This window comes from Carnobacterium sp. CS13 (assembly GCF_016653495.1).
GTDB classification, from domain to species: Bacteria; Bacillota; Bacilli; order Lactobacillales; family Carnobacteriaceae; genus Carnobacterium_A; species Carnobacterium_A antarcticum.
This window is the reverse complement of the sequence record NZ_CP067364.1, coordinates 2,113,332-2,344,017: the sequence shown is the minus strand read 5'-3', so window position 1 is coordinate 2,344,017 and position 230,686 is coordinate 2,113,332. Positions and strand designations below refer to the sequence as shown.

Annotated in this window: 217 protein-coding genes, 7 pseudogenes, 1 riboswitch and 4 other annotated features (2 of these 229 only partly in view); of the genes and pseudogenes, 159 read left to right on the top strand and 65 right to left on the bottom strand. The window is 37.5% G+C overall.

Annotated elements, in window-relative coordinates:
• Together JHE06_RS11065 and JHE06_RS11060 are read right to left on the bottom strand one after the other, a co-directional pair.
• Window positions 1-801, bottom strand: the 5' portion of a protein-coding gene (locus JHE06_RS11065) for a M24 family metallopeptidase (RefSeq protein WP_082664217.1). It extends 585 nt beyond the left edge of the window; only the first 801 of its 1,386 coding nucleotides appear in the window; the start codon lies at window positions 799-801; its stop codon lies beyond the left edge, outside the window.
• Complete coding sequence (locus tag JHE06_RS11060; RefSeq protein ID WP_231726718.1) at window positions 791-1,585, bottom strand: DeoR/GlpR family DNA-binding transcription regulator; 795 nt, start codon at window positions 1,583-1,585, stop codon at window positions 791-793. Before JHE06_RS11060 ends, JHE06_RS11065 begins: the two co-directional genes overlap by 11 nt.
• A gap of 208 nt (window positions 1,586-1,793) precedes the next feature.
• On the opposite strand from JHE06_RS11060, the gene JHE06_RS11055 reads away from it, so the two are divergent.
• The 12 genes from JHE06_RS11055 (at window position 1,794) to JHE06_RS11000 (ending at window position 12,217) form a co-directional block, all read left to right on the top strand.
• Window positions 1,794-2,210 carry an RrF2 family transcriptional regulator gene (locus JHE06_RS11055; RefSeq protein WP_058919430.1) on the top strand — a complete coding sequence of 139 codons (417 nt, stop codon included), beginning with the start codon at window positions 1,794-1,796 and terminating at the stop codon, window positions 2,208-2,210.
• A 71-nt stretch (window positions 2,211-2,281) separates the two neighbouring features.
• Window positions 2,282-2,869, top strand: a complete 588-nt coding sequence (locus JHE06_RS11050) for a class I SAM-dependent methyltransferase (RefSeq protein WP_201088803.1) — start codon at window positions 2,282-2,284, stop codon at window positions 2,867-2,869.
• Window positions 2,870-3,023: 154 nt separating this feature from the next.
• Complete coding sequence (locus JHE06_RS11045) at window positions 3,024-3,470, top strand: MarR family winged helix-turn-helix transcriptional regulator (protein ID WP_201088802.1); 447 nt, start codon at window positions 3,024-3,026, stop codon at window positions 3,468-3,470.
• A gap of 18 nt (window positions 3,471-3,488) precedes the next feature.
• The gene (locus tag JHE06_RS11040) at window positions 3,489-5,225 is read left to right on the top strand and encodes an ABC transporter ATP-binding protein (RefSeq protein WP_058919428.1); all 1,737 of its coding nucleotides are present in this window, start codon (window positions 3,489-3,491) and stop codon (window positions 5,223-5,225) included.
• A complete protein-coding gene (locus JHE06_RS11035; protein ID WP_201088801.1) occupies window positions 5,215-7,101 on the top strand; it encodes an ABC transporter ATP-binding protein in 1,887 nt (628 codons plus the stop codon). The genes JHE06_RS11040 and JHE06_RS11035 overlap by 11 nt, the downstream gene beginning before the upstream one ends.
• 162 nt (window positions 7,102-7,263) lie before the next feature.
• The gene (locus JHE06_RS11030; RefSeq protein ID WP_201088800.1) at window positions 7,264-7,584 is read left to right on the top strand and encodes a DUF898 family protein; all 321 of its coding nucleotides are present in this window, start codon (window positions 7,264-7,266) and stop codon (window positions 7,582-7,584) included.
• Between the two features lie 85 nt (window positions 7,585-7,669).
• On the top strand, window positions 7,670-8,035 hold the full coding sequence (locus JHE06_RS11025; RefSeq protein WP_201088799.1) for a PH domain-containing protein: 366 nt from the start codon (window positions 7,670-7,672) through the stop codon (window positions 8,033-8,035).
• A gap of 657 nt (window positions 8,036-8,692) precedes the next feature.
• Window positions 8,693-9,331: a flavodoxin family protein gene (locus tag JHE06_RS11020; protein WP_201088798.1), complete on the top strand. Its 639-nt coding sequence runs from the start codon at window positions 8,693-8,695 to the stop codon at window positions 9,329-9,331.
• A 75-nt stretch (window positions 9,332-9,406) separates the two neighbouring features.
• Entirely contained in the window at window positions 9,407-10,054 is a 648-nt protein-coding gene (locus tag JHE06_RS11015; protein ID WP_201088797.1) for an NAD(P)H-binding protein, read from the top strand.
• A gap of 145 nt (window positions 10,055-10,199) precedes the next feature.
• Entirely contained in the window at window positions 10,200-10,604 is a 405-nt protein-coding gene (locus JHE06_RS11010) for a MerR family transcriptional regulator (protein ID WP_201088796.1), read from the top strand.
• Window positions 10,605-10,661: 57 nt separating this feature from the next.
• Window positions 10,662-11,240: a histidine phosphatase family protein gene (locus tag JHE06_RS11005; RefSeq protein WP_201088795.1), complete on the top strand. Its 579-nt coding sequence runs from the start codon at window positions 10,662-10,664 to the stop codon at window positions 11,238-11,240.
• 131 nt (window positions 11,241-11,371) lie between these two features.
• The gene (locus JHE06_RS11000) at window positions 11,372-12,217 is read left to right on the top strand and encodes an aldo/keto reductase (RefSeq protein ID WP_201088794.1); all 846 of its coding nucleotides are present in this window, start codon (window positions 11,372-11,374) and stop codon (window positions 12,215-12,217) included.
• A 494-nt stretch (window positions 12,218-12,711) separates the two neighbouring features.
• Here the strand turns inward: JHE06_RS11000 and JHE06_RS10995 are convergent, their stop codons facing one another.
• The gene (locus tag JHE06_RS10995; RefSeq protein WP_236253512.1) at window positions 12,712-13,890 is read right to left on the bottom strand and encodes an ROK family transcriptional regulator; all 1,179 of its coding nucleotides are present in this window, start codon (window positions 13,888-13,890) and stop codon (window positions 12,712-12,714) included.
• Window positions 13,891-14,258: 368 nt separating this feature from the next.
• Here JHE06_RS10995 and JHE06_RS10990 point away from each other — a divergent pair, with 368 nt between their 5' ends.
• The 5 genes from JHE06_RS10990 to JHE06_RS10970 all read left to right on the top strand — a co-directional run bounded on the left by JHE06_RS10990 (window position 14,259) and on the right by JHE06_RS10970 (window position 19,154).
• Window positions 14,259-15,554 carry a PTS sugar transporter subunit IIC gene (locus JHE06_RS10990; RefSeq protein ID WP_201088793.1) on the top strand — a complete coding sequence of 432 codons (1,296 nt, stop codon included), beginning with the start codon at window positions 14,259-14,261 and terminating at the stop codon, window positions 15,552-15,554.
• Between the two features lie 17 nt (window positions 15,555-15,571).
• On the top strand, window positions 15,572-16,471 hold the full coding sequence (locus JHE06_RS10985) for a DUF7916 family protein (RefSeq protein ID WP_201088792.1): 900 nt from the start codon (window positions 15,572-15,574) through the stop codon (window positions 16,469-16,471).
• A gap of 253 nt (window positions 16,472-16,724) precedes the next feature.
• The gene (locus JHE06_RS10980) at window positions 16,725-17,309 is read left to right on the top strand and encodes a GNAT family N-acetyltransferase (RefSeq protein WP_201088791.1); all 585 of its coding nucleotides are present in this window, start codon (window positions 16,725-16,727) and stop codon (window positions 17,307-17,309) included.
• A 91-nt stretch (window positions 17,310-17,400) separates the two neighbouring features.
• Window positions 17,401-17,564: riboswitch (M-box (ykoK) riboswitch) on the top strand.
• Between the two features lie 291 nt (window positions 17,565-17,855).
• Entirely contained in the window at window positions 17,856-18,407 is a 552-nt protein-coding gene (locus tag JHE06_RS10975; RefSeq protein WP_201088790.1) for a magnesium transporter MgtE N-terminal domain-containing protein, read from the top strand.
• Window positions 18,408-18,506: 99 nt separating this feature from the next.
• The gene (locus JHE06_RS10970) at window positions 18,507-19,154 is read left to right on the top strand and encodes a magnesium transporter (RefSeq protein ID WP_201088789.1); all 648 of its coding nucleotides are present in this window, start codon (window positions 18,507-18,509) and stop codon (window positions 19,152-19,154) included.
• Window positions 19,155-19,317: 163 nt separating this feature from the next.
• Here the strand turns inward: JHE06_RS10970 and wrbA are convergent, their stop codons facing one another.
• The 5 genes from wrbA to JHE06_RS10945 form a co-directional block, all read right to left on the bottom strand.
• Complete coding sequence (wrbA, locus tag JHE06_RS10965; protein WP_201088788.1) at window positions 19,318-19,929, bottom strand: NAD(P)H:quinone oxidoreductase; 612 nt, start codon at window positions 19,927-19,929, stop codon at window positions 19,318-19,320.
• A gap of 256 nt (window positions 19,930-20,185) precedes the next feature.
• The gene (locus tag JHE06_RS10960) at window positions 20,186-20,752 is read right to left on the bottom strand and encodes an NADPH-dependent FMN reductase (RefSeq protein ID WP_201088787.1); all 567 of its coding nucleotides are present in this window, start codon (window positions 20,750-20,752) and stop codon (window positions 20,186-20,188) included.
• Between the two features lie 12 nt (window positions 20,753-20,764).
• Window positions 20,765-21,820 carry an LLM class flavin-dependent oxidoreductase gene (locus tag JHE06_RS10955; RefSeq protein ID WP_201088786.1) on the bottom strand — a complete coding sequence of 352 codons (1,056 nt, stop codon included), beginning with the start codon at window positions 21,818-21,820 and terminating at the stop codon, window positions 20,765-20,767.
• The gene (locus JHE06_RS10950; protein ID WP_201088785.1) at window positions 21,820-22,767 is read right to left on the bottom strand and encodes a ring-cleaving dioxygenase; all 948 of its coding nucleotides are present in this window, start codon (window positions 22,765-22,767) and stop codon (window positions 21,820-21,822) included. Before JHE06_RS10950 ends, JHE06_RS10955 begins: the two co-directional genes overlap by 1 nt.
• Window positions 22,768-22,819: 52 nt before the next feature.
• Window positions 22,820-23,260 carry a MarR family winged helix-turn-helix transcriptional regulator gene (locus JHE06_RS10945; RefSeq protein ID WP_201088784.1) on the bottom strand — a complete coding sequence of 147 codons (441 nt, stop codon included), beginning with the start codon at window positions 23,258-23,260 and terminating at the stop codon, window positions 22,820-22,822.
• A gap of 232 nt (window positions 23,261-23,492) precedes the next feature.
• On the opposite strand from JHE06_RS10945, the gene JHE06_RS10940 reads away from it, so the two are divergent.
• The 6 genes from JHE06_RS10940 (at window position 23,493) to JHE06_RS10915 (ending at window position 28,311) form a co-directional block, all read left to right on the top strand.
• Window positions 23,493-23,726, top strand: coding sequence for a heavy-metal-associated domain-containing protein (locus JHE06_RS10940; protein ID WP_192988318.1), 234 nt, complete (start codon window positions 23,493-23,495; stop codon window positions 23,724-23,726).
• A 31-nt stretch (window positions 23,727-23,757) separates the two neighbouring features.
• A complete protein-coding gene (locus JHE06_RS10935; protein ID WP_201088783.1) occupies window positions 23,758-24,051 on the top strand; it encodes an iron-sulfur cluster repair di-iron protein, ric in 294 nt (97 codons plus the stop codon).
• A 178-nt stretch (window positions 24,052-24,229) separates the two neighbouring features.
• A complete protein-coding gene (locus JHE06_RS10930) occupies window positions 24,230-26,140 on the top strand; it encodes a heavy metal translocating P-type ATPase (protein WP_201088782.1) in 1,911 nt (636 codons plus the stop codon).
• A 122-nt stretch (window positions 26,141-26,262) separates the two neighbouring features.
• Window positions 26,263-26,406, top strand: coding sequence for a hypothetical protein (locus JHE06_RS10925; protein WP_201088781.1), 144 nt, complete (start codon window positions 26,263-26,265; stop codon window positions 26,404-26,406).
• A 265-nt stretch (window positions 26,407-26,671) separates the two neighbouring features.
• Window positions 26,672-27,220 (top strand): GNAT family N-acetyltransferase, encoded by a 549-nt coding sequence (locus JHE06_RS10920; RefSeq protein ID WP_201088780.1) that lies wholly within the window; start codon window positions 26,672-26,674, stop codon window positions 27,218-27,220.
• A gap of 107 nt (window positions 27,221-27,327) precedes the next feature.
• Complete coding sequence (locus tag JHE06_RS10915) at window positions 27,328-28,311, top strand: sensor domain-containing diguanylate cyclase (RefSeq protein ID WP_201088779.1); 984 nt, start codon at window positions 27,328-27,330, stop codon at window positions 28,309-28,311.
• A gap of 230 nt (window positions 28,312-28,541) precedes the next feature.
• Here JHE06_RS10915 and JHE06_RS10910 read toward each other — a convergent pair whose 3' ends face one another.
• Complete coding sequence (locus JHE06_RS10910; protein WP_201088778.1) at window positions 28,542-28,886, bottom strand: hypothetical protein; 345 nt, start codon at window positions 28,884-28,886, stop codon at window positions 28,542-28,544.
• Window positions 28,887-29,293: 407 nt separating this feature from the next.
• On the opposite strand from JHE06_RS10910, the gene JHE06_RS10905 reads away from it, so the two are divergent.
• Window positions 29,294-29,782, top strand: coding sequence for an AAA family ATPase (locus tag JHE06_RS10905; RefSeq protein WP_201088777.1), 489 nt, complete (start codon window positions 29,294-29,296; stop codon window positions 29,780-29,782).
• Window positions 29,783-29,927: 145 nt separating this feature from the next.
• On the opposite strand, the gene JHE06_RS10900 is transcribed toward JHE06_RS10905, so the two are convergent.
• Window positions 29,928-30,374 carry a hypothetical protein gene (locus tag JHE06_RS10900; protein WP_058919415.1) on the bottom strand — a complete coding sequence of 149 codons (447 nt, stop codon included), beginning with the start codon at window positions 30,372-30,374 and terminating at the stop codon, window positions 29,928-29,930.
• Between the two features lie 281 nt (window positions 30,375-30,655).
• On the opposite strand from JHE06_RS10900, the gene JHE06_RS10895 reads away from it, so the two are divergent.
• From JHE06_RS10895 to JHE06_RS10875, 5 genes are all read left to right on the top strand, one after another.
• Window positions 30,656-31,870, top strand: coding sequence for a YdcF family protein (locus JHE06_RS10895; protein WP_201088776.1), 1,215 nt, complete (start codon window positions 30,656-30,658; stop codon window positions 31,868-31,870).
• 523 nt (window positions 31,871-32,393) lie between these two features.
• Entirely contained in the window at window positions 32,394-33,539 is a 1,146-nt protein-coding gene (locus JHE06_RS10890) for a polymer-forming cytoskeletal protein (RefSeq protein WP_201088775.1), read from the top strand.
• A gap of 350 nt (window positions 33,540-33,889) precedes the next feature.
• Window positions 33,890-35,002, top strand: coding sequence for an S-(hydroxymethyl)glutathione dehydrogenase/class III alcohol dehydrogenase (locus tag JHE06_RS10885; RefSeq protein WP_201088774.1), 1,113 nt, complete (start codon window positions 33,890-33,892; stop codon window positions 35,000-35,002).
• 35 nt (window positions 35,003-35,037) lie between these two features.
• Window positions 35,038-35,886, top strand: a complete 849-nt coding sequence (fghA, locus tag JHE06_RS10880; RefSeq protein ID WP_201088773.1) for an S-formylglutathione hydrolase — start codon at window positions 35,038-35,040, stop codon at window positions 35,884-35,886.
• A 206-nt stretch (window positions 35,887-36,092) separates the two neighbouring features.
• On the top strand, window positions 36,093-36,443 hold the full coding sequence (locus tag JHE06_RS10875; RefSeq protein ID WP_058919410.1) for a hypothetical protein: 351 nt from the start codon (window positions 36,093-36,095) through the stop codon (window positions 36,441-36,443).
• Between the two features lie 193 nt (window positions 36,444-36,636).
• On the opposite strand, the gene JHE06_RS10870 is transcribed toward JHE06_RS10875, so the two are convergent.
• Entirely contained in the window at window positions 36,637-37,200 is a 564-nt protein-coding gene (locus JHE06_RS10870; protein ID WP_201088772.1) for a plasmid pRiA4b ORF-3 family protein, read from the bottom strand.
• Window positions 37,201-37,794: 594 nt separating this feature from the next.
• Between JHE06_RS10870 and JHE06_RS12415 the strand changes: the two are divergent.
• Together JHE06_RS12415 and JHE06_RS12330 are read left to right on the top strand one after the other, a co-directional pair.
• A pseudogene (locus JHE06_RS12415) lies at window positions 37,795-38,198 on the top strand (2-keto-3-deoxygluconate permease).
• 29 nt (window positions 38,199-38,227) lie between these two features.
• Window positions 38,228-38,711 (top strand): annotated as a pseudogene (locus tag JHE06_RS12330) (2-keto-3-deoxygluconate permease).
• A gap of 62 nt (window positions 38,712-38,773) precedes the next feature.
• Here JHE06_RS12330 and JHE06_RS10860 read toward each other — a convergent pair.
• Window positions 38,774-39,205, bottom strand: coding sequence for a VOC family protein (locus JHE06_RS10860; RefSeq protein WP_201088771.1), 432 nt, complete (start codon window positions 39,203-39,205; stop codon window positions 38,774-38,776).
• 187 nt (window positions 39,206-39,392) lie between these two features.
• On the opposite strand from JHE06_RS10860, the gene JHE06_RS10855 reads away from it, so the two are divergent.
• A complete protein-coding gene (locus JHE06_RS10855) occupies window positions 39,393-40,241 on the top strand; it encodes an aldo/keto reductase (protein WP_201088770.1) in 849 nt (282 codons plus the stop codon).
• 42 nt (window positions 40,242-40,283) lie between these two features.
• Entirely contained in the window at window positions 40,284-40,787 is a 504-nt protein-coding gene (locus JHE06_RS10850) for a hypothetical protein (protein ID WP_201088769.1), read from the top strand.
• A gap of 229 nt (window positions 40,788-41,016) precedes the next feature.
• Here JHE06_RS10850 and JHE06_RS10845 read toward each other — a convergent pair whose 3' ends face one another.
• The 4 genes from JHE06_RS10845 to JHE06_RS10830 form a co-directional block, all read right to left on the bottom strand.
• Window positions 41,017-42,432, bottom strand: coding sequence for a glycoside hydrolase family 1 protein (locus JHE06_RS10845; protein ID WP_201088768.1), 1,416 nt, complete (start codon window positions 42,430-42,432; stop codon window positions 41,017-41,019).
• A 125-nt stretch (window positions 42,433-42,557) separates the two neighbouring features.
• A complete protein-coding gene (gene lacG / locus JHE06_RS10840) occupies window positions 42,558-43,961 on the bottom strand; it encodes a 6-phospho-beta-galactosidase (protein WP_201088767.1) in 1,404 nt (467 codons plus the stop codon).
• Window positions 43,961-45,661, bottom strand: coding sequence for a lactose-specific PTS transporter subunit EIIC (locus tag JHE06_RS10835; RefSeq protein WP_201088766.1), 1,701 nt, complete (start codon window positions 45,659-45,661; stop codon window positions 43,961-43,963). Before JHE06_RS10835 ends, lacG begins: the two co-directional genes overlap by 1 nt.
• Window positions 45,662-45,674: 13 nt before the next feature.
• Entirely contained in the window at window positions 45,675-45,986 is a 312-nt protein-coding gene (locus JHE06_RS10830; protein WP_201088765.1) for a PTS lactose/cellobiose transporter subunit IIA, read from the bottom strand.
• 286 nt (window positions 45,987-46,272) lie between these two features.
• Here JHE06_RS10830 and JHE06_RS10825 point away from each other — a divergent pair, with 286 nt between their 5' ends.
• The 7 genes from JHE06_RS10825 (at window position 46,273) to JHE06_RS10795 (ending at window position 51,692) form a co-directional block, all read left to right on the top strand.
• On the top strand, window positions 46,273-47,067 hold the full coding sequence (locus JHE06_RS10825) for a DeoR/GlpR family DNA-binding transcription regulator (RefSeq protein ID WP_201090047.1): 795 nt from the start codon (window positions 46,273-46,275) through the stop codon (window positions 47,065-47,067).
• Window positions 47,068-47,083: 16 nt separating this feature from the next.
• On the top strand, window positions 47,084-47,512 hold the full coding sequence (gene lacA, locus JHE06_RS10820; RefSeq protein WP_201088764.1) for a galactose-6-phosphate isomerase subunit LacA: 429 nt from the start codon (window positions 47,084-47,086) through the stop codon (window positions 47,510-47,512).
• A gap of 42 nt (window positions 47,513-47,554) precedes the next feature.
• Window positions 47,555-48,073, top strand: coding sequence for a galactose-6-phosphate isomerase subunit LacB (gene lacB / locus JHE06_RS10815; protein WP_201088763.1), 519 nt, complete (start codon window positions 47,555-47,557; stop codon window positions 48,071-48,073).
• 18 nt (window positions 48,074-48,091) lie between these two features.
• Window positions 48,092-49,039 carry a hexose kinase gene (locus JHE06_RS10810; RefSeq protein WP_201088762.1) on the top strand — a complete coding sequence of 316 codons (948 nt, stop codon included), beginning with the start codon at window positions 48,092-48,094 and terminating at the stop codon, window positions 49,037-49,039.
• Between the two features lie 15 nt (window positions 49,040-49,054).
• Window positions 49,055-50,035 carry a tagatose-bisphosphate aldolase gene (gene lacD, locus JHE06_RS10805; RefSeq protein ID WP_201088761.1) on the top strand — a complete coding sequence of 327 codons (981 nt, stop codon included), beginning with the start codon at window positions 49,055-49,057 and terminating at the stop codon, window positions 50,033-50,035.
• 85 nt (window positions 50,036-50,120) lie between these two features.
• Window positions 50,121-50,795 (top strand): DUF4867 family protein, encoded by a 675-nt coding sequence (locus tag JHE06_RS10800; protein ID WP_201088760.1) that lies wholly within the window; start codon window positions 50,121-50,123, stop codon window positions 50,793-50,795.
• Window positions 50,796-50,813: 18 nt separating this feature from the next.
• Window positions 50,814-51,692: an aldose 1-epimerase family protein gene (locus JHE06_RS10795; RefSeq protein ID WP_201088759.1), complete on the top strand. Its 879-nt coding sequence runs from the start codon at window positions 50,814-50,816 to the stop codon at window positions 51,690-51,692.
• A 104-nt stretch (window positions 51,693-51,796) separates the two neighbouring features.
• On the opposite strand, the gene JHE06_RS10790 is transcribed toward JHE06_RS10795, so the two are convergent.
• Entirely contained in the window at window positions 51,797-52,399 is a 603-nt protein-coding gene (locus tag JHE06_RS10790) for a hypothetical protein (RefSeq protein WP_201088758.1), read from the bottom strand.
• A 224-nt stretch (window positions 52,400-52,623) separates the two neighbouring features.
• Between JHE06_RS10790 and JHE06_RS10785 the strand changes: the two genes are divergently transcribed.
• The 3 genes and pseudogenes from JHE06_RS10785 to JHE06_RS10775 form a co-directional block, all read left to right on the top strand.
• A complete protein-coding gene (locus tag JHE06_RS10785) occupies window positions 52,624-53,100 on the top strand; it encodes a DUF2975 domain-containing protein (RefSeq protein WP_201088757.1) in 477 nt (158 codons plus the stop codon).
• A gap of 10 nt (window positions 53,101-53,110) precedes the next feature.
• Window positions 53,111-53,326, top strand: coding sequence for a helix-turn-helix domain-containing protein (locus tag JHE06_RS10780; RefSeq protein WP_201088756.1), 216 nt, complete (start codon window positions 53,111-53,113; stop codon window positions 53,324-53,326).
• 123 nt (window positions 53,327-53,449) lie between these two features.
• Window positions 53,450-54,691 (top strand): annotated as a pseudogene (locus JHE06_RS10775) (glycoside hydrolase family 3 N-terminal domain-containing protein); the annotation flags it as partial.
• Between the two features lie 188 nt (window positions 54,692-54,879).
• Here JHE06_RS10775 and JHE06_RS10770 read toward each other — a convergent pair.
• Window positions 54,880-55,707, bottom strand: coding sequence for a sulfurtransferase (locus JHE06_RS10770; RefSeq protein WP_201088755.1), 828 nt, complete (start codon window positions 55,705-55,707; stop codon window positions 54,880-54,882).
• Between the two features lie 292 nt (window positions 55,708-55,999).
• Between JHE06_RS10770 and JHE06_RS10765 the strand changes: the two genes are divergently transcribed.
• Genes JHE06_RS10765 through JHE06_RS10755 form a run of 3 tightly spaced genes read left to right on the top strand, consistent with a single transcriptional unit; the run spans window position 56,000 to window position 59,242 of the window.
• Window positions 56,000-57,295 (top strand): PTS sugar transporter subunit IIC, encoded by a 1,296-nt coding sequence (locus JHE06_RS10765; RefSeq protein WP_201088754.1) that lies wholly within the window; start codon window positions 56,000-56,002, stop codon window positions 57,293-57,295.
• 26 nt (window positions 57,296-57,321) lie between these two features.
• Entirely contained in the window at window positions 57,322-58,068 is a 747-nt protein-coding gene (locus JHE06_RS10760; protein WP_201088753.1) for a MurR/RpiR family transcriptional regulator, read from the top strand.
• A 10-nt stretch (window positions 58,069-58,078) separates the two neighbouring features.
• A complete protein-coding gene (locus JHE06_RS10755; protein ID WP_201088752.1) occupies window positions 58,079-59,242 on the top strand; it encodes a MalY/PatB family protein in 1,164 nt (387 codons plus the stop codon).
• 284 nt (window positions 59,243-59,526) lie between these two features.
• Here the strand turns inward: JHE06_RS10755 and trpA are convergent, their stop codons facing one another.
• The 6 genes from trpA to JHE06_RS10725 form a co-directional block, all read right to left on the bottom strand.
• Entirely contained in the window at window positions 59,527-60,312 is a 786-nt protein-coding gene (trpA, locus tag JHE06_RS10750) for a tryptophan synthase subunit alpha (RefSeq protein ID WP_236253511.1), read from the bottom strand.
• On the bottom strand, window positions 60,305-61,486 hold the full coding sequence (trpB, locus tag JHE06_RS10745) for a tryptophan synthase subunit beta (protein WP_201088750.1): 1,182 nt from the start codon (window positions 61,484-61,486) through the stop codon (window positions 60,305-60,307). Before trpB ends, trpA begins: the two co-directional genes overlap by 8 nt.
• Entirely contained in the window at window positions 61,483-62,100 is a 618-nt protein-coding gene (locus tag JHE06_RS10740; protein ID WP_058919389.1) for a phosphoribosylanthranilate isomerase, read from the bottom strand. Before JHE06_RS10740 ends, trpB begins: the two co-directional genes overlap by 4 nt.
• Window positions 62,093-62,881: an indole-3-glycerol phosphate synthase TrpC gene (gene trpC / locus JHE06_RS10735; protein ID WP_058919388.1), complete on the bottom strand. Its 789-nt coding sequence runs from the start codon at window positions 62,879-62,881 to the stop codon at window positions 62,093-62,095. Before trpC ends, JHE06_RS10740 begins: the two co-directional genes overlap by 8 nt.
• Window positions 62,881-63,954: an anthranilate phosphoribosyltransferase gene (gene trpD / locus JHE06_RS10730; RefSeq protein ID WP_236253510.1), complete on the bottom strand. Its 1,074-nt coding sequence runs from the start codon at window positions 63,952-63,954 to the stop codon at window positions 62,881-62,883. Before trpD ends, trpC begins: the two co-directional genes overlap by 1 nt.
• 79 nt (window positions 63,955-64,033) lie before the next feature.
• Window positions 64,034-64,279: a binding site (T-box leader), on the bottom strand.
• A gap of 195 nt (window positions 64,280-64,474) precedes the next feature.
• Window positions 64,475-65,911 carry a PTS transporter subunit IIC gene (locus tag JHE06_RS10725; RefSeq protein ID WP_058919387.1) on the bottom strand — a complete coding sequence of 479 codons (1,437 nt, stop codon included), beginning with the start codon at window positions 65,909-65,911 and terminating at the stop codon, window positions 64,475-64,477.
• Between the two features lie 181 nt (window positions 65,912-66,092).
• Here JHE06_RS10725 and JHE06_RS10720 point away from each other — a divergent pair, with 181 nt between their 5' ends.
• The 14 genes from JHE06_RS10720 to JHE06_RS10655 all read left to right on the top strand — a co-directional run bounded on the left by JHE06_RS10720 (window position 66,093) and on the right by JHE06_RS10655 (window position 80,674).
• Window positions 66,093-67,106 (top strand): LacI family DNA-binding transcriptional regulator, encoded by a 1,014-nt coding sequence (locus JHE06_RS10720; RefSeq protein ID WP_201088749.1) that lies wholly within the window; start codon window positions 66,093-66,095, stop codon window positions 67,104-67,106.
• A complete protein-coding gene (gene rpe / locus JHE06_RS10715; protein ID WP_058919385.1) occupies window positions 67,099-67,758 on the top strand; it encodes a ribulose-phosphate 3-epimerase in 660 nt (219 codons plus the stop codon). Before JHE06_RS10720 ends, rpe begins: the two co-directional genes overlap by 8 nt.
• Before the next feature lie 13 nt (window positions 67,759-67,771).
• Window positions 67,772-68,698 (top strand): ribokinase, encoded by a 927-nt coding sequence (locus JHE06_RS10710; protein ID WP_058919384.1) that lies wholly within the window; start codon window positions 67,772-67,774, stop codon window positions 68,696-68,698.
• A 467-nt stretch (window positions 68,699-69,165) separates the two neighbouring features.
• Window positions 69,166-69,443 (top strand) — a binding site (T-box leader).
• A gap of 72 nt (window positions 69,444-69,515) precedes the next feature.
• The gene (locus JHE06_RS10705) at window positions 69,516-70,643 is read left to right on the top strand and encodes an iron-containing alcohol dehydrogenase family protein (protein ID WP_201088748.1); all 1,128 of its coding nucleotides are present in this window, start codon (window positions 69,516-69,518) and stop codon (window positions 70,641-70,643) included.
• Window positions 70,643-71,857, top strand: coding sequence for an aminotransferase class I/II-fold pyridoxal phosphate-dependent enzyme (locus JHE06_RS10700; RefSeq protein WP_197409002.1), 1,215 nt, complete (start codon window positions 70,643-70,645; stop codon window positions 71,855-71,857). Before JHE06_RS10705 ends, JHE06_RS10700 begins: the two co-directional genes overlap by 1 nt.
• The gene (locus JHE06_RS10695) at window positions 71,854-72,681 is read left to right on the top strand and encodes a MetQ/NlpA family ABC transporter substrate-binding protein (protein WP_201088747.1); all 828 of its coding nucleotides are present in this window, start codon (window positions 71,854-71,856) and stop codon (window positions 72,679-72,681) included. The genes JHE06_RS10700 and JHE06_RS10695 overlap by 4 nt, the downstream gene beginning before the upstream one ends.
• Before the next feature lie 142 nt (window positions 72,682-72,823).
• Window positions 72,824-73,705 carry a VOC family protein gene (locus tag JHE06_RS10690; RefSeq protein ID WP_201088746.1) on the top strand — a complete coding sequence of 294 codons (882 nt, stop codon included), beginning with the start codon at window positions 72,824-72,826 and terminating at the stop codon, window positions 73,703-73,705.
• Between the two features lie 166 nt (window positions 73,706-73,871).
• Window positions 73,872-74,148: a binding site (T-box leader), on the top strand.
• Window positions 74,149-74,220: 72 nt separating this feature from the next.
• Window positions 74,221-75,339, top strand: coding sequence for a 5-methyltetrahydropteroyltriglutamate--homocysteine S-methyltransferase (locus tag JHE06_RS10685; protein ID WP_201088745.1), 1,119 nt, complete (start codon window positions 74,221-74,223; stop codon window positions 75,337-75,339).
• 35 nt (window positions 75,340-75,374) lie between these two features.
• Window positions 75,375-75,839 carry an S-ribosylhomocysteine lyase gene (locus tag JHE06_RS10680; protein WP_201088744.1) on the top strand — a complete coding sequence of 155 codons (465 nt, stop codon included), beginning with the start codon at window positions 75,375-75,377 and terminating at the stop codon, window positions 75,837-75,839.
• Between the two features lie 25 nt (window positions 75,840-75,864).
• On the top strand, window positions 75,865-76,635 hold the full coding sequence (locus tag JHE06_RS10675; protein ID WP_201088743.1) for an SDR family NAD(P)-dependent oxidoreductase: 771 nt from the start codon (window positions 75,865-75,867) through the stop codon (window positions 76,633-76,635).
• 16 nt (window positions 76,636-76,651) lie between these two features.
• Entirely contained in the window at window positions 76,652-77,527 is an 876-nt protein-coding gene (locus JHE06_RS10670) for a MetQ/NlpA family ABC transporter substrate-binding protein (protein WP_201088742.1), read from the top strand.
• A 545-nt stretch (window positions 77,528-78,072) separates the two neighbouring features.
• Complete coding sequence (locus tag JHE06_RS10665; protein WP_236253509.1) at window positions 78,073-78,720, top strand: NADPH-dependent FMN reductase; 648 nt, start codon at window positions 78,073-78,075, stop codon at window positions 78,718-78,720.
• 98 nt (window positions 78,721-78,818) lie between these two features.
• On the top strand, window positions 78,819-79,484 hold the full coding sequence (locus JHE06_RS10660) for a sugar phosphate isomerase/epimerase family protein (RefSeq protein WP_236253508.1): 666 nt from the start codon (window positions 78,819-78,821) through the stop codon (window positions 79,482-79,484).
• A 110-nt stretch (window positions 79,485-79,594) separates the two neighbouring features.
• Window positions 79,595-80,674, top strand: coding sequence for a Gfo/Idh/MocA family protein (locus tag JHE06_RS10655; protein WP_201088741.1), 1,080 nt, complete (start codon window positions 79,595-79,597; stop codon window positions 80,672-80,674).
• Window positions 80,675-80,748: 74 nt separating this feature from the next.
• On the opposite strand, the gene JHE06_RS10650 is transcribed toward JHE06_RS10655, so the two are convergent.
• From JHE06_RS10650 to JHE06_RS10640, 3 genes are read right to left on the bottom strand one after another with little or no spacing between them, the layout of a single operon-like run.
• Complete coding sequence (locus tag JHE06_RS10650) at window positions 80,749-82,569, bottom strand: ABC transporter substrate-binding protein (protein ID WP_201088740.1); 1,821 nt, start codon at window positions 82,567-82,569, stop codon at window positions 80,749-80,751.
• Window positions 82,570-82,625: 56 nt separating this feature from the next.
• Window positions 82,626-84,089, bottom strand: coding sequence for an ABC transporter permease (locus JHE06_RS10645; RefSeq protein ID WP_058919374.1), 1,464 nt, complete (start codon window positions 84,087-84,089; stop codon window positions 82,626-82,628).
• A gap of 17 nt (window positions 84,090-84,106) precedes the next feature.
• The gene (locus JHE06_RS10640) at window positions 84,107-85,537 is read right to left on the bottom strand and encodes an ABC transporter permease (protein ID WP_089977969.1); all 1,431 of its coding nucleotides are present in this window, start codon (window positions 85,535-85,537) and stop codon (window positions 84,107-84,109) included.
• A 113-nt stretch (window positions 85,538-85,650) separates the two neighbouring features.
• Window positions 85,651-85,936, bottom strand: a binding site (T-box leader).
• A 217-nt stretch (window positions 85,937-86,153) separates the two neighbouring features.
• On the opposite strand from JHE06_RS10640, the pseudogene JHE06_RS12230 reads away from it, so the two are divergent.
• Together JHE06_RS12230 and JHE06_RS12225 are read left to right on the top strand one after the other, a co-directional pair.
• Window positions 86,154-86,963: pseudogene (locus JHE06_RS12230) on the top strand (ABC transporter ATP-binding protein); the annotation flags it as partial.
• Window positions 86,964-86,981: 18 nt separating this feature from the next.
• On the top strand, window positions 86,982-87,884 hold the full coding sequence (locus tag JHE06_RS12225) for an ABC transporter ATP-binding protein (RefSeq protein ID WP_231726795.1): 903 nt from the start codon (window positions 86,982-86,984) through the stop codon (window positions 87,882-87,884).
• Window positions 87,885-88,095: 211 nt separating this feature from the next.
• Here the strand turns inward: JHE06_RS12225 and JHE06_RS10630 are convergent, their stop codons facing one another.
• Window positions 88,096-88,638, bottom strand: a complete 543-nt coding sequence (locus tag JHE06_RS10630) for a DUF2812 domain-containing protein (RefSeq protein ID WP_058919371.1) — start codon at window positions 88,636-88,638, stop codon at window positions 88,096-88,098.
• Window positions 88,639-88,640: 2 nt separating this feature from the next.
• Window positions 88,641-88,958: a PadR family transcriptional regulator gene (locus JHE06_RS10625; RefSeq protein ID WP_442857123.1), complete on the bottom strand. Its 318-nt coding sequence runs from the start codon at window positions 88,956-88,958 to the stop codon at window positions 88,641-88,643.
• Between the two features lie 260 nt (window positions 88,959-89,218).
• On the opposite strand from JHE06_RS10625, the gene JHE06_RS10620 reads away from it, so the two are divergent.
• Window positions 89,219-89,560, top strand: coding sequence for a DUF1516 family protein (locus tag JHE06_RS10620; RefSeq protein ID WP_058919370.1), 342 nt, complete (start codon window positions 89,219-89,221; stop codon window positions 89,558-89,560).
• Between the two features lie 107 nt (window positions 89,561-89,667).
• Here the strand turns inward: JHE06_RS10620 and JHE06_RS10615 are convergent, their stop codons facing one another.
• Complete coding sequence (locus tag JHE06_RS10615; protein WP_236253507.1) at window positions 89,668-90,804, bottom strand: helix-turn-helix domain-containing protein; 1,137 nt, start codon at window positions 90,802-90,804, stop codon at window positions 89,668-89,670.
• A 55-nt stretch (window positions 90,805-90,859) separates the two neighbouring features.
• Between JHE06_RS10615 and JHE06_RS10610 the strand changes: the two are divergent.
• The 3 genes and pseudogenes from JHE06_RS10610 to JHE06_RS10600 all read left to right on the top strand — a co-directional run.
• Window positions 90,860-91,003: pseudogene (locus JHE06_RS10610) on the top strand (glycoside hydrolase family 2 TIM barrel-domain containing protein); the annotation flags it as partial.
• An 84-nt stretch (window positions 91,004-91,087) separates the two neighbouring features.
• A complete protein-coding gene (locus tag JHE06_RS10605; RefSeq protein WP_201088739.1) occupies window positions 91,088-91,678 on the top strand; it encodes a PfkB family carbohydrate kinase in 591 nt (196 codons plus the stop codon).
• Between the two features lie 317 nt (window positions 91,679-91,995).
• Window positions 91,996-92,280 carry a YkvA family protein gene (locus JHE06_RS10600; RefSeq protein ID WP_058919367.1) on the top strand — a complete coding sequence of 95 codons (285 nt, stop codon included), beginning with the start codon at window positions 91,996-91,998 and terminating at the stop codon, window positions 92,278-92,280.
• Between the two features lie 324 nt (window positions 92,281-92,604).
• Here JHE06_RS10600 and JHE06_RS10595 read toward each other — a convergent pair whose 3' ends face one another.
• The gene (locus JHE06_RS10595; RefSeq protein WP_058919366.1) at window positions 92,605-93,009 is read right to left on the bottom strand and encodes a hypothetical protein; all 405 of its coding nucleotides are present in this window, start codon (window positions 93,007-93,009) and stop codon (window positions 92,605-92,607) included.
• Window positions 93,010-93,523: 514 nt separating this feature from the next.
• Between JHE06_RS10595 and JHE06_RS10590 the strand changes: the two genes are divergently transcribed.
• The 21 genes from JHE06_RS10590 to JHE06_RS10490 all read left to right on the top strand — a co-directional run bounded on the left by JHE06_RS10590 (window position 93,524) and on the right by JHE06_RS10490 (window position 116,569).
• Complete coding sequence (locus tag JHE06_RS10590) at window positions 93,524-94,954, top strand: 6-phospho-beta-glucosidase (protein ID WP_201088738.1); 1,431 nt, start codon at window positions 93,524-93,526, stop codon at window positions 94,952-94,954.
• 424 nt (window positions 94,955-95,378) lie between these two features.
• Window positions 95,379-96,467, top strand: coding sequence for a multiple monosaccharide ABC transporter substrate-binding protein (chvE, locus tag JHE06_RS10585; RefSeq protein WP_201088737.1), 1,089 nt, complete (start codon window positions 95,379-95,381; stop codon window positions 96,465-96,467).
• A gap of 73 nt (window positions 96,468-96,540) precedes the next feature.
• Window positions 96,541-98,070, top strand: coding sequence for a multiple monosaccharide ABC transporter ATP-binding protein (gene mmsA, locus JHE06_RS10580; protein ID WP_058919363.1), 1,530 nt, complete (start codon window positions 96,541-96,543; stop codon window positions 98,068-98,070).
• On the top strand, window positions 98,071-99,288 hold the full coding sequence (gene mmsB / locus JHE06_RS10575; RefSeq protein ID WP_201088736.1) for a multiple monosaccharide ABC transporter permease: 1,218 nt from the start codon (window positions 98,071-98,073) through the stop codon (window positions 99,286-99,288).
• Between the two features lie 27 nt (window positions 99,289-99,315).
• The gene (locus JHE06_RS10570; RefSeq protein WP_058919361.1) at window positions 99,316-99,630 is read left to right on the top strand and encodes a PTS sugar transporter subunit IIB; all 315 of its coding nucleotides are present in this window, start codon (window positions 99,316-99,318) and stop codon (window positions 99,628-99,630) included.
• Between the two features lie 336 nt (window positions 99,631-99,966).
• Window positions 99,967-101,061, top strand: coding sequence for a GntR family transcriptional regulator (locus JHE06_RS10565; protein ID WP_201088735.1), 1,095 nt, complete (start codon window positions 99,967-99,969; stop codon window positions 101,059-101,061).
• 307 nt (window positions 101,062-101,368) lie between these two features.
• The gene (locus JHE06_RS10560) at window positions 101,369-102,976 is read left to right on the top strand and encodes a xylulokinase (protein ID WP_201088734.1); all 1,608 of its coding nucleotides are present in this window, start codon (window positions 101,369-101,371) and stop codon (window positions 102,974-102,976) included.
• Between the two features lie 56 nt (window positions 102,977-103,032).
• Window positions 103,033-103,734, top strand: a complete 702-nt coding sequence (locus JHE06_RS10555) for an L-ribulose-5-phosphate 4-epimerase (RefSeq protein ID WP_058919358.1) — start codon at window positions 103,033-103,035, stop codon at window positions 103,732-103,734.
• 14 nt (window positions 103,735-103,748) lie between these two features.
• Entirely contained in the window at window positions 103,749-105,173 is a 1,425-nt protein-coding gene (gene araA, locus JHE06_RS10550) for an L-arabinose isomerase (protein ID WP_058919357.1), read from the top strand.
• A 444-nt stretch (window positions 105,174-105,617) separates the two neighbouring features.
• Window positions 105,618-106,064 carry a DUF2871 domain-containing protein gene (locus JHE06_RS10545; protein WP_058919356.1) on the top strand — a complete coding sequence of 149 codons (447 nt, stop codon included), beginning with the start codon at window positions 105,618-105,620 and terminating at the stop codon, window positions 106,062-106,064.
• Between the two features lie 71 nt (window positions 106,065-106,135).
• Window positions 106,136-107,068, top strand: coding sequence for an ABC transporter ATP-binding protein (locus tag JHE06_RS10540; RefSeq protein WP_058919355.1), 933 nt, complete (start codon window positions 106,136-106,138; stop codon window positions 107,066-107,068).
• Complete coding sequence (locus tag JHE06_RS10535; RefSeq protein ID WP_201088733.1) at window positions 107,065-107,889, top strand: ABC transporter permease; 825 nt, start codon at window positions 107,065-107,067, stop codon at window positions 107,887-107,889. The genes JHE06_RS10540 and JHE06_RS10535 overlap by 4 nt, the downstream gene beginning before the upstream one ends.
• A 348-nt stretch (window positions 107,890-108,237) precedes the next feature.
• Window positions 108,238-108,876: a YczE/YyaS/YitT family protein gene (locus JHE06_RS10530; RefSeq protein WP_236253579.1), complete on the top strand. Its 639-nt coding sequence runs from the start codon at window positions 108,238-108,240 to the stop codon at window positions 108,874-108,876.
• Between the two features lie 229 nt (window positions 108,877-109,105).
• Window positions 109,106-109,855, top strand: a complete 750-nt coding sequence (locus JHE06_RS10525; RefSeq protein WP_328706720.1) for a GntR family transcriptional regulator — start codon at window positions 109,106-109,108, stop codon at window positions 109,853-109,855.
• A gap of 115 nt (window positions 109,856-109,970) precedes the next feature.
• Window positions 109,971-110,465 carry a PTS sugar transporter subunit IIB gene (locus tag JHE06_RS10520; protein WP_201088730.1) on the top strand — a complete coding sequence of 165 codons (495 nt, stop codon included), beginning with the start codon at window positions 109,971-109,973 and terminating at the stop codon, window positions 110,463-110,465.
• A gap of 28 nt (window positions 110,466-110,493) precedes the next feature.
• Window positions 110,494-111,282 carry a PTS mannose/fructose/sorbose/N-acetylgalactosamine transporter subunit IIC gene (locus JHE06_RS10515; RefSeq protein ID WP_201088729.1) on the top strand — a complete coding sequence of 263 codons (789 nt, stop codon included), beginning with the start codon at window positions 110,494-110,496 and terminating at the stop codon, window positions 111,280-111,282.
• Complete coding sequence (locus JHE06_RS10510; protein ID WP_201088728.1) at window positions 111,272-112,087, top strand: PTS system mannose/fructose/sorbose family transporter subunit IID; 816 nt, start codon at window positions 111,272-111,274, stop codon at window positions 112,085-112,087. The genes JHE06_RS10515 and JHE06_RS10510 overlap by 11 nt, the downstream gene beginning before the upstream one ends.
• 12 nt (window positions 112,088-112,099) lie before the next feature.
• Window positions 112,100-112,519, top strand: a complete 420-nt coding sequence (locus JHE06_RS10505) for a PTS sugar transporter subunit IIA (RefSeq protein WP_201088727.1) — start codon at window positions 112,100-112,102, stop codon at window positions 112,517-112,519.
• A gap of 284 nt (window positions 112,520-112,803) precedes the next feature.
• On the top strand, window positions 112,804-114,729 hold the full coding sequence (locus JHE06_RS10500) for a heparinase II/III family protein (RefSeq protein WP_201088726.1): 1,926 nt from the start codon (window positions 112,804-112,806) through the stop codon (window positions 114,727-114,729).
• A gap of 52 nt (window positions 114,730-114,781) precedes the next feature.
• Window positions 114,782-115,759 carry a hydroxyacid dehydrogenase gene (locus JHE06_RS10495; protein ID WP_201088725.1) on the top strand — a complete coding sequence of 326 codons (978 nt, stop codon included), beginning with the start codon at window positions 114,782-114,784 and terminating at the stop codon, window positions 115,757-115,759.
• 36 nt (window positions 115,760-115,795) lie between these two features.
• Window positions 115,796-116,569 (top strand): sugar phosphate isomerase/epimerase family protein, encoded by a 774-nt coding sequence (locus JHE06_RS10490; protein WP_201088724.1) that lies wholly within the window; start codon window positions 115,796-115,798, stop codon window positions 116,567-116,569.
• A 708-nt stretch (window positions 116,570-117,277) separates the two neighbouring features.
• Here JHE06_RS10490 and JHE06_RS10485 read toward each other — a convergent pair.
• The gene (locus JHE06_RS10485) at window positions 117,278-118,957 is read right to left on the bottom strand and encodes a protein O-GlcNAcase (RefSeq protein ID WP_201088723.1); all 1,680 of its coding nucleotides are present in this window, start codon (window positions 118,955-118,957) and stop codon (window positions 117,278-117,280) included.
• Window positions 118,958-119,255: 298 nt separating this feature from the next.
• On the opposite strand from JHE06_RS10485, the gene JHE06_RS10480 reads away from it, so the two are divergent.
• The 11 genes from JHE06_RS10480 to JHE06_RS10430 all read left to right on the top strand — a co-directional run bounded on the left by JHE06_RS10480 (window position 119,256) and on the right by JHE06_RS10430 (window position 130,881).
• Window positions 119,256-120,341, top strand: a complete 1,086-nt coding sequence (locus tag JHE06_RS10480) for a DUF871 domain-containing protein (RefSeq protein WP_201088722.1) — start codon at window positions 119,256-119,258, stop codon at window positions 120,339-120,341.
• A 256-nt stretch (window positions 120,342-120,597) separates the two neighbouring features.
• A complete protein-coding gene (locus JHE06_RS10475) occupies window positions 120,598-121,644 on the top strand; it encodes a PTS sugar transporter subunit IIC (protein WP_058919351.1) in 1,047 nt (348 codons plus the stop codon).
• Window positions 121,645-121,683: 39 nt separating this feature from the next.
• A complete protein-coding gene (locus tag JHE06_RS10470; RefSeq protein ID WP_058919350.1) occupies window positions 121,684-122,610 on the top strand; it encodes a 2-dehydropantoate 2-reductase in 927 nt (308 codons plus the stop codon).
• 373 nt (window positions 122,611-122,983) lie between these two features.
• Window positions 122,984-123,619: a CBS domain-containing protein gene (locus JHE06_RS10465; RefSeq protein ID WP_058919349.1), complete on the top strand. Its 636-nt coding sequence runs from the start codon at window positions 122,984-122,986 to the stop codon at window positions 123,617-123,619.
• A gap of 9 nt (window positions 123,620-123,628) precedes the next feature.
• Window positions 123,629-124,465 carry a pyruvate, water dikinase regulatory protein gene (locus tag JHE06_RS10460; RefSeq protein WP_201088721.1) on the top strand — a complete coding sequence of 279 codons (837 nt, stop codon included), beginning with the start codon at window positions 123,629-123,631 and terminating at the stop codon, window positions 124,463-124,465.
• Window positions 124,466-124,539: 74 nt separating this feature from the next.
• Window positions 124,540-127,164 carry a pyruvate, phosphate dikinase gene (ppdK, locus tag JHE06_RS10455; RefSeq protein WP_201088720.1) on the top strand — a complete coding sequence of 875 codons (2,625 nt, stop codon included), beginning with the start codon at window positions 124,540-124,542 and terminating at the stop codon, window positions 127,162-127,164.
• Window positions 127,165-127,363: 199 nt separating this feature from the next.
• A complete protein-coding gene (locus tag JHE06_RS10450) occupies window positions 127,364-128,017 on the top strand; it encodes an ABC transporter ATP-binding protein (RefSeq protein WP_201088719.1) in 654 nt (217 codons plus the stop codon).
• The gene (locus tag JHE06_RS10445; RefSeq protein WP_201088718.1) at window positions 128,014-128,772 is read left to right on the top strand and encodes an ABC transporter permease; all 759 of its coding nucleotides are present in this window, start codon (window positions 128,014-128,016) and stop codon (window positions 128,770-128,772) included. The genes JHE06_RS10450 and JHE06_RS10445 overlap by 4 nt, the downstream gene beginning before the upstream one ends.
• Window positions 128,773-128,942: 170 nt before the next feature.
• A complete protein-coding gene (locus tag JHE06_RS10440; protein WP_201088717.1) occupies window positions 128,943-130,139 on the top strand; it encodes a CapA family protein in 1,197 nt (398 codons plus the stop codon).
• Window positions 130,140-130,228: 89 nt separating this feature from the next.
• The gene (locus JHE06_RS10435; RefSeq protein WP_201088716.1) at window positions 130,229-130,477 is read left to right on the top strand and encodes a hypothetical protein; all 249 of its coding nucleotides are present in this window, start codon (window positions 130,229-130,231) and stop codon (window positions 130,475-130,477) included.
• The gene (locus JHE06_RS10430) at window positions 130,474-130,881 is read left to right on the top strand and encodes a type II toxin-antitoxin system death-on-curing family toxin (RefSeq protein WP_201088715.1); all 408 of its coding nucleotides are present in this window, start codon (window positions 130,474-130,476) and stop codon (window positions 130,879-130,881) included. Before JHE06_RS10435 ends, JHE06_RS10430 begins: the two co-directional genes overlap by 4 nt.
• Window positions 130,882-131,405: 524 nt before the next feature.
• Here JHE06_RS10430 and JHE06_RS10425 read toward each other — a convergent pair.
• Window positions 131,406-132,614: an NAD(P)/FAD-dependent oxidoreductase gene (locus JHE06_RS10425; RefSeq protein ID WP_442861676.1), complete on the bottom strand. Its 1,209-nt coding sequence runs from the start codon at window positions 132,612-132,614 to the stop codon at window positions 131,406-131,408.
• Window positions 132,615-132,660: 46 nt separating this feature from the next.
• On the bottom strand, window positions 132,661-133,458 hold the full coding sequence (locus JHE06_RS10420; protein WP_201088714.1) for an SDR family NAD(P)-dependent oxidoreductase: 798 nt from the start codon (window positions 133,456-133,458) through the stop codon (window positions 132,661-132,663).
• Window positions 133,459-133,749: 291 nt separating this feature from the next.
• Between JHE06_RS10420 and JHE06_RS10415 the strand changes: the two genes are divergently transcribed.
• The 8 genes from JHE06_RS10415 to buk all read left to right on the top strand — a co-directional run bounded on the left by JHE06_RS10415 (window position 133,750) and on the right by buk (window position 142,978).
• A complete protein-coding gene (locus JHE06_RS10415; RefSeq protein WP_201088713.1) occupies window positions 133,750-134,643 on the top strand; it encodes a metallophosphoesterase in 894 nt (297 codons plus the stop codon).
• A gap of 242 nt (window positions 134,644-134,885) precedes the next feature.
• Window positions 134,886-136,004: a pyruvate dehydrogenase (acetyl-transferring) E1 component subunit alpha gene (gene pdhA / locus JHE06_RS10410; RefSeq protein WP_058919335.1), complete on the top strand. Its 1,119-nt coding sequence runs from the start codon at window positions 134,886-134,888 to the stop codon at window positions 136,002-136,004.
• Window positions 135,997-136,974: an alpha-ketoacid dehydrogenase subunit beta gene (locus tag JHE06_RS10405; RefSeq protein WP_058919334.1), complete on the top strand. Its 978-nt coding sequence runs from the start codon at window positions 135,997-135,999 to the stop codon at window positions 136,972-136,974. Before pdhA ends, JHE06_RS10405 begins: the two co-directional genes overlap by 8 nt.
• 23 nt (window positions 136,975-136,997) lie before the next feature.
• The gene (locus JHE06_RS10400) at window positions 136,998-138,362 is read left to right on the top strand and encodes a dihydrolipoamide acetyltransferase family protein (RefSeq protein WP_058919333.1); all 1,365 of its coding nucleotides are present in this window, start codon (window positions 136,998-137,000) and stop codon (window positions 138,360-138,362) included.
• 10 nt (window positions 138,363-138,372) lie between these two features.
• Window positions 138,373-139,785 carry a dihydrolipoyl dehydrogenase gene (gene lpdA, locus JHE06_RS10395; RefSeq protein WP_201088712.1) on the top strand — a complete coding sequence of 471 codons (1,413 nt, stop codon included), beginning with the start codon at window positions 138,373-138,375 and terminating at the stop codon, window positions 139,783-139,785.
• 114 nt (window positions 139,786-139,899) lie between these two features.
• Complete coding sequence (locus JHE06_RS10390) at window positions 139,900-140,949, top strand: PTS transporter subunit IIC (RefSeq protein WP_201088711.1); 1,050 nt, start codon at window positions 139,900-139,902, stop codon at window positions 140,947-140,949.
• 15 nt (window positions 140,950-140,964) lie between these two features.
• The gene (locus JHE06_RS10385) at window positions 140,965-141,891 is read left to right on the top strand and encodes a phosphate acyltransferase (protein WP_201088710.1); all 927 of its coding nucleotides are present in this window, start codon (window positions 140,965-140,967) and stop codon (window positions 141,889-141,891) included.
• Window position 141,892: 1 nt separating this feature from the next.
• On the top strand, window positions 141,893-142,978 hold the full coding sequence (gene buk, locus JHE06_RS10380) for a butyrate kinase (RefSeq protein ID WP_058919330.1): 1,086 nt from the start codon (window positions 141,893-141,895) through the stop codon (window positions 142,976-142,978).
• A gap of 182 nt (window positions 142,979-143,160) precedes the next feature.
• Here buk and JHE06_RS10375 read toward each other — a convergent pair whose 3' ends face one another.
• Window positions 143,161-144,042, bottom strand: coding sequence for a LysR family transcriptional regulator (locus tag JHE06_RS10375; RefSeq protein WP_058919329.1), 882 nt, complete (start codon window positions 144,040-144,042; stop codon window positions 143,161-143,163).
• A gap of 306 nt (window positions 144,043-144,348) precedes the next feature.
• Between JHE06_RS10375 and JHE06_RS10370 the strand changes: the two genes are divergently transcribed.
• The 4 genes from JHE06_RS10370 to JHE06_RS10355 all read left to right on the top strand — a co-directional run bounded on the left by JHE06_RS10370 (window position 144,349) and on the right by JHE06_RS10355 (window position 146,411).
• Window positions 144,349-144,750 carry a hypothetical protein gene (locus JHE06_RS10370; protein ID WP_201088709.1) on the top strand — a complete coding sequence of 134 codons (402 nt, stop codon included), beginning with the start codon at window positions 144,349-144,351 and terminating at the stop codon, window positions 144,748-144,750.
• Window positions 144,751-144,816: 66 nt separating this feature from the next.
• Window positions 144,817-145,212 (top strand): hypothetical protein, encoded by a 396-nt coding sequence (locus JHE06_RS10365; protein ID WP_201088708.1) that lies wholly within the window; start codon window positions 144,817-144,819, stop codon window positions 145,210-145,212.
• A gap of 115 nt (window positions 145,213-145,327) precedes the next feature.
• Window positions 145,328-145,849, top strand: coding sequence for a cysteine hydrolase family protein (locus tag JHE06_RS10360; RefSeq protein WP_201088707.1), 522 nt, complete (start codon window positions 145,328-145,330; stop codon window positions 145,847-145,849).
• A 70-nt stretch (window positions 145,850-145,919) separates the two neighbouring features.
• Entirely contained in the window at window positions 145,920-146,411 is a 492-nt protein-coding gene (locus JHE06_RS10355) for an LURP-one-related/scramblase family protein (protein WP_201088706.1), read from the top strand.
• Between the two features lie 162 nt (window positions 146,412-146,573).
• On the opposite strand, the gene JHE06_RS10350 is transcribed toward JHE06_RS10355, so the two are convergent.
• The 4 genes from JHE06_RS10350 to JHE06_RS10335 all read right to left on the bottom strand — a co-directional run bounded on the left by JHE06_RS10350 (window position 146,574) and on the right by JHE06_RS10335 (window position 150,120).
• Window positions 146,574-147,416: an aldo/keto reductase gene (locus JHE06_RS10350; RefSeq protein ID WP_201088705.1), complete on the bottom strand. Its 843-nt coding sequence runs from the start codon at window positions 147,414-147,416 to the stop codon at window positions 146,574-146,576.
• A gap of 127 nt (window positions 147,417-147,543) precedes the next feature.
• Window positions 147,544-148,407 carry a glycosyltransferase family 8 protein gene (locus tag JHE06_RS10345; protein ID WP_201088704.1) on the bottom strand — a complete coding sequence of 288 codons (864 nt, stop codon included), beginning with the start codon at window positions 148,405-148,407 and terminating at the stop codon, window positions 147,544-147,546.
• A 151-nt stretch (window positions 148,408-148,558) separates the two neighbouring features.
• A complete protein-coding gene (locus tag JHE06_RS10340) occupies window positions 148,559-149,890 on the bottom strand; it encodes a DUF438 domain-containing protein (RefSeq protein WP_201088703.1) in 1,332 nt (443 codons plus the stop codon).
• Window positions 149,891-149,895: 5 nt separating this feature from the next.
• The gene (locus JHE06_RS10335) at window positions 149,896-150,120 is read right to left on the bottom strand and encodes a DUF1858 domain-containing protein (protein ID WP_201088702.1); all 225 of its coding nucleotides are present in this window, start codon (window positions 150,118-150,120) and stop codon (window positions 149,896-149,898) included.
• Window positions 150,121-150,785: 665 nt separating this feature from the next.
• On the opposite strand from JHE06_RS10335, the gene JHE06_RS10330 reads away from it, so the two are divergent.
• From JHE06_RS10330 to JHE06_RS10300, 7 genes are all read left to right on the top strand, one after another.
• Window positions 150,786-152,195, top strand: a complete 1,410-nt coding sequence (locus JHE06_RS10330; RefSeq protein WP_201088607.1) for an ISLre2 family transposase — start codon at window positions 150,786-150,788, stop codon at window positions 152,193-152,195.
• A gap of 259 nt (window positions 152,196-152,454) precedes the next feature.
• Window positions 152,455-152,793 carry a thioredoxin family protein gene (locus tag JHE06_RS10325; RefSeq protein WP_201088701.1) on the top strand — a complete coding sequence of 113 codons (339 nt, stop codon included), beginning with the start codon at window positions 152,455-152,457 and terminating at the stop codon, window positions 152,791-152,793.
• Window positions 152,794-153,324: 531 nt separating this feature from the next.
• The gene (locus JHE06_RS10320; RefSeq protein ID WP_058919272.1) at window positions 153,325-154,257 is read left to right on the top strand and encodes a PLP-dependent cysteine synthase family protein; all 933 of its coding nucleotides are present in this window, start codon (window positions 153,325-153,327) and stop codon (window positions 154,255-154,257) included.
• On the top strand, window positions 154,254-155,396 hold the full coding sequence (locus tag JHE06_RS10315; RefSeq protein ID WP_201088700.1) for a bifunctional cystathionine gamma-lyase/homocysteine desulfhydrase: 1,143 nt from the start codon (window positions 154,254-154,256) through the stop codon (window positions 155,394-155,396). Before JHE06_RS10320 ends, JHE06_RS10315 begins: the two co-directional genes overlap by 4 nt.
• An 18-nt stretch (window positions 155,397-155,414) precedes the next feature.
• The gene (locus JHE06_RS10310) at window positions 155,415-156,056 is read left to right on the top strand and encodes a class I SAM-dependent methyltransferase (protein WP_201088699.1); all 642 of its coding nucleotides are present in this window, start codon (window positions 155,415-155,417) and stop codon (window positions 156,054-156,056) included.
• Window positions 156,057-156,072: 16 nt separating this feature from the next.
• Window positions 156,073-156,543, top strand: coding sequence for an S-ribosylhomocysteine lyase (locus JHE06_RS10305; protein ID WP_058919269.1), 471 nt, complete (start codon window positions 156,073-156,075; stop codon window positions 156,541-156,543).
• Window positions 156,544-156,794: 251 nt separating this feature from the next.
• Window positions 156,795-157,655 (top strand): pyridoxamine kinase, encoded by an 861-nt coding sequence (locus JHE06_RS10300; protein ID WP_058919268.1) that lies wholly within the window; start codon window positions 156,795-156,797, stop codon window positions 157,653-157,655.
• Between the two features lie 88 nt (window positions 157,656-157,743).
• Here JHE06_RS10300 and pepT read toward each other — a convergent pair whose 3' ends face one another.
• Together pepT and JHE06_RS10290 are read right to left on the bottom strand one after the other, a co-directional pair.
• Window positions 157,744-158,973, bottom strand: coding sequence for a peptidase T (pepT, locus tag JHE06_RS10295; RefSeq protein ID WP_201088698.1), 1,230 nt, complete (start codon window positions 158,971-158,973; stop codon window positions 157,744-157,746).
• A 17-nt stretch (window positions 158,974-158,990) separates the two neighbouring features.
• Window positions 158,991-160,655, bottom strand: a complete 1,665-nt coding sequence (locus JHE06_RS10290) for a peptide ABC transporter substrate-binding protein (RefSeq protein WP_201088697.1) — start codon at window positions 160,653-160,655, stop codon at window positions 158,991-158,993.
• A 407-nt stretch (window positions 160,656-161,062) separates the two neighbouring features.
• Between JHE06_RS10290 and JHE06_RS10285 the strand changes: the two genes are divergently transcribed.
• On the top strand, window positions 161,063-161,584 hold the full coding sequence (locus JHE06_RS10285; protein WP_058919265.1) for a LapA family protein: 522 nt from the start codon (window positions 161,063-161,065) through the stop codon (window positions 161,582-161,584).
• Window positions 161,585-161,671: 87 nt separating this feature from the next.
• Here JHE06_RS10285 and JHE06_RS10280 read toward each other — a convergent pair whose 3' ends face one another.
• Both JHE06_RS10280 and msrA read right to left on the bottom strand, forming a co-directional pair.
• Window positions 161,672-162,160: an ECF transporter S component gene (locus JHE06_RS10280; protein WP_236253506.1), complete on the bottom strand. Its 489-nt coding sequence runs from the start codon at window positions 162,158-162,160 to the stop codon at window positions 161,672-161,674.
• A gap of 148 nt (window positions 162,161-162,308) precedes the next feature.
• On the bottom strand, window positions 162,309-162,959 hold the full coding sequence (gene msrA, locus JHE06_RS10275; protein WP_201088696.1) for a peptide-methionine (S)-S-oxide reductase MsrA: 651 nt from the start codon (window positions 162,957-162,959) through the stop codon (window positions 162,309-162,311).
• 457 nt (window positions 162,960-163,416) lie between these two features.
• Between msrA and JHE06_RS10270 the strand changes: the two genes are divergently transcribed.
• The gene (locus JHE06_RS10270) at window positions 163,417-163,797 is read left to right on the top strand and encodes a VOC family protein (RefSeq protein ID WP_201088695.1); all 381 of its coding nucleotides are present in this window, start codon (window positions 163,417-163,419) and stop codon (window positions 163,795-163,797) included.
• Window positions 163,798-163,961: 164 nt separating this feature from the next.
• Here the strand turns inward: JHE06_RS10270 and JHE06_RS10265 are convergent, their stop codons facing one another.
• The 4 genes from JHE06_RS10265 to JHE06_RS10250 all read right to left on the bottom strand — a co-directional run bounded on the left by JHE06_RS10265 (window position 163,962) and on the right by JHE06_RS10250 (window position 167,279).
• A complete protein-coding gene (locus tag JHE06_RS10265) occupies window positions 163,962-164,948 on the bottom strand; it encodes a permease prefix domain 1-containing protein (protein WP_058919261.1) in 987 nt (328 codons plus the stop codon).
• Window positions 164,948-165,280, bottom strand: coding sequence for a PadR family transcriptional regulator (locus JHE06_RS10260; protein ID WP_201088694.1), 333 nt, complete (start codon window positions 165,278-165,280; stop codon window positions 164,948-164,950). Before JHE06_RS10260 ends, JHE06_RS10265 begins: the two co-directional genes overlap by 1 nt.
• 175 nt (window positions 165,281-165,455) lie before the next feature.
• On the bottom strand, window positions 165,456-166,250 hold the full coding sequence (locus tag JHE06_RS10255) for an ion transporter (RefSeq protein WP_201088693.1): 795 nt from the start codon (window positions 166,248-166,250) through the stop codon (window positions 165,456-165,458).
• Between the two features lie 288 nt (window positions 166,251-166,538).
• Window positions 166,539-167,279 (bottom strand): SDR family NAD(P)-dependent oxidoreductase, encoded by a 741-nt coding sequence (locus tag JHE06_RS10250; protein WP_058919258.1) that lies wholly within the window; start codon window positions 167,277-167,279, stop codon window positions 166,539-166,541.
• A 231-nt stretch (window positions 167,280-167,510) separates the two neighbouring features.
• Here JHE06_RS10250 and pepF point away from each other — a divergent pair, with 231 nt between their 5' ends.
• Window positions 167,511-169,322, top strand: coding sequence for an oligoendopeptidase F (pepF, locus tag JHE06_RS10245; RefSeq protein WP_058919257.1), 1,812 nt, complete (start codon window positions 167,511-167,513; stop codon window positions 169,320-169,322).
• A gap of 84 nt (window positions 169,323-169,406) precedes the next feature.
• On the opposite strand, the gene JHE06_RS10240 is transcribed toward pepF, so the two are convergent.
• The gene (locus JHE06_RS10240; RefSeq protein ID WP_201088692.1) at window positions 169,407-169,826 is read right to left on the bottom strand and encodes a pyridoxamine 5'-phosphate oxidase family protein; all 420 of its coding nucleotides are present in this window, start codon (window positions 169,824-169,826) and stop codon (window positions 169,407-169,409) included.
• A gap of 227 nt (window positions 169,827-170,053) precedes the next feature.
• On the opposite strand from JHE06_RS10240, the gene JHE06_RS10235 reads away from it, so the two are divergent.
• From JHE06_RS10235 to JHE06_RS10225, 3 genes are all read left to right on the top strand, one after another.
• On the top strand, window positions 170,054-171,367 hold the full coding sequence (locus JHE06_RS10235) for an ABC transporter substrate-binding protein (RefSeq protein WP_236253505.1): 1,314 nt from the start codon (window positions 170,054-170,056) through the stop codon (window positions 171,365-171,367).
• Window positions 171,368-171,468: 101 nt separating this feature from the next.
• Window positions 171,469-172,341, top strand: a complete 873-nt coding sequence (locus JHE06_RS10230) for a carbohydrate ABC transporter permease (protein ID WP_201088691.1) — start codon at window positions 171,469-171,471, stop codon at window positions 172,339-172,341.
• Between the two features lie 32 nt (window positions 172,342-172,373).
• Complete coding sequence (locus JHE06_RS10225) at window positions 172,374-173,189, top strand: carbohydrate ABC transporter permease (RefSeq protein WP_058919253.1); 816 nt, start codon at window positions 172,374-172,376, stop codon at window positions 173,187-173,189.
• 129 nt (window positions 173,190-173,318) lie between these two features.
• Here the strand turns inward: JHE06_RS10225 and JHE06_RS10220 are convergent.
• Window positions 173,319-173,705: pseudogene (locus JHE06_RS10220) on the bottom strand (MFS transporter); the annotation flags it as partial.
• A gap of 235 nt (window positions 173,706-173,940) precedes the next feature.
• Between JHE06_RS10220 and JHE06_RS10215 the strand changes: the two are divergent.
• The 5 genes from JHE06_RS10215 (at window position 173,941) to JHE06_RS10195 (ending at window position 177,695) form a co-directional block, all read left to right on the top strand.
• Window positions 173,941-174,414, top strand: a complete 474-nt coding sequence (locus JHE06_RS10215; protein ID WP_201088689.1) for a VOC family protein — start codon at window positions 173,941-173,943, stop codon at window positions 174,412-174,414.
• A 55-nt stretch (window positions 174,415-174,469) separates the two neighbouring features.
• Window positions 174,470-175,144 carry a CAP domain-containing protein gene (locus tag JHE06_RS10210; RefSeq protein ID WP_201088688.1) on the top strand — a complete coding sequence of 225 codons (675 nt, stop codon included), beginning with the start codon at window positions 174,470-174,472 and terminating at the stop codon, window positions 175,142-175,144.
• A gap of 186 nt (window positions 175,145-175,330) precedes the next feature.
• A complete protein-coding gene (locus JHE06_RS12220; RefSeq protein WP_236253504.1) occupies window positions 175,331-175,519 on the top strand; it encodes an NADPH-dependent FMN reductase in 189 nt (62 codons plus the stop codon).
• Window positions 175,520-175,864: 345 nt separating this feature from the next.
• Window positions 175,865-176,692, top strand: coding sequence for a YsnF/AvaK domain-containing protein (locus JHE06_RS10200; protein ID WP_236253503.1), 828 nt, complete (start codon window positions 175,865-175,867; stop codon window positions 176,690-176,692).
• 169 nt (window positions 176,693-176,861) lie between these two features.
• Complete coding sequence (locus tag JHE06_RS10195) at window positions 176,862-177,695, top strand: histidinol-phosphatase HisJ family protein (RefSeq protein WP_236253502.1); 834 nt, start codon at window positions 176,862-176,864, stop codon at window positions 177,693-177,695.
• Window positions 177,696-177,741: 46 nt separating this feature from the next.
• Here the strand turns inward: JHE06_RS10195 and JHE06_RS10190 are convergent, their stop codons facing one another.
• Window positions 177,742-178,197 (bottom strand): YaiI/YqxD family protein, encoded by a 456-nt coding sequence (locus tag JHE06_RS10190; protein WP_201088687.1) that lies wholly within the window; start codon window positions 178,195-178,197, stop codon window positions 177,742-177,744.
• Window positions 178,198-178,393: 196 nt separating this feature from the next.
• On the opposite strand from JHE06_RS10190, the gene JHE06_RS10185 reads away from it, so the two are divergent.
• Together JHE06_RS10185 and JHE06_RS10180 are read left to right on the top strand one after the other, a co-directional pair.
• A complete protein-coding gene (locus tag JHE06_RS10185) occupies window positions 178,394-178,801 on the top strand; it encodes a secondary thiamine-phosphate synthase enzyme YjbQ (protein ID WP_201088686.1) in 408 nt (135 codons plus the stop codon).
• A gap of 51 nt (window positions 178,802-178,852) precedes the next feature.
• Window positions 178,853-179,329: an AI-2E family transporter gene (locus tag JHE06_RS10180; protein ID WP_236253501.1), complete on the top strand. Its 477-nt coding sequence runs from the start codon at window positions 178,853-178,855 to the stop codon at window positions 179,327-179,329.
• Between the two features lie 92 nt (window positions 179,330-179,421).
• Here the strand turns inward: JHE06_RS10180 and JHE06_RS10175 are convergent, their stop codons facing one another.
• Together JHE06_RS10175 and JHE06_RS10170 are read right to left on the bottom strand one after the other, a co-directional pair.
• Entirely contained in the window at window positions 179,422-180,027 is a 606-nt protein-coding gene (locus JHE06_RS10175; protein WP_201088684.1) for a 50S ribosomal protein L25, read from the bottom strand.
• Between the two features lie 173 nt (window positions 180,028-180,200).
• The gene (locus JHE06_RS10170) at window positions 180,201-181,382 is read right to left on the bottom strand and encodes an acetyl-CoA C-acetyltransferase (protein WP_201088683.1); all 1,182 of its coding nucleotides are present in this window, start codon (window positions 181,380-181,382) and stop codon (window positions 180,201-180,203) included.
• A 355-nt stretch (window positions 181,383-181,737) separates the two neighbouring features.
• Here JHE06_RS10170 and JHE06_RS10165 point away from each other — a divergent pair, with 355 nt between their 5' ends.
• The gene (locus tag JHE06_RS10165; protein WP_058919243.1) at window positions 181,738-182,931 is read left to right on the top strand and encodes a hydroxymethylglutaryl-CoA synthase; all 1,194 of its coding nucleotides are present in this window, start codon (window positions 181,738-181,740) and stop codon (window positions 182,929-182,931) included.
• A gap of 393 nt (window positions 182,932-183,324) precedes the next feature.
• Here the strand turns inward: JHE06_RS10165 and JHE06_RS10160 are convergent, their stop codons facing one another.
• On the bottom strand, window positions 183,325-184,236 hold the full coding sequence (locus tag JHE06_RS10160; RefSeq protein WP_201088682.1) for an aldo/keto reductase: 912 nt from the start codon (window positions 184,234-184,236) through the stop codon (window positions 183,325-183,327).
• 168 nt (window positions 184,237-184,404) lie between these two features.
• Window positions 184,405-185,241 (bottom strand): aminotransferase class IV, encoded by an 837-nt coding sequence (locus tag JHE06_RS10155; protein ID WP_058919241.1) that lies wholly within the window; start codon window positions 185,239-185,241, stop codon window positions 184,405-184,407.
• 191 nt (window positions 185,242-185,432) lie between these two features.
• Between JHE06_RS10155 and JHE06_RS10150 the strand changes: the two genes are divergently transcribed.
• Complete coding sequence (locus JHE06_RS10150; protein ID WP_058919240.1) at window positions 185,433-186,050, top strand: NUDIX hydrolase; 618 nt, start codon at window positions 185,433-185,435, stop codon at window positions 186,048-186,050.
• Between the two features lie 308 nt (window positions 186,051-186,358).
• On the opposite strand, the gene JHE06_RS10145 is transcribed toward JHE06_RS10150, so the two are convergent.
• Complete coding sequence (locus JHE06_RS10145; RefSeq protein ID WP_058919239.1) at window positions 186,359-186,949, bottom strand: general stress protein; 591 nt, start codon at window positions 186,947-186,949, stop codon at window positions 186,359-186,361.
• Between the two features lie 192 nt (window positions 186,950-187,141).
• Between JHE06_RS10145 and JHE06_RS10140 the strand changes: the two genes are divergently transcribed.
• The 10 genes from JHE06_RS10140 to cydC all read left to right on the top strand — a co-directional run bounded on the left by JHE06_RS10140 (window position 187,142) and on the right by cydC (window position 199,137).
• Window positions 187,142-187,615 (top strand): Dps family protein, encoded by a 474-nt coding sequence (locus JHE06_RS10140; RefSeq protein WP_201088681.1) that lies wholly within the window; start codon window positions 187,142-187,144, stop codon window positions 187,613-187,615.
• Window positions 187,616-187,790: 175 nt separating this feature from the next.
• Entirely contained in the window at window positions 187,791-188,774 is a 984-nt protein-coding gene (locus tag JHE06_RS10135; RefSeq protein ID WP_201088680.1) for a DUF2382 domain-containing protein, read from the top strand.
• A 348-nt stretch (window positions 188,775-189,122) separates the two neighbouring features.
• Window positions 189,123-189,695 carry a TetR/AcrR family transcriptional regulator gene (locus tag JHE06_RS10130; protein WP_058919236.1) on the top strand — a complete coding sequence of 191 codons (573 nt, stop codon included), beginning with the start codon at window positions 189,123-189,125 and terminating at the stop codon, window positions 189,693-189,695.
• A gap of 78 nt (window positions 189,696-189,773) precedes the next feature.
• Window positions 189,774-190,898, top strand: a complete 1,125-nt coding sequence (locus JHE06_RS10125) for an ABC transporter permease (RefSeq protein ID WP_201088679.1) — start codon at window positions 189,774-189,776, stop codon at window positions 190,896-190,898.
• Window positions 190,898-191,572, top strand: coding sequence for an ABC transporter ATP-binding protein (locus tag JHE06_RS10120; protein ID WP_058919234.1), 675 nt, complete (start codon window positions 190,898-190,900; stop codon window positions 191,570-191,572). Before JHE06_RS10125 ends, JHE06_RS10120 begins: the two co-directional genes overlap by 1 nt.
• 138 nt (window positions 191,573-191,710) lie before the next feature.
• Complete coding sequence (locus JHE06_RS10115) at window positions 191,711-192,940, top strand: dicarboxylate/amino acid:cation symporter (protein WP_058919233.1); 1,230 nt, start codon at window positions 191,711-191,713, stop codon at window positions 192,938-192,940.
• A gap of 240 nt (window positions 192,941-193,180) precedes the next feature.
• Window positions 193,181-194,593, top strand: coding sequence for a cytochrome ubiquinol oxidase subunit I (locus JHE06_RS10110; RefSeq protein ID WP_058919232.1), 1,413 nt, complete (start codon window positions 193,181-193,183; stop codon window positions 194,591-194,593).
• Between the two features lie 8 nt (window positions 194,594-194,601).
• Window positions 194,602-195,618 carry a cytochrome d ubiquinol oxidase subunit II gene (cydB, locus tag JHE06_RS10105; RefSeq protein ID WP_058920273.1) on the top strand — a complete coding sequence of 339 codons (1,017 nt, stop codon included), beginning with the start codon at window positions 194,602-194,604 and terminating at the stop codon, window positions 195,616-195,618.
• A gap of 2 nt (window positions 195,619-195,620) precedes the next feature.
• Window positions 195,621-197,363, top strand: coding sequence for a thiol reductant ABC exporter subunit CydD (gene cydD, locus JHE06_RS10100; protein WP_201088678.1), 1,743 nt, complete (start codon window positions 195,621-195,623; stop codon window positions 197,361-197,363).
• The gene (gene cydC, locus JHE06_RS10095) at window positions 197,356-199,137 is read left to right on the top strand and encodes a thiol reductant ABC exporter subunit CydC (RefSeq protein ID WP_201088677.1); all 1,782 of its coding nucleotides are present in this window, start codon (window positions 197,356-197,358) and stop codon (window positions 199,135-199,137) included. The genes cydD and cydC overlap by 8 nt, the downstream gene beginning before the upstream one ends.
• Window positions 199,138-199,180: 43 nt before the next feature.
• Here the strand turns inward: cydC and JHE06_RS10090 are convergent, their stop codons facing one another.
• Window positions 199,181-200,167, bottom strand: a complete 987-nt coding sequence (locus tag JHE06_RS10090; RefSeq protein WP_201088676.1) for a polyprenyl synthetase family protein — start codon at window positions 200,165-200,167, stop codon at window positions 199,181-199,183.
• Between the two features lie 925 nt (window positions 200,168-201,092).
• On the opposite strand from JHE06_RS10090, the gene JHE06_RS10085 reads away from it, so the two are divergent.
• The gene (locus JHE06_RS10085; RefSeq protein WP_058920271.1) at window positions 201,093-202,298 is read left to right on the top strand and encodes an NAD(P)/FAD-dependent oxidoreductase; all 1,206 of its coding nucleotides are present in this window, start codon (window positions 201,093-201,095) and stop codon (window positions 202,296-202,298) included.
• A gap of 88 nt (window positions 202,299-202,386) precedes the next feature.
• Here the strand turns inward: JHE06_RS10085 and JHE06_RS10080 are convergent, their stop codons facing one another.
• The 3 genes from JHE06_RS10080 to JHE06_RS10070 all read right to left on the bottom strand — a co-directional run bounded on the left by JHE06_RS10080 (window position 202,387) and on the right by JHE06_RS10070 (window position 204,723).
• A complete protein-coding gene (locus JHE06_RS10080) occupies window positions 202,387-202,821 on the bottom strand; it encodes an acyl-CoA thioesterase (RefSeq protein WP_201088675.1) in 435 nt (144 codons plus the stop codon).
• Window positions 202,822-202,888: 67 nt separating this feature from the next.
• The gene (gene add / locus JHE06_RS10075) at window positions 202,889-203,929 is read right to left on the bottom strand and encodes an adenosine deaminase (RefSeq protein WP_201088674.1); all 1,041 of its coding nucleotides are present in this window, start codon (window positions 203,927-203,929) and stop codon (window positions 202,889-202,891) included.
• A gap of 233 nt (window positions 203,930-204,162) precedes the next feature.
• Entirely contained in the window at window positions 204,163-204,723 is a 561-nt protein-coding gene (locus JHE06_RS10070; RefSeq protein ID WP_201088673.1) for a hypothetical protein, read from the bottom strand.
• A gap of 408 nt (window positions 204,724-205,131) precedes the next feature.
• On the opposite strand from JHE06_RS10070, the gene JHE06_RS10065 reads away from it, so the two are divergent.
• Both JHE06_RS10065 and JHE06_RS10060 read left to right on the top strand, forming a co-directional pair.
• Window positions 205,132-205,989 (top strand): glycosyltransferase family 8 protein, encoded by an 858-nt coding sequence (locus JHE06_RS10065; RefSeq protein WP_082664203.1) that lies wholly within the window; start codon window positions 205,132-205,134, stop codon window positions 205,987-205,989.
• 107 nt (window positions 205,990-206,096) lie between these two features.
• A complete protein-coding gene (locus JHE06_RS10060; RefSeq protein ID WP_201088672.1) occupies window positions 206,097-206,957 on the top strand; it encodes a glycosyltransferase family 8 protein in 861 nt (286 codons plus the stop codon).
• A gap of 208 nt (window positions 206,958-207,165) precedes the next feature.
• Here JHE06_RS10060 and JHE06_RS10055 read toward each other — a convergent pair whose 3' ends face one another.
• Entirely contained in the window at window positions 207,166-208,002 is an 837-nt protein-coding gene (locus JHE06_RS10055; protein WP_201088671.1) for a helix-turn-helix transcriptional regulator, read from the bottom strand.
• Window positions 208,003-208,209: 207 nt separating this feature from the next.
• Between JHE06_RS10055 and JHE06_RS10050 the strand changes: the two genes are divergently transcribed.
• The 6 genes and pseudogenes from JHE06_RS10050 (at window position 208,210) to JHE06_RS10025 (ending at window position 216,570) form a co-directional block, all read left to right on the top strand.
• Complete coding sequence (locus JHE06_RS10050; RefSeq protein WP_058919223.1) at window positions 208,210-209,967, top strand: ABC transporter ATP-binding protein; 1,758 nt, start codon at window positions 208,210-208,212, stop codon at window positions 209,965-209,967.
• Entirely contained in the window at window positions 209,954-211,735 is a 1,782-nt protein-coding gene (locus JHE06_RS10045; protein WP_058919222.1) for an ABC transporter ATP-binding protein, read from the top strand. The genes JHE06_RS10050 and JHE06_RS10045 overlap by 14 nt, the downstream gene beginning before the upstream one ends.
• Window positions 211,736-211,865: 130 nt before the next feature.
• Window positions 211,866-212,633, top strand: a complete 768-nt coding sequence (locus tag JHE06_RS10040; protein ID WP_058919221.1) for an acyl-[acyl-carrier-protein] thioesterase — start codon at window positions 211,866-211,868, stop codon at window positions 212,631-212,633.
• Between the two features lie 4 nt (window positions 212,634-212,637).
• Window positions 212,638-213,618, top strand: coding sequence for a LacI family DNA-binding transcriptional regulator (locus tag JHE06_RS10035; RefSeq protein WP_201088670.1), 981 nt, complete (start codon window positions 212,638-212,640; stop codon window positions 213,616-213,618).
• Between the two features lie 151 nt (window positions 213,619-213,769).
• Window positions 213,770-215,149: pseudogene (locus tag JHE06_RS10030) on the top strand (sucrose-specific PTS transporter subunit IIBC); the annotation flags it as partial.
• A gap of 38 nt (window positions 215,150-215,187) precedes the next feature.
• On the top strand, window positions 215,188-216,570 hold the full coding sequence (locus JHE06_RS10025) for a glycoside hydrolase family 32 protein (protein ID WP_058919218.1): 1,383 nt from the start codon (window positions 215,188-215,190) through the stop codon (window positions 216,568-216,570).
• A gap of 46 nt (window positions 216,571-216,616) precedes the next feature.
• On the opposite strand, the gene JHE06_RS10020 is transcribed toward JHE06_RS10025, so the two are convergent.
• On the bottom strand, window positions 216,617-217,582 hold the full coding sequence (locus JHE06_RS10020; RefSeq protein ID WP_058919217.1) for an asparaginase: 966 nt from the start codon (window positions 217,580-217,582) through the stop codon (window positions 216,617-216,619).
• Window positions 217,583-217,665: 83 nt separating this feature from the next.
• Window positions 217,666-218,283, bottom strand: a complete 618-nt coding sequence (locus tag JHE06_RS10015; RefSeq protein ID WP_058919216.1) for an MBL fold metallo-hydrolase — start codon at window positions 218,281-218,283, stop codon at window positions 217,666-217,668.
• Between the two features lie 328 nt (window positions 218,284-218,611).
• On the opposite strand from JHE06_RS10015, the gene JHE06_RS10010 reads away from it, so the two are divergent.
• Both JHE06_RS10010 and JHE06_RS10005 read left to right on the top strand, forming a co-directional pair.
• Entirely contained in the window at window positions 218,612-220,060 is a 1,449-nt protein-coding gene (locus JHE06_RS10010; protein ID WP_058919215.1) for a DEAD/DEAH box helicase, read from the top strand.
• A gap of 98 nt (window positions 220,061-220,158) precedes the next feature.
• Entirely contained in the window at window positions 220,159-220,494 is a 336-nt protein-coding gene (locus tag JHE06_RS10005; protein ID WP_058919214.1) for a hypothetical protein, read from the top strand.
• A gap of 131 nt (window positions 220,495-220,625) precedes the next feature.
• Here the strand turns inward: JHE06_RS10005 and JHE06_RS10000 are convergent, their stop codons facing one another.
• Both JHE06_RS10000 and JHE06_RS09995 read right to left on the bottom strand, forming a co-directional pair.
• Window positions 220,626-222,257, bottom strand: coding sequence for an ABC-F family ATP-binding cassette domain-containing protein (locus JHE06_RS10000; protein ID WP_058919213.1), 1,632 nt, complete (start codon window positions 222,255-222,257; stop codon window positions 220,626-220,628).
• Window positions 222,258-222,483: 226 nt separating this feature from the next.
• Window positions 222,484-223,524, bottom strand: coding sequence for a hypothetical protein (locus JHE06_RS09995; protein ID WP_201088668.1), 1,041 nt, complete (start codon window positions 223,522-223,524; stop codon window positions 222,484-222,486).
• Between the two features lie 155 nt (window positions 223,525-223,679).
• Here JHE06_RS09995 and JHE06_RS09990 point away from each other — a divergent pair, with 155 nt between their 5' ends.
• The 4 genes from JHE06_RS09990 to JHE06_RS09975 all read left to right on the top strand — a co-directional run bounded on the left by JHE06_RS09990 (window position 223,680) and on the right by JHE06_RS09975 (window position 227,446).
• Window positions 223,680-224,642 carry a phosphoglycerate dehydrogenase gene (locus JHE06_RS09990; RefSeq protein WP_201088667.1) on the top strand — a complete coding sequence of 321 codons (963 nt, stop codon included), beginning with the start codon at window positions 223,680-223,682 and terminating at the stop codon, window positions 224,640-224,642.
• Between the two features lie 318 nt (window positions 224,643-224,960).
• Window positions 224,961-225,857 carry a transporter substrate-binding domain-containing protein gene (locus tag JHE06_RS09985; protein WP_236253500.1) on the top strand — a complete coding sequence of 299 codons (897 nt, stop codon included), beginning with the start codon at window positions 224,961-224,963 and terminating at the stop codon, window positions 225,855-225,857.
• Between the two features lie 57 nt (window positions 225,858-225,914).
• Window positions 225,915-226,748: a transporter substrate-binding domain-containing protein gene (locus JHE06_RS09980; protein ID WP_201090025.1), complete on the top strand. Its 834-nt coding sequence runs from the start codon at window positions 225,915-225,917 to the stop codon at window positions 226,746-226,748.
• 17 nt (window positions 226,749-226,765) lie between these two features.
• Window positions 226,766-227,446, top strand: a complete 681-nt coding sequence (locus JHE06_RS09975; RefSeq protein ID WP_058919210.1) for an amino acid ABC transporter permease — start codon at window positions 226,766-226,768, stop codon at window positions 227,444-227,446.
• A gap of 118 nt (window positions 227,447-227,564) precedes the next feature.
• Here JHE06_RS09975 and JHE06_RS09970 read toward each other — a convergent pair whose 3' ends face one another.
• The gene (locus JHE06_RS09970) at window positions 227,565-228,530 is read right to left on the bottom strand and encodes a LacI family DNA-binding transcriptional regulator (RefSeq protein WP_236253577.1); all 966 of its coding nucleotides are present in this window, start codon (window positions 228,528-228,530) and stop codon (window positions 227,565-227,567) included.
• Window positions 228,531-228,695: 165 nt separating this feature from the next.
• Here JHE06_RS09970 and brnQ point away from each other — a divergent pair, with 165 nt between their 5' ends.
• Both brnQ and JHE06_RS09960 read left to right on the top strand, forming a co-directional pair.
• On the top strand, window positions 228,696-230,057 hold the full coding sequence (gene brnQ / locus JHE06_RS09965) for a branched-chain amino acid transport system II carrier protein (RefSeq protein WP_201088665.1): 1,362 nt from the start codon (window positions 228,696-228,698) through the stop codon (window positions 230,055-230,057).
• A 102-nt stretch (window positions 230,058-230,159) separates the two neighbouring features.
• Window positions 230,160-230,686 carry the 5' portion of a MerR family transcriptional regulator gene (locus JHE06_RS09960; protein ID WP_201088664.1) on the top strand. Its footprint extends 235 nt past the window's final position, so only the first 527 of its 762 coding nucleotides appear in the window; the start codon lies at window positions 230,160-230,162; its stop codon lies beyond the right edge, outside the window.

Sequence of the window (230,686 nt, the reverse complement as noted above, 5' to 3'; positions counted from 1 at the left end):
GTCGGACAATTGGGCTTCTTTATCTCTTGGATAAAGAGTCGCATTAGTGAACCGTTGTCCGGCAGCACTAATGGTCGTGACAGTATTTGGTTGTCCATCTTGTGCAAGCAAAGCGCCAATTTCTTTTTCGGTTTTGCCAGCTTCAATTGCTTGTATCGCATTAAACATGCCGATACCTGCTAGAGAAGCACCGTATTCAAAATGAGCAATTTCATTGGCATTATGCGTTGTACGCAAGCCACCTTCAGGAGAGCTCAAAGAAAACGTGAAGTTCTTTAACTGGCTTCTGTTCGAAACATAGTTTAACAAGCTGTCTATGATATAAAATGGCAAATCAAATAAATCTGCATTATCGTAACTGCTAGAAGTAAAAAGTTTCCAGCCAATGATACCAATTTGAGCATCTGGTTTAATTTGGCTTTCTTCAAAATGATCTTCCAACGTTTTTTCGCCATCCATCGGTTGGTTTGGAAGAGAGAAGAAAGGAACATGGATTGGTTTAGCATCCACTCTAGAATGTTCCGCCAACTTCAGATTTTCATTTCCTAATAATAAATAACTGTCTCCATTAGCATGAATGACTAAGCAAGCTTCTTCGAACCGTGGGATAAAGCCAGTAAAATATTCAAAGTTGGCTCCGTGTTCACGATCGGCATAGATGATCGCCGTATCCATTGAATAGGTTTTCATTTGTTTTAGAAAGTTTTCTTTTCTAGCAGCCATTGTTTCGTCCGTTAATATGACGGATTGCGGGTTAGAGTGTATAGTAGGCAGCGTTACAGTGTTTAAATTAATGTTCATTTTTAATTTCCTCTTTTCTAACAGATTTTATATTGGTTAATTGGTTTATTTCTTTAAATACAGGTTGTTCACTTTCCAAGTCCGTTACGATCATATCAAAATCGGTAATTTCCCCTACTTTATGGAGATAAGACAAACCAAATTTCTTGTGATCGGCTACGAGCACATTTTTTCTAGATTGTTTCATAATATTCTTTTTGGTAAAAGCATCTTCTCCATTTGGCAGCGTAATCCCTGAGTTAACAGTAATGCCTTCTGTGCCTATAAAGGCAATATCAAAATTGAAATTTTTGACAAAATCAGATGTTTCTAAACCTAAAAAGCCTTTTGAAAGATCTCGATACTTTCCAGGAACACAATGCAGCTGAATGTCCTCAAATTTAGCTAAAGAATTCATAACCAATAATGAATTGGTATAAAACTGACAATTTTCGATATTGAATAATTCTCTGGCAACGGCTAACGTGGTTGTTCCGGTCTCAATAAAAACAGAGCTTCCAGGTTTGACTAAGGTTCGGCAAAATTTGGCAATCATTTTTTTCTCATAAATACTGACTTCTTCTTTGATCGATATTGGGTTTTCAAGTGAGGCATCTTCTCGGTAGATAGCACCTCCATGGACCAATTGGATTTCTTCCCATTTGGCGAGCTCTTTTAAATCTCGATTGATCGTCATCATAGAGACGCTTAGTTCATCAGCTAGTTCTTTTGTAGTAACCTCACCATTGATTTTTACTAAATCGAGGATAAGTTCTTGTCTTTTCGTTTGATTCAATTGAAACACCTCCTTAACTTATCTACTGGTGTTGGTTTCTTCTCATTCATTGTAACATTTAACGGAATAAAAGCAACACATAATAACATATTGTTAGTTTAGTGTTATTTTAAATTTATTTCAAAAAGATGTTTTGACTAAATTATCATTAAATGATAAGATGAAATTTAATTAAGGATAATAAGAGTCTTTAATATCTTTAATAAGGAGGGAAACCATGAAATACTCAAAAGCTACTGATAATGCATTGCACACAATGGTGTATTTAATGACTTTGCCTGAAGGAGATATGATAGGGGTTCAGAGCCTAGCGGAAACACAAAGACTTTCGCCAACCTATTTGTCAAAGATATTAACGAAACTTGCTAAAGCTGGATTAGTAGAATCGACACGGGGAGTTAAGGGAGGATATCGAGTCTCTAAACCAAAAGATAACATCACATTTTTAGATGTCATAAAAGCAATTGAAGGAGACTCTAGTTTATTCAGTTGTTCTATAAACCATAATCAAGGCTGCATGATTGAGGATGTCATGATAAAAGCAGAACAAAATATGAAAGACGAACTTGAGCATAACTATCTCATTGATATCGTCTCTAAAATGGAAGAAAAGCATATGCATAAAAACAAATAAAATGAAGAACAAGGGACTGTTGGCAGTTTTATCTACGGTGCCAAACAGTTAAATTGAAAAGGAGAATGAATATGAAAAACCATGACCACTCACATCATAAGGGTAATTTTGAAAAGAAAGTCGCGTCTCTAGACAATGCAAAAAGAAGAGAGGAATTCCCGCCAGAACAGTTGCTGAAACAATTTCCAATCAACGCTAACGACACTATTTTAGATATAGGGGCAGGAACGGGATTTTTAACGATACCGGCTGCTAAAGCAACTGATGGTCTGGTCTATGCTCTTGATATAGATCCTAAAATGTTGCAGATCATCCGTTCTAAGGCTGATGAAGAAGGACTTGAAAATATCCGAACCATTAAAGAAGAAATGAAAGATTTGCCTTTATCAGCCAATTCAATGGATATTGTTTTAGCTTCGTTAGTCCTGCATGAGATAAATCCTTTACCTGAGACATTACAGTTCATCAACCAAGTCCTTAAAACAAAGGGTACATTTGTATGTGTGGAATTAGAAAAAGAGGAAAATTCAAGTCAGCATCACCCAAGAATAGCTTCAACTGAAATGGAACAACAGCTAAACCGAGCAGGGTTTGAAGTAACCAAGAAATATCATCCGACAGATGCTATTTACGTTATCATTGCTCAAAAGAGAGACTAAATACTAACTTTGTCTGAGTTATAAGAAAGAGTAATTTTTAATAGCTATATTGAAAGGGTAAGTAGATTTATCTATCTATTTATTCTTTTTTTTGCTAACATAGTTACTTATAGTAACTATGTTAGGTAACTTAATTCGGAAGGAGAAGGAAACAATGGATCATCAACTATCGGAAGAATATATTGATGCCTGTATGTGTGCAAAACAAACGATACAGTTTTTGCCTGAGCCGCCTCTTGAAGTACAAAAGAGGCATATTTATATCATCAAAACATTGTATAACTTGTCAATAAAGCTGGACAAAGTACGCATCAGTGATATTGCTGACGCGATTGGTGTAACGTTGCCGAGTATTACAAAAAATATCACAACGTTAGAAAAACAGGGCTATATCAATAAAGAAGCAAACAAGGAAGATAAGCGAGTGGTAAACATTCGGTTAACTAAAAAAGGGTTAGCGTTGCATCGAAAAATGGTCTACGATTTTCATCATAAAAATAGTCAGATTTTAGAAGAAGTTCCGGATGAAGATATCCGCTTGACGATCAAAACGATTTACCGAATACATGATTTAATGGAGCGAGCGCATTTGCTCAATTAAAAGAAGAGGAGTAAGACAATGTATAAAACATTAATGAAATCATTGCGGCAATATAAGAAACCTGCCTATTTGACCATGCTGTTTATGGCCTTAGAAGTTGCTGTGGAAATCTTTATTCCTTTTCTTATGGCAAAGATTATTGATAGAGGATTGATGGAAAGGGATATAGCGTATATTTTGAAAATAGGTTCATTAATGTTTGTGATGGCCTGTTTTTCCATGCTGTTTGGAGTATTGGCCGGAAAATTTTCTTCCGATGCGGCAGTAGGACTTTCAACGAATCTTCGTCAAGATATCTACGAAAATATTCAAACCTTTGCATTTGATAATATTGACAAATATTCTTCGTCCAGTTTGATTACAAGACTAACAACAGATATTACGAATATTCAAATGGCTTTTCAAATGGTACTAAAAACTATTATTCGCTCGCCATTCATGATTGCATTTGCATTTGCAATGGCATCTTATACAAATTTGAAATTATCTTTGACCATTCTCATCATTGTTCCTATTGTAGCGTTCATTTTGATCGGTCTTATCTATCGTGTGCATCCTTATTTTATAGAAGTTTTCAAAAAATATGATCGATTAAATCAAACCGTACAAGAAGATATTAATGGAGTGCGTGTGGTAAAATCGTTCGTTCGTGAAGAGAAAGAAATTGAAAAATTTAAAAAAGCTTCTGAGGATATTAAATCTCTATTTATGAAGGCAGAAAAAATTATTGCTTTTAATGCTCCGGTGATGCAGATCGCTATTTATTCTTGTTTGCTCCTTGTTTATTGGTTTGGGGCCAAGTATGTTGTCGGCGGAACAATGAGTACGGGTGAGTTAACGAGTTTTATTACTTACATGATGCAAATCTTAACGAGTATTATGATGATTTCCATGATTTTTGTGATGATCGTTATTTCTGAAGCTTCGGTAGAACGGGTTGCTGAAGTTCTGAATGAAAAAGCGACATTGTCAAATCCAGAAAAGCCGCTTACGACAATTGAAAATGGCGACATTGAATTTAAAAATGTTCAGTTTAAATACAATAAACGATCAGAAGAGGCAGATTTAAGTCAGATTAATTTAACCATCAAGTCTGGTGAAACGATAGGGATCATTGGCGGAACGGGTAGTGGAAAGAGTACACTTATTCAGTTGATTCCCAGATTATATGATGCAACTGAAGGAGAAGTATACGTTTCAGGACATGATGTAAAAGACTATGATTTAGTGACGTTGCGTGACCAAATTGCAATGGTATTGCAAAAGAACACATTATTCTCAGGAACGATCATTGAAAATTTGAGATGGGGAGACAAAGAAGCTTCTGAAGAAGAAGTTCAACGGGTTGCCAAATTAGCTCAAGCAGATGATTTTGTTCAAGCCTTTCCAGATAACTATGAAACGGTGTTGGATCAAGGTGGTTCGAATGTTTCCGGTGGTCAGAAACAGCGGTTGACGATTGCGCGCGCATTATTAAAACAACCTAAAATCCTGATTTTAGACGATTCGACCAGTGCAGTAGATACAAAAACAGATGCTTATATTCGAAAAGCATTTACAGAAGAAATTCCGAATACAACAAAAATCATTGTGGCACAGCGTATTTCTTCCATTCAGGATGCTGATCGCATTATCGTATTAGAAGAAGGCAAGATCGATGGCATTGGGACACATGAAGAATTGTTGGAAAACAATATGATCTATAAAGAAGTATTCGATTCTCAAGTAAAGGGAGGGACGATAGTTGAAGAATAACTCGAACGTGAAACCAGCTGTTAGTCCATTAAAAACACTTAAAAGAATTCTTTCATATGCAACGAAGCAATATAAAGTGCGGATACTCATCGTAATTGTCAGTATTATCATTAGTGCAGCCACCAATGCAATTGGGATCAGCTTTACGAAAACATTGATTGACGACTATATTGCTCCTCTTCTTACTCAAGAAACGCCTGATTTTTCAAATCTAGCACGTATTATTAGTCTAATGGCACTATTGTATTTGACCGGTGCCCTTTTCACCTATATTTTTAATCGTACAATGGTGACTGTATCGCAGGGAATCTTAAAAGACATTCGGGATGAACTGTTTACGCATATGGAATCTTTGCCGATTCGTTACTTTGATAGCAATGCGACAGGTGATATTATGAGTCATTACACGAATGATATTGATACGCTAAGACAGATGATCAGCCAATCGATTCCGCAAATTTTTTCTGCACTGATTACGATTTTATCAATTATTATTGCGATGTTCATTATTAATATACCGATGACGTTGGTTGTCTTATCTATGATAGGTGTGATGATTGCCGTTGTTCGTACGATCGGTAGTAAAAGCAGCCGTTACTTCTCTATTCAACAAGCTGCATTGGGAACATTGAATGGCTATATAGAAGAAATGATTGAAGGCCAAAAGGTCGTTAAAGTCTTTAACCATGAAGAAGAGGCAATTGCTGATTTTAGTGATTTGAATGAAAACCTAAGAGAAAATGCTACGAAAGCCAATACCTATGCCAATATCTTAATGCCGATCATGGGAAATATTGGGAATTTTATGTATTTATTAACGGCTGTAATAGGATCCATTTTTTCGATTACAGGAATCACGACGCTGACAGTAGGAAGTATCGCGTCGTTTGTTCAATTCACGAAAAGCATTAGCATGCCTGTATCGCAAATTTCGCAACAGTTTAATGCGATCATCTTGTCGTTAGCGGGTGCAGAACGTATTTTTAAACTATTAGCTGAAAAACCTGAAGAAGACACTGGAACAATTGAGTTAGTTAATATCACTAAAAGTGTTGACGGGAAAATCGAAGAATCCAGACAACGCACAGGTGAATGGGCATGGAAACAAACGACTGCTGATCACGAGGTTGCTTATACGGAATTAACGGGAGATGTGCGCTTTAACGGTGTAACGTTTGGGTATAATCCCAATAAAACGATTCTTCACAATATTAATCTATTTGCAAAACCCGGTCAAAAGATTGCGTTTGTTGGGGCAACTGGAGCTGGAAAAACAACGATCACCAATTTGATCAATCGCTTCTATGATATTCAAGAAGGGACCATCACTTATGATGGCATTGATGTCAAAAAAATCAAAAAAGATGCTTTAAGAAAATCATTGGGTATTGTATTGCAAGACACGCATTTATTCTCAGGAACGATCAAAGACAATATTCGTTACGGCAGATTAGATGCCACCGATGAAGAAGTTGAAGCAGCTGCAAAATTAGTCAATGCTGACTTCTTTATCAGACAATTGCCGCATGGTTACGATACTGAATTAACAGGTGATGGCGGCTCGCTTTCTCAAGGACAAAGGCAATTGCTCGCAATCGCCAGAGCTGCAGTAGCAAATCCGCCAGTTCTGATTCTTGATGAAGCAACTTCAAGTATTGATACGCGGACGGAATCGGTTGTTCAAAGCGGAATGGATGCCTTAATGAAGGGAAGAACGGTATTTGTGATTGCCCACCGGCTTTCAACAGTTCGCAATTCAGATGCGATCATGGTAATGGAACAAGGACGAATCATTGAAAGAGGAAACCATGAAGAGCTGATTTCTCAAAAAGGAGAGTACTATCAATTGTATACTGGTGCATTTGAAATGGACTAACTAGAGAAATACCAAGGGATGCAATTATATCCTGCAAATTTATTGTAAGATTTTTAGCGAGAAATGGTCCAGTGCTGTTATGACGTAGAAGAAAGCAGCGCTGGCCTAATTTTTATTGTCTAGTTGATTTTAAATTACATAATGATAAGAGGAGGATTGTAGATGGAAACAAAAAACGGCAGGCATTCATTTTTCGATGGAGGACTATTAAGTCTTATAGGTTGGAGCCTTTTAGGCGGTGCGGTGACAATACTAACATTTGGGATTTGTTACCCTTGGGCTTTATGTATGGTGTATGGTTGGAAAATAAACCATACAGTTATAGAAGGCAAACGAATGAAATTTAACGGTTCAGCTTTTAGTTTATTCTCACACTGGATCAAATGGTTGTTGCTGACTATCGTAACGCTTGGTATTTATGGTTTTTGGGTAAGCATAAAATTGGAAGACTGGAAAGCTCGTCATACAATATTTGTAAACTGAGTAACCAAAAAGTATTTTTGTTCATGGTTTTAAGTAGAACTTTAATACTGAATACATAACTATAATTAAAAAGGAGAATATATTTATGGCCGAATTAGAAAAATACATCAATTGGACATTCTCAGAAGAGTGTGGTATTCCAGATGATATAAGCGATAGACTGGTTCAAGGAGAAGAAGCTGTAGCTGCATTTAAAACGATCAGAGATATTGCTATATTTACTAACAAACGATTAATTGTTCGTGACGCACAAGGATTACGTGGTAAAAAAATTGAAATCTACTCTTTGCCGTATAGTTCGATCAATATGTGGTCTACTGAAAATGCTGGTACTTTTGATATTAATTCCGAAGTTGAACTATGGACACGTGCTGGTCATGTAAAAATAGGTTTAGGAACCAAAATAGATATTAGAAAATTTGATGATTTAATTGCTTCGGTTTTATTATAAAAGAAGGTTTTATTTTTCTTTAACTTAGAGGGTATATACAAGTATCTAAGGTACAAAAGCCAGTATTTCAAGATGAGAAAAAAAATTAGAACAAGATAGTCAATTCTTATTTGGTTTTAAACAGTTTTGGAATTATTTTATGACGGAAAAATCATTCTAATTGAGGGAACTCTTTTAGCTCTATAATAGTGAGTGTTGGTGATTAAAAATCACTAACACTTATTTTTTTGTAAAAAAATGACAAGTAGCCTCTACTATTTGAAAAACTCACACAATAAAAAAGGATTGAGGAAGTCTGTCCTTTTTGAAAAGTTCAAATTTAATAATTTTATATAAATCTAACCTTTTTAGTTGCATTGGAGTTGACTACAAGGTGTAAACTGTATTTACATTAACGAAAGAGGAACCATCGTGTCAGAAAATTAAGAACAATTTTATGAAACCGTTGGTATTCCGGTTGAACGTGTTGCGGGAGCTATCCAACAAGCGATTCAGGGACCTGCAGATACGGCTTGGAGCGAAATCATTGTCCGGCCAACGAAACAAATTCAATAATGCAAAAAGGAAGTGATGGAATTGAATAAAATATACTTAGTCATTTTTGCGAGTGTATTTGCATTGCTTGCAGGGTGTACTGGAAACGGGGAGGAAAATAGTATGAGTAACGATAATAGCAACAACGAGGAAAGTCGTTCAGAGCAATCCGCACAATCTTCATCAATGTCAAAAATCGTTGGCACCAATCAATATGGCAGAGGTGCGAAGTCGGACGGTCAAGATACGAATAGCAATGAAGCACCAACGAGAATTTTAACGGAAGATGCCGATGCAATCGTCATCTACTTTTCAAGAAGCGGCAATACGGAAAACTTAGTGAGGATGATTCAAGGACAGATAAATGCTGATATATTAGAATTGACGATTTCACATCCTTATCCTGAAGATTATGATGAAACGATTGCTCGTGCAAATCAAGAAAGAGAAAATCAAGAATTTCCAGAAATCAATACGGAAATTCCTGATCTAAGTCAGTATGAACGTGTTTATTTAGTGTATCAAACTTGGGCGATGTCTTTGTCTCATCCAATCATTAGTTTTTTGGAAAACTATGGAGAGCTGCTTGATGGGAAAATAATCTATCCCTTTTCATCGAATGCTGGATATGGTGAAGGGGACTCTCTTGAAAGAATACAAGAATTGTTGCCAAACAGCTCAATAGAACAAAGCTTTTCTATCGAAGATAAAGATGTTATTTCTTCGCAAGAAGAGGTTGCAGACTGGTTAACAAACGATTAGGTCGTTTCGCTTGCTTTATAGTCAACTCTAAGGTGTATGGTAAGAATACAGTAAAGTGAAAGGAAGTAATGATACATGAAAATGTTAATTTTAGGTGCAGCAGGACAAGTAGCTAGTATACTGATCAAACTTTTGGTACAAGAAACAGACAGCAAGCTGGTGCTATACGCTCGTAATGCAGACCAACGTTTAAAAAAAGAAGTTCCTGACCGAGAAGAAATTATCGCTGGAGATTTTCTTGATTCAAATACTCTAAACAAAGCGATGAAAGGTGTAGAGCTTGTTTATTTAAACGATATGGGAAACTCTGAGGCAGTTGAAAATGTAATAGAATCAATGAAAAAAAATGGTGTTAAGCGAATTATTGGTGCATCAATTCTTGGGATTTATAATGAAGTTACTGGCAAATTTGGCGAATGGAACACTACAATGATTGGATCCAGCCCAAGAATGGAAGAACAAAAAAGATCCGCTCAATTGATTGAAACTTCAAATTTGGATTACACTTTATTGCGTTTGACTTGGTTATACAATGATTCTGCGAGTCTATCTTATCAATTTACTATAAAAGGGGAACCTTTTATAGGCGCTCAAATAACAAGAGGAGCTGTAGCTCGTGCAATTGCTGATATTATTGAAGACGATGATGGAACTTATAGTAGCGAAAGCCTTGGTATAAGCGAAGTGGGTTCTGAAAAATTAGAAAAACCTTCATTTTATTAAGTCAATTGGTTCAAAAAAATGATGAAAAAAGAAAATTAAATAGAGCAGCGAAATGAATTGTTGGGTTTATTGATCACCGTAGTCCGGCAGTAGATGAAGGATTCATTGACTCGTATGCAAATTTTGTTGTAAAGGAAGGATCAGTATGAATATAAAAGAAGTGAGCGAAAAATATAGTATTTCAACGGACACTTTACGTTACTATGAGCGGATAGGAGTTATCCCCCCAGTGACTCGAGACAAGAATGGTTACCGAGATTTTTCTGAGAAAGATTTGAATTGGGTGTATTTTGCAAAAGTACTCAGACAAGCTGGAGTCACGATTGAACGATTGGTTGATTACACAAATTTATCAAAACAAGGTGGAAAAACATTAGAAACTAGAAAAGCAATTTTGGCCGATCAACTAGAGGATATTAATAAGAGTATTGAGGAATTTGAAGAAGCTCGTGATTATTTAAAATATAAACTTGATAGTTTTTATACGCATATGGTTGAATATGAAAAAGAAAAATTAAAAATTGAGAATGACCAGAATGAGAATCAGTAGTCCTAAGCAATTAATTAGAAAAATTTTAAGTAGCTTTCAAAGACGGAGGATAATCATATGTCAAAGCTATTGTATTTAATGAGGCACGGAGAGACGTTTTTTAACCAACAAAAGAAAATACAAGGCTGGTGTGATTCACCGCTAACGGATAAAGGAAGGAACCAAGCAGCCATAGCAAGCAACTATTTTTCTGAAAAGAACATAAGCTTTGATAGTGCTTATTCCTCAACTTCAGAACGTGCGTGTGATACATTGGAACTTGTAACAAACATAGATTACAAGAGAATTAAGGGGTTAAAGGAATGGAATTTCGGAGTATTTGAAGCAGAACATGAATATTTGAATCCACCTTTGCCTTATGGAGACTTTTTTGTAACTCATGGTGGTGAAGGAGAGTTGGAATTCAGAAATAGAATTTCTAAAGCTCTGTTCAAAATAATGAAAGAAGAAGAAAAGCAAACAGTGCTAGCGGTATCTCATGGAGCGGCTTGCAGACAATTTATGCGAAATTGGGCGCATACAAGTGATGTGGACCAGAAAGAACGCTTAGGGAATTGTTGTATTTTAAAATTTGCGTTTGCTAATGATCGTTTCGAATTACTTGATATCATCAATCATGACTTTTCAGCTTTATAGAAACCATGGAAGAATCAAGTGATGATAAAGTTGAGTGTTTTAACATGATAAAAATAAAAAATATGTTTTAGAAAGCAAATTAATCAGTAATAAGTAGTCACACAAATAGGAAAAAAATGGAGGAATTGAACATGGAAACAGTAACATTAGCAAACGGGATAAAAATGCCGATTTTAGGTTATGGAGTGTATCAAGTAAACGATCTAGAAGAATGTGAACGTGTAGTCAGTGAAGCCATCGAAGTAGGGTATCGTTCAATTGATACTGCTCAAGCTTATGGGAACGAAGCGGCAGTGGGCAACGCAGTGAAACAAAGCGGCATTCCGCGTGAAGAATTCTTTATCACGACAAAAGTTTGGATTTCTAATGCTGGGTATGAGAAAGCTAAAGCATCAATTAAAGAATCATTAAAGCTGCTTCAAACAGATTATATTGATTTATTATTGATCCACCAACCTTTCAATGATTATTATGGCACTTATCGGGCGATGGAAGAGTATTACAAAGCCGGTAAAATCAAAGCCATTGGTGTAAGCAATTTTTATCCAGATCGTTTTATTGATATTGCTGAATTCAGTGAAATCAAACCAATGGTCAACCAAGTAGAAACGCATGTCTTTAACCAACAAGTGGAAGCACAAAAAATCATGAAAGAATACAATGCCCAAATTGAATCGTGGGGACCATTTGCTGAAGGGAAAAATGATTTCTTTAATAATGAAACATTAAAAATTATTGGTGAAAAATATGGCAAATCAGTTGCTCAAGTAGCTTTGCGTTATTTGATTCAACGTGGAGTCGTTGTGATTCCTAAAACAGTCACAAAAGAACGAATGGTCCAAAATTTTGATGTCTTTGATTTCTCATTAACAGATAAAGATATGGAATCGATTTTAGAGTTAGACCAAAAAGAAAGCCTCTTCTTTTCTCACTATGATCCAGAAACCGTTAAAGTGTTAACAAAGCGCGGTAAATAATGAACATTCTCAATCAAGTAATTAGAAAGAATTCAAGATGAGGAGAAACAGCTCAGAAAATGGATTGAAAAATTTTCTGTTAGACTAGGATTGTTGGATACAGAATGATGAATTAGCGTATTTAGTCGTCCACATAAATCGTTTGTTGAATTACAATGAACTAGATGGTTAGAAGCAATAGAAAGTAATAAAGTAACCTACTTGAAAACAAAAACAAGAAGGTGCAATATCCATTTATTTGGATACTGCACCTTTTTTTATTTTCTATAAATATCCTAAATAAGCAATACCTGTCTTAAAATTTTTATGCTGTTATTCAGTTTTTTCATCAATGAAAAAACTTGTTTAAGCATTTCCACGCTAGCTTCAATCGTATAAATGATGCGACTGATAAACTAAGTTACATTCATTAAATTTAAAATAGAACATCGATTATTTAAAGTGCTTTTTATCCACATAATAAATGGTATGCCAGCTTACTGGAGAAATATAAACTATAATGTTTCATAAATACATAGTCCGCATGCGCCAAGAGCACCATTTATTTCATCATAGCGTTTAAAAATGCGTTGTTTAGGATGCTGAAGGTTTAACAATGATGCGTTCTCATCAATACATTTGACTAGGAGATCAGCTAATTCAGGCTCGCTGAATAATTCACTATGGATATAGACGATGTCTGAATCCATAATCATTAGCAAATTATTGATGGCGATAGAAAAATAGTGAATCGCTTGATTAATAATCGTGATTGAACCTTCATCGCCTAATTGATAGGCTTTAATAAGCGTGTCGATGTCGATTTGTTTTCTTTCGGCTACTAACTGTTTGAGAAAAGTATGAGGTGCATCTTCATAAAGAAGGTTTGCTTTTTTTATCATCCAAGATTCACTAGTGTAAGTTTGAAGGCAACCGCGTTTTCCGCACTCGCATAGAGCACCATTTGGATTGATGACAGTATGTCCAATTTCACCAATCAAATGGTTGTTCTCTGCGTATATTTCCCCATTGTACATATAAGTGCAAAACATTCCGCGTCGAACATGCAGAAAAATAAAATTCTTATCTTGTTTGTATTCTCCAAATAAGCGTTCAGCGATAGCCATACATTTAACGTTATTTTTAAAATAAACAGGTAAATCAATTGAGGCGATAATATCTTTTAATGGAAATGTTTGCCAAAAAGGGTGATTTGTTTTAATGCTTTGACTAATGGAATCATAATGGCCTGGTATAGCAATGCCGACAGCAACAGGGTCATATTCCGTATATTGTTCGATAAACTGAGTCATTTTTTCTAGAAAAAAAGTCTCCGTAAATGACTCTTGAAAATCCCAACTATTATGATAGAGAATTTGTTGTTCAATAACCGATCCCAGATTATCGCTTAAACAAAAGGACAGAAACTTATCGGATAACTCTACGCCTATGAAGTAGCTGTGTTGGGATGAAATCGTTAATAAAATTTTTTTGCGGCCTGGTTTGTTACCTGTTTCATCTTCGCCTAATTCATGAATATGTTTTTCATCAATCAGTTTGTTTGTTATTTCGCTTACAGTAGCAGGGGTAATGTTTAATTCTTTTGATATCTCGATTCTTGAGATAGGTCCTTTGGTGTATATTTTATCTAATATTCTTGTTTTTTGTATACCTTGCTTCTTAGATAGGTACATACTAATAGCCTCTTTCTGTATTTATTTATAAAATAAATGCCTATATTGTTCTTGCAAGAAGGACATTTTTAGCAACAGAATACGCGTGATATGCTAAAACGATAGTTGCTTATCTTACTTCTTTTTCTTATAAAGGTTTATTTTTACGGTTGATTATTATGGTGCAAGTCATTAAAGATAGTATAACTTATTATTTATTTTTTGTAATGATTAAAAATAAATAATGTTAAATAATCAATTAATTGTTTACAAAATAAAACTAATTGACTATACTGTATTTAATAACTAAATATTACTAATTAACGAAATGAAAGGGTTTAACGTGGTTTGTTTTGTTATATAAAGTAATTAAAAAAGGGGGATTCATTATGTCACAGTCAAACAATTTTATTGAAGAAAAAGTTATGCCGATTGCAGTAAAACTAAGTACAAATAAATATTTAACGGCCATTCGCGATGGGATTACTTTAGCCATGCCTTTAATCATCATTGGTTCTATCTTTATGGTCATTGCCAGCTTGCCAGTTCCTGGTTGGGAAGCTTGGTTAGGAGATATCGGTGTATCAGGTTATTTATGGAAAGGCGTCGATAGCAGTTTTGGTTTGATTGGTTTAATAGCAAGTTTTGGTATTGCCCAAAGTTTGGCAACTCAATACAAAGTAGATGGAGTTGCTGCTGGAATTGTTTCGTTAGCTTCATTTGTTGTTGTAACACCTTTTATTTCAGGTGAAACAGGATCAGGGCTTACGGTCACTTATCTTGGTGCTCGGGGTTTGTTCGTTGCTATTATTCTAGGGTTATTGAGTGCATATGTGTACCAGTGGTTCATTAACCACAATATTCAAATCAAGCTGCCAGAAAGTGTTCCGCCAGCTGTTGCGAGAAGTTTCAGTGCCATTATCCCAGGTGCAGCGATCATTACATTTTGGTTAATTGTATACGCTTTACTTGATTCTATGACATTGCCTAATTTACATGAAATTGCTCAAGTCGTTTTAGGGGGTCCGCTCGGATTATTGGGTAATAACATTTTTGGTACAGTGATTGTCGCAGGTTTAAACAGTTTGCTATGGTTTGTTGGGATCCATGGCGGTAATGTGGTGAACTCTATTATGCAGCCGATTTGGATCGCGAATTTAGATGCTAACCAAGCAGCTTATCAAGCTGGAAGCGAATTGAAAAACGTGATCACGATAGCGTTTATGGACAACTTTGTTTATATCGGCGGTGGTGGAGCAACGATTGGTTTAGTACTGGTTATCGGCTATTTAGCCCGCAAAAAAAATACCAGTAAACAAACCAAAATTATGGCTCCGATAACAGTTGTACCGGGTTTATTTAATATTAATGAACCGACGATGTTTGGTATTCCAGTAGTCTTGAACTTTATGCTGCTTGTTCCGTTTGTACTTGCTCCAATTGTCAATGCAGTTGTTTCGTATATCGCCATGTCAATCGGACTGGTGCCTTTAACTAGAGTCGTAGCCTCTTGGACGATGCCGCCTATTATTAGTGGTTTCTTAACAACAGGTAGTGTGAGTGGTTCGATTCTGCAAATTGTTTTAATTGTATTGGATGTTCTGCTTTACTTGCCGTTCTTCTTAGCTCTTGAAAAACGGTTCAAAGCACAAGAAGAAAATGAATCATTGTCTCAAAAATTATAAAGGGAGTAGTGAAAAAAATGAATAAACGTTTAATTAGTGCGAATACTGCAGAAATTTTGGCTATGAATGCTCAAGAATTGAAACAAAGTATTAAAGCAAGCGAAGGCCGCGTTATCCTATCCGAAAATTTGGCTCCGCGTGAATCGTTTATTGGCGATATTACAAATTCAGAAATTGCACGAGCATTCGGAGCTGATTTAATTCTTTTAAATGGAATCGATGTATTAAATCCCGATGTATTTGCAATCGGAGAATACGAAGGCTCGTTTGTTGATCGTTTGCATGAATTAGTTGGTCGTCCGATTGGAGTCAACTTGGAACCGGTGGATACGTCTGCAGATATGCTTGAAGAACGGGAAGAAATCTCTTTAGGGCGTCAAGCCAATAGCGAAACATTGAAACAAATCGAAAAATTAGGATTAGACTTTGTCTGTTTCACAGGTAATCCAGGAACAGGTGTAACAAATGTCGCAATTATTGATACAGTAAAAAAAGCAAAAGAACATTATTCTGGTCTTATTATTGCTGGGAAAATGCATGGTGCTGGAGTCGATGAAGCTGTTGCAGATTTAAACGTCATTAAAAGCTTGATTGAGGCTGGAGCGGATATTATTCTCACACCATCAATTGGAACAGTGCCAGGGTTTGATAAAGAAGATTTAAAAGAAGCTGTTAAATTAGCACACCAAGAAGGAGCTCTAGTTATGACCGCTATTGGAACGAGCCAAGAAAGTTCCGATCCTGATACAATTAAGTATATGGCTTTACAAAATAAAATATGTGGAGTTGATATTCAACATATTGGCGATGCTGGATATGGCGGAGTTGCTACGGTTGAAAATATTTTCGCAATGAGTAAAGCCATTCGTGGACAGCGTCATACTGTATCAAGAGTTGCACGTTCTATTAACAGATAATAGTTGCAGTAACTGGGAGGTTATATTTCATAAAGTTACAAGAAAAGAAGCTTTCTAACGTTTGTTAGGTGCTTTTTTCTTGTAGCTTTTGAATGCTACTCGTCAAAAATTAATTGTTATTTAAAAATTGAATAGGGTTAATGTGACAAGTTTTATTGCATTTCATAGTTTCTAAGAAAATCAGCCGCTGAATAATATAAATTTATTCTGTATGATAGGTACAAAGAAGAATGATACTGAGGAGGATGATTAGGTGAAACATAGCGGTACTCAACCATTAGAAACAGAAAGATTATTCTTAAGAAGGATCGCCCTAAATGATGCAGAAGACGTGTATCACAACTGGGCAAGTGATGAAGAAGTAACCAAACATTTAACATGGAAGCCGCATAACAGTAGCGAGGTTACAATAGCCAGTATCTCAAATTGGCAAAAAGAGCTGGAACAAGAAGACTGCTATCGCTGGTGTATAGAGTTAAAAGAAAACCAACAAGTCATCGGAACGATTGATGTGGTTCAGATAAACAACGACATTGAATCTGCCGTGATTGGGTATTGTATGTCTAAGGATTATTGGAATAAAGGAATTATGACAGAAGCTTTTAGTGCTATTAAAGAATTTTTATTTGAATGTGTTGGATTTAATAGAATAGAAGCCAGCCACCATACCGAAAATCCTGGTTCGGGAAAGGTCATGGAAAAGGTTGGAATGAATTTTGAAGGAATCAAAAGAGAGGGAGCAAAGAATAATGAAGGGAACCTTTGTGATATAGCAACGTACGCTATGTTTAAATCAGATTGGGAAAATGAGTACAACGAGATAGAGCAAAACGATTAACTTTTCTATCCTAAAAAGCGTCGTTCAAAAAGAGTAAGCTTAAATGTTAAATTCTTTTGTCCTACAATGAATAAGAGAGATAGAAAGAATTGAATAGCCTTGTTAGGTGAGGCTACTGTACTAGAGAGATGCTGCTACCCAGAAACGTCCAAAGACGCCAATGGGTTAACAGGAATTTTCGAATTAAGGAAATTTTTAACGTAGCTGGGATCGTCCCTATGCTATACAGTGCTGAAACTCAATGAAGGGGTGCGGGGATTAAGCCCATTTGAAGCATCTTGCCCAGCAATTGTTTTGCACGCTCTTCGAAGCGTGCTTTTTTTATTTCTTTTTTAAGTTAAATGGTAAGCAAAAGTCAACAGGAGAAAAACGTTTTTGCTGTTAGCTTGTTTCATTACCATGAAATTCTCTAGGGGGTGGTTCAAGTGGATTCTATTCCATCTTGTCGACAGATGAAAAAATCGAAAAGTTTTATTCATATAGTGCAAAAACTAATACAGGAAAGAGGAGCACTTTTAATGAGCCTTCCTGAGAGGAATAATAGTAATGAAAAGAATGGATGACAGAAAAAACACATATTATGAAGGAATCTTCAAAGCCGCAAAGGAAAACAACCGTAAAAAATTTCGTAAGCTATTTTTGAAACTTCATACAAATGATCAAGTTGAACTTTTTCACCTCTTATATCCTGAAAAGAGAAAAAAAGTAGAGAGCTTTTTAGAACCAGCAGAATTTGCGGACTTATTCCATTACATGGAGATAGACAATGTGGTAAACTTTTTATCTTATCGAGATGACGAAGAAAGTCAAGTTTTCTTAAATTTATTAGACGCAGCAGAAAGAAGCAGAGTAGAAGAAATGCTTGCGTATGAACCGGAAACTGCCGGGTCCGTTATGACGAAAGGGTTTATTAGCGTTTATCCTGAACATACTGTGCAGCAAACAGTGGAGATGGTACGTACTTTTGCTAAGGAAGCAGAAATGGTTTATTATATTTACGTTTTAGACACAGCCAGCAGATTGGTAGGCATCTTATCTTTACGAGACACGACCTTGAATTCGGAAGTTACAAAAGTCCGAGATGTTATGCTGACTTAACTAGCCTTTGTGCGTATGAATGATGACCAAGAAGCAGTTGCCCGTATGATTCAAGATTAGGATTTATTAGCTGTCCCTGTTTTAAATGATGAAGATGTGATGTTGGGAATTGTGACTGTAGATGATGTGATGGATATTTTAGCTGAAGAAACAACAGAGGATTTTAATGAATTCTCTGCTATTCAAAAAAAAAGCAAAACGGAACGAGGAGAAGAAAGCGCTTGGCAAATTGCTCGTGCAGGGATGCCGTGGATCGTCATTCTTGTTTTCCTTGGAATGATCAGTGCTTCTTTGATCAGTTCATTTGAAGAAACGTTGAGTCAAGTGGTCGTGCTTGCTGTTTTTATCCCGATTATTATGGATTCAGCTGAGAATGTCGGCACACAATCCTTGGCGGTTGCAGTTCGAAATATTCCTATGGGAGAAGAAAAAACTAGGGAAGAATTTTGGCAAAACGTCCTAAAAGAACTTCTAGCAGGAATGATAATCGGATTATCTACAGGGGTAGTTTTAGCACTTGTAGTGGGCATTTTTTATCAGAACCTCGTTTTAGCCGTCATTATTGGCTTTTCTCTTTTGGTGACTTTAAGTTTATCTACTGTAGTAGGTGCAGTCATTCCCTTCCTTATCAATAGATTGAAAATTGATCCCGCTATTGCTTCTGGGCCTTTTATTACAACGATCAATGATGCAATGGGGTTATTGATTTATTTTAGTGCAGCAACAAAACTGATTCATGTGCTTTAGAAAGAAAATAGAAGAGCAGCCCCAAACGCAATTCAAGACGTTTGGGGCTGCTCTTTTTTTTAAAATAAATTTAAAAGGGAACAGGACACAAGTCCCGCTCCCCCCTTTGCATAATTGAATAATTAACTCATGCTTTGTTTCAAAAAATCAACCTGAAGCAGGCTTATTCGTTGCCTTTTTTGACCCATTCTGCCACTTTGACGGTACGCTCAGCTTGGTATTTCACAGCATCTGCTACATCTTCAATCATTTTTCCGTCTTGTCCTACAGTCACGCTTGTTCCATAAGGGTTGCCGCCTGCTTTGAATAAGACAGGGTCTGAATACCCTGGCGCTGCAATAATGGCTCCCCAGTGCATCATGCTGGTATACAATGACAGGATTGTTGCTTCTTGTCCACCATGCGGATTTTGCGCAGAAGACATAGCACTAACTACTTTGTTAACTGTTTTTCCGCTAGCCCAAATGCCTCCTTGGATATCCAGGAACTGTTTCATTTGTGATGGCATATTTCCGAAACGCGTTGGAGTGCTGAAAATGATGGCATCTGCCCACTCCAAATCAGCGGATGTTGCTACTGGAACGTCTTTTGTTGCTTCGACAGTAGCTTTCCAAGTTTCATTTCCTTGAATGATTGCTTCAGGAGCCAATTCTTGTACTTTTAATACTCTGACATCAGCGCCTGCTGCTGTTGCGGCTTCTGCTGCCCATTGTGCTAATTGATAATTTGTTCCACCCATACTATAAAATACTACTGCTAAATTCACTTTTGTCATATTGATCTTCTCCTTTAAATTTGAATTTCTTTTTTTAAAAAATTTGTATCCACTTATTTTGTTCCAGAGTATCATAAGTTTTTTTGTGCGTTCAATGTCTAGCGTTCAAGCCCAGACCTCTCGTAAAAAAGATGATTAAAAGGCCTACAGTCACGCTACGCGTGCTTTATACAAGTCGACGAAAGGAGCGTTGCTCCCCAAGTAGTATTCCCTATTTTTATGGAAGTCAAGGCGGGCTTGTCTGCTTTTCTTAACATTAAAAGTCGTATTCTTCGTCTTTTTCCTTACGAATAGCTGCGAAAGCTTCTACGGTCAATACCGTATCTTCGATGAGCCGTTCTAAACGAAAGAGGATATCGTCATTTATGATCTCATTTCGCAAGAAATCTTTTTCTTCAATAAATACGTATGTCGGGACAATGTGTGCTTTCATATACGCTAAAATGGGTTTCAACTGTTGTTCCAACATTAAATAATGTTTAGTTGTACCGGCTGTCATCACACTGCTGACAACTTTATCTCGAAAAGCGTTGACCGGAAGCAAGTCGAAGATATTTTTAAGTGTGGCAGGGATAGAAGCTTGGAAAGTAGGCGTTCCAATGATGATGGCATCTGCAGCCATGAGCGTCTCTGCAACGTATTTTGTATCGCCGTCATACTCAAAGTAATTCCGTCCATCGCTGAACACCATTGTATACTCGGCTAAATCTAAAAGTACGACTTCATGTTCCGGGTACTTCTGTTTAAGAATCTCTACTGTTTTCAGCATAGCTGTTTTTGTTTTGGAACCGATGATAGAGCCGGCTAATACAGCGATTTTCATAGTTCACCTCCTTTAATTTTTTGTGTATTTTTTAATTGCTGGGATAATGTCGTTTCCAATGAGTTCTATATTTTTCATGAGCTTATCAAATGGCACACCGCCAAAGTCAATTTGCGCCATAAACCGCTGCATACCGAACAATTCATATTGATACAATATCTTTTCAATGATTTGATCGGTACTGCCGACCATCAAGGCATCACGGTAATCCGTTGCTTGAGCAAATTGTTGTTTGGGATATCCAGTACCGCGAATGGCTTGGAAACCGCCATTAAGATGCGGATACATTCCTTGCAACGCTTCTTTTGTCGAGTCAGCTACATAAAACAAACTGGTTGTGGCGACTGGCAAATTAGCTGGATCAAATCCACTTTGCCGAGCAGTTTCACGGTAAGCATCGATAGAATGTTTAAAGTTCATTGCCGGCCCGCCTAATGTAGTCAGCACCATTGGGAGTCCCATATAACCTGCTTTGATTGCACTAGAAGGTGGACCGCCTACAGCACGCCAAATGGGAAGCGATCCACTTAAAGGACGCGGTAAAATCTCGGCGTTTTGCAAGGGAGCCCGGAAGTTTCCTTGCCAGGTGACACGTTCATTTTCATTGATCAGTTTAAGCAATTCCAGCTTTTCTTCATAAATTTCTTCATAATCTTGTAAATCGACACCGAATAACTGATGAGCCCCAACACGTGAACCACGGCCGGCAACTATTTCTGCGCGCCCATTTGAAATCAAATCAATCGTTGCAAAATCTTCATACACACGTACAGGGTCTAAGACACTTAATACAGTTGCTGAACTCGATATTTTAATTGTTTTTGTGGCTTGGGCAATCGCTGATAAAATTACGCTATGCGCTTGGGTTGCGAAATAAGTTTGGTGACTTTCACCCACACTAAAAACATCTATTCCTGCTTGTTCAGCAAGCTGGCTCATTTCAATTAGTTGTTGAATTCTTTCTTGTGCTGAAATTCGGCTTCCTGTTAAAGGATTCATGATGTGGTCACCTAAAGAATACAGACCAAATTCCATGCCATTTGATTGGTTGATACGATATTTTTCCATCAGTGAATCTCCTTTATTGGTTGTAGTTTGCGTTCGATTTCATCGCGTTGTTCTTCTAAAAAGGGCGGCAAATCTAGTTGTTCTCCAAGACTTTCCACTTTTCCATCAATGGTAAATCCTGGCCCATCTGTTGCGAGTTCAAATAAAATTCCATTAGATTCACGGAAATATAAGCTTTTAAAATAAAATCGATCGATAATCTCTGAAGAATGGAATCCTCGTTCGCGTATTTGTTTCTCCCAATAGACCAGCTCTTCTTCATCTTTAACCCGAATAGCTAGATGATGGATACTGCCGCGGCCTGGTTTTTCAGCAGCAGTCTCTAACGATTTCACTACGATTTCACCGGTTGCTTTTCCTTTTATGGACTGAAAAACGGCTTCTGAGTCAGTATGCGAAATTTCTATATATCCAAATAACTCTGTTAAGGTGCGTGCCAGTTTATCCAAACGACGTACCGTAATTTCTACAGTCCCCATTCCTTGTATCTGGTGTTCTAGAGGGACAGCTGATTTTTCCCATGCTTCCCAATGTTCTGCTTTTTCACCATTTGATACAAGAAGAACCATACGCAAACCTTCTCCATCTTCAAAATGTAAAGCAGGATGATTGGCATAAGTTGTCAGCTCTCCGTGATGAACGCCCATTTGTTCAAAGCGTTTTTTCCAGTATGCTAAGCTCTCTTTAGAAGGGACAAGCAAACCGATTTGGGTAATCGCATTTGTTCCATGATAGGTCTTTCCTGCAGTCGGCATTTCAAAGAAAGACAATTCAGTTCCCGGGCTGCCTGTACGGTCTCCGTAAAATAAGTGATACATAGATGGATCATCTTGGTTTACAGTCATTTTGACCCGGCGCAAACCTAAAACAGAACGATAAAAGAAATTATTTTGCTTTGCGTTTTTTGTAATCATCGAAATATGATGATGTCCTGAAATAGTATACATTCTTTTCCTCCTATGAATTACTTGACTAGTCAAGTGATGAGATAAAAAAATATCATTTTTCCAGATATTTTTTTTGGCTTTGTTTTTGCACGCGCGACATGAGTGAAAATAAGGTTTTTTGTTCTTCTTTTGATAAACAATCTTCAAAAAAAGAGGATTGGAACTTGAGCTGAGCTTCATAGGCATTTTCTAATTTTTTCCGGCCTTTATCTGTTAGCGAAATTATTTTTGTTTTCCATTCCTGTTTTCGCTCGATTAATTGATCTTTTTCTAAACGAGCAAGCATGCGAGAGATTCCGCCTTGCGTGACCGTAACTTTTTCTGCAAGTTCGCTTTGCGTTAACGGCTCATAGGTTGAAATTTGAAGCAACGCATCAAATTGAGCAGTCGTTAAGTCATATTCTTTTAAGAATTCGTTTGATAGCAAATTGCTTTGGTGAGTGAAACGAGCGATTCGAAGCCAAATCAATGAGCCAAGAGTATTTTTTCGCATATTGTTCATCACTCCTTTTCGTTATCATCACTTTACCACTCAACTGATAAAAATGCAAGAAGAAATTTTTGGAAGTTAGTGTCAAGTTATTCTCGGTAAAAGCACAAAAAAGTTAAAAACTTGATATACGTCAATTTTTATTCAGTACAAACCAACTATACTACAAGTGTAAAGAGAAAGAGGCGAAGAAAAAACCTCTACTACAAATAAAAAAATAAAGGGGAAATGAATGATGTCAAAAGCAGTCCTTACATTAGAAGCATTATCTTGTCCAAGTTGTTTGCAAAAAATTGAGAGCGCAGTAAAAGGGTTGAACGGAATCGACAAAGACAGTGTAAAGGTTTTGTTTAACTCCAGTAAAGTAAAAGCCGATTTTGATGCAGATACTCTTTCTATTGAAGAAATTGAAAAAGCAATCATCGACTTGGGCTACCCAGTCCTTAAAACCAAAGTGAAATCTGCTTAAACGAACACAAATCAGAAAGAAGGAATGTATAATGGCACTACTCAATGAAGTGGCAGATAAGTATTTTGAAAAATTAGATATGTTTACAGTAGCAATTACACGTGCCCATGGTAAGAACCACCCTGAAGCGTTTGAAGTACGAGAATTGTTCAGTGAAATAAAGGAGAAAATACAAATAGCCGGTTCAACTAAACCCAATTTAGATGCGGAACTCACTCAATTGCGTGAAGTTACAAACAATTACACCATCCCTGGTGATGTTTGCGGAACGTATGCTGCGGTATACAACATGCTTTCTGAAACAGATCAAGCGTACCAAGCTTGATGTATCTTTAAAAAAATGTACGCCCAGAAAGAAACTAACTATTCTTTCTGGGCTTTTTTCTTAATTAACTCCAATGAAATAAATAGAAATTCTCCAAACTTGATGGCCGTCAAGTTATATATTTTGAAATTGTCCTATACTTTACTTAACAACAAAATACACATTGGAGGAAAAAATTATGCAGCATTATATACTAAGTAAGAAAAACCAAATGACATTGATCAGCGGTGTGTTGATCGGACTAGGATTCTTTAGCCATTTTATTTTAGAAAACGTGAGGATCTCTGAATGGTCTTTGATCATCGCTTCTATTTTTGGAGTCGCTCCAATTGCTATCCAAGCGTATCAAGCAATAAAAGTAAAAGTTGTCAGCATTGATTTGCTAGTCACTATCGCTGTCATCGGAGCTTTTTTAATTCAAAATTACGAAGAAGCAGCTATTGTTACTTTCTTATTTTTATTTGGACATTTCTTGGAACAACGCACATTGAATCAAACCCGATCTGCTATCAAAGAATTAACTGAAATGGCACCAGAAAGTGCTTTAAGACAAATGGAAGATGGAGAATTTGAAGAAGTAGACGTGGAGGATGTAGACGAAGGAGAGGTCTTGCTCGTCAAAACCGGCGCAAAAGTCCCAGTAGATGGAACCATCATTTCAGGTGAAGGCCATATTAATGAAGCCAGTATCACAGGGGAATCAGTTCCAGCAAACAAAACAGTTGGTTCAGAGGTCTTTGCAGGCACCATTTTAGAAAATGGAACGATCCAAATTCGTGCTGATCGAGTGGGAGAAGACACGACGTTTGGAAAAATCATTGAATTGGTTGAAGAAGCACAAGATTCTAAATCCGAAGCAGAACGGTTCATTGACCGCTTTGCCAAATACTACACGCCAATTGTCTTAGTACTTGCATTTGTTGTGTGGGTGTTCAGCCAAAACATCGAATTGGCGATTACTATTTTGGTGCTGGGCTGTCCAGGTGCATTGGTTATCGGAGTTCCCGTTTCGAATGTTGCCGGTATTGGAAATGGTGCCCGTAACGGGGTTCTGCTAAAAGGAAGCGAAGTTATTCATGACTTCAGCCGAGTGGATACGATCGTATTTGATAAAACAGGAACATTGACAGTAGGGAACCCGACTGTAGCGGAAACAGAATTTTATGGGAAAGATAGCACTGAAGTACTTGGTTATTTGGCAAGTGTGGAACGTGAATCCGATCACCCGCTTGCGAAAGCCGTCCTCCAACAAATTGGCGAAACGACTCTTTCTACCGTGGAAGGAACAGAAGTCGTCAAAGGCGGCGGTATTGTGGCAAACGTGAACGGACACCGGCTAGCTATTGGAAATGTTGCATTGATGGAAAAAGAACATGCCGTATTCAGTAAAAAAGCACAAAAAGACGTAGAACGCTTTGAAAAAAATGGCAACTCGTTGGTACTGACAGCGGTCGATGGCGAATTGAAGATTCTGATGGGCATTCGTGATCAAGTCCGCTTGGGAGTAAAAGAAGATCTGCAAGAGTTAAAAAAATTAGGTGTGAAAAACCTGGTTGTTCTTTCTGGCGATAATCAAGGAACGGTGGATGCCGTTGCTCGCGAACTAGGATTAACAGAAGCACATGGACACATGCTGCCGGAAGATAAATCGGCTCATATCGAGAAATTACAAAGAGCAGGCCAAATCGTTGCTTTTGTCGGAGATGGGGTTAACGACAGTCCTTCTCTAGCTTTAGCGGATATCGGAATTGCGATGGGAAATGGAACAGACGTTGCCATTGAAACGTCCGATGTGGTCTTGATGAACTCTGACTTCAGCCGTTTACCGCATGCGTTAGGTTTGGCAAAAGCCACTGCTCTAAATATGAAACAAAATATTATCATTGCAGTCGGTGTGGTCTTAGTCTTATTGGCCAGCGTCTTCTTTAGTGAATGGATGAATATGTCTATCGGCATGCTGGTGCACGAAGGAAGCATCTTAGTTGTTATTTTCAATGGAATGAGACTATTGAACTATCGTTTACAAGGCAAAAGGATCCTCAAGAAAACGAAAACTAACTCAACATCAGAAGCAGCACATACTGCTTAATTTTTTTAAAAGAAAGCACTTGCCAAAGAGAAGGCTGCTAAAGGATCAGATAGGATTATTTGACTCTTTAGCAGCTTTAATTATTGGAAGGTGTTTTTTTTGCTGTTTAGGACCCAAATAATGTGAACAAATTTGACATAATAAATGAAGCGATAGTGAAATTGGACGAACTATACCATAACGAAGAAGTACAAGAGTATATCGAGGAACAATTTGACGGTATAAAAGTTCCTGTCCAAAAAGACATTTCTTATTTAGAAGAATAGCAAAAATAGTGTGGGAAAAAGCGTTTAGACTTGGAACTTCTACCTCACAGATAATACCCCTAAGCAACTTCAGCTGTTTTGTAGGGTCCATTTTATTTTGTTAGAGGCTTTTTTTCTTGTGTTTTTTAGATAACTGTCTGATATGCGCCTATATTCACTCAGAGCATTTAAAGCCATAATTTGTAAAAAAATTATCTGCTGAATTGTATAAATATATCAGGTATTATATATACATAGAAGAACGATACCTGGGGAGGATAATCGGATGAGAAACAAAGGAACTCAACAACTCGAAACAGGAAGATTACTCTTAAGAAGAATCACATTGAATGATGCAGAAGATATGTATCATAACTGGGCAAGTGATAAGGAAGTAACCAAACATTTAACTTGGAAACCGCATAAAAGTATCGAGGATACAAAAGCCACTATCTCAAGTTGGGAAAAAGAATTAGAACAAGAAGACTGCTACCGTTGGTGTATAGAATTAAAAGGAAACCGGCAAGTCATCGGAACGATTGACGTGGTCGAGATAAATAGCGACATTGAATGCGCAGTGATTGGATACTGCATGGCTAAACGTTACTGGGGTCAAGGGACTATGACAGAAGCATTCATTGCTGTTAAGGACTTTTTATTTGAAGAAGTTGGGATTAATAGAATAGAAGCCAGCCACCATACTGAAAATCCAGGTTCCGGAAAAGTTATGGAAAAGGTTGGCATGAGTTTTGAAGGAACCAAAAGAGAAGGAGCAAAAGATAATGAAGGAAATCTTTGCGATATAGCAACTTACGCCATCCTTAAATCAGATTAGGAAATGGGAACTTTGGTGTAGAGTAAAAAGAATTACCTTTTATTATTGGAAGGTGTTGTTTAAAAAATTCCAGAACTATGTGGAAGTTTTAAAAAGGAGACTGGACTATGCAAGACTATCAAGAATATACAAAAGAAGAGTTGATTCTGCAGATGACTTCTTTGACCAGATTAAATAAAGAATTGTTGCAAACCATTCAAGAGTCAGAACGACTAGAATTTGGATGGACAGGAAATCTAGGGCAATGGTTTTGGGATTTTACTACCAATGAAGTAACATTTAACCCTTTAAAAGCAGAAGCTATTGGGTATATGAAAGAAGAATTACCAGAGAAAGTTCCTTATCAATTTTTTACAGACAAAGTTCATCCCGATGATAAAGATGAAGTGATGCAGCAGATGACAAATCACCTGACTGGGAAAACGCCCGTTTGGGAAGTGAAGTACCGTATTCAAGCTAAAGATGGCTCGTGGAAAGTGTATCAAGATCGTGGAAAGGTGACGGAACGAAACGAAAAAAACGAACCGCTTTTTCTTAAAGGAATAGTATTTGATATTACCCAAGAAGAGCAGGAAAGAGAGCTGTTAAAGGTTAAAAATAAAAACTTGACCAGTCGAATGAAGATAGATACGCTTACTTCTCTGCGCACACGATCGTCTATTATCGTAGAGTTGGTAAAACATGCGAACAGATCGAAAAAAGAGGACATCCCGTTATCAGTGATGGTTCTAAATGTCGATAATTACGCTAAATATGAAGAAGATTTTGGAATAGTGTTAAGTGAAGAGATATTGAAAATCGTAGGACAGGTGATAAAAGCTGCTACTGAAGACAAATATGTTGCTGGAAGATACAGAGATTCTGTGTTTTTAATCTTATTGGAAAATACGCAAATAGAAGAAGCGTTGATACTGGCTGAAACAATCAAGCAGACCGTTTTGGAAACTGTTTTTGATGTGCCTTACCATATAACGATTAGTGGAGGAATTTCTACATTTCAATCAGAAGAAGCAATCAGCGAGTTGATTCAAAAGGTTGCTGAGAAATTAGTAGCCGCCCAAAAAAATGGTGGAAACCAGATTGTAATATAAAAATGCATCAAGAGGTTTGATAAAACGTAGCTAAAAAGAAAAAGTATCTAGAGAAGTCAATAAGGTTTCTCTGGATGCTTTTATAATACAAAAAGAAACCTTCCTGATACAATGCAAATACAGATATTCCACTTACCAACACCAAAAAGAATAGAACTAGTTTTTTAGTGATTTTATTGTACCTTCCAATTCATAACGGGTATTCTGTATAAATTAATATCTTAAGGACATTAACTCTGCTGAATCATTTCTTCTAGTTTATCTGTTAAACGGCACATTTTTGGCCATGAGAGAGATACTTTCCCTTTTTCCCATTTTGGAATATCGTATTTGCTGGCATGGCTTAATCGAATTAAGTCTTCTTCGGATAAGTTGAGTTGTTCTTTCCACACCTTTACTTTTCTAAAGCGTTTTTTATAAACAATGCTGTAATAGAGACCAATAAAAGCAGGAATAAAAATAATGATAAACCAAGGATTTCTCCAATCAAAAAAGAAATTAAAAGAGAGACCAAGTAAAAAACAAACAATCGTAACCAGTAGGATGATCATACTATCTTTTTTTAATCGACTCATTATTTTACACCCCTTCTATATAAAATTGTCTTATTTGACAGATCAACCTTTTCATTGGAAAGGCGATAATTGTTACTGATAGATACATAAGTTAAGTGTAACACTCATTATTCTTTACTCAAATTAAAAATATATTTTTTCTCTTCTTTGAATAGCCTACTCAAACGTATTTGACATTATCAGTAATATAAATAATGTTAGTAGTGAACATGCCATGAACTACTTTTTAATGATTCGGAAAAACAAAAAGCAGAGATAAAAAATCTCTGCTTTTTTTCTATGCAAATGCTTCATCAGGCACATCAAAAGGTGCTTTTAAATCCGGCTTTCGGGTAATCATTTGGTTTTATAATCTTTAACATTCATAAACTAGTTTAAATGAATTATAAAATATGGAGGAGCTTCAAATGAAGAAGATTTATCATTCAACAAGCAGAGTCGTTTTTATGTGCGGAACAGCAGGATCAGGAAAATCTACGTATGCTAAGAGTTTAGAACGGCAAGGATTCAATCGTTTGTCTTTTGATGTAGAGTCTTTTAAGAGAGGCGTGAGGGTTCATCCGTTGTCAAAGGATATCTATGATGAAATCAAAATTTTTCTCGATCATGAGTTACGATCCCTGATTGCACAAAACAAAGATGTTGTTCTAGATTATTCATTTTGGTCACGTCAGATGCGTGACGAATACAAAAATATGCTTGTTCCTTTTGGTATTAAGCCAGAAATTGTTCTAATTTGCACTCCGAAAGAAATTGTTTTACAGAGAATTCGTGATCGTAGAGGAAAACACCCTAACGATATTATTTTAGACGAACGCACTGCAGTTCAATATTTCGAACACTTTCAACCGCCAACCTCTAGAGAAGGCGATATCACAGTCATCAAAGGCTATTGAACATGGTATAGAAATTAGCGATAGACTTGCTGAGTTTTTTTAGTGGTATAATACAAAAAATTCCTTTGCAATAAGCACAGCTTTATTAAGGACTGTGTCTATCACAAGGAACATTTAACTGGATGATTTTATTCCAATTCAGGATTTAACGCAAATTTGCATATAGAGCAGTGATCCACAAATCGAAGTTTTCTTGTTCTTCGTATTGCATCACATCATACATTTCAGAGCTGACAACTTGGAATTGTTTTTTGAAGACAGGCAGATCAAATTCTTCCATTTGTGTGTCTCGTTTAACGCGGCTAAAAATCTTAGCAAAGTCTTTACTGCTGTATCCGATGTCTTTTCTCTTCAAAACTAGAGGTACACCTTTTTTCGTGATGCCCATTGCTTGGGCAGCATTAAAAGCAGCTTCTTTAACCGCAAAAACCCGGTCGCTTGATGCGAGTTTCGTTAAAATGTATCTTGATTTCTGGCAATCGTACTTTGCCAATTCGTTAACGGCTGCGAGTCTGGTTTCCCAGCTGTCTTTTGTAGTCGCTTTGATTTTTAATTCTTCTATATTAGCGGGTTCTGCTTGAATGATTTTCATGGTCACGCTGCCTCTTTCTGTTTCTAGTCTAACGTTCATACTATAGAGTTCGTTTTACTTTTACAAGGTTATTTTGATTAAATGCACGATTTCTTCTGGCCATATTTATTTTAGTTTCTTCAGATAGTATAGTTCAATGATTTAAATAACAGTTTTGGCCCCCAAAAAAAGATAGGTTAAAATTTTGACGCAAAAATAACAATGTGATATGTTAGTGTTACGAAATGAAAGCGATTTCCTCAGGGGAGTCGGATAAGATACTAAAAAGGAAGGTGTTAACAGTGAATAAGAAATTTTCTTTGTTTTTCATAGCGTTTGCAACGCTTATTCTTGCGTCATGTTCTGATTCAGGCAATACTATAACCGACGATAATTCTGCAACTTCTACTGCTGTAGAAACTTCTGAGGTAAAAGATAACGCAAATGAAAGCTCTTTAGAAACAGAAGAACCAAAAGAGAATACGGAAGAATTATTCCAACAAGTTCGTAATAATGAGCCTACAAGCGAGCGAATAGCAGCTCTTGAAGAAATTGCGATGCATTATTATTGGTATGGCGGTGATATGAAAAAAGCTGAAAAAGAATTGTTTCAAGGAATAACGTTGCATGGCGATTATGATGTAGTAGAACAATCTTTTGCCCGTGCGACAGTTATCGACCCTTATGACGTCGAATTAAAGCGTTCATTGGCTTCTGCACAGATATTACAAGATAAAATACCAGAAGCCCTAAAGTCATTTGAAGAAATTATTGATATTGACCCTGATAATTTTGAAGCTCACATACTGCATGCTGCTTATTCAAAAGTTACAGGAGATACAGACTCATTTGAAAAAGACATACAAAAACTTTCTGAAATAGACCAAGAACGAGGGCAAGAATACGAAGTGAAATTTGATTCTATTGAGGAAATAGAAAAAACGACACTTAATTCTGAAGTTCCTGAAAATATTACTAAAGACAATCATGCTATCATTACCTTAGGTTACGCTCTTTCAGATGAAGGAGAAATGCAGGAAACCCTCTTAGAAAGATTGAAAGTCACTTTGAAGGCTGCAGAGAAGTACCCAGATTCAAAAATCATTGTAACGGGCGGAGTACCTAAAAAAGGACACACAGAAGCAGAACTAATGTATGATTGGCTAGTTGAAAAAGGTATTGATAAAGAAAGAATATTTAAAGAAGCATTGGCCACAGATACTGTTGAGAATGCATTGTTTTCTATGGATATCGTAAGAGAAGAGGGACTGCAAGATATTACGTTGATTACGAGTGCAAGTCATATGAGACGGGCACTTGTAACGTTTAATGAAGCCAGTCAATTGATGGATACGTTAGAGAATAAAACATCAAATCGAGAATTTACGAATGTTGTGTATATGGATTACGATAGTGAAGAAGAAGCACAAAAAGTGACGGAAGAAGAAGAGATGGTTATCTACCGTGACTTCATTCGTACTTCTGGTATATGGCAATTCCCCGGATTACAAAGGTAAATTGAAATCAAGAAAGACAGTCATAAACAAAGAGAAATTGTTTGTGAGTTTATACCATATTTTTTTAAGGGCACTATTCGGTTTATAAAACTTCTTTAATTTAACGAAAAGAAAACATTCCACTACACATGTTTCGTTAAGAGCATGTCGTAATGGAATGTTTTTTTGTGTAAAAGTTTTATTATTTAATAGCTGCTTCCAGAGCAACATTGATCATGTCGCCGAAGCTTGTTTGTTGTTCATGGAAGTTTTTCGGATTCGAAAATGTTACGAGAATATTTTGATATCAACGAACAACTCTATTTGTTACCGCTTACAACGATGGTGTAGTATAATAAGTTTATAAGAGACGCGATGAAACTATCACAAAACCAGAACAGTTGGAGCGGTTATCCATCTCACTTAGTGATTTGATGTTAAACTGTTTGGTTAATAGTGGTCAGCTAATTTCCCATAGATTTGATGAACTAAACGGCAGCTAATGATTTCCAAATAGGTGAAAAACTTAAAGGAGAGGGGTCTTATGCTAAAGATCAACCGCAACAAGAAATTTAAAGCACTACTTCTATCGTTGCTCTTGGTTGTATTTATGTCGATTCCTTTTGCGAGTGTTTTAGCGGAAAGTATTTCTGGGGACAATATTGTTGTAGAGTCCGGTGAAACATTAGAAAAAACGAGTTTTCTTTCAGGAGAAAATGTTCGTGTCGATGGGGATATAAATGGGACTACTTTTATAACTGCTGGTAACGTAGAGGTTAATGGAACGATTGATGGAGATTTATTTGTAGCAGGTCAAAGTACGGTTATAAATGGTACAGTCAAAGGTAGCGTATTTGTGGCTGGACAAAATATCACTCTAAATGGTGTTGTTGAAAATACTATTTATCTAGCTGGAGCTACATTGAAAGTGACATCTCAAACAAATGGCAGTGCTTTTTTAGCAGGACAAAATATCTTCGTTGAAAAGGGTACAGTCATTGAGAAAGATGTTTTTGTTGGTGGAGCTAAAGTTTATCAAAATGGCGTAATCAATGGTGATTTGTCTAGTTCAAGTGAGTCTTTATCTGTTGATGGTAAGATTGGCGGAGATTTAAAATACAGCAGTCAAAACAAAGCAGATTTTTCCAGTAATTCTGAAGTCGTAGGAGAAACAACTTGGAAAAAAATTGAACCTAAATCTTCTGAATCTGCTAAGTCGGTGTTTACGATTGCATTCTTGATGAAAATTCTCTTTAGCATTCTAGCTCCTTTAGTCGTATGGCTTTTTGTTAGATGGATCAGACCGGATTTTTGGCCTGACTTAGCTGAAAAAATAGCAGCTTCTCCACTTAGAGCCCTTGGTTTTGGAGCTTTAGCTGTTGTATTGATTCCCGTTGTTGCTATCCTTTTAATGATTACAGTTATAGGGATACCGTTAAGTTTTATCTTATTAGCACTATATGGAGTAACTTTTTATGTTTCAAAGATCATTTTTTCAGTTTTTATAGGTCTTTGGTTCCAAAATAGGTTTAACTGGTCCAAGGCAGGATCTTTTTGGTTGTTTTTATTAGGATTAATTATTCTCTCTATTTTAGGAGTTGTCCCAATAGTTGGTATGATTGTTGGTTTTGTCATTGCATTTTTCGGAATGGGTTCCATCGTATGGTCTCTACTAGAGGGCAGAAGTTAAATGAAAAACACCTGGAAAGGTATGAACCCCAAAAAGTCAGATGTGCTCGTTCTATTTATTTATAGATGAGAGCTGCGACCTCAAAAAGTTGGTTTTTGCAGAGTAGGGTTTCCTGCTCTGTTCTTTATTGTTTATTTTTACAAAATCAGCATCCAATTTTTGTCTGGTTTTAATGCTAAGAACATTTAAAGAAGATAAGCAGATACAATTGAAGCAAGTTGTAGCAAAAGAACAGGCATGGTATCATTTGGCTAAGATGCATTTTTTAGGGGGAAGCAGAGTATGCAAGCAAAAGAGTATACACCCCTTAATTTTGGATTAATTTGATAGGATAAAAGGAGACAAATAAAATGAAATCACGCGCAGCAGTTGCATTTGGACCAGGTCAACCTCTTGAAATAGTAGAAATCGATGTAGCAGGACCTAAAAAAGGGGAAGTGTTAGTTAAAATTACAGATACAGCTGTTTGTCATACGGATGCCTATACCTTATCTGGTACGGATCCAGAAGGTGTTTTTCCCGCAGTATTGGGACATGAAGGCGGCGGGATCGTTGTAGAAGTCGGAGAAGGAGTAACTTCCGTTCAACCAGGGGATCATGTGATTCCGTTATACACACCGGAATGCGGCAAATGTGAATACTGTACTTCAGGTAAAACGAACTTATGTCAAGCGATTCGTGAAACGCAAGGTAAAGGATTAATGCCGGACGGAACGACTCGTTTTTCTTATAAAGGAGAACCTATCTATCATTATATGGGAACAAGCACATTTAGTGAATATACGGTTGTTTCTGAAATTTCGTTAGCAAAAGTAAATCCAGAAGCACCTTTAGAAAAAGTCTGCTTATTGGGTTGCGGTGTAACCACTGGGATTGGTGCTGTAAGCAATGCAGCGAAAGTAACAGAAGGCGATACTATCGCTGTTTTCGGGTTAGGCGCAATCGGGTTAGCGGTTATTCAAGGAGCTGTTCAAGCAAAAGCTGGACGCATTATTGCTATTGATACAAATCCAGATAAGTTTGAATTAGCTAAAGAAATGGGCGCTACCGACTTTTTAAACCCCAAAGAATACGATCGTCCTATTCAAGAAGTCATCGTTGACTTAACAAATGGCGGTGTGGATTATAGTTTTGAATGTATCGGAAATGTACATGTGATGCGTTCAGCTTTAGAATGCTGCCATAAAGGCTGGGGAGAAAGCGTCGTTATCGGGGTAGCCGGAGCTGGCGAAGAAATCAGCACTCGTCCATTCCAACTAGTGACTGGACGCGTTTGGCGCGGTTCTGCTTTTGGCGGAGTAAAAGGGCGCTCAGAATTGCCAGGTATGGTTGAGAAAGCGATGAGCGGCGAGATTCAATTGGATCCATTTATCACGCATACTTTGCCATTTGAACAAATCAATGAAGCATTTGATTTACTGCATGAAGGAAAATCAATTCGTACGGTTCTTTCTTACCATTAAGTTGTTTCAATCAATTTCATATGAGGGGGATAAACATGTCAAAATTAGAACTGCTTGAAGAACACGTTGTTTTTGACGGAACACAATACAAATATCGTCATGATTCACACACTTTAGGTTGCCCAATGACCTTCAGTTTATTTTTGCCAAATAAAGAAAAGTTTTCTAATCCGCCTTTATTTTGGTGGTTATCAGGCTTAACGTGCACCGATGATAATTTTACGCAAAAATCCGGCGCACAAAAAGCTGCTGCGCGTTTAGGCGTAGCGATGATCATGCCAGATACTAGTCCTCGTGGAGAGCATGTAGCGGATTCAGAGGATTGGGATTTAGGCCAAGGAGCAGGATTTTACCTTAATGCTACCGAACAGCCGTGGGAGCCTCATTATAAAATGTACGATTACATCACTAAAGAACTGTCTGCCATCGCTCATGACCAGTTTCAATTAACTGGCCCAGAATTTATTTCAGGTCATTCTATGGGCGGCCATGGGGCTTTAGTGGTTGGACTGCGTAATGCAGAGCGGTTCCACTCGATTTCTGCTTTTGCGCCGATCGTTAATCCTAGTCAAGTTCCGTGGGGGATAAAAGCCTTCAACGCGTATCTTGGCAGCGATAAAGAAAAATGGCGTGAATGGGATGCAGTAGAACTGCTAAAGAATTACATGGGCAAAAAAATTCCAGTGTTGATTGATCAAGGAGATGCGGATTCTTTTTATGAAAAACAATTGCAGCCATCTAAGCTAGCGGCTGTTGCAGAGGAGAAAAACTATCCGTTGACGGTCCGAATGCAAAAAGGACATGACCATAGTTATTATACGATTGCGAGTTTTATTGAAGAACACCTAGAGTTTCACTTATCTCAATTGGCTAATAATCAATAAACGAAGACTTTCTGTAAACAAATCGGTTAGAAATAAAACAGTCAGTAATGCCAGCATACTGGTATGGCTGACTGTTTTTTTTAGCGCTGTATCAAGAGTATTGGTGATTTGAAAATCATGTGTATGTGCGTCTATAAAATTATGCTAATGTTATTAAAGTAAAGCAGCAAGTGAGTATACAAAAGTCCTATAAGGGGTTGATAGTCTTGGTTGATAAAGAAACACAAATAAAGATACTGTTGTATGGAAATGCATTAGATTTTGCCTGTAAAACTCTTGGGATTAAAAATATGAGGTACCATAAGTACTCTAACGTTTTTACGGTTAGTGAAGCGGAAGTATATGACTATACATTGATCCATGGTATCCCGCAGAGTGATGCAACAAGATCATCTATGGCTGAAGGCTTCCATTATTTTAAAGAAGAAGACAAATGGACTACTTTTTTTAGCGAAAGAGGTTCGATCTTCCATGAAAAAAATTTTAAGGATGACGAGCTCGGTAAAAAGTATATCGTACATACACTGCTGCAATTAGCTGGTACTGGCCTCTATTAGCAGTTGTTTTTAATAACTGAACGTTTTTTCTAAGTAATAATGGCCTGATTTCTCGATTTAATATTGAGAAATCGGGCCTTTATTTAAAACCATTAAGGTTACGCAAGATTAATGAAAAGAAAGTCACTGAAAAGCGCAACGAATCAATCCATAGTCGGTATAGCTATAGTTTATCTTATTCCAACTTTATTGATTACTTAAAATCTAAATCAGAAAATCCTTCTCCCAACATATCATTGATGTCTTCGACAATCTCCTTCGAATCTGGATTAATTAATAAGAAATCGCCGTCTATTAGTTCGCCTCGGCTGTTTTCTTCAGGAGTGTCATTTTTTGCTTTAAGACAAATAGGGTAGTACACATCAGGAGCAGGTTCTAAAATTTTCTCGAGTACGATTTCATGTTCCCAGTCATCTCCGAAATCATATGTATAAACAACTCGATCTTTTTCTTTTTTGAACCACTTAGCTAGAGTTTCTTCTTCCTCATTTAAATTTTCAATGGACGAGGCGAAGTTGCCCCAGCTAGCATCCGAGTTAGGCCCTTGATACTCATTATCAGGTTCGATAAAAATATTTTGGATCTTTCGACCATTTGATTTTCGAATAGAAAAGTTGTGTAAATGAGAATTATACCAATCGAAAGCAACTTGAATAACTTCATGTAGTTCACGAAAAGTGGAATCACTATTCACCTGGACTCTTCGCCATACGGGTACTCCGATATCTAGTAAAGAAATTTTAAATTGAAAAATCATACAAGCACATCCTTCTCTTTTAATTATTCATAAAACTTAAAGAAGCAAAAAAATAGCAGCTTTCACTCAACTATATTATCACAAGAGAAGATATTATGAAAAATTAAATTCTATGACCTATCTAGGGTTGCATGAAATATTCATTGTTCACAATAAGGTCTTTATCGTTCCTCAAGAGAGTTTTGCGCGCCTTAATCCGACTTTTACTGTACAGTTAAAGCCCTCATGGCTTGTTCTAAATCGATAAAGGTTTGATAAAGCAACTGCTTTTTTTGTCGCTTGAAAAAGTTTAAAAAGTTAGTGCTCATCATGCCTGCAAGTACTAGGGAAAATGGTAGTATAGTAAAATGCAGAAACAATAGAGTTAGGTGTGTACATTCCTAGCTGAAAAAGACATAGAAGCTTTCTTAAGTGCATTAATCAATCAAGGAAGCTAGAATAGAAAGTATAATATTCTATAAGTTCCCTTATTGAGCAGCAAATGTATTCGTATTTTAAGTGCACATAATGGATTCTTTTTATCTTTTCAATAAATGAACAAGCCAAATCTGTTTCAAACGGAATGATTGAGGAGGAAGAAACACGGTAAAATTTATGAATAAGATTCCAGCAGGAACGTTTCTCGTTCCAATGCTGCTGAGTGCATTGCTTTATACTTTATGGCCGAATTTATTTAGCAATCTAGGTGGAATTACAAATGCTTTTCTTGGAGGAAGCGGAACGAATTTTATCATAGGATTGATTTTTTTTGTTCCGGAATCGGGATCAATCTTAAAACACTTGGCAAACTTTTTAAACGCCACGGGGTATTGTTGCTCGTGAAGTTGGTTTTAACTGTTGGTTTTGGACTATTATTTATCGCCCTTCTTGGACAATCTGGCGTTTTTGGTATTAGTGCTTTGGCTTTTATAGTGGCCATTTGCAGTATGAATCCTGCTCTTTATATTTCAATTGTAAATGATTTCGGAGACGAAGTGGATAAAGAGCTATTGGTTTAGTTGGTTTATTTGGAATTCCTGCAGTACCCATGCTTATTTATGCCATTTCTGGTCAAGGAGAAATCCAATGGATGCCGATTATCTCAACTATTTTGCCGCTTATATTAGGAATGATTTTAGGGAACTTAGACAAAGATTTTTGGTGCAGGAATCAGTGTACTGCTTCCAATACTTGGTTGGAATATTGGTCAAGGAATGAACTTGATTGAAGGACTGCAATCTGGTATTTATGGAATTATACTAGTCGTCGTATTCTATGTTTTGATGAGTCCGCTAGTTGTAGTGGATAAAATGATTCTAAAGAACGATGGAGTGGCCGCATTATCCATGAATGCAGTTGCAGGAGTTTCAGTGTCTTTCCCAGCTATCATCGCTCAAGTCAATCCCGGGCTAGAGTCTTACGTCACCAGTGCAACGACACAAATCGTCACTTTAGCCATTATCACTATTCTAGTTACGCCGATGTTGGCTCGCAAATTGTACCAACAGACTCATAAAATCAATTCTAAATAGAAAGAACAAAAAAGGAAAACTGCCATCGCTGCAGTTCTCCTTTTTTTTGTATGGACAATGAATTAGTCAAACGTTTCTTTTAAGATATCAATTCTTTCTTCATAGCTCACTTCGCGGTGAATTTCATGCAGCATCCAAACATAACCAAAAGGGTCTAAAAACTGTGCATTTGAAATGCCGAATTCTTCCATTCTTGTTACACCTTGTATCTCTGAGCAGCCATTCTCAATAGCGGCTTGATAGGTCTTATCTATATCATTAACCATAATGTTGAACCAAAAAGATTGCGGATGACCTTCTTTAGGAGCTACTAAGTGGTATTCAGGGTTTTCGTCTAGCATATGAAAACGAGCTTCGAAAATAGTAAAGACAACTTCATTTGTGCCAGATTTAAAGTCAGACACTTCTACACGTTTAACCGGGAAGATCTTTTCGTATAATTTAAGAGCTTTTAAACTATCCTTTACAACAAAATCAAATTCTACAGCTTCCATTCATGATCCCTCGCTTTTATTTTTAGTATAGCAGAAAAGATTTTATTAAACATTAGTCGCGCTAAGTAGAAGGTATGTTTTTATTAGGAGATATTTCAGCTACTGAATGCGTATTACATGATAGACTTCTCTTAATCCTTTATACTGAATGATGTAAGCTATTATTCATGGAGAGGATGAAAGCAAGATGACAAAAACAGAAAAATTCGAATTAAATGATGGAACAAGTTTGCCGGCGATTGGATTTGGAACGGTAAATATTCAAGGAGCTAAAGGTGTGAACAGTGTTCTTACAGCGATTGATGCGGGTTATCGACTCATCGATACTTCAACCAACTATATGAATGAAGGTATGGTAGGAGAAGCGATTCGTCGTTCGACCGTTCCGCGCGAAGAATTGCTCATCAGTTCAAAACTACCAGGAAAAGCGCATGAATACGATAAGGCAATCAAAATGATTCAAGAATCGTTATATCGTATAGGCATTGATTATTTTGATAAATATCTGATTCACTGGCCGTTGCCTAAACAAGGCAAATACGAAGAAGCATGGCAAGCGTTGGTAGATGCACAAAAATTTGGTCTGATCAAAACGATTGGCGTATCGAACTTCTTACCAGAGCACCTTGAACGCATTATCGAAAAGACGGGTGTTACTCCTGCTACGAATCAAATTGAACGCCATCCCTACTTTAATAATAAAGAGTTGGTCAAAGCTAATAATGAACTGGGTATTTTAACAGAAGCTTGGAGTCCGTTTGGTCGTGAAATCAATGATGTATTGGAAAATGAAACCATTGTTGCGATTGCGGAAAAATATGGAAAAGAACCTGCTCAAGTCATTATCCGTTGGAATTTGCAAAATAACGTTATGCCCATTGTAAAAGCTTCTTCTTTCAGTCACCAAAAAGCCAATCTTGATGTCTTTGGTTTCGAACTAACAGAAGAAGACTGCCAAAAAATTGATGCTTTAGATAAAGGGGAAGCTGGCAGGGTAGAAGGGCAACACCCAAATGAATACGAAGAGTTTGATTAAACTTTTTTAAAATAGGTATAGAAGAAAGGCAGGTAAAGAGGTATGGTAGAAACTATTTATATTGAAGAAAACAAACCATTTCCGAATAATCCGCTTCCTGTTCTTTATTATCCTAAAGGAGTATCTGATTTATTGGATAAGACTGGTTCAGCAGAGAATGTACTAGCCCTATTTGAACAAAATGGTTATTCAAATGGCTGGGTGAACGGTATCTTTTCTTATCATCACTTTCATGCTACAACCCACGAAGTATTGGCTTGTATTGCTGGCGAAGCGACTGTGCAACTTGGTGGTCCGGATGCAGAAAAATACTCTTTTACTCGAGGAGATGTCTTACTCTTGCCGGCTGGAGTAGCTCACAAACGGATTGATGCAAGCCCTGATTTCAAGATAGTGGGTGCCTATCCTGTGGGACTTGAACCGGATATGCAAAAAGGCGAAGCAGAAAATTATGAGGTCATCAAACAACTGATTGCTTCTGTTGTTCGGCCAGCTAAAGACCCAGTTGAAGGGGAAGATGGAGCAGTGATTGAGTATTGGATTTAAAAATGTTCTTTTTTCTTCTATATTCTCTATTGACATTCATGCATTTCAGATAAAGATTTTTAGTAAGGCAGGTTGTTGCGGTGAAAAAACAACTTGTTATGGATAAGTTATATTTAAAAGTAGTGGGATCGCATAGATCAATTTTAAAAAAAGTTCTTCAAGAATTATTTCTCTTGAAGGACTTTTTAATTTTTGTACTAAATTAGAAAGTTATGTTCAGCCGAGATTTTTATTTTTCGAATAGATATTCTCCATTAGTTTCTATTACTTTTTTATACCAGTCAAAACTCCTTTTCTTGTATCTTTTCAAACTTCCGCTTCCGTCTTGCTGATAGTCAACGTATATAAATCCCCAACGCTTTAACATTGTGCCGGTTGTTCCGCTTACAAAATCAATTGCTGACCAAGTAGTATAGCCAAATACATTGATCCCATCTTTAATGGCTTCATTTATTTGTTTTAAATGATCAGAAACCAAATCGATTCTGTAGTCATCATTTACTGTCATGTTCCCATCTTTAGCTTCAATCAGTTCCTCTATTGCAGATGAACCATTTTCAGTGATGAACATAGGCAGTTTATACCTATCCCACAAGTAGTTTAATACTGTTCTTAGCCCAACTGCATCTATTTGCCAACCCCAGTCGTTTTGAGGAAGATAAGGGTTTTTCAGTTTTGAGAAGATATCTTCCATACCCTTTTTTTCTGCTGAAGCAACTCCTGTATTGTAATAACTGAAGGCTAGAAAGTCTACTTTGTTTTCTTTCATTATTTTTTTATCCTCTTCGGTGATAGTTAAGGTAATATTTTTTTCTTTAAAATATCTATCCATATACCAAGGATATTCTCCGTTTACTTGAATATCAGTAAAGAAATCTTGATAACGATTTTGCTTTACAGCTTCCCAAACGTCTTCAGGTTTTGGAGTCAATGGATATCGAAATGTTGAAACAAACGTACAGCTTATTTTTGCAGTAGGGTTTATTTTTTTTATGCACTCTATTGCTTTTGCGCTTGCTACGAACATATGATGAGCAGCTTGGTATTTTTCTTGTACTGTTACTTCATTTACTTCACTAATCCCAGCTTGATAAAAAGGCATCGCTAAAACAGCATTTATTTCATTAAATGTTAACCAGTATTTTACTTTGTCGCTATATCTTTCGACTACAGTTTTAACATATCTTAAGTAGAAATCAATGACTTTTCTATTTGCGAAGCCATTATATTTTTCTGCTAAATGAAGCGGCATTTCTGATGTGTGTGTAAGGGTAATTAAAGGGACAATATTGTATTTTTCTAATTCATCAAATAAGTTATCATAAAATTGCAAGCCCTCTTCATTAGGTTCTGTTTCGTCTCCTTTAGGGAAAATTCGCGACCATGCTATGGAAGTTCTAAATACTTTAAATCCTATCTCTCCAAATAAAGCTATGTCTTCTTTATACCGATTGTAAAAATCAATAGATTTCAACTTTAAGTTATCAGCTGTTGGTTCATCTGTTCTACCTTCAGCTGGAGAGGCAGGTACAACATCCGAAATTGCTAACCCTTTTCCATCTTGGTCATATGCTCCTTCGAAATGATAGGCTGCAGCTGCACTTCCAAATAAAAAATTTTCTCCAAAATAACTATCCTTATTCATATGTTTTATCTCCTTCATCTTATATTTTGCAGAAACTACATTAAAACCTCCGAATAGTTATAGAAGTATCTATAAGCATTGGAGGTTTTAAATGTGTGTTCAGCAATTATTAGTATAATTTGGACTTATTTGACTTCTTTTGTTCGAGCTAATTCTTTAAACCAATAAGCACTCTTTTTTGGGTATCGTTCTTGTGAATCAAAATCAATATAGAATAAGCCGTATCTCTTGTTATAGCCGTTAGACCAAGAGAAGACGTCCATTAACGACCATAAGAAATAACCTTTGACATTTACTCCATCTTCAATTGCTTTTGCGATAGCTTTCATATGCTCTCTGATATAATCGATTCTTGGTTCATCTTCGATGTTCCCATTATTGAAATCGTCTTTGTAGCCCATACCATTTTCTGTTACATAGATTTTTTTATAGTTTGGGTAATCATTTTTGACACGTACCATCATATCGTAAAGTCCTTCAGGATAGATAAGCCAATCCCAATCTGTACGCGGAATGTCCATATCAAACATTTTTTCTCCAACACCTTTTAGTCTGAAGACTGAAGTTCCTTTATCACCGGTTCCATTATGGAAAATTTCGCTTTCTCCATCATAGGCTTTAATAAAACTACTTTGATAGTAATTAATTCCTAAAAAATCGTTGAATTGGCTTGCTTTTTTCAATACATCTATATCGCTGTCTTTGATTTCAATGGATCCATTGTTAACATCAAGAATATGCTTTATAGCAGCCATTGTATCTTCTGTATAGAAACCTTTAAATGTTGCATCTAATAAAAATTGGTTTGCTAAAACATCATCTAAATGAGCAGCCTTTTTATCTACGGCACTGTTTGTATAAGGATAACGTGTTTCTAAAGAATGAACAATTCCAATTTTTCCTGGAGTGTCTAGTTCGTTGAACAAGACAACTGCTTTAGCATGTGCCACCATCATATTGTGCATAGATTGAACCAGTTTACCGAAGTCAAAACGAATTCCTGGCGGGAATGTACCCGTCAAGTATTGTCCGCTAGAAACGGGCCAAATTTCATTGAATGTAATCCAATAAGAAACTTCGTCTTTATATTCTTTAAAACAAAATTCAGCATAATCAACAAAATGTTGAATATTTTCTTTATTTAAAAAGTCATCTTCTTTATGCAAAGCTTCTGGAGTGTCAAAATGATGTAATGTTATAAAAGGTTCAACGTTTCTTTTATGACATTCTTGGAACAACTTGTGATAAAATTCGACTCCTTCAGGATTTGGAGTGCCGTATCCGTTAGGAAATATACGAGACCATGCAATAGAAATTCTTATTCCGTTTACTCCAAACTTCTCACTTAATTCTAAGTCGACAGGGTATTTATGGTAAAAATCACTTGCGGGGTCTGCACTGAATCTTCCTTGATCTTCTAAAAATGTATCCCAAGCAACTCTGCCTTTATTTCCTTCTTTAGTAGCTCCTTCTGCTTGATAAGCTGCGGTTGCACCGCCAAAAATAAAATCTTCAGGTAATTTAAACATTATATTCCTCCTCTAATTACTTCTTCATGTTGTTGTTCTTCTTCTTTGTTTTTATCTAATATAGTCATTACAAAATTCAATGCTCCTTTTGGATCTTTTGTAAGAGAAATATATTCTTTTCCTTGAGTTTTTACTAATTTTATATCTAACCTATCAGTATCTTTCTTAATATCTTGATAGTTAGAAGCCACCTGTGGTGCTAAAATAATCAAATCATAGTCTTTCATAATATCATAATGAGCTCCGTAAGAACCTGCAGCAGAGTTAATTGGAACATTATATTCTTTTGCACCTTTTGCAAGTGCATTAGCTAACAATCCGCTTGTTCCACCTCCTGCACATAATACTAATACATTTTTTTCATCGTAATTTTTATTAGTTTCAATAACTAAGTCTTCATTTTCTGAAAGCGAATGAGTTTCTACATCAACATTTTCTTGCTCTTTTTCTAACTGTTCTTTGTCATATACTTTGAAGAAAGGATAGTAAATCAATATATCCATGACTAGCAGTAAAGCAGCCAGTACAAACGCAAGAGGTGCTAATCCAGTACCAAAGATCAACCCTATAGGGCCAGGAGCTGTCCATGGTAAGAAATAAACGAAACTATTCATACCTAAGAAATCAACAAAAGCTTTAAAAACCCAAACATTTAAAATAGGAGCAAGAATAAAAGGGACAAAGAAAATTGGATTTAATACTATTGGAGCGCCAAAAAGAATTGGCTCATTCACTCCAAAAGATGTAGGAATGAAAGAAGCTTTACCAATAGCTTTGTTTTGTTTCGACTTACCCATTAGCATAAACATATACGGCACGACGAATGTTGCGCCTGTGCCTCCTAAAGTAGCGACAAAATATTGTAATCCAGGAGTTAAGGCATGTATTGCTTGTTCTCCTGATTGTAGTAAACGCAAGTTAGCATCAAGGTTCAAGTAAATTATTGCAGAAACAGCTGGTTCTACAATAGAAGGGCCATGAATTCCAATGAACCAAAAGAATGACATTGCTCCATATATGAGAGCTAACCCTAAGTAGCCGTCTGCCGCTGTGAATAATGGCTGGAACATCTCGATAACCGTTTGAGCAAAACTAGCTCCTACAATACTCCGCATCAATGTGTCTATAATAAACAATAACAAACTGGAAGCAGCGAAAGGAAGTAAGTCTTTAAATGTTTGAGAAATGTTAGGAGGAACTTCTTCCGGCATCTTTATAGTTATATTATTTTTTATGAATATATTGTAGACATTCACTACAATAAAAGCAGATACGAACGCAGACAGTAAACCAGTTGTTCCTAAATATGCGCTAGCAAATCCTCCTTCAATTGGATCAGAAGAAAGTAACAAGAAACCAACTATCGCAGCTAACATAGTAGAAATATTATTTATTTGGTTATTTTTCGGCAAATCTCTATTGAATGAATCTGTCAGTGATTTTGCAGTTGTACCTGCTACTAGCAGCCCTAATACACCCATTGAATAGTTATAGGGTTTTACAATCAATACTTCAACACTTTCACTCCAATAAAATCCAAATATATTAGGAACGTAAGCAATTAGCATAAAAATACTTGAAAATAGTACGACTGGCATAGCAGCAATAAAACCATCTTTAACTGCTCTTAAATATTTGTTTCTAGACATTTTCTCGAAAAACGGTTTCATTCTTTCTATTTGTGCAATCAAATTATTCATTTAAATCATCCTCTCATCCTTTTTTGTAAAGAGTTACCAGATGTTGAGTTAGATCCTTCAGCAGAAGAGTTGTCATAAGATGATCTTGACCGTGAACCATAATAAAACCTACTTCAACACTTTCTCCCGCAGCTTCTTGAGCCAACATTTGTGTTTGGGTATTATGTGCTTCTTTAATGCTTTCATTAGCGTCTACTATTAATTGATCAGCTTCTTCATATTTGCCCTCCTTTGCACAATTAATTGCGTCTAGCAATTGCGATCTTGCTTCTCCAGCATAAGCGACGATTTCGAAACCTATCATATTAGCTTCTTCTCTATTCATATTTATTCTCCTTTCAAAACATGTTTGTATGTGTTTTTTTATGTTTCTTTTTGTTAAATCCAATATATCAACATTATAATTAAAAGTCAACCGCTTTCAAAACATTTTATTTCTCTTCGAAAACCTTTTTATGCACTTTTTTTAAAATATATTAGTTTTAAATTTAAAAAAATGTTTAATTTATAGATAATATTGACAACTCAGTTTGAAAATGTTAGATTATGTTTGTGAAGAACAAAAAGAAACATTTTGTGATTTCGAAAATTACTAGAAAGGAGGAAATTATATATTGAAAAGAGATAGACTATTAACCATTTTAGAAGAAGTAAATAAAAACGATATTGTGAAGATATCTGATTTGATTCAAAAACTAAAAGTATCGGATATGACCGTTCGTCGAGACTTAGATGAATTAGCGAGCAGCGGGAAAATCATCCGACTGCATGGGGGAGCACAGAGTGTTAAGAGCGGAATCATTTATGAAGCTTCTCATATTGAAAAGCGCGAACTTCATATCGATGAAAAAAGAAACATAGCTCAAATGGCAGCTGCTGAAATTCAAGATGGTGAAACAATTTTTATTGGACCTGGTACAACTTTAGAATTATTAGCAAGCTATATAAATGTGAATTATTTAAGAGTAGTTACTAATAGTCTGCCAGTATTCGAAAACTTTCAAAAAGAAAAGCCTCAAATTGAACTGGTTTTAACTGGAGGAACTTTTCGACAACGTTCTGGAGCCTTTATAGGAGGATTAACAAACGAAACAATTGAAAAATTAAAATTTAACAGAGCTTTTGTTGGGGTCAATGGGATAAGAAATGAAAGCGTAATGACTGCAGATACAGAAGAAGGGCAAACACAAAAGGTAGCTCTAAATAATGCACGAGTTAAATATATACTGACTGATTATCACAAATTAAATAAAGATGACTTTTATCAGTTTTATAGCTTATATGATATCGATTGCTTAATCACAAATCATGAAGTAACAGATGAAATTTTGGCACATTATCAACAATATACTAAAGTAAAAGTAACAGACAGCAAAAATAACAACGAACAAAAAAACAGCAACTAGCAAAGGGGATTGTACAATGAAAATCGCATTAGGTTCAGATAAAAAAGGATTTGAGTTAAAAGAAACTATAAAGAAATACCTACAGGATAAAGGTCATAGTATTTTAGATGTAACAGAAGAACCGGCTGAAGATTTCGTAGATTCATCAACAGCAGTTTCAAAAGTTGTTTTAGAGGGAAGGGCAGATCGTGGTTTAATGTTTGATGAATATGGCGCAGGCTCATTTATGGCAAGTAATAAAATAAAAGGAATGATCACTGCCAATGTGACAGAAGAAAGAACAGCACATATGACAACAGAACATAACGGAGCAAAAGCAATAGCTATTGGCTCAGGAATTGTTGGTCCAGCTTTAGCTAAAAGTATCGTTGATTCATATTTGGATATTGAATATGCTGGTGGTCGTCATCAAGTCCGAGTAGATATGCTTGAAAAAATGATTTAATAAGGTGCAGAATTTAAAAATTAAACTAGGAGGAATTAACTTATGATTATTGCAATTGGTAACGATCATATCGTAACAGATGTAAAAATTAATATTTCTAACTTTCTAAAAGAACAAGGTCATGAGGTTATTGATGTTGGAGCTTATGATACGAGTCGTACACATTATCCGATCTACGGTAAAAGAGTTGGGGAATTGGTAAGTGACGGAAAAGCAGATAGAGGAATTGTTTTATGCGGAACAGGTGTTGGAATTACAGTAGCAGCTAATAAAAATGACGGTGTTCGTGCTGCATTAGTTAGTAATGCAGCAATTACTCGATACATGAAAGAAGAATTAGATATCAACGTTATTGGCTTCGGTGGAACAACGGTTGGGAAATTTTTAGCGGAAGATATTGTTTCCGTTTTCTTGAATACGGAGTATAAGGAAACACCTGAAAATAAAAAAATAATCGAAAAAATTAATGCAATTGCACCTAAAAATCCTGAACAACACGACAATTCGGATTTCTTTAAAAAAGAACTTGATTTGTGGGATGAAGGATACTACCACGATTAACTTAAAGGAGTTGTATTTATGTTGAAATCAATTTTAGCAATTACAATGAATCCATCGGTAGATATTTCTTATCCATTAGGATCCCTACAATTAAATGCAGTCAATCGAGTAGAAGACGTGAGTAAAACTGCTGGAGGAAAAGGATTGAATGTTGCTCGAGTACTGTATCAGTTAGGTTCTCCAGTAATTGCTTCGGGCGTTCTGGGCGGAACTATTGGGAACTTTATTGAAAAACAATTGGATGAGACCGGAATAAGCCATGATTTTATGACCATCAATCAAGAATCGCGCAATTGCATCGCTATTTTGCATGATAATATGCAGCAGACAGAAATATTAGAGCAAGGACCACTTTTAACTGACCAAAATGAAGTCGATTTTCTAGCACATTTTGAAAAACAATTAGAAAACGCAGCTGTGGTGACTATTTCAGGAAGTTTACCTGAAGGTCTGAGTAAGCAATTATATGCTGAAATGGTTAGAATCGCTTCAACTAAGGATATTCCAGTTTTGCTTGATAGTTCGGGTGAATCGTTAAGAGCCAGCTTAACTGGAAATAATAAGCCGTTTTTGATTAAACCTAATCAAGAAGAAATTGCACAGTTAATTCAAGAACCCATAACGGATTTAACAAAACTACAACAAATTTTAACGGATAATCCGCTATTTAAAGACATCGAGTGGATTGTTGTTTCTTTAGGAGCGGATGGCGCTTTGGTTAAACATAGAGACCAATACTTCCGTTTAACGATTCCTAAAATTGACGTTGTTAACCCAGTAGGTTCAGGAGATTCAACAGTTGCTGGATTAGCTAGCGCAATAGCAAAAAAAGATGATAATATCAAAATAATGACAACAGGTATGACAACGGGCATGCTGAATACAATAGAAAGACAAACTGGGTTTGTCAATACAGATTTATTTGCTGAATATTATGGAAAAGTAATGATAAAAAAATTAAATTAAAGGATGCGAAAACTCATGACGCCGAACAAACTAGCAAATTTAAAAAAACTATCAAATGAAAGCGGTGTAATAGCTGCATTGGCGATAGACCAACGTGGTTCATTGAAAAAAATGTTAGCTTCAGCAGCAAATAAACCAGCCAATGAAGAGGATATTGTCGAATTTAAGAAAGTGATTTCTTCTGAATTAACACCATTTTCTACTTCGATCTTACTAGATCCAGAATATGGCTTACCTGCTTCAAAATTACGTGCTGATGGTACAGGATTATTAGTTGCGTATGAAAAAACAGGATATGACGCAACAGAACCTGGACGTTTACCTGATTTATTAGAAGAATGGTCTGTCCAACGTCTAAAAGAAGCCGGAGCAGATGCGATTAAGTTCTTACTGTATTACGATGTAGACGAAGATGAAAAAATTAATGACTATAAGCACGTTTACATGGAACGTCTTGGATCAGAGTGCGCAGCAGAGGATATTCCTTTCTTCTTAGAATTGCTTTCATATGATGCAACAAATGATGATATTAAAAGTGCAGAGTATGCTAAAGTAAAACCTCATAAAGTTAATGAAATGATGAAAGAATTTTCTAAACCACGTTACAAAGTCGATGTGTTAAAAGTTGAGATACCAGTAAATATGGATTATGTTGAAGGATACAATTCGAATAATGCAGCTGTTTATACCAGAGACGAAGCAAAGAAATACTTTGTTGAACAAAGCGAAGCAACACAGTTACCATTTATCTTCTTAAGTGCAGGCGTATCAGCTAAAATGTTTCAAGATACATTGAGACTTGCATATGAAGCTGGTTCTCAATTCAATGGAGTTCTTTGCGGCCGTGCAACATGGCGCAACGGAATCGAATCGTTTGCTAAAGACGGTGAAAAAGCGGGTAAAGAATGGATGAATACAGTTGGGAAGAAAAATATAGAAGAATTAAATGCTGTATTAAACGAAACGGCTGTTTCATATTTTGATAAAATAAAATAAATTTAATAACTGTTAAAAGACACAATTAACTATGCTTTTTTTATAATTGTGTCTTTTAACATTATCTTTCTGGAGAGGTGAGTAAATGGAGACGATTGATAAAATTTGTGATGAAAATAAACAATACAAGATATATAATGTAACGGATCCTGAATTTAAAGTATTCGGAAATCTTCTTAGTGGGTATGATTTAACAGAGATTCAAAAATATGCAAAAGAAAATATAAAAATTCCTAAAGAAGGAAATATTTATAGACCTTCTAATGCTGAATTGGAAAACTTTGAAGTGATCAAAGAAATAGAATCAGATGTTTATGCCGGGCTTCCAATTGAAGCAGGTGAATGTGCAGGACAGAATTCTTCTTTTTCCGCTTTTGAATTTCATCAAGGCAGTGAAGTTAATATAGTTTTAACGGATATTATTATGGTTTTAGGAAAACGCGAACAAATAATTAATGGTTATTTTAATGCTCAAGAAGACGCTGAGTTGTTCTTTGTTCCTGCAGGGAGTATAGTTGAGATGTATAGTACAACACTTCATTACAGCCCTTGCAAAGTCGATGAAAATGGGTTTGAAATAATTGTTATTCTAATTAAAGGATCAAACGAGTCTTTAAAAAGTAACTTTAAAAGTAGAAATAACCAAGTTGTAAAAATGAATAAATTTCAAATGGTACATAAATCAAGAAAAGATAAAATAGAGCAAGGGATAAAAGTAGGATTATCAGGTGAATTAATTAAGATTAACCCAATTTTATAAAATGATGGAGGAAAGCTAATGCTGAAATTAGAAAATGACCAATTACTTGTTGAAGTAGCTGCACAAGGAGCAGAGCTGCAAAAAATTTATCATAAAAAAGAAAAATTTGAGTATCTTTGGGATGGAAATCCTGGTTTTTGGGGAAACCATGCACCGAATTTATTTCCAATTATTGGTCGTTTAAATGAGTACAAATACAACAAAGATGGCCAAACTTACGAATTGCCGCAACATGGGTTTGCGAAAGATTTTGAATTTGAAGTAGCAGAATCTTCCGCTGCAAAAGCAGTGTTTGTGTTGAAACCAAATGAAGAAACACAAGCAATGTATCCATATGATTTTACTCTAACGATTACTTATAGTTTAGAAGGTCCTGAACTTAAGGTGGCTTATAAAGTGAAAAACCATTCCGCTGAAACAATGCCGTTTTCAATCGGAGGCCATCCTGCATTTAATATTCCAATGAATTGCGAAGGAACTTACGATGACTGTACATTGACCATTGATCCTAAAAAAGAAGTCAGTTATTTCGAAAGTGATCCAGTTCCTTACCCAAGCGGTGACAAGAAACCCTTTAAAGACATGGAAAACGGTATTTTAAAAATGAACCATGAAACATTCCGTGATGGACTGATCATTATAGATGAACCAACTCTTGAAACGGTTACGTTAGCATCGCCTAACAATAAACATGGAGTTACAGTTGATGTTTCAGAGTTTACTTATTTATGCTTATGGACTAAAGAACAAATGAATGCACCTTTTATTTGTATCGAACCATTCTATGGACTTCTAGATGTCACCGGAGAAGTTGGAACGCTTGAAGAAAAAGAAAACATTATCTTGTTAGAAGCAGACGAACAAAAAGATGTCGCCTTTACGATTGCAACATTCTAAGAATGAAATGAACCAAAAACTCAACATTCATAAAAGCACAACTCGTTTTAAAAAGTATGCTGCCTCCCTAATATTAGAGGCGCAGCATACTTTTTTGTTTGAAATCAATATTTCTTTTTTGGGTGCCGATCAATTACTTCTGGGTATTTAGCAAGCAATTCTTCTCCAGCTGGCGTCAGTTGGTAACCTCTGATTTTGAAATATGGAGCGAGTTGCTCTTCTGTTAATTGTTCTTTAGCTAATTCCATTAATTCTGTTTTGTTCAGCTTAGAATAGCCAGTCAGTCCAAATTGTTTGAAAATGGCTTTTAACTGTGCAGCATTGAGGTGAGTTAATGAGTCAGTTGCCGAAAGTTCTTTCGCATAACCCATTTGTTGGACTTCATCTAATGCTTGTTTTGCGTTGATGCCGTAATCGTATTCAAAATATTTTGGAAAAACGCTCGTATTCGTAAATGTACCAAAATTTATGCGCCATAATAAAATAAGGTGACCAGGTAAGATATCTTCCTCGAAACGAATCATGTTTCGTTTTGGGACAGTATTTCCTGAGCCGATACTGACCGAGTTTAACCACTCTTCCAAATCACGGTTTGGCGATATATAAGGTGCTTCTGCATAATCCTGATAGAGTGAGAGAACGTTTTGTACGTCTTTTTTCTTTAAATCTAAATGACTATTTTGTTTATCGATGTTAGTTGTATTCATTAGAATCTCCTTTCCATGATAAATAATTATGATTCTCTTCTATTTTGATAAATGATAGAAGAGAAGTCAATAGATTTAAAAAGTATTCAGTCCTATTTTCTCACTATTTTTATATTTGTTTATTTAATATAGTTTAAGAAAAACGTAAATCGATATAAATATATTGTAATGCGATAAATAAGGTGCTAAAGTAAAATAAATAATTATTAAATGAGGTGTTTTTTATGAAAAAAGGTACTACACTCTTTTTAAAGTTAGCTGTTCTTCTTATTGGGCTCCCAGTTCTTGCATTAAGTTTATTTGGATTGACCTGGTTAATTAATAATCCAGCAAGCCCAGCCTATAATCAATTATTATATCCCATTTTGATTGGTATATATGTATCTGTATTCCCATTTTTCGCTGCTTTATACCAAGCGTTTAAGCTATTAAATCATATTGATAGGAACCAAGCTTTTTCTGATCTATCAGTTAAAGCGTTAAAAAATATCAAGTTTTGTGCACTGCTAATCAGTGGCTTATATTTGGTGATTTTGCCATTTATTTTTGGCTTAGCCCAAATGGATGATGCCCCTGGTCTAGTCTTAGTCGGAATGGTTCCTGTTTTTGCTTCACTGGTGATTGCCGTTTTTGCTGCAGTTCTGCAGAGGCTGTTACAAGGAGCGATTAAGATAAAATCAGAAAATGAATTAACGGTCTGAGGTGAATAATATGGCAATTATAATCAATATTGATGTGATGTTGGCTAAAAGAAAAATGAGCGTAACGGAACTTTCGGAAAAGGTTGGAATTACGATGGCGAATCTTTCTATATTAAAAAATGGAAAGGCAAAAGCGATCCGGTTATCCACATTAGAAGGAGTTTGTAAGGCTTTAGAATGCCAGCCGGGAGACATTTTGGAATATAAGAGCGATGAAGATGTTTAAGGATAATAAAATAAATAAAGTAGGTTCAGATTCATTTAACTAGTGGGTAATTTATTTGTTCACGGTTTGAATATCTCAGAAAGATTCTAACTTAAAGGATAAAGTATCCAGTTTTTGGTGATTACAGAAGCAGGCGGAAACGGCGCTTGTACTGACGGAACGTACATTGGGCATGAAGTGAAAGCCGCTGCAACAAATGATCCGAAATACGCATATGAAATGGGTCGCGTATCCAGTGTTGAAGCAGCTGCGATTGGATGCAACTGGAGTTTTGCTCCAATCGTTGACATCAACCGCAACTGGTGCAACCCAATCAACTCAAATCGTACTTGGTCAGCTACTTTAACCCAGATGCAACCATTAAAGAAAGAACATTCCCTGCAACACTAAACAAATATATTTTAATAGATTTATTGCGCGATAAAAATGGAATTCAATGGGTTAGTTGTTACGGATGCGAGCCACATGGTTGCTTTAACTTCTCCAATGAAACGTAAAGACATGTTGCCGGCAGCAGTTGCAGCTGGTTCGGACTTGTTCTTGTTCTTTAATGATCCAGACGAAGATTTCCAATGGATGATGGAAGGGTACGAAAACGGCGTTATTACGGAAGACCGTTTACAAGAAGCGTTAACGCGTATTTTAGGAACTAAAGCAGCGTTAGGTTTGCACAAAAAAGGTAAAACTGAAATTATGCCGCCTAAAGAAGAAGCTCTAGCTAAGATCGGTTTGCCTGAAAACAAGAAAATTGCTGAAGAAGTTGCGGACAAAGGCATTACTTTGGTTAAAAACAACGAAAATATTTTCCCGATTTCACCAGCAAAACAAAAACGTGTTTTATTAGTAGACATTAAAGGTGTAGAAGGCGGCTTTGGTGCTTTAATTGGTGGAAGTGGTCCAAAGTCTTCTGAAATGTTGAAAGAAAGATTAGAAGCTGAAGGCTTTGAAGTACGCATTTGGGAATCTGCGATGGATAAAATCATGAAGCTTCCTGAAGAAGAGATGAAAGCTGCTATCGCAAATGTTTACGCTCAAAAACGTCCGATTTCAGAACTAACAGACAACTATGACTTGATTATCAACTTGGCAGTAGTTAACCCAAATACAGATCAACGAATCCAATGGCCTGCAAGTAAAGGTACACCAGATATTCCATTCTACGTGCAAGAAGTACCGACAATCTTTATTTCATTATTGTCACCATTCCATTTGGCAGACGTACCTCAAGTTCAAACGTACATCAACACTTACGACAGCAAAGACTTTACTGTAGATGCTTTAGTAGAAAAAATGTTGGGACGCTCTGAATTCGTTGGCGTTAGTCCAGTTGACGCATTCTGTGGGTTTGAAGACACTAAATACTAAGAGTACATGATGCTTACCGCTTATTAGTCGTTAATTGGAGACTGATAAGGGAATAAGGGCCAAACAAAACAACCAAACAGGCTGAATCCTCTAAAGGATCCCGCCTGTTTGGTTGTTTTTTATTAAGTTTGCCAATAAAACAACAACTTTAGTTTAAAATTTACGGATATCGTAAGCTCGATATCTTTTTAATCTTTTACTACCTCGTTATCATCGTAACTGACCCAATCACTGTAGCCGCCTGGATACAACTTGGGTTTCAAACCTGCTTCTTCCATGAATAACATATTGACTGTTCCGGTTATGCCTGAACCGCAGTGGACAATGATTTCCTCGTATTTATCAAGAGATTTGAACTTCTCGTTTATATTTTCGATATCTATTATCGTGCCTTCATTGACCAAATCCATCCAAGGATAGTTTAGGGCGTTAGGAATATGCCCAGGCAATTTATCTAAAGGCTCTATTTGTCCCGAATACCGTTCATGTGCTCTGGAATCGACAATGGCTGTAGAGGTTGATGCAGTAGCTGTTTTTACCTCTGATATCTCAGCGATCATGGCTGAATTTAGATTTAAATTTAAAGATGTAGATAATCTAGGTTTTGTAGTAGTCGTAGTCGTTTTTAGACAGTTATCAATCCAATGCTTCATGCCGCCTTCTAATAAAAATACATTATCCTTACCAGCATATTTTAACAGCCACCATAGCCTGCCCGCCATGGCCAAATTTCCATCATCATAAATGACTAGTGTAGAGGAATCATTGATTCCTAAATTTTTCATCTCGTCAATAAAGATTTTCATATCCGGTAAGGGATGTCTGCCGCCATGAGGGCCAATTTCACCGGTCATCGTATTTTCCATGGAGACGAAGTGAGCCCCGCTAATATGTCCTTCTTTGTACTGATTAAACCCAGCATTAGCGTCATTCAATTCTGCGCGGGCATCTAGTATGATTAAATCATCGTTTAAACGATTCTCCAGCAACCACGATTGTGTAACAAAATTCTTCATATGTCCTCCTAAGTAGATAAATTATTTAAAAAAATAAAAAAATAGTCTTATATTAAGCTAATTTAGTTATCCTAAATATAGAATAAGGATTGTTACTTAGTATACAATACATCGCAGATAGATTCATTGTAGCTAAAGTATAGGTACATATAAACTCATAATCATTATCATTTTGTATGTTAGAAAAAAAGTACTGATATGCTGGAAAATTTTCCATAAACAGGAATATGCATTTACAAGAGAATCTTCTATAATGAAAGCGTAATATGTTTATAGAAAAGGAGATTTATTTATGGATAAACTGATAACTTTTATTGAAGAAAAAATGGTTCCAAAAGTTTCTAAAGTTACAAATATGAATTACTTTATTGCATTACGTTCAGGGTTTTTAGTTATAATGCCGTTAACTATCATTGGTTCATTATTTTTATTAATTATGGATTTTCCTATTCCAGGATATAGTGATTTTATGGCTTCTATCTTTGGAAATGATTGGTCTTCTTATTTAAGTAGTGCCTCTAAAGCTACTTTTGATATGTTAGGATTATTTACAGCTGGCACATTTGCTTATAAATTAGCAGAAACTTATAAGATGGACCGTTTATCCAATATGGTTTTAGCGATGGTATCTTATATTGTTGTGACACCTAAAGAAGTATTGACAGAAACAAATGAAATCGTTGGCAATGTACTGCCGTTTAATTGGTTGGGAACAAAAGGAGTTATTACTGCTATGATTGTTGCAGTATTAACTGTTGAAGTTACTCGTCTTTGCGAGAAGAAAAATTTAATTATCAAAATGCCTGAAAGCGTTCCGGATATGGTATCTAAAGCATTCAGTTCTCTAATTCCAGGGTTTTTAGTGGTCTCTCTTATGCTGATTTTGGGCGGTATAGCAACACACTTCTCTGGTTCTTTACATGAATTAATTTATAGTATCATTCAAATTCCATTACAAGGATTTACTTCAAATGTTTGGATTATTGCTATTGTAGGAGGACTAAACGGATTTTTATGGTGGTTTGGTGTTCATCCAACAGTTGTTAATTCTATTATGTATCCTTTATTAAATGCTAATTCTGTTGAAAACTTAGATTTATATCAACAAGGAAAACTAACGTTTGAAACTGGAAATGTCGGAACAACTCAAATGCTAGACCAATTTGCAACCATTGGCGGAGCAGGTATAACATTAGGATTAGTGATTGCTATGCTAATTGTCGCAAAATCATCTAGACTAAAAGCTATGTCAAAACTTAGTGCTGTTCCTTCTTTATTTAATATTAATGAGCCCATTGTATTTGGATTGCCGATTATGTTTAACCCGTTACTATTGATTCCAGTTACATTAGCGCCAATTATCTCTGTTTTAATAGCTTACTTTGCAATGGCTATCGGATTCATGCCTATATTTAATGGTGTCTTAGCGCCATGGACCACGCCTCCAATCGTTTCTGGGTTTTTAGTAGCTGGTTGGCAGGGAGCAGTTGTTCAAGTAATTGCAGTTGCCGTTTCCGTTGTTATCTATTATCCTTTTGTTAAAGCATTAGACCAACAATATTTAAACGATGAAAAGGTAAAAGTTTAAACAATACTATTGAAAAGGTGATTATCATGAGTTTGCAAAAACAAATATCCCTACATGCAGATAGCTTAACGGATATGGAAAAGAGTCTTCTTCATAACATTATTGAAAATAAGGAAAATTTTGAATACGAAAAATTCACGATCGCTTTACTCTCTGATACATTTAACGTGTCTAAAACAAGCGTTCATAGGCTGGCCAAAAAGTTGGAGTACTCAAGCTTTCTGCATTTTAAAGATGAATTCTTTTTACGCTTTCGCATAAACGAGGACATGGTAATTGAAAAAAATAGCGAAGTCGATTTACTCTTGGACACATTTCATGCTGTTCAAGAATCGATTACGTCAAAAATGATACAAGAATTGATAGATGCTAAACGGATTACTATATATGGAATGGGTATGAACAGTTTTATTGGGAAAATGTTCCAAATAAAATTACAGCTGCTAGGAAAACATGTAGAGCAATACGATGACTCGAGATATATGAGGGTTTCTGCACGGAATTTACAAGAAAAAGAAGATATTGTCATTGTTCTATCAAGAAGCGGCAGACCGCCTGAGCTACTAGAAGCAGTGGTTGAAATCAGTTTGAAAAAAATCTATATTCTTTTGATTACTGAACAGCATGGCTCTCCTCTTGAAAGCCTTGCTACTGAAGTATTGTATACTTCGCACAGTCCTGATTCTGATTCGGATATAGATACTCGGTTGAATTCTCATATTGCTATGAATGTCATTATGAAGAAATTTATAGAAGCAAGTAAGAAAGGATAAGATTACCACATTGAACGAATTTAATAGTCTTTTAGACAGAAGAGGGAATGGCTCTAAAAAGTGGGATACAAATTATATTGAAAAACGATTTAAAACAAGAAGAGAAGATATTTATCCATTATTTATCGCAGATACTGATTTTAAACCGGATAAAAAAGTTCAAGAAAAATTTATTGAAGTAATTAAAAAAGGTGACTTTGGTTACTTTGATATTAGTGATGCTTTTTTTAATAGTATTGTGAATTGGTACCAAAGCAAACTAATGACTAGTATAGATAAATCATGGATAATTCCTGCTAATGGAACAATTGCAAGCCTTCATTTAGCTGCACATGCGGTAGCAGACGACAAACCTATCTTGATTTTTACTCCTGTCTATGGTGTATTTAAAGACATTGCGAGTAATTTTGGAGAAATGGTTACTTTTCCTTTAAAATTAGAAGAAAATGAGTATACAATTGATTTTGCATTACTAGAAGTCACCATAAAAGAAAAGCAGATAAAAACGATTTTATTTTGTAATCCGCATAATCCTTCTGGTAAAATCTGGTCAAACGAAGAACTTACAAAGCTTGTCTATTTGTGTAAATCATATGGAATTGTTCTTCTGTCAGATGAAATTCACGGCGAAATCAATGTGTCAGACAAGCCGTTTAGTTCTCTAATTCACTATATGGAAGACTATTCTAAGATCATTGTCAGCAGTTCTCCAAATAAATCATTTAATTTATCAGGCATAAATGCGTCTTATCTCATCATAAAAAATGAAGCCTTACGAGCCGTTACAAATACAGAATTAAAAAAATTTCATATTACAATCAATCGAATAGGGATGGAATTTATTACTATCGTCTACAAATACGGCAATGATTGGCATGATAGAATGATACAGCAAATTAAAATAAACATTCAGTTAGTTAAAACTCTGTTAAAGTCCTCTCAAATCCAATTCGAGGAACCTGATTCTGGTTATCTTATTTGGATGAAATTAAATAAAATTGAGAATATAGATTCGTTTGTTATTGAACTAGCGAAGGAAACAGGTGTTTTAATTGAGACCGGATCTCGTTTTATCGAGAACTACGAAAATTATGTAAGAATAAACGTAGCGACTAGCCCTATACTACTAGAGGAAGCTATAAATAAGTTCAAATTATTCTACGATCAATATTAATACTATAAACAATGATAGTAAAAAAAGTAGGGAAAAGACGATTTATAAATGTCTTTTTCCTATTTTTTTAAAAGTTTAGAAGAATGAACAATCTTGACTTTGGACAGTAAAAAATACGAAACACATTTTTGTTTCTTTACAACATGCTGTGTATGTCATATTATTTTTACTTGATAGTTACAAACATTGGTGTTCATTATACTTGTCATTTACTTTTTATGGTGATAAGAAGATAGTCGTTTTTCGTTCCCATAAAGGTTTCAAAATAGAGAAGAAACTAATTATTATACTTCTATACGGTCTCCCATAGCCATTACCATACTGTTAATGTATTGATGAACAGCATCTGGAGATTCTGTTCCTTTTTCTGCGATAATATTGACGATTGCACTTCCAACGATCACGCCATCTGCTGCTTGAGAAATCTCTTTTGCTTGTTCGGGGGTGGAGATGCCAAAGCCAATGGCACAAGGAATGTCACTGACTTCTCTAACTTTTTTGATGATGTCTGCGATATTGGTGCTGATATTGCTGCGGACTCCGGTTACTCCAAGAGAAGAAACGACGTATAAAAATCCCGTAGCTTCTTTGGCGATTTTATGGATTCTTTCATCAGAAGAAGGAGCGATCATAGAGATGTGCTCAACACCGTATTGTCTGCAAGCACCAGAAATGACGTGTTTTTCCTCGAAGGGCATGTCTGGAACGATGATCCCGTCCACTCCAACTTCTTGGCAGCGGGCCATAAATTTATCCACGCCATACACAAAAACGGGATTGAGATAAGTCATCAAGACAAATGGTGTTGTGATGTCTTCGCGCAAATCCTGCACCATTTGAAAAATATCATCCACATTGATGCCATTTGATAGTGCCCGTTCGTCCGCTTGTTGGATGGCAGGACCTTCAGCTACAGGGTCAGAAAAAGGGATGCCGATTTCAATGAGGCTTGCGCCGGCGTCTACAGCTTTTCGAATGACCCGTTTAGTGGTAGCGATCGTGGGATCTCCAGCTGTAATAAAAGGAATAAAGGCTTTCTTGTTTTTAAATGCTGCTGCTATTCTACTCACGGATATCCACTCCTTTGTAACGTGCAATGGCAGCCACATCTTTGTCTCCTCGCCCGGATAAACAGACGACGATCACTTGATCTTTGTCCATTTCGGGAGCGATTTTTTTAGCATAGGCAATGGCATGCGAGCTTTCGATTGCGGGTATAATGCCTTCGGTTCTCGATAAGTAGCCAAAAGCTTCAACCGCTTCTTCATCGGTAATGGATACATAGGTCGCTCTGCCAATATCGTGCAAATTAGCATGCTCAGGGCCAACTCCTGGGTAATCTAGACCCGCAGAAATAGAATAAACGGGAGCGATTTGTCCATAACTGTCTTGGCAGAAATAAGAGGACATGCCATGGAAAATACCTTGTGTCCCAACGGCGAGAGTAGCGGCTGTTTCTTTGGTATCAATTCCGCGGCCGGCAGCTTCACAGCCGATCAGTTGCACATCTTCATCTTCTATAAAATCATAAAACATTCCAATGGCGTTGCTTCCGCCTCCAATACAAGCCATAACCATATCTGGAAGTTTGTTTTCTCTTTCCAGAATCTGGACTTTTGTTTCTTCGCCGATGACTTTTTGGAAATCTCTTACCATGGTAGGGAAGGGGTGAGGACCCATCACTGAACCGATAGCATAGTGTGAATCTTCGAAATTAGAAGTCCAGTCTTTCATAGCTTCATTGACGGCATCTTTTAATGTCCGCGTACCCGTAGTTACTGGAATGACTGTCGTGCCCAGCAGTTCCATCCGGAAAACATTCAATGCTTGTCTTTGGGTGTCTTCTTCTCCCATGTAAACTACGCACTCCATATCCATCAGAGCTGCAGCAGTAGCAGTGGCTACTCCATGTTGGCCAGCGCCTGTTTCAGCGATGATTCGGGTTTTTCCCATTTTTTTTGCTAGCAAAACCTGACCAAGCACATTATTGATTTTATGGGCGCCGGTATGATTCAAATCTTCTCTTTTTAAATAAATTTTTGCACCGCCGAGTTTTTTTGTCATTTTTTCAGCATAATACAAAAGAGAAGGGCGACCAGCATAAGTGGCTAGCAAATGGTTCAGCTCAGCGTTAAAATCCGCATCCTCTTTATAAAAATCGTAAGCTGTTTCCAATTCCGCAATGGCATTCATCACCGTTTCTGGAATAAATTGCCCACCGTGTTTTCCAAAATAGTTTTTCATGCTGTAACCTCCTGTATATTTGATAACAATTGAATAATCTTATTTCTGTCTTTGTATCCATCGGTTTCAACACCGCTGGAAATATCAACGGCATAAGGATGCAGCTGTTGAATGGCTTGCTTGATGTTTTGAGGGTTCAAGCCGCCTGCTAAAAAATAGTCTTCTTTTTTATCTCTCAACATTTCCCAGTTGAACGTTTTTCCTGTTCCGCCCATCTTGTTTCCGTGATAGGCATCATAAAGCAAGTAGTCAGCTGCATAGGACCGATTCAGATTGGATTCAGAAGAGACTCGAACGGCTTTGATGATTTTTGCATCTGTCTGTTGTGCCAATTCTTTTAAGTACTGGTCGTCTTCATCCCCATGCAGCTGAATCAAATCGATGACTTGTTCATTCACTAGCTGCAAAATCGATTCGACGGGTTCATTCACAAAAACGCCCACCGTTTGTATCCGACGGTCCAGATGGCGACGGAGAATTTCTGCTTCTTGAAAAGTGATTCTCCGAGGGCTTTTTGCAAATACAAAGCCAGCAAAATCGGGCAAAGTTTCATTTAAAATAGCACTATCTTCCAAACGGCGGATGCCGCAGATTTTGACTTTTGTTTTAGACACTCAAGACACCACGCAATTCTGCTAATTTCGCTTGTTTATCTGTTGCTTGCATCAATGTTTCGCCAATTAGAACACCGTTTACGGCCTTTTCTTCTAACAGGGATATGTCTGCTCGCGTTTTAATGCCGCTTTCCGCTATAAAAAGGATATTTTGGGGCACCTGATTTCGAAGCAGAACAGCATTTTGGATATCGACTTCAAATGTCTTCAAGTTTCGGTTGTTGACGCCGATGATGCGTGGATTTATGGATAAGGATTTTTTGAGTTCTGACTGAGAATGAACTTCTACCAAGGCTGACATTCCTAGAGTGTGTGCCAACTCTTGATACCGTTTCAGTTCTTCAGTTTCCAATAAAGCAGCGATCAACAGAATGGCATCAGCACCAATAACTTTGGATTCATAAATTTGGTACTCGTCGACGATAAAGTCTTTTCTTAAAATCGGAATCGAAGTAGTCCGTTTGATTTTAGATAAAAATTTATTTTCACCTTGGAAAAAATCCGGTTCAGTCAATACCGATAGCGCAGCTGCTCCAGCAGCTTCATAGGATTGAGCAATCGTTTGATATGGAAAATCCACTGCGATCACACCTTTTGATGGTGAAGCTTTTTTTACTTCACAAATGAAACTCATATTTGATGCTGCTAAAGCTGTTTCAAAAGGAAAATCTTGTTCAATAGGCAATGCAAAGGCTTGTTTTTTTAAATCTTCTAAAGCGAGTTTTTCTTTTGCGCGTGCCACTCGGTGTTTGGTTGCGGCTGAGATTTTATCGAGTATCATTATTTATTCACCTCATTTGAAAGTTGTTTGAATTGCTCCATTTTTGCTAAAGCTTGTCCGCTGTCGATCAAGTCTGCAGCTTGCAAGATAGCTTCCATAATGGAAAGATTATCTTTAGCTAAGTAAATAGAGAGCCCGGCATTGCAGATAACGGTGTCTCGTTTGGCTCCTGTTTCTCCAGAAAGAACTGCTAATGTAATGCGGGCATTTTCTTCAGGACCGCCGCCAGTCAACTCTTCTTTATGGCAATAGTCAAATCCATATTCTGCAGGATCAAACTGGAAATGGCGGATAGTGCCGTTTCGGATTTCAGAAACTTCTGTGGTGGTCGTCAGCGTGATTTCGTCTAATCCGTCATTTCCGCAGAAAACCATCGCTTTTTCCATTCCCAAATTTTTAAGCACTTCGGCTAAAGGTTTTACCAATTGTGTATTGTATACTCCCAGCATTTGCATTCGAGCACCCGCAGGATTTGCCAAAGGTCCGAGCAAATTGAAAAGAGTTCTGATTCCAATTTCTTTGCGCACAGGAGCAGCATATTTCATTGCCGGATGATAGGTGGGAGCGAACATAAAGCACATGCCTAACTCTTCTAATATTTTTTCGCTCTGCAAAGCCGTTAGATGGATATTCATGCCCAATGCTTCAAGCACATCTGCACTGCCGCTTTTGCTGGAAGCACTGCGATTTCCATGTTTCGCTATAGGGACCCCAGCTGCTGCAATCACAAAAGCAGAAGTAGTAGAAATGTTGAAGGTATAAGCTTCGTCGCCTCCTGTACCTACGATATCAAGAGTATTTGCCAAAGAATGAACTTTTTCAGAATAGTTTCTCATTACTGAAGCTGAAGCCGTGATTTCTTCTACGGTTTCACCTTTCAGACGCAAAGCCGTGAGGTAAGCGGAAATTTGAGCGTTAGTCGCTTTGCCATCCATGATTTCTGCCATTGCTTCTGTAGTTCGTTCGTAGCTCAAGTGCTCGCCATTCATTAATTCAGAAATGGCTGTTTTAATACCTGCTTTCTTTATTGGGGAAGTCATTGTCTCAGGAGTCTTTAGTTGTTTGAGAGCCATTTTTTTATCATCCTTTCTATTGATCAATTAGGTCCATATACGTATTTTTTCGTACAAAAAAAGCCCTTGTCCCTCTATAAAAAGGGACAAGAGCTTAGACTCCTGCGATACCACCCAAATTGACGCTGTTATAGCGCCCACTCGTTTTACATACTATCATATGTACCCTGCTTGTTAACGGATAGGGTTTCCCGTCAGCTCCTACTATGATTTCAGAGCTGCCCTCTCTAGTCCATTCAAGAAAATTCCTGTTGCCGTATTCTCACCATTGACGGCTCTCTTTAAACATTCATCATTCTCTACTACTCTAGATTATCGGTTTGGTTAAAATTGATTAAGTTAGATTCATTTAAATTTAATGTTTTGTTAATATACCGAGAAGTATAGTTCAACTTTTTATAAGTGTCAACCTTTATGATAAAAGAATAAAAAGATGCCAGTAAATAAAACCACTGGCACCAAATAGGTAAAAGTATGCTCATATTTAATGATTTTATAAAAATTTGAAACAGTAAAACAACTATTCACTTACATTAACAGCTTTTTGTTTTGTAAAAGAAGATTTGTTCAATTCAGCAGCTTTTAAATTATCTTTTTTCATTTGTTTAAAGTACCACACGAACATTAAAATATAAGCCGCTAATGCTGCTACAGATAACAAGATTAAGGATAGATCCATAGTGTCGACCGCTTTCCCTAATAATACAGCTAACATTTTTTCTAAAGGATCCGAATCGACAGAACTAAATAACTGTCCTTCTGATAAACCAGCAGGGAAGTTATTCATCGCAATAGATGCTGATGTAAGGAAATTTCCTATAAGAGTGGCTGCCCATAAGAATAATGGAATCATGATCGTACCAATAATGGTCATACGGATTACTTTTCCTTTAGTAACAATCAACAAGGCAGGGGTTAGGACCGTTAATAAAATTCCTCCTAAAGGAAGGACTTGGTTTCCTGGAAGAACCATCGCGATAATTAAAAGAATAGGAGCTAAAATATTAGCTACTGCCCATACCTCGGCTCTTGAAGCAAGAATCGGCCAATCGATGGCGATAAATAATTTTCGGCCTCGTAAACGTTTGCTCATTAAAGTAGTAACTCCATCTGATAATGGTTCAATAGCAGGACCGAACCAACCGCCAACATAAGCAAACAGTTCCAAAGCAACTCCTGCAGTAAACGCTAGAGTGAAGATTTCTTGAGGACTTTGTTGTCCTAATAAGCCAATAAACAGGCCTAAATAAACACCAATGGCAAATTTACTGCCCCAAAAACCAATTTTTTTATTTAAAATTTCAGCATTAAAATCATATTTATCGATAAAAGGAATACAGATATCAATTAATTTATTAAAGACCATTACGATAGGAGCTACTAGTAAAGATGGATGCGCTGTCGTAGTGATATTTGTTTCTTCGTAGTCTAGTAATTCGTTGATTGTCGGTTTCATGACATCCGCATTGATCAACATAAGGGCATAGATAAAGACTACAAAAATGGAAGTTATAAAAATGTTGTTATTAGAGTATTCTAAAATAATCAATCCTATAATAGATATATTCCAAATATTAAATAGATCAACATTTAGGGTTTGAGTAAGGGACGTAAACAATAGAATTAAATTCATAATGATACAAATGAACGCAAAATATAGGGTATACATAGATCCCCATGTAATCACAGCTAGAGGTGCCCACCCTAAATCGGTTATAGACAAAGAGACACCAGTAGATTCAACAAAGCTATTTAAAGCTGGTCCAAACGCACCGGTTAGTAAGGATATAATAGCGCCCATACCGGTTAATGCAATGGCCATTCTGAGACCGCCTTCAATTGATTTTGAAAAAGAAACTTTAAATACTAACGATAGTAACGTAATAACAATAAACATCATAGCAGGTGCGCCTAATCCAATGAAAAAGTTAAATCCTGCATTTAGTGCATCAAACATATTCAACATCCCCTTTAATTTTCGTAAATGCGTAACCGGTTACGAATTTTGAGGACGTTTACAATTTATCACATTTAACTTTTAAACACAAGGGAAAATATTTGAGTTGACAAACGCTTTCAAAAGGAGTTATGATAATAAGCGTAATCGGTTACGTTATTTTCAAAGAGGAGTTTAAAGTATGACAACAATACGCGATGTAGCAAAGTTAGCAAATGTTTCTACTGCTACTGTTTCTAGAATCATTAATGGAAAGGGAGAAGCAAGCCCTGAAACTATTAAACGTGTAAATAAGGTAATAAAAGAAGTAGGCTATAGACCTAATTCATTAGCTAAAAGCTTATCAAAGCGAGATTCAAATTTGATAGCTTTAATAATACCCACTTTAAATAATCCTTTTTTTCCAGAATTAGTTGAAGCAATTGAAACCGCAGCTAGTAAATATGGATACAACTTATATCTTTGTAATAGTGAAGACCAACGATCAAAAGTTGAGTACTTTCTCGATTCAATCGTAGATCATTATGCATGTGGAGCAATTATTAATTCGTTACATGTCAATGAAGAGGATTTAAAACGTTTAGAAGAACGGGGGATCCCCACAATTACAATCGATAGAACACAATTTTCACATCCTTATTCTGCCGTTGGAGTAAACCATAAAGATGGCGGATACCAAGCTGTTTCTCATTTAGTTAAAAACAATAACTGTAAGAAAATCGTTTTTTTGTCGGGACCAGATGGTGAAAAAAGCTCTTTAGATCGTTTAGAGGGTTACAGAGAGGCTTTAAAGGAAAATAAAATAACAGATTTTGAAAAAATTGTTTATGGCAATTTTGAAACGGTTAGTGGATATGAAGCAATTAATGAATTAATTAAAAATGGTTGTATTTTTGATGCCATTTTTAGTTCTAATGACGCAATGGCATTTGGTGCTATTAGAGCATGTATCGATGCAGGCTTAAAAATACCAGAACAAGTAAAAATCATTGGATATGATAATGTTTTGCTTTCAAGTTATTTTTATCCCAAATTAACTACTGTTAGTCAGCATAAATCACGTATTGGAGAACTTACGATTAAAGAATTGGACCGTTTGATAAACGAACCAAACAGTAAGCCCAAAAAATATAATCTTTCTCCTGATTTAATAGTCAGAGAGTCATCAAATAATAGGAGTGTAAAAAATGAATAAACTAGGACCATCATTAATGTGCACGGATTTGGGAAATGTAGAACAAGATATTAAAGAATTAGACAATGCAGCAGTGGATTTTTATCACATTGATGTTATGGATGGGGTTTTTGTTCCGAATTTTGGTCTTAACCCCGACTTTGTTAAAAGAGTTCGGGAAATAACTGAAAAACCACTTGATGTACATTTAATGGTGACAGACCCAAGTCGCTATATCGATACATTTGCAGAAGCAGGTGCAGATATGATTTCTATACATGCTGAAGCAACATCTAATTTACAAGGCGACTTAGCAAGAATCCAAGCACATGGTTTGAAAGCAGGGGTAGCCATCAATCCTGCTACTTCACTGGATGTATTGGAATACGTCTATGACGTAACCGATTACGTAGTTGTGATGACGGTAAATCCAGGGTTTGCAGGTCAAAAATTTATACCGGCTACCTATGATAAAATCCAGGAGCTTAGTGATCAAATAAAAAAACGCGGGCTGCAAATTGAAATACAAGTAGATGGAAATATTGGAGAGAATACGATTCCTAAATGTAAGGATAATGGAGCAACGATGTACATCGGCGGATCAAGTGCGGTATACAATAGCACAGGAACACTTAAAGAAAATGTCCAAAAGACAAAACAATTATTAGCGTAGGGAGGAAGTAAAGATGAATTATGATGTAGTCGTACTTGGGAGTATCAACATGGATGTACGTGTGGAAACGAATAACTATCCTGAATATAGTGAAACTGTTTTCGCAAATAAAATAGAAATGCTGCCTGGAGGAAAAGGTTCAAACCAAGCCGTTAGCGTAGCGAAACAAGGGAAGAAATTAGCTTTTTTAGGTGCTGTTGGTCAAGATAGCGCGGGCAACCAAATGCTTCAAAACCTAGAAAATAAAGGTATTTCAACTAGCAATATTTTGCAAACAGATAAAGCAGGTACAGGAACTTTTGTAGCGATTGTTGATAACAGTGGTGAAAATACAATGGTTGGTACGATGGGCGCTAACGAAAAACTTCTAAAAGAAGACATAAGAGAAGTTTTTTCAGATATTGATGCTAAGATTTTATTATTGCAAATGGAAACGAGTAAAGAGTCTATTATTGAGACTATGAAAATTGCGAAAGAAAAAAAGATGTACACTATTTTAGATCCTGCTCCTGCAGATGGGTATTTTGAGGAAGCTCTTAAGTATGCAAGTTTGGTTACTCCTAACCAGCAAGAAACAGAAAAAATAACTGGAATCAAAGTAGTAGATGAAGAGACAGCATTTGAAGCAGCTAAAAAAATACATGCCATGGGAGTTCCTGATGTTATCGTTAAAATGGGGAACAAGGGCAGTTTAGTATACAAAAATGGAGAAAAGATTTTAGTTGATTCAATCAAAGTCAGGGCAGTTGATACGGTTGGAGCTGGAGACACTTTTGCTGGAGCACTAGCAGCCGCATTAGTTGATACAGATGATTTAGTAGAAGCTGTACGATTTGCAAACATAGCAGCTGGCATCAAAGTTTCTAGGTTCGGGGGACAAGAAGCTATACCGACTAGAGAAGAAGTTATAGCATACCAAAAAGAAGCTATAACACAATAAAAATACTAGAGACAGCTAAAAGAAGATGAAGAGAGTAAAAAGTTTAATTTATTAAGAAACCATTTGAGTTTTACCTAAAGAAAAGCTAAAGGCAACTTGTTACCATTAGCATCAATGAAACCAAAAAAGTTTAGTAATGAGTATGGCAAATGAATAGTCCATTGCCATACTCATTTTTTTACAGTAAAAGCTAAGTGTAACCTATCCAGATGTTAAATTTCTATCGTTAAGATAGGCAAATCCTTTTTGAATGCTGTAAGGAGTTTAAATCCACATTTTTACTAACGAAATATGAGATAGAACTCTTTGAACTGCTTTTTTATTTTATCTTTATGGGCTTTTGAGGTATGTTTTTGCATTCTAGGCGTCAAAATCTCTAAAGATTAGAAATTAAAGTTGACAAAATAAATGAGAGATGTTAAATTAGCGTTACATTAAATTTTGATTATAATGAAATTTGAATTGAGTGGAACGCAATGATAAGAAAAGTACATTTAAGCGGAATCTTTACAGAGAGCCCTGGTAGCTGAAAAAGGGAAGAGAAAGCTGAATGGAAAATGGTCTTTGAGTGGAACAATTGAACGTTCTAGTGAGTTTTTCATAGAACTTTAGGTTGTTACGGGTGCACCCGTTACAGTGCTACAGTATGGCGAGTAGTTTTTTGCTTTAGTACTGGAAAAGGTGGGAACTGTGAAGTTTTCATAAACCAAGGTGGTAACACGAAATCAATGATTCCGTCCTTGCACAAAAGATTTTTCTTTTGTGTGAGGGCGGATTTTTTTGTTTGCAAATAGAAATAAAGCTGGAGGGTATGCAGATGTCATTAGTTGTAAGAACAGGTCCACAAGAATATGAATGCGGAATCGGCGTTTTAGATTCCTTAACAAGCAAATTAAAAGCACGAGGTATTCGTAAAGCTGTGATCGTTCATGGAACAAACTCTTGGAAAAGAGCAGAAACGTATTTATCCCATCTGATCAACAGTGAGATCACATTAGAATTTGTAGCATTCAATGGGGAATGTACCTATGAAGAAGTGAATCGAATCGTGGAACGGCTAAAAGAAACCCACGCAGAGGCAATTATTGGAGTAGGTGGCGGTAAGCTGATGGATACCGTCAAATATGCTGCAGAAAAAATTACTGGGGTTCAATCGATTTTGATTCCGACGTTAGCCAGCAACTGTGCCCCATGGACGCCCTTAAGCGTGATGTATACAGCAGATGGCGTTTGCTTAGGGTTTGATATTCACATGAAACAAGTAGCCTTATTGGCTATTGAACCGAGTTTGTTACTAGATGCACCGGTCAATTACTTTGTGGCCGGAGTAGCGGATACCTTGGCTAAATGGTATGAATCGGATGTCATCTTGTCTCGACCAGAGCACCAAACAAATGCATTGCTGCTGATTTCTCGTGCTGCAGCGTTAAATTGCAGAGATACCATCGTCAACTATGGCCAGCAAGCTGTTGCAGATATTCAAACTCACTCGCTTACTCCAGCCTTTATCCAAGTGTGTGAAACCATTATTGCGGTCAGCGGTTTGGTCGGAGGCTTGGGAGATGAATACGCACGTACGACGATTGCTCATGCGGTTCACGATAAACTAACCATTTTTCCTGAAACTCATGTCTTTTTACACGGCGAAAAAGTCGCTTACGGGATTATGGTTCAGTTAGCGTTTGAAGAAAAATGGGTAGAAGTAGCTCGATTAGCTGTTTTTTATGAATCGCTGCAGTTGCCAAAAACCTTAACCGATTTGAACTTAAGTCGTTTGACGGACGATCAATTAGCGGCATTTACGGCTAGCGTAGCCTTAGACAATAACCTTATTCAATCTGGTTACGAGGCAGCAAAAGAAGACATCCAAAAAGCCATTCATTCTTTAGAAGATTATTTAGGGATAAAAGTAGTTAGTGAAACTAAAATGGGGGAATCTTTATGATCACATTTGAGCCGTCAGATGCGTTAAAGCGGCTTCCAAATCAGTTCTTTACTCGTTTGCGTTCAAAAGCCGCTAAACTTATCGAACAAGGATACGACGTGATCGACTTAGGCATCGGAAATCCTGATTTGCCAACGCCAGCTTTTATCGTTGATGAGTTAAAAGCAGCAGCGGATAATCCAGTGAACGATCGGTACGGACCCTATCGAGGGTATGACTATTTAAGAGAAGCTGTTGCAGCATATTACTGGCGCGAATACGGAGTTGAGGTAGATCCTGAAACCGAAGTAGCCGTATTGCATGGGTCAAAAGCGGGAATTGTGAGCATTAGTCAGTGTTTGCTGAATCCTGGAGATACAGTCTTATTGCCAAACCCTGCTTATCCAGATTACTTATCGGGTATTGCTTTAGCAGATGCTGAAATTGCTTCACTGCCGTTATTAGCTGAAAACAATTTTTTACCTGAATACGGTTTAGTCGGTCCAACGATTGCTGCCAAAGCGAAATTGTTGTTTCTAAATTACCCGAATAACCCAACAGCCGCCACAGCGACTGCAGAATTTTTCGCAGATACTGTTGCCTTTGCCCAAAAGAATCAGATTTGTGTGGCACATGATTTTGCTTATGGGACGATCGGGTTTGATGGCGAAAAACCCTTAAGTTTTTTACAGACGCCTGGAGCAAAAGAAGTCGGGATCGAGTTTTTCACTTTATCGAAATCACACAATATGGCTGGATGGCGCATTGGATTTGCCGTCGGAAATACATCGGTTATCGAAAGTTTGAATGTGATGCAAGACCATACGAATGTCAGTTTATATGGAGGAATCCAGCAAGCAGCGGCCAAAGCCTTAAGGGGAGACCAAACCACAGTAAAAGAATTAACCGCTATTTACGAAAAACGCAGAAACCTATTTCTCGCTGAATTGGAACAGACTGGATTAGAAATTCAAAAGCCCAAAGGTTCTTTTTATGTATGGATAAAGGCACCAGACGGATTTACATCAGCAGAATTTTTTGATGTTTTACTAAATGAAGCGCATGTGATTGTGGCAACTGGGGATGGGTTCGGGACATTGGGTGAAGGATATGTTCGTGTAGGGCTGTCACAAGCAGATGACCAAATCCTCGAAGCAGCAAAAAGAATCGCTCAGTTAACTCTATTTAAAGCACCAATAGCAGAAAAAACCCTTGTTAGGAGGACACTATCATGAAACGAAAACTAGGAATGATCACAACGTTAGCCATCGGAGCCATTTTGACCGGATGCAGTGGAAATGAAGCAGCTTCTTCAGAAAAAGAAGGGTTGCTGAGCGATGGCGTATTAACCGTCGGCGTAACAGCTGGTCCGCATGAAGATATTGTAAATGAAGTCAAAAAATTGGCGGCAGAAGATGGGTTTGAGATCGAGGTGGTCTCATTCACAGATTTTGTTAAACCAAATACAGCTCTAGAAGAAGGCGAATTAGACATTAACTCCTTTCAAACAGGTATTTTTTTAGACAGCGTGGTAGCAGAAAGCGGATATGAATTAACCAAAGCAGAACCGACCATAACGATTCCGATGGGCATCTACTCTGAAGCTTATCAGGATATTAGTGATATCAAAGAAGGAGACACCATCGGTATCCCAAATTCACCTACTCAAGAGGGACGCGCATTGCAATTATTTGAAGAAGCCGGACTGATCACATTACCAGAAGGTTCTGGAGTAGAAGTCATTATCAGTGACATTGTTGAAAATCCTTTAAACTTAACCTTTCTTACATCAGAAGCGGCTCAATTGCCTTCCCAACTGCAAGATTTAGGAGCGGCAGGCATCAATTCAAATTATGTATTGGATGCTGAAATGGATCCTGAAGAATATGGTTTGTTAATGGAAAATGTCGACGATTTGGTACAAGCTAATTACGTTGTTTCCCGCACCGAGAATAAAGAAGATGAAGCCTTAGCGCAATTTATCGACTACTATAAAACGGACGAGATCAAACAATTTATTGAAAAGGAATTTAAAGGCGCGGTCGTTCCTTCATGGTAGAAAAGCTCTTCTAATTATTAAGAGACGGACAAGATAAAATCCTTTTGCAATTTTTATATGTGCTGTATACTGTGCTCAAGAATAAGACGAGCTAAGGTTGGTTTAGATAGAGATGCACCGCATATAAAAGGAGGAACTATCCATGGAAAAAATTGTCCCGCATCTATGGTACGATCAAGAAGCCGTAGAAGCTGCAGAATTTTACACATCGCTATTTGAAAATTCTTCTATTAACAGCAAGGTGAAAATTTACGATACTCCTTCAGGAACAGCAGAAACGGTTACCATGACGTTAGCTGGACAAGATTTTATGGCTATTTCTGCAGGTCCTCTATTCCAATTTACACCAGCCGTTTCTTTTCGAATTGATTGCAGCACAATTGAAGAAGCAGATCAGTTATGGGAGAAACTATCTAGCGGAGGAGCGGTCCTTATGCCGCTTGATGCCTATCCATTCAGTGAACGATATGGTTGGACAACTGACAAATATGGCTTGTCGTGGCAAATCATGTATCTTCCAAATCAAATGATTGCGCAAAAAATTACTCCGACATTGATGTTTACAGGAGAACAATGTGGTAAAGCGCAAGAAGCAATTCATTATTATACCTCTATCTTTAAAAATTCTGCTAGCGATAAATTTGATTACTATGGTGAGAACGATGCTCCTAATCAACCAGGAACTGTACGTTTTGGTGCTTGTACATTAGAAGGACAAAATTTTGTTGCTATGGATAGTGCCTTAAATCATGAGTTTTCATTTAACGAAGCTATTTCTTTTGTGGTGAATTGTGATAACCAAGAAGAGATTGATTACTTTTGGGGGAAACTATCCTTTGTTCCAGAAGCTGAGCAATGTGGCTGGTTAACAGATAAATACGGCTTATCGTGGCAAATCGTTCCCACTTTAATGAATGAGATGATGTCAACGAAAGATCCAGAGCAGTTGCAGCGAGTGACGCAAGCTTTTCTTAAAATGAAAAAGTTTGATATCGCTGAGTTACAGAAAGCTTACGAAGGCTGATGTTTTTTATTAGAAGTTTATACCCCAGTAATTTATCTTATTCGAGTATGGTCTCTGTTACCCAATAAAGAAGTTAGCAAAAATATGTTAGCTTGTTGACAAGACAATAAAGAAATGGTATCTTCTAGTTAAGTTAAAATAAAATTATAAATAAATTAAAATATGATGAAACGCAGCGATAAGAAAAGTACATTTAAGCGGAATCTTTACAGAGAGCCCTGGTAGCTGAAAAAGGGAAGAGAAAGCTGAATGGAAAATGGTCTTTGAGTGGAACAATTGAACGTTCTAGTGAGTTTTTATAGAACTTTAGGTTGTTACGGGTGCACCCGTTACAGTGCTACAGTATGGCGAGTAGTGTTTTGCTTTAGTACTGGAAAAGGTGGAAACTGTGAAGTTTTCATAAACCAAGGTGGTAACACGAAATCAATGATTCCGTCCTTGCACAAAAGATTTTTCTTTTGTGTGAGGGCGGATTTTTTATTTGTTTAAATACTAATTAGAAAGAGGGAATGAAAATGACAGTAGCTGCAGAAAAATCAACCAGAACCGTTGCACCATTTAGAGGAGATCAAGTAGGGAGTTTCTTACGTCCAAAAGCGTTGAAAGACGCTCGCCAAGCTTTTGTGTCAGGGAGTATTTCTTCAGAAGAATTGCGTAAAGCGGAAGATGAAGAAATCAACAGACTGGTCGATAAACAAGTGGAAGTGGGACTCAAAGCAGTAACTGATGGTGAGTTCCGCAGAAGCTGGTGGCATTTAGATTTCCTAGAAGGCTTAACAGGAATTGAAGGCTATGTACCAGAGCACGGCTATTTCTTTGAAGGAGTAGAAACGGAAAAATACGATGTTCGAAATACAGGAAAGATTGCTTTCAATCCGAACCATCCTTTTTTTAAAGACTTTGTCTATTTAAAAGAAAGTGTAGGCGACAGAGCGCTGCCGAAAGCAACGATTCCGAGCCCAAACCAATTGCTGCACCAAGGCATTCGTGATGAAACTATTTACCCAACAGTAGAAGCTTTTTGCGAAGATATCCAACAAGCGTACCGTGAAACGCTTCAAGAGTTTTATCGCTTAGGCTGCCGTTATTTACAAATCGACGATTGTTTCTGGGGTGTATTGTGTTACGACAAAGTGGTAGAAGATCTTTCTGAAGAAGAATTAACCAATTTGAAAGAATTGTCCGCAAAAAATGTGCAAGGTATTTTGAAAGACAAACCGGCTGACTTAGTGATTACCACGCACATTTGCCGCGGAAACTATGCTTCTACCTTTGCTGGGAGCGGAGCTTACGAACCGGTGGCTAAAGAGTTGTTTGGCCAAACAGATTACGATGGCTACTTTTTAGAATACGATACTGAACGATCTGGCGGTTTTGAACCGTTGCGCTTTTATAAAGGCCAAGGTCAAATCGTGTTAGGACTGATAACGTCTAAAACCGGTGAGCTGGAAGAAAAAGAAGACATCAAAGCACGTATCCAAGAAGCCGCTAAATATGTTCCATTAGAGCAGCTTTGCTTGAGTACACAATGCGGTTTTGCTTCAACAGAAGAAGGAAACCATTTAACCGAAGAAGAGCAATGGAATAAAGTGAAATTGGTACTAGAAGTTGCCCAAGAAGTTTGGGGAAATTAACCGTTGAAAATGGAAAAAATTAGGAGGAATGCAGCATGGCAAAAGTAGAAAGTTTTGAATTAGATCATAATTTGGTGAAAGCACCGTATGTACGTGTAGCGGGAGTGGAAAAAAGCGGTAAAGGCAGTATTGTTCAAAAATATGATCTGCGCTTTTTGCAGCCGAATCAAGAAACATTGCCTACAGCAGCTCTGCATACATTAGAACATTTACTAGCAACTTATTTAAGAGATGAGCTGGAGGGAATTATTGATATTTCGCCGATGGGCTGCCGTACCGGATTTTATTTGATCAAATGGGAGGAAGATTCGCCCGAAGTTGTAGCAGCAGCTTTAGAGAAAACCTTGCAACGTGTTTTAGAAACAGAAGACGTTCCAGCTGTGTCACCAATTTCTTGCGGAAATTACAAAGACCATTCTTTATTTGCGGCGAAAGAATACGCAAAGATCGTACTAGAAAAAGGCCTTAGCAGAGATCCGTTTGAACGTGCGTTTGCATAATATCACTCTTAGGAGGTAAGCACTAATGATCGGAATTGATTTGACTGGCAAAGTAGCTTTGGTAACCGGCGGAAAAAGCGGGATAGGAAAAGCGGTTGTAGACAGTTTGCTGGAAGCCGGAGCTTTTGTGGTTTCTGGAGATTTAGGTCATAAAAAAGGCTTCGAACTGGAAACAGACCGATTTGCCGTTTCAAAATTGAATGTTGCTTCAGAAGCGTCCGTCCAGAGCTGGTTGGAGAATACAATAGCAGCTTTTGATAAAGTCGATATTCTAGTGAACAGCGCGGGTATTTCAACCATGGATTTAGTGGTAGACAGTCAGACTTCTGACTGGGACAAAGTCATGGATGTGAATGCCAAAGGAGTATTTTTGACTTCAAAGAATGTCGGAAAGCTTATGCAAGAAGTCGGGAATGGCGGTCGGATCATTCAGATTGCTTCACAAGCTGGAAAAAACGGCTATACCGCACTAGGCACCTATACAGCTTCTAAACACGCTGTTTTGGGGTTCACCAAAACGATGGCAAAAGAGCTGGCAAAAGACAATATTCTTGTCAATGCTGTCTGTCCTGGAATTGTCGAAACAGAAATGAAACATCGTGAAAGAGTAGAAGGCGGACTTATCAGAGGCATGACGCCTGAAGAAATTTATGCTGAGGATTGTTCGCAAATACCGCTTGGACGCACAGCAAAAACCTCGGAAGTTGCGAGTGTGGTTCTATTCCTAGCGAGCCACTTGTCAGCATATATGACAGGACAAGCGATCAACGTGACCGGCGGCATGACTATGCATTAAGAAAGGGCGATGAGGTATGAAAAAAAGACAAAGCGTTCTATCATTCATTTTAATCACAACAACTCTTGTATTGGCTGCCTGCGGCTCAACAGGAGATGCGTCAGAAACAAAGTCTTCGAAAAGCGATTCGAACGAATCACAAACAATAGTGATCGGAGCCCAAGCATCAGATGTTCAAATTTGGGAATACATTGCTCAATCTGATGCTGCAAAAGAAGCAGGAGTCACATTAGAAGTTGAAGAAGTCAGCGGCGGACCTCAATTGAATACAGCGACTGTTGAAGGCGAAGTGGATGTCAATGCCTTCCAATCATGGGCATACTTAAACTCATTTAATGAAGAGAGCGGGTCCGATTTAACTGCTTTTGCAACAACTTACTTAGAACCAATGGGCATCTACACTGACAAATTTGACGCTATAGACGATGTGAGCGAAGGCTCTGTTGTGGCGATTGCTGACAATCCATCGAATGCTTCAAGAGGGTTGTTATTGCTCGAAGCAGCAGGTTTGATCACATTGCCCGATGATTTTGACGCATTAGGCACAACAAGTGATATTGTTGACAATCCTAAAAAATTAACCTTTGTTGAAATCGACGATACAACCGGTCCGAGAGTGCTACAAGATGTAGACCTGGTCTTGATCGGAAATACGGTTGCACTGGAAGGCGAATTGAATGTCTTGGAAGATTCAATCTTCCATGAAGAGATCAACGACGAAACAAAAAATAACGTTAATATTCTGGTTACGCAAAAAGAGAATGCAACTAATGAGGACATTCTGAAATTAGGCGAACTGTACCACGATGAAGAAGTCCAAGAATATATCGAAGAACAATTTGACGGCACAAAAGTCCCTGTTAAAAAAGACATTTCTTATTTAGAAGACTAACAAGAAAAATAGATTCTTTGTCCAATGGTGTTGGTAATTCTTAGGGGAGTGAAATTTTTCCGTAATTTACGTGTTTGCTTGTAGAAAGCCATGGGACTTCCTGGAGACTTATGTCTTCAGGTTTTCAAGCCTCTTCATGGCTACAAGCAGCCACTATTCCTCCAAAATTTCAAGATTGTAGCATACAGTCATTTTAGTTGCCAGCACCAAAAAGGATAGAACCTAAAAATACAGCAATCGATCATTAGTTGATCCATTGCTGTATTTTTTTGATTAATTGAGCTGACCGATATTTACCTGGTGTAGAAAGGAAAAAAAGAAGTACCTCGAAACCAATAGTGATACCGTTACCATTATTTTATTTAGAGGAATTGAACCAAAAGGTTAAAAGTCCAATAAAGTAGTTTTGATAAATAAATCTCTAATTCGTGATAAATTAGCTTGAAATACTTTTAATTCTGTGGCATACTAAATAAGCACTTACGAAATGTAAGTGATTAATTGACGGTTCACCTTCAATTAAATAAATCAACGGAGGAAATACATTGAGCAGTAAATCAGTATTCACTCGAATGAGCGAAGTGTTATTCGGAAGAAAAGAAGAAACAATAATAGAAGAAAAGGGGAAAAAAATTATGAAAATCGGTATTATCTCAGGAAGCGTACGCGAAGGAAGAAACTCAGAAGCAGTAACACAATGGATTTATGATTTTGCAGTAAACAGAAACGATGAAGGAGTAGAATACGAAATCGTTGAGTTAGCTGATTATGATCTACCGCTATTGGGAGCTAAACTTCCTGAAGAGCGTCAAGCAGCAGCAGGTGCAGCTATTCAAGCATGGTCTGAAAAAATGGCTTCATTTGATGGATATGTATTTATCACTCCAGAATACAATCATGCAGTAGGTGGAGCATTAAAAAATGCTACTGACTTCTTAAAACCAGAAGTAGCGAATAAAGCAGCAGCATTGGTTGGATACGGCAGCTTAGGCGGCGCACGTGCTCACGAAAATATGCGTTCGATTTTAGGCGAATTGAGTGTTGCTACTGTCCACACAACAACAAACTTCTCTCTAATAGCTGACTTTGAAAACATGAGTGCTTTCAAACCAAACGACTACAATAAAGTTAATGCACAAGGTATGTTTGATGACTTATTGCTATGGTCACAAGCATTCAGCACAATCAGATAAGCATAAAAATATAGAATAAATGCCCTTCAAGGTAGTCGCGATAAAAAGGTGACTGCTATACTTGAAGGGCGTTTTTTTATGGAAGAGAATGCAAATATTTGATCAATAATCAGATATATGATTTAAAACCTGGAGACATGTTGTTTTTAGATGGTTTGGATTTGCATAAAGCACATGTAACGGGCAATAAAGAGTTATACGTCGGTATGCTGCTTTTTGATGCGATGGCTTCTTTAGAAAAAGTCATCGAATTCTGTCATGAAGCAAACGATGTAGCTAAGAAATTAGCCGAACATGGGATAAAATTGTATTACCACAATCATCACATCGAATTCAAAAAATACGATGGAAAATATTTGTTGGATATTATCCGTGAAGAAGCTCCTTTATTAGGTTTTGAATTGGATGTCCACTGGGTACAACGCGGCGGTAAAAACCCGGTTTCTGTATTAAAAGACTATGCTGGAAAAGTAGATCTAGTGCATTTGAAAGATTATCGAGTCGCTAGTATCCCTCCGGAAGCTTTTGATGCTTTAAAAGAAGGGGACTACGAAACCTTTATGACGGCATTTGCCAATATCATTCAATTTGCGGAATTAGGCCAAGGCAGTTTAGATTTGCCAGAGATCATTGAACAAAGTATCGCCAGTGGAACACGTTATTTATTGGTGGAGCAAGATGATCAATATGGACGCGACCCATTCGACTGTTTGATTACTTCACGCGATTATTTGTACAACGCAGGCTACAAAAACTTATTTTAAATCTAGGAAATAAACGATATATGGGGCTAAGAGTTCGACGCTTAGCTCCATATATTTGTTAAGTTTATAATCAGAAGAATAAAAAAATAGTTGGTGGAAGGATGATCGAAATGAAGCAAGACGGAATGAACTATGCACCAAAAGGCAAGCCAAATCCAGTAGTTGAACCCGGTGAGTTTAATTTTGCCGTAACAGCTTTGGATCACGGACATATCAATGGGATGACCAATGGATTGCTGGAAGCAGGAGCAACATTAAAATGGGTCTATGACCCAGATCCAGAAAAAGTAGCCGCTTATCAAGAACAATTTCCTGAAGCGGCAGTAGCGGAATCATTAGAAGCCATTCTTGCGGATCCAGCGATTCAATTAGTTGCAGCTGCCGTTATTCCAAATTTACGCAGTGAGATGGGCAATCGAGTGATGCGGGCCGGAAAAGATTATTTTACGGATAAAACAGCTTTCACAACGATGGCGCAATTGGAAGAAACTAAAAAAGTTGTTGCTGAAACAGGCCGCAAGTTTTTTGTTTACTTTAGTGAACGCCTGCATGTTGAAGGAGCAGTTTTTGCAGGACAATTGATCAAAGACGGTAAAATTGGAGAAGTCATTCAAGTGACCGGTTTTGGTCCACATCGTTTGGACAAAGACATACGCCCAGACTGGTTCTTTAAGAAAGAACAATATGGCGGAATCTTGTGCGACATCGGCAGCCACCAAATTGAACAGTTCTTGTATTATACCGGCAATGAAAATGCTGAAGTTCTGCACAGTAAAGTCGGAAACTATGCTAATCCCGACACTCCTGAACTGGAAGATTATGGAGATGCAACATTCCTAGGCGACAATGGAGCAACTTTCATCTTTAAAGTCGATTGGTTTACACCAGATGGCTTAAGCACTTGGGGAGATGGCCGAACATTTATTACGGGGACTAAAGGAACGATTGAAGTTCGCAAATACCTTGATGTAGCGCGTGAAGAAACCGGCGATCATTTGTATTTGGTTACTGCAGAAGGAGAGGAACATTATTCTCTAACGGGAGAAGTAGGCTTCCCATTCTTTGGCGAAATGATCAAAGACTGTATCAACCGTACTGAAAAGGCTATGACACAAGAGCATATTTTTAAAGCTCAAGAGTTGTGCTTGATTTCGCAAGAAAAAGCAATGGTTATTCCAACAAAAAAATAAACAACTTATCCTTAACAAACGAAAAGCCGCATCAAAAATCCTATTATGGATTTCTGATGCGGCTTTTTCTTAGCTTATTTTGCTGAATCTAAATAATTTTGATAGAATTCTTCTACTTTAGCTGGATCGGCTACTAACTCATTTCCAGTGTCGACTAACGGACTAACAGTCGAGTAAGCTTTTAATTTCAAACCATCGTAAGCAGAACTGATTTCATCTTGGTTGATGGAGTAAAGAATCGATTTACGCAAATCGGCACTATCAGAAACATCCCGTCCATTGGTATTGAACAACATGTACGTTACACCATTACTTGGCATACTTTGTAATGTTAAGCTGTCTTCGCCTTCAACAACGTCATATTTTGTTTCATCTAATCCATACAATAAGTGGATTTCACCAGAACGTAAAGCAGATAGGGCACTATCCGCATCTCCGATAAAACGAACCGTCACATTAGCAATCTGTGCTTCGTTTTCTGTTCCAGCCATATAAGCCGGATTTTTTTGGAAAGTTGCGGCATAGTCGTCTTTTTGGATCATGATGTAAGGACCGCTGGCATACAAATGATTGTCATATGTTTCGCCTTTTGTTACGGTCCGTTGGTCTCCGTAAGGGATATCAGTAGTGATATCAAAGTTTTCGATATCGTATGTGTTGATGCTTTCAACTTGTTCTTGTGACACGATTCCTGCAGATTGGTGCGCCAAGTAGTTTAAGACTTGCGGGAAAGGTTCTGTTGTGGTCATTTTGATCACTTGGTAATTTCCTGAAGCATTATCAACTTGTTCTGCATCTTCTACAACTGCAGCAATAGGAGCTTCTAAACCAGCTTCTAAAGCTTCTTTGACAGACCCGCTGCCGTCAGACAACTGAGCATTTTCAAGTTCAGTAAGATCTGTAACCAAGCTAGCCGAGTCGATGTGCTCATGTAAACTGTACGTCCGGTGGTCTGGTACAGAATTCGGATTTTTTGCGCGGTTTAATGAGAAAATAGCATCTTGACCACTGACCATTTTACCAGTATCGACAGCTTGTCCATCTTCAACGGCTGCAAAATTAATATCATCGCGTAAAATGAAGTAGTAATCCGAGTTGCCGTCTGCGATTGCGTGGTTGTAACTTAAAGAGCCATCAGAAACAACTTTGTCATCATCTGTTAAGTTCACTAAGCGGACATACATATTCGTATTCAATTGATTAATCGATCCGTCATTGCCTTTGATAGGGTCTAATGAAGTCAAATCTCCCATCGTTTGCGTCAACAGCAGGGATTCTGTATCGTTCAAAGCCGTGTCGTTAAATTGCACGTTTTCCCAAGCAAAAGCACGCGATTTTGACAAACGAATAGAATCAGGCTTTAAGAGTTCGCTGTTAAATGCTTGAGCTTTTAAAGAAGTATAAAGCGGGGCGATATAAGCATTTTCAGTAACTAAGACATCTTCTAATTCTTTATACGTTTGAGTATACTCATCAGCAGTTTGCAGAGCTGCTTCATCAATCAAAGCATCTACTTCGCTGTTTGACATGCTGCTGTTATCGCCGTCTGTAATAAATAAAGAACGCACAGCATAGTCAGGATTTCCGGTTACAGTTGTCCAGCTTGAGATCGCTAGATCATAATTACCAGCTTCTTTTTGGGTTTGGAAACTAGCATAGTCCGGCTGAGTATTCAATTTTACATCGAAGCCATTTTTGATCAATTGATCTCTGACGATATTCATGTCGGTTTCATTGCTTGAAGTGCCTAATAGTTCAATCGTATTTTTTTCCGTTGTTTCACTAGTTGAAGCAGAGTTGCCGTTGCTCGCTTGGTCTTCTGTTTGAACACCACAAGCTGCTAATAAAACCACACCAGCTGTAAGAGTTAGTAGAGATAATAATCGTTTTTTCATTGCACTTAACCTCCAAGTTTTTTTATTGTCTATAAAACAAAGATAATGAACCCTTATTAATTCAATTTTGGATCGGTGGCATCTCGGATACCATCGCCCAAGAAATTAAATGATAAAACCAGCAGGATAATCGCTAACCCTGGATAGATCGCCAAATACGGACTAGTCTCTAAGTATTGGCTGCCGATCCTTAAAATATTTCCCCACTCTGGAATGTGAGCTTCAACCCCAAGTCCAAGATAACTTAAACTGCTTGTCGAAATAACGGCCGTTCCGATTGTTAACGTTGAACGAACGATCATTGGAGCCATCGCATTCGGGATAACATGCCTTGAAATGATCCGGCCGTTAGTTTGTCCCAAAGCCCGAGCTGATTCAATGTATTCCAAATTGCTGACTTGCATGACATTGGCTCGCATCGTTCTAGCATAAGATGGAATCGAGCCTAAACTTAATGCAATGACTAAGTTCGTTGTTGAAGCGCCAAATGCCGCTATGATCGTAATGGCTAACAGCATGCCGGGAATGGCGTAAAGCACATCCAATAATCGCATGATTACGTTGTCGGTCGTACGGCCGTAAAAACCAGATATTGCGCCTAAAACGCCGCCAACGACTAAAGGAATGGCGGTTGCGATCAAACCGACAGACAACGAAATTTGTGTGCCGAAAATAATTCTTGAAAAAACATCGCGTCCATAATTATCCGTGCCAAAAGGATAACGTAAAGAAGGACTTTTCAAAATCGAGCTGTAGTCATTTTGAACCGCAAAAGAATAACTAAACGTCCAATTACAGGTAACCGCCAGCATGATCAAAAAAGTAATGAACAGCAGTCCAAGCAAAGCGGCTTGATTTTTGATCAACTTTTCGCGAATACTGGTTTGACGTTTCCCTATGTGGTCGGGTTTATTATTTTGATACAAAGAAGCTGCGACAAAAAAGACAAGTATGTTCCCTGTAAGACCGGTCAGCGCCAGTATGAGCAACGTTATTTTTTGAACCGTTGGCTGCCAGTCAAACCATCTTTGTCCAAAGGCTAAAACGAAGCTATGGAAAATCAGAGAAGCAATCATCAGATAAAAGAGCGGTAAAAAAGTGTTCGATACAAACGGTTTGAACACATTCAATGCCGTCACAGCAATGACGAGTACATCTACCAACACCATATAAATAGCATAAATCAGGCTAGTCGTTAGTGTTTTTTTCAGCGTGATGATTCCTGAAATAAAAGCAAAGATATTTCCAATCAAAAGACTAAAGAGCATGACCACTGAAAGGATTTTAACTGAAGGAAGTTTTATTTCAGCATGGAAATCGTCTTTTTTGACCATTTGGAGTAACCATTGGTGTACTAAACTGACGAGTACATTTAAAACACCTATTCCTAGAATCACCGGTTTAAATCCAAACGGCTGAAATTGAATGCTCAGCAGTACCCATAATACGGCATACCCCCAAGTCAATCCATTGTTGAAGCGGATTTGTTGGTAAACCAAATTTGTTTGGTATGATTTCACTTAAGAGACACCTGCTTTCATCGTCCGCTTTTGATCCGAGAACGAATTCGTGGATCAATAAAGCTGTAAAGTAAGTCAATAAAGACATTGACCATCGATAAGATAACGGCGATATAAATAACGCCGCCCATAACACTTGGGATATCTGGAACAAACTGTTTATCGACAATATAGCTCCCTACACCATTGATATTAAATACTTTTTCCGTCACAGAGGAGCCGCCCAGCATTCCGCCAAACTGTAAGCCAATAATCGTAACGATCGGAATCAAAGCGTTTGGTACGGCATGCCGCAGAATAACTCTTCTAGTTGACAGGCCTTTAGCTCGGGCTGTCAAAATGTAATCTTCATTGATGACTTCCAGTGTCGATGAACGGGTCATTCGCGCAACCGAAGCCATCAAGCCCGTTCCCAGAACAACGGCTGGCATAATAAGAGAAACCAGATTGTCCGCATTGTAAGTAGCCGGCAGCCACCCTAAGTTGATAGAGAATGTCAAAATAAAGATCAATCCTTGCCAGAAACTAGGAATGGATATTCCGATCAAAGCAATCAACATAAAAAGATGGTCAAACGTTGTGTTAGCTTTAACCGCTGCATAAATTCCAGCAGGGAGAGCAACTACAACGGAAAGCGCCAAGGCGAATAAAGTCAATTGTAAAGTGACTGGGAAGCGACGCATGATCATTGTTACAACACGTTCATTTCCTTCAAAAGCATTGCCTAGATCAAATGTGAAAATACCTTTGATGGTTCGGCCCAACTGGATCAGATAAGGATCATCTAAGCCATGAACAGCATTAAAGTTGATAATTTGTTCAGGCGTTGCTTGTACTCCTAAAATGTTTGTCGCTGAATCTGAAGGCGATAAGTACAATAAAGTAAAGACGATAATGGTAACGCCGATAATAACGAACACCATCATAATTAAGCGATCAACAATGTAGCGCAACGTAGGAATAGAGACGATCAACAAGAGTACATACATAGGCAAGCCCAGAAATAGAGACAAAACAAAACCCAGCGGCTGCTGCAGCCATTTGACGGTTTCATTCAAGAAACTGGGCTGCTCGCTAGTTGATTCTTGGTAATAAGCCAATGTACGCTCCTTTAGTTCTTTTTGATAAGCCGTCTGATAAAGTTCATTCACTCTTTTTTCCATCTGTGCTTTCGAGCTGTTTTGCTGCAGAAAATCAGCCTTTCGTTTTTCTTGGTTCAGAAGGTTTTCCTTTAAAGCCGCTGCCGCACCGCTTTCTTCAAATGTTCGTTTGATTTTTTGCTCTACAGCGTGTAATTCAGATAAGCGATTCTTTAGTAAGTAGCGGATGAGCACGAGCAGTTGAAACGGGAAGCTGAGCAAACCTAAACCCAAGGCAATAATGCGTTGCTGAGAAGCTTCTTGATAAGATTGACTGATCGTTTGCAGCCAATTTGGTTTGGCGTGCATGGCATTTCCTCCTTTCGGTTTTTTATTTTTTTAGTGATTCGTTAGATGTGATTTTTCCTGAAAAACAAACAAAAAAGCCCTTAAACGGCTCTTCTTCATATGATGAAGAGCTGTTTAAGGGCAAAATGCAATATTTTACGGTTCCACCTTAATGGTTACAAAGAGAAAAAGAACTGCCATTCTTGTTTTACTTTGTATGCTTAATTCGGTACGGCGCCATAAATAACAGACGGATATACCGATTTGCTGTAACGGGCAAACCCGATATGGTCTAAAGAAATGTTCATTCAACCATACAACTCCAAGATGCACTTCCAAATTTTCTTCCAGATCCCTTTCCACCAGACGGGACTCGCTGTGCTGTCATCCAACTTGTACTTTTCTTTTCATCGTTTTTCAGAGGTGTTCACTTGTCTAACTAGACATAAATATAGCAAACACTCTTATATTCGTCAAGCGATTAAGTGAAAAACTTTTAATTAGTAAGTAACGGGGTTTATTTTTAGATTGAATCGTGTTACATTTCTAAGCAAGAGAACTGCCATTTAATACCTAAAACAGCCTAAACAGGATCATCTTTATTTATTTTGACTAAGAATGGTTAAAGGAGTCGCTTATGGAAACGCTATTGAATGTAAACAATTTATCTGTCTCTTTTACGACAGGAAGCAGTACACAGCAAGTCACCTCGAATGTTTCTTTCGCAGTTAAAAAAGGAGAAACACTGGGAATCGTTGGAGAATCTGGCAGCGGAAAGAGCGTAACGGCTCGCTCGATTATGGGGTTGTTAGCGCCCAATGCCTATGTTCATTCTAAAAGCAATATTGTATTTATGGGGAAAGATTTGCTTAGCCTGCCTGAGAAAAAAATGAGAGGTATACGGGGAAAAGATATCGGGATGATTTTTCAAGATCCGATGACTTCTTTGAACCCAACGATGACAGTCGGAAGCCAAATCACTGAAACGATTCTTTATCATGAAAAATTATCGAAAATAGAAGCAGAAATCCGAGCAAAAGACATTATGCATCATGTTGGGATCACTGATGTAGACGTACGGTACAAACAGTATGCCCATGAATTTTCAGGAGGCATGCGTCAGCGGATGATGATTGCTTTAGCGTTAGTCTGCAAACCGGCACTGTTGATCGCAGATGAACCGACAACAGCATTAGACGTCACGATCCAAGCTCAAATTTTGGACTTATTAAAAGAGGTTCAAGAGAAGTTTGGGACAGCGATTATTTTGATCACACATGACTTTGGTGTTGTAGCAAATATGTGCGATCAAGTGATCGTTATGAAAAATGGCCAAGTAGTAGAAACAGGCGAAACAAAAGACGTTTTTCAGCACCCGAAAGAAGCGTATACTAAAATGCTTTTGGCTGCCATTCCCAATTTGCATAAAGAAAAGTCAGAACGACATAAAAAAAAGCTGGCAGAAATCCACTCAGGAAAACGAAAAAAACTGCTAGACGTTTCTCATCTAGAAAAACATTTCCCTTTAGGAAAAACCGGTCTATTAAAAGCAGTGGATGACATCAGCTTTGCCATTTATGAAGGGGAAACCCTTGGCTTAGTTGGTGAATCTGGCTCTGGAAAATCGACTACCGGAAGAACGATTCTTCGTTTGCATGAAGCCACTGGCGGAGAAACCTTGTATCAAGGGTTTGACTTGAACCATCTGTCTCCAAAAGAATTAAAAACGATGCGCAAGCACATGCAGATCATCTTTCAAGATCCGTATGCTTCTTTGAATCCGCGAATGAAAATTCAAGATATTATTGGTGAAGCTTTGGATATCCACCATTTAGCCAAAAACAAAAAAGAACGCAATGCTAAAGTAGCTGAATTGTTGCGTCTCGTTGGACTAAATGAAGAATTTGCACAGCGTTATCCGCATGAATTCTCAGGCGGTCAAAGACAGCGAATTGGTATCGCACGAGCTTTAGCAGTAGATCCTGCATTTATTGTCCTCGATGAACCATTATCAGCATTAGATGCGTCTATTCAAGCACAAATTGTTGAACTTTTAGAAGAGCTGCAAGAAAGACTAGGGTTATCCTATTTATTTATTGCTCATGACTTAGCGATGGTCAAGCAGATATCAGACCGAGTAGCTGTGATGTACAATGGTCGAATCGTAGAATTAGCCGATGCGGAAGAATTATTTTCAAATCCCATTCATCCGTATACGAAAAAACTATTAGCTGCCATTCCAGTTCCAGACCCAGCTTATGAGGCGACTAAAAAACCAATAAGTGCAGCGACCGATGAAGAAGCTGGATTTCATTCAGAAAAAAGTGTCTTTAAAGAAGTCAGCCCTCATCATTGGGTAGCTCAATGAACTGAAAAAAATAAAAAAAGGTTTAAATCAAAGGGAAATTTGATTTAAGCCTTTTTTTACGGATACATATGAAATCATCTGTAAAAAAGAGATCTGTTCCAACCTCTATTAAATAATACTGCTTTTAATCCTGCTGCTATTCTTTTAGTTGAGGTACTAAATAAATATTCTGCACATATACCTACAGTTTAAATTAAATTGAGCAAGTTGCTTATGTCTGTTCTAATTGATTGATTTTTTTTGTTAAGTTAAAGAAAAGCTTTCCGTAGAGGATTAAAATAATCAGGAAACAAATGGTTATTGGAATACCGCTGATAAGGGATCTGGTAGTGAATAAATTTGATAATAGAAGAAAAAGCAAGATAAGTGACATAGTCATTCCGAACCAGGTCCAATGCATTCTTACCTTTTTCAATAAACCAATCATCGAATCCTTGTCCGTAAAGATTTCAAGATTTTGAGTTTCGTCTGTACTAAGTTTTCTGAAGTAAATCCAACTGCCTTGAAATATAGGATAAGAGTAAACAGCTTCCCAACCAGCATCTTCAAAAATAGCCAAATATTCATCTAAATCTTCTAAAGTTTCTTTGTAGTCAATACGATAAACATAGTTTGCCGGTTTACCTTGTTCAAATTGGTACTGAAAGTTTTTATATTTAGAAAAATGCCAGCCTTCTAAAGCCATATTATGCAGAAAATCCTGCTCTTTTTCCAGTTGATCTACTGTAATGAATTTAAATACTTTTTTCTCCATGATTATAGACCTCCTTTAGAGTTTAGATAGAGTTCCTCAATACGTGCTTTCTCACTATCTAAAATCTCTTTTCCTAAGGGTGTGATTTGATAAATTTTTCGGTTGCTTTCTTCTTTTACTGGTTCGATCAAACCGTCATTTTTCATCTTTGATAAAGTTCCATAAATAGTTCCCGGACCTAATGAAATACGTTTTTTAGTCAGCTTTTCAACATAATCAATAATGGCATATCCATGTTTCGGTGTAACTAAAGATAGAAGGATATAGAATGCAGTTTCAGTCATCGGAATATAAGAATGTTTCAATTTTTTGTTGTTCAATATATCACACCTCGATGTATTTGGTAAGTATAGTATATCACGCTGCGATATATATTGTGAAAGAAAAGGTATCGTAACGCGATGCTGTTTATCCTTAGTATTGCGGAGTGCTACTCCAGATATAATATGGATACCTTATAGACTAATGAAAATAAAAAAGAACAATAGTATAGTCAGCGATTCTTCTAATTGATTGAAAGTGACACTAGTGTTACAATGAGAAATGTAAACACACTAATTAATTAGAGGAGGAGAAAGAAATGTGGCTGCACACTCATTTAACAGCTTTTATACTTTTATTTATAGCCGTTTTAGTAAAATTACTTAACCAGGATAAAGAGATGAAACCACTCTTGATGGTCATACGGGTGATTTATCTTATCTTGATCGTAACGGGAGCACGTTTAGTCTTTTATACATTCGAATCTCAAATGGTATTAACGATAGTGAAGATTTTACTTGGGTTAAGCACAATTGGTATTTGTGAAATGGCCTTTAGCAAAAAAGGCACAAAAGCGATGAAAAATGGACTAGTTGGTTTACTAGTAATAACTGCAATTGTCGGGTTAGTACTAGCAGGCGGACGACCGTTTATATCTTAATAGAATTAGAAGAGAACATGACAAAAAAGGTGCCTCAAAAACAACAGTTTTTGAGGCACCTTTTTTGTCTAATTTCAATGTATACATAGCATTTCTCGAAAAAGTTGCTACTTATTTGTATTGGCTATGAAAAGAGAAGGAGTCATACCCGTCACTTTTTTAAACACTTTCCCAAAATAATTGGAATCATTAAAACCAACGAGTAAAGCAATTTCAGTAATGGATAGACTTCCTTTTTCTAAATAAGGTTTTGCTTCTTCTATTTTTTTGTAATGAATATATTGTGTTAGCGTCATGTGTGTTTCGCTTTTAAACTTACGGGACAAATGAGCTGGATTGACATAAATTTTTTTCGCGATTTCTTCCAACGTTAATGGATAATCGATGTGCAGCAAAATATAATGAATCGCTCTTTTGACAATATCACTGTACTCTGGATTTGAATACGTACGTACACTTTCGCTGTATTCCATTAAGAGCGCTCTTCTAATTTCATATAACGTTGGCAGATCCTTGGTGCGTTCAATCATGATGGCAAATTTTTCAGAAATGCTGTGCAGATAGATAGGGTGGACTCCGCCTTTTTCAGCAGCTTTTCGATTCAACGTGTTTAATGAGAACAAAAGGTTTTTATATGCTCGAATAGGATTATCGCTGGCCCGATACGAGAAGTCGATCAATTCTAGGTGCTCATCCATAATTTTGATGGCGAGAAGCCCATCGCCTTTAGCAACCACTGACATGAGTTCGTTTTCAAATTTATAGCGAGCTTCGATAGTCTGTTGTGTAGTTTCTTGTTTACTGAGGACTTCATGTTTTGTAGAGAAAGATGGAAGAGAATCAGATGATCGTAATTGCGGCGCCACATAAGGATGTGAAAACAAATTTGTCAAAAGGACATTCAAATGATTCAACTCATGGGGATGAACGACAATTAAAGAATCGTAAAAATCTTGCAGTGTTTTACGACTATGAAGGGGTAATTGATTGGAAGAAATTACACGGTTAATAAAGTCAAGGTTAGGCGCATTAGAAAGAAAAGGGCCAACAAAAATAGAACCTTGAAATTTTTCTTCTTCCCACAAACCAATCGCACTATATTCTAATCCAAAACTGGTATTAAAAAAATAGCAGCAATTCGGTTTTTGTTTCTGTAATTGTTCTGTTACCTTCAAAAAAGTATCCATAGTAGGCATTATTTCTTCAGAAAAAGATGGATGAACCAACTGAATTAAGTTTACCAACCGTTGCCAACAAAAGACGTTATGGCTGTGCCAGCTTCATTTAATGATCAAGGTGTCGGATTTTGAAATGAAGCAAGGTACCAATCGTGTGCAAGGGAATAAAAAAGGAGTATTCAATCGTGCTCGCCAGCCAAAAATGGTTGTTCGCTCACTAAGAGACCGCTGGAAAGCTATTCCTGATTTTAACTACAAAAAATAACGACAAGAAAATTGGGAGGATCAGGCATAACTTGATCCTCTTTTAAAAAAAGAATAAAAAAACGGTTAGGAAGTGGAAATAGCAATGAAGAAAGATGTTGTTTTAATCGGTGAAGCGATGGGTTTATTTAGTGCATATGAGTCTGGAAAATTAGACGATGCATATTATTTCTCCAAAAAAGTTGCTGGAGCAGAAGTAAACGTAGGAATCGGCTTATCTCGCTTAGGGATAGATGCAGAACTCATTACCCGCCTAGGGGACGATTACTTTGGACGTTACATTTTAAAGTTCTTAGAGTTAGAGGGAATTGGGACCGAATTCATTTCTCTGGATGAGGATAGCAATACGGGTTTCATGTTGAAAAGCAAGATGGATGAAGGAAATCCTGAAACAGCGTATTATCGAAAAGGCAGTGCCTTTTCCAAGCTGTTTATTGAAGATGTAATCGGTCTGGTTGATTTTAAAAATGTAAATGATACTGTAGGAGCAGGTGACGGATTTGCGGTAGGAATCATTAGCGGTTATTTAGATGGGTTAACTTTAGAACAATCCACTGTTCGTGCAAACGCTATCGGAGCGATCCAAGTACAAAACCTTGGGGATAATGAAAGGCTGCCAGATAGAGAGACGTTATTGGATTTTATTGAACAAGGGAACAGTTTGATTCAAGATTAACCAATTTATAAATGGTTATCCATTAATAGACAGAGTAGTTGTTTTTAACTATTCTGTCTATTTTTATTTAATTAAACTAACTTTTTTTCGTGTATGAATGTCATACTCTAGACTGATTTATTTCTTCGGGAAATCCGTTATACTAAAGCCATGAACGAAAGCGATAGGTTCAATAAAGAATCTTTGCCTATTATTTCGTTAATAAAGTCTCCCAAAAGGCTAGTTTTCTAAACAAGTTGCAAAAGCATCCGCTCAGTCTCAGAAATTTGGCAAGCAAGTCTAACTAATTTTTCTATAATTGCAAAGGATGATGAAAAATGAAAATGGTACAAAAGCAAAAGAAGACACCTATGACACAAATAAAATCACTTTTACTATCCCTTTTTAGTACAAAAGTAAGTGGGAAAAAGAAATTGATGGTAGGGGCAATCGTTCTTTATATTATCAGCCCTATCGATTTTATTCCGGATTTTATTCCTGTAGCAGGCTATGCTGACGATGTGATACTACCGATTTTACTGATTATTGCCAATAAATTATTGTCGGATAATAGCGGATTAGAAACCAATAAACCAATAAAAGAAGCTGAAAAGGTTCAATAAATCTACAAAAAAAGAATAGCTCTTTGTCGTGTTGGAAACTCTTAAAAATTGAAATTTCTTCCGGAAATTTTAAGATTGTAGATTACATTCATTTCCCTTATCAATACCAAAAACGATAGAAAAAAAGAATTGTCACATAGACAATTCTTTTTTTTAGCTTTAAATAAAATGAGATAGTGAATTTACTGAAATATGTTATCCATTATTTAACGCAGACCTTTTTTAAACAGAGAAAACAAAATCCCGTTCAATCTATCGGGAAAGTCCGACAAGAGATGAACGGGATTCTTTTAAAAAAGTACTGTCTATTGAGAAGTTGTTACATTAAGTTTTTTTGATGAATTGCTCCTTGCAGTGAGGACAGGTAATGTTGATTTTTCCTTTATTTCGCGGAACACGCAATTTTTCATGGCAGTTGGGGCAAGAGTAGAACTTATATGCTTTGCGTTGGTAAAATTTGTTCCGTTTTTTGTTCCATTCTCCCTTAAGCCGGCGAGTAAATGTTAGATATTTCAGGTTTTCTTGATACCGTTTTGTCCGATTGCGCGAAAATATTCGATAATAACTAATGATGATGGCTGCCCACCCTAGTAAGCCGCCAATCGGCCAATTCAGTAAATTAAACAAGATAATGAAAGCAAGACCACCGTAAAGCAAGAAGCTGGAGAGTTTATCCACGCCGTATCTGCCAATCATAAATTTCTGGAATTGAGTTTTGATTTTTCCCATTCAGTTTGTCGCCTCTTTCTGTATTACGTATATGGATAGTAATAAGTAGTATACCATTTCAAATAAAAGTTGCGACCGTCTTTGGTCTGAGTTTAGGGTTGAAGTTACCAATAGGGTTGAGGACGTTTAGGATGATTTCTTCAATGCACTTATTTTTTCTTGTACACCTAATCTGTGTAGTCTAAGCTAAATAAAATAAGGATGACACACAAAAAACTTTACACCAATCATAGGGGCTCCGCCCAAAATGATAGAAGCATGGGAAAGAGGAATATTCCCCCCCTGGATCAGGAAGTCACGTATTGGAATCAATAGATAAAAATCCTATTGTGTTTGACTGTACACAAGTTATTAGCGAACTAAAATTTGAGAGGAAATTAAGGTTCCTCACAAGTTTAACGGAATTTTTAATAAAACGCCTTCATAGTCCTTACAATGGAAAAACCACTGTGCTACACTAATAGAGATGTACAGAAATACAGCTTTCACTGAATAGAACTGAAGGAGGATATTTATGGGACTTAGAAAAGATTTTTTGTGGGGCGGTGCTACAGCAGCCAATCAATGCGAAGGTGGCTATAATAAAGGCGGACGCGGTCTAGCGAACGTAGATGTCGTTCCGATTGGGGAAGATCGTTTTCCGATTATTGCTGGGAAACAAAAAATGTTTGATTTTGACGATGAGTATTTTTATCCAGCAAAAGAAGCTATTGATATGTATGATCACTACAAAGAAGATATTGCTTTATTTGGAGAAATGGGATTCAAAACCTATCGTTTATCCATTGCTTGGAGCCGCATTTTTCCAAAGGGAGACGAAGCAGAACCAAATGAAGAAGGCTTGCAATTCTACGAAGACTTATTCAAAGAATGCCATAAATACGGCATTGAACCCTTAGTGACCATTACGCATTTTGATTGTCCAGTGCATTTGATCGAGAAATATGGAGCATGGCGCAGCCGCGAAATGATTGGTTTTTATGAAAATCTTTGCAACGTTATTTTCCGTCGTTACAAAGGGCTGGTAAAATACTGGTTAACGTTTAACGAAATCAATATGATTCTTCATGCTCCATTTATGGGAGCGGGTTTGTATTTTGAAGAAGGCGAAAATGAAGAACAAGTAAAATACCAAGCTGCTCATCATGAACTAGTAGCGAGTGCCATTGCTACCCGCATCGCTCATGAAGTCGATCCAGAAAACCAAGTGGGTTGTATGCTGGCTGCCGGGCATTACTATCCTTACTCTTGTAATCCAGAAGACGTTTTCAAAGCGCAAGAAGCCGATCGTGAGAACTACTTCTTTATCGATGTTCAATCACGTGGGGAATATCCTGCCTATGCGTTGAAAAGATTAGAACGTGAAGGCATCACGATTCAAATGGAAGATGGAGATTTAGAGTTGCTGAAAGAAAACACAGTAGACTTTATCTCTTTCTCTTACTATTCTTCACGTGTTGTTTCGACTGATCCAAAAGTAAATGAAACAACATCTGGCAATATCTTTGCATCTGTAAAAAATCCTTATTTGGAAGTAAGCGAGTGGGGTTGGCAAATAGATCCATTAGGACTAAGAACAACGATGAATTCATTGTATGACCGGTATCAAAAACCTCTTTTCATCGTTGAAAATGGCTTAGGTGCTATAGACGAACCAGATGAAAATGGATACGTAGCTGACGATTACCGTATTGACTACTTAGCAGCGCACTTGCAGGCTATGAAAGATGCCGTTGAACTAGACGGAGTAGATTTGATGGGCTACACAAGCTGGGGCTGTATCGATTTGGTCAGTGCCGGTACAGGTGAAATGAAAAAACGTTACGGTTTTATCTATGTTGACCGCGACAATGAAGGCAACGGGACTTTAGCTCGTTCTAAGAAAAAATCATTTGACTGGTACAAAAAAGTGATCGCAAGCAACGGAGAAGACTTATCTGTTTAAAGAGTGCTGATTCGTTTAAAACAAAAATGTTATATTAAGGTAAAGAGCCTTTCTCAATGGAGAAAGGCTTTTTATGATGCTTACGTATTGGTGAGTTGTGAGGTTTATACTATACAGATATTATAGACTATTCATCAATTTGTTCGGACAATAAAAATAAAAATGTTTACACGTACGTATAAGTGGGGTATAATAATTTTTGAAAGCGCTATTAAAAATTAAGTTAGGAGAATTAAAATGACATAATACGCGATAGCTGTTGACCTGATATACTGTTTATCCAATTGTATTTTAGAACTTGAATTTAAAAGGTGGTGTAGTTAAAGCAAGCTGAATTAGAAAGCAATTATTCTATTGCTAGTTTTAAAAATTGTAACAGTAGAACGCATAGTTAATTCAAAAAAATTAGTGAGGAGAAATAAAAATGACTAAAAAAAATATAAAAAAATTTATTTTGTCTTTTGTAGGACTAATCTCGTTTGTATTACTAGCAGCATGCGGCAATTCAGAAGCAGATGATTCAACAGCTTATATAGGTATTTCTATGCCGACGCAATCAGCAGAACGCTGGATTGATGATGGAAACAATATGGTTTCTAAATTAGAAGAGTTGGGTTACAAAACAGACTTACAATATGCTGAGGACGTTGTAGATAATCAAGTTTCTCAAATTGAGAACATGATTACAAAAGGTGTGGATATTATTGTAATCGCTTCCGTTGACGGATCAGCTTTAACGGATGTATTACAAAAGGCAAAAAATGAAGGAATTGAAGTTATTGCCTATGATAGATTACTAATGAACAGTGAAAATGTAGATTACTATGCAACTTTTGATAATTTTGGAGTTGGTGTTTTAGGTGCATCTTATATTGAAAACGCTTTAGGTTTGAAGGATGGGGAAGGACCTTTTAATATAGAATTATTTGGTGGTTCACCTGATGACAACAATGCCGTCATTAACTTTGATGGGGTTATGTCTGTGTTTAAACCTTATTTTGATAGTGGACAATTAGTTGTTCCTAGTAAACAAACCAAGTTTAACCAAATCGCTACATTGCGTTGGGATGGGGCAACTGCGCAATCTCGCATGGATAATCTTTTAAGTGCTAATTATACTGACGAAACGATAGATGCTGTTTTATCTCCATATGATCCAATTAGTTTAGGTGTTATCTCTTCATTAAAAGGTGTAGGTTACGGTTCGGACAGCAAACCATTGCCAGTTATTACAGGACAAGATGCTAACTTGCCAGCAATCAAATCTATTGTTGCCGGTGAACAAACACAAACTATCTTTAAAGATACTAGAGAATTAGCATCTGTAACGATGGATATGATCGAAGCAATCGTAAATGATAAAGAAGTAGAAGTTAATGATACAGAAACATATGATAATGGCGTAAAAGTCGTTCCTACTTTTACAGTAGAGCCAGTTTCAGTAGATGAAGACAATTACAAAGAGGTCTTGATTGACAGTGATTACTACACAGAAGAAGAAATCAATAATTAATAACTAATATATTATTCTGGGTCTTAGCTATTTTATTCTAACTAAGGTCCAGAATAAGATTAGGAGGGATTATGTGTCAGATATTATACTAGAAATGAAAAATATTACTAAAGATTTTTCAGGTGTGAAAGCATTAGATAATGTCAATCTTAAAGTTAAAAAGGGAGAAGTTCATGCTTTATGCGGAGAAAATGGAGCAGGAAAGTCTACACTTATGAAAATTCTCAGCGGTGTTTATCCTTTTGGAGAATACTCGGGAGATATCATTTACAACGGTGAAGTTTGTCAATTTAAATCAATATCTGATAGTGAACGAAAAGGAATTGTTATCATCCATCAAGAATTAGCCCTTATCCCTTATTTGTCAGTAAAAGAAAATATCTTTTTGGGAAACGAACAATCAAAGAAAGGAATCATTGATTGGGATTTAACCGAAAAGAAAGCTTCAAATTTATTGAAAACGGTTGGATTGACTATTTCCCCAAATGTTTTAGTTACACAGTTGGGTGTTGGACAGCAACAGTTAGTCGAGATAGCAAAAGCATTCTCCAAGAATGTTCAGTTGCTAATACTAGATGAGCCGACGGCAGCTTTAAACGAGGATGATAGTGAAAATCTTCTAGAACTTATCAAAGAATTTAAAAAACAAGGGATAACTTCTATTATTATCTCTCATAAGTTGAATGAAATAACAGATATTGCAGATAATGTAACCATTATCCGAGATGGAAAATCGATTGAAACATTGTCAAATGAACAAATTGACGAAAACCGGATCATCAAGGGAATGGTTGGAAGAGATCTAACGAACAGATACCCTGATAGAGAACCCAAAATAGGGAAAAAAATATTTGAAGTAAAGAATTGGAATGTTTATCATCCTCTGGATACGAAGAGAAAGGTGAATGATAACCTGAATTTTCACATCAAAGCTGGAGAGATAGTTGGTATTGCTGGATTGATGGGAGCAGGAAGAACTGAATTCGCTATGAGTGTTTTTGGAAAGTCCTATGGTTCTAACATCAGCGGGCAAATCATAAAAAACGATAAAGAAATTAAATTAAATAATGTATCTGAAGCCATTAAAAACCGAATTGCTTATCTCTCGGAAGATAGAAAGAATTATGGATTAAATCTATTACAAGACATCAAAGAAAACGTTACTATGGCGAGTTTGTCAAAAATTTCAAGTAAAGGAGTTATAGATAAAGAAAAAGAAATTACTGAGGCTGAGAAATATCGAGATAATATGCGAATAAAAACAAAAGATATTTATCAGAATGTAGGAAATTTAAGTGGAGGAAATCAACAAAAAGTGGTCTTAGGCAAATGGTTGATGTCTGAACCTGATATTCTTTTTCTTGACGAACCTACACGTGGTATTGATGTAGGAGCGAAATTTGAAATTTATTCTATTATTGAACAAATGGCGCGAGCAGGAAAAGCTATTTGCATTATTTCGTCAGAATTACCTGAAATATTAGGAATGTGTGACAGAATTTATACAATGAACGAAGGGCGCTTTACAGGAGATGTTCCTAAAGAAGGGGTTACACAGGAAGATCTAATGAAACTTATGACTGCTGAGGAGGCAATGATATAAATGGAACAGACAAGTGATGAAAAAACACTATCAAAAGAGAATAACAGAGAGAAAAAAACAATTAAAGATATAGCGTTAGATATTCTTAGCAAATACAGTATGATTTTTATTTTAATAGCTATTTTGATTGCATTCCAGCTTTTGACAGATGGAATTCTTTGGAAGCCGTTAAACATTACCAACTTGATATTACAAAATAGTCATGTGCTTGTTTTAGCCATAGGAATGCTGCTTGTCATATTACTTGGAGATGTAGATTTATCGGTGGGATCAGTTGTAGCTTTCGTTGGAGCTGCATCAGCTGTTATGATGGTTCAGTGGCAATGGCATCCAATGATCGCTATCATAGCCTCTTTGCTAGTGGGCGGTTTAATAGGAGCTTGGAACGGCTTTTGGATTTCTTATGTTGGTATTCCGGCATTCATTGTTACTCTAGCAGGTTTATTGTCCTTTAGGGGGCTGACTCAGGTTATTCTCGGCGGCACTACACTGGCACCTTTTCCTACATTTTTTACTAAGTTAAGTTCTGGATATATTCCTGACTTTATTGGTAATGGGGAACTACATTTAACCTCTATTTTAATAGGATTGGTTTTATCATTGCTTTCAGTTTGGAATATGTGGAAATCACGTAAAAGAAAGAAAGATAATCTATTCGAAGTAGAATCTTCAGCATGGTTTATAACTAAAGCAGCAATCATGTTTGCTTCAATTATGTTGTTGACTTTTGTATTGGCTTCTTATCAAGGATATCCAGTTATTTTGATTCTATTAGCCGTCTTAGTCATGATTTATGGTTTTTTAACAACAAAAACAACTATTGGAAGACAAATATATGCAACAGGAGGGAACCGAAAAGCTGCTGAATTATCAGGTGTTAAGACAAAGAAGCTGACTTTTTGGATCTTTGTTAATATGGGAGTTATGGCTGCTTTGTCTGGTTTGTTAGTAGCTTCTCGTTTAAATGCAGCGACACCAAATGCTGGTAATGGGTTTGAATTAGATGCTATTGCAGCAGTATATATAGGAGGAGCATCTGCATCAGGTGGTATTGGAACGATTCTTGGAGCCGTTATCGGCGGGTTGATCATGGGTATTTTGAATAATGGAATGTCTATTATGGGAATCGGTATTGATTGGCAACAAGCTATCAAAGGATTGATACTATTACTTGCTGTTGCTTTTGATATTTATAGCAGAAAAAGAAAAGCATCTTAATATATATATCTGAGGAGTGGATGATTTATGGAAAATAAAACAGTCCTTCTTATCTGTACAGCAGGAATTACAGCAGGATTAATCGTAAAAAACATTCAAAATATTATGGAAAATAAAGGGGAGAATTATCATATTTATTCTGCGCCTGCAATTGTTGCAGAAAATATTATAAAAGAACAAAAAATTGATGCTTTGCTGATTGCTCCCCAGTCTAAGTATGAAGTATCAAGGTTAGAAGAGTTGCTCAATTATAAAAAGGTACCGTATAGATTAATTGATGAGGAAGATTATGAGATATTAAATGCTCAAGCGATTTATAATAAATTGAAATCAATGTTATAACATAAGAAGGAAGAATTGCTAAAAATGATAACTAAGCATGTCATTAAGGGACAAAGTTATCTATTTAAATACCTCAAGCAGCTATGTCAACAGTATAAAAAGTTGACATAGCTGCTTTTTTTAGGCCATCTGTGTGGGAATGTTCCTTGCCAGTCAACAGTATTGGATAGGCAACACTTTATGATGTTTTCAACAAAAAAATTGAAGGCATTAACAATAACCGTAATAGAAAATATAATTTGCGGAAGTTTTATAAAATAAAGTTGTACGTTATTGCAACTATATATGACTTGCTGTACTATATACGTACGTACAAGTTTGAGGAGGAGCGAAACTATGGCGAGTGAACCCAAATATATAGTTATTAAAAATAAGTTGAAACAGCTTATTTTAAATGGAGAATATGATATAGGCAGCAAAATACCTTCAGAAGCAGAATTGAAGGATAAGTTTAATGTTAGTCGGCATACTATACGTCAATCTATTTCAGAATTAGCAAACGATGGTTATTTAAGAAGAGAGCAAGGATCAGGAACGTATGTAAGCAATCAATACCAGATAGAGACAAAAGAGACATCACAAAAAACGATAGGTGTTATTACAACGTATCTTTCTGATTATATTTTCCCCTCTATTATTAGAGGAATAGAAGACGAGTTGAGTAAAAAGGGATATGCTTTACTGCTGTCTAGTACCCAAAATAATGTCGAGAATGAAAAAAGAAGTCTCGAAATGATGCTTGAAAAGCATATTGATGGTTTAATTGTTGAACCGACTAAAAGTGCAGAGTTAAACCCAAATCTAAACTATTACTTACGTATGCAAGAGAGAGGAATTCCTTATGTGTCCATCAATGCTTCTTATGAAGAGTTGGATGCACCAGAAATAAGAATGGACGATATATTAGCAAGCGAAAAACTAACTTCTCATTTACTAGAATTAGGACATACCCGCATTTGTATGATAACAAAAACAGATGACTTACAAGGAAAAGAGCGAATGAAAGGATTTATCAGAGCTTATAGCAAAGTTAATAAAACATTTGATGGCAGCTTAATGATTACCTTTGATACAGAGCACATAGGTGAACTGCCAAAAGATATTGATCGTGTCTTAAAACTTGAAAACTCTCCAACTGCTTTTGTTTGTTACAACGATCAGATAGCTATAAAAGTCATTGAACGCGTTACTAATAGTGGAAAAGAAGTTCCGCTAGATATTTCAGTCGTCAGCCATGACAATTCTCTTTTGAGCACAGCAACAGATATAAAACTAACTTCTATTAACCACCCCAAAGAACAATTAGGAAGAGATGCAGCAAATTGGATTATACAAGCGATTGAAAAAAATTCATTTAAGCAACAATCTATTATTTATGAACCGGAATTAATAATGCGGTCTTCTACAAGTAAAAATAATGAAATTGATTAATCTATCTTTAATGGGCAGTACCGATCTATATTTGTCATTGAAATTCAAAAGAAGAATTGCTTTAATAATGCCAGTGAAATAGAACAAATTTGGCCTTTCAATGATGTTATATAGCGAAGAAAATAGCAACAATCGGCAGAATGAAATGATAGAAAAATAAAGTGGTATAAAAAACCTTTATGTACGTACAATTGTAATAAATATGTTGACGTGTACGTACATTAAGGTTATACTTTTATTGTAGATTTGATAGCGCTTTCTACTTTAGGTATTTTTATTAAAACTTTGAGGGAGGAGTGAATAAGAATTGAATAGTAAATTCGAAAAAATTAAAAAAGATATTTTGAGTAACCGGACTACTTTGGGAATCGAGTTAGGTTCCACTAGAATTAAAGCAGTGTTGATTGATTCAGACTATCGACCTATCGCATCAGGAAGCTATGAATGGGAGAATCGTCTAGAAGAAGGTGTTTGGACCTATTCGTTTGAAGACATTTGGAAGGGGATACAAGAAAGTTACCGAGTGATGGCTGAGGATGTTCAAAAGCAATATGGCGAAGTATTGACAGCGGTAGGCTCTATTGGATTTAGCGCCATGATGCACGGTTATTTAGCATTTGATAAATACGGGGAGCTTTTAGTTCCTTTTCGTACTTGGCGAAATGCAATGACGGAACAAGCTGAAAAAGAGCTGACCAAACATTTTGACTACCCGATCCCGCAACGATGGAGTATAGCCCACTTGTATCAAGCGATATTAAATGATGAAGAACATATAAATGAAATCGATTTCTTTACGACGCTTGCTGGATATGTTCATTGGAAACTAACTGGTGAAAAGGTGCTTGGGGTGGGAGATGCTTCAGGGATGTTTCCAATTGATGCGACAACTAAAAACTATCATCAGAAGATGCTTGTTCAGTTTGGAGACCTGATCCAAGAAAAAAAGTACGCTTGGAAACTTGAAAACATTTTGCCGGAAGTTCTAGTGGCAGGCAAAAAAGCCGGTTCATTAACGAAAGAGGGAGCACATCTGTTAGATCCTTCTGGAAATTTACAGGCTGGTATTCCTTTGTGTCCACCTGAAGGCGATGCTGGAACAGGAATGGCGGCAACTAACAGTGTGGCTGAACGCACAGGGAACGTTTCGGCGGGGACCTCAGCATTTGCTATGATTGTTTTAGAGAAAGAACTGGAAAAGGTTCATCCTGAAATTGATTTGGTGACGACTCCTACTGGAAGTTTAGTCGGCATGGTGCATACGAATAATTGTTCTTCAGACGTGAATGCTTGGATAAACCTTTTTGCTGAATTTACAGTTGCTGCTGGGCTGCAAATGGATAAGAATGAACTGTTTAGTCTTTTATTTAATGAGGCTCTAAAGGGAGAACCAGACGGCGGTGGTTTACTGTCCTATGGATATTATTCTGGCGAAAACATTACACATATGACTGAAGGCAGACCGTTATTTGTCCGTCAACCAGACAGTCAGTTTACTCTGGCTAACTTTATGCGTGTTCATTTGTTTTCAGCATTTGGAGCTATGAAGATTGGAATGGATATCTTAACAAAAGAAGAACAGATTAATATTGATTCAATCGTCGGGCACGGTGGGGTTTTTAAAACTGAAAAAGTAGGACAGCAAGTAATGGCAGCCGTGATGAATGCACCAGTGACTGTTATGGAGACAGCTGGAGAAGGCGGAGCTTGGGGAATTGCCTTGCTAGCTGCGTACTTGCGTGAAAAAGAGAGCGGAGAATCTTTGGATGGTTTCTTAGAGAAAAAAGTATTCAAAGAAGAAAAAGGATCGACTATTGCGCCTCTTCAAGAAGATGTGGCAGGTTTTGAAGTGTTTATTGACCGCTATCAAAAAGGATTACCAATTGAACAGGCAGCAATCGATTGTTTGCGTTAAATAAAGATAAAATACTATAAATAAAATAATGGAGCTAAAAAACAGGAGGTTGAAAAGTGTTAGATGCATTAAAAAAAGAAGTCTATGAAGCCAATATGCTGTTACCTGAATACCACCTGATTACATTTACTTGGGGAAATGTCAGCGGTATTGATCGAGAAAAAGGACTAGTTGTCATTAAACCAAGTGGCGTTGAATATGAGCATTTGAAACCTAGTGATATGGTGGTAGTGGATTTAGAGGGTAGAGTGGTTGAGGGAGACTTAAATCCTTCAAGTGATACGGCTACACATGTTGAGTTATATAAAGCTTTTCCTAATATACAAGGTATCGTGCATACTCATTCACCATGGGCTGTTTCATTTGCACAAGCTGGACGTTCTATTCCAGCAGCAGGAACAACACAAAGTGATTACTTCTATGGAGATATCCCAGTGACGAGAGCAATGAAAGAAAGTGAAATCGTAACGGAGTACGAAAAACAGACAGGAACAGTTATCATCGAGACATTCGACGAAAAAGGACTTTCACCTGAGGAAATTCCGGGAGTATTGGTAAACGATCATGGGCCATTTACTTGGGGAACATCCGCTAAAAATGCTGTTCACAATGCAGTTGTCCTGGAGCAAGTTGCAGAGATGACGTATCATTCCTTACAATTGAATCCATTTGATATTCGGATGGACCAAGTACTGTTAGATAAGCACTTTAAAAGAAAACATGGGAAAGACGCTTATTATGGACAAACTAAAAAATAGAGGAGCTAACTGAAATGTTGCAAACAAACGCTAAAGAATTCTGGTTCGTTGTGGGAAGTCAAAACTTATACGGAGAAGAAACGTTAAACCAAGTCAAGGAACATGCCGCACAGATCGTGGAAGGCCTAAATAAAAGCGGGGTTTTATCTTATCCTTTGGTTTTTAAAGACTTAGTAACAACTTCTGATGAAATCAAACATGTGATGAAAGAAGTAAACTACCAAGATAATGTTGCTGGTGTAATTACATGGATGCATACGTTTTCTCCAGCAAAAATGTGGATTGCTGGAACAAAATTATTGCAAAAACCATTATTGCATTTAGCAACCCAATTTAATGAAAAAATTCCTTGGGATACAATCGACATGGATTTTATGAACTTAAACCAATCAGCTCATGGAGACCGTGAGTATGGCTTTATTAATGCTCGTTTGAAGAAAAACAACAAAATTGTTGTAGGGTATTGGGGAAATAAATCAGTTCAAAAAGATATTTCCTTGTGGATGGATGCAGCCATTGGATTTATCGAAAGTCAAAATATTAAAGTAGCTCGTTTTGGGGACAATATGCGCCATGTTGCAGTTACAGAAGGAGATAAAGTTGAAGCAGCTATTCAATTTGGCTGGACTGTGGATTACTATGGTATCGGTGATTTGGTAGCAGAAATGGATAAAGTAACAAATGAAGAAATTCAATCAACCTACGAGGAATGCCAAAAATTGTATGAATTTGAACAAGGAGATAATGATCCGGCCTATTACGAAGAACACGTAAAAGAACAAATCAAAATTGAAATAGCGCTACGAAGATTCCTTGAAGCTGGCGGTTACACTGCCTTTACAACGAATTTTGAAGATTTGCACGGTATGAAACAATTACCAGGAATGGCTGTTCAACGCTTAAATGCAGAAGGATATGGTTTTGCTGGAGAAGGCGATTGGAAAACCGCTGCACTAGATCGCTTAATGAAAATTATGGCTAAAAACAAACAGACCGGCTTTATGGAAGATTACACATATGATTTAACAGAAGGTAGTGAAATGATTCTACAATCTCATATGTTGGAAGTTGACCCTACATTGGCAAGCAATAAGCCAAAGGTAATTGTGCACCCGCTTGGTATCGGTGACAAAGAAGATCCTGCTCGTTTAGTATTTGATGGAGCGGCAGGAAGCGGCGTTGTAGTTTCTATGCTGGACTTGGGAACTCATTACCGTTTGTTGATCAATGCTGTAGAAGCTGAAATACCAACTCAATCAGCTCCTAATTTGCCAGTAGCGCGAGTATTGTGGAAACCAAAACCAAACTTTAAAGAGGGCGTAACAAAATGGATTCAATCAGGCGGTGGACACCATACAGTTGTTTCACTCGTGTTGACGGTAGAACAGATTCAAGACTGGGCGAAATTAGTCAACTTGGAAACTGTAGTAATTGACTAAAAAATGTAACTTCCTCGAATAAAAAAAATTTAAGGAATAGAAGAGTATTAAAGTTATGTAAACTCAAAATGTTTTATGTTTAAAGCTGTGAGACGTGGAGCGAATAGAGATAGGAAATTCATAGATCGTCGAGTACTATTTATGAAGTAGACATATAGTATATGTAAGATAAAAGTAGTTGGATAGAAAACAGGAACTGAGGCTTTTATCTCAGTTTCTATTTTTTTTAGTAATTTACATAAAACAAATAAGTTTGCTGATGCTTTTACAACTATTCTTATAACGGCATTGAATACTACAAAATTATTTTCAATAGAATGAACTCGTCTTTCTTGACATCATTATCGTACCTCGTTATACTAATTCCATAAAGTTACACATGTGTAACTTTGGGAAGATAACATGGAAAAATAAGGTATCAAAGACCAAAGAGGAGGAATAAAAATGAAACGATTATTAAATACTAGTCTTTTTTATGCTGTTTTTGGTTTAGCAGCTGGTTTATTTTATAGAGAATTTACGAATGTCTATAATTTTACGGGGTGGACGCCGCTAAGCGTACTCCATACGCATGCTTTAATGTTAGGGATGTTTACATTTTTGATTTTGCTGCTGTTTGAAAAAGTATTCCACATTACACAACACAAAAAATTTAAGCCATTTTACATGATTTACAATATAGGATTATTATCGACTTTACTGATGCTGACGGTTAGAGGCGTTACGACGGTTTTAGGAACAGATTTAACCTCAGGAGCAAACGCTGCTATTTCTGGCGTAGCCGGCTTAGCACATATTCTCTTGACCGTAGCTATCATACAATTGTTTATTCTGCTGTATACCATCATTGGTAATGAAAACAATCTCGTTAAATCTAGTCAAAAAGAATAATTCAGACTCCATTTATTTTTTGTTATAAAAAACAGAATTCCAGGTAAAAAAAACGAAAAAGGAGAATGATGATGAAACCGATTATTGAAGTTAAAAACTATACCAAGAAGTATGGCGACTTTACAGCAGTGGATAACGTTTCTTTTGAAGTAGAAGAAGGCAGTGTTTTTGCCTTTCTTGGTCCAAATGGAGCGGGAAAAAGCACGACTATCAACACACTGTGTACAATGATGGAAAAAACATCAGGAACGTTGCTGATTGACGGCAAAGATGTCTCAAAAGAAAAAGATGAAGTACGCAAAGCGATTGGAGTCGTTTTCCAATCACAAACATTAGACGAGAAAATGACTATTTCCGAGAATTTGAATATGCATTGTGTTTTTTATAGTATTCCTAAAAAAGAAGTGAAAGACAGAATTCATTTTGTACTAGAGCTTGTGGACCTGCTTGATTGGAAAGACAAAAACGTCTCTAGTCTGTCAGGTGGAATGAAGCGGCGGGTTGAAATCGCTCGTGCTTTGTTACATTATCCAAAAGTGTTGTTTCTAGATGAACCAACGACCGGATTAGATCCTCAGACGCGTAACCGCATGTGGGAGTATATTACAAAACTTCAGAAAGAAAAAAACATTACAATATTTCTGACCACCCATTATATGGACGAAGCTGAAATTTGCGACCATGTGGCGATTATGGATGATGGAAAAATTATGGTGGACGATACTCCTGAAAACTTAAAACAGCAGTATACAAAAGATAAAGCGACTTTGCATGTAAGCAGTCCGGAAAAATTTGAAGAAGCATTAACAAAGGAACACGTTGGTTACCAAAGAGAAAAAGAAACGTTTTATGTCGATGTTGATGCAGCTAACATTCAGACTTTTTTAGATTTTATTCAGCCGTTTAAAAACGAAATTCAAGACTTAGAAATCAAAAAAGGAACATTGAATGATGTGTTTTTGAAAATTACAGGTAAAGCTATAAGAGAGGAGACTTCAGAATGAGAACGATCACGGCACTATGGTTAAGAAATATTCGAGGGTTTGTTCGCGACCGAGTAAAACTGATTACTTCGCTTGTTATTCCATTCTTCTTTCTCTACGTTTTTAGTTCAATTTTTAAAACAGATCAAGTAGAGGATCCAACTGCCTTTTTACTAGCTGGGATCACTGTTGCAACAGTATTCCAAACCTCATTAAATATTGCAACGTCTACAATTGATGATACAGTCTCAGGGTTTATGAAAGAGGTTTTAGTCAGTCCGACTAGCCGCTTGCAAGTAGCACTAGGTCAAATATTATCAGCAGCTACTATCGCAACAGCTCAAGGTATATTGATTCTGATTATTGGTTTCTTTACAGGGTTGAGGTTTGACCATTGGCAAACGATTTTTTATGTAGTAGCGGCACTGATTTTGATCGGTTTAGTGTTCTCGGGATTGGGTTTATTTTTAGCTTCTATGGTAAGAAGCTCATCTACCTTCCAAGTGGTACAGCAAGCCGTCGTACTGCCATTCACATTTTTATCGGGTGCATATATTCCAATCGAGTTTTTGCCTAAAGTATTAAAGTTCGTTTCTTATTTTAACCCCATGACTTATACCACGGCTTTTTTCAGAACGATCATGTTAGAAAAAGGCGATTTAACTCAAGCAGGGTGGTTAAAACTAGGTTTAGCATTTGATTTCAATGGATTTATCGTAACACCGTGGATGAGCGGAATCGTGATTGCTGCTTTTGGCGGCTTGTTCTTATTCTTAGCTACAAATTCTTTTGTGCATGCGGATTTTAATAGAATTTCTCGTAAACCAGCAGCAGGTAAATAAAGAAATATATAGGAGACATGGCACAAAAGTTCTCTCAGAAAAACACATTTCAAAACTAATTGTATAGTAGTTTTGGAATGTGTTTTTCTATGAGACTATTAAACTATACAGCAGTGAGAGATCTTTTTTACAAAAAATACTTTTGTTTAAGTCTCATATTATGCCTATATTGAAAGGAGAGGCATATAAAGTTCGACATCATTGAATACCACTAATCACAATTTTGATATTATTTAATTTATGCATTTATGAAAAAAACAATAACTGTGCTATAGTAGTTTCTGATTAAATTATTCATAGAAAGTTTAATCTAATAGCAAAGTAATTGGAGGTAATTGTTTGAGTAATATGGTAAAACGTTATAGTATGTTTTTTTTAAGTCTGTTTATTATGGGGTTGGGTATCGGGTTAGTTACAAGTTCAAATCTAGGTACTTCGTCTATCTCTAGTATTCCTTATGTCTTGAGTATGATTTACCCATTAAGTTTTGGAATGTTTACTTTTATAACAAATATACTTTTTGTTATTTCACAGAAAGTTATTTTAAAAGAAAAATTTCCTAAAAGACAATACATGCAGCTAGTAGTTGGTCCTTTTTTTGGCCTATTTATTGATTTAGGAATGTTTCTATTTGTTTCTATCCATCCAACTACTTATTTAGAGCAATTAAGTATTTTATTATTAGGCTGTACTATTTTAGCTTTTGGAATATTTGTTCAATTAGCTGCTAATGTCATTACTAATCCAGGAGAAGGGTTTGTAAACGCTATTTCAATTAAGTGGAATAAAGAGTTTAGCAACGTAAAAGTAATTTCAGACTTGGTTTTAGTTCTAATAGCCGTATTATTTTCTTTTATTGCATTTGGTACGATACGTGGCATTCGTGAAGGAACTATCTTGTCCGTTATTGTAGTAGGCCCTATGATAAAATTATTCAAACGGATTTTTAGTTATCCGAAATTTCAAAATTTAAAATCTGAAAAATGAAAATACATCAAAAAAAGTGCCTAATCATAACGGAGATATACTTAATTTGTAAGAAATTTATAATTCGCAGAAAAGTGATCCGCATGTACTGATGCTAATGTACATTAAACGTAGATTTTTAATTTTTTTAATAAAAGGTTGTATTTTAAAAAAAATACAGGTATGATAACGGTAACAGTTAACATGTTAACCCGTTAACGTGTTGATTCGAAAGAGTTAGAAAAGAGGGATTCCAATAGAACCTAAGTATGCAACAATAAAAAAAGATATAAAAAAAGAAATTGAAGATGGACATTTTAATCCCGGAGATAAGATCTATACAGAAGGAGAATTGAAAAAAAAATACGATGTGAGCAGTACGACTGTAGTAAGAGCTTTGCAAGAGCTTGTTTTAGAAGGTTTTTTAATTCGAAGACAAGGAGAAGGAACATTTGTACGCAAATATTCTAAACACAAAAAAGTATTTTTCAACGAAGAAATTCCTATCTTTAAAACGTATAGTGATGAAATAAAGCAAGGAACACGAGAAGGAATAAAAACTCTTTTTATTAAAGACATTAAAGATGAAGATATTGCTAAAAAGTTGAGATTGTCTTCTAAAGAAGAAACAATTGTACATTTTTGTCGAATAGCATATTTAAATGATGTTCCTTGGTCATTCAAAAATAGTTATATAGCGAAAGATAGAATATCAAATATAGACTATAAGAATGAAACAGCTTATTCTTCTTTATCAGAGATGTTAAAAAAAGAAATGAACATCAACTTACTTCAATTACCTATGGAAGAAACGATAGTAGTTGAACATCCAGTGAACGAAGAGATAGCGGAGGATTTGAAAATTGATAAGAACAGCCCAATTATTCATGTGAAAAAAATTAGTTATTATCCCGATGGTTATCCCTTCGAATATTCTGATAGTTATATGAATCATCACTATTATTCAGTTCGTATAAAAACCGATTCTGCATTTGAATGAAATTGGCTAATAACTGATGAAGTAGAAGTAACTACAAGTGCTATTAAAATAGCACTTGTACATTATAGATATTGTTCTATTAAATTAAAAATAAAAATAAAAAGGAGTAATAATAATGACAACACCCAATATAAAAATGCTTAGAATTGATGAACGCTTAATCCATGGACAAGGACAACTATGGTTGAATTCACTAGGTGTGAATCTTGTAATTGTTGCTAATGATAAAGCCGCAACAGATAGTTTGCAACAAACATTAATGAAAACGGTTGTACCATCTAAAATAGGAATGAGATTTTTTACTATCGAGAAAACAAATGAAATTATTTTTAAAGCAGCGCCGGCTCAAAGTATATTTGTAGTTGTAAAAAGCCCAAAAGATGCACTTAGACTTGTCCAAGGCGGATTCCCAATAGAAGAAATCAATATAGGAAATGTTCATGCTGCAGAGGGAAAAGATAAGGTATCACAGTTTATTTCTTTAGGAGAAGAAGATAAAGAGTCTTTGAAAGAATTAAGAGATAAATACAATATTAAGTTCAATACAAAAACATCTCCAGTTTCAAATGATGGAGTAAGCACAGTAAAATTATTGAAAAATTATTTTTAAATAGAAACTAAATGAGGAGAGAATCAATATGGACATAACATTAGTTCAAGCGTTGTTAATAGGTTTAATTACGGCGTTATGCTTTGCGGGGCAGTTATTAGGTATTTATACTAATAGAGTAATTGTTTTATCATTCTTTATAGGACTTGTTTTAGGAGATGTCCCCACAGCTTTAATGATGGGAGCAATTGGTGAATTAGCTTTTATGGGCTTTGGAGTAGGAGCAGGAGGTACTGTACCACCAAATCCCATGGGCCCAGGAGTAGTCGGTACAATCATGGCAATTACATTAAAAAATAGTGGAATGACTGTTGAAACAGCCTTAGCGTTATCGTATCCATTTGCAGTATTGTTCCAACTTGCAACAACAGTAGTATATACAGCACTTTCAGGAACAACTGCTAACATTAAAAAGGCTATTAGTGAAGGAAACTATACGAAGTTCCAAATATTATCGAATACAACATTTATGGCATTTGCACTAGTTGGATTTTTGATTGGGTTTGTTTCTGCTATTAGTATGAGCAGTCTTCAAGCTTTTGTTGAAGCTTTTCCTACTTGGTTGATTGATGGGTTTACAGTAGCAGGGGGACTATTGCCTGCAATAGGATTTGGCATGATTATGAGCGTTATGGCAAAAAAAGAACACCTTCCTTATGTTTTATTAGGCTATGCTTTGATTGCTTACTTAGATCTTCCAGTAATGGGAGTGGCAGTTATCGGCGCAGTTTTCGCTTTAATCATTTATTTCCAAAATGGTACCCGAGAAGGAAACACAACTACTAATGTAGAGGAGACTTATGAAGATGGAATATAAAGAATCAACTCTAACGAAAAAAGATTATATGAAAGCGTCCTTAAGATCTTATTTCTTACAAAATGGGTTTAATTATAATAGTTACCAAGGAACGGGCTATGCATTCATCATTTATCCTGCTTTAAAAAAGATTTATAAAAATGAACCAGATGAATTAAAAGAAGCATTAGGAGGAAATATAGAATTTTATAATACAAATCCTCATATGGTTCCTTTTATTACAAGTTTACAGTTAGCCATGTTGGATCATGGTGAAGATGTAGACGATGCAAGAAGTATCAAGATGGCATTAATGGGACCAATGGCAGGAATTGGCGATTCTATCGCTCAGTTTGGTTTAGCTCCATTATTTTCAACAGTTTGTGCAGGTTTGGCTATGGAAGGATTGATATTAGGACCTATCTTATTTTTAGTTGCCATGATTGGCGGAATGCTGGCCATTAAAGTGGCTATGGGCTATATAGGGTTCAAATTAGGCACGAGCGTTATTGATACGCTAAGTAAACAAATTGCTAAAATTTCGGAAGCAGCAAATATAATCGGAGTTACCGTCATATCAGGCCTTGCAGTTAACTTTGTAAAGGCAAATATTGCATTAGAGTATACAACTACCCTTGAAACTGGAGAAAACCAAGTCATTGCTTTTCAAACAATTTTAGATCAAATTTTACCAAATTTATTACCTGCGTTAATAACAATTTTGGTGTACATTCTAATTAAGAAATACAATTGGTCAACTTATAAATTAATTGGATTGTTGCTCGTTGCAGGAATTGCATTATCAGCCTTAGGCATTCTAGGTTAGGAGGAAAATAATATGTATAAAATAGTAGTAGTAGGACATGGAAATTACCCAACAGGATTGGTTTCTGCTTTAGATTTACTAATTGGATCTAATGAAAATATTATCCCTTTAAACTTAAATGAAGAAAGGACTCATGAACAATTTGAAATAGAAATAACAGAAATTTTAAAAGAAAACGCAAATGTTTTAGTATTTGCGGACTTAACCGGAGGAGCTCCGCATCAAATTTCAGCTAAAGTTATGATTGAAAATAACTTCTCTGAAAATCAATATGTAATCTCTGGAGTGACATTAAGTTTAGTTGTTGAATTAGCAATGAAAACATTATTTTCAGAAGTTGAAAATAGTGAGGTGGAAGAGAACATTAAAGATGCTATTGCCCAAAGCAGCGAAATGATGAATTATTTGTCAAGTGGGATGCTTAAAGAATGAATCAAACCATATGAATGTTTATACTAGCAATTTTCACCATGACATTCATTTTACAATCGTATCTACAGTATAAAAAAGCAAAAAAAGACAAAGAATCCTATCTTTAGTTTCAAAAGAAACTGAAGATAGGCAATTTTGTTTTATTGTCTTCTGGTATGGTATTTTAGGAAAGATTGTGAAGATGATAAAGATAGGTATATTATTAAAATCAATGAAAAAATTGAAGTTATCGCACAGTCAGTAGTAGCTATTGATAAACAGAAGAGCGAAGGGAGATTATCATAGTGCAGAAATTTAAAAACTATTTTTTAAAATATACTAACGGTAATTGGAACGATTTGGTGAAAACAACCCAGACTGCGACTCATTCTATCTATAAAGCGAATTTGATTTTAAATAATATTTTTATGTTTGATGATGCTTTAGATATGGAAGCTTGTTATATTCCTTATCACTTTAAAGTTATGGATTGGAGTTATACGCCTAATACAGACGTTGAGTGGGTTTTTATGTTGAATCGTCAAGGGTTTTTGATAGATTTGTTAACGGCGTATCATCTTACGGGAGAGACAAAGTATATTAATAAATGGAAATACCTCATCTTTGATTGGATCGAACATAATAGTGAAATAAATGATGAAAATGAAACAGCCTGGAGACCAATTGATACGGGGATACGCTGTTCTAATTGGATTCGTTCTTTAATTCTATTATCTGATAAGAATCATTTAACGGATAAAGAATGGGAGAAAATACAACAATCTTTAAAGCTACAAACAGATTCCATAAAAGAACGGTATTTGTCAAAACATACATTAAGTAACTGGGGAGTTCTTGAATTAACAGGATATCTTTCAGTTAATTTGTTTTTTCCCGAAATGATTTTAGATGAAAATGTTCAATGGGCTTGGGCGACCTTTGAAGAACAACTAGATATTCAGTTTTATAGAGATGGTTTTCATTGGGAACAAAGTCCATTATACCAATTTGAGGTTATCATGAGTTCAGCAATACTGCTGATGCATCATGAGTACTTGCAAAAAGAGATTCCATTTAATTTGAGAGAAAAATTACAACATGCTGCTTCAATAATCTATTATATGGAACAACCAAATAAAAAATTATTAGCTTTGCATGACAGTGACAGCGTGGACATTGATAAAGCAATTGCTATACTTAGTGCTCTAGACATAAGTAATACTAAAATAACTAGTAATGATTACCTTATTACTACAGGAATGAACTACCAAACCGAAGACAAAAAAACTGATTTCCCTAAATTCTATGCTGGTGAAGTTAGTGGTAACTATATTTATAAAGATACAATTAAAGGAACTTATTATAGTCTTTTTAATGGACGTCACGGAAGTAGTCATGGTCATGCAAGTCTAGGCCAATTTACTTTTGGGCTATATGGTCAAGACTATATAGTTGATCCAGGTCGGTTTACTTATGTACATGATTCTCCAATACGAACATATTTAAAATCACAAAGTGGTCACAATAGTATTGTACTTGATCAATATCCGCATACAGCGGTTGATGGTTCTTGGAGTTATAAAAACTTAGGAGAACCTTTGAGTAATAAAAGCTATGATGATGAAGACTACAACATTATTGAGGTAGTTTATAGTGGTAAAGGAAACAACAATCAAATTTACCTGATTAAAAGATTATTCATCCATATAAAAAAAGAAGAGACTTTTGTAGTAATAGATGTTATAGATTATCCTGGAGCACACACTTTTCAGAAGAATTATCAGCTAGATGCAGACGTCTTTCTTTCTAAAGATGCAGAAGGTTATTGTCTCACAAAGAATAAGCTGCCGATTTATATCTATACTACTTCTAAAGGTGTTTTTTCAACAAAACAGGGAATTGTTTCTCCTATTTACAATCAATTAAGGAATGCGGAAAAGATATATTCAGACAATACTTTTCTTGATTTTTCTATTGAAGCAACTGTTTTATCAAAAACGAGAGTTAAATTACAAGAAAAAGAAATTGTTCAAGATGATTCAGTATCTGTAGTATCTCCTGAAAATATGTATGGTATAGAAATCATAAATGAAGAGACTTCTTCTAAGTTAATGCTTTATTATTCAGATAAAGATACAGTTAAAGGAAATAAACTATTTCGTTCAGACGGTATAAACCTTTACGGTAAGCTCATAATAAAAAGTGAACAAAATAAAAAAGTGATTTGGTAAGTAAATATATAACTCTTAATGAGGTGATGAAGTGCTTAAGGGACTATTTATTATGGATAAGAATATAGTAAATCAAGTTTATCCTGATGATGTACAAAATGAAATTAGAACGTTAGTAGAAATTACTGCTCTACCACTTTCTAAACAAGAAGTAGAAGAAGACAAAACTATTTTAAATGATATTGACTTCATTTTTTCTAGTTGGGGTGGACCCACGCTAGATGAAGATTTTTTAAAACATGCACCAAAACTAAAAGCTTTATTCTATGCTGCAGGAAGTGTTAAAAAGATTGTGACAGAAGATTCTTGGAAAGCAGGAATTAAAATCATGAATGCTAATGTAGCAAATGCCATACCAGTTGCAGAATATGCTTTATCACAAATTCTTTTTTCTTTAAAAGACGGATGGCAAATGACAAGAAAATTAAGAGAAACTAAAGTATATCCCGAGATACCGTATATAAATGTTGTAGGAGCATATAAAAGTACTGTAGGATTGATCTCGTTAAGTGCAGTTGGTCGAAAAACAATCGAATTATTGCAGCCATTTGATTTAGAAGTGATAGCTTACGACCCATTTGTCAGTGAAGAAGAAGCAAAAGAATTAAACGTTAAACTTTGTTCGTTGGAAGAAGTTTTTCAAAAATCTGATGTTGTTTCTTTGCATAGCCCTTTACTAAAAGAAACTACCGGAATGATAACCGGAGAGTTGATAGTATCAATGAAAGACTATGCTACATTTATCAATACAGCTAGAGGAGCAATTGTTAAAGAAGATGAGATGGTAGAAATCCTTAAAAGACGGACAGATTTGACGGCTATATTAGATGTTACTTGTCCTGAACCTCCACCTAAAACATCTATGCTTTACACATTACCCAATGTTGTATTGACTCCTCATATTGCTGGCAGTATGGGAGGAGAGATGGGACGAATGGGTGCGTATATGTTAGAGGAACTTAAGCGATATCTTGATAATAAACCTCTAGATTGGGAAATAACAGAAGAAGCATTTAAACACATGGCCTAAACTAAGAAAAACACATATATAGAAAGGAAGTCTCATATGAATAAAACTGGTCTGTGTTCTGTAACATTCAGAAATTTATCAGCTGAGGCTGTTATTGATTGTGCAAACCATGCAGGTTTAAATGGAATAGAATGGGGCGGAGATGTTCATGTACCGCTAAATAGCCATAAGCGTGCTAAAGAAGTTGGGAAAATAACTAGAGAAGCTGGCCTAGACGTTATAGCATACGGTTCTTATTATCGGGTTGGAATAGAAAATGAGGCACCGTTCGAGGAGATACTTAAAACGGCTGTTCTTTTATCTGCTCCTGCTATTCGGGTATGGGCCGGCCGAAAAGGTTCAGATTTAGCAGATGAATCATACCGAGAACAGGTTGTTAAGGATACGAAAAGAATTTCTGAATTGGCTCAAAAAGAGAATATAGATATTTGTTTTGAATATCATAGAAAAACTTTAACGGATACTCCTGAAAGTGCTGTTCAATTAATGGAAGATGTGAGTTGCCCAAATGTTTATTTGTATTGGCAGCCTAGTATTGGCACGAAAACAAAAAAAAGAGTAGCTAATATAAAAAAAATCAAACCATGGCTAGCTTATATTCATGTTTTTTATTGGAAAGAGGAGATAGAACGTTATCCGCTTGTTGATGGAAAGAACGAGTGGAAGGAATATATTGAGGCAATTAATCAAGAAAATACAGGGAAATTTAGAGATAGATATTTTATGTTAGAGTTCGTTAAAGACGATGAAAAACAACAATTTTATGAAGATGCTGCAATTTTGAAAAAACTTTTAGAAGAAAAAATATAATTAAATAATAGTTGAACTAAAAACCCTTAAACTAAAGCTAATAATAGCTTGAAAATTCTTCATATTGACGTTGTTATTGAATAAAATATTAGTAGTATTTGATAACAGCAATAGCGTTATAATCGGGTACATTGATCGACAAAGATGTCATCTCTTTCTTCAACCTTCGTATCCCGTATTAAAGCTTATGAGGGAAGGCCAACGTTTGAATGCAAAGTGTTACTTAGTTTCCAAATAACTAATCGGGTTGGTCGATTTCTTGCATTTCTGTTTGTCAAAAGCAGCCTCTCGAATAGCAGAAATAAGAATGAGAGCTAATTTCATATGTGTCTTCCGTAACAGGTAAAGGACTGTATAATCCATAAAAGCTAGTATTACAGTAAATTGTTTAATGCTTTTCAGATTCATCACTGCATTTCTGAAAGCTTCCAGCATAATAATTTAACTGTTCAAATTACATTTTTTCACGTTCTTCAAAAGGCTTTGTTGCAGCGTTTCCAGCAACAACCCTAAATCACGAAGGTGAATATCCATACAGCGAAGATGGGTGCAGTCCCATTTGCTTAATTGCATGAGACAACTGTTTCATATCCAAATTTCTTTGGTAGTAGGTATTGGACAGTTTCAGTTCATGTTGATTCTCTAACTATGCTGTTTCGATTTTAAATGCCTTTAGATTATTGTTAGAGTCTTCAATGAGCCCCCATATCACTTAACATTTTCCTTTACTGCAGGCAGATCAGCTAGTTTCCAGTATTGGACAAATGCTGCTGGGAGATCAGTACCGATTCGGCAAGGAATATCGGCTAGCTTTGCTTGTGCCGAATGAACCTTGTCAGCATCGCCTGCTAGTATTGCCTGCCAATAATTGAAATCTTCTTGAACCCGTTTCAACCAAGGTCCGATCGCTTGTTGAAAAGCACTATCTCGGACTTCCGACAATTTCCAACTGGCTTCAACCAATTGTTCTAGTTGACCTGTAATAAAATCAACATCTTTTTCTCGGATAGCTTTTTGCTGTTCAAAGGTAAGGACTTCTCGTGTGTATTTGTTAGGATTAAATTGAGCAAAAACTTTTAACGAGTGAACATATTCAACCGGCAGGTACTCATTCAACGTTTTCTTCCAGCTGTCTGCTGTCTTATAGCCGGTCGGGTCCCAGAGAAATTGACTCATATTATGGATAGTCAATTTTGAGAGTTCCCATTGTGCCATGGGGTTAGAAACAACTCCAGCAACACGGAATTGTTCTTGTCCCAGCAATGGAGAACGGTTTTCGTATGGACTTAGAAAAAGCAATTCATAGTCTTTTTGATAATCGTTTACCGGAATGTTGTCCCAGATGATCATCGGACGCTTATAGGCAGCAGCCATGGTTTCAACTTCAGCAGTGGTGATTTGTGCAGCTAAAGTTGAAGGACCTGTCCAAAATAAGGGGATACTTTCCGGCATCTTTTCACTCAAAATCTCCAGATAAGACGAGTCTTGGTGATTATCGTATTCTGTTGGACAAACGACTAAACAGTAGTCTTCTAGTTCATTTTTTAAAAAATTGTCGACTTGCGTAACCAAATAGGCATGTGCACTGGCAGAAGAGGCAAACTTCTTTTTAGCGTTGCCTTTTAAGAGGTAGTCGATATCATCCAACAGCAAGCCGAAGTTTCTAATACCTGAATCGATTAACTGCTGTAATTTGGTCGTCAAAACTCTGACTTCTTCTGCTTGAGTGTAGTCAATATCGTTACCAGGACTAATCATATAATAAAAATCGATCATCTCTTTTTCAGCGGTTTCGATAAGCTCTTCAAACTGACAAAGAGCTTTTTCAGGATACAACGTACGCCATAATTTACGTTGGTAGACATCATCTTTTGGAGCGTACATATAAGTATTCATTCGATGGTTACCAAGATAACGCAGAACATCTAAGCGGTCGGAATGCTGCCAGGGAAGCCCGTAAAAGCCTTCGATAACACCGCGTACTTGAAAAGAAACCGAATGGGCAATTGAAATCAACAAACAGGCTGTGCCACTGGTAGTTTTTTCAAACAGCAGATTTAAAGCTTCAGCTGCGTAGCGAAAGCCGCGTAAGTTTTTGGTTTTAATAATGACTTCCTTCTGCTCGGTGACCGTTAAAGTAAAACTATCAGATTTTAAATTACGGTCAAACTCATGCGTTAATACCATATCGGTTTCTCCGGAAAAGTCATTCGGCACTATTTCAAAAAGGGTATCGGTTAGCCTGCTTCCAAATGCATCTTGAAAAGTCTCAAAACGGAAAAACTTTCCTGAAAATTTAATCTTTAAGGGCCCATTTGCAAAAGAAAGGTATTTGCCTTTCGTATAAACTTCTTGGTAGGCAGAGAATTTTTGTAGTAATGTTTCCAATTTTTTTCCTCCTAAAATAGAGTGAACTAAAAAAATGAATAGAATGATAATGTTGTAGTCTATTTTACTCCTATATACAGCTTTTAATAGATACAAACTATAGCAAAATTAGCAATAACTTAATGACTTTAATAAGGTTTAGACAATTTATCTTTTGGTAGTTCAAATTTCATTTCTTTGCTTTAACGTTTAGAACTTCGATTATCAAGAAAAAAGCTTATAGTCCTTTACAATTATACGGAAAACGCTTACCATGGATGAGTATAAGCAAAAAACAGAACTTTTATGGAGGGTTACAATGAAAAATATCGGAATTTCTATTTATCCAGCTAAAAGTACGTTTGAAAAGGATAAAGAATACTTAACTTTAGCAAGTAAATACGGCTTTACACGAGTTTTTATGAGCTTACTGGAAGTCGAAGGCGACACTACGGAAGTCGTTGAAAAATTCAAAAAAGCGATCAACTATGCGAATTCAGTTGGGATCGAAACGGTTTTAGATATCAATCCTGGTTTATTTGGACAGCTGGGGGTCAGCTACAGCGATCTGAGCTTTTTTAAAGAACTCGGTGCAAGCGCTATCCGGTTGGATCTAGGCTTTACAGGTGCTGAAGAAGCCCATATGACCCAAAACCCAGAACGGTTGAAAATTGAAGTAAACATGAGCAGCGGGACAAAGTATATTGACAATGTGATGAGCAACCAGCCGAATCGGGATTATTTAACAGCTTCTCACAATTTCTACCCGCAACTTTACTCTGGTCTTTCTCAAGAGCACTTTGAAAAGACAACTGCACAATTCAACCAATATAATCTTCATACCGCTGCATTTGTCACAGCCAAAAATGGCGAACTTGGTCCATGGCCGGTTCAAGCCGGGTTATGTACATTGGAACAGCATCGTTATTTACCAATCCATACACAAGTTACTCACTACAAGCTAATGGATTCGATTGATGACTTGTTGATTGGAAATGCATATGCTGCTGAAGAAGAATTAAAAGCTGTAGCAGAAGCTTATCTTGGAGCTTATCCACAATTGAAAATAGAGTTTACGGAAAGTGCAACAGATCTAGAAAAGAAAGTTATTTTAGAGGAAATCCACAGTTACCGTGGCGACCGTTCTGAATATATGATTCGTTCTTCTATGACACGTGTTAAATACAAAAACGAAGATTTCCCTGCACATCAAACAGGACAAATTAAAAAAGGCGATATTCTAATTTGTAATGATCAATTCGGGCAATACAAAGGCGAAACGCAAATTGCTTTGAAAGAAATGGAAGATGACGGAACCCGAAACATCGTGGGCCACATCAAAGAAGAAGCGGTATTCTTATTGGATTACTTGCCGCCTTCAGCCAGCTTCTGTTTTGTAGAATAAAATAAAAAATACCCCTGTAAAAGTCTGTTTCTATTATACTTTTACAGGGGTATTTAGTTAATGAAGTTAAATATTCATCTTGGCTAAGTTAGAAAATAATTAGAAATAGAAGTATTTACACGAATTAGTTCAAAAAAAATTGAAGTCTATAAAAGTTTGTGATATTATGAACTTGTAATAAAAATATGTGAAACAAATCACAGAAATAAAAAGTACATGTCTCTATCAATTAAAATAGGAAAGGTTGAGTTTAATAATGGAAAATAAAGTTGCGTATACAGGGAAAGATTATTTAAATAAAGTCTTAGCAGGAACAGCCTCAGGAGTCGTTATAGGATTGATTGCAAATGCAATATTGGGTTCGATCTTCAAGTCGCTTATACCGTATGGATCTGTATTTGAGTTATTAGCAAGTGTTGTCATGATCATGCAATTTATCACACCAGCAATTATTGGAGTTCTAGTAGCCTTGCAGTTTAAATTAAGCGGAATGGAAAGTGTCGTTATAGGAGCCGCCGCCTTTTTAGGTTCAGGTGCTTATCAAGTTACTGAAGCCGGAGTGCAATTAGTTGGTATTGGGGATTTGATCAACGTTATGCTCGTCTCTGCTATTGCAGTATTTGTTACACGGCTTCTGCAAGGTCGATTAGGTTCATTAACACTGATACTAATGCCGATCATCGTTAGTGTAGGTGTAGGCACGTTAGGTTTGATCATGCTTCCATATGTTGGCATCATCACTTCTTCACTTGGAAACTTGATCAACAGCTTTACTTCTTTACAACCATTACTAATGACTATCTTAATATCTATTGCGTTTTCTATCATCATTATTTCACCAATTTCAACCGTTGCGATAGGAATTGCTATCGGAGTTACTGGATTAGGAGCTGGAGCAGCAGCAGTGGGAATAACGGCATGTACTGCCATTTTAGTAATCGGTTCTATCCGAATCAACCAAACTGGGACAACCTTAGCCATTTTATTGGGAGCCATGAAAATGATGATTCCTAACTTGATCAAACATCCAAAAATCATGATTCCAGTTGTTATCAATGCCTTTGTTTCAGGAATTGGTGTTTATATGCTGACCATTCAAGGTACACCGCAAACAGCTGGTTTTGGAATTGTTGGTTTAGTTGGACCTATCCAATCCTTTAATATGGGAACAGGGTTAATGAACGTTCTTTTAGCCTACTTTGTGATCCCTTTTGTAGGTGGTTACCTTATTGACTTTGTTTGCAATAAAGTACTGCATATTTACGAGAATGATATCTTCAAATTTATACCAGCTTCAAATTAAATGAAAGATAATTTATTAAACAAATGGGGGAATTTTAAAATGAAAATAGCAATTGCGGGTTCTGGAGCTTTAGGTTGTGGATTTGGTTATATGATGCAAAAAAATGGAAACGACGTTACTTTGATAGACTTTTGGGAAGATCACATTAAAGCCATTCAAAAAAACGGTTTGACTATAACTGTAAATGGAAAAGAAGACAACATTGACATTCCCATAGGAAAACCTGCTGACATTAAAGACACATTCGATGCTGTGTTTATTTTCACTAAATCAATGGGCTTACGTCATATGTTAGAAGAAATTAAACACTTGCTGTCAGAAGATACTAAGGTTATCTGTTTATTAAATGGATTGGGACATGCTAAGACAATTGCTGAATACATTCCAGAAAAAAATATCATTATGGGTACGACTGTTTGGACAGGTGGGCTAGATGCGCCAGGGAAAACACATTTCATGGGTGAAGGTCCTGTTGAAGTCCAAAATGCGGATATCAACGAAAAAGAAAGTACCCTTCAAATAGTGAAAATGATGGCCGATAGCGGGTTGAACGGTGTCTATAGTCAAGATGTTCATTTTACAACATGGAGAAAAGCTTGCGTCAATGGCACAATGAACGCTTTGTGTTCCCTACTAGATTGCAATATTAAAGAGTTGTTCGCAACTTCTGAACATGAAGACCTGATCAAAGAAATCGTCAGTGAATTTTCTCTTGTGGCGGAAACTGAAGGTGTCCATTTAGACGTAGAAGAAACGGTTAGCTACTTGAAAGCGACAGCAGAAAAAGTTGGAGCTCATTATCCTTCTATGCATCAAGACTTGCAGAATAAACGTCTGACCGAAATTGACTTTTTGAATGGTACAGTAGCAAAAGAAGCAGAAAATAAAGGATTAAACGCTCCTTATAGTAAATTGATCACTCAATTGATTCATGCCAAAGAAGATATTCTAGGCATCAAGCGTTAAGGCAAATCAATATGCTATCTTAAATAAGACAAAGCACGACCTGATACTTTTAGTTAATGAGAGAGTAGTCATGCCCGAATGGGTTTAAAATGGAAAGAATATTCCTGAATTGTAGGATTTATTTAATTAAGAAAACATCAAAAAATAAGGAGTGAGGATAGATTATACTGTCTAATCTCCTTATTTTTTTGGTTTTAAATAGCTTAATTTATTGCTTATTTTCTTGACAACTAAGCAAATAAAACGGAAAAATGTTTTTACAAAGGACTTATTAAACAACAAGACCATTCAATAGAGTATATATTAGTTGACAATATTTTTAATGTGACATACTATATTGTGTATGTGATGGCTTATTGAAAGAGGGGAAACAATGGAACTAAGCGAACGTCAAAAAGAAATTATTGAGATAGTAAAAAAGAATGAACCGATTACAGGGGAAAATATCGCTGGATTACTAGGATTCTCTCGCTCAACGTTAAGACCCGATTTATCACTCCTGACATTAAGTGAATTGTTGATTGCGAAACCTAAAGTAGGGTACTTTTACAATGCCCATAGAGTAGAGCCATTTATAATAAAGGATATAAAGGAAAAAAAAGTAGAAGATGTTATGAGTGTTCCCGTAATCGTCAGCTCCGATACATCCATTCAAGATACTATAATAAAAATGTTTTTAGAAGATGCAGGCTCGATTTATATCACAGAACAACACCATCTTGTTGGGATCGTCTCTAGGAAAGACTTATTAAAAACAGTGATGGGGAAAATGAATATTGAGGAAATACCGATTAGTATGGCCATGACTAGAGTACCGAATATTGCCTATGTACTTAGTGGTGACTCGGTTGAGTTCGCTACAAAAAAACTTTTAGAACATGAAGTTGATAGTCTTCCGGTCATAGAATCTACTGATGGAAATGGACCGAGGCCGTTAAAAGTAATTGGCAAATTTTCAAAAACTTTAGTTAGCCGCTTATTCTTGAACATTATCAATAATGAAATTTAGGAGGATCATATGAAACCAGCAGCAATTTATCTTATTTCTGACTCGATAGGGGAAACTGGTGAGCAAGTCGTACACTCTATCCTTTCTCAGTATTCGTTAGAAGTGGAGAACATCAAAAAATATACCCATATATTAACTAAAAATATGTTAGATGCGGTGCTTATCAGTATCTCTCAAGAAAGAAATGTGGTTGTCTTTTATACATTGGTTCAAGAAGAATTAAGACAGCACTTAACTGATTTTGCTGAAAAACAGAACTTTCTTTTAGTGGATATCTTAGGAAACGGATTGGCTGCTATAGCGCAAGCGACCTCTTTAAAACCATTGGGAGAACCAGGCATCATCCGGAAAATGGATCGAGAATATTTTAACCGAATTGAAGCAATCGAATTTTCTGTTCGATATGATGATGGGAAAGACCCCAGAGGCATATTAAAAGCCGATTTAGTGATTTTAGGAGTATCTAGGACTTCTAAAACGCCTTTATCTATGTACTTAGCAAATAAAAATATTCGCATTGCAAATGTTCCACTTTTTCCTGAATCTGAACCGCCAAAAGAAATTTACCAAATTTCACCAACTAAAGTTATTGGTTTGACCAATACTCCTGAAAAGCTAAACAGTATAAGAAAAGAGCGGTTAAAGACTTTAGGATTGCCGCAAAATGCTAGTTATGCTGAAATGAACCGTATTTTGGAAGAACTAGAGTACGCTGATAAAATCATGAAAAGAATTGGTTGTTTAGTTATAGATGTCTCTAATAACGCCATAGAAGAAACGGCGAACTTGATTTTTGATTATATGAAAAAAACAAATACTGCTCTAATCAATAAAAATGAAAGTTAGTAATAATGATGAGTAGAAAAACGCAACGCATTCGTGTATAAAATAACAGATAAAAAAAGAAAGAGGCTGATAAAATGACTGAAAAATACGTTTATAACTTTAATGAGGGTAAAAAAGAAATGAAAGAATTACTTGGCGGAAAAGGGGCTAACTTAGCTGAAATGACGAAGATAGCACTACCTGTCCCTTCAGGATTCACTTTAACTACAGAAAGTTGTAACCGTTTTTTTGTTGAAGATCAAGTTATTTGGACTGGTTTAGAAATGGAAATCAATGATCATTTAAAAGAACTAGAGCAGTCGACGGGGAAAAAATTTTCAGACATGGAAAACCCGCTGCTTTTATCTGTTCGATCAGGAGCAGCTCATTCTATGCCAGGTATGATGGATACAGTTCTAAATTTGGGGTTGAATGATCATTCGGTCATTGGGCTGGCTAAAGCAACGTCTAATGAGCGCTTTGCTTATGATAGCTACCGCCGTTTTATACAAATGTTCTCAGATGTTGTCATGGAAATCCCTAAAATACATTTTGAATCCATCTTGGAAGAAGCTAAAAGGAAGCAGGGAGTTGCATTAGACAAAGAACTTGATGGAAATGATTTAAAAGAAATCGTTAAAAAATACAAAGAAGTGTATTTACAAGAAACTGGCGAAGACTTTCCGCAAGAACCCATGGTGCAGCTGATACTTGCTATCAAAGCAGTGTTTGCCTCTTGGAATAATCCAAGAGCAGTATTTTATAGAGAAATGCACGGGATATCTAAATTGAATGGTACTGCTGTCAATGTACAAGCAATGGTATTTGGAAACAAAGGAGAATCTTCTGGGACAGGAGTAGCTTTTACTAGAAACCCTGGAAACGGCGAAAAAAAATTATTTGGCGAGTTTTTATTAAATGCACAGGGCGAAGATGTTGTCGCAGGTGTTCGTACACCGAATGAGTTATCAGAACTAAAAGATCTGATGCCCAAAGTGTATCAACAATTAGAAATAGCAGCGAAAAATCTTGAAAGCCATTACAAAGATATGCAAGATATTGAATTTACCATTGAAAATGGAGAACTTTTTTTATTGCAGACCCGAAACGGAAAAAGAACGGCACATGCAGCCATCACTATTGCCGTTGATTTACACGAAGAAGGAAAAATTACTAAAGAAGAAGCTTTGTTAAGAATTGATCCCCAACAATTAAATCAATTGCTGCACCCGAATTTTGACGAAAAAGCTGCCGCTCAAGCAACGGTTTTGGCAAAAGGGCTTGCGGCTTCACCGGGAGCAGCTTCAGGAAGAATTTATTTTACTGCTGAAGCAGTAGAAGCAGCCTATGAAAAGGGAATAAAATCTATTTTAGTGAGACAAGAAACATCTCCTGAAGACATCTCTGGGATGGTTAAATCAGAAGGGATTTTGACAGCCAGAGGAGGGATGACTTCTCATGCTGCCGTAGTGGCTCGTGGAATGGGGAAATGCTGTATCGCCGGCTGTACAGAAGTGAAGGTCAATGAAGAGGAAAAGATTGTCAAATACAAGGGCGGCGTGTTAAGTGAAGGAGACGTTATTTCGTTAGATGGCACAACTGGGACCGTTTATCTCGGTGAAATAGAAAAAAGCAAGCCGACTTTAGGAGGCAAGTTCACCAAGCTGATGGAATGGATTGATGAAACCAAAACAATGGCTGTTCGTGCCAATGCGGATACACCAGAAGATGCGAAACAAGCCTTAGAATTTTATGCTGAAGGCATCGGACTTATCAGAACCGAGCATATGTTTTTTAAAGAAGGGCGAATTTCTTCATTCAGAAGAATGATTTTAGCTGAAACGGTTGAAGAGCGAGCAAAAGCGTTGAATGAGATATTGCCTATGCAAAAAAATGATTTTTATCAAATCTATGAGGTAATGGGAGAGCTTCCAGTAACGATCCGCTTGTTAGACCCACCTTTACATGAATTCATGCCTGTTAAAGAAGAGGAAATTCGCCAGTTAGCTGAAACGATGTCCTTGAGTTTAGAAGAGTTAAACGGACGCATAAATGAATTGCATGAAGTTAATCCAATGTTGGGACACCGGGGGGTTCGATTAGGAATAACTTATCCTGAAATCAGCAGAATGCAAGTAAGGGCCATTATGGAAGCTGCTTTAGAACATAAGTCGGATAAAAACAGCGACATTCAACCAGAAATCATGATTCCGCTTATCAGCGATGTAAAAGAATTGTCTTATATCAAAGCAGAAATAGAAGATGAAATCCAAAAAGTGTTCATTGAGAAAGGCAAGTCACTTGCTTATCACATTGGAACAATGATCGAAGTTCCTCGAGCTGCACTGACAGCTGATAAAATTGCCGAGGAAGCCGATTTCTTTAGTTTTGGAACTAACGATTTAACTCAGATGGGGTTTGGTTTTTCAAGAGACGACTCTGGTGGTTTTATTTCGGAATACATGAATAAAAATATTTTTGAAAACGGACCCTTTGATACCATTGATCAAGAAGGTATCGGTCAGCTAGTTGAAATGGCTGTCGAGAGAGGACGCATCACCAAACAGAATTTCAAAATAGGTATTTGCGGGGAGCATGGCGGGGATCCTGCATCTATTGAATTTTTCCAAAGACTGGGAATAAATTATGTCTCTTGTTCTCCATTCCGTGTACCCATTGCACGTCTGGCAGCTGCCCAAGCAGCGATTAACGATCGTTAGTTTAATCAAAACATAGGAGCAGAAGTTTTTTACAGGAATAAACAGGCCAAATGTTAGGTTTCCTAGTAGAAAATCCCCCGAAAGAAGAAACTTCATTGGATCATTAGTTGATAACTGTTATAATATAAGCTGCTCTATCAATGAGCAGCTTTTTTTATGTTTACATAAACTGTTTTAAAGAAAACAAAGGAGGAGACAGATGAGCAAACCGATTATTAAATTGACTCAACTGAGTTTTAAAGCAAATGATAACTTGATTTTAAATGACATCAATCTTTCCATTGAAGAAGGAGAATTTGTGACGATTACCGGACCATCTGGCAGCGGAAAAAGTACGCTTTTAAAAATAATGGCTTCTATGATCTCGCAAACGGCCGGCTCAATAGACTATCAAGGTAAGCGTCTAGAAGAGTATGATCCGATCGCGTACCGTAAAGAAGTTTCTTATTGTTTTCAGACAGCGGTATTGTTTGGGAAAACCGTTCAGGAAAACCTGTCTTTTCCTTATGAAATCAGACAAGAACCTTTTAACTCTGAAAAAGCCGCAGCTTATCTAATGAAGGTCGGATTGAATAAAACGTATTTGACAAAAAATATCAACGATCTGTCAGGTGGGGAAAAACAACGGATCGCTTTAGTGCGCAACTTGTTGATTACACCTAAGGTTCTATTGCTGGATGAAGTTACTAGTGCGCTTGATGCAGAAAATCAATTGATTATCAGACAGTTGATTCGAAAAATGAATCAAACAGAAGGCATCACGGTATTGTGGGTGACACATAACGCTGGCGAAATTGCAGAATCAGACCGTGTCATCCAGATTGTCAATGGAGAAGCGGAGGAAAAAAGATGAATTTAGAAATCAGCAACACTTCATTGTTACTTGCAACAGGATTGGTGTTGGTTGCACTAGGAGTTGTTTACAAAGAAAAGCTTGATTTAGGAAAAGACATTCTATGGGGCGTTTTTCGCGCTGTCGTCCAATTATTTGCTGTCGGTTATGTACTTGGATATGTGTTCAAGTTGGACAACACTATTGTCACACTGGCTATGTCATTGGTTATTGTATTTAATGCTTCTTACAATGCCGCTAAAAGAAGTCAAGGGATTCCGGGAGCGTTTAAAACATCTTTTATTGCAATTTTAACTGCGACTGCTTTGACATTGGTTATTCTGTTATTTTCAGGCTCCATTGCATTCAGCCCTTCTCAAGTCGTTCCGATATCCGGAATGATTGCCAGCAACTCAATGATTGCAATCGGAATTTGCTACCGAAACCTGAATAGTAAATTTGCCGATCAACGTCAGCAGATACTAGAAAAATTAGCACTGGGAGCGGACTTAAAACAAGCTTCCATTTCTATTGTCCGAGACAGTATTAAAGCGGGAATGTCCCCGACGATCGATTCAGCTAAGACGCTTGGCTTAGTCAGTTTGCCTGGGATGATGTCAGGGTTGATGTTTGCGGGAGTTGATCCGACACAAGCCATAAAATACCAAATCATGGTGACATTTATGTTGCTCTCAACGACTAGTATCGCTTCGGTTATAGCCAGTTATCGAGCCTATAAAGGTTTCTATAATGAACGAAAACAACTAATTGGTTAAAGAAAAAATGAGAAACAAGCCTGAGATTCTATTTCAGGCTTGTTTTTTTTGAGTGGATCAGGCAAGGAACAGTGCTTTACTAGTGGTGACGAAACGAAACGGGTATAATTCATATTATAGAATAGGAAAAGAAGCGCTCAAATCAGTTTGCACAGGAAAGGAAGATGAACATGAAAAAAATCGGTTTTTTAGTAGCAATGCTGGTATTAAGCGGATGCGCAAATCAATCTGCTGAAAGCCCCAGAGATGTTTCGTCAGCCGCAGAACCAGCACTAGTCTCATCAAGTGAGACATCTGTTGAACCAGAAGACCCTCATGATGAAGAAAAAAGAATTTCATTTGTGGGAGTAGGAGACAACCTGATCCATAATGTGATTTTTGTAGAAGCTCAGTTAGAAGACGGTTCATTTGATTTTAAACCAATGTTTGAGTATGTAGCAGATCCTATCGAAACGGCAGATTTAGCTTTTATTAATCAGGAAACATTGATTGGCGGAGATGAATTTGGTTTTTCTGGTTATCCAGATTTCAACACGCCCAGCGATATGGCGGACAACTTAAAAGATTTAGGGTTTGATTTAGTGAATGGAGCTTCCAATCATTCATTGGATAAAGGCAAACAAGGCGTTTTGAATACTTTAGAAATATGGGACCAACAAGAAGATATGGTATTTACAGGGGTATTTGGTTCCCGAGAGCAGCGTGATGCGATTCCAGTCATTGAACGGGGCGGACTAACTTTTTCTTTCTTGGCTTATACATATGGAACTAATGGTATTGAGCCGGATGTCTCTTATCGTTTAAACTATTTTGACAAAGACTTGATTACTCAAGATATTAAAAAGGCAAAAGAAGTTAGTGATTTCGTTATTGTGTCAGCACATTGGGGAGATGAACATATGCTTGAACCAAATGCATTCCAAAAAGAATATGCTCAGTTGTTTGCAGATCTAGAAGTGGATGCGGTGATTGGCACACACCCTCATGTGATTCAACCGGTTGAATGGGTAGAAGGGAAAAATGGCAATCAAACATTGGTCGTTTACTCTTTAGGAAATTTCCTGTCTGCTATGTCGACCGGAACTGAAAATAATATCTTAGGTGGAATGGTTTCTTTTGACTTTGTGGCAACAGGAGAAGAAAAATCCATAGAGAATGTCAATTGGAATCCCACAGTAATGCATTATACAGGCGATCAGAATGATTACGCCGATTCAAGAAAGAACTTTAGAATTTACCCGCTGGATGATTATACAGAAGAACTCGCCAACCAGCACGTCCTCAATGGTTACCAAGGGAACCAAGTATCGAAAGCTTCTTTACAGCAGACAACAAAAAAAGTCATTGATTCTGAATTTCTGAAATGAGGTAAAATAAAAAACGCGAAAAAGATATACAGATATACGTATATCTTTTTCGCGGTATAATTTAACTAAACAGAAAAGGAGTGTTTAGAATGCTAGAATCAAGAGTATTAAGAAAGTCAGGAAACAGTGCTATTTTAACAGTCCCGACTGAGGTGATGGAGGCTTTAGGCGTGGGTATTGGAGAAAAAAATAGCTATGTTATTGAAAATGATGCTGTTAAATTAGTTAAAGAGAAAAGTGAATTAGAGGATTTAGGAGTATCCAAAGAATTTATCGAAATGGTCAATGAAAGCTTTAGTAAATACGAAGGAGCGTTAAGAGAGCTGGCTGACAAATGACAGACTATTTGACAGAAAAAGAAATCATCTTAATAAATGCGTTTGTTATCGAAAAAATCAATCCAAAAGAACAGATTGGTGTTAAAGTTCCATCCGCTTTAAGTATGTGTGTAGAACAACCAAAACTGTTTGCTTTTGGACAGGAACTTTATCCCAAGTTAGAAGATAAAACGGCGATACTCTTTGAATTATTAGTCAATAAACAGTGTTTTTTCAATGGAAATAAGCAGACTGCTGCAATTTCTTTAGATATAGTTCTAAAGAAAAACCAACGAATACTGACTTGCAGTAATAAAATCTTGGCGAATTTTACAGTAGATTTAGCAGAAAAAAGAGGCAATGAAAGGATTTCTCATAATGAAATCGTTGAATGGATCGAACAGCATTCCAGTAAACTAAATTAAACCTTCCTCCTTAGGAATCAGACTGAATCTAAGGAGGTAGGTTTTTTAATATAACGATAGGTGAATGTAGCATAAAATATAGAAGATAGAGCGCCCAACCCCTTTTAGGACCTGAAGTCATTTGAAATTCTAACGATAAGGTCGTAAACCTCCTTTAAGGACCTCAAGTTATTTAAATTTCTAGTGATAGGGGTTGTAAACTCTTTTACGACCTTAAGTCTCTGGGGATATGGTCGTAAACTCTTTTGCGTGCCTTAAATCACTTAAATTTCTAGTGTTAGGGCAGGTAAACTCCTTTTACGTGCCCTAAACCGTTTAAATGCCAATCGTTAAGGCAGGCAAATCTCTTTTGCGTGCCCTAAGTGTGATAAATTCTATCACTTAAGGCATGTAAATTTTTTAAAATACGATAATGAGTGTAAACCTCCTAGCTAGTTTCGATTAAACTAATAGAATTTTGTTATTAACAAAAAATGACCGCTTTTTCCTGTTTTATTCAGGAGAGAGCGGTCATTTTCTTAATGTTATTCTTCTTTTTCTTGGATAGCGCCTTTCAATGCATTTGAATCGGACGGCGGATCGCTAAGAATGTTGCGGACGTCGTCTAAATCTGCTTCAACATTCCAAAGCAAGATACCCACAGGTTTATCGTCTTTAAGGTAATAAACAACTTTTCCGTCGCCGACTTTATTGATCAACGTATCCAGCTCAGGATCTAAGGTTCCAATAGCTTTCCAAGAGATATCAAATACGACAGAATAGAAGTAAGGAGTGTGTGTATAAGGTTCATCTGCTCCGGCCATCGCTTTTCCAACAGCTTCTCCTGAATTTCGCGCATGATCGACGTGTTCGATTCGGTTTTTGCCTAAAATCTTATCTGGATAAGCAGCGATATCTCCGGCGGCATAGATATCGGGATCTTCAGTCCGCAAATACTCATCAACAACGACACCGTCTTCTACTGTTAAGCCGCTTTCTTTTGCCAGTGAGACACGAGGGGAAACGCCCAGACCGCTTACGATAGCGTCAGCTTCTAGTTCGGAACCGTCATCAAGTGTCAATGTTAGTTTATCATCTTCTTTTCGATAGGATGTAGCGCGTTTTCCATTTACAAGTGTGACACCTACTTTTCGGAAAGCTGCTTCATATTCTTTAGCGATTTCTTCAGGAAACTGCTTGCTTCCAAGTACTTCATCAGGGTAGATCAGCGTGACCCTAGTCTCATTTTGGACTAAACCAGCTGCTAATTCGGCCCCGATATATCCGCCTCCAACTACTAAGATATGCCGATTATGGCCGGAAAGTTCACGGAGTCTTCGGTAGTCTGTCCAGTTCCTAAAGAAAATCGCACGGTCATCTTCAGGACCGTCAATTTTAGCTGGTTCGCTGCCTGTTGCCAAGAGTAATTTGTTATAGCCGATAATCGTTCCGTCTTCCAGATGAACTGTGTGCATGTCTCGGTTGATTGCTGTTACAACGGTTTCTAATTCAATCACAGCACCCGTTTCATCTTCTGTATTAAGCGAAACTTGATCCTCTGTAAACTCATCGTCTGTCCATAATTTTTTCGTTAAGGCAGGGCGTGTGTAAGGCGCATCCACATCTGCTGAAAGGATGCCGATCGTACCGATTTTATCCAGTTCGCGTATTCCTTTCGCAGCATAACCGGCGACCATTCCACCTCCAATAATTAAGTAATCATAAGGATGGTTAGCTTGTTGTGTCCGTTGAATATCATTTTCTGGTTGTTTTCCCACTGATTATTTCTCCTTTCTTAGCTTAAATAGTTGCAACTGATCCAGAGTCTACGCGGTAATTAGAGCCATTGACAAAAGAAGCCTTTTCAGAGCAGAGGAAGGCAATAACGGCAGCTACTTCTTCTGTTTGCCCGCGGCGTTTAAGTTCCATATAAGGTCTCTTTTTATCCAGAAACGATTGAATCGCTTCGTCTTTTGACACGTTTAACTCTTTAGAACGTTTATCCATCATGGCATCGGTCATCGGTGTCTCAATGAAAGCTGGTGAAACGGTGTTGACCAGCAGTCCTTCACGAGCATAAGTGCGCGACAGTCCTTTTGCAAAAGCAAGAATCCCGGCTTTTGCACAGCAATAAGGCAATTCATCATCGTAAGGTTGTACAGCATCTTCAGAAGCTATTAAGACAAGTCTGCCCCATCCGCCATCTCTTAAGTCTGGTAAGAATTCTTTTACCACACGAACAGGTCCGAGCAAATCTACTTCAAGTGTCGATTCCCAGCCTTCCATATCGATTTCATGAAAAAGTCCCTGCGCACCGGTTATGCCGGCTGATTGAACCAAGATATCGATTTTGCCGACTTCTTCTGCAATTTTATCGTGCATTGTTTTCAGTTCTTCGCTGCTGGTAATGTCTGCTGCATAATGAAAAAGCTTATCATTCGTTCCCAATTTAGCCGTGGCTTGTTCTAATTTCTCTTGCTTTTTACCCGTAAGAATAACCGTAGCGCCTTCTTCTAAAAGAACACGAGCGGTTTCCCAACCAATGCCCGAACTTGAACCAGTGACCAAAGCTATTTTTCCTTCAATACCTAAATCCATGCTGCTTTCCTCCTCAATGGTTTGTCTGCTGATTTGAATAATCGGATGAATTCGCTAACATTTATCTGTTACTTAAAATGGTACTATTCTATCTGATCAAATACAATTATTACGCATTATGGACTTTTAGATGCATCATCAACAATTCCCCCTGCAATCCCAGACACAGAAAGAAAAATGTTCATCAGGCTATTATTTTTTGTTATGAGTATAGATAAAGTATACTGGTAATAAGATAAATAAGAGCTTAGTCTGGTTTAAGGGAGACTAAAGTGAAATGAGGTGAAGAAAATGTTCACAGATAGACGTTTAACAGAAGCGTATAAAAAAGCTAGAGTGGAATATTTTGATGAGGATTCAAAATATGTGTTTTTTAGTGATGTCCATCGAGGAGATGGCAGTATGTCAGATGAATTTACACGAAATCGGAATATTTATCTTCATGCTTTAAAACATTATTATGAAAATGATTTTACTTATATTGAAGCGGGAGACGGAGATGAAATGTTAGAGTATTCAGATTTTAAATACACTAAAAATGCTCACCGCGAAGTATTTGATATCATAAAAAAGTTTTTCGATAAAAAGCGTTTGATACGGTTATATGGCAATCATGATATATTTTTGAAGAATAAAAAATTCGTTGAAGAGAATTACTATACAAATTACGATGAATACAATGAAGTGTTTTTTGATTTTCTTAAAGGGCTTAAACCAGTTGAGGCATTAGTATTAAGAAACTTAGAAACAGGTCAGGAAATTTTAACGATACATGGCCATCAAGGAGATGCACCTAACGATCAATTTGCGTTTTTTACGATGCTTTCTCTCAAATTTTTTTGGCGGTTTCTCCATGGATTTGGCATAAGGAATCCGTCAAGTCCGATAAAAAATGTCTCTAAGCGGCATAAAATTGAAAAGAACTTTAACAAATGGATTAAAAAGAATAAGATGATGCTGATTTGTGGACATACCCATCGATTTAAATACCCAAAAGACAAGGAGCTGCCTTATTTCAATACAGGTTGTTGTGTCTACCCAACTTTTATTACAGCAATTGAACTTACAGAAGGAAAAATTCAATTAGTGCGTTGGGCAATCAAAGTGAGTCCAGATGGCGTATTGACGATTGAAAAAGAAGTAATGAGAGGACCGGAACCTGTTGAAGAGTTTGATATACGATAAGTTGCAATTAATAAAGTAAAGCGGAGGCTAAGAGGTAATATTCCTAGCCTCTTTTTTTTGAGAAGAAAAAAATCTTAACCAGAACTTTCAGTTTTCGCTCAAAGAAAAAACCGCTTTTTGTAAGCGTTTTTATTTATTCTATATGCCTATAGAATACGTCAATTATCCTAACAGAACAATAAGGGGTACAATGAATTTGTAAAACGCTTACACAAAAAGTTGTTAAGGAAAGGGATGTAGATATGTCTAAAAAAAACGGGACAACATTTAATTTAGATCACATTGTAGAGAGCTATAAAAAAGAATTTCCTTTTTATCAAGTTTTAGATAAAGCAGGAAAAGTCACCAATTCAGAATTAGAACCTGACTTATCAGATGAAGAATTAACGGAATTGATGCGTCGGATGGTTTGGGCAAGAGCCTACGATCAACGAGTCACTCTATTGAACCGTCAGGGAGCTCTAGGAAACTACGCTCCAAGCGGAGGACAAGAAGCCAGCCAGATTGCTACTCACTATGCTTTAGGAGATGGAGATTTTTTTGCGGGAACCTATCGAGACCTGGTTCCGCTGATTTTTCATGGACTGCCGTTAGAAAAAGCTTTCTTATGGTATAAAGGCCATATGAAAGGAAACGAATATCCAGAAGATCTGAATGCATATGTTCCGCAAGTTATCGTCGGTGGTCATATCACTCACGCGATGGGTGTAGCATTGGGAATGAAAAAAAGAAATAAAAACAATATTGTCCTTTCAATGAATGGAGATGGAGCAACTTCTCAAGGAGACTTTTACGAAGGTATAAACTTTGCGGGAGTTTATAACGTTCCATATGTGATCGTTATTCAAAATAACCGCTATGGAATATCTGTTCCGCTTGAAGAACAGACAAAAGCAGAAACACTTGCGCAAAAAGCAGTAGCAGCCGGAATTCCTGGTATTCAAGTAGATGGTATGGACCCATTGGCGATGTATGCAGCTGTATCAGCAGCACGCGACCATGCATTGGCTGGTAAAGGTCCAGTTGTTATTGAAGCTTTAACATATCGTTTTGGACCACATACGATGTCTGACGATCCAACGCGTTACCGTAGAGAAAAAGAGTTAGCAGAATGGGAAGAAAAAGATCCACTGATTCGCATGAGAAATTACTTAATGGAAAAAGGATTGTGGAGTGAAGAGCAAGAAGACGAGGTCATTGAGACATGTAAAAAAGAAATCAAAGAAGCCGTGACAGCGATCGGGAAAGTTGAAAAACAAAAAGTATCTGATTTCTTGAAGAACATGTATGAAGTTTCCCCTCAAAATATACAAGAGCAAATTGCATCGTACGAAGAAAAGGAGATGTCACAAAATGACTGAGAAAACAATTGTTCAAGCCATTAATGATGCCTTAGATTACAAATTGGAGAATGATGAAAACACATTGATTTATGGAGAAGACGTAGGTCCTAATGGAGGCGTTTTCAGAGTGACCGATGGATTGCAGACCAAACACGGAAAAGAGCGAGTATTTGATACCCCATTAGCTGAATCAGGTATTTTAGGGATGTCTATCGGTCTTGCAACTGAAGGATTTAGACCGATTCCGGAGATTCAATTTTCAGGATTTATTTTAGAAGCAATGGACCCTATAATTGCTCAATTTTCCCGTATGCGTTATCGGACAGCTAATACCAGAAACATGCCGATCACGGTCAGAGCACCTTATGGAGGAGGCGTCCATACTCCCGAACTTCATTCAGATAATCTTGAAGGAATCTTGTCACAGGTTCCCGGCATGCGGATTGTTATTCCAAGCAACCCTTACGATGCAAAAGGACTATTGATTTCTTCAATCGAGAGCAATGATCCGGTTATTTTCTTAGAACATTTAAAACTCTACCGTTCGATTAAACAAGATATTCCAGACGAAGATTACCGCGTGCCGTTAGATAAGGCTGCAATCACACGAGAAGGGTCAGATGTGACAGTAGTAACTTACGGTTTAATGGTCAGCGAATCATTGAAAGCTGCTCAAACGTTAGAAAAAGAAGGTATTTCTGTTGAAGTTCTTGATTTGAGAACCGTATCCCCAGTAGATATGGAAACAATCGTTGAATCGATCAAGAAAACTGGACGTGTTGTTGTAGTCCAAGAAGCGCAAAGACAATCAGGTGTTGCAGGGCAAATCATGTCTGAAATCGGAGAACGAGCATTTATGTATCTAGAAGCTCCAGTTTGCAGAGTGACAGCTCCAGATACTGTCTTCCCATTTGGGGCAGCAGAAGCAGAATGGATTCCTAATGCTAGTGATATTGCAAATAAAATCAAAGAAACGGTTGAATTCTAACCAGAAATAAGGAGGGCGTACAAATGACCTATTCATTCATACTACCAGATAGTGGTGAAGGAATTCATGAAAGCGAAATCGTGACTTGGGATGTAAAACCGGGTGATAAAGTAAAAGAAGATGATATTTTAGCAGAAATTCAAAGTGATAAAGCAGTGATCGGTTTGCCATCCCCTGTATCAGGCACGGTAACTAAGATATTGGTTGCTGAAGGCGAAATTGCTAAAGTAGGAGACCCAATCGTAGAAATTGAAATCGACGGAAAAAGCGACAATGTCAAAGAAGATGAAGAAACGCTGCAAAAAGATGATCCGCAAGAAAATGAAGTGGTAAAAGAAGGCACCGATACGGTAGCAATCGAACATGAAGATGTTAGCCACTTAAAACCTGGTAAAGAATCCATTGAACCTAGCAAAGAAGCTGCGTCGACTTCTCGCAAGCAACATTCTAATACTGATATCAGAATGCTGGCCATTCCATCTGTCAGAAAATACGCACGCGAAAAAGAAGTGGATTTAACACAAGTTCCGGCAACAGGTAAAAATAATCGAGTCACACGTGAAGACATTGATCATTATTTGGCTTCAGGTGTTTCAAAACCAGCTGCTGAACCGAAAAAAGAAGCTGTTCCATCTGCGTGGCAAGAAGAACCCGCTAAAACAGCTCCAGCTTCAACTGGAAAAGAACGAAGAGTGAAAATGTCAGGAACACGTAAAGCTATTGCTAAAGCAATGGTAAATAGCAAAGCTACTTCTCCGCATGTAACGGTACTGGATCGAGTTAACGTAGAAAAACTGGTGGAACATAGAGAACGGTTTAAAGTTATCGCTAAAGAAGAAGGAATCAAGTTGACTTATTCAGCTTATTTTGTCAAAGCTTTAGTTGCTGTTTTATCCCGTTATCCAGAATTGAATGCATCAATCGACGAAACAACAGATGAAATCGTCTACCATGATTACTTTAATGTCGGTATTGCAACGAATACTGATAAAGGACTGTTCGTACCGATAATTCGTGATGCAGAACGCAAGAGTCTGTTCACGATTGCTGAAGAAATGGCAGAAAATACGGAAAAAGCTATAAATGGAACTTTAACGAGAGCAGATATGGAGAATGGTTCAATGACAATCACAAACGTTGGCTCAGTAGCGACGAGCGGGGTATGGTCCACACCAATCATCAATCAGCCCGAAGTTGCTATTTTAGGGATGGCAAGAATCGAAGATGAAGTAATCCCAGATGAAAATAGACAGCCCATCGTAGTTCCAATGCTGAAAATCTCATTCGGCTTTGACCACCGGATTATTGACGGCGTAACAGCACAACAAGCAATCAATGATTTGAAAAAGTTTTTAGCAGACCCAGAACTGCTTTTTGTGAAAGGATGATGAGTAACTTATGGTAGTAGGAGATTTTGCAGAAGAGTTAGAAACAGTCGTTATTGGTTCCGGACCAGGGGGGTACGTAGCAGCTATTCGCGCTGCTCAATTGGGACAATCAGTAACATTGATCGAACGAGGAAACATTGGCGGTGTGTGTTTAAACGTCGGATGTATTCCTTCTAAAGCACTGATTCATGCTGGCGAAGAGTACCAATCTTCTTTAAACGCTTCATCAACAGGGATCCAAAACAAAGAAACTACGATTGATTTCAAAAAAACACAAGCTTGGAAAAACAAAAAAGTTGTACAGCCTTTAACCAAGGGTGTCGAACAATTGTTGAAGAAAAATAACGTTTCTATCATTAAAGGAGAAGCTTATTTCGTCAACAGCCAAACCCTTCATGTGATGTTTGATGAAGAAAAAGGACAAACATACAAATTCGAAAAGGCAATTATTGCCACAGGCAGCCGGCCGATAGAGCTGAAATCCTTTAAGTTTGGAGAACGCATCATCGACTCTACAGGAGCGCTGAGCTTGACCGAGATACCTAAAAAAATGATTGTTATCGGGGGAGGCTACATCGGAACTGAACTGGCCGGAGCTTATGCTAAACTAGGAACAGAAGTCACGATTTTAGAAGGAATGGACCAAATCTTGATGGGATTTGAAAAAGATATGGTGAAACTAGTTGAGCAGAATTTCAAACGCAAAAACGTGACAGTAGTTACAAATGCGATGGCTAAATCAGCTGAACAAAATGAACAGCAAGTAACCGTTACTTATGAAGCAGACGGAGCAGAAAAGCAACTTGAAGCAGACTATGTATTAGTTTCAGTTGGGCGTCGGCCAAATACGGATGATATCGGATTAGATATTGCAGGTATCGAAACCGACGGTAAAGGCTTTATCCAAGTAGATGAACAAGGAAGAACAAATAAGAAGAATATTTTTGCTATCGGTGATATTGTTCCTGGTTTAGCGTTGGCACACAAAGCAAGCTACGAAGCTAAAGTTGCTGCAGAAGCTATTTCTGGAAGCAAAGGAGCAGCGGTTGACTACTTAGCTATGCCGGCTGTCTGCTTTACTGATCCTGAATTGGCAACTGTCGGATTTACAGAAAAAGAAGCAAAAGAAAAAGGATTTGAAGTGAAAATCAGCAAGTTTCCGCTGGCCGGGAATGGACGTGCTTTGTCGTTGAACAAAGCAGAAGGGTTCATCCGCTTAGTAACAGAAAAAGAGAGCCAGGCACTGCTGGGAGCGCAAGTTGCCGGTGTTAATGCCAGCGATTTGATTGCTGAATTGGGCTTAGCTGTTGAGAATGGATTAACAGCTGAAGATATTGCGTTAACGATCCATAGTCATCCTTCACTAGGAGAAAGTATTATGGACGCTGCTGAATTAGCCTTAGGACAGCCGATCCATATTTAACTGAGCATCACCACAGCTAGAAAATAAGTGAAGGGCTTTAAGAAATCAAGAAATGACTGAAAGTCCTTCCTTATATTTGTTATGGAATTTCTCATAAAAAAAGGAGAATGGATCATGGAAACTGAGAGACTTACCCCTAAAAAGTATGCAATGAATGTATTAAACGGTCTAGCCATTGGGACAGTTGTTGCTTTAATTCCTGGAGCATTACTAGGAGAGTTGTTTAAAGCATTGCTTCCGGTATTTCCTCAAGGAGAATTTGTGTTGAACGCTACGTCCATGTCTAATTCGATGTTAGGACTGGTTGTCGGTGTGTTAGTCGGAATAAACTTTAAGTTTACTCCTATTCAGTCTACTTCTCTAGGATTAGCAGCTGTTTTAGGCGGCGGAGCTGTTCAATTTAATGCAGAAGGAATGACTTTAAATGGTACTGGAGATGTGATCAACGTAGGTCTGACTGCAGCTATTGCAGCTGGATTGATTTTAGTGTTAGGTAACCGCTTAAAAGCCTACACGATACTTTTGATTCCTCCAATTTCTTTAATTGTCGGCGGCGGAGCGGGGCTGTTTATTTTGCCTTATATAAAGAGTATTACCACGCTTATCGGTCATTTGACCGCACAACTGCTGAATTTCCAGCCAATCGTTATGTCTGTGTTGATTGCCATCATTTTCTCTATTTTAATTGTTTCTCCTATTACTACAGTAGGAATAGCGTTAGCTATTTCATTAGTAGGAATTGGTTCAGGAGCAGGAAACCTAGGCGTTTGTGCTGCCGGCTTCGGATTAGCAGTTGCTGGATGGAGAGTCAATCCTATCGGAACAAGTTTGGCGCATTTTATTGGTTCGCCAAAAGTATCAATGTCGAACGTATTTGCTAAGCCCAAGATTATGCTGCCAATCATTTGCAATGCAGCTTGTTTAGGTGCACTAGCCGCTATCTTTAACATCCAAGGTACACCGATGAGTGCAGGATTTGGCTTTAGTGGGTTGGTAGGACCCGTAAACCACCTGAATATCGCAGGATGGTCAGTAGGCAACATCATTGTGACAATTCTCGTTTTTCTAGTGGCACCTATCGTATTTGGTGTTGGATTCAACCATTTATTTACTAAAATCTGGCCGATTATTTCGCCAGAAGATTACAAATTAGAATTAGCATAGGCAGGAGGCAGCAAAATGATTCAAAGTTTCAAAGAATTGCAGCAAGAATTGATGCAAAAAAAAAATGAACCTAAGAAAGTCGCCGTTGTTAAAGCTGCCAGCAGACATGCTTTAGAAAGCATTTTTGAACTGGCAGAGGAAAATTTGGTCATTCCGTATTTGATTGGTGATGAAGAAGCTATCAAAAAGCATCTGTCAGAAATAACGATTAAAAATGCATCGTATATTATCGTGCATGCTGAAACAGATACAGAAGCAGCTTTTAAAGGAATTCAATTGGCAAAAGAAGGTCAAGTCGAGTTCATTATGAAAGGCGATTTGCAGACAGGAACGTTGTTGAAAGAAGTAGTGAATCATGAAACAGGCATTCGCAAACAAAAAGTACTGTCTCATTTAGCTTTGATTGAAGTCCCTGCTTACCCAAAGCTTATTGGAGTAACCGATGGGGGAATGGTTTTAACTCCCGACATTGAACAGAAAAAGGCCATTATCAAAAATGCTTCAGAAGTGATGCAGGCTTTAGGTTATCAGAAGGCCAAGTTTGCCGTTCTGTCCGCTGCAGAAGTCGTACAGCCAAAACTCCCGGCTTCTGTTGATGCTGCAGAACTGACCAAAGAATTTTCTCATGCACCAGACATGATTGTTGAAGGCCCGATTTCTTTGGATATTGCATTAAGCCCGGAAGCAGCCGGCGAGAAACGGTATCAAGGAAAAATACAAGGAGATACAGACGTGTTAGTAGCGCCAGACATTGTATCAGGCAACGCTCTTTCTAAAAGTATGACTCTTTTAGCTGGCGGAAAAATGGCTGGTATCATTGTGGGAGCTGAAGTTCCTATCATTTTGACTTCGAGAAGTTCTTCAGCTGCAGAGAAAAGAAATTCGCTTCTGCTGGCTCTCAAAGTTAGTCAAGGAGCTAATAAGAAAGGAGTATCTGAATAAAATGACAGATCATATACTAGCTATTAATCCCGGTGCTACTTCTACTAAAATCGGGTATTTTGAAGATGATGTCCTGCAATGGAAACATGAACTAACTTATTCTTATGAAAAAGTGGCTGAATACCAGACTATTATGGAACAATATGGATTTCGTTACCAAGACATTGCTGATTACTTAACGACTAAAAATTTGTCAGCAGGTTCTCTAGATGCCGTTGTTGGGCGAGGAGGATTGTTGCCTCCAGTCGATGCAGGGGCGTACTTGGTTAATGATGCCATTATGGATTGTTTGAAGAACCGCCCTATTTTAGAACATGCATCTAATTTAGGAGCGAGCCTTGCAAAAGGGATTTCTGAAAAATTTGGTACTCTTGAATGCCAAGCCTATATCTATGACCCGGTGACGGTTGACCAAATGGAAGACGTGGCTCGTATATCAGGCTTGGCACTGATTGAACGAAAAAGTATCGGACATGTTTTAAATATGCGGGCTGTTTGTATGAAGGTTGCTGAAGACGAGCTGAAAAAACCTTATGAAGAAAGCAACTTTGTAGTGGCACATGTAGGAGGAGGCAGCTCTGCTAGCGCTCACCAAAAAGGGCGGATGATCGATTTGATTTCAGATGATGAAGGATTGTTTTCAGCAGAACGTACCGGCGGACTACCGTTAAAAGAAGTTATCCCGCTGTGCTACAGCTACTCTAGACAAGAAATGACAGATCTGACTAGGAAAAAAGGCGGGCTTGTTTCTTACTTTGGCACAAATGATGCACGAGCCATTGAAAAAAAAGCTCAACAAGGGGATGCAAAAGCTAAAATCGTCTTGGAAGCAATGGCTTACCAAATCGCAAAAACAATTGGTGAGTTAGCTACCGTTCTTTATGGAAAAGTAGACGGTATCATTTTAACAGGAGGTCTGGCTCATTCTGCTCGTATTACAGAATTAGTTAAAGAAAGAACTTCTTTCCTTGCTCCTGTATACATTGTTCCTGGAGAAGAAGAATTGACAGCTTTAGCCAAGGGTGCGCGACGTGTATTGACTGGACAAGAAAAAGCAAATATTTTTCGAGAACTTGCTTATAATTAAATCTTTAAACACAAAAGAAGCTGAGGAGTTTTCTCAACTTCTTTTTTTACTATTATTGAACCAAAACACACTTTAAAAGAGGTTGTTTATTTCTAAGTAGGTCCTTGTCGCTGTTTATTTCATTTTTAACCACCATAGTATTATAGAGCATGCTGTTTTTTTGATGTGAAAAATAAGAGCAGCTAATTTTTTTTCATAAAGTTAACGAAACGGATAGCATGTTCTTCCAAATTTTGATTTTTTTTATAAGCGATGCCTATTTCAAAAAAATTTGCTTTATCTTTTAAAGGAATCCATTTCAAATTTTTAAAATTGCTGATTCTCTCCAATGCTTGAGGCATTAAAGTTAAAGCCTTTGTTGTCAAGGTATTCTGTAAAAGAACTTCCCAATTCTTATTAGTAAAGATTATGTTAGGATGGAACCCAGATTCCGAACAACGTTCGTGGAGAATGTTCCCCAGTACATAATCATTAGAAAAAGAGCAAATATCATAACCTTTTAAATCTTTGATTTCAATAGTTTCTTTTTGTGCAAGCGGATGATCAAAAGGCAAAACGACAGAAACAGTATATTGGGAATGAGAAGTATTTAACCGTTCTATCTCAATAGAGGATTCATAATTAGGAAAAGAAACCAAGCCAATATCTATTTCATTTTGAGCAAGTTTCTCTTGGATTTCAACAGACCCGCTTTGAACAAATGTTAGTTCAACTTCAGGATTCATAGTTGTAAATTGAACGATTTGTTCCATATATTGGATAACGAAAAGAACGGTGATACCCACTTTCAAGTTTTTCTTCCCAGGTTTCATTTTATGCATATCTTCGATTAAGCCTTCAAATTCATCTAAGACTTTTTGTCCGCGCGTCAGTAGCTTTTCTCCTTTTTCTGTTAACTGAAGTCCTTGTTTAGTTTGAAAAAATAAATGAGCATTAAACTCTTCTTCCAATTGTTGAATATTCCAACTTAAAGTAGGTTGTGTGACAAATAAACTTTTTGCAGCTGCAGTATAACTTCTAGTATTAGCAATTGTGATGAAATACTTTAATTGACGAAGTTCCATTGTTTACTCCTTTCCTTTTAAAAAACATTGTGTAATACCTAACAATATTAAACTGAAGACGGTTGCTTGGGAAAACGCTTACTTATATAGTGAGTTTACCATATATCCCTAATCAATGGATTAAAAAAAGATGAGACCATTGTGAAACTTCTTGAAAACCCAAAATTCTAATGTGTGAGGAAACCGAAGATTTGTTTAAAAAATTTATAGTTAGTGAGAATGAAAAATATTGTTTATATGGGTAATAAAGTATACTATTACCATAAATAGAACTAAGAAAAGACGAAAGACATAAAGTGGTGTCAAATGAAGAAAAATATTGGAATAGTGTTGTTGACGCTCAGCAACATCCTATCGACGCTAACCGTTTTTGCCATCGCTGGTTTGTTAGCATATCTTAATACACTTGCATTAGAGAACGCAGCAAGTTCAACAAATTGGGATACTCCGATAAATTTGGTAACTATCTTATTTGAAGTGGTTAAGTGGTTTGGTTTCTATCAAGTAGTTTTCAAAAAAAGTTTAACCTGGATAAAGATTTATATTGTACTTGCCTTGGTTCTAGTACTGACTAGTGCAGCGTTATTATTGCCATTGTTAGCCACGGTATTTTCTATCCTAGCATTATTTTTATTGTTTTTTGTACTGCTTTTGATTATTTTGTATGCAACTTCAATTGCTTTGTTATTCTCATCCAATAAGAACTAATCAGAAATTCATGCTTAAACGAGACAAAGCTTTAAAAAATGAATAGAGGAAGAGAGGTTAGTGGAGATGAACATTATACTAAAGGAAGAAAATTACCTTGATCACCTTTTTGCAACTTATCCTGACGCGAAGTTTAAGAAAGGGAAAACGATCATTGGACAAAAAATTGGGGCAAACTTTTTCTATTGCATCTACATAGGTGAATCTTTTTTTGTAGTTACAGCTACTAGTACTGCAACGTTTGATTTTTATGATTCTTTCAAACGAGATATAAGCGAACTGTTGAACTTGGACATAAAAGAAAACCTGTTTACCTTTAGAATCTTATTAACGTTAAACGAAAAAATAGACGATCAATACACCATTACAGAACGAAAGTTTAAAACGTCAAAACTATTGCTAACGGATTTTAATAAAAAGAATACGAGAGACTTCATGAGTCATCAAAAAACGGATAATTAAAGAAGCTAGTTGGTTTAGTGAGGTTTTTCTTTTAGTTTAAGGCAGAGTAGAGACCTTAAATTAAAAATAGGACCTGACATTGTAGAAAACAGTTGTTAATAGGAGGTTGAAGGCAATGCTTTTCATTATTGATATGCAAAATGATTTTGTTGATAACGAAAAAGGAAAATTACCAGTACCTGGTGCAGCCGCAATTGTTCCAAAAATCCTACAAGAAATAAAGAAACAAGAAGAACAAGGCGAACCAATTTACTATACTTTGGATCAACACGATACAGAAGAAGATGAGCGTTCTAAAGAAGAAAAACAATGGGGAATGGACTTGTATCCTCCTTTAAAAGAGGCTTTAAAAAACCACACAGCTATTAAGAAAAATTTTCATTCTATCTCGCCGGAAGATGCAGCTGAACTGAAAAAAGAATACGGAGAAGATCCTGATAGACTTATTGAATTTGTCGGTGTTGAAACAAATGTCTGTGTCCTCTCAAATGCGGTGATGCTTCACACATCATTTCCTCTAGCCTCAATTCGGATTTTAAAAGATATGTGTGTGGGTACAACACCTGAACTTCATCAAGCAGCTTTGGATGTTATGAAGAGCTTAAAAATGGAAGTGCAATCTTCAGATGAAACCTAAACATCGAAGAAGTGTGTTCGTTTGTAGAAATCAGGAGAAAGAAACCTTTAAATTAGAAAGGCGATAGCCAATGGAGTATTATATCAAGCAGAAAATATTTTCTTGGAATGACCGGTTTACAATTAAAAACAACCAAGGACAAGATGTTTATTCAGTAGAAGGCGAACTCTTTTCATGGGGAAAGAAATTGCATGTGCGAGATATGAGCGGACACGAAGTACTGTATATCGAACAACGGCTGTGGCGGTTTTTACCTACGTATTCATTGTTTATTGAAGATAAAGAAGTGGCTGTAGTGAGCAAAGAATTCACTTTTTTAAGACCGCGTTACACAATTGAAGGTCCTTCTTGGAACGTAGAAGGCTCTTTTTGGGAACATAATTATCAAATCGTAGAACAAGGAAGAGCGATTGCAGATATTTCTAAAGAGTGGCTGAGCTGGGGTGATTCCTATGCGTTGAACATTAGCGATGAAACCAATGTGTTAGCAGCTTTAGGCGTAATCATTGTTATCGATTGTGTGATGGCAAGTCAGCGAGCCGCTGGCAGCAGTGGTTCGTAAAAAGAAAAATTTATCAACACATGACATATGGAGAGAAAAATAAATAATAAAATAAACTCTCTATAAAATGTGAATAAAACTATTAGTTTATTGAAAGAACTTAAGCTCATAAACTAAAAAAACAGGTACTAGCGGTTTTACTCCCTAGCGCCTGTTTTTTAGTTAAAACTCTTCATATTCAGCTGGATCTTGATTCTTGTTGCGTCCATCTGGTTTGTTTAAGGCAGAGATCAGAGTCATTTCTTCGTCAGTCAATACAAAATCAAAAATCGATAAGTTGTCTAATTGGTGTTTAAATGAAGAGGACTTAGGAATCGGAATAGAACCTAATTGGATATGCCAACGTAAAATGGTTTGCGAAATAGATTTTTGGTGGGTATCTGCGATTTCTTTGATGGCTTTATTTTGCAAGATATCGTTGGCTCTGCCTAAAGGACTCCAAGATTGTGTTTGAATACCCTGTTCTTTGTTCCAAGCGAGTTGTTTTTCTTGAGTAAAATAAGGATGGAGTTCGATTTGATTGATACTTGGCAATACGCCTGTTTCTTTTTCCAATCGTTTTAAATGTTCTGGCAAAAAGTTAGAAACGCCGATTGAACGAATCAAACCAAACTTTTGTGCATCAATTAAGGCTTGCCATGCTTCTATATACTGGTCTTGTTTAGGGTTAGGCCAATGAATCAAATAAAGGTCATAGTAATCAAGCCCTGCCCGGTAAAGGGATTCTTGGATAGCAGTGACGGCATCATCATACAGGTGGTAACGACCAGGAAGTTTTGAGGTTACCACTAATTTTTCGCGGGGAACAGAACTGCGCTTGATGGCTTGTCCAACGGTTGCTTCGTTTTCGTAATTATAGGCGGTATCGATTAAACGGTAACCCGCAGCAATGGCATCTTCAATAGCATTTACTCCACGTGCTCCTTTTATAGTATACGTACCAAAGCCAATATTGGGCACGATTAATCCATCGTTCAATGTGATTTCTGGAACATTTTTATCCATATCATCTCTCCTCTTAAAATGCTGGTTCTACAATAGAAGTTTACCATGTAAAAAAATGGCTGCAAGGAAATGCTTTAACGGATTGTATTTAGAGGTTGAGTATCTTTATAAAAAAATATCAGCTGGTTTAAGCATCGTTTTGTTCCTCAAGTTCGGGATGGTAAGCAGATAGATAGGTATGATCCGTTTCAAATTCATGATAATAGAAACCGAGATCATAGCGGTATTTTTCATTTTCCAGCCAGGGTTTATGCTTACCGCAATAGTGAATGAAGACTACGTTTTTTTCTACCCATTCTTGATTGTAAACTGCAGGAAAAAAGAGTTTCAGTTTTGAATAAAAACGCGGGTCTAAGTTATAAATACGCCAATCTGCTTCGCCGATGCGGTTCCAATATAAATGATTGAAAATATCTTGATCCGGCAAAACGAGACGGTTTTTATTTGTTTGGATAGCTTTAAAAATATCATCTGGCGTTACTTTTGTCCGTATTTCGGGTAGATTCATCAATAAAATTCCAGTATTGAAATAATCTTCAGATTTTAGTGTTCCTAAGCGGAGATTATTAAGAGGTTGAATCCATTTGGTTGCATATTCATGAGTTGTTGCAATAAATAGCTTACCTTTAAAATCTTGATTGTAGAACTTAGCAAATGAATTTAAATTAATGATATCTGGATCCAAATATAGAATACGATCTAATTTGTCTGGCAATACAAAAGGAGCCAACAACCGGTAATACATCTCAATGGAGTAGTACCTGTTGACGACCGTATCTTCTTCAAAAAGATTCGTACAATCAATAACATGTAAAGAATGCCCTTCTGTATTGATAAATGCTTCTAACCGAAGAAGCTGGTTATCCGAAATGTCTTTGTGCATTAAATAGATGTCAAATACTTCTTCACGACTGTTTGAGTAGAAAATCGAATGAAGCAATGTATAAAATGGCGGCAAATAAGTTTCGTTCAAAGTAAACAATAAATTCATTAGACAGGCTCCTATATCATTTAACATTCTACTATAAGTATGTCTGAAACTATCAAGAAAATCCAAGAACAAGTTAAATGGAGCTGCTAGTATCAGCTGACAAGGTAGGAGAAAAGGATTTTAAATAAATTGACTTCTGTACATCTCAAATTCAGCTTTCTTCACTCAATAACCGGTTTTCTCCTTGGATTTTTTGTATTTCGGTAATGTCTTGTGTAACTTCTAAACAACCTAGGTAATCATTTGTTTCGGTATCGTAAATGGCAAAATAACGGATATAAATCATTTTTCCATGCATGTTGATCCAGAAATCAGCTTCAGTTCTTTCTCCGCTTCTAAAATCATCAAGGATCTTTTGAACCATATGCATGCTCTTATGCGGATGACAATTGATAACTTCGCGCCCAATGACGGAATTTGTGCGTGGAAAAACCCGATTCTTTCCTTCAGAGTAGAAGCATACGCGATCGTCTTTATCGACAAAAGTTAAGTCAACAGGCAAAACGCCAAAAATAGCGGTTAATTCTTTTAGTTGCAGGACACCAGTTGGCAAAACAATTTCGCCTTCGCTTAATGGGCTGTCTCGCCAATTGTACTGTTCTGTTTGAGCAGTAGACATAGGCAATTCTAGTTCTGCAGCAATCGTTTCTGTCATCGCCGCTGCTTTTTTTGCAGCTTCTGAACGGTCTACTTGCTGTTCCTTTTCTTGTTTCAAAGCTTCTTTACTTGGTTTCCATGTAAGAGGCTGAGGGATAAAAGCAAAGCCGATATCCAAACTATCTTCAGCAATTCTTTGCCAATCCGTTAGAGTAAAGACATCTAAAATCATCGGAATTAATATTTCTTCTTCTTTAAAAATCATTTCTTCGACTTCCATCATAACGTGTTCGATTTTATCTCGCAAAGGATTAATAGCAAACAGTTTGCTGTTTAAATAAGCATTTACATCTTTGATCGCTGCACGAATGTCATCGTCGACACCCCACATGACTTTTGGCGGCGCAGTAATACCGTACCGCTCCATATAAGAGAAAATCAGCGTTTCTTTTCGGGCATAATGTTTATCGATTTGCATTAAATCTAGTAAAGCGTTTTGCAAACGTTCTTTTTGAGAAAAGTCTCCGCCAGAAAAACGGTCAAACGTCCCTTTGATTTCATCCTCTAAGAGCGAGCGAATCACTCTATTTTCTAACTTTAAAGTATGAACGGGATGTCCAGGGAGTTCGTGTTCATAATTTGAGCGGTGGATATCTCTGATGGAACCTTTGAAAACGGCCGCATGAACATTGCATAAATGTTGAATTTCAGAAGGATCTAAGCCGCTGGCAATCAATTCTCTTTCTGCTGCCGTGATCTCGCTGACGTCCACACCATCGAAGGATTCGTCGAAAAGGCGCTTTGCTTCTTCAAACTCGCCGCCTTCGTGAAGCAATGTTAATATTTCGACAATCTTTTTTTGACGGTGAACAGTATTGTTTTCCAAAAAAATCACTCCTTAATAGTAAAGCCTAATTGTTCCAATTGATCAATAATCGTGTAGAGATCAATTTTTTTCATTTTTGCTCCTTTTGGGATAGTCATGTATTTTCCAACAGTGGTTAACATAGCAGGGTTCTGAATATCTTTTAAACCTAAATCAAATAGAACGGTTTGAATTTCGGGGTAAGCTGTGACCAATTCGTACACAGAAGAACTTAAGTTGATTTCTTTCATATCAATTGCTCCATTCCTGAAAAGATAAAATTAGATTGTTAACTATATCACATACTATACAACATAAAAACTAGAAGAACAAGATAAACTAACCTTTGTTTAAGTTCGCTATTTGCCAAATTTCTTATTTTGCTTAATAATGCCTGCGTTTTCCTTGAACGTTGGAAAAATAAACTTTTACGTAAATCCGACTGTGGTAGATGACTTATAGTATTGAATTCAGGAAATGATTGAATAGTGTTGAACAATATCGATATGGATCAGGAACTGCTAAAGTTAGAAAAGAATCTATCTAGCTTTTAAATACTAAAAGAATAAAGGCTCAGCTTTTATGTTTTTTATAAAAAAAGCATAATAGTTCAATTGCAAACATTTGCGAAAGAAATAGACATGAGAGACTTTACTCACTAGTGTCTATAAGTGTAAGAAATTATAAATTGTCTTAGTTTCTTTTTGGTGTGAAATCCTTTGTCTCTTCTCAGTTTCTGATCATATTGCATTGGCTTTTTATAAATGACACCGTTGGAAATGCGTCTATTACAGAAGCTGTCTGTATGTGTAAAATAGTTCTCGAGAGTTAATAATTTTACTAGCAAAAAGAAAGAAGGCGTTCTATCATAAATGTATGCTTGACCGGCAAATACATAAATGAAAGAGGCCTTCTTATGAATAAGATTATATCAAAGGTTTACCAAATAATAAAGGATTCAAGTAACTTAATAGAGACAGAAGAAGCTATTCAAGTTTATATGTATGAAGTATTTTCTGAATTAGTAGGAGATGTCTTCACTCATATCAATCAGGTGATCAAAGAGGAGAAACAACTTGAAGGTTGGAAAGTGAAACGAGAAGATTGGAAAACGGTCCAATTTATTTTCGGTCCCGTTCGGTACTATCGTACCTTAATGGTAGATCACACGGATCAGAATCATTATCCACTAGATGAGTGGTTAGGCATTCGAAAATATCAGCGTCATAGTCCATTAGTAGAAGTAAAAGTGGCTGAGTTGGCGAGTAAAGCTACTTATCGAGATACTGCAACTATTCTAAATGAATGGACGGCTGTCACGATCAGCCACCAAACAGTTGGCAGTCTTCTTAAACGCGTTGGATCAGCACAAGCACGTGAAGATGAAGAAAGCGTATTGGAGCTAGAAGAAGCAGCTGAATTGCCTGAAGGAAAAAAAGTGGACTATTTCTATGCCGAGGCTGATGGAGTTTTTGTTCGTGGAACAGAAAAGAAAAAAAGCTTAGAAGTTCGTCATGCCATTCTTTACGAAGGCTGGAATAAAAACGGAGAACGCGTTTCCTTAAAGGAACCTAAAGCCATTATGACGACTAAAAAAACCGCTGGTTTTTGGGCAGAGGTCCAAGCCTTTACAGCGAATCATTATGCCTTACAACAAGCCCAAGTCATTACCAATAGTGACGGTGGACAAGGCTATACTGCAGATAGATTCCAAGAAGCTTTTTCTCAATCGAATTATCCCGTTTTCAATCAGCTAGACTCTTATCATGTCTTTCAAGGGTTAAATCGTGCATTTGGTGTGAAAACGACTGTCTTTAAACAACAGGTCAAGCAAGCGATAAAAACACACGATTTAGATGATTTAACTATTTGGTTAGATACGTATGAAAGTACGTTAGACGAAACTTCAGCAGTGGAAAAACTGAATACATTTAGAACCTATGTCTTACGGAATTGGGATCGGATTTTCGATTGGCGCGAAAAAGTAGAACAAGCACCAGAGGATGCAAGAGGTTTAGGCGCAATGGAATCGAATCAACGACACATCTCTTTTCGCATGAAAAAGCGTGGGATGCATTGGAGCGCAGAAGGTTGCGAAGCTATGGTAAAGGTAAAACAAGGGATGTTCAATCACACCTTGCGTGAAGCCTACCTTCATCAACAAAATAGAAGTGCGAGACAACAGCGCAAGCTGAACCAAACGGTTCGTTTATCGTCGTTATTGCATGAGAAAACACGGCAGTCAGTCGGGGCAAAGAATGGGACCATTCCCTTGTATGCCTCTCGTTCATCGGCAATAGGACAATTAATTAAAAGTTTTCGTTAATTCCTGTCTTTTGGGAGAAGGTTCCTGGTTTTAGGAACGTTCTTCCAAAAGATGGGCCAGCAAGCGGCGGAGCCGTGCGGTAGCTGATGGGTGTACAAAAATAGAGTGCCTAAACTAGTGAAGGAATAGGACACTCGAGAAAAACTTGACACAAACAAGCTGTCTCATTTGTTTGTCTCATCAATAGGAATAAGGTACACTTAAAGAAATAGAATTCCAATTTAACGAATAAGCAAAAAGAAAAGAGGCGGCGTTAAGAATGAACACTTTTCCTCAAGCATCCTCTATTAACGAGATCAGAGAATTTATTAATAAAAACCCATTGGCATTTGTATACATTTCAAGAGAGAATTGCGGCGTTTGTCATGCCGTTCAACCTCAGGTTCAAGAGATGTTAGCAGAATTTCCTATGATCAAACCCGTTCAAATAAATGCAGATAAAGTCCCAGAAGTCGCAAGTGAGTTCACAGTATTTACTGTTCCTGCTTTGCTTTTGTTTGCTGACAATAAAGAAGTTGTCCGAGAAGCTCGTTTTGTCGTTATGGATGACCTGCACAATCAATTCCAGCGCGTCGTTGAAAATTATGAGCAACTGTAAGAAATTCGTTCTTTATTGTTAGTTATTGATCCAAGAAAAAATTTAAGTCAATTGAAGGCAACTACACTTTTTTAAAAAAGAAACAACTATCTGTTTAGCAGCTATAAAGGCAAATGAAAGAAGCAAGAGAATAAGTTAAAGAATAACCTAAGCGATAAAATTAAATTGACAAGGTAAAATAGGGCTGTTACAATGAATCTACTTTTACCAAAAAAGATTAAAAACAAGAGGAGGAAGCCGAGATGAAAAAGATGAACTGTAAAAATGTGTTGTGTTGTCTATGTTGTATGAATCGCTCATGTGAACAGTTACGATCTTTTGAATTGGCTTCTGATTTACTGACTTAACTTTTTGTGTTTTCGAGAATAGACAGCTATGGTGGTTTAGTTTACCCAGCTTTCTATGGAATGGATGAAAAGGGTTTCAGTTTAAAAACCAGCTGGATTTAAAGAGAGATTTTCTGTGTGCATGAGTCTATACTCATGCACTTTTTTTTGTACCTTTTTTTAAGATAAGGAGAGGAGTTAAGAGATGTTAGTCAGAAAAATCACAGATTTAATAGGCAATACACCCTTGTTAGAAATCCAGGGATTTGACCTACCGGAAAACACGAAAATATTTGCTAAGTTAGAAATGCTTAATCCAGGCGGCAGCGTTAAAGACCGATTGGGAATAAAATTATTGAAAAGCGCCGTCGATGAAGGATTGATCAATAGTGAAACCATTATTATTGAACCGACTGCTGGAAATACTGGAATAGGGCTAGCTTTAGCAGCACAAAAATACAATTTGAAAGTAATTTTTATTGTTCCAGAAAAATTTAGTCAAGAAAAACAAATATTGATGAAAGCTCTAGGAGCAACAATAGTTCATACTCCTAATAATCAAGGAATGCTAGGAGCCATTAAGAAAGCTGAAGAACTAGCCGCTGAACTGGAACACAGTTATCTTCCTTCTCAATTCGAGAATCCAATGAATCCTTTAGCTTATTATGAAACTCTGGGCCCGGAACTTATTTTTGATTTAGGTTCAAAGCGAATTGATGTATTTATTGCCGGTGCAGGCAGCGGAGGGACCTTTTCTGGCACTGCACGCTATTTAAAAGAACACTATTCAGAAACTGTAGCTTGTGTTGTTGAGCCAGAAGGATCCATATTGGGAGGAGGGCAGGCACACAGTCATAAAACGGAAGGAATAGGAATGGAATTTATTCCGGATTTTATGGACCAAAAATTGATTGATAAAATTTACACGATTTCAGATGAAGAAGCCTTTTACTACGTAAGAAAGCTTGCCGAATCAAATGGAGTGTTTGTTGGAAGTTCAAGTGGAGCAGCGTTTGCTGCTTGCCTGAAAGAAGCCCAAGAGTTGCCGGCTGGGAGCACTATCGTAACGGTTTTTCCCGATAGCAGCGAACGCTATATGAGTAAAAATATTTATCAAGAAGGAGTGTCTAATAAATGAAAATGAAGACAAAATTAATTCATGGGGGCATTAGCCATGACGAAGCAACGGGATCACTTAATGTGCCCATTCACCAAACCTCTACTTATAAACAAGAAAAAGTCGGCAAACATAAAGGCTATGAGTATTCAAGAACGGGCAATCCGACACGATTTGCTGTTGAAGAACTGATCAGCGACTTGGAAGAAGGTGTGAGAGGTTTTGCATTTGCTTCAGGTTCAGCCGGAATACACACTGTTTTCTCTCTTTTTTCAGAAGGAGACCATATTATCGTTGGAGATGACGTTTACGGAGGAACGTATCGGTTGATCAATGCCGTTTTAATTCGTCTGGGATTAGAATTTACAACTGTTGATACCAGTAATGCTGCTCTTATTGAATCCGCTATTCGTCCAGAAACAAAAGCTGTATTTTTGGAAACACCCACCAACCCATTGCTAAAGACTACCGATATCCAGGCGGTGGCAGCTATCGCTAAAAAGCATGATGCTTTAGCAATTGTCGACAATACGTTTGCGACTCCTTATTACCAACGTCCGCTTACTTTAGGAGCAGATATTGTGGTTCACAGTGCTTCGAAATATCTAGGTGGGCACAGTGATCTTGTTGCTGGTTTGGTTACTACCAACAATGAAGCAGTAGCGGATGAAATTGGCTTTCTGCAAAATGCTATTGGGGGGATTTTAGGACCGCAAGATAGTTTTATCTTGCAACGGGGTATTAAAACATTAGGCGTTCGTATGGAAGAACACGAAAAAAATGCACAAGCCATTGTCGAGTATCTGAACAACCATTCAGGAATCGAAAAAGTATATTATCCAGGTCTAGCAACACATGCCGGACACGCTATTGCCAAGCAACAAGCGAGTGGTTTCGGCGGTATGGTTTCTTTTGAATTAAAAGCGGGCTATCCTGTTGAAAAATTTGTAGAAAAACTTGAAGTTATTACCCTTGCAGAAAGCCTTGGAGCAGTTGAGAGTTTGATAGAGATCCCAGCTTTGATGACTCATGGCTCTATTCCAAAAGCAGTCCGCTTAGCATCAGGTATTAAAGATGAATTGATTCGTTTATCCGTTGGGCTGGAAGATAAGGAAGATTTAATTGCTGATTTGGAACAAGCTTTAGCGGCTATGGATTAAGGAAGGCGGAGTTGGTTTATGGGAAGAGAATTTTTAGAAATTTTTTCAGACTGGTCAGAAGATTATGATGAGTTTGTTGAAGGAAAAGACCCAGAGTACCAGGAAGTCTTTAAAAATTATGATAGGATATTAAATGAGCTTGTTTCAAGAAGCGGGAACAGCATCATAGAGTTTGGAATCGGTACAGGAAATTTAACGCTCAAATTGCTAGCAGCAGGAAAAACGGTTTTTCCCATTGAGCCTTCTAGGGAAATGCGGGAAGCAGCTCAAAAAAAACTGCCAACCGAACTTGAAATTATAGATGGCGATTTGCAGAAGTATCCAAAACCTGACAGAGCAATAGATACAATGGTTAGTTCCTATGTCTTCCATCATTTGACAGATAAAGAAAAGGCTCTAGTACTAAAGGATTACGCTCTCCGATTGGAAGAGAATGGAAAAGTCGTTTTTGCTGATACGATGTTTAAATCCAAAGCAGCATTTTTTCAAAAGCTTAACGAAGCCAAGAAACAGAACTTTTATCGATTAGCTGAAGATTTGGAGCGTGAGTATTATCCTATTGTTTCGACGGTGGAGCAGCTTTTTGAAGAAGCCGGTTTTGATGTGGATGTTCAGCAAATGAATGATTACGTCTGGATAGTGACTGGAACCAAAAAATAAAGGAGATGTTTAGGATATGACAAAAAAAATGAATGTAGAGAGTTTTAATTTAGATCATACAAAAGTAAAAGCCCCTTATGTACGTCTTGCGGGAGAAAAAGAAGGTCGTAACGGTGATTTGATTTTAAAATATGATGTGCGATTCACACAACCAAATGTAGAGCACATGGATATGATGTGTGTTCATTCGTTGGAGCATTTGACAGCTGAACTGATTCGAAACCATGCCGACTATGTCGTTGATTTCGGTCCGATGGGGTGCCAAACAGGTTTTTATTTAACGGTGATCAACCACAATAATTACGATGAAATTTTAAATGTAATCGAAAAGACGATGCAAGATGTGCTTATAGCTACTGAAGTACCAGCTAGCAACCCAAAGCAATGTGGTTGGGCTGCAAATCATACGTTAGAAGGAGCACAGCAGTTGGCAAGAGAGTTTTTGTCTAAAAGAGATGAATGGAGTAACGTGTTTTCCATTGGCTAATATAAAAAGCAACGAATGAAACAGTCATTTTGTTGTGAGACATAAAACCGGTTTTTTAATAGTTGTATCAAAGATAGACATAAAGATTACCGTTAAAACCACAAAACTTTTTTCCAATTACCTTCTACTGCTTCCCTCAATGCGGCGTATTCTTCAGTGTTGGACATAGCAGAATTTTTAAAAAAATCCGGCAGAGCAGCTGAAGTATGCTAAACTAAAGCTAGATTATATTGCAGAAGAGGGGAAACAGCGTGAAGCAACCAAGAATTTTAGTCATCCAAGATATCTCAGCTAGTTGCCGGATCTCAATGAATGTAGCCGTCCCTATTTTGAGCTGTCTGGGAAATTGGGTCAATGTCTTGCCTACTGCCTTGCTTTCCACGCATACCGGCAAAGAGTTTGAAAAGTATACCTTTCTGGATTTAAGCGCTGAGAACTTGGCGATTCTGGAGCATTGGCGTTCATTGAATATTAAATTTGACGGCATTGTCATTGGGTATTTAGGGACTTTGCAACAAATAGAACTAATGCAAAAGGTGATCAAAGAGTTTACTACCGAAGAGGCATTGGTCGTTTTAGACCCAGTGATGGGAGACGAAGGACAATTGTATGATGGCTACACTCAGCAGCATGTGCAAGCCATGCGTGAACTTTGCAGTTATGCGGATGTCTTGATACCTAACATCACGGAAGCGTGCCTGTTGACGGGACGACCGTATCTAACAAAGCCTCATCAAAAAGGCGAAGTGGAAGAGTTGGTCAAACAACTGCAGCAGTTAACAGACAAAGAAATTATTTTATCTGGTGTGATGCTGAATGAAGCAAGCGTTGGAGCAGCCATCGTTTCAAAAACGAATGCAGTCAAGATCCAGTATACATTTGCACCAGTTTACCCGGGACATTTTGATGGTACGGGAGATTTGTTCACCAGTACGGTCGCGGGCTTCTTGTTTCAACAGCAATCATTGCTGCGTGCTGCTCAAGTAGCGGTAAACTATGTATCTAAAGTTGTTGAACAGACGATCCAAGAGGGAATTGATCCGTTATATGGAGTGGTTTTCGAAAAAGAGTTGTTTTATTTGATGCAGCAGTTGAGAGAAGGAACAGATTAAACTTAAAACCCCAGCAATTCCCGAAAAAATTCTCGGAAGTTGCTAGGGTTTTAAGATTTTTTTGTTTAAATTAACCAATCACCAAGTACTATTTTGCAGCGGTTAATTCAATGATTTTCATGACCACATCAGCGGCTTTTTCCATGCCTTCCAATGTAACGAATTCGTATTTGCCATGCAAGTTTTCAGACCCGGTAAAGATATTAGGCGTTGGCAAGCCTTTGTAGGTGATAATCGATCCATCTGTTCCGCCGCGAAAAGGTTTCACGTCCGGCTCAATGCCTAATTCTCGATAAGCTTCTAAAGCCAAATCAACACTGTACATATCTTTTTCAATAATATCACGCATGTTGTAGTACTGGTCATACAGTTTCAAACTCAAACGTGGTTGATCAAAGGTGCTGTTGAACTGATCGACCAATTCCTTGAAGTGACGCTTCCGATTTTCAAATAGTCTTTTATCATGATCACGGATGATGTAAGTAGCTTTGACTTCGTCGATCGTTCCGACTTGGCTAGAGAGCATGTAGAATCCTTCATAACCTTCCGTTTTTTCAGGAACTTCTTCTTGCGGCAAAGCAGTCGCAAATTGTGCTGCTAACAGCAAAGCATTGACCATACTGTCTTTTGCTGAACCGGGGTGAACGCTCGTACCTTTAAACGTTATCTCCGCTTGCGCAGCATTGAATGTTTCATACTCGAATTTTCCAACGATACCGCTGTCCAGTGTATAAGCGAAATCAGCATTGAAATGTTCTACGTCAAACAAGAGAGCGCCTGTACCAATTTCTTCATCCGGTCCAAAAGCTAAGCGGATTTTGCCATGCGGCCGTTCAGGGTGTTTAGTGTATTCTTCCATAGCGGAAACAATGGAAGCCATTCCGGCTTTATCATCCGCACCTAATAAGGTAGTTCCATCCGTTGTGATGACGGTTTGACCAACGTAATTCTTTAATTGCGGAAATTCTGCCACAGTCATTGTGATCGCCAGTTCTTCATTCAGCAAAATATCCTTGCCGTCATAGTTTCTATGCACTTGTGGTTGGATGTTTTCAGCAGCGTAATCAGCTGTATCGATGTGGGCAAGAAAACCAATGACGGGAACATCTTTGTCTACATTACTTGGTAAAGTAGCGGTGACAAACCCATTGTCTTCATTGTATTCAACTTCATCCAATCCGATTTTTTTTAACTCCTCAGCTAAGTTCAAAGCAAAATCAATTTGAGAAGGAGTGGACGGAATTGTAGAACTGTGCGGATTTGATCGAGTATTTACTTTCGCGTAAGCGATGAAACGGTTTAATAGTGGTTCGTACATAATGATAGTTCCTCCTTTTATTCGGCTACATAAGCACGGCGGTAATCGTAACGGCCGCTGACGGAATGAATTTCTACATCTTTTAATTTAGGGTTGCGCAAATGAGCTTCCGCTGTATGGTACAAAGGAATCAAGCCGTATTCTTCCAACATGTTTTTTTGTGCATCGAGCATATTTTGCCAGCGGGCATTTGGATCATTAGCGTTTACCGTTTCAGCATCATTCAATAACTGATCGACCTTTTCGTTTTTGTAAGGTCCGTTATTAAATGTGGTTTCACTATTCAGGATATCAAGTAAGTTGATAGCATCGGGTAAAATGGCTCCCCAACCGCCTAAGATGATATCGAAATCACCAGATTGTCCTTTTTCAATTCGATTGTTTTTGGGTATGTTGACCAAATTTATTTTCAAGCCATCAAAGTTATTTTGCAATTCGCCTTGAATATACTGTGAAACCACTTTACTCGTTTCATCGTCATCAGCGATTAAATCAATTTCTATCTTGTCCATATTTAATTCTTCTTTAGCTGCCTCAAACAGCTCTTTAGCTTTTTCAGGATCGTAGTTTAGGAAGTCGCCGGCATCATCTGCAAAATCATTTCCGGTATCGGCATTGCTGACAAAATAATGCGGCACAAAAGCAGCAGCTGCAATCGAGCCATTGCCTAAAATAGTAGAAGCTAATTCGTTGCGATCCAAGATCAGCGAAAAAGCAGCCCTTAAATCAGCGTTAGAAAAAATAGGATTGTCCGTATAATTGAATTCTAAAAAATTGGTACGAGCTTCCGGCTCTACTACATAAGCTTCGTGGCTTGTATATTGTTTGGCTGTTTCACCTGAAAGGATAGCATCATCCAACTGCCCCGATTCAAATAAATTTAAGGCAGTAGAAACCTCTTTGATGACTTGAACCGAGATACTGTCCAAAATAATGTTATCTGCATCCCAGTATTGATCATTTTTTTCATATTTCCAAGATTGATTGGTACCGTTCCACCCGGTTAGAGTAAAAGGCCCGTTGTAAAGCGTTGTTTCACTACTGGTTCCGTAACGCTCTCCCATCTCTTCTACAAAAGCTTGGTTCTGCGGGAAAAACGGCAGAAAAGCCATTTCTCCGAGGAAGTAAGATACCGGTCCAGTCAAATGCACTTCTAATTCATGGTCACCGATAGCTTCGATACCTAGCGTTTCTGATTCCATTTCATCATTTATAATGGATTCGGCGTTGACGATGGAAGTGAACATATATGAATAAGGAGCGGCTTTGTCAGGATTGACCGCTTGTTGCCAAGCATACACAAAGTCATGCGCCGTTACCGGATCGCCATTTGACCATTTGGCATCTTCTCTTAACTTGAAATGATACGTTAAGCCATCTTCTGAGACAGTTGTTTCTTCAGCAAGCGCCGGCTCTGGTTGATTGTTTTCATCCAAACGATAAAGGCCTTCTAAATACTGACTCATAGCCGTGTTGGTTCCAATATCGGACACCAGTAAAGTATCTCCGGTAGAAAGTTCATTCAGCACACCGACTGAAATTGTTTGTTCTGCTGCATGGGTAGCTTCTTCATCAGTGGTTGAAGAGGTTGCTGACTGATTTTCTGTTCCTCCGCAAGCGGTCAAAAAAGCAGCTAACACTGTGAGAGAAAAAAGGAAGTGTTTTTTTTTGAATTTTTTCATGTTGAAGCCCCCTAAAAATAAAAGTAGCTTTATCTTAACACTATTATGTCAATAAATTAACCTTTTTATTATCTTTTTTTAATAAAAAACGGTAATACAAATAACAGAAGCTAATGTTAAAAACTTATGTCTCATTCAAAGTTAGAGAGAGAACCAGGCTTCAAGATACTTATTATTAGGCGCTATGAAAAAAAGAAAGTATACTTAGCTTACAGAGCCAAGAGGGAAATAAACTTGGTGAAGGACCATAAAGATCTTTATTTGTTCAATCTCGAAGCTGCAGCTTTTTCAACTTTCAAAAGACACTGAAGCCAATCTGCTGTTACTGGAAATACAAACTTATTGTAAGCAGTAAGAAAATTTGGGTAGTGAATCGAACAAGAGGGTCCAAGAAAGGGGAAGAGGAAATGGGCGCGATTATAGGGATAGTGTTGCTTTTATTGGCAATAGGGGTTATTGCTTTGAATATGAACCCGCTAGTACCGATCAGTTTATGGTTTACGTCAGTCACTTTGCCAGTTTGGACGGTCATCGCAGGAGCTTTAGTTTTAGGGCTTTTAATTGCTTGGCTTTTGGCACTCTCAAAAGGAACTAAGAATAGAGAAAAAAAGAAAGAACAAGAAGATAAACTAAGAGTTGCAGACCTATCAAAAAAAGAAGCGGTCGATCAAGCTAAACAAGACTCTGAAGCACAGCTGATACAAAAAAATGCTGAAATTGAAGGATTAAAAAAACAAGTCAGCAGTCTTGAAGAAGAAATGAATAAACATCTAGCGACTACAGACATACAAAGCGAGCAGAAAACTTCAACCACAAAACTTGCAGAAGCTGATGTTGATCAACAAGAGTTAAAAAGCGAAAACGTAACCGATAGTATCCGGATAGAGCCTGATACAAAACAAACAAGAACGAGTAAGAATAAGAGATAATGTACGATGATCAATCTATAAAAGCTAAAGACCAGTGGAAGTTTGTCTCACTGGTCTTTAGCTTTTTAGGTATTTAAAGTACATATTTTAATTCTTTATTACTTTTTTCCCAAGGCTTTTTTCTAATAAAACAGCTCCGATAGCGCCTACGATTCCTTGCACCAAATTACCTGGAATAGATGCGATGGCTCCCCCGATGCCATACATCAAGTAACTAACGATAAAGTAACCGAAAACCATGAAAAGACCTGCAGGAAGAGTCGCGAAAGCTGGTTTTTGATAACCTGTTTTTTTGAAGATCCACCCGCAAATAAATCCTTCTAACCCTTTCACAATAAAGGTGAAAGGTGCATAGTAAGCATACCCGGTCAAAATATCAGCCAGTGCGCTTCCAAAACCACCGACAAAAAAGCCCGCTTTTTTACCTAAAAACATACCAGTAAAAAGCAAAACCATGTCGCCTAAGTTAATGTAGCCATTCAGTGTTGGTATTCGGATAATCATCGTCATAATAACCGTTAAGGCCATCAATAATGCAAATAGCGTAATTTCTTTAGTTGTAATTTTTCTCATCATCTTCACCCTTTTTTTTAACAATACACTTATCATAGCGGTTTTCATTACGTTTGTCATATATTTTTTAAAAAATATTTTATAATTAAATGAATTCATGTATCAAAAGAGGGGATTCCTTCGATCAGCCGGCTTTTAAAGAGAAACTGAATTACCATTTAATGTTCTCCAGTAGTTCTTTCAATACATGTTCATTATCTGGATCAAGGCCCCAATGATGGATTTCTGCCCTTATGTCTTTTAAGGTACCAAATTCTCTAACGAAACCATTCAAACGTGCAGCAATAGTTGAATCGACAAAAGCCTTTTCGCTTGGAAAAAGAGGTAGAAGAGAGTCCATTGCTTTCGAAAAACGTTTCAAAAAATACTTTTGATGGCGATGCTCAGCACAATAAAAAACAGTGTGGGGTTGAAATTCTGTTTGGATTTCTTTTCCTAAAATTTGCTCTTGTTCGGTTTTGATTTGGTAGGCAATCCTTTTTTGCTCTTCACTATGATAGAGCAAAAGCGAAATGTATTGACGTTCCTTGTAAAAACGGTCTTTTGCTGCATCATGATTTTGCCAAAAAACCGTTAAAATTTCTTCATAAGAAAGGATTTCAGGATCAAATTCTATTTCAAGAGTTTCTGTATGGTCTCCAATCGTTCGATAAGTTGGATCAGTTGTCGTGCCGCCAGCATAGCCGACGCGTGTTCGGATAACACCAGGCAGTTGGCCAAAGCGGCTGTCTGGTCCCCAAAAACAACCCATGCCCAAAGTTGCTCGTTCGATCCTAGCAGCTTGTCTGTTTAGTTCAGTCATATCTATTCTCCTTTGGGTTTTATTTAAATGATTCCACTAGTGGTGCAAAAAAGCAGACTGATTTCTCTGCGAAAAATAAAAAATCCTCTCTAATGGATGATTCAAGACCACTCTAAAGGCCTGGATCTATAGACAAGCATCATTTAAAATGTCTTTTTGTAAACAAATTGAACCAGCAGTTGATCATCTGTGCTTTTCGGCTGAGGCCGAAAAACTCCGATTATGCAGCATCATTTTTAATGTACCACTAGTTAAACGACCCCTATCGTTTATTCAGCATAACAGAAAAAAATCAAGTCGTCAGCTCATTGACTTGGAAGGGTTTACTTTGTATACTGTGCTTATTAAAGGCTTCGGTTCAGTCGTTATAAAAGAGCTGATAAGCAGAGTATCTATTAGAAACGCAAACGAAATAAGCAGCAGTTCACACAAAAACTAATAAAGGATGGAATCCATTATGAAAATAGAACACTTGGCTCTATGGGTAAAAGATTTGGGAGCAGCAAAAATATTTTATGAAACTTATTTTGAAGCACAATCAAATGAGTTGTATCATAATCCTATAAAAAAATTTAAGTCTTATTTCCTTACGTTTAAAGAAGGGGCTCGTTTAGAAATCATGGAGCGGGAAGACGTGAACCAACAGTCATCAACAGAAATTTTAGGCTGGGCACATATCGCTTTTTCTGTCGGAAGCAAAGAAAAAGTAGATGAATTGACCAATAAGCTAATCAGCGATGGTTATACATGTACAAGCCAACCACGACTGACAGGCGACGGTTATTATGAGAGCGTAATAGAAGATCCAGAAAAAAATCTGATTGAAATAACGGTTTAATAATTTTCGAAACAGGTGCAGTCTTCAAGCAAGATGGCCTAAAGACTGAGACAATATCAGTAAAAACTAATTCAACCTTGCATAACAACAAAAGAATCATATCACTCCAGTATTCTAGGAGGGTATGATTCTTTTATTTGAACCGATTTTGTGGAATTTATCTGTTATTTTCTGCGTCTTAATGAGCCGAGGCTTTCGGATGCGGCAGCAAAAACAGCAAAGAGTATACCGACAATCGGAAAGATGATCCAAGCTGTTCCCCAAGTGTTAAAAAGGAAGCCGGATATAACGTAAACTGCCGCAGCAAGAGGAAAAACAATACTTGCTACAGTATCAATCAATTTCTCAGCAGCCACTTTTTTAGGGGCATAGGATCCAATAGCCAACAGTTTATGATAAGTTGCATGAATAATCCCAGAAAATACGAACAGGAAAACACCCACAGCAACGAAGCTAAGCAAAAAGATAACCGACCAATAATTATCGTAGCCTAATAATACAATCGACAACAACAGAACGATAGGAGCGATAATACAAAGAACGACTCCTGAAGCAATTGCTTTGGCAAATTGCGGTTTAAAGTTTTTCAGTTCACTGTTTAATTCTGAACGAGTAGTTGAGTCAATTGAAATCGTTCGATCTGTCAGTTCATATTGCTGTTCTTTTATTCCAAAAATAACAAACAAACCAACAGCAAGTGCAATAAATAAGAATAGCGGAATGAGAGAGAAAATAATCAGCGTATCCTCCGCTGCATGATTGATGAACGGTAAAAAGCTTGAAACTTCTTGAACCAGCAGCATAATAGCAGGGGCTAGAATACAAAGGAACACTCCAGCTGCGATACCTAAACTGAATTTTGCGCGGTGAGATAAATAGTCTTCAACTTCTTCATGAGATAAGAATACGGTATGGTTATTTTCTTCATCTTGGTCATCTGTCTCCAAATTGTAAGCTTCAATGATTTCGTCAATATTGCCAAATTCAGCTAAAACCGTTCCGATAGCTTCATTCTCACTGCGATTTTCTGCTTTCAATTGATTGTATTTTTCTTCCATATTGAGCAGCATATCTTCTTTAAGTCTGAACATTTCTGGAGTTTGCGGCAAGTTTATAAAAATCGAGTCAACATAATTTACAATCGTATCCATTAGCGGTTCTCCTCCTTGATAAACTGGTCGATGATGTCTTTTGTTTCCTTCCATTCCGTTACTTTATCAAAATACGTTTGTTTGCCTAAGGGAGTGAGGGTGTAATAGGACCGTTGTTTGCCGTACGTTTCAGTACTGGAATAAGCTTGAATCAATTTTTGTTTTTCTAAACGATTAAACGCAGAATATAATGTCGTCTCTTTCATCACATAAGCTCCGCCGGTTATTTCTTTAATGGTATTTGAGATTTGATAACCATAAGAATCCCCTTTCATTAAAATGGACAAAATAATTAAACTATTAAAGCCGCGCATGACATCACTTGATATCAAATTTATCCCCTCTTTTACTTCATCTATCGTAGTAATTAAAGTATACTCTATTTACTACGACAGGTAAAGTAAAATGACCAGCAGAAAACTATAAAAAAGAAAACAACAGCCAACAGAAAAGGAAATCCGATTCTTGATTAGGCTGTTGTTTATTTCTGGATGGAAAGCTTGATGTTTACAGTAATTTTTTTCCGCAATGAGGACAATACTGGATGGAGTTTGGTTCCTGCACAGTGGTAAGCTGCTCAACAAATCCAGCAGACAAAATACCAGTGGGAATAGCAACCATTCCTACTCCTAAAAAAGTAATAACAATGCCAAATAATTTTCCGGCTAAAGTGATCGGATAGATATCTCCATATCCAACTGTCAGCAATGAAGAGGCAGCCCACCAAAAGCCTGAAAAAGCGTTAGTGAATACATCCGGCTGGGCTGCATGTTCAAAGTTATACATCACTAATGAAGCAGCGGTCATTAAAACAAAAATAATAAAAACAGATGAAATCAATTGTTGTTTTTTATTTTTAAGGACATCTGTAATGACATTGAGCGAATCATAGTATTGGTTGATTCGAAATAGTCGTAAAATTCGGACGACTCGGAATATCCGAAAGGCTACAGCGCCATCGGGGAAAAAGAACGGCAGGTAAAAAGGGAAAAAAGATAAAAAATCAACAAGACCTGTAAAAGAAAAGGCATACTTGAAGATAGCTCTGCTTTTTGAAGTATTTGGATAAAGATAGTTAGCCGTCCATATTCTTAGTCCATACTCAATGGTAAACAGTATAACCGTTGCCATTTCAACCGTATGAATGATACCAGCATAATCTATGGAACTATCGAAAGTAGAATAAATAGTGAGGACTAAGTTTGCTAAAATGGCTGTAACGATCGTAAAATCAAATATTCTGCTTAAAATATCCGTATCGCGCCCAATTTGAATAATTTCAAAAATCCTTTTTTTCTTCATCTTCAATTACCTCGTTTTCACTGATTTTATTAAAAACATACGTCAAGCTTTATTATAATTCGTCTGCTAGTGATTATGCTATATATAAACGGTTTTTTATAGAAAATAGAATAATTAAGTAAAAATAGATACCTTACTATTCTAACCATCTTTAGAATAGCAGGGTATCTATTGGTTTACAGTGGTTCTATCATTTTTGGTGTTGGTAAGTGAAATGATTGGATTCTACAACCTTGAAATCCCAACCTTCAGAGACGCTAACACGATTTGACAAAGAGCCGTTATAGTTCATCGGCCGACAGTCCAACCGCCGTCAATTTTTATTTCTGCGCCTTGTATATAATCGGATTCATCGGAAGCTAAAAACAAAGCCAATGCTGCGACTTCCTCTGGTTTACCAGCACGTTCAGCAGGAATGTCTTTTAGTCTAGGGTCATCAATGCCTTCAGTCATTTCAGTATCAATAAAGCCGGGAGCAATTAAATTAGCTTTAATGCCTTTTCTGCCAAAATCATACGTTAATTGCTTTGTAAAACCGACAATGGCGTGTTTTGAAGTCACATAAGCTGCACCGCCCGCGCCTGCGACAAAACTAGATTGCGAGCCGACATTGATAATGGTTCCTTTGCCTTTATCCAACATCGTTGGCAGAGCAGCTTTAGAAAGCAGGAAAGGACCTTTTACATTAATAGCCATCAGTTTATCCCACGACTCTTCATCGGTTTCTAACGCATTGTCATAAGCATCATGGATTCCGGCACTATTAAAAAGAATATCGATCGTTCCGTATTTTTCCAGCGTTTTAGCGACACATTCTTCAACTTCTGTATGTTTTGTCATATCGGCTGAAATAAACATCGCTTCTCCGCCAGCCTCTTTGATGGCAGCAACTGCTTCTGCTCCACGTTCTTCATTTCTGCCGACGACAACGACTTTTGCACCTTCAGCAGCATACAATTTTGCTGTTGATTCCCCTATACCAGAAGTGGCTCCAGTAACAATTGCGACTTTGTCTTTTAATTTGCTCATTTTACCATGCTCCTTTTGTCGTTAATATGTTGTCCAAATTCAGTATACTAGAAATCAAGAACTGGAGGAATTATTCTGTTTAAGGTACCAAGAGGGGAAAGAACGCTTAGAAATCGAAAATCCTGTTGTGTACAAATTAATTCTTTAGGTTTTCACATTAAGTGCTATACTAGTTTATACAGGATTAAAATTAGGTTAAAATCAAGAATAACTAAAAAGGAGCGGATAAGCATGGCACAAGAAGAATTAAAAAATCGGGCAGATGTCCCAGAAGAATTAACATGGGACCTCACAGCCTTATACGAAACTCGAGAAGATTTTGATGCGGCTGTAGCCGAAATGAAAAGAAACGTTGAACAGTTCTGCAAAAATTATGAAGGCAAGTTAGGAAATGCAGCAACTATCATAGCGGCTTTGAAAGACTATGAAACCATTATGCAGACGATGACCTGGACGCATCATTATGCTTTTCTGCCGGAATCAGCGGATATTACCGATCCCGCTAATACTGAACTTTCTCGTCAAATGAACAATTTGATGGCAGAAATCAGTGCTCAGTTGTCTTTTTTTGATTCGGAACTGGTGAGCAGCGAAGCAAGCGTATTGGATCAAGTTGCACAAGAAGTACCGCAATTCGCCTCATATATTCGCCATACGAAAGAAAACAAACAAATCCAATTAGACCCGGCTGTGGAAAAAGCTTTGGCACAATTGGAACCTACGTTAGATGCAGCAGGAGCCATATATGAGCAAGCTCGTTTAGCGGATATGGATTTCGGAACGTTTACAGTAGCGGGAAAAGAGTACCCGCTGAGCTTTGTATTATATGAAGATTATTATATGTACCATTCAGACACAGCTATTCGCCGTGCTGCGTTTGACAAGTTTTCAGAAACGCTTAGCCACTACCAAAATGTAGTAGCAGAGGCTTATTATACACAAGTCCAAAAAGAAAAAACGATGGCTACGATGCGTGGGTTTGATTCAGTCTTTGATTACTTGCTGTATGACCAAGAAGTAGATCAAGACTTATACAACCGGCAAATCGATACGATCATGGAAGACTTGGCACCCGTGATGCAAAAATACATTACTCATGTTAAGGAAGTCAGTGGACTGGATAAAATGACTTACGCAGATTTAAAAATCGATTTAGATCCCGAGTATGCTGTTGAAGTAACGGTCGAACAATCTAAAGAAATCGTTGAGGATGCGTTAAGTACGTTAGGGCAAGATTATGTCGCTAAAGTAATGCAAGCTTATCCAGAACGTTGGGTTGATTTTGTGCAAAACAAAGGGAAGTCGACGGGCGGATTTTGTACAAGTCCTTATGGCAAACACCCGTATATCTTGATGTCTTGGTCTAACCAGTTGTCAGATGTTTATACGTTTATCCATGAAATCGGACATGCTGGACAAGGCTTATTAGCTGCAGAAAACAATTCTATTTTAGGTGAGAACCCATCTCTTTATTTAATTGAAGCTCCTTCAACCTTTAATGAATTGCTGCTGACAGATTCTTTAGCACGTAAAAGCGATCATCCGCGGATGGAGCGCTTTGCATTAACCAATATGCTGACAAACACTTATTTCCATAATTTTATTACGCATTTATTGGAAGCTGCTTATCAACGTGAAGTTTATAAATTGATCGATGCCGGCAAAGGTTTTGATGCAGCGAAATTAAGCGAGCTCAAACGAGCTGTTTTAGAGCAATTCTGGGGAGATGCAGTAGAAATCAATCCTGGTGCTGAATTGACTTGGATGCGCCAAATCCATTATTATATGGGACTGTATTCTTACACGTATTCTGCTGGATTAACGATTGCTACACAAGCATTCTTGCGTATAAAAGCAGAAGGACAGCCTGCTGTTGCAGAATGGCTGGAGTTTTTAGCAATGGGCGACCAATACAAACCAGCTGAAGCAGCCAAAAAGGCTGGCGTAGATATTACGACTGATAAACCTTTAAATGATACCATTCATTATTTAGATGAATCGGTCAACAAGATCATTGAGTTAAGTGGAGAGATCGAAGAATAAATGCTCTGAATAAGTTTTTACAGGATAAAAATAGTATCAAAAAGGGGACTGAGAATTTAATTCTCAGTCCCCTTTTTAATGGAATTAGCTTAAATCGATAGAAATAACTTCTGCATCTTTTGTTCCTTTAAGAGAAACGGTTTCTGGTTGGATTTGTAAAATGAGAATACTGGGATCATCTTTTCCATCAAAGATAAGGTTCATATACGGACTCCAAAGGTGCTCGATTAACGATTGGTCGTCTGTAAGAGACGTTTTTCCTTCAATCTCTACATATTGGTTGTGCAGTAAACCTGTGTCATAGCCCAGCAAAACAAATGTGTTAGGATTTTCCTTTAAATCCTCAACTTTTTCTGTGCGTTTATCTGTAAGGGTATAAAGGACAAAACCTTCGTTAAAAAAAGTCATGTAACGAGAAACAGGTTTGTTGTCAGAAATGGTGGACATCGTACCAATATTATTTTTGCTAATAATTTTTAATGCTTTTTCCCGTGCATCTGCCATTAGAATACCTCCGTTCTTCATTACCGCAATTATCGCATATGCTCCGTTTGCAATCAAAGAAAACGATTTCTGTTATTTTTAACAGCAGAGGTATTTTGGGAAGTAAAAGTTTAGTTAGGAATGAAAGCGTTCCATTTATGGTGGGAGGCTGAAAAATGTTATTATGAAGAAAATGCAAGTGCAAAAAAATAAAGGTGTTCTAAAAAATTACTTTGGAGGTTAAGGATATGAAGAAAAAATGGGCAGTTTTACTTTACAGTGCATTAAGTTTATCTTTGCTTGCAGCATGTTCTGATTCTGGCGGGAATGAGGCAAAGCAGTCAGCAGGCTCAGACGATTCAACGTTGACCGTTTGGGCGTGGGATAAAAACTTCAATATCCCGATTATGGAAATGGCCGGAGTGTATTATAAAAAGGACGGACATGAAGATTTTAAAGTAAATGTGGTGGAGATGTCTAATGAGGATACCAAGCAAAAAATGGTTTCTGGATTTACATCGGGTGTATCGGAAGGGGTACCAGATATCGTATTAATAGAAGACTATGATACACAAAGCTTTTTTATTAACTATGAAGATAAATTTGCTGAATTATCAAATGATATCGCTTTCGAAGAGTTTGCTCAGTATAAGGTCGATGCCGTAACGCATAATGACGGTGTTTATGCCATTCCATTCGATTCTGGCTCAGCAGGACTGTACTATAGGACCGATTATTTGGAAGAAGCCGGCTACTCGCCTGAAGATATGCAAGATTTGACTTGGTCTGAATTCGTTCAAATCGGCAAAGATGTAAAAGAAAAAACCGGCAAATGGTTCGTGGCTTTCATTCCTAACAGAGGGACGCATTATATGCAAATGGCCATGCAATCTGCTGGACTTTGGTATTTTGACGATCAGGGAAAAGTATTTTTCAAAGATAATCCTGTTATTAGAGAGATGGCCGTCATTCTTAAAGACATAGAAAAAAATCAATTGGCAAAACCAGTCGATTACTTTGCAGCAGAGGGTATTGGAGCGGTTACCAGCGGAGAAGTGGCAGCGGTTAATTCAGCCGTTTGGTATTCGGCAACCATTAAATCAGCAGAAGACCAAGCGGGCAAATGGGCATATACAAATATACCGAAACTGGAAACAGTAGAAAACGCTACTCATTTTTCAAATTTGGGAGGCTCTAGCTGGGCAGTTCTAGAAGATTCGCCTAATAAAGACCTCGCTATTGATTTCCTTAAAACGGAATTTGCTGGCAATGATGAGTTTTACCAAGAAATCCTTGTGGATAAAGGAGCAGTCGGAACTTACATTCCTTCTCAAACAGGGGAAGCCTACCAATACAAAGACCCGTATTTTAATGATGCGCAGATTTACAAAGACTTTTCTGAATGGTCAGCTGAAATTCCAGGAGTCGATTACGGTGTAAATACAAACGTAGCAGTAGATGCTTTAAGATCTGTTTTACAGGATTATTTCGATGACAAACTGACATTAGATGAAATGCTTGAACAAGCGGAAGAGTATTACAATATGCAAGTTGGAGAATAAATTTATTTGAACGAGCAGCGGCTGTTCTTTAGCTTAAAAGTCTGCTGCTTGTTTTTTTATTAATTAAGACAGTTTTCAAACTAAGAGAAAGGAGAACGGCTATGAAACCTAACAAATCCTCAGGACAGCGGGAAGTTTGGAAATTTATTGTGTTTGCGGTGATTTTCGGAAGTGTTTTCTTATTGTATCCAATTTTTTATTCCATTTATATCTCCTTTCATAATATGCAAGGAATCCAATCAGTTTTTACTGGATTTGATAACTATATCCGCATGTTTCACGATAAAGTTTTTGTTAAAGCCTTGATGAACAATTTTACGTACTTAATTTTTCAGGTGCCTATTATGTTGGTGTTAGGATTGCTGTTAGCTTTTATTTTAAATTCACCAAAATTGAAAGGGAAAAACTTTTTCATGTTGGCTCTTTTTCTGCCATGTGTGACGTCATTGGTTTCTTATGCAATATTATTCAAAATGATGTTCCAAGTCAGTGGAATCGTGAACAAGATGTTACTGACGATCGGGTTGATTCAAGATCCAATCAATTGGCTCAACAGTCCTTTTTGGGCGAAAGTAACGGTGATCATGGCATTGTGTTGGCGTTGGACTGGCTATAATATGATTTTTTACCTAGCTGGATTGCAAAATATTTCAACAGAAACGTTAGAGGCTGCTTCAATTGACGGTGCTAATGCCTTTCAAAAATTCTTCTTTGTTATTATTCCGCAACTTAAACCGGTCATTGTTTTTACTACGATTACCTCGACGATTGGAACCATTCAGTTGTTTGATGAAGTAGTCAACTTGACTGGCGGCGGGCCTTCCAATGAAACACTGACAGCTGCTCAGCTGATTTATAATCATTCGTTTGTCTACACATCCAATTTTGGTTACTCAGCAACGCTATCTTGGGCGCTGGTAGTGATCATCGCTATTCTATCGGTCATTCAATTAGCAGTCACTAATAAGGAATAGCCGTTTTCAGTCTAAGAGGAAAGGAGAACGTTATGAAATCAAAAATACTGACCCCTTTAAAATACTTGTTCCTGATCATCTGTTCGATTATTTCAATTTTCCCTTTCTATTGGATGGTGGCAGGCGCGACCAATACCTCCAATCAAATTGCTGAAGGTAAAATCACTTTGGGAAATCAATTTTTAGTTAATCTCAAAAGTTTGTTTGAGGGTTACAATATACCGTTGATCATGTGGAATTCGATTAAAGTTACGCTCATCACGGTAGTTTTAAGCTTGTTGGTAACGTCATTGGCAGCATTTGGTTTTGAAAAATTTAAAACGCGTAAAAGCGAAATAATTTATTCGATTTTTTTGCTGTTTATGATGATTCCTTTTGCTGCACTCGTGATCCCATTGTTTAAAATGATGGCTGGTTTTCATTTGGTCAATCAACATTTAGCTCTTATTTTGCCGTCTGTATCCAATCTTTTCTTGATTTTTTTCTTTCGGCAAAGCTTTAAATCCTTTCCAAATGAAATCATTGATTCAGGACGGATCGAAGGTGCAGGCAGCTATGGTATCTTTTTCAGGCTCGTGTTCCCCATGATGAAATCAACGTATGCCGCGGCAACGATCTATTCTTTTATGAATTCATGGAACAGTTATCTTTTGCCGTTGATCATCTTGCAGACGGAAGACAAATATACAATGACATTGTTGATCTCTGGACTTTCTTCCGCTTCTTATGTCGCCAATTACGGTGTTCAAATGGTAGCTATTGTGATAGCTACCATTCCAACTCTGATTTTATTTGTTGCGATGCAAAAGAGTTTTGTCGCAGGTATGACCGGTTCTATAAAGGCTTGATACGTTAATACAATAGTAAAGAAGGTGCTGACGAACGATAGGATCAGCACCTTTTTTTGCCCATAAAACAAAGCAAGAAAGTTCGATCAACTCTCTTGCTTTGTATTTAAAATGATAAGGTTAATACCTTTATTGTTGATTGCGATGTGCTGATAGAGTAGCCACGTTAGCGTTAACAGTGTTTTTGTCTAATGGATAAATAAAGAACAAACAAGCAGCAACAAGCAGTGATATGCTCCCAATAGCTGGTACGATACTCGCAACAGAGTAAAGCTTACCTAGAACAGTCGTATTTTGGACTGTAGCCGTAGAAGCATATCCAATAGCCGTTAAGGCAAATCCACCTAAACCACCAGCTAATGCTTGCTCAATTTTACGAGAGAAAGAATATACAGCATAAGCCGTACCGTCTTCACGTTCTCCGGTTTGGACTTCTTGGTAATCGATAACATCGGTAATGAAGGCCCAGATAATGATGTTAAAATAGTTCATTCCTAAGTTTCCTAAGAAAGCAAACGTAAGATAAAGGCTGTCATACTTGTATTTGTTAAATGAAAGAAAAGAATGGACTTTTTAGAAGATAGTAGTTGAAATAAAACTTTTTAATTGACACTCTAGCTCATCCAAGTATGCTTAAATGAACAAAGGCAATCGCTTTATTTTGACACTTACTCATTAACGTTTGCTTTAGTAAAAGCCGCATTTGCCCAGTGCTAATAGCCTGTTCAATTAAAAGGAAAGAGGGAACAACATGCAAAAGATCATCACTCATTTGTGGTTCGATAATGAAGCACAAGAAGCCGTTGATTTGTACACCAGTATTTTTGCAGATTCAAAAATTTTAACGACCGAGTATCTAAACGCTCCCGGCGAAGGAAATGAAGGAAGTGTCATGGCAATTGAATTTCAGTTAGCAGGACAAGAGTTCATCGCCATCAATGGAGGTCCTTATTTCACATTTACCCCAGCGATGTCACTGTATATTAACTGTGAGACCCAATTAGAAGTTGATACCATCTGGGATACTTTAGTATTAGAAGGCGAGCCGGGAGAATGCGGTTGGCTAACCGATAAATACGGTATTTCTTGGCAAGTTGTTCCTACTGTATTAAGAAAACTTTTAACAGATGCTGATCCGGTCAAACGGGATGCTGTTTCAACTGCTATGTTCAAAATGAAAAAACTAGAGATAACAGAATTACAAAAAGCTTATGATAATGCTTGATCACTCCTTGTTTTTCAAACAGCTGTAAAGAGGTCAAAATGAAGGGACCGGTTAAATGAAACGTTTTTTATCCACTGTAGTTATGCTTGCTTTAGCCATTGTGATTGGTTTTTGGCTGGGAAGCACGAATATTTTAGATGGAACAAAGATCGGCGATGCCCTTTCTTTTATAACTGAAAAGATTCCTGTCCCTCAAGATTGGAAGATTTCGCTTCCTGATGAATCAGAATCATCAATGCCCCAAGTGCCTAACAACAAAGCAGCAGAATCAAGTTCCTCAGTTCCAGCAACTATTGATGAAGAAGATGAAACATCTACTATTGATTATGTGGCAATAGAAGATCATATACTTGAGCTCTTAAATGATTTGCGCCAGGAAAAGAATTTAAATGCATTAAAACCAAATGAACAATTGAAAAAAGCGAGTCGCCAAAGAGCCAAAGAAACGAAAGAGTCATTTGCCCATACGCGTCCAGATGGAAGGGAAATGGCGACTATATTTGAAGAACCAGAATATGAATACGTTTATCAGTTAGTAGGCGAGAATATTGGTATGGCCACGTATTATTTAGACGAGGAGGGTATGGCTGAATTAATGTTTGATGGTTGGAAAAATAGTCCCGGACATTATGAAAATATGGTGCGTGAAAATTTTGAAGAGATCGGCATTGGGGTTTACTATGCTGGAGAAACACTCTATGCTGCTCAGCTTTTTGGCACACCAAGGTAATCCTTGATTAGTAAAAAGATAGTTGAACGTTAACGATTTACAAGAGGGTACTAAAAAAATCAGAACAAGTAGTTAAAAAAATAGACCTATTCCTTTTTTACAGGAAGCAATTTTTATTGGGTGTTGCATAAGGTCTCTTTTTTTTAATGTCTTTGACATTGGGTCCGCTTTACTGAATGATAGTTATTGGATTTAGCCGAATATGAAATGGTATTTAGTGATGGCCGGAACTATTGGGAATATGATGGAGATACGAAATATATAGCGGAAACGATTATGGCAGCAGACGCTATTATTATCGGTACCTCGACTTTCCAAGCTTCCATTCCAGCAACGTTAAAAAACATTTTTGATCTGTTGCCGGTCAGTTTCTAAGCTATATGAAAGCTCACATCGTATCAACTTATGTTTTATAGAAGAAAAAGTTTTTTACAGAAAAGAAAACATCAATCCAGGTATACTCTTTCGAATTGAGCGTTTAGTAGAAGACACGATCATGCTGGTTGATGCTTATGCGGCTATTCAACAACAGAAAGACGCGGAGTATGGATTTTAAAAATTGAGCTAAACCTTAGTGGTTTGCTTTTGAAAAAAGTATTTCCTCAGGGGAATGCTTTTTTATTTTGTTTTTTTAGTATAGAAATCGTTTTCTTTGTCGAATTCGAACATCACTTGTATACTTAACTTGTGGTTTAAATGACTCATTAGGAGGAATATAGGATGGGAAAATTTGTACAAGGAAGTTATTCAACTTTAGATGAAGCTGAGAGAGCGATTGATAAAGTTGTTGCTGAGGGCTATGCAAAAAAACTGATCACACTCGTGACCAACCATGAAACGGCTCGTTCCATTCCTGATTCATTAGGAGTAGGAATCAATACAGAGCATGCTAAGAAAGACAAAGAAGACGAGTCCTTTATGGAAAAAGTTAAAGATGCTTTTACGCCGGATGAAGATGAAGTGGACACAACAGATATGGGTTATCAGGCAGATGAAGAGGTTTTAGGCACGTACAAAGAAGATATCGAAAATGGCAAAATCATCGTTTTAGTTGATGACTTTGATGACGAAAAAGGCGCCGTTGATTTTGAAGGAGCTACGCCTAATGCAGCATCAGTTCCGCCGGTTTCCGATGATTTGGACCAAGGAAAAGAAAAAATCGATTTGAAAGCAGAGCGCTTGGATGTTGATACAAAAGAAGTTCAGACTGGTGAAGTAACCGTTGATAAAACTGTGACCGAAGAGATGAAAACAATAGAAGTTCCAGTCAAACATGAAGAAATCACTGTCGAAAGACACCCAGTAACAGATGGGGAAACTGTTGAAGGGTCATTGGACATGAAAGACGAAGAAATAACTATTCCTGTCAAAGAAGAACAAATTGAAGTAACAAAACGACCAGTGGTAACAGAAGAAGTAACGATCGGAAAAGATACAACAGAGGAAGTAAAACAGGTTTCTGAACAGGTTCGGAAAGAAGATCTGGACATTCACACGTCTGGAGACGTTGAAGTAAACGACGAAGACGAAAGCAAAAAGAACCTATAATTTAAAAAGAAGGTCGAGGGGAAGCACTCCCGCGGCCTTTTAGGTTGTTCTGGTAAAATGGTTTCAACACATTTTTTTTGATTAGTATGTAAACACTCATGCAAAGTTGACTCTTTCATAAAATCTTCGATTTCGGGAGTACTGATTGCCACGTGAGGACCTTTTTAGTATGATGAAAGAGAAGATAGAAGGAGTGTTTACGATGTATTTCACTGATTACCATCACCATACAGACAATTCATTTGATTCAATAGCTCAAATGTCGGCTGTCTGCGAACAAGCAATAATAAAAGGAATAGATGAGATTTGTTTTACAGAACATTTTTCTGTCAATTCCCTAGCACCCACTTATGGGCACATGGATTTTGAACGTTATTTTTCGCAACTGAAAGAAAACAGACAAAGGTATGCTGACAAATTGGTCATCAAAGCAGGAATCGAATTGTGCGAACCTCATTTGATGCAGAACGAATACAAAAAAGCTTTGGCCAACTTGCCGTTAGATTTTGTGATGGGTTCCGTTCACAATGTGAAAGAAGAAAAATTGAGCCGGTATATGTTGAATAAATCCCCACAAGAAATTTATCAAGGTTATTTTGATGAAGTGTATCAGTTGGTAACGCACGCAGATATTGACGTCTTAGCGCATTTGGATTTGATCAAACGCTATGCGACAGAAACTGCAGGAGCGTATGATTTCTCTGACTACCAAATGATATTGGAAAAGATTTTGCTTAAAGCCATTGAAAGAGGAATTGGAATCGAAATCAACACTTCTGGGTTAGCGAATAGTAAAATCAAAGAAACCCTTCCTTCAATGGAAGTATTGAAACTGTATCGTTCGTTAGGAGGCAAAATTTTGACTGTCGGATCGGATTCTCATCGAGCGGAAACGGTTGGGTATGGAATAGAAATAGCGTTGAGGATGGCGAAAGAAGCTGGATTCAACTCCATTTACACGTTTGAAAAGCGAGTTCCGACTGCTGTGGAAATTGATCTGTAGTACCTTTTGTAAAGATAAAATGACTCCAAAAAGAAGCCATTTTAAGTTAAAGGCTTCTTTTTGTTTCAGCAATTGTATTTTTAAAAAGTTCTTGAAATTTTTTGCGATCATCGTTTGTGAACGGTTTAGGACCTTTTGTCCGTTTGCCGCTTTTTCTGACCATCGCACTTAAATAACGAGATTGTAAGAGTTGGTCGATCGTCTCGTTGGTGTATCTGAACCCCATATGATGAAGGACGATACAGCCTTTTCCTAGGGCTAATGAAGCCAAACCATAATCTTGAGTGATGAGCAGATCTCCTTTTTTTACAAGCCGCATGATGCGGTAGTCAGCTGCTTCAGCTCCGGTGTCCACATAAACCGTTTCAACTCCAGCCGGTTGCTGGACAGTTGAAAAATGAGAAATACTGGTTACCAGAACCACAGGAATTTGATTAGCTGTAGCTTCTGAAATAATAATGTCTTTTACCGGACAAGCATCTGCGTCCACATAAACTTTCATATCTTCCCCTGCTTTCATTATTTCTTACTTCGTTTGATCAATTACCGCTCATTCTATTCTACAAGAAAACAAAAGAAGTTTCTTGAGAAAATAGTCTTTGGTATTTTTTTGTTTCCTGGATAAATTCGGCATATTAGTTTGGTCTCTGGAAACACTATTGTATGATGGAGCTATACAAGAAAAGGAGATGGAGCAAATGGGAAAGACAATGCATACATTTACGATTTCTACTCATGAGAAACAATCGTTCACAACACTTGATCAGTACTTGCAAGAAGCTTTGGACAAAAGCGGTGTAAAAGAGGGCGTGATGGTTGTTTATTGTCCTCATACGACTGCAGCCATTACCATTAATGAGAATGCAGATCCAGATGTAAAAAAAGATTTGAAAGTAGGATTGGATGATACTTTTCCGAATAAACCTGCGTACGTTCATGCCGAAGGAAATTCAGACGGGCATATGAAATCATCCGTAGTGGGGGCGAGCGAAACGTTGATCATCGCAGATGGACAACTCATATTAGGCACTTGGCAAAGCGTTTATTTTGCGGAATTTGACGGGCCTAGGACACGAACGTTTATTGTGAAGATCTTGGCAGGTTAAATTCTAATCAATTGGCTTCCAGATTAAATGTTTTTAAAGAAGGGGTTGCCTATGAATAATGTGATCGACTATTTAAAAGAAGTGCTTAAGGCTACAGGCAAAGGGTTGAAAGGGTATTTGAAAGCGGAATGTAAATTGTCGGTACTGACGTTTGTTGTTTTGTGTAGTGGTTTTTTGCTGATTGGCATTGAGCACTGGGGAATCAAAGCGTTCGGGATAGCAATCGTCGATATCATCCCAGTATTGGGCAGCGGGATAATCATGGTGGCATGGGCGGTCATTCGCTTTATTATGGGAGATACGACCATCGCTTGGCAACTTGGGTTGGTATATATTGTTGCGAGCATTATTCGACAAATAGCAGAACCGTTTGTGACCGGTAAAGAAATTGGCGTACGACCGCTCTACACTTTAATATCCACTGTGATTTGTGTCTTGCTTTTTGGCCCGCTCGGCGCGCTGGCAGGAGCTCTGGTAGCTGTGATCATTAAAGCGATCTTTGAAGTGAAGTTCATTCGGCGGCTTTAATTGGAAAAAGAAAAGACCGCTGTCGCCAAGGATACGTTCTTCTTGGCGACAGCAGTCTTTTTTTGTTTGTATAATGGTAGTAAAGGGAAAAATTAAGCTTCTTTTTCTCCAATAACTTCAGGGTCGCTTGCCTCAGCTGGTTCAGCAGGCTCTTCCATTACAGTTGGCGGTGCTACAATAGCCACTGTTTCGTCTTGTTCATTAAAGACAGTAATTTCTTTATCAACAGACAAGTCTGCTACTGTTAAAGAGTCCCCAATGGTTAAAGCACTAACATCAGCGGTAAATTCAGTTGGAATATTAGCCGGTGTTGTTTCAATTTCTAGTTCATTTAAGGTTTGTGAAACTAAACCTTCTTTGACGCCTTCAGCACCTGATAAAATGATCGGAACTGTCACTGTCAGTTTTTGGTCTTTTGTAATAGCTTGAAGCTCTACATCCAAAATTTGATATTTTAAAGCAGCGCTTTGGAAATCTTTAATGATAACTTGTTTTGATTTTCCCTCTGCAGTTACGATATCAAAAATCCCGTTTTTACCTAATTCTTTTAAAACCTTGTCAAAATCTTTGCTGTCTAACAAGACAGGAGTAGTTTCGGATCCTTTATTATAAACAACTGCCGGGATTTTATTTTCCCGTCTGTAACGATTAGCTGAAGAAGTCCCAACTTCAGTTCTCAATTCTGCATTTATTTTCATCCTTTATTCTCCTTCCGTTTAGCCCAATTTATTAAAAGTCTTCACCCGTTCTAAAAAAAGAACCGATGGAATGGTTAGGCTTAAACTCGTGTTCGCTATTCATTATACCAAATAAAGCACAAACTAGCTATTATAACGGTTTCAAATCTGGAAACAGCTGCGTAACAACGTTTTCAGCTCTTCTCAAGTACCATAGAAATTCCGATTCCGCCGCCTACACATAATGAAGCTAATCCTAAATGAGCTTGTTTTTTTTGCATTTCGTGGAGCAAACTGACTAAAATTCTGGCTCCGGAAGCGCCTATCGGATGGCCTAAAGCGATCGCTCCGCCATTCACGTTGACTTTGTCGCTATGAAGCTTTAAATCTCTAGCTACGGCTACACTTTGAGCAGCAAAAGCTTCATTTAATTCAATTAAGTCAATATCATCCAAAGACAAGTTTGTTTTTTTCAAAACCGTTTCAATGGCCTGATAGGGAGCATATCCCATGATCGAAGGGTCAATGCCGATTTCAGCATATCCGCGTATGGTGGCTAAATAAGGCACACCTAATTGTTCAGCACGGGTTTTTTTCATCAAGACAAGTGCTGCTGCTCCATCGTTTATACCCGAAGAATTTCCGGCAGTAACGGTTCCGTTTTCGGCAAAAGCAGGGTTAAGAGCAGTTAAACTTTCTAAACTAGTATTCTTTCGAACAAATTCGTCTTCACTGAATAAAAGCGGTTTGCCTTTTGAATCTTTAACCGCAACTGGGACGATTTCTTCCGTGAATCGCCCATTCTCCTGTGCAGCTGCAGCTTTCATTTGCGAGCGTAACGCGAATGCATCTTGTTCGGCTCTTGAAATGCCGTATTGTTCCGCTACTTTTTCAGCGGTCAGACCCATAGGCAGATGATTGAACGCATCCGATAAACCATCATGCATAGCGCTGTCGATCATCCGGTCATCGCCAGCTTTTTTTCCCCACCGATGATGATTTAAAAGATAAGGAGCTTGTGACATGTTTTCTGTTCCGCCTGCTACGATCACATCAGCGTCTCCTAATTGAATGGCTTGACTGGCAAGAATGACGGATTTTAACCCTGAACCGCAAACTTCATTAATGGTCATCGCTGGGGATGCATAAGGAACACCGGCATGGACAGCTATTTGACGTGCTGGGTTTTGTCCTAGTCCAGCTTGTAAGACATTTCCAAAAATAACCTGATTTACTACTTCTGGTGAAATAGCTGCCCGATCAATGGCTTGTTTCGCGACGAGAGTACCTAATTCAACAGCGGTTGTGTTTTTTAAGCTTCCGCCAAATTTTCCAATGGGTGTTCTTGCGGCACTAACAATGACAACTTCTTCCATTTTCTTCTTCTCCTTAATGTTGCAATATGCTTTCGTTTTTATGAAGGTACTCGCCATCCCAAAAGACGAAATGAGTGAGTGCTTCTTTCTGTCTATTGTACGATACTTGCGTCTGTTTAACACTTTAAGATTTGTTAAATTTTTTAGAATGAAAAAGACAGACATCCTCTGGTAGATTGTTAAAGTTATCTTTAGATTGTTTTCAACCAGTTGTTTTTTTGTGCTATTTGAACTATTCTTTTAATAGCATCATAAGAGAAAGAAAACTGGTTGTTATAAAGTTAGCGCAAAACGCTTATTTTTGTACCTCATAAACTAACAGACATGAATAACAAAGTAGTGGAGGAGAATTTTTTTGAAAATAGGGATTGATAAAATCGGGTTTTATACCCCTCATTTATATGTTGATATGAAAAAACTAGCAGTTGCTAGAGAAATAGAGCCTGAAAAGTTCACTATTGGCATTGGCCAAGAAAAAATGGCTCTAGCTCCACTCACACAAGACGCGGTTACATTGGCAGCAAACGCAGCTTTAAATATATTAGATGAAAAAGATAAAGAGAAAATTGATTTGGTTATTTTTGGTACAGAGTCTGGTATTGATCATTCAAAAGCTGCAGCCATTTATGTGCATCATTTATTAGGGCTACGTTCCGAAGCTCGTGCGTTTGAAATCAAACAAGCTTGTTATGGAGCAACTGCTGGGATTCAAATGGCAAAAGGACATATAGCGTTAAATCCAGAAAGCAAAGTATTGGTTTTGGGATCAGACATTTCAAGATACGGTTTAAATACTTCAGGAGAAGCTACACAAGGAGCTGGAGCGGTTGCTTTAGTGATTAGCGCTGAACCTAGTATATTAGCATTTGAAGAACAAAGTGCGTATGTGACTGCTGATATCATGGACTTTTGGCGGCCTATCTATTCAGAAGCAGCTTTTGTTGACGGCAAATTTTCAAACGAACAGTACATCCAATTTTTTGCAACAGCTTGGGCCCAGTATAAAGCCAAAACCAATCTAGCCTTAAAAGATTTTGAAGCGATTTGTTTCCATTTGCCTTATACGAAAATGGGACTAAAAGCCCTGAAACCTGTTTTGTTAGAGGAAGGTTCAGCTGCAGACCAAGAACGGCTGCTGGCCAATTATCAAGTAAGCACGGGTTACAACCGAGTAGTAGGAAATATCTATACCGGCTCATTGTACCTCAGCTTGCTATCTTTGCTTGAGCAGCAAGAGGACTTAGCCGATGGAGAGAGAATCGGTTTATTCAGCTATGGTTCCGGCGCAGTGGGTGAATTCTTTACTGGTATTTTACAACCTGGATTCCGTTCGCATTTAAACGTGGTACAACATATGGACTTGCTTTCATCAAGAGCAGAAGTAAGTGTTGCGGAATACGAAGCTATTTTCCAACAAACACTGCCGATAGATGGAACAACGGTTGAATTGGATAATACTAATGACCCAGCAGAAATTTATTTAGCCGGCATGACGAATAATATGCGTCAATACATCAATAAACAAACTGAAGATTCTATTTACTCTTAAATTAAACCAGCATCCTTCGAATAAGAGGGGGTGCTATTTTAATTGTGGTACAATATTTGACGTTGGTGAGTGAAAACTTGCTAACGTCTTTTTTCACTTCAACAATTTTAGTCATTGATTTTCCCTCGATAGCACAGACATCGTGCAAACCGTATAAGTGAGATCTGAGTAAAGCATATGTAGTATGTAAATCTCATTTGAGTACTGCAAGGACATGAAAACTCTGTCGATAAGGTAGGCAAACTCCATTTGAGTACCGTAAGGACATGAAAACTCTATCGATAAGGTAGGTAAACCAAGTTAAAGATGCTATGCTTTTCGGCTAAAGCAAAAAGCCCTGCGCTTCTTACTGAATAAAGTAAGAAACGCAGGGCTTTTTAGGCGGATACTCGGTTAAGGGACATTGTTTCCCGCTACACGGTAAATTTCATACCATTCTTCACGAGTCAATCTGACCTCAGAGGCTTTGACGTATTGTTTCAAACGTTCAGGAGTCATCGTTCCTACAATCGTTTGAATATTAGCAGGGTGACGCAAAATCCAAGCGATAGCCGTTGCAGAATTATCTAAACCATGCCGCTCACCAATTTCTTTCAATGTGGCGTTGATTTCTGGATACGCATCGTTATCAACAAATACTCCTTTATCAGCTTTGACAGGGGACCAAGCTTGAATCGTCATATCTTTAAGGCGACTATAATCTAAAACACTGCCATCACGATCAACGGCACCATTAAATTTGGTGTTGACGTTGATACCAGCATCGATCATTCCAGTATGCATGACGCTTAATTGCAGTTGGTTAACGATCAAATCCTGTTTAACAGATTTTTTTAACAAATCAATTTGCATGAGATTATGATTGCTGACGCCAAAGTGGCGAACTTTGCCGCTTTGTTCTAATTGATCAAAAGCTGCTGCTACTTCTTCGGGTTCGACTAATGCATCTGGACGATGCAGCAAAAGAATATCAAGATAGTCGGTTTTTAGTCTTTTTAAGCTGTCGTCTACTGTTTTCAGAATGTGTTCTTTAGAAAGGTCATAGAATCCTTCGCGAATCCCAGTTTTGCTTTGGATAATGATGTTGTCTCGAATCGAAGAGCGTAAATTTAGAGCCGTAGAAAAAACTTCTTCTGATTGGCCTTTGCCGTAAATATCTGCATGGTCAAAAAAGTTTACGCCTAAATCTAATGCGTTTTGGACGACTTCAGTAGCTTCTTGGGTAGACAAACGATTCATGGACATGCAGCCTAAAGCCACGTTTGATACTTGTAAATCACTCGTTCCTAAGGTTATTTTTTTCAACTTTTTTCGCTCCTTTGATTGATTATAGAAACCGCTAACACATTACGAAAACGATTTGGGTTTAGTATAACACTGGTCCAAAAATAATTCTCTTAACTTCTCTTTAAAACGAATCATTGCTGAATTCAGCAATGACTTAAGGTTTTATTTCCATTCATTAAAAGAGAACTAATAAGATTGATTCGCAGTATGTTTGTGGATGTAGCGGGTTACCAAATCATCAAACTTTTGGATTAACGTTAATACGATAGGATCTTCGGTAGAGCGTAAAACCAATTCATCGATTGTGTGGATAGGCAAAACGTTGTTTCCGGTACCCGTGATAAAAGCTCCATCGATTTCATCCAGCTGAGCTGCAGGAAGATGCTCCTCAACGACTTTCCAACCTTGTGTTCGACAAATTTCCAATACTTTTTTACGGACGATCCCAAGTAAGACGTTTTTTGCGGGAGAAGTATAAAGCTGTCCATTTTTTACGATAAAGAGATTTGAGCGGCTTCCTTCAGTGACATAGTCAGACTGGTCAACCAATAAAACTTCATAAGCATTTTTTTCTTCGCGTGCTTTTAAAACTGTTTGTTGATAGTCTGCTCGTTGGAGTTTGATGGTCGGATCTTGCCGCTCCAATTTCAATAAGCTGGTATGGATACCCGAAACATAAGATTCTTTAGGCGGATAAACGCTCTTAGTGAAGAAAATCAACAGCACTCCTTCTTTTTTTTGATTCCAAATGATTTTGATGTTTTGGTTTTCAACGTCGTTCAAAGAAATAAGACGGTAAATGCGTTGCCATAAAATGTCATCTGAAACGGTTAACGGCATGCCGACAGAAGCTGCAGAACTTCTGAGGCGTTCAAGATGGTCTTCTAAGAAAAGCGGAATTCTTTGTTGGACACGAATAACCTCATAAACACTTTTTCCTTCTAATTGTTGAAAAACTTCTAACTCTTTTGTAGACATTTGTTGATCATTTAGGAAATAACTCGTTTGTTCAACTGTTTCCATCATCATTCCTCCTCGTAATAGTAACACTTATTTCATTCACTCATGAGTTCATCGTTCTTAATCTATTGTAGTTTTAATAACCCTGTGTTAGCAAGCTTTAGTTAGCAAGTGACTTCATTCAATGGTTTCACGTATAATAGAAGAAACAATAGAAGCAAGATCGATCATTTGCGGGAAAAGGACGTGTTCATTTGTTTACTGATATTCAAAAACGATTAGCTGAAAGAGAGCCGAAACCACTTGGGAAACAACGGTATTTCTCTGTTTTGCTGCCGATTATCATGGTGGCAGGCGTTCCTAACCTATTATATGAAGTCCGCAGTCAACACATTTCTCAACCTGGTGAAACCTCTTTTCCAGGCGGAGCAGTAGAAGCTGGTGAAACTTATGAAGCAGCGGCTATTCGGGAAACGATGGAAGAATTGAATCTTCCGTTTGACTGCATTCATATATTAGGTGAGATGGATTATATCGTTAGTGACCAAGTTGTTATCCGTTCTTTTGTGGCTGAACTAAAGGATGTTCAACTTGAGGACATCGTATGCAACGAAGAGGTAGAAGAAGTATTTGCGATTCCATTAGACTATCTATTAACCCATAAACCAACCTATTACACGGTCAGTACTAAATTAGAACATCCAGAAAATTTCCCATATGAATTAATACAAGGAGGGGAAAAGTACGATTGGAAGTCCGGGCACCAAGCCATTGCTTTTTACCATTTGGAAAATCACCAATTATGGGGATATACGGCTGGGTTAACCGCCCGGTTTATAGAATTGCTTAAACTGGAAAATCCAATAGAATGAGGAAATAGGCAGTAAAAGAGGGCTCTTTATCAAATCGTGTTGGTGTCTCTTAGACTGAAATTTCCTTCGGAACTTACGTGTTTGCTTGTAGAAAGCCATGGGACCGCCTGGAGCCCCCTTTGGGTCTCCAGGTTTTCAAGCCTACAAGCAGCCACTATTCCTCCGAAAATTTCAAGATTGTAGTATATAGTCAGTTCACTTACCGACACCCAAAATGATAGAACCTAAAAAAGCAGCTAAAAAGGTCTTTAGCTGCTTTTTTCTGCTTATAGTATTTGAGTTAGATAGACTGTACCTTTTCAGTTGCCTTATTCAGGAATATCCCTTTGCTGATCTGTTCCAGGGGAAGAAGGCATGCTCGGATTATCGATTGGATGATCCCCGCCGAATGTACCGTCAGATTCTTCGAGAGGAATACCATCTACGGTGGAAGATTTTTCATCGTTTTCAGCAGTTGGCACATCTGAGTGAGCTGCTGAAAATTCGCCGACATTCGGAATTGTAGCATCGGTATGGCTTTGGATCGGATCGTGGTTTGTTCTTCTAGTAGATGGTGTTTCCTCGCCGTTTAGAATTTCTTCAACGAGAATCACATACCCACCATGTTTAATCGTTTTATTGTAGCGTTCGGTTGTAGCGTCATCTAAATTGTATTTTCCAAGTGGGTTTTCTGGATCGCCATCTGTAAAGATATCTCTTGCTCTGTCCCACACAGATTTATGATCTTCTTGGGTGACCGTATCCACATCAGCAATCGTCAAGCTTTCGATAGTGCCTTTATTTTCTTTGTAGGTTACTACAGTGATATCATCGGCTGCATAACCTTCGACTAACAAATGTTCCACTTCAGCAGCTGCTTCTTCTACGGATTGATAAGCGCCTTTAAATTTTTTCGGCATACTATTTCCTCCTCATGACTTTTAGTTTTTACATTATTATCATACCAAATAAAGAAAGCGCACCCAAACATAAAGGCTTTTGCAAATTAAGACGGAGAAATGGAAGCGTATCGCTAGACATTTTTCTTCGTTCAGATTACACTGATTATAAAGTGATAACCACTTTAATAAAAGTATAGGAGGAAGAAGAATATGGCTCAAACGAACACTGAAGTACAAGAATTGTTAAACGATATGGTAGCATCTCATGGGGTATTTATTACGAAACTGTATCAACATCATTTTTATGTACAAGGACCTCACTTCTTTACGCTTCATATAAAATTTGAAGAACTTTATAAAGAAACAACTGAACACTTTGATGAATTAGCAGAACGCTTGATTGCGATCGGCGGCAAACCTTACGCTACGTTAAAAGAATTTTTAGAACACTCTGCTATTGAAGAAAAACCGTATACAGAAAAAGTACCTGCAGAAGAAATGGTGGCTTCTACAGTAGCCGATTACCGCATTCTTTGCGATAATTTAGAAGCTGGTATCAAATTGACTGGCGAAGCCGGAGACGATGTCACACAAGACTTATTGATTGCTTACAAAACAGGCGTCGATAAAAATATCTGGATGCTCCAAGCTTTCCTTGGCAAAGACCCATTAGAAGGCAAATAAAACTTGAACCTTTACTGTTATTAAAGCAGCTGGCTATTTGTCAGCTGTTTTTTTGATGCAAGACAGCAAAGGAATTGAAAACGCAATCGTATCAATTGAATTTTCACATCCTGATTAGTATACTAGTAATTGTACAGACCTTTTGTATTCTATTAAAACTAAGGAGTGGTAAAGTATGAGCAAATTTGTAAAAGGAAGCTATACATCTGTTTCAGAAGCCGAAAGTGCTATTGATGGGTTAGTTGCTGAAGGATACTCGAAAACAGACATCACATTAGTTACGAATAAAGACATGAGCAGTTCTGTTGAAAATGAAGGTGTCGATGTTAAGACTGATACTGATGCCAATCGCGAAGACGAATCTTTTTGGGAAAAAATTAAAAATGTTTTTACTGTGAAAGATTACGATGAATCAGATGATGTGTTGGCAGGCTATCAAGATGATATTGCTAAAGGAAACATCGTTCTTTTAGTTGATGGTGATGAAAACAGAGAAAACACGCTTGATATGGATAACGACACAACCATGACACCGCCGATAGCAGGGGTAAACGAACCTGTGGGTACAACGGATTTTGTTAATCCTGCAATGGGAGCAGACAGTTCGCTGGGAGTTAACCCTTCACTGAATGCAGCAGCCGGAACGATGGGCACCGACGATACGCCGCTGCCGGATGATACCGACCTTGAGGCGGCTGATTTAACGGCTGCACCTCTAACCGATGTTGAGGATCATGCTGGTCATACAAATGAAGACAAAGAAAAAATTCGCTTACAAAAAGAAAAATTAGATGTGCATACCAATGAAGTTCAAACAGGTGAAGTTCATGTAGATAAAAAAGTGACTGAAGAAACCCAAACTGTGGATGTCCCAGTCAAGCATGATGAAATCACGGTAGAACGACACCCGGTCGCTGAAGGAGAAACGGCTGCTGGAGAGGCAGACTTGAAAGACGACTCCTTCACGATTCCTGTCAAAGAAGAACAAATCGAAGTTCACAAACGCCCAGTAGTGACAGAAGAAGTTGAGATCGAAAAAGAAACAAAAGAAAATATGAAACAAGTTTCAGAAACGGTTCGAAAAGAAGATTTGGACATTCACACAGACGGAGATGTTGAAATCGAAGATAACGATAAAAAACCGACTGATCGTCCTTAAGGAACGTTCAGTGGTTGGACGAAAAGCAACGTTAGGCTGAAAAAATAGAAAGTTTAACTCAAAAGGCTAAGCAAAAGGAGTAAGATTCTTTTTGTCTTAGCCTTTTTTTGAGGCTTGAATCCTTTTCAAGGCGGCAGATACATTTATTTCACTTACCAATATCAAAAATGATAGAGCTTTTTTGGTATGCCGTTTGTGGTTAAGAGGCCGTCAAAAAGCTTCAGCATATAGCAGATGCACACTCATTTATCAGCAGCAGTTTTTTTCAACAGCTTTTTCCAGCTCTAGTCCATTGCCCTGTAATGATGGTATACTATTTAAGCAGTGTTAATGAAGGAGGAGAACTTGATGGCTAGAGAAAAGAAATTTTCAACTGAAGACATTTATCAAGAAGCTCATTCGCTTTTAATGGCGGTTGGCTATGATAAGTTTTCATTTGGGTTATTGGCAAATTCATTGAGCGTTTCGCGAGCCGCTATCTACAAATACTATACTAATAAAGACGAATTGATTTACGATTATATGATTTCTGAGATGGAGAAAATGGTAGACGATCTTGAGAAATTGGACTGGTTAACCGATTACCCAGCACAGTTTCAGCAATTATTCGCCTTAATTTTTGAGTATGGGGATGTCCATCAAATTTCGTTTATGATTCCCAATAAACAAATAGCAGACGATGAAAAGATGAAAGAAAAGAAGCAACGATCCCAATTGCTTCATAAACGTTTTTTTCAGCAAATTCAATCATTTATCCAAACGGGACAAACTAATGGGTACATTAAAAAAGATATTCCGAAAAGTATCATTATTGAACTTATTTTCCATAGCGTAACAATCCCTGATCGTGTGGGGTTATCACAATCAGAAAGGGCCTATTATCTGCAAGAAATCATTTGCCAAGGAATCTTTGAAAAATAAAGGTGACACAAGTGTAACTTTGAGTTAGAATAGAGTTACAACTTGCAAGTTAGTTTATTTGAAAAGAGGCTATACTAAATGTTTTTAGCATTAAAAGAATTGACGTACTCGAAAGGTCGGTTCATGATGATCAGTTTGATCATCATGTTGATTGCTTGGTTAGTATTTATTTTAGCGGGCTTAGGCAACGGATTATCAGATTTAGGAGCGGCCACATTAAAATATGCTGATGTGGACTATGCTGTCTTTGAAGAAAAGTCTGATTTTGCTTTTTCTAAATCAATGCTGCCTGAATCATTAGCAGATGACGTGATGGAAGAAAAAGGAGTAGAAGCGGTCGCTCCAATAGGAACAGCATCTGCTTCAGTCCGTAAAACTGGCAGCGAACAATCAGAAGCTGCAAAAGTCGATGTTTTACTGGCAGGCATTCGCCCAGATTCTTTTATGGAACCTAAAGTTACTTCAGGTAATGCACTACAAGCCGACGACCCTTCAGGTGTGATCGTAGATGACTCTTTGAAAAAAGATGGTTTTCAAATAGGCGATACCTTAACCATCAGCGGCTCTGTTGAAGAACTGACTATCGTCGGGTTTACTAAAAATCAAACGTTGAGTCATCAGCCCGTTGTTTTTACATCATTAGAGAAGTTCCGTATGTATAAATATGCTGCTCCAGGTTCGGATAACGGCATTAAAGATGTCGTGAATAGTGTGATGGTTCAAGGGAAAGATGTCGATCCTGAAAAACTTGAACAATCGATCGATGGCATTGAAGTTGGGACTAAAAAAGAAACCATCAATGCAGTACCAGGTTATACAGCAGAAAATGGAACCATTATGATGATGTTAGGTTTCTTGATCGTCATTTCAGCAATTGTGATTGCCGTTTTCTTCTATATATTAACCAATCAAAAAGCTCACCAATTTGGAGTGATGAAAGCTATCGGCGCAAGCAACTGGTTTGTGATCAAATCTGTGATTTCGCAAGTCTTTAGCTTATCATTGATCAGTATCTTGATTGGCGTGGGATTGACTTACGCAACAGCGGCTATTTTGCCTGATTCCATGCCCTTTAATTTAGAAGGACAATTGGTCGTTACGTATAGTTTGATTTTATTGTTGATCAGTGTGGCCAGTTCGTTGTTTTCTGTATTGAAAATTGCCAAAATTGACCCACTAACAGCTTTAGGGAGGGTGGAATAATGACAGGATTACAATTAATCAATGTTTCAAAACAATATAAAGAAGGCGAATTTAAGACGACGGCGTTGAATCAAGTCTCTTTAACAGTGGAGCCGGGCGAGTTCGTTGCGATCATCGGTCCTTCAGGTTCTGGAAAAAGCACCTTTTTATCGATTGCCGGTGCTTTATTGCAACCTTCCCAAGGTGATGTTCTGATCAACGGGGTCAATATCTCAACGTTAAAAGAAAAACAATTATCGGAAATCCGTTTGAATCAAATCGGATTTATTTTACAAACGTCAAATCTTATTCCTTATTTAACGGTTTTAGATCAATTGCTGGTAGTGAAGAAAATGAAGGGTTCTGTTGCTGCAAGCGACAAATCCTATGCAGCAGACCTATTAAAAGATTTAGGCTTAGAACACAAACTCAAAAAATATCCCAATGAATTGTCTGGCGGAGAACGGCAAAGAGTAGCAATCGCTCGTTCCTTTATGAATGATCCGGATATTATTCTGGCAGATGAACCAACGGCTAACCTAGACACCAATAGAGCTTATGAAGTGGTGAAGTTAATCGCTGAAGAAGTTAAAGCTCGGAATAAAGCGGCGATCATGGTAACACATGATGAACGAATGTTAGTAGATTGTGACCGCGTCTTTCGAATTGAAGATGGTTTGCTGACACAAGCATAAGAAACAATTTTGAAAAAAACGATTCATCGTTAACTAGTGACGAATAAATTTCTATGGTAAGATACTGTAATGGATTCTTGGCTTTTTATAAGCTTGAGAGAATCTATTGCAGTCTTATTATAAGGAGTTGGAAAACAATTGGGAAAGAAGAAGTTGGGTTTGGTGCCCAAGCTTTTATTAGCTATTATATTAGGTATTATTTTCGGACAACTGTCGATGCTGCCTGATTTTGTTATTCAGATTGCCGTAACGATTTCGAGTTTATTCAGCAATTTTTTGTCTTTTATTATTCCATTAATGATCATCGGGTTTGTGGTTATCGGCATTGCTGATTTGGCACAAGGGGCCGGTAAATTGTTAGGCGTGACCACGCTGATCGCTTACAGCTCTACGTTGTTGGGAGGGTTCGCAGCTTATTTTGTGGCTACCCATCTATTTCCTTTGTTTATTAATAGTGATCTCAGCACAGCGATACAAGGAAGTGCTCCAGGATTGGAGCCCCTGTTTACGATACCTTTAGAGCCGATGCTGGATGTAACTTCAGCGATTGTTTTTTCTTTTATGTTTGGCATCAGCATTTCATGGATGAGAAGCCAAAATAAAGGGGAAACCATGTACCATTTATTTGGTGAATTTAACTTGATCATTACTAAGGTCTTGAGCACAGTTGTGATTCCAGGGTTGCCATTTTATATTTTTGGGAATTTTGCAAATTTAAGTTATGCTGGTTCTGTATTCACTATTTTATCTGTTTTTTGGAAAGTTTTTGCGTCTGTGATTGCGATGCAGCTCACTGCAGTGGCTTTGTTTTTTATTATTGCTGGTTTGTATGCCAAAAAGAATCCCTTTACTTTGATGAAGAATCAAGTGCCGGGGTATGTGACGGCTATTGGAACCCAGTCCTCTGCAGCAACGATTCCAGTAAATCTTGAAGTTGCTAAAAAAAATGGGGTGTCCGCTCAAATCCGTGAATTTGTGATTCCTTTAGGTGCCACGATTCATTTATTGGGCAGCATTATTACCATCATTTCCTGCGTAACAGCTGTGTTGCTGATGTATGATTTGCCGCATCAATTCGGCATGATAGCTGGTTTTGTTGCTATGTTGGGCATTGCGATGGTGGCAGCTCCTGGAGCACCTGGCGGCGGGATCATGAGTGCTTTACCCTTTTTGACTATGGTAGGAATCGATCCCACAGGCACAATCGGAAATCTGTTGGTAACTCTGTATCTGACACAAGACAGTTTTGGAACAGCGGCCAATATCTCAGGAGATAACGCTATTGCTGTTATCATAGACAAAATCTACCATAAGTATATTTTACAAAAAAACGACTCTGTTTCCGTTTCTGTGGAGAATGAGTCATAAAAAATGGAACTTTTGAAACACATAAATTATGTGGGATAGAGAGGGAACGGAACAGCTTAGTTACTGTATTATTTCTCTTATTTGAGGTATAATTTAGAACAATCTGCTTTGTTCACCATATTATTAATTGTAATTATGACTAGAAGGATTATAATGTAAAATAGAGTTTAAAATTATATGAGTTAAAAGATCTTAATAAATAGAAACATTAAGGTTAGAAAATTGGAGGAGGTTTTTTAAGTGAGCTTTGATATTGTTTCACTTGCTCGGTTTCAGTTCGGTATGACAACAATTTTTCACTTTTTCTTTGTTCCCTTGTCAATCGGATTAGGATTATCTGTTGCTATTATGGAAACAATGTATGTCATCAAAAAAGATGAAATGTACAAAGATATGGCGAAATTTTGGGGAAATATATTCTTGTTAAGTTTTGCAGTTGGGGTAGTGACCGGTCTGATCCAGGAGTTTCAGTTTGGAATGAACTGGTCGGATTACTCTCGTTTTGTTGGAGATATTTTTGGATCATTGTTGGCCATGGAAGCTTTGATGGCGTTTTTCTTGGAATCAACTTTTATCGGCCTATGGATATTCGGCTGGGACAAATTCAGCAAAAAAGTTCATGCTTTGTTTATGTGGCTAGTTGTTGTAGGAGCGATGTTATCAGCTTTTTGGATCTTAGTAGCGAACAGCTTCATGCAACACCCAGTCGGCTATGAAATCAATAATGGCCGGGCCGAATTAAACGATTTTGGGTTATTGTTATCCAATCCGAAAGTTTGGTATGAATTTACACACGTATTGTTTGGGGCAGTCTTGCTTGGCGGATTCTTTGTAGCTGGACTTGCAGCGTTTAGATTGATTGCTAAAAAAGATATTGAATTCAACAAGAAATCTCTAAATTTGGGATTGATTATTGGTTTAGTCGGAACAGTTTTATCTATTGGTGCTGGAGATTTGCAAATGAAAGCATTGGTAGAAGATCAGCCAATGAAATTTGCTGCAACTGAGGGTCTCTATGAAGACTCAGGAGATCCCGCTTCTTGGACTTTAGTAGGTTGGCAAGATACAGACAAAAATGAATCTGTTTGGACACTTGAGGTTCCTTATATGTTAAGTATCTTATCTTATAATAAACCTGAAGGCAGCGTTCGGGGAATGAATACGATCAATCAAGAATTAATTGCTGAATACGGCGATAGAAATTATTATCCGCCCGTTAAAACCATGTTCTGGAGTTTTAGAATCATGGCCGGCAGCGGAGCATTCTTGGCGTTAATAGCTGTAGTAGGTTTATGGTTCAGCAAACGCAAAAAAACGTTATGGGATATGAAGTGGTTGCTGTACATCATTGGTTTCAGCATGTTTATTCCCTTTATTGCAAATACAGCTGGTTGGTTAGTGACTGAATTAGGACGTTATCCGTGGACTGTTTACGGACTATATACAATTGCCGACAGTGTTTCGCCGAACGTTTCTGCAGCTTCATTGCTGACAAGTAATATTATTTACTTCTTGCTGTTTTCTATTCTTGGAGGCGTTATGGCTTACTTTGTAAGAAAAGAAGTAAAACATGGACCGTATCATATTCAAGAAAGCGAAAATGAAATCAACAGAAAAAATGATGACCCGTTTGAAAAGGAGGCGTTTAAATAATGGCTGATATGAGTGGATTACAATTCTTTTGGTTTCTATTGATTGGTGTGTTATTTGCCGGCTTCTTCTTCCTTGAAGGTTTCGATTTCGGTGTAGGAATGTCGACCCGTTTACTAGCGAAAGACAAAGCCGAACGTGAACAGCTGGTTGGAACGATTGGACCCGTTTGGGATGCCAATGAAGTTTGGCTGATCACTGCTGCAGGAGCAATGTTTGCGTCTTTTCCACATTGGTATGCATCTTTATTTAGTGGGTATTACCTTATTTTGCTGACTATTTTATTCGGTTTGATTATCCGAGGAGTTTCTTTTGAATTCCGGAGCAAAATGGAAGGACAAAAAGGACGTGAGCTATGGGATTGGACGTTATTTATTGGAAGCGTCATTCCTCCGTTCTTCTTTGGCTTAATGTTCACAAGTATGGCTGCGGGTATGCCGATTGATGAAAAAGGCAATATGGTCGCAACTTTTACAGATTACTTTACGCCATTTTCAATTATGGGAGCCTTGGTCTTAACACTGCTGTGCTTCTTGCATGGTTTGAACTATATCGGTTTAAAAACTATTGGAGATGTGCATACACGAGCGATCGAGTATGCGAAAAAATTGTATATCGTGCTGTTCGTAGGGCTGGCGGCATTTGTAGCCTTGCTTTATGTATCAACAGACTTCTTCGAACTCCAAACGACGGCAACGACTGTAATCGTCGCGTTGATGGTTGTGTTAAGTATTTTAGCAACTTATGGAGTATACAACGGAAAAGAATTTTTAGCTTTTTTCACTAGTGGTTTTACGATCATTAGTTTAGTTGCTTTGTTATTCTTTGGTTTATTCCCGCGTGTGATGGTCAGTTCGATTGCTTCAGCAAATGATATCTTGATTGTTAATGCTTCAAGTACACCATATACACTGAAAGTAATGACTTGGTTGTCATTGACGGTATTGCCATTTGTGTTGGCTTACCAAGGATGGACGTATTATGTATTTAAAAATAGAATCAAGAAAGATGACGTGGTGAAATATTAATTATGATGGATAAACGTTTAATGGGTTTATCTGGCATGAAAAAGATTATGATATTGCTTGCAGGGATTTCTTTCCTGCAAGCTTTTATGATTATTTTTCAAGCTCGATTTTTAGCCCTTTCAATTACCGGTTTATGGAACGGTGAAGGATTAGCAGCGCAAACTCAAGCGATACTAGTCTTTTTCTTAGCTTTCGTAGGCCGTCATTTTTTAACTTTGATACGCGAACGCCTGCTTGATAAGTTTGCTTATCAAAAAGGGAAAGAATTAAGAAAAGAATTATTGAATCAAGTTTTTTCTTTAGGGCCAAAATTAGTGCAAAAATCGGGCACAGGAAACGTCGTTACAATGGCTTTAGAAGGCATTCGTCAAGTGGAGAACTACATTACGTTGTTTCTTGCTAAAATGATGAATATGATGATCATTCCTTGGCTGGTGTTAATTTATGTTTTCACACTAGATATAGATTCAGGCATTACAATGATCGTTGTTTTTCCGATCATCATTCTTTTTATGGTGATTTTAGGCTATGCGGCTCAGGGGAAAGCTGACCGGCAATACGCTACGTATAAAGTGCTGTCGAATCACTTTGTTGATGCTTTGCAAGGTTTAGAAACATTGAAATTATTAGGGTTGAGTAAACGATATAGCAAGAACGTTCATAATGTTAGTGAAAGTTATCGCAAAGCTACGATGAGCACATTGAAAGTAGCGATCATGTCTACTTTTGCATTAGATTTCTTTACAACATTGTCGGTAGCTTTGATAGCTTTAATGCTGGGGCTGCAGTTATTAGAAGGAACCATGTTGCTGCTGCCGGCTTTAACCGTGCTAATCTTAGCGCCAGAGTTTTTCTTGCCTGTAAGAGAGTTTTCTAGTGATTACCATGCAACGTTGGATGGGAAAAATGCGATGGGAGCTATTTTAGATATTTTAGAAGTTGACGTTCCGACGAATACAGAAGTCTTGACAGCCGAAAAAGCAAATTGGGACGAAACGAGCGAATTGGTTATCAAAGACTTAAACGTCACTCATGATAAGCAGCATCAAAATGCTTTGTCTGATATCAATTTTAGCTGGAAAGGGTACGGAAAGATTGGTTTGATCGGAGCAAGCGGTTCAGGAAAGTCTTCTTTTATTGATACGATTGGAGGATTCCTGCAACCGAGTGAAGGAACGGCTATTGAAATAAACGGTGTGGAAGTGCCGCATTTTTCACAGCGAAATTGGCAAAAAGAAATTATTTACATTCCGCAAAAGCCCTATCTTTTCCACGATACATTAGCGAATAATATTCGGTTTTATATGCCGGAAGCAAGCGATGAAGCCGTCTTACACGCTGCTGAAAAAGCTGGTTTGTCTGGATTCATTGAAGAGCTGCCTAAAGGGTTAGCGACTTTGATTGGAGAAAGCGGACGAATGATGAGTGGCGGACAAGCGCAACGGGTTTCGATTGCTCGAGCATTCCTTGATCCCGAACGAAAAATTTTATTGTTTGATGAACCCACGGCTCATTTGGATATTGAAACAGAAGTGGCTTTAAAAGAAAGTATCTTGCCATTGATGGAAAAACATTTAGTCTTCTTTTCAACTCACCGGTTACATTGGACAAATGAAATGGATTATATTTTAGTGCTGGATCATGGTCGAATAGTCGATGCAGGGACTCATGAAGAATTGCTGGCTGAAAATGGAGCTTATGTGGATTTAATGAATCAAATGAGGGGGGAGAAGCCGCATGAATAAAAATAAGTTAACTGAAATGCGCGCTACTTTCGCCAATGATACCTGGGTAAAACCATTTATGGCGAAGTACCGGAAGTTATTGCATCTAGTTTTGTTTTTAGGGTTTATGACTTTATTTAGTGCAAGTGCGTTAATGTTTGTTTCAGGGTTCTTGATCAGCAAATCTGCTAGTATACCTGAAAACATTATGCTGGTTTACGTACCGATTGTTTTGACCCGTGCATTTGGGATCAGTCGTCCCGTTTTTCGTTATATCGAACGATTGACCAGCCACAATTGGGTCTTGAAAATGACATCTGATTTACGCCTCAAGCTGTACCGTTCGCTTGAGCAAGATGCTGTATTTATTAAGAATAAATACAAAACAGGGGATATCTTAGCCGTATTGGCAGAAGATATCGATCACATTCAAAATCTTTATTTAAGAACGATTTTCCCTATTTTGATTTCTTGGGGCATTTACATTGCTGTGATTATTGGGTTAGGTCTATTCTCTCTTCCCTTTGCATTGTTAATGATGCTGATGTTGGCAGTTGTAGCCATCTTATTGCCGCTTGTTTCTTTGCTAGTTAATGGAGCAAGAATGGCTGCGCAAAAAACAGCCAGAAATGGCTTATATGATCAATTGACCGATGCTGTTTTAGGAGTTGGCGATTGGTTATTCAGCGGACGGAAAAACGATTTTCTGAAAAGTTATGAAAGCAGTGAACAAGCTGTCCGGGAAGAAGATTACCGAATCAAACGTTTTGATCGAACACGTGATTTTCTGCTGCAAGTTACATTTGCTATTATTGCAGTTGCTGTTTTGATTTGGACAAGTACTGTTTTTCAGGGTGAACAAGGTGGAGCAGCCAATTGGATCGCTGCATTTGTTTTAGCTGTTTTTCCTTTAGTCGATGCGTTTGCGACGGTTCCAAGCGCTGCTTCAGAATTAACGATTTATGAAGATTCGGTCAAACGCATGAATGCTTTGCCTAAAATAAAAGAAGACGAGTCTGACGATTCATCACATGCGATTGCCATTGCTGAGTTAAATGAACAGTCTTTCCGAGAAATACGGATGGATCAAATTTCATTCTCTTATGAAACAGGTTCAAAGTTGATTGTGGATGAGTTCACGCTTGCGATTCCAAAAGGCAAAAAAATAGCTATTTTAGGAAAGAGCGGAGCAGGAAAAAGCACCATTGGAAAAATGCTTCGAGGCGATTTGATTCCACAAAAAGGCAGCGTCACTTTAAACGGTGTGCCAACGAGTGAACTTGGAGATGACATTTCGAAATGGGTCGGGGTTATCAACCAAAACCCGCATCTGTTCGATACGTCTGTCTTAAACAATGTTCGTTTAGGAAATATTGAAGCGAGTGATGAAGCAGTTATCGAAGCTCTTTATCAAGTAGGACTAGGCGACATGATAGCTGCTTTGCCAGAAGGATTCCATACTTCTGTAGAAGAAGCAGGTGGACGCTTTTCGGGTGGAGAAGGGCAACGCTTAGCGTTGGCTCGAATCTTGCTTCAAGATACGCCTATTGTGTTGTTAGATGAGCCAACAGTCGGTTTGGACCCTATTACGGAACAAATATTGTTGGATACACTCTTTACTGTTCTAAAGGACAAAAGCATTATTTGGATCACCCATCATCTTCAAGGGGTGGACCAAATGGATGAAGTTGTATTTATTGAGAATGGGAAAATTGAAATTCAAGGAACACCACAAGAATTATTAGCAGAAAATGCACGCTATCAACGTCTCTATCGTCTAGACCGAGGAGAGTAAGCAAAAAAGCGGGACCCTATCAAAACGATAGGGTCCCGCTTTTTTAATAATCTCGGTGGAGAAGTTGTTGAGTCAACTGGTAAAGAACGGCTTTTTCAGGACGTTCCGGTAAAAGCCGGATGGCTTTTAATGCTTTATCGGTATAGCGTTTCGCTAATTGTTTAGCTTCTTCTACACCACCGTATTGACTAACCAAATCAGAAACGATTTGAACATCTTCATCAGACATATTCGGACCTTTCGATAAGAAGGGGTCGAACTTTTTTTTGTTTCCTCTTAGTGCCAAAATAAGAGGAAGCGAATAAACGCCTTGTTTCATATCTTCTAAAACAGGTTTTTTTAACGATTCACTATCTTTAGTGTAATCTAAAATATCATCTAATATTTGAAAAGCAATACCAATATTGTGGCCGATATGCTGGCTGCTGGTTGTAACGGCTAGGTTAGCTTGACCGATTTTAGCACCTTGAAGACAGCTTAAAGAAAAAAGCTGGGCTGTTTTCCCAGTAATGTTCCTGAGGTATTGCCGCAAAGTAATTTCGGTATTGTAGCGTAGATGCATTTGATCCAGTTCACCAAGTAAAATGCGTTTCATCACAAAAGCGTTCATCCGAATAGTGGAGAGAGATTCGGTTGAGTCTGCAATTAAGCCGAAATAGACAGCAAATAAAAAATCTCCAGTATAAACAGCAATATCTTTTCCATACTTTGATTGAACTGTCGGACTGCCGCGTCTAGTAGGAGAGTCGTCAATGATATCATCATGTACCAAGGTAGCCATATGCAAAATCTCTAATGAGGCTGCGGCATGGGTGATTTGTTTGTGATTTTGTGTTTTGGTGTTTCCAAAACGGGAGAATAAGATGAAGTAAGCAGGTCGTAAAAGTTTTCCGCCCGAACGCAGTAAGTCAAAGATAACCTGTTCAACTTCCTTGTTTCGTATATGAACCTTTTTTTCCATCACTGCATAGCTTTCAGCTAATTCGTCTTTAATTTCTGGGAAATCATCCCACATAGAATGAATCGGCATAGCTGTATCCCTTTCAAGTAGAATCCACGATCCTATTTTTAAATTTTGACTATAATACTGATTATATCACAAACCTGAATTTTATCGTATGGTTAAGTTTAAGTCAATAAAGTTCAGCAAAAAAGAAAATTCAGAAACTCTGTGAAATTTAGAAATGAAGAAAGAAAATCTGCTGTTTTCTCTTGACTTTTTTATGGTTGAGGCGCATAATTGCACGGTTGTAAATGATATGTAACTGTAAAGAACAACCTGTTAAATTGAACTTTTTTACCGTCTAAGGCTGCTTATAAGGGAAAACTTTAGCTAAACACGTGAAAAAAATACGAAGAAATAAGCAGTTCTTCAAGGTGATTCATTGGTGTAGTGAAAAATTGAACCATTTACGAGTTTGTGAAAAGTTCGTTTTTAAGGATTTAATTAGAAATCTCGTTTAAAAAAACGTTTTCTTTCCTGCAAGAGGTTTAATGATTGAAATTAGTTCTTATATGCAGTACAGTAGGCTTTATGCGGCTGTCTTTGGAGGGCCTTTTTGTGGCGAGGTTGACTTTAAGAATCTCTGATCTGTAAGAGAAAAGTGAACAAGAGAGCATGGTTGATGACAAATTGATATAATTAAGGGGATGAGTCGTTGGGAAAAAGGTGAAATAAGTTACATGAATTGCCTTTTGTTTAATTTAGATCGTTTCAGTACGGGTGCGCCTTAACTGAATAAGCGCAAATGAAGCTTTCTTAGCTACCCAAATGAAACTTGTACTTTTAATTCCCTAGTGAAAAATCGAATAGGGTGTCAAGGTTCTAGACTCACAAAATGAAGAGATTTGGTTTTAGTGAGTCATGAGAATGGTTAATTTAGACATGTTCGTCTAAAAAAATGGAAATTGAAATGAAAATAAAGAATGTGGATAAAGAAAGTGAGAGAAAGAATATGAGCAAAACAAACGTTGTTATTTTAGGTGCAGGTTATGCAGGACTTAGAGCTTTGAGAAGTCTTCAAAGCAAACGATTAGATATAGATATCACTCTTGTGAATAAAAACGAATACCACTATGAAGCAACATATCTACACGAAGTAGCCAGCGGAGCGCATGCTGCTGAAAGAATCAGCTACCCAATCAAAGATGTTGTAACCCCAAAACGAACTAATTTTATTCAAGACACTGTTGTAGTAGTCAATAAAGACGAAAAGACAGTTGAATTAGAAAAAAACGGCACTATTTCATTTGACTATTTGATCTTAGCACTAGGCTTTGAATCAGAGTCATTTGGAATCAAAGGTGTTGACGAGTTTGGTTTGCCGATGGTCGATATTGAAACGTCAAAAGCAGTTGACGAACACTTACGGAAACAATTCGAAAAATACAATGAAACAAAAGACGAATCTTATTTAAGCATTGTCGTTTGTGGAGCAGGGTTTACAAGTATTGAATACATTGGAGAATTAACGCTTCAAATGCCGAAATTGGTCAAACAATATAATGTACCGGCTGAAAAAATACAAATCACTTGTATTGAAGCGATGTCTAATTTATTGCCAATGTTCGATAAAGAACTATCTGACTACGGTATCGAAATATTGAAAAAACGCGGTGTTAAATTCTTTGTTGGAACGCCGATCAAAGAGCTTACAGCTGACACTGTAATCTACGAAGAAGCTGGAGAATTAAAATCAGTTAAAGCGAAAACGATTGTTTGGACAACTGGAGTTCGCGGCAGCAGCATTGTCGAACGCTCAGGTTTTGAACAAAGACGTAACCGCGTAATGGTAGAAAATGATTTAACGGCTCCAGGTTATCCAGAGATCTTCATTATTGGAGACTGTTCAGCCGTAATGGATAGTAAAACCAACCGTCCATTCCCGCCAACTGCTCAAATTGCTTTGAAACAAGGAGTCAGCGCTGCTAATAACCTAGAAGCCAAATTGAAAGGAACTGCCATCAAACCATTCACATTTACTTCTTTAGGAACAGTTTGTTCTATCGGCAATACTGAAGCAATCGGAGAAGTTATGGGCCGCAACTTAAAAGGCTACCCAGCATCGGTTATGAAAAAAATAATCGGAGACCGTTCGTTAATGATGACAGGCGGAGTGGGAATCACTGCTAAAAAAGGCCGTTTTGACTTTTTCCGTTAAACTGACTAGAAGAATCTAAAAAACAAAAAAGTCACCCGTCATATAGCGGGTGGCTTTTTTTCTATCTAAAAATCGTTTGAAAACAGCGTTATCCAAGGTCTTTTCCTATAAGCTCTTCAAATAAGTCATAGATTTTTTTATTAGCTTTTTTTAACGAAATAGGACGATAATCTTTATCTAAAAAACAATGATTGCTTTTTCCAGCAGCTTTTAGTTCGCCAGTTGCTTTATCGGTGATTTGATAAGAAATGGTCATTCTGATGCCATTAAAGGTTTCTACTTTTGGTAAGATCAAGACCGTTTGGTTGTAGCGCACCATTGATTTGTAATCACAAGAAATAGCTAATACAGGAACGATGATGCCTTCTTTTTCCATCTGATCGTAGCCAAACCCCACTTCATCCAGCAAGCTGGTTCTTGCTTCTTCAAACCAACGAATGTAATTTGAGTGGTGAATAATGCCCATTTGATCCGTTTCATAATATTGTGCTTTGTGTTCGTATTGAGATAAGTTCTTTTTCACAATGTGAACCTCACTTTAATCTAGTTAGTTTTTTCAGGTATCAAGCAAAAGAAGACAAACGAATCGCTTAGGTAGAAGCAGCTTCAGACATTAATTGCGGCAGGTACCCTGAAGAGATCCGTGCTGCTAGCTGTGATTTTGTCTGTTCATCTGTGAAAGCATAAGCGAGTGCATCTAAATTTATTTTTTGCATCAAAGCATAATCCAATCCGAAATGGTTGTGCAGCAGTAAGTACTCGTCTGTCAAAGTTGTATTGGAAACAGTCCGATTATCGGTATTGATGCTGACTTTTAATCCAGCATCAATAAATTTTCTGAAAGGATAGTCTTCCCAGCTGTTAACGGTTTTTGTTTGCAAGTTGCTAGTTGGACAAATTTCGAGTAAAACATTTTTATCTATGCAAAACTGAATCGTTTCTAGACTGTCCTTAACGGCTATCCCATGTCCAATTCGAACGGCTCCTAAAAGAATCGAATCGCGTACATTTTGTGCACATCCACATTCACCAGCATGAGTGGTGATCGGAATCGCATATTTTTCTCCAAGCTGGAAAAAATCCTCAAATTCAGCCGGAGGATAATCTTTTTCATTTCCGGCTAAATCAATCCCAGCAACTCCTTTTTTTAGGAATGTTCGTGCCGCTTCCACTACTGAAAGATTATCTGCCAATGGATAGCCGCGCATGCCGCACAACAATAAGTTGCTTTTGACATGAAAGTTTTTTTCAGCTTTAGCCAACCCTTTTAGAATGGCTTCAATAACAGCGTCGCAACTCAAACCATTTCGAGTAGACAACAAGGGTGCATAACGAATCTCAATGTAAAGGATATTTTCCTCCGCAGCTTGTTCAACCACATCATATGCAGCTGTTTCCAGCGCTTTTTCAGTTTGGAGACAATCTAATACGGGATCAAAACAAGTTAAGTACTCTTCTAAATTTTTGCACTCTTCTGGCGCTTGCAAAAGCTGCTTCAGTTCTTGTTCTCCTGAGGGCAATGGGTATCCTTGTTCCTCGGCAATTTTTCTTAAGGTAGCAGGACGAATTGAACCGTCAAGATGGCAATGCAATTCAATTTTAGGTAATTTTTTTAATATAGCGTGTTGCATGAAGTCACTCCTGACACAAAGATAGTGGGTTTGAGAAAGGCTATGTACTGATTTAAAAAAAACGATTTACTGGGAAAGAATGGTTTAAGAGGCATTATAGCATAGTTCAGCTGTTTTGTGTGCACATATGCAATTGCTGTTCAAAATCATAAAAATTAAAAAAGAAAGCCCAGAGCAGAAACAGCTTAGCTGATTTTTCTCTGGGCTTTCAATGATGAGTAAGTAATGAAGAATCAAACTTCTGTAAGTGCCAGTAGTTCATTGGGACTTTCTTGAACAGAGGCTAAGTATCCATATAATGAACCGACATATACGGAACGGAATATAGGCAAAGCTGCCAAATCTTGGGGAGTGACAAAATGGATTTCTTTTTGAAAGTCGTAAATGGTACTTTCATCTAATAAAGTAGCAACAAATTGAGAACAGAAAAAAGCATCATTGCGTTTAAAATCGATTTTAAGTGCTAACGTTATAAGTCCTAATAAATTATAATGGTACATATTTTTCGTTTGTTCGTAATACTGAATCAAATCGGCGATCAGCGCAAATTGTTCAGCGGTCACATCACAAGAATGAATACTGCATTGTGCTCGTAGAAAGTAATCCCGAGATAAATCTTCTTGAATAAAACCGGCATTAAAGGGATTGCGAGGACGTTTGCGTCCGAAACTATAGATATCCTTTAAAGTCGGGTCTAACGCAAGCGAAGCATGATTGTATTCAGCTCTAGTATAAAGCTTGATTGTTCTGGAAAATAATGTATTTGTATCTGTTAAAACGAGATAAATTTTCATAAAAAAACCTTCTTTTCTTAATTTCACAACCGCATCGAAACTCACTAAGGTAGAAATGAATCGATCCTACTAACTAAAAATTATAAGTTCATTCTAATCTCACTATCAGGAATCAGCAGAAGCCTTGTTTTAGTATACACTATCCCATTTTTTTTACCATAGTTCTTTAGACGGAGAAGAGAATAAAACAGCAGCCGCCGACCGGAATCCACCCAACTTTATCCATAATTGTTTTTTTCTTTGAAACTATTTTGGACGGCTGTTTTTCCGCATAACTGTAAAGGAACGTTAACCTGCAAGGGGTATTGTTTGCAAAAATAAAAAAAAGAGTATAATATAGAACTTAGCAACGGAGTTTTTAATCTGTTCGCCATTTATTTTTAATGTTATTTGAAAGGAAGGTTGGAAATGAGCCGAAAAAGGAAAATTCCAATTGTGAGTGCCGCAGATGAAAATTATGCACCGTATCTGAGTGTAATGATGATGAGTTTGCTCGAAAACTTAGCAAATGACGTTGAAGTGACGTTTTACATTATCGATGACCATATCTCGGCGGATAGCAAAGAAAAGTTGAACCAAGTAGTTTCCAATCAACCAGCTACTATTAGCTATTTAGAAGTGGATTCCGACTTGTACGCAGATGTGTTAGAGAGTGATCATATTACTCAAACTGCTTACTACCGCATCTCTTTACCTGATTTACTAGCAGATAAACATTATGAAAAAGTCCTTTATATCGATTGCGATGTTTTAGTGCAAGCAGATATTTCGGAACTATACGATACAGACATTGGCGATAACGTCATTGGCGCCGTTATCGATCCAGGACAAGCACTTGTTTTAGGCCGGTTAGGAGTTGAAACAGAAGATTATTACTTCAATTCAGGACTGATGCTAATGGATTTAGATAATTGGCGAAAAGCGAATATTACAGAAAAAACACTAACTTTCTTACAAGAAGAAGATGAAAAAATTATTTATCATGACCAAGATGCATTGAACGCGATTGTTTATGAGAAATGGTTTCCGCTTCATCCTAAATGGAACCTCCAAACGTCTTTATTATTCGAAAGACATCAACCGCCAACAGAACAATATGCGAAATGGTACAAAGAAGCCATTCAAAAGCCCTCAATCATTCACTTCACTGGCCATGATAAACCTTGGAATTCAGAGGAATATCATCCTTACACTGAACTTTACCTAGAAGAATTAGCGAAATCACCGTTTCATTTAAAAGAAACTGAGAAAGAATCAACTAAATAATAATTAAAAAAATTATTTTCTAAAGATTAAATAAGCCTCGTTTTAGAGGCCTTTCTTTAATGTACGTTCATTTTAGAAAGTATGATTTTTTTGAAGGAGGAAGCATTATGTTTGATTCAAAAAATATAACGATTGTGTCATCCAGTAATGAAGCTTTTGTGCCGCACTTAGCTACGCTTTTTCTTTCACTATTAGTCACGAAAAAGCCCGATACGACGCTGCATTTTTATGTGATCGATGACAATATTTCATTAAACTCAAAATTTTTATTAAACCGAACTGTGAATAAATACAATGCTCGGATCAGTTATTTAACGATTGATGCCTCAGAATTTGACAATGTGGTAGAAAGCGATCGTATCCCTAAAACTGCTTATTACCGCATATCGATTCCAAACCTTTTAAAAGACACGCCGCGTGCCATTTACCTTGATTGCGATATGATTTGTCTAGAAGACATCCAAACGCTGTGGGAGCTCGACTTGGGCGAAAACTTGCTGGCAGCTGTGGAAGATTCGGGCTTCCATGATCGGTTGAATTTGATGGGGATTCAATGCAAATCGGATACGTACTTTAATTCAGGGATGATGGTAATGGATTTAGAAAATTGGCGTAAAGAAAAAATTACGGAACAAGCCTTTGCGTTTATCGACAAGCACCCTGATTTATTGCGTTTCCATGACCAAGATACTTTAAATGCGATTTTACATGACCGGTGGTTGGAATTGCATCCTCGCTGGAATGCTCAAACCTATTTGATGTTGGAAGAGAAAGAACATCCAACTGCTCTTGGACAATCCCAATGGGAGGAAGCGAAAGCTGATCCAGCTATCGTCCATTTTTGCGGACATGAAAAACCATGGCATGAAAATTCTGTTCACCCTTACCGGGAAACGTACTTTGCCTTACGCAATCAAACGACCTTCCCAGTTGCTGCTCCCGCAAAAGATGTCAAACAGGTCAAATAAACGGCAAGCTAGTTTTTTTGATGGATAACTAAAAAAATGGAGCTGAGATCAATGTCCCAGCTCCGTTTTTTATATGAAGGATTTTAAAAAAATAAGTTCTAAAAAACAAGCACCAAAAAGTACAATGAAGCTTTGAGATCTACCAAACGCATGGCAGCTTAAAGCGGTCATGCGTTTTTCAATTCAAAGGACAGTTCTTAAGCAGTCTTTAACTGCTTTTTTGTAAAAAGCTAGAGGGTGGTTGGCCGTAATATTTTTTGAACAGCTTGCTGAAATATAAAGCATCCTCATAGCCAACCAAATGAGAAATTTCTTTAACGGTGATGTCTTTTTCAGTTTCCATTAAAGCTTTTGCTTGGTTTAAGCGGATTTTAATCAAATGATTGATTGGAGAATCACCTGTTTCTTCTTTAAAGATACGAGAAAGATTGGCGGGGCTGATAAAGTGTTCTTGAGCTAAGCTGTTTAAAGTAATGTCTTCTATATAATGGCCTTCCAAATAGAGAATGATCTCGTTGACGATTTGTTGTTTTTCCTGTTCTTCGGCTGTTAGCGCCGACATTAAATGGTGTGCGGAAAGAGTATTCTTGTCTCGTAACAAAAACACGATGAGCCTCATAACTAACGTTTTTAGCATCAGTTCATAACCAGCCTGACTAGTTGAACGTTCTTTAATGATCTCGCGACAAATAGCAAAAAAATCTTTGTTGTAGTCGTTCAATCGAATGATTGGAGATTCAACGGGAAAATAGTCTTTTGGGAAACGATCTAAATTTACATTGCGAAAACCGATATGGATTTGAGTGTTTTCTACCCCTGCTGGAGCTTGTTCATGGTGACTGACGCCGGGATTGAATAATAGAATCGTTTCTTCTTTTAAATGAACTTCTTGGTTTTCAATCGTATAAAAAGTTTCGCCTTCAACAAGGATCGACATTTCTAAGAAGTCATGATGGTGTTTTTTACTCGTTGAAGGGCCAGTGGTAGTGACATCAAAAACATATAAAATTTCAGGGTTAAACGTTTTTACATTCATTTTCAACATCTTTTTACCTCCCAAATCAACACGTACTGATACTCAAGATTATAAGGTATCTAGAAAGGCAGCGCAATCATTCAGCTTTACACCATCTTAAGCATAATGGAGGGTTCGTTATTTACTCCATCTATTTTGAGAAAAATGACCATTCTTTTTAAAAGGAGTTTCCCTTATGCTTAAATTAAATAAACAATTTAAAAGGAGGTCATAAATATGGGAAGTATTAAATGGGTCTGGAAATACATCAAACCGAATAGATGGAAAATGTTCTTCGCCACGATTTTAGTTATTGTAGTCGCGTTGTTGAATATTGTTTCTCCATTAATAGGTGGGATGCTGGTCGATGAAGTTATCGTAGACCAAAGGATCGGACTACTGATTCCGTTGTTGGCAGTTATGATTGCTGCTTCAGTTCTTCGAACAGGTTTGCGGTATGTGTATCAAATCATGTATGAACGCATCGGACAAAATTCAATTTACAAAATAAGAGAAGATATGTATAAAAAATTACAAGAGCTCGACTTCACCTTCTTTAACAATACACGAGTTGGGGACTTAATGGCTCGGATGACAGGGGATACGGACGCTATCCGGCATGCTATTTCTTGGTTGTCGTATAACGTTTTAGACAACTTTTTACTCCTCGTCTCAGCTATCGTTGTGATGGGCATCATTGAATGGCGATTGATGTTAGCATTGATTGTTGTAACACCTTTTATTGGAATTTTAACGATTATGTTATCCAATAAAGCCAATCCAGTCTTTTATGAAATACGAGAAAGTTTTTCCAGATTAAACTCAATGGTAGAAGAAAATATTGGCGGAAACAAAGTGGTCAAAGCTTTTGCCAGAGAAGATTATGAAATCGAAAAATTTAACCATTTCAATGAAAACTACAAGCGCAGGAATTTAGAATCAGCAGCAGTCACGAAAGCTTATTTGCCGGCATTAGAAACGCTGGCAGCATTCTTATCTGTTATTACGATCGGTTTCGGCGGTTTCTTGGTTATTGGCGGACAAATGAGCTTAGGCGATTTGGTAGCTTTTAACGGGTTCATCTGGATGTTGAACCTTCCAATGCGAAATGTTGGCTGGTATGTCAACGACTTGCAGCGCTTTATTGCGTCAACATACAAAATCAGAGAATTATTAGCAGCTAAACCGATGATTCCGCTTGAACAACGACAAACGACACCAACGATCAGAGGAATCGTGGAATTTCAAGATGTTTCCTTCCATTTTGCTGATGACCCGGATACAGAAGTACTAAGCCATATTTCCTTAAAAGCAGTGCCAGGCCAAACGATTGGGATCCTGGGGGAAACGGGTTCAGGGAAATCAACATTAGTGAATTTGATTTCGCGCTTTTTTGATCCAACAGAAGGGCGTATCTTAATCGACGGACAAGACGCAAGACGAATCAATGTTCGGGAATTAAGAAGACACATCGCCATCGTAATGCAAGATGTCTTCTTATTCTCAGAAACAGTTAAAGAAAACATTGCTTTTGGAACACCTGGAGCGGAGTTGGAACGAATCAAAAATATGGCTCGTGTGGCTGATGCCAGTCCGTTTATTGAACGGATGCCTGAGCAGTATGATACGTTTCTTGGCGAACGAGGCAGCGGGTTGTCAGGCGGACAACGCCAACGGATTTCCTTAGCTCGCGGTTTAATGAAAGACCCTGCTATTTTGATTCTAGATGACACGACTTCGGCAGTTGATATGGAAACAGAGGTTAAAATTCACAACGAACTGCAAGATGTGATGCAACAAAAAACAACCTTTATTATTGCTAACCGTATTTCTTCGGTCAAACGAGCGGATGAAATTATTATTCTTTCACATGGGAAAATCGTAGAACGAGGAACGCATACATCCCTATTGGCAGCTAAAGGGGCTTACTACAAAATTTATTTGAAACAACTAGGGAAAACAGAGGAAGAGGTGACAAGCGATGGCACAGAGTAACGCTAGAACAGATGAAGAGCTGGAACAAGAATTTAATATAAACCAATTTAAACGTTTAGGCGGCTATTTGAAGCCTTACAAAAGTGCTTTGATCAAAATTCTGTTTGTCATCTTGATTTCGAATATTGTCTTAGTGCTAGGTCCATATCTTACCAGTATCGTGATCGATGAATCCATTCCAAACAAAGACACCGGCCAAATGACTTGGATCATCGTCTTCTTTTCATTGGCGACTTTGGTCGGAGGCTGGTGTTCAAGGTATCGCATCCAACACATTACTTTGCTAGGGCAAGATGTCTTAAAAGATATGCGGTCTGAAATTTTTGAACATTTGCAAAAATTATCTTTTTCTTATTTCGATACTCGGCCTCATGGGAAAATCGTTATTCGCGTAGTGAATTACATCAACTCATTGAGCGATTTGCTTTCAAATGGGCTGATCAATGTTATTTCAGATGTTTTAAGTTTAGTGGTGACATTAGTCTTTATGTTTTCGATCGATGTCAAACTAACGTTGTACAGTTTTATTTTATTGCCTGTTTTATTCGTGATCACATTAGTGATTCAAAAGAAACAACGAAAAGCTTTCCAAGAAGTCAGCAACAAACAAGCCAATTTAAATGCTTATATCCATGAAAGTGTTTCAGGAATTAAAATAACTCAATCCTTTACACGTGAAACGATCAATAACACTATTTTCGCAGAAGTGAGTGAAGACCAACGCACAACATGGATGAAAGCTGTGAAAATCCAATTGCTGCTAGCGCCTGCTATCCAAAACATAGCGACCATCACTATTTCAATTATTTACTTTGTTGGAATTCGAGGATTAGGCGTTGATGTTTCAACAGGTGTGTTGATTGCTTTTATTGGATACGTCAATAACTTTTGGAATCCGATGGTCAATATTGGTAATTTTTATAATTCACTAATTACGGGGACAGCCTATTTGGAACGGATTTTTGAAACATTGGATGTTGAACCTGAAATCACCGATGCAGAAGATGCTTTTGAAATGCCTCCAGTAAAAGGCGATGTTGTCTTCAATGATGTTACCTTTGGCTATACGCCAAAACAAACTATTTTTGAGCACCTGTCATTTCACGTGAAACCGGGAGAAACCATTGCCTTGGTAGGACCGACAGGAGCAGGGAAATCGACGGTCATTAACTTGATCAGCCGGTTTTATGATGTTAACGATGGTGAGATTTTAATAGACGGGATGGACATCCGAAACGTGACGTTAAACTCATTGAGAAACCAAATGGGCGTGATGCTGCAAGATACCTTTATCTTTTCTGGTACCATTCTAGATAATATACGCTATGGTAAATTAGATGCGACGGAAGAAGAAGTCATGGAAGCCGCCAAAATCGTGCGGGCTCATGAGTTTATTATAAATATGAAAGATGGTTACCGGACAGTTATTAAAGAGCGAGGCAGTACGTTATCTGCCGGACAACGGCAATTGATTTCATTTGCCAGAACGCTGTTATCTGATCCTAAAGTACTGATTTTGGATGAAGCAACTTCCAGTATCGATACTCAAACAGAAATTATCTTGCAAGAAGGATTAGACCGGCTATTGGAAGGACGCACGGCTTTTATTATTGCTCACCGTTTGTCTACAATTAAAAATAGTTCGCGTATTTTCTATATTGCGGATAAGAAAATTCAGGAATCAGGCAGTCATGATGAACTGATGGCTCAAAAAGGCCTTTATTATGAATTGTACAAAACTCAGTTTGATTTATTGCAAGAAATCTAAAGCGAGAAAAAAGTCAGATGCGTTGAAACCGTATCTGACTTTTTTTGTCGCAATCCATTCTATTAACGAGTAGAATAGTGGTATGTTATGCTTGAACTAGAATGAAAAGAATGAAATGAGGACTACAAAAATGACAAACCAGATTTTTGAAAAAGAACACCAAGTCAGCTACTACGAATGTGATGCAACACGTCGAATCACTATCCCGATGCTGATCAATATTATGATGCACGTTTCAGGCGAGCAAAGCCATGCCCTAGGCGTAGGCGATGAACAATTGAATGATAAAGGATTGGCTTGGATCGTTTTACAATACGAAATGAACATTACGCAAGTTCCTGAGTTTTATAAAACCATTAAAGTGACCACGCAAGCTATGTCTTACAATAAATTGTTTTGTTACCGTGATTTTAATGTATACGATGAAGCCGGCAATCTATGTGTTACAGCGCACAGCACATTTGCACTGCTGGATGTTACGCAGCGGAAAATGGTTCGTATCCAAGATGAAGTTGTCGCACCTTTCGAAGCAGAGTTTTCTAAAAAGTTGATTCGAACACCAAAGCCTGAAAAGGTAGCAGATGAATTGACGGTATCAAATGAATATCGTGTGCGTTATTTGGACATTGACAGCAATCAGCATGTGAATAATTCTAAATACATTGACTGGGCAATGGACACTTTAGATTATGAGTTTTTGACTACTCATAAATTAACCTATCTAAACATTAAATTTGAAAAAGAAGTTTACTATGGCGATAGGATCCAAAGTCAAATGAGCCTGCATGAAGCGGAAAATGGCAAAATCGTATCGGCTCATCGCATTGTAACAGGAAGTACAACCAACAGTGAAGCTAGTATGGTCTGGGAAAAATCAGAAGATGAAGTAAGCAGGTGAGTGCATGGTAACCATCAACGATATCGCTAAACGTGCAAATGTCGCAAAAAGCACGGTTTCAAGGTACTTAAATGGGGGTTCTGTCAGTCAAAAAACAAAAGAGAAATTAAATCAAATTGTGGCCGAGACTGGTTATACTCCTAATACATTTGCGCAAAGCCTAAAAGCGAAAAAAACGAATATGATCGGCACCATTATCCCACGATTGGATTCTTATTCAGCCAATGAAGCGTTAGCCTCTATTGATGAAGAACTGAGAGAACGCAATTTTCAATTATTGATCACCAATACGAACCAGTTGCCGGCTAGAGAAATTGAGAGCATTTATTCTCTAGCTAAGCAAAAAGTAGCAGGCATTCTTTTATTTGCTACAGTGATTACAGAAGAGCACAAAAAAGCCATCACAGAAGTAGGCATACCGGTTATTTTGTTAGGCCAACAAGCAGAAGGTTTTTACCATATTGTTCATGAAGAGTACCAAGCGGGTTATAAGTTGGGAAAATACGCTACTCGTTTAGGCCATAAAGACTTTTTATACCTAAACGTTTTTGAAGCAGATGTTGCAGTTGGACAGTTACGAAAAAATGGTGTTTTGGCTGCGTTAAAGGAAGAAAAGGAAAGTTCTGTAGAGATGGTTGAAGTAAGCTTTTCTTTTGAAAAAGCTTACGAACAAGCATTAAAATTGTTGCCCACGTTAAAAGCAACATATATCTTTTGTGCAACCGACAATATTGCGCTAGCGGTTTTAAAAGCGGCCCACAAACTAGGATTAGAAGTTCCAACAGCTTTTTCATTATCTGGTTTCGGAGGGTACCAGATTACGTCTATTGTGACCCCCTCGATCACCACCGTAAAATATGCCTATAAAGAATTAGGGCAAGTAGCGGTGCAAAACCTGATCAAATTGCTTGATGGCGAAGAGGTTCCTGAAGAAGTTCAGCTAACCAATGAATTGATTACAAATGAATCCACCCAACAGTACTGAAAAGAGCCTAAACCTATCGTTTCGCAACAGGTTTAGGCTCTTAATTTTAAAAATCCAAGGCAATTAAACTAGACAATAACAATGAAATCGGTTAAACTAATAATAGAAACCGGTTCCAATAAAAAGAATTCCTTAAAGGGAGGAAATAAAGATGTCAGAAAATGAGAGAATTGCTAAAGAAGTGATTGCGGCAGTGGGAGGAAAAGAAAACATTCAATCTATTGCTCACTGTGCCACACGTTTGCGTATTATGGTAAATAAAGAAGAAGCAATAGACAAAGAAGCGGTAGAAAATATCGATAAAGTAAAAGGGGCATTTTTTAATTCAGGTCAATTTCAAATCATTTTTGGAACCGGTACCGTCAATAAGATTTATGAAGAAGTTGTGGGGCTTGGTGCATCTGCAGGGTCGACTAGCGAAATGAAACAAGAAGCTAAGAAACAAGGAAACGTATTCCAACGGATGATACGTACTTTTGGTGACGTATTTGTCCCGATTATTCCAGTATTGGTTGCGACAGGACTGTTTATGGGCTTGCGTGGGTTATTGACACAAGAACAAGTTTTGGCAATTTTTGGCATGGCGCCCACAGATATTAGTGCTAACTTTTTGATGTATACAGAAGTATTAACCGATACAGCTTTTGCTTTCTTACCGGCATTGGTTGCCTGGTCTTCATTTAAAGTATTTGGCGGATCGCCCGTTATTGGGATTGTTTTAGGTTTGATGCTGGTCAATCCAGCGCTTCCAAATGCTTATGAAGTTGCAGCGGGTACCGTAAACCCCATCACCATGTTCGGCTTTATTCCAGTAGTTGGTTACCAAGGAACCGTTTTGCCTGCTTTTATTGCCGGTTTTGCGGGAGCTAAATTAGAAAGATGGATACGGAAGTACGTTCCAGAATATTTAGATTTACTGTTGACACCTTTCTTGACACTCTTGATCATGAGTGTTTTATCGTTGTTTATTATTGGGCCGGTTTTTCATTCATTAGAAGAAGTAGTATTGAATGCGACAATTTGGGCACTAGCGTTGCCTTTTGGCTTAGCAGGATTGATTATAGGCGGCTTAAATCAAATCATTGTGGTGACGGGTATTCACCACCTCTTTAATTTCCTAGAGATTCAGCTGTTGTCAAATACTGGAGTCAACCCATATAACGGAATCATTACGGCCAGTGTTGCCGCACAAGGCGGAGCTTCTTTGGCTGTAGCGATGAAAACAAAATCTAAAAAGCTGAAAGCTCTAGCTTATCCTTCTACATTATCTGCATTTTTGGGCATCACAGAACCAGCTGTCTTCGGTGTGAATTTACGTTATGTCAAACCGTTTATTTTTGGATTGATCGGTGGAGCAGCAGGTGGTTTCTTTGGAAACATTATCGGCTTAGAAGCAACGGGGATGGCTGTTACAGTTATTCCAGGAGCCTTATTGTATTTAAATAATCAAATTCTTTGGTACCTGTTGACGAATGTGATCGCCATTGCGGTAGCTTTTGGCTTAACTTATTTCTTTGGTTACAGTGACAAAATGAAAAATGAATTGGAAGCTTGAAAGGAAGTTTAAGGATGACACGTACTAAAAATAGAGGAGAATATGAGCTGGGTTATCACATTACGCCTCCTAAAGGCTTGTTGAATGATCCCAATGGATTGATTCAATTTAAAGGGGTCTACCATGTCTTTTACCAATGGAACCAAAACGATACGACCCATAATACCAAAAGTTGGGGGCACGTTGCTTCAACGGATTTGATTCATTGGACCGAGCAGCCAGCAGCTTTGGAACCGGTCGATTGGTTTGATAAAGATGGCTGTTATTCCGGCAGTGCTGTATCTTTTGAAAATAAATTGTATTTGTTCTATACCGGAAATGTCCGAAACGAAGCGAATGAACGCGAAAGCTATCAATGTTTAGCTGTTTCAGAAGATGGCGTGCATTTTGAAAAGAAAGGGCCGATTTTGAAACAGCCCGCGGGATACACAGCACATGTGAGGGATCCAAAAGTTTGGCAAGGAAAGAATAACGATTGGTGGATGGTATTAGGGGCACAAAAAGTTGATTTGACGGGGGATGCTTTGGTGTATCATTCGAAGAATCTAATCGATTGGACATGCACAGGTTCGCTTTTGGATGATGAGCTTGATTTTGGATTTATGTGGGAATGTCCGGATTTAGTGCACTTCAACCAAAAATCAGCGTTTATTTTTTCTCCACAAGGAATCATGGCCCGAGGAGACGAGTTTAACAATATTTATCAATCCGGTTATTTAACTGGGGTATTTACAGAAGCAGGCAAATTTTTAACCGATGAGCAGCCTTTTAAAGAGTTGGATAGAGGGTTTGAATTTTACGCTCCGCAAACTTTCCAAGACGATAAAGGACGTCAGCTTTTATTTGGTTGGATGGGAGTCATGGAACCAGCAATTGAAGCAGCTGTTCCCACTATCCAAGACGGCTGGATCCACTCTTTGACGATTCCTAGAGAATTGATTTATGCTGATGGACAATTAAACCAGCGGCCAGCAGCAGAATTGAAACAATTAAGGCATGGTTCTCCTTTAGTTGTGGAAGGGAAAGCCGAAGCATCACTGCAGCTGCCTACATTGCAAAATGAGATTCTGGTAGACTGGGAGAAAACGGCCGGTTCATTCAAGCTTCAGATAAGAAAAGATGTTGACATTGAGTACGATCAGCACCGAAACCGAGTGCAGGTTTCGCGGTCAAATTGGCTGACTGGCGATAGAGAGACCCGGGCGGTCACATTGACAAAGCCTTTGACGCAACTGCACTTGTTTCTTGAAAGTTCTTCGTTGGAATTGTTTGTTAACCAAGGGGAAGAAGTTTTCTCCTTGCGGTATTTCCCGGAGCAAGAAGCAAGGACAGTTGATGTGGATGCGTGTGAAACGGGTAAAGAACCCCAAATCACATTGTACACTCTAGAAAATTGATCTAAAAAAGCTCCATTCTCTGATCGTAGAGAATGGAGCTTTTGGATTAAAAATACTGAGCAATTTCTTCAAGATTTTGAGTTTTATTTAGAGCAACCATTAATTTGATCCGGGCTTTAGGCCCAGTCAGACCATTGGTGAAAATAACGCCAGCTTCGCTCAACCGTTTACCGCCGCCAGGATAATCATAGACGTCTTGAGCAATGCCGTTGAAAGAGCGTGAAACCAAAACAACAGGAATGTTTCGATTTAAAATACGCTGCAATGCCGGCAGAGTCGCTGGCGGTAAATTTCCGGCACCAAGCGCTTCAATGATCAGCCCGTCGGTTTGGTCATTATTTAGAGCATCAAATAAAACGCCATCCATCCCAGAATAGGCTTTTAAGAGGTAAACGGACTTATCCACAGTCGTGATCTCGAATTTTTCTTCTGCAATCAATTTTTGGAAAAAAAGGACCTCATTTTTAGAAATAAGCCCAATCGGCCCAAAAGTCGGGGTTTGGAAAGTTGCGACGTTTGATGTATGTGTTTTTGTCACATAGCGGGCAGTATGGATCTCATCGTTCATAACTACCAGCACGCCTTTGTTTTGAGCTTCATCTGCTAAAGCAACCCAAACAGCGCTTTGAAAGTTGTAAAGACCATCAGAGCCGATTTCATTGCTGGAACGCATAGCTCCCGTGATGACGATGGGCACTTGATGATCCAGTGTTAAATCTAAAAAGTAAGCTGTTTCTTCTAACGTATCGGTTCCATGTGTAATGACGACACCGTCAGCTTCTTTTGACAAAATGGCTTTTTCGATCCGTTTTTTTAACAACAACATTTCTTTTGGCGTGATGTGAGGAGAAGGGAGTTGAAAAAAATCCTCCACGATCAAATGAGCTTCTTGGTCAAATAAATGGCTGTGTTTCTGTAACGGGTTCTCTGCATTTGGACGAACTTTACCAGTGGTTTGGTCTTCGCTCATCGCAATCGTTCCTCCAGTGTGTAAAACTAGAATAGTTTTCATTTAAAATGCCTCCTTATTCACAGATAAACACACTGCTAAAACCTTCGTTCAGCAGTGTGCTCGCTTCGGTCAATATTCAAACCTTAATTAAAAAACGGATTCGTTAATTTTTCGTCTCCGATAGTTGAAGCGCCGCCATGTCCTGGATAAATACGCATCTCGTCTTCTAAATTAAAGAGTTGTTCACGGATTCCTTCCAGCAAAGCTTCAGGATTGCTTCCGGGTAAATCAGAACGTCCTATGCTGCCTTTAAATAAGGCATCACCTGTGATGACGAAATCTTCAAAAATAAAACTAATTCCTCCAGGCGAGTGTCCTGGTGTTGGAACGACTCTGAATGTCAAACCGCCTAAGGTATAATCTTTCATCAATTCAAACTCAAATTCAGCTGGTTGAGCGATGATCGGTTTATCTCCATGAGCCGAAAGATTTAGTTCAGGATTGCCAAGCCAGTCTTTTTCTAAAGAACTAACGTATACAGGAATGTTATAAGTGGTACGAGTTTCTTCTAAAGCCCCGATATGATCATAGTGACAATGCGTTAATAAAATAGCTGCCGGTGTAACTTGCAATTCTTCAATTGCATTCATGATTTTTTGGAAATCATTACCTGGATCGACGATCAAAGCAGTTAAATTTTCATAAATAATATAACAGTTTTCTTCAATAGCGCCTGTTGCGATACGTTTAACTTCAGCCATATTTACTCCACCTTCTCTTTTCTATTTAGTCTAAGTATAACTGAAATAAGACATAAATCAAAAGGTTGGACATTTTATTAGCTGTTGCCGACAGAGCACCTTTATTTAATTTGAGGAGAGAGCATGGTACACTTTAAAGAAAGAAAACCTTAGTCAAAGGCAGTTAATAATGAAAAAAACTAGAGCATAAAAGTTGGCGTTTAGCGGTTTCATTGGTTTATCGATGAAAAAGAAATTGTGAGAGACTGCTAAAATAGCCAGTAAAAAGCTATATTTCAATTGAAATCCTGTTATACTAGTAAAAATAAAACAAGTGAGTGAGGCTATTATGAAAAAGAATACATTTGAAGAATTTGGTATTGGAGAAGAACTGGTAACAGCATTAGAAAGTTTACGCTATTTTAAACCGACTAAAGTTCAAGAAGAAGTACTGCCATTGGCTTTAGCAGAAAAAGATGTGATTGTTGAGTCACAAACTGGCAGCGGAAAAACCGTGAGCTTTGGAATCCCATTATGCGAAAACGTGATATGGGAAGAAAACAGACCCCAAGCCCTTGTTTTAGTACCTACGAGAGAATTAGCATTGCAAGTAAAAGAAGACATTACGAATATTGGTCGTTTAAAACGTATCAAAGTAACCTCTGTATTCGGCAAAGCTTCTTTTGACAAGCAAAAGTCTGAGTTAAAACAAAAGAGCCATATTGTAGTAGGGACACCTGGTCGTGTCTTGGACCATTTACAAAAAGGAACGATGAAAGTTGATAAATTGCGTTATTTAGTGATCGATGAAGCAGATGAGATGCTGAATATGGGGTTCATTGACCAAATGGCAGCTATTATAGAGTTTTTGCCAGAAGAACGACAAACTCTATTGTTCTCGGCTACAATGCCGCCAGAGATAGAACGTTTGGCTAGTTTCTATATGAAACCCGACAGAGCAGCTATTAAAATCGAAATGACAGAACAATCAAGACCTAAAATCGTACAATCATACCTTAAAGTCGAACCTGAGAAAAAGGAACAGCAGTTGTTGGATTTATTGATCGTTGAGAATCCAGACAGCTGTATGATTTTCTGTAACACTCAAGAAGCCGTGAATCGTTTGTACACGTTCTTAAATAAAGCGGGTTTGCCGATTGATAAAATTCATGGCGGTATGGTGCAAGAAGATCGGTTCGATGTGATGGATGACTTCAGAAAAGGGAAGTTCCGTTATTTAGTCGCAACAGATGTAGCAGCTCGAGGGATCGATATCGATAATGTGACGCATGTCATCAATTACGATGTACCCGTAGAAAAAGAAAGTTTCGTACACCGAACAGGACGAACAGGGCGTGCCGGGAAGACAGGAGTAGCACTGACTCTGGTCACTCCAAAAGAAAGACCTTGGTGGCAAGAAGTTAGAGCATACGTGCAACAAGAAATTTCTGAAATCACTGCTCCAAATGCTCGCGTTGTACAAAGTCATAAATCGGCTTTTGAAAAGAAACTTCAAGAACGGCTGGTTGTGAAAAGAGCTCGTAACAAGGAACTGAATCAAGGGATCACAAAAATTTATTTTAACGGCGGGAAAAAGAAAAAACTTCGCGCAGTGGATTTTGTCGGTACGTTGACGAATATTCCGGGAATCAAAGCAGATGATATCGGTATTATTACTATTCAAGAAAATGTTACCTATGTAGAGGTATTGAATGGAAAAGGTCCGAGAGTCATTGAAGAAATGAAAGATCGTACGGTTAAGGGAAAACAATTAAAAGTCTATAAAGCAAATAAATAAAAAATGTTTAAAAGCAATTGATGAAGAAAAACTAGCTGAATCAGATTGTTTCATAAGAATAGAATACTTTTACAGGGAAATTAGAGGGAGCTGCAAAAATGATTATTTATAATATCCATACAGAAAGTGATTTAAGCGGCGTTGCTTTTCAATATTCTCAAGACGTAGAAGTGATTGAATCAGATTACTTTCAACAAATAGAAGCTGCCAGGCCGATTATTTTAGAAGCCGATTTTCTTTTTCTTAAGGGAGTAGCAGATGCTAGAGGCTATATTGAAATAGGCATAGGGCTGGCTTTGAATAAAAAAATCATTATCCTAGAGGATCCTTTTATCAAACACACTAGCATCGACCCGGAACTTATGATAGAAGGTACGACTATCCATAAAATGACGATCCAAGAATTTTCAGATTGGACGGACCAAGTTAACTGATTTAACCTATTCTGTAAAAGGCGATCCAATTAAAAATCGATTCCTATTTCACTACAAACTAAAAAACTAGCTGAACACCTCACGTATGCGTGAAGCAGTTCAGCTAGTTTTTTTGGTTTTAAAGAGATTTGTTATTTTGCATATAATTTTTTGATTTGTTCTTGAACAGTTTTGTTTTCTAAGAATTCTTCATAAGTGGTGTCCGCACGGTCCACTACGCCATTTGGTGTAACTTCGATAATGCGGTTTGCAATCGTTTGAACGAATTGGTGGTCATGTGAAGAGAACAAGATTGAACCTTTATTAAAGGAGATCAAGCCATCATTCAAAGCTGTTATTGATTCTAAATCTAAATGATTCGTTGGATCATCTAAAACGAGTACGTTGGCTTTGCTCAACATCATTTTAGATAACATGCACCGAACTTTTTCGCCACCAGAAAGAACAGAAACTTCTTTCAAAACATCTTCTCCAGAGAAAAGCATCCGGCCCAAGAAACTACGTAAGAAAGTATTGTCGCTTTCTTCTTTCGAAGCGAATTGACGCAACCAGTCTACAATCGTAATCTTACCTTGTTCAAATTCAGCACTCGTATCTTTTGGAAGATAAGATTGTGAAGTGGTGACACCCCATTTAAAGGTTCCTGAATCAGGTTCTAGTTCTCCCATCAAAATTCTGAACAGAACAGTGATTGCAACGTCATTATGACTGGTAAAGGCCACTTTGTCGTCTTTATTTAAAGAAAAGCTGATATTATCTAAAATCTTTTTGCCATCGATGGTTTTCGATAAGTTCTCAACACGAAGCAAGTCGTTTCCAATTTCACGCTCAGGTGTGAACCCGACGAATGGATAGCGACGAGAAGAAGGCTGGATATCATCTAAAGTGATTTTTTCTAAGGTTTTCTTACGAGACGTTGCTTGTTTTGATTTAGATGCATTTGCACTAAAACGAGCAATAAAGTCTTGTAATTCTTTGATGTGATCTTCTTTTTTAGCATTTGCATCAGCAGCTAATTTGCTGGCTAATTGACTAGATTCCAACCAGAAATCATAGTTACCAACATAAACTTTGATTTTACCAAAGTCGACATCAGCCATATGCGTACAAACTTTGTTTAAGAAGTGACGGTCATGGGAAACGACGATGACGGTATTAGGGAAATTAATTAAGAATTCCTCTAACCATTCAATCGATTGTTTGTCTAAACCATTCGTTGGCTCATCTAACAAAAGAACATCTGGTTTTCCGAATAAAGCTTGTGCTAATAATACCTTAACTTTTTCTCCACCAGCTAGTTCGCTCATTTTTTTATCATGCAATTCTTCTGAGATGCCAAGGCCTTGTAATAAAACAGCTGCTTGAGGTTCTGCTTCCCAACCATCTAATTCAGCAAATTCGCCTTCTAATTCAGCAGCACGTATGCCATCTTCATCAGTGAAGTCTTCTTTCATATAAACTTCATTTTTTTCTTGCATGATTTGATACAAGCGTTCGTGTCCCATAATGACTGTTTCTAAAACAGTGTTGTCTTCATAGCCGTAGTGGTTTTGACTTAAGGTTGCTAAACGTTCGTCTTGTCCTAATGCAACATGACCTGTTGAAGGTTGGATCTCGCCAGCCAAGATTTTTAAGAACGTAGACTTGCCTGCTCCATTTGCACCGATTAAGCCGTAACAATTGCCAGGGTTAAATTTAATGTTGACGTCATCAAACAATTTTCGGTCTGAAAATTCTAAACTTATATTAGATACTGTGATCATTTAATTTATTTACCTCTATTCTGTAGTATATCTAACCTATTTTAACATGTATGAAGCTTAATTGCGATGTTAAATGGTCTATTCTCATTATTCTAACAGCATTATAGCGGGTATTTGTCCTAGTTACAATGCTTAAAGCAATTTAAAAGGCTTTCATTCTAAAGTCGGCAATACCGCATCAGAAAAAGAAGGAATGCTTTTTTCTGATGCGGTTCTATAGTAGTAGTTATCTTTTAACTTCAGTAAATAAATACAGTACTAGTTCATGAGGGAATAAAAGATGCAATTGATTTCGATAGTAGCGTGTCCGGCTATAAATACGCCACTTTTTGATGGTTGAACTAGGCAAACTTAAGATGGGGTCATCTTGTAAGGTGACTGACAACTGCTGGTTTCGTTCGCTTACGACCAAAGCGTCTGGATCAGTGGCTTGGTTTTCACTCAGCGGGTGGCTGGCAGTTAATAAGTGAATCGTTTGTGAACGGTAAAAAGGGTTCTTTTTAACTTTGTACTTATCCGTTTCAAAAGCAAATAAAGAACCATCATTCATTGAAGGTCGATTAAACGATAAAGCTAACGGTAGTTCACGGATTTGAAGCGGCGAATCATTTGCAGTCTGATTCAATGGTAAAATGTACGTTAAGCTCAATACCCCTTTTTGTGAAACAAAGCGGAGCAAGTGTGTTTCTTGCTGGGAAGGGTCCCCGTACTGAATCAAATCTTGCTGAAGCCATTCGGTTCTGGACGTATAAGTTGAACTTAATTGGAAAAGCCTAGGCGTTAAAGCATGTTTAGTTTGTTGGAAAAGATAGTTATGCGACACTAAGTATTCGAATAAGCCCTTTTCACCGGCAGCCAAAGCCATCCGTCCTGATGAAGAAAGATTGATTTGAAAAACGGGCAAAGGATAAATGAGTTCTTTTTCAGCTTCTTTATTCATTAAAGAGTAGCGATAAAATCCGCTTGGATCAGAATAATACAAAACATGGTTAAAGATAACACTGTCATAGAGCGGTTCTGTGAACAAAACTGTTCGTTCTCTGAAAGGTTCTAATTCTTCGGTTTTTATCGTTAACTGTTCTGTAGGTTGCGGTTCAAAATAGATAGGACGATCTATCGATGTCAGCTGCTGCATCCATTTATTCCAATTGTAAATGTTCAATTCGTTTTTAGTCGTCCACAAATAGAACTTCCCACTATACAGTTGAAAATCCTGAAACGTTCCGCTAATTGTAATTTTTGTCGTCAACAGATGTTCTTTGTCCACCTAAACACCTCTTTCTCAGTTGGACTTCTTTGATTATATTATACCATTTTAATGAATAGGATGTGAGTCCTAACCAAAACAAAAGGGCAGTTCATTTGGTTTCAAGCGATTAAAATGAGACAATAAACAAAAATAAACAATTGGAGGATGAAGCAATGACGAAAAAAGGCATTTGGTTAGCCCAAGAAACAACACCAGAACAATTAAATACATTAAAAAAACTCGCACCAGATTATGAACTGATCGAAGCATGGAACGATAACGATTTTGATTTTCCATTGGAAGATATTGAAATCATTTACGGTTGGAAAGGCCAAAAGAGCAGTGAATTGTTAAAAAATAACAAAAGCCGATTGAAATGGGTTCAAGGGAAAGCAGCAGGAGTCGACTTCTTAGACTTAGACGGTTTAAAAGAAAAGGATGTTTTACTGACTAACGGAAGCGGCATCCATAGCATTTCGATTGCAGAATCTGTTTTTGGAATGTTATTAGCTTATGCAAGAGGGATTCAAGAAGCCATCCGAAACCAAACCACTAAAACTTGGCATCAAACAGATCGTTTAATGGAATTGCACGATAAAACGATGATGATCGTTGGAACGGGGAATATTGGCAAAGAAGTTGGACGTTTGGCTAAAGCATTTGGAATGAAAACCATTGGTGTAAACCGCAGCGGACACGAAGCGGCTAACATGGATGTAGTCATACCTCAAAAAGACTTGGTCAAAAAAGTTTCGGAAGCGGATATTGTGGTAAATATTCTGCCTTTAACCGATAAAACAACTCATTTCTTCAATGACACAGTATTTAATGCTATGCAAAAAAGAACGCTCTTTTTGAATGTGGGACGAGGCCCGACAGTCGATACTTCACATTTAATAGCAGCTTTAGACACAGAGCAAGTTGCTTTTGCCGGATTAGATGTTTTTGAAACGGAACCGTTGGAAACAGAAAGTCCGTTATGGGAACGTAGCGATGTGTTGATTACTTCACACATTTCGGGGATAGCAGAACACTTCAAAAAACGCTTGTTTGCTATTTTTGAAGAAAATTTGCAAGCATATCTAGCCGGAGAAGAATTGCCTAAAAACCTAGTTGATTATGAACGTAGTTATTGATTTTTAACATCCAATCAGAAAAAGCTGATAGTGCATCTAAGGTCTAAGCCTATTCATCCTTGATGCATCATCAGCTTTTTTTGTTTTTTATTTTTGTTAACTGCAGAGAATATAACAGATGAAAAAAGGTGTTTCTTTCCAATAAATACAATATTGTTTTTATTTAAGGTGTGAGGAACGTTGATAATTCAGTTTTTTTAAAAAAAACAGACCTTAAAGAAACAAAAATAATCTTTATTTTTTTAACCTTTTTTGACTACAGTGAGAGAGGTTGTTACTATATTTAAGGATGTAAAAAGAAAAAAAGGAGTGTTTACAGTGTTTAAACACAAAAAACGGTGGATAGTAAGCCTCGTCTTAATGATAACGCTTGTAGGATTAGCAGCTTGCGGAGAAGACGAACAAGAATCAAAAGAAGTGAGTTCTCAGGGAGAAAACGCAGAAACAGAAGCAACAGCTTGGGATGCTTTAAAAGAAAAAGGGACCTTTACAGTAGCAACGTCTGGTACGCTTTTTCCGAGTTCATTCCATGATGGTGAAAACAACGAATTGACAGGATATGAAGTGGAAGTGGTTAAAGAGATCGGTAAACGGTTGGAACTACCGATTGAATTTGTCGAAATGGGCGTCGATGGTATGTTGACTGCAGTTAAAAGCGGTCAAGTTGATGCAGCTGCAAATGGTTTAGACATTACTGAAAAACGATTAGAAGATTACAATTTCTCTGAACCGTATAAATATTCTTTTGGTGGAATTGTTGTCCGAGCTTCAGACGATTCTGGTGTTGAGTCGCTGGAGGATTTAAAAGGAAAGAAATCTGCCGGTGGTGCAACGACTATTTACATGCAAATATCGGAAAAATTTGGTGCTGAACCGGTTGTTTACGATAACGCGACAAACGATGTGTTTTTTAGAGATGTCGCTAGTGGACGCACAGATGTCATTTTAAATGATTTCTATATTTCCAATACGGCTGTTAATAAATTTAAAGAACTAGGCGTGAAGATGTCTGATATTTATTACAATCCTACATCTGCTGGTATTCTTTTGAAAAAAGAAGATGGTTCAATCAAAAATAAAATTGATGAAGTACTTGAAGAACTTCATGAAGATGGAACCTTGACGAAATTATCAGAAGAATTTTTTGCAGGAGAAGATGTTTCAAAACCTATTGAAGGTATAGATGATTTGCCTGTTGTTGAGCTGGACCAATAAAGAAGGAAAAGGGAGCTGGATCGTGTGTTTACAAAGAAAATCGTTTTAGGTTTAGTTATGATAGGAAGTTTAACATTAGCAGCATGCGGCGCTAGTGCTGGATCAGATGCGTCGTCAACGAAAGAAACGGAACAAACGGCTTGGGAAAAAATTGCCGAGAATGGAACGTTAAAAGTAGCAACATCAGGAACGCTTTATCCAAGCTCTTTTCATGAATCTGAAACCGATAAACTGACCGGTTATGAAGTAGAAGTTATTCGGGAAGTCGCGAAACGATTGGATTTAGAAGTTGATTTTACTGAGATGGGCGTTGACGGTATGCTGACGTCAGTCAATAGCGGAGCCATTGATGTCGCAGCGATGGGGATCGATCGTGATGGAGAAAATGCAGATAAGTACAATTACACCATTCCATATAAATACTCTTTTGGTTCGATGGTGGTGAGAGAATCGGATGACTCAGGTATTGAGACTCTAGAAGACTTAAAAGATAAAAAAGCAGCTGGAGCAGCAACGACTTCTTATATGAAAGTTGCCAGACATTATGGAGCTGAGGAAGTCATTTATGATAATGCGACTAATGATCAATACTTGAGTGATGTAGCCAATGGGCGGACAGATGTGATTTTAAACGACTTTTATTCGCAAACTGCAGCTGTCGCCGCGTTGCCTCATATCCCAGTTAAAGTTCATGATATTTTTTACAATCCTTCAGAAACCAATTATTCTATCAAAAAAGGCAACGATGAATTGACGGAAAAATTAAATGGAGCATTAGAAGAGATGAAAGAAGACGGTACATTAGCGGAATTATCAAAACAATTTTATGATGGGGCAGATGTAACCGAACAAATCGATTATGATTTTCCTGAAATCGACTTAAAAGAGTAGAAAGCAGGTGATAGAAAATGTCTGATATCCAATGGCAATACATTTTTGATCCTGCTTTAGCCCTCGACAGCTTGCCTTATGTTTTGAAAGGGTTAGGTTACACTTTAGGAATCTCAGTTAGCAGTATGATTTTTGGGACACTGCTAGGATTTCTTTTAGCAATTATGCGGATGTCTTCTTTTAAGCCCTTAAGAATAATCGCAAAAATCTATATTTCATTTATGCGGGGAACGCCAACATTGGTTTTTCTGTTTATTCTCTACTTTGGTTTCCCTTTTATCGGCATTCAATTTGAAGCTATCAATGCAGCCGTCATCGGTTTCAGTTTGAGTTCCAGTGCCTATATTGCTGAAATCATTCGTTCTGCTTTAGCTTCCATTGACAAAGGACAATGGGAAGCGGCTTATGCATTAGGGTTGAAATGGTCTTTCATCATGCGCAAAGTAATTGTTCCGCAAGCTATGCGTGTTGCTGTTCCGCCATTAAGCAATGTCTTACTGGATCTAATCAAAGGAACTTCTCTAGCAGCAATGATTACGGTTCCTGAAATCTTTCAACAAGCAAAAATCGTTGGCGGCCGTGAGTTTGATTATATGACCATGTATATTTTAGTTGCTCTTGTGTATTGGGCCATTTGTAGTTTGTTTACGATTTTCCAAAATTATTTGGAAAAGAAGACGGCAGTTTATACCAATTAAAAATCTGATGGATTTGGTAGAGTGTCTATATAAAGGGCAAAGGCCGGTTCCTCTAAAAAAGAGAAACCGGCCTTTACTCGGTTAATAAGATGTTCAATTATCCAATGAAGAGAACCTTTCAGTTTTTGGTCGTTTTGCGCGAAATCAACTGAAAATCTAAGGGTTCTAAAAAGACTTCTCTATTAGTCAGCTGATGGAAAATCAAGGCAAAAGCATTTTTAGCTTGTTTAGCAACGGGGTAATCGATCGTTGAGATGTCTAGTAAACGAGAAATTTCAATATTGTCAAAACCAATCACTGAAAAATCCTCAGGTAAATGACAGCCTAAGCGTTGAGCCTGAGTCACAAGTCCTGCAGCTACAGAATCAGAACTGGTCATAAAAGCATCCGGTTTAACCGATTGTTCCAGCCACCACTGTGCGACACGTTCTCCATCACGACTAGTGTTTAACCCCATAAATAAATCAGCTGAGTGAGCTGGTAAAAGGTGCCGAGTGCAAAAGTCTTCATAAGCTTTAATGCGGCTTTTTGTATTTAACCCATGACTATTGCTATATAAATTTACGATCGACCGGCATCCGCTGGCATATAGATGTTCTAAGCCTAATGTATAGGCGTGGTATTGGTCCATATAAACGGAAGCAATATGATTTGAGTCGACCCGTTGCCAAGTAACGATTGGACCGTACTTGGCATACGGCTCAATAGCCGACCAGTCATTTAAACGAATCAATAAAAAAATGCCATCCAATCGTTTTCCGCGTAGCATTTCTAACACATCGAGTTCTTTTTGTTTGTCTTCGTCAGTGATATAAAAAGTTACCGTATATCCTTCTTGCTGAGCAGCGAGGGTAAAGCTTCGCACAAGAACCATCATGGTGTCCGAGAAGTTAGAAGCCACAATGCCCAGTGTTTTGCTTGAACCGGTCTTTAAAGAAACGGCTTGGCTATTCGGAACATAATCCATTTGCTGAATAGCAGCTTCAACTTTTTTTCGTGTCTCACTGCTGACATATCCGCTTTGATTGATGACGCGCGAAACGGTAGCTGAAGAGACGCCGGCTTTTCTTGCAATATCTTGCATATTAGACAACTTATTCCTGCCTCCTAGTTGGTTACTCATTGATTTTAGTATACCAAATTACTATTTTTAAAGGTAGTGTTGAAAAAAGCAAATTGCTTCTTGAAGTGACATCTAAAAAACGTTATAGTCAGAACTAAGTAAAATGCATTTAGAAAGGAATGTCCTATGGAAAAAAAGTTATCGCTATCTTCTTATTTTTATCTTGGTTCAATGCTCTTTGGACTATTCTTTGGAGCTGGAAATTTAATTTTTCCAGTTCACATGGGACAACTGGCAGGCGCTAACGTCAGCTGGGCCACATGGGGATTCTTATTGACGGGTATTGGTCTCCCGTTTTTAGGAGTCGTAGCTATTGGTGTCTCCAATAGTAATGGGTTGTTCGAATTATCTAGTCGTGTACACCCTTATTATGGGTATTTTATGACCATCGCTCTCTACTTAACGATCGGACCATTTTTTGCATTGCCAAGAACCGGTACAGTATCTTATGAAATCGGCTTGTCGCCTTATATAAGCAATCAATACCAAACGTTAGGGTTAGCTATTTTTACATTGTTGTTTTTTGGAGCAGCACTACTGTTTTCGTTGAAGCCGACAAAAATTTTAGTTTATGTAGGAAAAGTATTAAATCCGATTTTCCTAGTGTTTTTAGGTATTTTAATGATTACGGCCTTTATAAAACCTTTAGGAGGAATTGCGACAGCACCTATCACAGGTGAGTACGCAACGGCGCCATTCGCCAGCGGCTTTACCGAAGGGTACAATACCATGGATGCTTTAGCATCATTAGCTTTTGGAATTATTGTTGTTCAAACGATCAAAGGAATGGGCATTACTAAACCGGCTGCGATTGCGAAAGATACGATCAAATCAGGTTTGATCAGTCTTGTTTTAATGGGAGTCATCTATGGTAGCTTATCTTATCTCGGTACGATGAGTATCGGTCAGTTTCCGGTTTCTGAAAATGGAGGAATAGCGCTGACGCAGATTGCGCGTTATTACTTCGGCTCATTCGGCAGTGTCTTATTAGCCATCATCGTTACGGTAGCTTGTCTTAAAACCGCGATTGGTTTGATCACTGCTTGTGCAGAAACCTTCCGAGAGATGTTTCCAAATTCAATCAGTTATAAAGCTTACGTCATTCTTTTTAGCGCTGTCGCTTGTTTAGTTGGGAACGTCGGATTGACTAAGATCATCGCTTATTCCATCCCGGTATTGATGTTCTTGTACCCGTTGGCGATTACGTTGATTTTGTTAGCTTTGCTTTCGCCTTTATTCAAAAATCGGCAAATTGTTTATGGCATGACCACTCTTTTGACTATTTTTGTCAGTATTGCCGATATGTTAAATGCTTTGCCAGAGCCTATCCATAATTTGGATGGAGTACAGACCATTTTGAATTTCTATAGTCATTATCTGCCATTTTTCGATAGCGGCATGGGCTGGATACTGCCGGCAACGGTCGGCTTGATCATTGGCTGGCTGATCAGTTTAGTAACGAAACCTAATCCGAAAATGATCCATTGATTCTGTAAAACCGGCTTTTTTAGCCGGTTTTTTGTTTTATGCTTGACCTTGACGTTACGTCAAGGCTTAAACTAAGGCTAGTTAAAGGAAAGGAGGGGTGGAATGGACTATACAGTCAACCAATTGAGCAAAATTGCTGGAGTGAGCGGACGCACGTTACGTTATTATGATCAAATCGGTTTGTTGAAGCCGAAACGAGTGAGCTCATCTGGCTACCGCATTTATGGAACGGAAGAAGTAGCCTTATTGCAGCAAATTTTATTTTATCGGAATTTAGAAATGCCTTTAGAAGAAATCAAAGAAATTGTTTTGGCAGCTGATTTTGATCAAGAAAAAGCTTTACTGCTGCATCAACAGCGACTGAAAATGAAAAAAGCACAATTAGATACGTTGCTATTAACGATTGAGAAGACCTTAGCAGACAAGAGAGGAGAAAGACAAATGACCGATAACGAAAAATTCGAAGGATTCAAACAAAAAATAATCGATGAAAATGAAACAACATATGGGCAAGAAGTGAGAAAGACTTATGGAGGAAAAGCCGTTGATCAATCCAATCAAAAATTTGCAGGGATGAGTGAAGCGCAGTTTGCTGAATGGCAAGAATTGGATGAAACGATACAACAAAA

Excerpts from the sequence above, each read along its gene's own strand:
- JHE06_RS11055 (WP_058919430.1), top strand. The coding sequence starts at position 1,794 with ATGAAATACTCAAAAGCTACTGATAATGCATTGCACACAATGGTGTAT.
- JHE06_RS11050 (WP_201088803.1), top strand. The coding sequence starts at position 2,282 with ATGAAAAACCATGACCACTCACATCATAAGGGTAATTTTGAAAAGAAA.
- JHE06_RS11045 (WP_201088802.1), top strand. The coding sequence starts at position 3,024 with ATGGATCATCAACTATCGGAAGAATATATTGATGCCTGTATGTGTGCA.
- JHE06_RS11040 (WP_058919428.1), top strand. The coding sequence starts at position 3,489 with ATGTATAAAACATTAATGAAATCATTGCGGCAATATAAGAAACCTGCC.
- JHE06_RS11030 (WP_201088800.1), top strand. The coding sequence starts at position 7,264 with ATGGAAACAAAAAACGGCAGGCATTCATTTTTCGATGGAGGACTATTA.
- JHE06_RS11025 (WP_201088799.1), top strand. The coding sequence starts at position 7,670 with ATGGCCGAATTAGAAAAATACATCAATTGGACATTCTCAGAAGAGTGT.
- JHE06_RS11020 (WP_201088798.1), top strand. The coding sequence starts at position 8,693 with ATGAGTAACGATAATAGCAACAACGAGGAAAGTCGTTCAGAGCAATCC.
- JHE06_RS11015 (WP_201088797.1), top strand. The coding sequence starts at position 9,407 with ATGAAAATGTTAATTTTAGGTGCAGCAGGACAAGTAGCTAGTATACTG.
- JHE06_RS11010 (WP_201088796.1), top strand. The coding sequence starts at position 10,200 with ATGAATATAAAAGAAGTGAGCGAAAAATATAGTATTTCAACGGACACT.
- JHE06_RS11005 (WP_201088795.1), top strand. The coding sequence starts at position 10,662 with ATGTCAAAGCTATTGTATTTAATGAGGCACGGAGAGACGTTTTTTAAC.
- JHE06_RS11000 (WP_201088794.1), top strand. The coding sequence starts at position 11,372 with ATGGAAACAGTAACATTAGCAAACGGGATAAAAATGCCGATTTTAGGT.
- JHE06_RS10995 (WP_236253512.1), bottom strand. The coding sequence starts at position 13,890 with ATGTACCTATCTAAGAAGCAAGGTATACAAAAAACAAGAATATTAGAT.
- JHE06_RS10990 (WP_201088793.1), top strand. The coding sequence starts at position 14,259 with ATGTCACAGTCAAACAATTTTATTGAAGAAAAAGTTATGCCGATTGCA.
- JHE06_RS10985 (WP_201088792.1), top strand. The coding sequence starts at position 15,572 with ATGAATAAACGTTTAATTAGTGCGAATACTGCAGAAATTTTGGCTATG.
- JHE06_RS10975 (WP_201088790.1), top strand. The coding sequence starts at position 17,856 with ATGAAAAGAATGGATGACAGAAAAAACACATATTATGAAGGAATCTTC.
- JHE06_RS10970 (WP_201088789.1), top strand. The coding sequence starts at position 18,507 with ATGTTGGGAATTGTGACTGTAGATGATGTGATGGATATTTTAGCTGAA.
- wrbA (WP_201088788.1), bottom strand. The coding sequence starts at position 19,929 with ATGACAAAAGTGAATTTAGCAGTAGTATTTTATAGTATGGGTGGAACA.
- JHE06_RS10960 (WP_201088787.1), bottom strand. The coding sequence starts at position 20,752 with ATGAAAATCGCTGTATTAGCCGGCTCTATCATCGGTTCCAAAACAAAA.
- JHE06_RS10955 (WP_201088786.1), bottom strand. The coding sequence starts at position 21,820 with ATGGAAAAATATCGTATCAACCAATCAAATGGCATGGAATTTGGTCTG.
- JHE06_RS10950 (WP_201088785.1), bottom strand. The coding sequence starts at position 22,767 with ATGTATACTATTTCAGGACATCATCATATTTCGATGATTACAAAAAAC.
- JHE06_RS10945 (WP_201088784.1), bottom strand. The coding sequence starts at position 23,260 with ATGCGAAAAAATACTCTTGGCTCATTGATTTGGCTTCGAATCGCTCGT.
- JHE06_RS10940 (WP_192988318.1), top strand. The coding sequence starts at position 23,493 with ATGTCAAAAGCAGTCCTTACATTAGAAGCATTATCTTGTCCAAGTTGT.
- JHE06_RS10935 (WP_201088783.1), top strand. The coding sequence starts at position 23,758 with ATGGCACTACTCAATGAAGTGGCAGATAAGTATTTTGAAAAATTAGAT.
- JHE06_RS10930 (WP_201088782.1), top strand. The coding sequence starts at position 24,230 with ATGCAGCATTATATACTAAGTAAGAAAAACCAAATGACATTGATCAGC.
- JHE06_RS10920 (WP_201088780.1), top strand. The coding sequence starts at position 26,672 with ATGAGAAACAAAGGAACTCAACAACTCGAAACAGGAAGATTACTCTTA.
- JHE06_RS10915 (WP_201088779.1), top strand. The coding sequence starts at position 27,328 with ATGCAAGACTATCAAGAATATACAAAAGAAGAGTTGATTCTGCAGATG.
- JHE06_RS10910 (WP_201088778.1), bottom strand. The coding sequence starts at position 28,886 with ATGAGTCGATTAAAAAAAGATAGTATGATCATCCTACTGGTTACGATT.
- JHE06_RS10905 (WP_201088777.1), top strand. The coding sequence starts at position 29,294 with ATGAAGAAGATTTATCATTCAACAAGCAGAGTCGTTTTTATGTGCGGA.
- JHE06_RS10900 (WP_058919415.1), bottom strand. The coding sequence starts at position 30,374 with ATGAAAATCATTCAAGCAGAACCCGCTAATATAGAAGAATTAAAAATC.
- JHE06_RS10890 (WP_201088775.1), top strand. The coding sequence starts at position 32,394 with ATGCTAAAGATCAACCGCAACAAGAAATTTAAAGCACTACTTCTATCG.
- JHE06_RS10885 (WP_201088774.1), top strand. The coding sequence starts at position 33,890 with ATGAAATCACGCGCAGCAGTTGCATTTGGACCAGGTCAACCTCTTGAA.
- fghA (WP_201088773.1), top strand. The coding sequence starts at position 35,038 with ATGTCAAAATTAGAACTGCTTGAAGAACACGTTGTTTTTGACGGAACA.
- JHE06_RS10870 (WP_201088772.1), bottom strand. The coding sequence starts at position 37,200 with ATGATTTTTCAATTTAAAATTTCTTTACTAGATATCGGAGTACCCGTA.
- JHE06_RS10860 (WP_201088771.1), bottom strand. The coding sequence starts at position 39,205 with ATGGAAGCTGTAGAATTTGATTTTGTTGTAAAGGATAGTTTAAAAGCT.
- JHE06_RS10855 (WP_201088770.1), top strand. The coding sequence starts at position 39,393 with ATGACAAAAACAGAAAAATTCGAATTAAATGATGGAACAAGTTTGCCG.
- JHE06_RS10850 (WP_201088769.1), top strand. The coding sequence starts at position 40,284 with ATGGTAGAAACTATTTATATTGAAGAAAACAAACCATTTCCGAATAAT.
- JHE06_RS10845 (WP_201088768.1), bottom strand. The coding sequence starts at position 42,432 with ATGAATAAGGATAGTTATTTTGGAGAAAATTTTTTATTTGGAAGTGCA.
- lacG (WP_201088767.1), bottom strand. The coding sequence starts at position 43,961 with ATGTTTAAATTACCTGAAGATTTTATTTTTGGCGGTGCAACCGCAGCT.
- JHE06_RS10835 (WP_201088766.1), bottom strand. The coding sequence starts at position 45,661 with ATGAATAATTTGATTGCACAAATAGAAAGAATGAAACCGTTTTTCGAG.
- JHE06_RS10830 (WP_201088765.1), bottom strand. The coding sequence starts at position 45,986 with ATGAATAGAGAAGAAGCTAATATGATAGGTTTCGAAATCGTCGCTTAT.
- lacA (WP_201088764.1), top strand. The coding sequence starts at position 47,084 with ATGAAAATCGCATTAGGTTCAGATAAAAAAGGATTTGAGTTAAAAGAA.
- lacB (WP_201088763.1), top strand. The coding sequence starts at position 47,555 with ATGATTATTGCAATTGGTAACGATCATATCGTAACAGATGTAAAAATT.
- JHE06_RS10810 (WP_201088762.1), top strand. The coding sequence starts at position 48,092 with ATGTTGAAATCAATTTTAGCAATTACAATGAATCCATCGGTAGATATT.
- lacD (WP_201088761.1), top strand. The coding sequence starts at position 49,055 with ATGACGCCGAACAAACTAGCAAATTTAAAAAAACTATCAAATGAAAGC.
- JHE06_RS10800 (WP_201088760.1), top strand. The coding sequence starts at position 50,121 with ATGGAGACGATTGATAAAATTTGTGATGAAAATAAACAATACAAGATA.
- JHE06_RS10795 (WP_201088759.1), top strand. The coding sequence starts at position 50,814 with ATGCTGAAATTAGAAAATGACCAATTACTTGTTGAAGTAGCTGCACAA.
- JHE06_RS10790 (WP_201088758.1), bottom strand. The coding sequence starts at position 52,399 with ATGAATACAACTAACATCGATAAACAAAATAGTCATTTAGATTTAAAG.
- JHE06_RS10785 (WP_201088757.1), top strand. The coding sequence starts at position 52,624 with ATGAAAAAAGGTACTACACTCTTTTTAAAGTTAGCTGTTCTTCTTATT.
- JHE06_RS10780 (WP_201088756.1), top strand. The coding sequence starts at position 53,111 with ATGGCAATTATAATCAATATTGATGTGATGTTGGCTAAAAGAAAAATG.
- JHE06_RS10770 (WP_201088755.1), bottom strand. The coding sequence starts at position 55,707 with ATGAAGAATTTTGTTACACAATCGTGGTTGCTGGAGAATCGTTTAAAC.
- JHE06_RS10765 (WP_201088754.1), top strand. The coding sequence starts at position 56,000 with ATGGATAAACTGATAACTTTTATTGAAGAAAAAATGGTTCCAAAAGTT.
- JHE06_RS10760 (WP_201088753.1), top strand. The coding sequence starts at position 57,322 with ATGAGTTTGCAAAAACAAATATCCCTACATGCAGATAGCTTAACGGAT.
- trpB (WP_201088750.1), bottom strand. The coding sequence starts at position 61,486 with ATGAAAAACTATTTTGGAAAACACGGTGGGCAATTTATTCCAGAAACG.
- trpC (WP_058919388.1), bottom strand. The coding sequence starts at position 62,881 with ATGATACTCGATAAAATCTCAGCCGCAACCAAACACCGAGTGGCACGC.
- trpD (WP_236253510.1), bottom strand. The coding sequence starts at position 63,954 with ATGGCTCTCAAACAACTAAAGACTCCTGAGACAATGACTTCCCCAATA.
- JHE06_RS10725 (WP_058919387.1), bottom strand. The coding sequence starts at position 65,911 with ATGTTTGATGCACTAAATGCAGGATTTAACTTTTTCATTGGATTAGGC.
- JHE06_RS10720 (WP_201088749.1), top strand. The coding sequence starts at position 66,093 with ATGACAACAATACGCGATGTAGCAAAGTTAGCAAATGTTTCTACTGCT.
- rpe (WP_058919385.1), top strand. The coding sequence starts at position 67,099 with ATGAATAAACTAGGACCATCATTAATGTGCACGGATTTGGGAAATGTA.
- JHE06_RS10710 (WP_058919384.1), top strand. The coding sequence starts at position 67,772 with ATGAATTATGATGTAGTCGTACTTGGGAGTATCAACATGGATGTACGT.
- JHE06_RS10705 (WP_201088748.1), top strand. The coding sequence starts at position 69,516 with ATGTCATTAGTTGTAAGAACAGGTCCACAAGAATATGAATGCGGAATC.
- JHE06_RS10695 (WP_201088747.1), top strand. The coding sequence starts at position 71,854 with ATGAAACGAAAACTAGGAATGATCACAACGTTAGCCATCGGAGCCATT.
- JHE06_RS10690 (WP_201088746.1), top strand. The coding sequence starts at position 72,824 with ATGGAAAAAATTGTCCCGCATCTATGGTACGATCAAGAAGCCGTAGAA.
- JHE06_RS10685 (WP_201088745.1), top strand. The coding sequence starts at position 74,221 with ATGACAGTAGCTGCAGAAAAATCAACCAGAACCGTTGCACCATTTAGA.
- JHE06_RS10680 (WP_201088744.1), top strand. The coding sequence starts at position 75,375 with ATGGCAAAAGTAGAAAGTTTTGAATTAGATCATAATTTGGTGAAAGCA.
- JHE06_RS10675 (WP_201088743.1), top strand. The coding sequence starts at position 75,865 with ATGATCGGAATTGATTTGACTGGCAAAGTAGCTTTGGTAACCGGCGGA.
- JHE06_RS10670 (WP_201088742.1), top strand. The coding sequence starts at position 76,652 with ATGAAAAAAAGACAAAGCGTTCTATCATTCATTTTAATCACAACAACT.
- JHE06_RS10655 (WP_201088741.1), top strand. The coding sequence starts at position 79,595 with ATGAAGCAAGACGGAATGAACTATGCACCAAAAGGCAAGCCAAATCCA.
- JHE06_RS10650 (WP_201088740.1), bottom strand. The coding sequence starts at position 82,569 with ATGAAAAAACGATTATTATCTCTACTAACTCTTACAGCTGGTGTGGTT.
- JHE06_RS10640 (WP_089977969.1), bottom strand. The coding sequence starts at position 85,537 with ATGCACGCCAAACCAAATTGGCTGCAAACGATCAGTCAATCTTATCAA.
- JHE06_RS10630 (WP_058919371.1), bottom strand. The coding sequence starts at position 88,638 with ATGGAGAAAAAAGTATTTAAATTCATTACAGTAGATCAACTGGAAAAA.
- JHE06_RS10620 (WP_058919370.1), top strand. The coding sequence starts at position 89,219 with ATGTGGCTGCACACTCATTTAACAGCTTTTATACTTTTATTTATAGCC.
- JHE06_RS10605 (WP_201088739.1), top strand. The coding sequence starts at position 91,088 with ATGAAGAAAGATGTTGTTTTAATCGGTGAAGCGATGGGTTTATTTAGT.
- JHE06_RS10600 (WP_058919367.1), top strand. The coding sequence starts at position 91,996 with ATGAAAATGGTACAAAAGCAAAAGAAGACACCTATGACACAAATAAAA.
- JHE06_RS10595 (WP_058919366.1), bottom strand. The coding sequence starts at position 93,009 with ATGGGAAAAATCAAAACTCAATTCCAGAAATTTATGATTGGCAGATAC.
- JHE06_RS10590 (WP_201088738.1), top strand. The coding sequence starts at position 93,524 with ATGGGACTTAGAAAAGATTTTTTGTGGGGCGGTGCTACAGCAGCCAAT.
- chvE (WP_201088737.1), top strand. The coding sequence starts at position 95,379 with ATGACTAAAAAAAATATAAAAAAATTTATTTTGTCTTTTGTAGGACTA.
- mmsB (WP_201088736.1), top strand. The coding sequence starts at position 98,071 with ATGGAACAGACAAGTGATGAAAAAACACTATCAAAAGAGAATAACAGA.
- JHE06_RS10570 (WP_058919361.1), top strand. The coding sequence starts at position 99,316 with ATGGAAAATAAAACAGTCCTTCTTATCTGTACAGCAGGAATTACAGCA.
- JHE06_RS10565 (WP_201088735.1), top strand. The coding sequence starts at position 99,967 with ATGGCGAGTGAACCCAAATATATAGTTATTAAAAATAAGTTGAAACAG.
- araA (WP_058919357.1), top strand. The coding sequence starts at position 103,749 with ATGTTGCAAACAAACGCTAAAGAATTCTGGTTCGTTGTGGGAAGTCAA.
- JHE06_RS10545 (WP_058919356.1), top strand. The coding sequence starts at position 105,618 with ATGAAACGATTATTAAATACTAGTCTTTTTTATGCTGTTTTTGGTTTA.
- JHE06_RS10540 (WP_058919355.1), top strand. The coding sequence starts at position 106,136 with ATGAAACCGATTATTGAAGTTAAAAACTATACCAAGAAGTATGGCGAC.
- JHE06_RS10535 (WP_201088733.1), top strand. The coding sequence starts at position 107,065 with ATGAGAACGATCACGGCACTATGGTTAAGAAATATTCGAGGGTTTGTT.
- JHE06_RS10530 (WP_236253579.1), top strand. The coding sequence starts at position 108,238 with ATGGTAAAACGTTATAGTATGTTTTTTTTAAGTCTGTTTATTATGGGG.
- JHE06_RS10520 (WP_201088730.1), top strand. The coding sequence starts at position 109,971 with ATGACAACACCCAATATAAAAATGCTTAGAATTGATGAACGCTTAATC.
- JHE06_RS10515 (WP_201088729.1), top strand. The coding sequence starts at position 110,494 with ATGGACATAACATTAGTTCAAGCGTTGTTAATAGGTTTAATTACGGCG.
- JHE06_RS10510 (WP_201088728.1), top strand. The coding sequence starts at position 111,272 with ATGGAATATAAAGAATCAACTCTAACGAAAAAAGATTATATGAAAGCG.
- JHE06_RS10505 (WP_201088727.1), top strand. The coding sequence starts at position 112,100 with ATGTATAAAATAGTAGTAGTAGGACATGGAAATTACCCAACAGGATTG.
- JHE06_RS10495 (WP_201088725.1), top strand. The coding sequence starts at position 114,782 with ATGGATAAGAATATAGTAAATCAAGTTTATCCTGATGATGTACAAAAT.
- JHE06_RS10490 (WP_201088724.1), top strand. The coding sequence starts at position 115,796 with ATGAATAAAACTGGTCTGTGTTCTGTAACATTCAGAAATTTATCAGCT.
- JHE06_RS10480 (WP_201088722.1), top strand. The coding sequence starts at position 119,256 with ATGAAAAATATCGGAATTTCTATTTATCCAGCTAAAAGTACGTTTGAA.
- JHE06_RS10475 (WP_058919351.1), top strand. The coding sequence starts at position 120,598 with ATGGAAAATAAAGTTGCGTATACAGGGAAAGATTATTTAAATAAAGTC.
- JHE06_RS10470 (WP_058919350.1), top strand. The coding sequence starts at position 121,684 with ATGAAAATAGCAATTGCGGGTTCTGGAGCTTTAGGTTGTGGATTTGGT.
- JHE06_RS10465 (WP_058919349.1), top strand. The coding sequence starts at position 122,984 with ATGGAACTAAGCGAACGTCAAAAAGAAATTATTGAGATAGTAAAAAAG.
- JHE06_RS10460 (WP_201088721.1), top strand. The coding sequence starts at position 123,629 with ATGAAACCAGCAGCAATTTATCTTATTTCTGACTCGATAGGGGAAACT.
- ppdK (WP_201088720.1), top strand. The coding sequence starts at position 124,540 with ATGACTGAAAAATACGTTTATAACTTTAATGAGGGTAAAAAAGAAATG.
- JHE06_RS10450 (WP_201088719.1), top strand. The coding sequence starts at position 127,364 with ATGAGCAAACCGATTATTAAATTGACTCAACTGAGTTTTAAAGCAAAT.
- JHE06_RS10445 (WP_201088718.1), top strand. The coding sequence starts at position 128,014 with ATGAATTTAGAAATCAGCAACACTTCATTGTTACTTGCAACAGGATTG.
- JHE06_RS10440 (WP_201088717.1), top strand. The coding sequence starts at position 128,943 with ATGAAAAAAATCGGTTTTTTAGTAGCAATGCTGGTATTAAGCGGATGC.
- JHE06_RS10435 (WP_201088716.1), top strand. The coding sequence starts at position 130,229 with ATGCTAGAATCAAGAGTATTAAGAAAGTCAGGAAACAGTGCTATTTTA.
- JHE06_RS10430 (WP_201088715.1), top strand. The coding sequence starts at position 130,474 with ATGACAGACTATTTGACAGAAAAAGAAATCATCTTAATAAATGCGTTT.
- JHE06_RS10420 (WP_201088714.1), bottom strand. The coding sequence starts at position 133,458 with ATGGATTTAGGTATTGAAGGAAAAATAGCTTTGGTCACTGGTTCAAGT.
- JHE06_RS10415 (WP_201088713.1), top strand. The coding sequence starts at position 133,750 with ATGTTCACAGATAGACGTTTAACAGAAGCGTATAAAAAAGCTAGAGTG.
- pdhA (WP_058919335.1), top strand. The coding sequence starts at position 134,886 with ATGTCTAAAAAAAACGGGACAACATTTAATTTAGATCACATTGTAGAG.
- JHE06_RS10405 (WP_058919334.1), top strand. The coding sequence starts at position 135,997 with ATGACTGAGAAAACAATTGTTCAAGCCATTAATGATGCCTTAGATTAC.
- JHE06_RS10400 (WP_058919333.1), top strand. The coding sequence starts at position 136,998 with ATGACCTATTCATTCATACTACCAGATAGTGGTGAAGGAATTCATGAA.
- lpdA (WP_201088712.1), top strand. The coding sequence starts at position 138,373 with ATGGTAGTAGGAGATTTTGCAGAAGAGTTAGAAACAGTCGTTATTGGT.
- JHE06_RS10390 (WP_201088711.1), top strand. The coding sequence starts at position 139,900 with ATGGAAACTGAGAGACTTACCCCTAAAAAGTATGCAATGAATGTATTA.
- JHE06_RS10385 (WP_201088710.1), top strand. The coding sequence starts at position 140,965 with ATGATTCAAAGTTTCAAAGAATTGCAGCAAGAATTGATGCAAAAAAAA.
- buk (WP_058919330.1), top strand. The coding sequence starts at position 141,893 with ATGACAGATCATATACTAGCTATTAATCCCGGTGCTACTTCTACTAAA.
- JHE06_RS10375 (WP_058919329.1), bottom strand. The coding sequence starts at position 144,042 with ATGGAACTTCGTCAATTAAAGTATTTCATCACAATTGCTAATACTAGA.
- JHE06_RS10370 (WP_201088709.1), top strand. The coding sequence starts at position 144,349 with ATGAAGAAAAATATTGGAATAGTGTTGTTGACGCTCAGCAACATCCTA.
- JHE06_RS10365 (WP_201088708.1), top strand. The coding sequence starts at position 144,817 with ATGAACATTATACTAAAGGAAGAAAATTACCTTGATCACCTTTTTGCA.
- JHE06_RS10360 (WP_201088707.1), top strand. The coding sequence starts at position 145,328 with ATGCTTTTCATTATTGATATGCAAAATGATTTTGTTGATAACGAAAAA.
- JHE06_RS10355 (WP_201088706.1), top strand. The coding sequence starts at position 145,920 with ATGGAGTATTATATCAAGCAGAAAATATTTTCTTGGAATGACCGGTTT.
- JHE06_RS10350 (WP_201088705.1), bottom strand. The coding sequence starts at position 147,416 with ATGGATAAAAATGTTCCAGAAATCACATTGAACGATGGATTAATCGTG.
- JHE06_RS10345 (WP_201088704.1), bottom strand. The coding sequence starts at position 148,407 with ATGAATTTATTGTTTACTTTGAACGAAACTTATTTGCCGCCATTTTAT.
- JHE06_RS10335 (WP_201088702.1), bottom strand. The coding sequence starts at position 150,120 with ATGAAAGAAATCAACTTAAGTTCTTCTGTGTACGAATTGGTCACAGCT.
- JHE06_RS10330 (WP_201088607.1), top strand. The coding sequence starts at position 150,786 with ATGAATAAGATTATATCAAAGGTTTACCAAATAATAAAGGATTCAAGT.
- JHE06_RS10325 (WP_201088701.1), top strand. The coding sequence starts at position 152,455 with ATGAACACTTTTCCTCAAGCATCCTCTATTAACGAGATCAGAGAATTT.
- JHE06_RS10320 (WP_058919272.1), top strand. The coding sequence starts at position 153,325 with ATGTTAGTCAGAAAAATCACAGATTTAATAGGCAATACACCCTTGTTA.
- JHE06_RS10315 (WP_201088700.1), top strand. The coding sequence starts at position 154,254 with ATGAAAATGAAGACAAAATTAATTCATGGGGGCATTAGCCATGACGAA.
- JHE06_RS10310 (WP_201088699.1), top strand. The coding sequence starts at position 155,415 with ATGGGAAGAGAATTTTTAGAAATTTTTTCAGACTGGTCAGAAGATTAT.
- JHE06_RS10305 (WP_058919269.1), top strand. The coding sequence starts at position 156,073 with ATGACAAAAAAAATGAATGTAGAGAGTTTTAATTTAGATCATACAAAA.
- pepT (WP_201088698.1), bottom strand. The coding sequence starts at position 158,973 with ATGTACGAACCACTATTAAACCGTTTCATCGCTTACGCGAAAGTAAAT.
- JHE06_RS10290 (WP_201088697.1), bottom strand. The coding sequence starts at position 160,655 with ATGAAAAAATTCAAAAAAAAACACTTCCTTTTTTCTCTCACAGTGTTA.
- JHE06_RS10285 (WP_058919265.1), top strand. The coding sequence starts at position 161,063 with ATGGGCGCGATTATAGGGATAGTGTTGCTTTTATTGGCAATAGGGGTT.
- JHE06_RS10280 (WP_236253506.1), bottom strand. The coding sequence starts at position 162,160 with ATGATGAGAAAAATTACAACTAAAGAAATTACGCTATTTGCATTATTG.
- msrA (WP_201088696.1), bottom strand. The coding sequence starts at position 162,959 with ATGACTGAACTAAACAGACAAGCTGCTAGGATCGAACGAGCAACTTTG.
- JHE06_RS10270 (WP_201088695.1), top strand. The coding sequence starts at position 163,417 with ATGAAAATAGAACACTTGGCTCTATGGGTAAAAGATTTGGGAGCAGCA.
- JHE06_RS10265 (WP_058919261.1), bottom strand. The coding sequence starts at position 164,948 with ATGGATACGATTGTAAATTATGTTGACTCGATTTTTATAAACTTGCCG.
- JHE06_RS10255 (WP_201088693.1), bottom strand. The coding sequence starts at position 166,250 with ATGAAGAAAAAAAGGATTTTTGAAATTATTCAAATTGGGCGCGATACG.
- JHE06_RS10250 (WP_058919258.1), bottom strand. The coding sequence starts at position 167,279 with ATGAGCAAATTAAAAGACAAAGTCGCAATTGTTACTGGAGCCACTTCT.
- pepF (WP_058919257.1), top strand. The coding sequence starts at position 167,511 with ATGGCACAAGAAGAATTAAAAAATCGGGCAGATGTCCCAGAAGAATTA.
- JHE06_RS10240 (WP_201088692.1), bottom strand. The coding sequence starts at position 169,826 with ATGGCAGATGCACGGGAAAAAGCATTAAAAATTATTAGCAAAAATAAT.
- JHE06_RS10235 (WP_236253505.1), top strand. The coding sequence starts at position 170,054 with ATGAAGAAAAAATGGGCAGTTTTACTTTACAGTGCATTAAGTTTATCT.
- JHE06_RS10230 (WP_201088691.1), top strand. The coding sequence starts at position 171,469 with ATGAAACCTAACAAATCCTCAGGACAGCGGGAAGTTTGGAAATTTATT.
- JHE06_RS10225 (WP_058919253.1), top strand. The coding sequence starts at position 172,374 with ATGAAATCAAAAATACTGACCCCTTTAAAATACTTGTTCCTGATCATC.
- JHE06_RS10215 (WP_201088689.1), top strand. The coding sequence starts at position 173,941 with ATGCAAAAGATCATCACTCATTTGTGGTTCGATAATGAAGCACAAGAA.
- JHE06_RS10210 (WP_201088688.1), top strand. The coding sequence starts at position 174,470 with ATGAAACGTTTTTTATCCACTGTAGTTATGCTTGCTTTAGCCATTGTG.
- JHE06_RS10200 (WP_236253503.1), top strand. The coding sequence starts at position 175,865 with ATGGGAAAATTTGTACAAGGAAGTTATTCAACTTTAGATGAAGCTGAG.
- JHE06_RS10195 (WP_236253502.1), top strand. The coding sequence starts at position 176,862 with ATGATGAAAGAGAAGATAGAAGGAGTGTTTACGATGTATTTCACTGAT.
- JHE06_RS10190 (WP_201088687.1), bottom strand. The coding sequence starts at position 178,197 with ATGAAAGTTTATGTGGACGCAGATGCTTGTCCGGTAAAAGACATTATT.
- JHE06_RS10185 (WP_201088686.1), top strand. The coding sequence starts at position 178,394 with ATGGGAAAGACAATGCATACATTTACGATTTCTACTCATGAGAAACAA.
- JHE06_RS10180 (WP_236253501.1), top strand. The coding sequence starts at position 178,853 with ATGAATAATGTGATCGACTATTTAAAAGAAGTGCTTAAGGCTACAGGC.
- JHE06_RS10175 (WP_201088684.1), bottom strand. The coding sequence starts at position 180,027 with ATGAAAATAAATGCAGAATTGAGAACTGAAGTTGGGACTTCTTCAGCT.
- JHE06_RS10170 (WP_201088683.1), bottom strand. The coding sequence starts at position 181,382 with ATGGAAGAAGTTGTCATTGTTAGTGCCGCAAGAACACCCATTGGAAAA.
- JHE06_RS10155 (WP_058919241.1), bottom strand. The coding sequence starts at position 185,241 with ATGGAAACAGTTGAACAAACGAGTTATTTCCTAAATGATCAACAAATG.
- JHE06_RS10145 (WP_058919239.1), bottom strand. The coding sequence starts at position 186,949 with ATGCCGAAAAAATTTAAAGGCGCTTATCAATCCGTAGAAGAAGCAGCT.
- JHE06_RS10140 (WP_201088681.1), top strand. The coding sequence starts at position 187,142 with ATGGCTCAAACGAACACTGAAGTACAAGAATTGTTAAACGATATGGTA.
- JHE06_RS10135 (WP_201088680.1), top strand. The coding sequence starts at position 187,791 with ATGAGCAAATTTGTAAAAGGAAGCTATACATCTGTTTCAGAAGCCGAA.
- JHE06_RS10130 (WP_058919236.1), top strand. The coding sequence starts at position 189,123 with ATGGCTAGAGAAAAGAAATTTTCAACTGAAGACATTTATCAAGAAGCT.
- JHE06_RS10125 (WP_201088679.1), top strand. The coding sequence starts at position 189,774 with ATGTTTTTAGCATTAAAAGAATTGACGTACTCGAAAGGTCGGTTCATG.
- JHE06_RS10120 (WP_058919234.1), top strand. The coding sequence starts at position 190,898 with ATGACAGGATTACAATTAATCAATGTTTCAAAACAATATAAAGAAGGC.
- cydB (WP_058920273.1), top strand. The coding sequence starts at position 194,602 with ATGAGTGGATTACAATTCTTTTGGTTTCTATTGATTGGTGTGTTATTT.
- cydD (WP_201088678.1), top strand. The coding sequence starts at position 195,621 with ATGATGGATAAACGTTTAATGGGTTTATCTGGCATGAAAAAGATTATG.
- cydC (WP_201088677.1), top strand. The coding sequence starts at position 197,356 with ATGAATAAAAATAAGTTAACTGAAATGCGCGCTACTTTCGCCAATGAT.
- JHE06_RS10090 (WP_201088676.1), bottom strand. The coding sequence starts at position 200,167 with ATGCCGATTCATTCTATGTGGGATGATTTCCCAGAAATTAAAGACGAA.
- JHE06_RS10085 (WP_058920271.1), top strand. The coding sequence starts at position 201,093 with ATGAGCAAAACAAACGTTGTTATTTTAGGTGCAGGTTATGCAGGACTT.
- add (WP_201088674.1), bottom strand. The coding sequence starts at position 203,929 with ATGCAACACGCTATATTAAAAAAATTACCTAAAATTGAATTGCATTGC.
- JHE06_RS10070 (WP_201088673.1), bottom strand. The coding sequence starts at position 204,723 with ATGAAAATTTATCTCGTTTTAACAGATACAAATACATTATTTTCCAGA.
- JHE06_RS10065 (WP_082664203.1), top strand. The coding sequence starts at position 205,132 with ATGAGCCGAAAAAGGAAAATTCCAATTGTGAGTGCCGCAGATGAAAAT.
- JHE06_RS10060 (WP_201088672.1), top strand. The coding sequence starts at position 206,097 with ATGTTTGATTCAAAAAATATAACGATTGTGTCATCCAGTAATGAAGCT.
- JHE06_RS10055 (WP_201088671.1), bottom strand. The coding sequence starts at position 208,002 with ATGTTGAAAATGAATGTAAAAACGTTTAACCCTGAAATTTTATATGTT.
- JHE06_RS10050 (WP_058919223.1), top strand. The coding sequence starts at position 208,210 with ATGGGAAGTATTAAATGGGTCTGGAAATACATCAAACCGAATAGATGG.
- JHE06_RS10045 (WP_058919222.1), top strand. The coding sequence starts at position 209,954 with ATGGCACAGAGTAACGCTAGAACAGATGAAGAGCTGGAACAAGAATTT.
- JHE06_RS10040 (WP_058919221.1), top strand. The coding sequence starts at position 211,866 with ATGACAAACCAGATTTTTGAAAAAGAACACCAAGTCAGCTACTACGAA.
- JHE06_RS10035 (WP_201088670.1), top strand. The coding sequence starts at position 212,638 with ATGGTAACCATCAACGATATCGCTAAACGTGCAAATGTCGCAAAAAGC.
- JHE06_RS10025 (WP_058919218.1), top strand. The coding sequence starts at position 215,188 with ATGACACGTACTAAAAATAGAGGAGAATATGAGCTGGGTTATCACATT.
- JHE06_RS10020 (WP_058919217.1), bottom strand. The coding sequence starts at position 217,582 with ATGAAAACTATTCTAGTTTTACACACTGGAGGAACGATTGCGATGAGC.
- JHE06_RS10015 (WP_058919216.1), bottom strand. The coding sequence starts at position 218,283 with ATGGCTGAAGTTAAACGTATCGCAACAGGCGCTATTGAAGAAAACTGT.
- JHE06_RS10010 (WP_058919215.1), top strand. The coding sequence starts at position 218,612 with ATGAAAAAGAATACATTTGAAGAATTTGGTATTGGAGAAGAACTGGTA.
- JHE06_RS10005 (WP_058919214.1), top strand. The coding sequence starts at position 220,159 with ATGATTATTTATAATATCCATACAGAAAGTGATTTAAGCGGCGTTGCT.
- JHE06_RS10000 (WP_058919213.1), bottom strand. The coding sequence starts at position 222,257 with ATGATCACAGTATCTAATATAAGTTTAGAATTTTCAGACCGAAAATTG.
- JHE06_RS09990 (WP_201088667.1), top strand. The coding sequence starts at position 223,680 with ATGACGAAAAAAGGCATTTGGTTAGCCCAAGAAACAACACCAGAACAA.
- JHE06_RS09980 (WP_201090025.1), top strand. The coding sequence starts at position 225,915 with ATGATAGGAAGTTTAACATTAGCAGCATGCGGCGCTAGTGCTGGATCA.
- JHE06_RS09975 (WP_058919210.1), top strand. The coding sequence starts at position 226,766 with ATGTCTGATATCCAATGGCAATACATTTTTGATCCTGCTTTAGCCCTC.
- JHE06_RS09970 (WP_236253577.1), bottom strand. The coding sequence starts at position 228,530 with ATGCAAGATATTGCAAGAAAAGCCGGCGTCTCTTCAGCTACCGTTTCG.
- brnQ (WP_201088665.1), top strand. The coding sequence starts at position 228,696 with ATGGAAAAAAAGTTATCGCTATCTTCTTATTTTTATCTTGGTTCAATG.